This window comes from Paractinoplanes ferrugineus (genome assembly GCF_016862195.1).
GTDB lineage: Bacteria > Actinomycetota > Actinomycetes > Mycobacteriales > Micromonosporaceae > Actinoplanes > Actinoplanes ferrugineus.
The window spans coordinates 1-205,828 of the sequence record NZ_BOMM01000028.1 but is presented as its reverse complement, the minus strand read 5'-3'; the positions used below and the strand labels follow the sequence as shown (position 1 = coordinate 205,828).

At 72.1% G+C, this 205,828-nt stretch carries 170 protein-coding genes, 1 tRNA gene and 2 pseudogenes; 101 read left to right on the top strand and 72 right to left on the bottom strand.

Features of this window, described 5'->3' with window-relative positions; all coding sequences use genetic code 11:
• The first annotated feature begins 211 nt into the window (after window positions 1–211).
• The 3 genes from ftsH (at window position 212) to Afe05nite_RS16205 (ending at window position 4,338) form a co-directional block, all read left to right on the top strand.
• Window positions 212–2,227, top strand: a complete 2,016-nt coding sequence (ftsH, locus tag Afe05nite_RS16215; RefSeq protein WP_239117864.1) for an ATP-dependent zinc metalloprotease FtsH — start codon at window positions 212–214, stop codon at window positions 2,225–2,227.
• A gap of 155 nt (window positions 2,228–2,382) precedes the next feature.
• On the top strand, window positions 2,383–3,318 hold the full coding sequence (locus Afe05nite_RS16210) for a glycoside hydrolase family 16 protein (RefSeq protein WP_203817927.1): 936 nt from the start codon (window positions 2,383–2,385) through the stop codon (window positions 3,316–3,318).
• A 144-nt stretch (window positions 3,319–3,462) separates the two neighbouring features.
• Window positions 3,463–4,338, top strand: coding sequence for a glycoside hydrolase family 16 protein (locus tag Afe05nite_RS16205; RefSeq protein ID WP_203817926.1), 876 nt, complete (start codon window positions 3,463–3,465; stop codon window positions 4,336–4,338).
• A gap of 12 nt (window positions 4,339–4,350) precedes the next feature.
• Here the strand turns inward: Afe05nite_RS16205 and Afe05nite_RS16200 are convergent, their stop codons facing one another.
• Entirely contained in the window at window positions 4,351–5,541 is a 1,191-nt protein-coding gene (locus Afe05nite_RS16200; protein ID WP_203817925.1) for a PucR family transcriptional regulator, read from the bottom strand.
• 241 nt (window positions 5,542–5,782) lie between these two features.
• Here Afe05nite_RS16200 and Afe05nite_RS16195 point away from each other — a divergent pair, with 241 nt between their 5' ends.
• The 3 genes from Afe05nite_RS16195 (at window position 5,783) to Afe05nite_RS16185 (ending at window position 13,434) form a co-directional block, all read left to right on the top strand.
• Window positions 5,783–6,352 carry a TetR/AcrR family transcriptional regulator gene (locus Afe05nite_RS16195; protein ID WP_203817924.1) on the top strand — a complete coding sequence of 190 codons (570 nt, stop codon included), beginning with the start codon at window positions 5,783–5,785 and terminating at the stop codon, window positions 6,350–6,352.
• Between the two features lie 16 nt (window positions 6,353–6,368).
• Window positions 6,369–8,552, top strand: coding sequence for an MMPL family transporter (locus Afe05nite_RS16190; RefSeq protein ID WP_203817923.1), 2,184 nt, complete (start codon window positions 6,369–6,371; stop codon window positions 8,550–8,552).
• A gap of 70 nt (window positions 8,553–8,622) precedes the next feature.
• Window positions 8,623–13,434 carry a PDDEXK-like endonuclease domain-containing protein gene (locus Afe05nite_RS16185; RefSeq protein WP_203817922.1) on the top strand — a complete coding sequence of 1,604 codons (4,812 nt, stop codon included), beginning with the start codon at window positions 8,623–8,625 and terminating at the stop codon, window positions 13,432–13,434.
• Here Afe05nite_RS16185 and Afe05nite_RS16180 read toward each other — a convergent pair.
• Window positions 13,405–14,067, bottom strand: coding sequence for a response regulator (locus Afe05nite_RS16180; RefSeq protein ID WP_203817921.1), 663 nt, complete (start codon window positions 14,065–14,067; stop codon window positions 13,405–13,407). The genes Afe05nite_RS16185 and Afe05nite_RS16180 overlap by 30 nt on opposite strands.
• Window positions 14,064–15,194, bottom strand: coding sequence for a sensor histidine kinase (locus tag Afe05nite_RS16175; RefSeq protein WP_203817920.1), 1,131 nt, complete (start codon window positions 15,192–15,194; stop codon window positions 14,064–14,066). The genes Afe05nite_RS16180 and Afe05nite_RS16175 overlap by 4 nt, the downstream gene beginning before the upstream one ends.
• A gap of 142 nt (window positions 15,195–15,336) precedes the next feature.
• Here Afe05nite_RS16175 and Afe05nite_RS16170 point away from each other — a divergent pair, with 142 nt between their 5' ends.
• The 3 genes from Afe05nite_RS16170 to Afe05nite_RS16160 are packed head-to-tail and all read left to right on the top strand — an operon-like array spanning window position 15,337 to window position 18,508.
• Window positions 15,337–16,248 (top strand): carboxymuconolactone decarboxylase family protein, encoded by a 912-nt coding sequence (locus Afe05nite_RS16170; protein ID WP_203817919.1) that lies wholly within the window; start codon window positions 15,337–15,339, stop codon window positions 16,246–16,248.
• Between the two features lie 11 nt (window positions 16,249–16,259).
• Window positions 16,260–16,736, top strand: a complete 477-nt coding sequence (locus tag Afe05nite_RS16165; protein WP_239117863.1) for a DUF6220 domain-containing protein — start codon at window positions 16,260–16,262, stop codon at window positions 16,734–16,736.
• Window positions 16,733–18,508: a multicopper oxidase family protein gene (locus Afe05nite_RS16160; RefSeq protein WP_203817918.1), complete on the top strand. Its 1,776-nt coding sequence runs from the start codon at window positions 16,733–16,735 to the stop codon at window positions 18,506–18,508. The genes Afe05nite_RS16165 and Afe05nite_RS16160 overlap by 4 nt, the downstream gene beginning before the upstream one ends.
• Window positions 18,509–18,532: 24 nt before the next feature.
• On the opposite strand, the gene Afe05nite_RS16155 is transcribed toward Afe05nite_RS16160, so the two are convergent.
• From Afe05nite_RS16155 to Afe05nite_RS16130, 6 genes are all read right to left on the bottom strand, one after another.
• Window positions 18,533–19,885 carry an NAD(P)/FAD-dependent oxidoreductase gene (locus Afe05nite_RS16155; protein ID WP_239117862.1) on the bottom strand — a complete coding sequence of 451 codons (1,353 nt, stop codon included), beginning with the start codon at window positions 19,883–19,885 and terminating at the stop codon, window positions 18,533–18,535.
• Between the two features lie 154 nt (window positions 19,886–20,039).
• Entirely contained in the window at window positions 20,040–21,152 is a 1,113-nt protein-coding gene (locus Afe05nite_RS16150) for a glycoside hydrolase family 53 protein (RefSeq protein ID WP_203817916.1), read from the bottom strand.
• 102 nt (window positions 21,153–21,254) lie between these two features.
• On the bottom strand, window positions 21,255–22,268 hold the full coding sequence (locus Afe05nite_RS16145) for a LacI family DNA-binding transcriptional regulator (protein WP_239117861.1): 1,014 nt from the start codon (window positions 22,266–22,268) through the stop codon (window positions 21,255–21,257).
• A 23-nt stretch (window positions 22,269–22,291) separates the two neighbouring features.
• Window positions 22,292–23,188 carry a carbohydrate ABC transporter permease gene (locus tag Afe05nite_RS16140; protein ID WP_203817915.1) on the bottom strand — a complete coding sequence of 299 codons (897 nt, stop codon included), beginning with the start codon at window positions 23,186–23,188 and terminating at the stop codon, window positions 22,292–22,294.
• Window positions 23,185–24,126 (bottom strand): carbohydrate ABC transporter permease, encoded by a 942-nt coding sequence (locus Afe05nite_RS16135; protein ID WP_239117860.1) that lies wholly within the window; start codon window positions 24,124–24,126, stop codon window positions 23,185–23,187. The genes Afe05nite_RS16140 and Afe05nite_RS16135 overlap by 4 nt, the downstream gene beginning before the upstream one ends.
• A gap of 58 nt (window positions 24,127–24,184) precedes the next feature.
• A complete protein-coding gene (locus Afe05nite_RS16130) occupies window positions 24,185–25,489 on the bottom strand; it encodes an ABC transporter substrate-binding protein (RefSeq protein WP_203817913.1) in 1,305 nt (434 codons plus the stop codon).
• 277 nt (window positions 25,490–25,766) lie between these two features.
• On the opposite strand from Afe05nite_RS16130, the gene Afe05nite_RS16125 reads away from it, so the two are divergent.
• Window positions 25,767–28,055 carry a beta-galactosidase gene (locus Afe05nite_RS16125; protein WP_239117859.1) on the top strand — a complete coding sequence of 763 codons (2,289 nt, stop codon included), beginning with the start codon at window positions 25,767–25,769 and terminating at the stop codon, window positions 28,053–28,055.
• 49 nt (window positions 28,056–28,104) lie between these two features.
• Window positions 28,105–28,704, top strand: coding sequence for a hypothetical protein (locus Afe05nite_RS16120; RefSeq protein ID WP_203817912.1), 600 nt, complete (start codon window positions 28,105–28,107; stop codon window positions 28,702–28,704).
• Here the strand turns inward: Afe05nite_RS16120 and Afe05nite_RS44555 are convergent.
• Both Afe05nite_RS44555 and Afe05nite_RS16110 read right to left on the bottom strand, forming a co-directional pair.
• Window positions 28,698–29,477 (bottom strand): hypothetical protein, encoded by a 780-nt coding sequence (locus Afe05nite_RS44555; protein ID WP_203817911.1) that lies wholly within the window; start codon window positions 29,475–29,477, stop codon window positions 28,698–28,700. The genes Afe05nite_RS16120 and Afe05nite_RS44555 overlap by 7 nt on opposite strands.
• Before the next feature lie 31 nt (window positions 29,478–29,508).
• Window positions 29,509–30,489, bottom strand: coding sequence for an Acg family FMN-binding oxidoreductase (locus tag Afe05nite_RS16110; protein ID WP_203817910.1), 981 nt, complete (start codon window positions 30,487–30,489; stop codon window positions 29,509–29,511).
• Window positions 30,490–30,603: 114 nt separating this feature from the next.
• Between Afe05nite_RS16110 and Afe05nite_RS16105 the strand changes: the two genes are divergently transcribed.
• The gene (locus Afe05nite_RS16105) at window positions 30,604–31,572 is read left to right on the top strand and encodes an Acg family FMN-binding oxidoreductase (RefSeq protein ID WP_203817909.1); all 969 of its coding nucleotides are present in this window, start codon (window positions 30,604–30,606) and stop codon (window positions 31,570–31,572) included.
• Here Afe05nite_RS16105 and Afe05nite_RS16100 read toward each other — a convergent pair.
• Both Afe05nite_RS16100 and Afe05nite_RS16095 read right to left on the bottom strand, forming a co-directional pair.
• A complete protein-coding gene (locus Afe05nite_RS16100) occupies window positions 31,569–31,874 on the bottom strand; it encodes a hypothetical protein (protein ID WP_203817908.1) in 306 nt (101 codons plus the stop codon). The genes Afe05nite_RS16105 and Afe05nite_RS16100 overlap by 4 nt on opposite strands.
• Before the next feature lie 10 nt (window positions 31,875–31,884).
• The gene (locus tag Afe05nite_RS16095) at window positions 31,885–33,606 is read right to left on the bottom strand and encodes a substrate-binding domain-containing protein (protein ID WP_239117858.1); all 1,722 of its coding nucleotides are present in this window, start codon (window positions 33,604–33,606) and stop codon (window positions 31,885–31,887) included.
• Window positions 33,607–33,675: 69 nt separating this feature from the next.
• Between Afe05nite_RS16095 and Afe05nite_RS16090 the strand changes: the two genes are divergently transcribed.
• The 7 genes from Afe05nite_RS16090 (at window position 33,676) to Afe05nite_RS16060 (ending at window position 40,416) form a co-directional block, all read left to right on the top strand.
• The gene (locus Afe05nite_RS16090; protein ID WP_239117857.1) at window positions 33,676–34,506 is read left to right on the top strand and encodes a patatin-like phospholipase family protein; all 831 of its coding nucleotides are present in this window, start codon (window positions 33,676–33,678) and stop codon (window positions 34,504–34,506) included.
• 47 nt (window positions 34,507–34,553) lie between these two features.
• The gene (locus Afe05nite_RS16085; RefSeq protein WP_203817906.1) at window positions 34,554–35,417 is read left to right on the top strand and encodes an SEC-C domain-containing protein; all 864 of its coding nucleotides are present in this window, start codon (window positions 34,554–34,556) and stop codon (window positions 35,415–35,417) included.
• Between the two features lie 86 nt (window positions 35,418–35,503).
• Window positions 35,504–36,376 carry a hypothetical protein gene (locus Afe05nite_RS16080; protein WP_203817905.1) on the top strand — a complete coding sequence of 291 codons (873 nt, stop codon included), beginning with the start codon at window positions 35,504–35,506 and terminating at the stop codon, window positions 36,374–36,376.
• Entirely contained in the window at window positions 36,373–36,972 is a 600-nt protein-coding gene (locus Afe05nite_RS16075; protein ID WP_203817904.1) for a DUF4129 domain-containing protein, read from the top strand. The genes Afe05nite_RS16080 and Afe05nite_RS16075 overlap by 4 nt, the downstream gene beginning before the upstream one ends.
• Complete coding sequence (locus Afe05nite_RS16070) at window positions 36,969–38,144, top strand: DUF4350 domain-containing protein (RefSeq protein ID WP_203817903.1); 1,176 nt, start codon at window positions 36,969–36,971, stop codon at window positions 38,142–38,144. Before Afe05nite_RS16075 ends, Afe05nite_RS16070 begins: the two co-directional genes overlap by 4 nt.
• Window positions 38,141–39,103 (top strand): AAA family ATPase, encoded by a 963-nt coding sequence (locus tag Afe05nite_RS16065; protein ID WP_203817902.1) that lies wholly within the window; start codon window positions 38,141–38,143, stop codon window positions 39,101–39,103. Before Afe05nite_RS16070 ends, Afe05nite_RS16065 begins: the two co-directional genes overlap by 4 nt.
• On the top strand, window positions 39,100–40,416 hold the full coding sequence (locus Afe05nite_RS16060; protein WP_203817901.1) for a DUF58 domain-containing protein: 1,317 nt from the start codon (window positions 39,100–39,102) through the stop codon (window positions 40,414–40,416). The genes Afe05nite_RS16065 and Afe05nite_RS16060 overlap by 4 nt, the downstream gene beginning before the upstream one ends.
• A gap of 389 nt (window positions 40,417–40,805) precedes the next feature.
• Here Afe05nite_RS16060 and Afe05nite_RS16055 read toward each other — a convergent pair whose 3' ends face one another.
• Complete coding sequence (locus Afe05nite_RS16055) at window positions 40,806–41,792, bottom strand: stage II sporulation protein M (RefSeq protein ID WP_239117856.1); 987 nt, start codon at window positions 41,790–41,792, stop codon at window positions 40,806–40,808.
• A 44-nt stretch (window positions 41,793–41,836) separates the two neighbouring features.
• Here Afe05nite_RS16055 and Afe05nite_RS16050 point away from each other — a divergent pair, with 44 nt between their 5' ends.
• Together Afe05nite_RS16050 and Afe05nite_RS16045 are read left to right on the top strand one after the other, a co-directional pair.
• Window positions 41,837–42,682 carry an RDD family protein gene (locus Afe05nite_RS16050; RefSeq protein WP_239117855.1) on the top strand — a complete coding sequence of 282 codons (846 nt, stop codon included), beginning with the start codon at window positions 41,837–41,839 and terminating at the stop codon, window positions 42,680–42,682.
• 99 nt (window positions 42,683–42,781) lie between these two features.
• Window positions 42,782–43,825: an NAD(P)-dependent alcohol dehydrogenase gene (locus Afe05nite_RS16045; RefSeq protein ID WP_239117869.1), complete on the top strand. Its 1,044-nt coding sequence runs from the start codon at window positions 42,782–42,784 to the stop codon at window positions 43,823–43,825.
• A 345-nt stretch (window positions 43,826–44,170) separates the two neighbouring features.
• Here the strand turns inward: Afe05nite_RS16045 and Afe05nite_RS16040 are convergent, their stop codons facing one another.
• The gene (locus Afe05nite_RS16040) at window positions 44,171–44,695 is read right to left on the bottom strand and encodes a VanW family protein (RefSeq protein ID WP_275407477.1); all 525 of its coding nucleotides are present in this window, start codon (window positions 44,693–44,695) and stop codon (window positions 44,171–44,173) included.
• Between the two features lie 44 nt (window positions 44,696–44,739).
• Between Afe05nite_RS16040 and Afe05nite_RS16035 the strand changes: the two genes are divergently transcribed.
• Window positions 44,740–45,390, top strand: coding sequence for a hypothetical protein (locus Afe05nite_RS16035; RefSeq protein ID WP_203817897.1), 651 nt, complete (start codon window positions 44,740–44,742; stop codon window positions 45,388–45,390).
• Between the two features lie 1,133 nt (window positions 45,391–46,523).
• Here the strand turns inward: Afe05nite_RS16035 and Afe05nite_RS16030 are convergent.
• The 3 genes from Afe05nite_RS16030 to Afe05nite_RS16020 form a co-directional block, all read right to left on the bottom strand.
• Window positions 46,524–46,916: an ankyrin repeat domain-containing protein gene (locus Afe05nite_RS16030; RefSeq protein ID WP_239117854.1), complete on the bottom strand. Its 393-nt coding sequence runs from the start codon at window positions 46,914–46,916 to the stop codon at window positions 46,524–46,526.
• A gap of 76 nt (window positions 46,917–46,992) precedes the next feature.
• Window positions 46,993–49,902 (bottom strand): hypothetical protein, encoded by a 2,910-nt coding sequence (locus Afe05nite_RS16025; RefSeq protein ID WP_203817896.1) that lies wholly within the window; start codon window positions 49,900–49,902, stop codon window positions 46,993–46,995.
• 159 nt (window positions 49,903–50,061) lie between these two features.
• A complete protein-coding gene (locus Afe05nite_RS16020; RefSeq protein WP_203817895.1) occupies window positions 50,062–50,835 on the bottom strand; it encodes a maleylpyruvate isomerase family mycothiol-dependent enzyme in 774 nt (257 codons plus the stop codon).
• A 150-nt stretch (window positions 50,836–50,985) separates the two neighbouring features.
• Here Afe05nite_RS16020 and Afe05nite_RS16015 point away from each other — a divergent pair, with 150 nt between their 5' ends.
• Window positions 50,986–53,706: a transglycosylase domain-containing protein gene (locus tag Afe05nite_RS16015; RefSeq protein ID WP_239117853.1), complete on the top strand. Its 2,721-nt coding sequence runs from the start codon at window positions 50,986–50,988 to the stop codon at window positions 53,704–53,706.
• 15 nt (window positions 53,707–53,721) lie between these two features.
• On the opposite strand, the gene Afe05nite_RS16010 is transcribed toward Afe05nite_RS16015, so the two are convergent.
• Window positions 53,722–54,666 (bottom strand): RNA polymerase subunit sigma-70, encoded by a 945-nt coding sequence (locus Afe05nite_RS16010; protein ID WP_203817893.1) that lies wholly within the window; start codon window positions 54,664–54,666, stop codon window positions 53,722–53,724.
• Between the two features lie 83 nt (window positions 54,667–54,749).
• Between Afe05nite_RS16010 and Afe05nite_RS16005 the strand changes: the two genes are divergently transcribed.
• Window positions 54,750–55,292 (top strand): dihydrofolate reductase family protein, encoded by a 543-nt coding sequence (locus Afe05nite_RS16005; protein ID WP_203817892.1) that lies wholly within the window; start codon window positions 54,750–54,752, stop codon window positions 55,290–55,292.
• Here Afe05nite_RS16005 and Afe05nite_RS16000 read toward each other — a convergent pair.
• Complete coding sequence (locus tag Afe05nite_RS16000; protein WP_203817891.1) at window positions 55,222–57,474, bottom strand: hypothetical protein; 2,253 nt, start codon at window positions 57,472–57,474, stop codon at window positions 55,222–55,224. The two genes, Afe05nite_RS16005 and Afe05nite_RS16000, sit on opposite strands and share 71 nt — an antisense overlap.
• A 437-nt stretch (window positions 57,475–57,911) precedes the next feature.
• Between Afe05nite_RS16000 and Afe05nite_RS15995 the strand changes: the two genes are divergently transcribed.
• From Afe05nite_RS15995 to Afe05nite_RS15950, 10 genes and pseudogenes are all read left to right on the top strand, one after another.
• Window positions 57,912–58,520 (top strand): HAD family acid phosphatase, encoded by a 609-nt coding sequence (locus Afe05nite_RS15995; RefSeq protein ID WP_203817890.1) that lies wholly within the window; start codon window positions 57,912–57,914, stop codon window positions 58,518–58,520.
• A 337-nt stretch (window positions 58,521–58,857) separates the two neighbouring features.
• Window positions 58,858–59,139: pseudogene (locus Afe05nite_RS15990) on the top strand (ABC transporter permease); the annotation flags it as partial.
• Window position 59,140: 1 nt separating this feature from the next.
• On the top strand, window positions 59,141–59,776 hold the full coding sequence (locus tag Afe05nite_RS45080; RefSeq protein ID WP_438868225.1) for a hypothetical protein: 636 nt from the start codon (window positions 59,141–59,143) through the stop codon (window positions 59,774–59,776).
• A 1-nt stretch (window position 59,777) separates the two neighbouring features.
• Window positions 59,778–60,245, top strand: a complete 468-nt coding sequence (locus Afe05nite_RS15980) for a 2'-5' RNA ligase family protein (protein ID WP_203817889.1) — start codon at window positions 59,778–59,780, stop codon at window positions 60,243–60,245.
• 59 nt (window positions 60,246–60,304) lie between these two features.
• On the top strand, window positions 60,305–63,460 hold the full coding sequence (locus Afe05nite_RS15975; protein ID WP_203817888.1) for a CHAT domain-containing protein: 3,156 nt from the start codon (window positions 60,305–60,307) through the stop codon (window positions 63,458–63,460).
• 12 nt (window positions 63,461–63,472) lie between these two features.
• Window positions 63,473–63,988 (top strand): trypco2 family protein, encoded by a 516-nt coding sequence (locus Afe05nite_RS15970; RefSeq protein ID WP_203817887.1) that lies wholly within the window; start codon window positions 63,473–63,475, stop codon window positions 63,986–63,988.
• 74 nt (window positions 63,989–64,062) lie between these two features.
• Entirely contained in the window at window positions 64,063–66,384 is a 2,322-nt protein-coding gene (locus Afe05nite_RS15965) for a putative bifunctional diguanylate cyclase/phosphodiesterase (RefSeq protein WP_239117849.1), read from the top strand.
• 169 nt (window positions 66,385–66,553) lie between these two features.
• On the top strand, window positions 66,554–67,327 hold the full coding sequence (locus tag Afe05nite_RS15960) for a methyltransferase domain-containing protein (protein WP_203817886.1): 774 nt from the start codon (window positions 66,554–66,556) through the stop codon (window positions 67,325–67,327).
• A gap of 64 nt (window positions 67,328–67,391) precedes the next feature.
• Complete coding sequence (locus tag Afe05nite_RS15955; RefSeq protein WP_203817885.1) at window positions 67,392–68,108, top strand: VOC family protein; 717 nt, start codon at window positions 67,392–67,394, stop codon at window positions 68,106–68,108.
• Window positions 68,109–68,195: 87 nt separating this feature from the next.
• A complete protein-coding gene (locus Afe05nite_RS15950; protein ID WP_203817884.1) occupies window positions 68,196–69,401 on the top strand; it encodes an LLM class flavin-dependent oxidoreductase in 1,206 nt (401 codons plus the stop codon).
• 15 nt (window positions 69,402–69,416) lie between these two features.
• Here Afe05nite_RS15950 and Afe05nite_RS15945 read toward each other — a convergent pair whose 3' ends face one another.
• Both Afe05nite_RS15945 and asnB read right to left on the bottom strand, forming a co-directional pair.
• Entirely contained in the window at window positions 69,417–69,671 is a 255-nt protein-coding gene (locus tag Afe05nite_RS15945) for a YciI family protein (protein WP_203817883.1), read from the bottom strand.
• Between the two features lie 55 nt (window positions 69,672–69,726).
• Window positions 69,727–71,637: an asparagine synthase (glutamine-hydrolyzing) gene (gene asnB / locus Afe05nite_RS15940; protein ID WP_203817882.1), complete on the bottom strand. Its 1,911-nt coding sequence runs from the start codon at window positions 71,635–71,637 to the stop codon at window positions 69,727–69,729.
• A 141-nt stretch (window positions 71,638–71,778) separates the two neighbouring features.
• Between asnB and Afe05nite_RS15935 the strand changes: the two genes are divergently transcribed.
• Together Afe05nite_RS15935 and Afe05nite_RS15930 are read left to right on the top strand one after the other, a co-directional pair.
• A complete protein-coding gene (locus tag Afe05nite_RS15935) occupies window positions 71,779–72,462 on the top strand; it encodes a response regulator transcription factor (RefSeq protein WP_239117847.1) in 684 nt (227 codons plus the stop codon).
• Window positions 72,459–74,192 carry a sensor histidine kinase gene (locus Afe05nite_RS15930; protein WP_203817881.1) on the top strand — a complete coding sequence of 578 codons (1,734 nt, stop codon included), beginning with the start codon at window positions 72,459–72,461 and terminating at the stop codon, window positions 74,190–74,192. Before Afe05nite_RS15935 ends, Afe05nite_RS15930 begins: the two co-directional genes overlap by 4 nt.
• Here Afe05nite_RS15930 and Afe05nite_RS15925 read toward each other — a convergent pair.
• On the bottom strand, window positions 74,189–74,392 hold the full coding sequence (locus Afe05nite_RS15925) for a hypothetical protein (RefSeq protein WP_239117868.1): 204 nt from the start codon (window positions 74,390–74,392) through the stop codon (window positions 74,189–74,191). The two genes, Afe05nite_RS15930 and Afe05nite_RS15925, sit on opposite strands and share 4 nt — an antisense overlap.
• An 83-nt stretch (window positions 74,393–74,475) precedes the next feature.
• Between Afe05nite_RS15925 and Afe05nite_RS15920 the strand changes: the two genes are divergently transcribed.
• Complete coding sequence (locus Afe05nite_RS15920; protein WP_203817879.1) at window positions 74,476–75,336, top strand: helix-turn-helix domain-containing protein; 861 nt, start codon at window positions 74,476–74,478, stop codon at window positions 75,334–75,336.
• A 268-nt stretch (window positions 75,337–75,604) separates the two neighbouring features.
• On the opposite strand, the gene Afe05nite_RS15915 is transcribed toward Afe05nite_RS15920, so the two are convergent.
• Window positions 75,605–75,697: transfer RNA gene (locus Afe05nite_RS15915), tRNA-Sec, on the bottom strand.
• Window positions 75,698–75,757: 60 nt separating this feature from the next.
• On the opposite strand from Afe05nite_RS15915, the gene selD reads away from it, so the two are divergent.
• A complete protein-coding gene (selD, locus tag Afe05nite_RS15910; protein WP_438868219.1) occupies window positions 75,758–76,759 on the top strand; it encodes a selenide, water dikinase SelD in 1,002 nt (333 codons plus the stop codon).
• A 16-nt stretch (window positions 76,760–76,775) separates the two neighbouring features.
• Here the strand turns inward: selD and nrfD are convergent, their stop codons facing one another.
• From nrfD to fdh, 3 genes and pseudogenes are all read right to left on the bottom strand, one after another.
• Window positions 76,776–77,729 (bottom strand): NrfD/PsrC family molybdoenzyme membrane anchor subunit, encoded by a 954-nt coding sequence (gene nrfD, locus Afe05nite_RS15905; RefSeq protein WP_203817877.1) that lies wholly within the window; start codon window positions 77,727–77,729, stop codon window positions 76,776–76,778.
• The gene (locus Afe05nite_RS15900) at window positions 77,726–78,640 is read right to left on the bottom strand and encodes a 4Fe-4S dicluster domain-containing protein (protein ID WP_203817876.1); all 915 of its coding nucleotides are present in this window, start codon (window positions 78,638–78,640) and stop codon (window positions 77,726–77,728) included. Before Afe05nite_RS15900 ends, nrfD begins: the two co-directional genes overlap by 4 nt.
• Window positions 78,633–81,881 (bottom strand): annotated as a pseudogene (fdh, locus tag Afe05nite_RS15895) (formate dehydrogenase); the annotation flags it as partial. The pseudogene fdh and the gene Afe05nite_RS15900, both read right to left, overlap by 8 nt.
• A 110-nt stretch (window positions 81,882–81,991) precedes the next feature.
• On the opposite strand from fdh, the gene Afe05nite_RS15885 reads away from it, so the two are divergent.
• The 4 genes from Afe05nite_RS15885 to Afe05nite_RS15870 all read left to right on the top strand — a co-directional run bounded on the left by Afe05nite_RS15885 (window position 81,992) and on the right by Afe05nite_RS15870 (window position 87,705).
• Window positions 81,992–82,414, top strand: coding sequence for a hypothetical protein (locus Afe05nite_RS15885; protein ID WP_203817873.1), 423 nt, complete (start codon window positions 81,992–81,994; stop codon window positions 82,412–82,414).
• 204 nt (window positions 82,415–82,618) lie between these two features.
• The gene (gene selA, locus Afe05nite_RS15880; protein WP_203817935.1) at window positions 82,619–83,914 is read left to right on the top strand and encodes an L-seryl-tRNA(Sec) selenium transferase; all 1,296 of its coding nucleotides are present in this window, start codon (window positions 82,619–82,621) and stop codon (window positions 83,912–83,914) included.
• A 2-nt stretch (window positions 83,915–83,916) separates the two neighbouring features.
• On the top strand, window positions 83,917–85,707 hold the full coding sequence (gene selB / locus Afe05nite_RS15875) for a selenocysteine-specific translation elongation factor (protein WP_203817872.1): 1,791 nt from the start codon (window positions 83,917–83,919) through the stop codon (window positions 85,705–85,707).
• A 42-nt stretch (window positions 85,708–85,749) separates the two neighbouring features.
• On the top strand, window positions 85,750–87,705 hold the full coding sequence (locus tag Afe05nite_RS15870) for a phosphocholine-specific phospholipase C (protein ID WP_203817871.1): 1,956 nt from the start codon (window positions 85,750–85,752) through the stop codon (window positions 87,703–87,705).
• Between the two features lie 98 nt (window positions 87,706–87,803).
• On the opposite strand, the gene Afe05nite_RS15865 is transcribed toward Afe05nite_RS15870, so the two are convergent.
• A complete protein-coding gene (locus Afe05nite_RS15865) occupies window positions 87,804–88,562 on the bottom strand; it encodes an SDR family oxidoreductase (RefSeq protein WP_203817870.1) in 759 nt (252 codons plus the stop codon).
• Between the two features lie 59 nt (window positions 88,563–88,621).
• Here Afe05nite_RS15865 and Afe05nite_RS15860 point away from each other — a divergent pair, with 59 nt between their 5' ends.
• The gene (locus Afe05nite_RS15860; protein ID WP_203817869.1) at window positions 88,622–89,464 is read left to right on the top strand and encodes a sigma factor; all 843 of its coding nucleotides are present in this window, start codon (window positions 88,622–88,624) and stop codon (window positions 89,462–89,464) included.
• Between the two features lie 30 nt (window positions 89,465–89,494).
• Window positions 89,495–90,649, top strand: coding sequence for an MFS transporter (locus tag Afe05nite_RS15855; protein WP_203817868.1), 1,155 nt, complete (start codon window positions 89,495–89,497; stop codon window positions 90,647–90,649).
• 7 nt (window positions 90,650–90,656) lie between these two features.
• Here Afe05nite_RS15855 and Afe05nite_RS15850 read toward each other — a convergent pair whose 3' ends face one another.
• Window positions 90,657–91,646, bottom strand: coding sequence for a polysaccharide deacetylase family protein (locus tag Afe05nite_RS15850; RefSeq protein WP_203817867.1), 990 nt, complete (start codon window positions 91,644–91,646; stop codon window positions 90,657–90,659).
• Between the two features lie 55 nt (window positions 91,647–91,701).
• Window positions 91,702–93,045 carry a ferredoxin reductase family protein gene (locus Afe05nite_RS15845; RefSeq protein ID WP_203817866.1) on the bottom strand — a complete coding sequence of 448 codons (1,344 nt, stop codon included), beginning with the start codon at window positions 93,043–93,045 and terminating at the stop codon, window positions 91,702–91,704.
• A 529-nt stretch (window positions 93,046–93,574) separates the two neighbouring features.
• Here Afe05nite_RS15845 and Afe05nite_RS15840 point away from each other — a divergent pair.
• Window positions 93,575–95,026, top strand: coding sequence for a D-alanyl-D-alanine carboxypeptidase family protein (locus Afe05nite_RS15840; RefSeq protein WP_239117846.1), 1,452 nt, complete (start codon window positions 93,575–93,577; stop codon window positions 95,024–95,026).
• An 81-nt stretch (window positions 95,027–95,107) separates the two neighbouring features.
• Here the strand turns inward: Afe05nite_RS15840 and Afe05nite_RS15835 are convergent, their stop codons facing one another.
• Complete coding sequence (locus tag Afe05nite_RS15835) at window positions 95,108–95,761, bottom strand: dienelactone hydrolase family protein (RefSeq protein ID WP_203817865.1); 654 nt, start codon at window positions 95,759–95,761, stop codon at window positions 95,108–95,110.
• Window positions 95,762–95,857: 96 nt separating this feature from the next.
• Window positions 95,858–96,325, bottom strand: a complete 468-nt coding sequence (locus Afe05nite_RS15830) for a QsdR family transcriptional regulator (protein WP_203817864.1) — start codon at window positions 96,323–96,325, stop codon at window positions 95,858–95,860.
• Between the two features lie 286 nt (window positions 96,326–96,611).
• Here Afe05nite_RS15830 and Afe05nite_RS15825 point away from each other — a divergent pair, with 286 nt between their 5' ends.
• Together Afe05nite_RS15825 and Afe05nite_RS15820 are read left to right on the top strand one after the other, a co-directional pair.
• Window positions 96,612–97,514: an alpha/beta hydrolase family protein gene (locus Afe05nite_RS15825; protein ID WP_203817863.1), complete on the top strand. Its 903-nt coding sequence runs from the start codon at window positions 96,612–96,614 to the stop codon at window positions 97,512–97,514.
• Window positions 97,515–98,102: 588 nt separating this feature from the next.
• Window positions 98,103–98,672: a TetR/AcrR family transcriptional regulator gene (locus Afe05nite_RS15820; RefSeq protein WP_203817862.1), complete on the top strand. Its 570-nt coding sequence runs from the start codon at window positions 98,103–98,105 to the stop codon at window positions 98,670–98,672.
• A gap of 25 nt (window positions 98,673–98,697) precedes the next feature.
• Here the strand turns inward: Afe05nite_RS15820 and Afe05nite_RS15815 are convergent, their stop codons facing one another.
• Window positions 98,698–99,093, bottom strand: a complete 396-nt coding sequence (locus Afe05nite_RS15815; RefSeq protein ID WP_203817861.1) for an SRPBCC family protein — start codon at window positions 99,091–99,093, stop codon at window positions 98,698–98,700.
• Between the two features lie 118 nt (window positions 99,094–99,211).
• Here Afe05nite_RS15815 and Afe05nite_RS15810 point away from each other — a divergent pair, with 118 nt between their 5' ends.
• On the top strand, window positions 99,212–100,267 hold the full coding sequence (locus Afe05nite_RS15810; RefSeq protein ID WP_239117845.1) for an aldo/keto reductase: 1,056 nt from the start codon (window positions 99,212–99,214) through the stop codon (window positions 100,265–100,267).
• Window positions 100,268–100,317: 50 nt separating this feature from the next.
• Here Afe05nite_RS15810 and ald read toward each other — a convergent pair whose 3' ends face one another.
• Entirely contained in the window at window positions 100,318–101,433 is a 1,116-nt protein-coding gene (ald, locus tag Afe05nite_RS15805) for an alanine dehydrogenase (RefSeq protein WP_203817860.1), read from the bottom strand.
• A 131-nt stretch (window positions 101,434–101,564) separates the two neighbouring features.
• Here ald and Afe05nite_RS15800 point away from each other — a divergent pair, with 131 nt between their 5' ends.
• Complete coding sequence (locus Afe05nite_RS15800) at window positions 101,565–102,032, top strand: Lrp/AsnC family transcriptional regulator (protein WP_203817859.1); 468 nt, start codon at window positions 101,565–101,567, stop codon at window positions 102,030–102,032.
• Here Afe05nite_RS15800 and Afe05nite_RS15795 read toward each other — a convergent pair.
• Window positions 102,029–102,892: a response regulator gene (locus Afe05nite_RS15795; RefSeq protein WP_203817858.1), complete on the bottom strand. Its 864-nt coding sequence runs from the start codon at window positions 102,890–102,892 to the stop codon at window positions 102,029–102,031. The two genes, Afe05nite_RS15800 and Afe05nite_RS15795, sit on opposite strands and share 4 nt — an antisense overlap.
• Window positions 102,893–103,079: 187 nt before the next feature.
• On the opposite strand from Afe05nite_RS15795, the gene Afe05nite_RS15790 reads away from it, so the two are divergent.
• The 4 genes from Afe05nite_RS15790 to Afe05nite_RS15775 all read left to right on the top strand — a co-directional run bounded on the left by Afe05nite_RS15790 (window position 103,080) and on the right by Afe05nite_RS15775 (window position 107,023).
• Window positions 103,080–104,303 (top strand): GAF domain-containing sensor histidine kinase, encoded by a 1,224-nt coding sequence (locus Afe05nite_RS15790; RefSeq protein ID WP_203817857.1) that lies wholly within the window; start codon window positions 103,080–103,082, stop codon window positions 104,301–104,303.
• A 63-nt stretch (window positions 104,304–104,366) separates the two neighbouring features.
• Window positions 104,367–105,746, top strand: coding sequence for a M36 family metallopeptidase (locus tag Afe05nite_RS15785; RefSeq protein ID WP_239117844.1), 1,380 nt, complete (start codon window positions 104,367–104,369; stop codon window positions 105,744–105,746).
• A gap of 83 nt (window positions 105,747–105,829) precedes the next feature.
• Window positions 105,830–106,249: a hypothetical protein gene (locus Afe05nite_RS15780; RefSeq protein WP_203817856.1), complete on the top strand. Its 420-nt coding sequence runs from the start codon at window positions 105,830–105,832 to the stop codon at window positions 106,247–106,249.
• A 93-nt stretch (window positions 106,250–106,342) separates the two neighbouring features.
• Entirely contained in the window at window positions 106,343–107,023 is a 681-nt protein-coding gene (locus Afe05nite_RS15775; RefSeq protein ID WP_203817855.1) for a hypothetical protein, read from the top strand.
• A gap of 62 nt (window positions 107,024–107,085) precedes the next feature.
• Here the strand turns inward: Afe05nite_RS15775 and Afe05nite_RS15770 are convergent, their stop codons facing one another.
• Both Afe05nite_RS15770 and Afe05nite_RS15765 read right to left on the bottom strand, forming a co-directional pair.
• Window positions 107,086–108,726, bottom strand: coding sequence for a cellulase family glycosylhydrolase (locus Afe05nite_RS15770; RefSeq protein ID WP_203817854.1), 1,641 nt, complete (start codon window positions 108,724–108,726; stop codon window positions 107,086–107,088).
• A gap of 32 nt (window positions 108,727–108,758) precedes the next feature.
• Window positions 108,759–110,522: a glycoside hydrolase family 3 C-terminal domain-containing protein gene (locus tag Afe05nite_RS15765; RefSeq protein ID WP_203817853.1), complete on the bottom strand. Its 1,764-nt coding sequence runs from the start codon at window positions 110,520–110,522 to the stop codon at window positions 108,759–108,761.
• 255 nt (window positions 110,523–110,777) lie between these two features.
• Here Afe05nite_RS15765 and Afe05nite_RS15760 point away from each other — a divergent pair, with 255 nt between their 5' ends.
• Window positions 110,778–111,785, top strand: coding sequence for a LacI family DNA-binding transcriptional regulator (locus Afe05nite_RS15760; protein ID WP_203817852.1), 1,008 nt, complete (start codon window positions 110,778–110,780; stop codon window positions 111,783–111,785).
• 6 nt (window positions 111,786–111,791) lie between these two features.
• On the opposite strand, the gene Afe05nite_RS15755 is transcribed toward Afe05nite_RS15760, so the two are convergent.
• Together Afe05nite_RS15755 and Afe05nite_RS15750 are read right to left on the bottom strand one after the other, a co-directional pair.
• Window positions 111,792–113,363, bottom strand: coding sequence for a serine/threonine-protein kinase (locus Afe05nite_RS15755; RefSeq protein ID WP_203817851.1), 1,572 nt, complete (start codon window positions 113,361–113,363; stop codon window positions 111,792–111,794).
• An 84-nt stretch (window positions 113,364–113,447) separates the two neighbouring features.
• Complete coding sequence (locus Afe05nite_RS15750; protein WP_239117843.1) at window positions 113,448–114,152, bottom strand: laminin G domain-containing protein; 705 nt, start codon at window positions 114,150–114,152, stop codon at window positions 113,448–113,450.
• 190 nt (window positions 114,153–114,342) lie between these two features.
• Here Afe05nite_RS15750 and Afe05nite_RS44550 point away from each other — a divergent pair, with 190 nt between their 5' ends.
• The 3 genes from Afe05nite_RS44550 (at window position 114,343) to Afe05nite_RS15740 (ending at window position 115,899) form a co-directional block, all read left to right on the top strand.
• Window positions 114,343–114,477, top strand: coding sequence for a hypothetical protein (locus Afe05nite_RS44550; protein ID WP_275407475.1), 135 nt, complete (start codon window positions 114,343–114,345; stop codon window positions 114,475–114,477).
• Window positions 114,474–114,878 (top strand): ATP-binding protein, encoded by a 405-nt coding sequence (locus Afe05nite_RS15745; RefSeq protein WP_203817849.1) that lies wholly within the window; start codon window positions 114,474–114,476, stop codon window positions 114,876–114,878. The genes Afe05nite_RS44550 and Afe05nite_RS15745 overlap by 4 nt, the downstream gene beginning before the upstream one ends.
• Window positions 114,879–115,146: 268 nt before the next feature.
• A complete protein-coding gene (locus tag Afe05nite_RS15740) occupies window positions 115,147–115,899 on the top strand; it encodes a hypothetical protein (protein WP_239117842.1) in 753 nt (250 codons plus the stop codon).
• A gap of 108 nt (window positions 115,900–116,007) precedes the next feature.
• Here the strand turns inward: Afe05nite_RS15740 and Afe05nite_RS15735 are convergent, their stop codons facing one another.
• Window positions 116,008–116,661 (bottom strand): aspartate/glutamate racemase family protein, encoded by a 654-nt coding sequence (locus Afe05nite_RS15735; RefSeq protein ID WP_203817848.1) that lies wholly within the window; start codon window positions 116,659–116,661, stop codon window positions 116,008–116,010.
• 9 nt (window positions 116,662–116,670) lie between these two features.
• Window positions 116,671–118,617: a hybrid sensor histidine kinase/response regulator gene (locus Afe05nite_RS15730; RefSeq protein ID WP_203817847.1), complete on the bottom strand. Its 1,947-nt coding sequence runs from the start codon at window positions 118,615–118,617 to the stop codon at window positions 116,671–116,673.
• Between the two features lie 61 nt (window positions 118,618–118,678).
• Between Afe05nite_RS15730 and Afe05nite_RS15725 the strand changes: the two genes are divergently transcribed.
• The 4 genes from Afe05nite_RS15725 (at window position 118,679) to Afe05nite_RS15710 (ending at window position 121,852) form a co-directional block, all read left to right on the top strand.
• On the top strand, window positions 118,679–119,479 hold the full coding sequence (locus Afe05nite_RS15725; protein ID WP_203817846.1) for an SAM-dependent methyltransferase: 801 nt from the start codon (window positions 118,679–118,681) through the stop codon (window positions 119,477–119,479).
• A gap of 46 nt (window positions 119,480–119,525) precedes the next feature.
• A complete protein-coding gene (locus tag Afe05nite_RS15720) occupies window positions 119,526–120,005 on the top strand; it encodes a response regulator (protein WP_203817845.1) in 480 nt (159 codons plus the stop codon).
• Window positions 119,974–120,591, top strand: coding sequence for a pyridoxamine 5'-phosphate oxidase family protein (locus Afe05nite_RS15715; protein WP_203817844.1), 618 nt, complete (start codon window positions 119,974–119,976; stop codon window positions 120,589–120,591). The genes Afe05nite_RS15720 and Afe05nite_RS15715 overlap by 32 nt, the downstream gene beginning before the upstream one ends.
• Window positions 120,592–120,664: 73 nt before the next feature.
• Window positions 120,665–121,852, top strand: coding sequence for a response regulator (locus Afe05nite_RS15710; RefSeq protein WP_203817843.1), 1,188 nt, complete (start codon window positions 120,665–120,667; stop codon window positions 121,850–121,852).
• Window positions 121,853–121,957: 105 nt separating this feature from the next.
• Here Afe05nite_RS15710 and Afe05nite_RS15705 read toward each other — a convergent pair whose 3' ends face one another.
• Window positions 121,958–122,338, bottom strand: a complete 381-nt coding sequence (locus Afe05nite_RS15705; RefSeq protein ID WP_203817842.1) for an Hpt domain-containing protein — start codon at window positions 122,336–122,338, stop codon at window positions 121,958–121,960.
• A gap of 513 nt (window positions 122,339–122,851) precedes the next feature.
• On the opposite strand from Afe05nite_RS15705, the gene Afe05nite_RS15700 reads away from it, so the two are divergent.
• The 4 genes from Afe05nite_RS15700 to Afe05nite_RS15685 are packed head-to-tail and all read left to right on the top strand — an operon-like array spanning window position 122,852 to window position 128,848.
• Window positions 122,852–125,134, top strand: a complete 2,283-nt coding sequence (locus Afe05nite_RS15700) for a putative bifunctional diguanylate cyclase/phosphodiesterase (protein WP_203817841.1) — start codon at window positions 122,852–122,854, stop codon at window positions 125,132–125,134.
• Between the two features lie 47 nt (window positions 125,135–125,181).
• Window positions 125,182–127,461: a putative bifunctional diguanylate cyclase/phosphodiesterase gene (locus Afe05nite_RS44545; RefSeq protein WP_275407474.1), complete on the top strand. Its 2,280-nt coding sequence runs from the start codon at window positions 125,182–125,184 to the stop codon at window positions 127,459–127,461.
• A gap of 9 nt (window positions 127,462–127,470) precedes the next feature.
• A complete protein-coding gene (locus Afe05nite_RS15690; RefSeq protein WP_203817840.1) occupies window positions 127,471–128,001 on the top strand; it encodes a hypothetical protein in 531 nt (176 codons plus the stop codon).
• A 52-nt stretch (window positions 128,002–128,053) separates the two neighbouring features.
• On the top strand, window positions 128,054–128,848 hold the full coding sequence (locus Afe05nite_RS15685; RefSeq protein ID WP_203817839.1) for a hypothetical protein: 795 nt from the start codon (window positions 128,054–128,056) through the stop codon (window positions 128,846–128,848).
• On the opposite strand, the gene Afe05nite_RS15680 is transcribed toward Afe05nite_RS15685, so the two are convergent.
• From Afe05nite_RS15680 to Afe05nite_RS15650, 7 genes are all read right to left on the bottom strand, one after another.
• Complete coding sequence (locus Afe05nite_RS15680) at window positions 128,849–129,958, bottom strand: ABC transporter substrate-binding protein (RefSeq protein ID WP_239117840.1); 1,110 nt, start codon at window positions 129,956–129,958, stop codon at window positions 128,849–128,851.
• A 61-nt stretch (window positions 129,959–130,019) separates the two neighbouring features.
• Window positions 130,020–130,772, bottom strand: coding sequence for an ABC transporter permease (locus Afe05nite_RS15675; RefSeq protein ID WP_203817837.1), 753 nt, complete (start codon window positions 130,770–130,772; stop codon window positions 130,020–130,022).
• Window positions 130,769–131,548 (bottom strand): ABC transporter ATP-binding protein, encoded by a 780-nt coding sequence (locus Afe05nite_RS15670; protein ID WP_203817836.1) that lies wholly within the window; start codon window positions 131,546–131,548, stop codon window positions 130,769–130,771. Before Afe05nite_RS15670 ends, Afe05nite_RS15675 begins: the two co-directional genes overlap by 4 nt.
• Entirely contained in the window at window positions 131,545–132,387 is an 843-nt protein-coding gene (locus Afe05nite_RS15665) for an ABC transporter permease (RefSeq protein ID WP_203817835.1), read from the bottom strand. The genes Afe05nite_RS15670 and Afe05nite_RS15665 overlap by 4 nt, the downstream gene beginning before the upstream one ends.
• A gap of 8 nt (window positions 132,388–132,395) precedes the next feature.
• Entirely contained in the window at window positions 132,396–133,391 is a 996-nt protein-coding gene (locus Afe05nite_RS15660) for a TIGR03842 family LLM class F420-dependent oxidoreductase (RefSeq protein ID WP_203817834.1), read from the bottom strand.
• Between the two features lie 3 nt (window positions 133,392–133,394).
• Window positions 133,395–134,795, bottom strand: a complete 1,401-nt coding sequence (hydA, locus tag Afe05nite_RS15655; RefSeq protein WP_203817833.1) for a dihydropyrimidinase — start codon at window positions 134,793–134,795, stop codon at window positions 133,395–133,397.
• Window positions 134,792–135,631 carry a nitrilase-related carbon-nitrogen hydrolase gene (locus tag Afe05nite_RS15650; RefSeq protein WP_203817832.1) on the bottom strand — a complete coding sequence of 280 codons (840 nt, stop codon included), beginning with the start codon at window positions 135,629–135,631 and terminating at the stop codon, window positions 134,792–134,794. The genes hydA and Afe05nite_RS15650 overlap by 4 nt, the downstream gene beginning before the upstream one ends.
• A 186-nt stretch (window positions 135,632–135,817) precedes the next feature.
• On the opposite strand from Afe05nite_RS15650, the gene Afe05nite_RS15645 reads away from it, so the two are divergent.
• Window positions 135,818–137,191 carry an aminotransferase-like domain-containing protein gene (locus tag Afe05nite_RS15645; protein WP_203817831.1) on the top strand — a complete coding sequence of 458 codons (1,374 nt, stop codon included), beginning with the start codon at window positions 135,818–135,820 and terminating at the stop codon, window positions 137,189–137,191.
• Window positions 137,192–137,285: 94 nt separating this feature from the next.
• Complete coding sequence (locus Afe05nite_RS15640; protein WP_203817830.1) at window positions 137,286–138,590, top strand: aspartate aminotransferase family protein; 1,305 nt, start codon at window positions 137,286–137,288, stop codon at window positions 138,588–138,590.
• A gap of 179 nt (window positions 138,591–138,769) precedes the next feature.
• Here Afe05nite_RS15640 and Afe05nite_RS15635 read toward each other — a convergent pair whose 3' ends face one another.
• Window positions 138,770–139,648 carry a phytanoyl-CoA dioxygenase family protein gene (locus Afe05nite_RS15635; protein WP_239117839.1) on the bottom strand — a complete coding sequence of 293 codons (879 nt, stop codon included), beginning with the start codon at window positions 139,646–139,648 and terminating at the stop codon, window positions 138,770–138,772.
• 476 nt (window positions 139,649–140,124) lie between these two features.
• Here Afe05nite_RS15635 and Afe05nite_RS15630 point away from each other — a divergent pair, with 476 nt between their 5' ends.
• The 5 genes from Afe05nite_RS15630 to Afe05nite_RS15610 all read left to right on the top strand — a co-directional run bounded on the left by Afe05nite_RS15630 (window position 140,125) and on the right by Afe05nite_RS15610 (window position 143,786).
• On the top strand, window positions 140,125–141,351 hold the full coding sequence (locus tag Afe05nite_RS15630) for an inorganic phosphate transporter (RefSeq protein WP_203817828.1): 1,227 nt from the start codon (window positions 140,125–140,127) through the stop codon (window positions 141,349–141,351).
• Window positions 141,348–141,665: a hypothetical protein gene (locus tag Afe05nite_RS15625; RefSeq protein WP_203817827.1), complete on the top strand. Its 318-nt coding sequence runs from the start codon at window positions 141,348–141,350 to the stop codon at window positions 141,663–141,665. The genes Afe05nite_RS15630 and Afe05nite_RS15625 overlap by 4 nt, the downstream gene beginning before the upstream one ends.
• Window positions 141,666–141,697: 32 nt before the next feature.
• Window positions 141,698–142,015: a DUF3349 domain-containing protein gene (locus Afe05nite_RS15620; protein WP_203817826.1), complete on the top strand. Its 318-nt coding sequence runs from the start codon at window positions 141,698–141,700 to the stop codon at window positions 142,013–142,015.
• 171 nt (window positions 142,016–142,186) lie between these two features.
• Window positions 142,187–143,431: an inorganic phosphate transporter gene (locus tag Afe05nite_RS15615; RefSeq protein ID WP_203817825.1), complete on the top strand. Its 1,245-nt coding sequence runs from the start codon at window positions 142,187–142,189 to the stop codon at window positions 143,429–143,431.
• Window positions 143,432–143,501: 70 nt separating this feature from the next.
• Window positions 143,502–143,786, top strand: a complete 285-nt coding sequence (locus Afe05nite_RS15610) for a hypothetical protein (protein ID WP_203817824.1) — start codon at window positions 143,502–143,504, stop codon at window positions 143,784–143,786.
• 189 nt (window positions 143,787–143,975) lie between these two features.
• Here the strand turns inward: Afe05nite_RS15610 and Afe05nite_RS15605 are convergent, their stop codons facing one another.
• Window positions 143,976–145,058, bottom strand: a complete 1,083-nt coding sequence (locus tag Afe05nite_RS15605; protein WP_203817823.1) for a glycerophosphodiester phosphodiesterase — start codon at window positions 145,056–145,058, stop codon at window positions 143,976–143,978.
• Between the two features lie 345 nt (window positions 145,059–145,403).
• On the opposite strand from Afe05nite_RS15605, the gene Afe05nite_RS15600 reads away from it, so the two are divergent.
• Both Afe05nite_RS15600 and Afe05nite_RS15595 read left to right on the top strand, forming a co-directional pair.
• Window positions 145,404–146,153: a hypothetical protein gene (locus Afe05nite_RS15600; protein ID WP_203817822.1), complete on the top strand. Its 750-nt coding sequence runs from the start codon at window positions 145,404–145,406 to the stop codon at window positions 146,151–146,153.
• Window positions 146,154–146,182: 29 nt separating this feature from the next.
• Window positions 146,183–147,430, top strand: a complete 1,248-nt coding sequence (locus tag Afe05nite_RS15595) for an alpha/beta fold hydrolase (protein ID WP_203817821.1) — start codon at window positions 146,183–146,185, stop codon at window positions 147,428–147,430.
• A 9-nt stretch (window positions 147,431–147,439) separates the two neighbouring features.
• On the opposite strand, the gene Afe05nite_RS15590 is transcribed toward Afe05nite_RS15595, so the two are convergent.
• Window positions 147,440–148,387, bottom strand: coding sequence for an EamA family transporter (locus Afe05nite_RS15590; protein ID WP_203817820.1), 948 nt, complete (start codon window positions 148,385–148,387; stop codon window positions 147,440–147,442).
• 39 nt (window positions 148,388–148,426) lie between these two features.
• On the opposite strand from Afe05nite_RS15590, the gene Afe05nite_RS15585 reads away from it, so the two are divergent.
• Window positions 148,427–148,969, top strand: coding sequence for a CGNR zinc finger domain-containing protein (locus Afe05nite_RS15585; protein ID WP_203817819.1), 543 nt, complete (start codon window positions 148,427–148,429; stop codon window positions 148,967–148,969).
• A gap of 50 nt (window positions 148,970–149,019) precedes the next feature.
• Here the strand turns inward: Afe05nite_RS15585 and Afe05nite_RS15580 are convergent, their stop codons facing one another.
• Window positions 149,020–150,162, bottom strand: a complete 1,143-nt coding sequence (locus Afe05nite_RS15580) for an acyl-CoA dehydrogenase family protein (RefSeq protein WP_203817818.1) — start codon at window positions 150,160–150,162, stop codon at window positions 149,020–149,022.
• A gap of 43 nt (window positions 150,163–150,205) precedes the next feature.
• On the opposite strand from Afe05nite_RS15580, the gene Afe05nite_RS15575 reads away from it, so the two are divergent.
• Window positions 150,206–153,163 carry a glycine--tRNA ligase gene (locus Afe05nite_RS15575; protein WP_203817817.1) on the top strand — a complete coding sequence of 986 codons (2,958 nt, stop codon included), beginning with the start codon at window positions 150,206–150,208 and terminating at the stop codon, window positions 153,161–153,163.
• Here the strand turns inward: Afe05nite_RS15575 and Afe05nite_RS15570 are convergent.
• The gene (locus Afe05nite_RS15570) at window positions 153,160–154,494 is read right to left on the bottom strand and encodes a serine hydrolase domain-containing protein (protein ID WP_203817816.1); all 1,335 of its coding nucleotides are present in this window, start codon (window positions 154,492–154,494) and stop codon (window positions 153,160–153,162) included. The two genes, Afe05nite_RS15575 and Afe05nite_RS15570, sit on opposite strands and share 4 nt — an antisense overlap.
• 130 nt (window positions 154,495–154,624) lie before the next feature.
• Here Afe05nite_RS15570 and Afe05nite_RS15565 point away from each other — a divergent pair, with 130 nt between their 5' ends.
• The 3 genes from Afe05nite_RS15565 to Afe05nite_RS15555 are packed head-to-tail and all read left to right on the top strand — an operon-like array spanning window position 154,625 to window position 158,966.
• Window positions 154,625–156,232, top strand: a complete 1,608-nt coding sequence (locus Afe05nite_RS15565) for a methyl-accepting chemotaxis protein (protein WP_203817815.1) — start codon at window positions 154,625–154,627, stop codon at window positions 156,230–156,232.
• Between the two features lie 26 nt (window positions 156,233–156,258).
• Window positions 156,259–158,337, top strand: coding sequence for an FUSC family protein (locus Afe05nite_RS15560; protein ID WP_203817814.1), 2,079 nt, complete (start codon window positions 156,259–156,261; stop codon window positions 158,335–158,337).
• Window positions 158,338–158,354: 17 nt separating this feature from the next.
• Window positions 158,355–158,966: a hypothetical protein gene (locus Afe05nite_RS15555; RefSeq protein WP_203817813.1), complete on the top strand. Its 612-nt coding sequence runs from the start codon at window positions 158,355–158,357 to the stop codon at window positions 158,964–158,966.
• Here the strand turns inward: Afe05nite_RS15555 and Afe05nite_RS15550 are convergent.
• The gene (locus Afe05nite_RS15550; RefSeq protein WP_203817812.1) at window positions 158,963–160,492 is read right to left on the bottom strand and encodes a sensor domain-containing diguanylate cyclase; all 1,530 of its coding nucleotides are present in this window, start codon (window positions 160,490–160,492) and stop codon (window positions 158,963–158,965) included. The genes Afe05nite_RS15555 and Afe05nite_RS15550 overlap by 4 nt on opposite strands.
• Before the next feature lie 206 nt (window positions 160,493–160,698).
• Between Afe05nite_RS15550 and Afe05nite_RS15545 the strand changes: the two genes are divergently transcribed.
• The 3 genes from Afe05nite_RS15545 (at window position 160,699) to Afe05nite_RS15535 (ending at window position 164,862) form a co-directional block, all read left to right on the top strand.
• The gene (locus Afe05nite_RS15545) at window positions 160,699–163,209 is read left to right on the top strand and encodes a LamG-like jellyroll fold domain-containing protein (protein ID WP_203817811.1); all 2,511 of its coding nucleotides are present in this window, start codon (window positions 160,699–160,701) and stop codon (window positions 163,207–163,209) included.
• Between the two features lie 89 nt (window positions 163,210–163,298).
• Window positions 163,299–164,279: an endonuclease/exonuclease/phosphatase family protein gene (locus tag Afe05nite_RS15540; RefSeq protein WP_203817810.1), complete on the top strand. Its 981-nt coding sequence runs from the start codon at window positions 163,299–163,301 to the stop codon at window positions 164,277–164,279.
• Window positions 164,280–164,469: 190 nt separating this feature from the next.
• The gene (locus Afe05nite_RS15535) at window positions 164,470–164,862 is read left to right on the top strand and encodes a phosphoribosyltransferase (protein ID WP_239117837.1); all 393 of its coding nucleotides are present in this window, start codon (window positions 164,470–164,472) and stop codon (window positions 164,860–164,862) included.
• A 157-nt stretch (window positions 164,863–165,019) separates the two neighbouring features.
• Here the strand turns inward: Afe05nite_RS15535 and Afe05nite_RS15530 are convergent, their stop codons facing one another.
• A complete protein-coding gene (locus Afe05nite_RS15530; protein ID WP_203817809.1) occupies window positions 165,020–165,622 on the bottom strand; it encodes a hypothetical protein in 603 nt (200 codons plus the stop codon).
• 206 nt (window positions 165,623–165,828) lie between these two features.
• Here Afe05nite_RS15530 and Afe05nite_RS15525 point away from each other — a divergent pair, with 206 nt between their 5' ends.
• The 4 genes from Afe05nite_RS15525 to Afe05nite_RS15510 all read left to right on the top strand — a co-directional run bounded on the left by Afe05nite_RS15525 (window position 165,829) and on the right by Afe05nite_RS15510 (window position 169,555).
• Window positions 165,829–167,616 (top strand): glycoside hydrolase family 6 protein, encoded by a 1,788-nt coding sequence (locus Afe05nite_RS15525; protein ID WP_203817808.1) that lies wholly within the window; start codon window positions 165,829–165,831, stop codon window positions 167,614–167,616.
• An 89-nt stretch (window positions 167,617–167,705) separates the two neighbouring features.
• Complete coding sequence (locus tag Afe05nite_RS15520) at window positions 167,706–168,206, top strand: MarR family winged helix-turn-helix transcriptional regulator (RefSeq protein WP_203817807.1); 501 nt, start codon at window positions 167,706–167,708, stop codon at window positions 168,204–168,206.
• Complete coding sequence (locus Afe05nite_RS15515; RefSeq protein ID WP_203817806.1) at window positions 168,206–168,805, top strand: hypothetical protein; 600 nt, start codon at window positions 168,206–168,208, stop codon at window positions 168,803–168,805. Before Afe05nite_RS15520 ends, Afe05nite_RS15515 begins: the two co-directional genes overlap by 1 nt.
• A gap of 9 nt (window positions 168,806–168,814) precedes the next feature.
• Entirely contained in the window at window positions 168,815–169,555 is a 741-nt protein-coding gene (locus tag Afe05nite_RS15510) for a PP2C family protein-serine/threonine phosphatase (RefSeq protein ID WP_203817805.1), read from the top strand.
• 9 nt (window positions 169,556–169,564) lie between these two features.
• Here Afe05nite_RS15510 and Afe05nite_RS15505 read toward each other — a convergent pair whose 3' ends face one another.
• The 4 genes from Afe05nite_RS15505 to Afe05nite_RS15490 form a co-directional block, all read right to left on the bottom strand.
• Complete coding sequence (locus tag Afe05nite_RS15505; protein WP_203817804.1) at window positions 169,565–170,827, bottom strand: MFS transporter; 1,263 nt, start codon at window positions 170,825–170,827, stop codon at window positions 169,565–169,567.
• A 223-nt stretch (window positions 170,828–171,050) separates the two neighbouring features.
• Window positions 171,051–172,055 carry a hypothetical protein gene (locus Afe05nite_RS15500; RefSeq protein ID WP_203817803.1) on the bottom strand — a complete coding sequence of 335 codons (1,005 nt, stop codon included), beginning with the start codon at window positions 172,053–172,055 and terminating at the stop codon, window positions 171,051–171,053.
• Window positions 172,052–172,570 carry a SigE family RNA polymerase sigma factor gene (locus Afe05nite_RS15495; protein WP_203817802.1) on the bottom strand — a complete coding sequence of 173 codons (519 nt, stop codon included), beginning with the start codon at window positions 172,568–172,570 and terminating at the stop codon, window positions 172,052–172,054. The genes Afe05nite_RS15500 and Afe05nite_RS15495 overlap by 4 nt, the downstream gene beginning before the upstream one ends.
• Window positions 172,571–172,599: 29 nt before the next feature.
• Window positions 172,600–173,409 carry a PaaX family transcriptional regulator gene (locus Afe05nite_RS15490; protein WP_203817801.1) on the bottom strand — a complete coding sequence of 270 codons (810 nt, stop codon included), beginning with the start codon at window positions 173,407–173,409 and terminating at the stop codon, window positions 172,600–172,602.
• Window positions 173,410–173,466: 57 nt separating this feature from the next.
• On the opposite strand from Afe05nite_RS15490, the gene Afe05nite_RS15485 reads away from it, so the two are divergent.
• The 4 genes from Afe05nite_RS15485 to Afe05nite_RS15470 are packed head-to-tail and all read left to right on the top strand — an operon-like array spanning window position 173,467 to window position 177,312.
• Window positions 173,467–174,450 (top strand): SDR family NAD(P)-dependent oxidoreductase, encoded by a 984-nt coding sequence (locus Afe05nite_RS15485; protein ID WP_203817800.1) that lies wholly within the window; start codon window positions 173,467–173,469, stop codon window positions 174,448–174,450.
• 1 nt (window position 174,451) lies between these two features.
• A complete protein-coding gene (locus tag Afe05nite_RS15480) occupies window positions 174,452–175,342 on the top strand; it encodes an amidohydrolase family protein (protein WP_203817799.1) in 891 nt (296 codons plus the stop codon).
• The gene (locus tag Afe05nite_RS15475; RefSeq protein WP_203817798.1) at window positions 175,339–175,791 is read left to right on the top strand and encodes a MaoC family dehydratase; all 453 of its coding nucleotides are present in this window, start codon (window positions 175,339–175,341) and stop codon (window positions 175,789–175,791) included. Before Afe05nite_RS15480 ends, Afe05nite_RS15475 begins: the two co-directional genes overlap by 4 nt.
• A gap of 18 nt (window positions 175,792–175,809) precedes the next feature.
• Window positions 175,810–177,312, top strand: a complete 1,503-nt coding sequence (locus tag Afe05nite_RS15470; RefSeq protein ID WP_203817797.1) for an acyl-CoA synthetase — start codon at window positions 175,810–175,812, stop codon at window positions 177,310–177,312.
• Between the two features lie 20 nt (window positions 177,313–177,332).
• Here Afe05nite_RS15470 and Afe05nite_RS15465 read toward each other — a convergent pair whose 3' ends face one another.
• Entirely contained in the window at window positions 177,333–180,404 is a 3,072-nt protein-coding gene (locus Afe05nite_RS15465; protein ID WP_203817796.1) for an EAL domain-containing protein, read from the bottom strand.
• Between the two features lie 129 nt (window positions 180,405–180,533).
• Here Afe05nite_RS15465 and Afe05nite_RS15460 point away from each other — a divergent pair, with 129 nt between their 5' ends.
• Window positions 180,534–182,120, top strand: coding sequence for a chitinase (locus Afe05nite_RS15460; RefSeq protein ID WP_203817795.1), 1,587 nt, complete (start codon window positions 180,534–180,536; stop codon window positions 182,118–182,120).
• Between the two features lie 113 nt (window positions 182,121–182,233).
• On the opposite strand, the gene Afe05nite_RS15455 is transcribed toward Afe05nite_RS15460, so the two are convergent.
• A complete protein-coding gene (locus tag Afe05nite_RS15455; protein ID WP_203817794.1) occupies window positions 182,234–183,001 on the bottom strand; it encodes a class I SAM-dependent methyltransferase in 768 nt (255 codons plus the stop codon).
• Between the two features lie 135 nt (window positions 183,002–183,136).
• Here Afe05nite_RS15455 and Afe05nite_RS15450 point away from each other — a divergent pair, with 135 nt between their 5' ends.
• Window positions 183,137–183,811: a helix-turn-helix domain-containing protein gene (locus Afe05nite_RS15450; RefSeq protein WP_239117836.1), complete on the top strand. Its 675-nt coding sequence runs from the start codon at window positions 183,137–183,139 to the stop codon at window positions 183,809–183,811.
• A 114-nt stretch (window positions 183,812–183,925) separates the two neighbouring features.
• On the opposite strand, the gene pip is transcribed toward Afe05nite_RS15450, so the two are convergent.
• The 6 genes from pip to Afe05nite_RS15425 form a co-directional block, all read right to left on the bottom strand.
• Window positions 183,926–184,873, bottom strand: a complete 948-nt coding sequence (gene pip, locus Afe05nite_RS15445) for a prolyl aminopeptidase (RefSeq protein ID WP_203817793.1) — start codon at window positions 184,871–184,873, stop codon at window positions 183,926–183,928.
• 35 nt (window positions 184,874–184,908) lie between these two features.
• Window positions 184,909–186,414 (bottom strand): DUF222 domain-containing protein, encoded by a 1,506-nt coding sequence (locus tag Afe05nite_RS43770; RefSeq protein ID WP_239117867.1) that lies wholly within the window; start codon window positions 186,412–186,414, stop codon window positions 184,909–184,911.
• 50 nt (window positions 186,415–186,464) lie between these two features.
• Window positions 186,465–186,917, bottom strand: a complete 453-nt coding sequence (locus Afe05nite_RS43765; protein ID WP_239117866.1) for a GGDEF domain-containing protein — start codon at window positions 186,915–186,917, stop codon at window positions 186,465–186,467.
• On the bottom strand, window positions 186,812–187,891 hold the full coding sequence (locus Afe05nite_RS43760; RefSeq protein ID WP_239117835.1) for a hypothetical protein: 1,080 nt from the start codon (window positions 187,889–187,891) through the stop codon (window positions 186,812–186,814). Before Afe05nite_RS43760 ends, Afe05nite_RS43765 begins: the two co-directional genes overlap by 106 nt.
• A gap of 76 nt (window positions 187,892–187,967) precedes the next feature.
• Entirely contained in the window at window positions 187,968–188,885 is a 918-nt protein-coding gene (locus Afe05nite_RS15430; RefSeq protein WP_203817792.1) for a hypothetical protein, read from the bottom strand.
• An 88-nt stretch (window positions 188,886–188,973) separates the two neighbouring features.
• The gene (locus Afe05nite_RS15425; RefSeq protein WP_203817791.1) at window positions 188,974–189,807 is read right to left on the bottom strand and encodes a helix-turn-helix transcriptional regulator; all 834 of its coding nucleotides are present in this window, start codon (window positions 189,805–189,807) and stop codon (window positions 188,974–188,976) included.
• A gap of 158 nt (window positions 189,808–189,965) precedes the next feature.
• Here Afe05nite_RS15425 and Afe05nite_RS15420 point away from each other — a divergent pair, with 158 nt between their 5' ends.
• Window positions 189,966–190,937: an SDR family oxidoreductase gene (locus Afe05nite_RS15420; RefSeq protein WP_203817790.1), complete on the top strand. Its 972-nt coding sequence runs from the start codon at window positions 189,966–189,968 to the stop codon at window positions 190,935–190,937.
• Here the strand turns inward: Afe05nite_RS15420 and Afe05nite_RS15415 are convergent.
• On the bottom strand, window positions 190,934–191,287 hold the full coding sequence (locus Afe05nite_RS15415) for a hypothetical protein (protein WP_203817789.1): 354 nt from the start codon (window positions 191,285–191,287) through the stop codon (window positions 190,934–190,936). The two genes, Afe05nite_RS15420 and Afe05nite_RS15415, sit on opposite strands and share 4 nt — an antisense overlap.
• A 150-nt stretch (window positions 191,288–191,437) precedes the next feature.
• On the opposite strand from Afe05nite_RS15415, the gene Afe05nite_RS15410 reads away from it, so the two are divergent.
• Window positions 191,438–192,928, top strand: coding sequence for a DHA2 family efflux MFS transporter permease subunit (locus tag Afe05nite_RS15410; RefSeq protein WP_203817788.1), 1,491 nt, complete (start codon window positions 191,438–191,440; stop codon window positions 192,926–192,928).
• Between the two features lie 168 nt (window positions 192,929–193,096).
• On the opposite strand, the gene Afe05nite_RS15405 is transcribed toward Afe05nite_RS15410, so the two are convergent.
• On the bottom strand, window positions 193,097–193,606 hold the full coding sequence (locus tag Afe05nite_RS15405) for a TetR family transcriptional regulator (RefSeq protein ID WP_203817787.1): 510 nt from the start codon (window positions 193,604–193,606) through the stop codon (window positions 193,097–193,099).
• 72 nt (window positions 193,607–193,678) lie between these two features.
• On the opposite strand from Afe05nite_RS15405, the gene Afe05nite_RS15400 reads away from it, so the two are divergent.
• A complete protein-coding gene (locus tag Afe05nite_RS15400; RefSeq protein ID WP_203817786.1) occupies window positions 193,679–194,689 on the top strand; it encodes an aldo/keto reductase in 1,011 nt (336 codons plus the stop codon).
• On the opposite strand, the gene Afe05nite_RS15395 is transcribed toward Afe05nite_RS15400, so the two are convergent.
• Window positions 194,686–195,555 carry an AbfB domain-containing protein gene (locus Afe05nite_RS15395; RefSeq protein ID WP_203817785.1) on the bottom strand — a complete coding sequence of 290 codons (870 nt, stop codon included), beginning with the start codon at window positions 195,553–195,555 and terminating at the stop codon, window positions 194,686–194,688. The genes Afe05nite_RS15400 and Afe05nite_RS15395 overlap by 4 nt on opposite strands.
• A gap of 223 nt (window positions 195,556–195,778) precedes the next feature.
• Between Afe05nite_RS15395 and Afe05nite_RS15390 the strand changes: the two genes are divergently transcribed.
• The 6 genes from Afe05nite_RS15390 (at window position 195,779) to Afe05nite_RS15365 (ending at window position 205,303) form a co-directional block, all read left to right on the top strand.
• On the top strand, window positions 195,779–196,876 hold the full coding sequence (locus Afe05nite_RS15390; protein WP_203817784.1) for a toast rack family protein: 1,098 nt from the start codon (window positions 195,779–195,781) through the stop codon (window positions 196,874–196,876).
• Window positions 196,877–196,967: 91 nt separating this feature from the next.
• Window positions 196,968–197,864, top strand: a complete 897-nt coding sequence (locus Afe05nite_RS15385; protein WP_203817783.1) for a DUF5995 family protein — start codon at window positions 196,968–196,970, stop codon at window positions 197,862–197,864.
• Window positions 197,865–197,935: 71 nt separating this feature from the next.
• Window positions 197,936–198,841 (top strand): ABC transporter ATP-binding protein, encoded by a 906-nt coding sequence (locus Afe05nite_RS15380; RefSeq protein WP_239117865.1) that lies wholly within the window; start codon window positions 197,936–197,938, stop codon window positions 198,839–198,841.
• Complete coding sequence (locus Afe05nite_RS15375) at window positions 198,838–199,506, top strand: ABC transporter ATP-binding protein (protein WP_203817781.1); 669 nt, start codon at window positions 198,838–198,840, stop codon at window positions 199,504–199,506. Before Afe05nite_RS15380 ends, Afe05nite_RS15375 begins: the two co-directional genes overlap by 4 nt.
• Complete coding sequence (locus Afe05nite_RS15370) at window positions 199,503–202,613, top strand: FtsX-like permease family protein (RefSeq protein ID WP_203817780.1); 3,111 nt, start codon at window positions 199,503–199,505, stop codon at window positions 202,611–202,613. Before Afe05nite_RS15375 ends, Afe05nite_RS15370 begins: the two co-directional genes overlap by 4 nt.
• Window positions 202,610–205,303, top strand: a complete 2,694-nt coding sequence (locus Afe05nite_RS15365) for an FtsX-like permease family protein (protein ID WP_203817779.1) — start codon at window positions 202,610–202,612, stop codon at window positions 205,301–205,303. Before Afe05nite_RS15370 ends, Afe05nite_RS15365 begins: the two co-directional genes overlap by 4 nt.
• Window positions 205,304–205,344: 41 nt before the next feature.
• Here the strand turns inward: Afe05nite_RS15365 and Afe05nite_RS15360 are convergent, their stop codons facing one another.
• Window positions 205,345–205,671, bottom strand: coding sequence for a TraR/DksA family transcriptional regulator (locus tag Afe05nite_RS15360; RefSeq protein WP_203817778.1), 327 nt, complete (start codon window positions 205,669–205,671; stop codon window positions 205,345–205,347).
• Between the last annotated feature and the right edge of the window lie 157 nt (window positions 205,672–205,828).

The following is a 205,828-nucleotide window of genomic DNA, read 5'->3' as shown; positions in this document are numbered from 1 at the left end:
GGAACTCGACGATCAACCGGATCGAGACCGCGATCGGCCGCAACGCCGCGAAGCCGAACCTGAACGCCGAGGGCCTCAAGACCTGCGCCGTGCAGAAGTAGCAGCTCTGCCCTGAACGGATCTCCGGGTGCCCCCGATCGGCGGTGGGGTGCCCGGAGATCTTCGTTACGCCCTCAGTTTCCGCGCAGAACCGAGCGCTACCTTTGCGCTCATGCCCGCCGATGCGCCGAAGTCACCCACCCGCCACCCGTGGCGGGTCGAGGGTGCGCCGCCCACCGCGCCCGAGCCGGACGGCTCGCGCAAGCCCCGCAACAACTGGCTGCGCTTCGGCTGGATGCTGGTGGTGCTGCTGGCGATCAACTGGATCGTCTCGTCGTTCCTGCTGGCGCCGCCCGAGCGCACCTCGGTGTCGTACACGTACTTCCTGACCCAGGTGCAGTCGGCGAACGTCAAGGAGATCACCTCGACCGGCGACACGATCGAGGGCGAGTTCACCAGGAAGGCGTCCTACACGCCGGCCGGCGAGACCAAGGCCGAGGAGGTCGACCGCTTCACCACCCAGCGGCCCTCGTTCGCCGACGACGACCTGTTCGCCAAGCTGCAGGCCGGCAACGTGCCGGTCAACGCCAACTCGCCGGACAAGTCGGCGCCGGTCTGGCAGCAACTGCTCGTCGGCTTCGGGCCCACCATCCTGCTCGTCGGCCTGCTCGTCTGGTTCAGCCGGCGGGCCGCGGCCGGGCTCGGCGGCGGTGGGCTCGGCGGGTTCGGCCGTTCCCGGGCCAAGCTCTACCAGCCCGAGGGCGGGCCGCGCACCACCTTCGCCGACGTGGCCGGCATCGAGGAGGTCGAGCAGGAGGTCACCGAGATCGTCGACTTCCTGCGCGAGCCCGAGAGATACCGCAAGCTCGGCGCCCAGATCCCGCACGGCGTGCTGCTGTCCGGGCCACCCGGCACCGGCAAGACCCTGCTGGCCCGGGCCGTCGCCGGCGAGGCCCGGGTGCCGTTCTTCTCGATCTCCGCGTCCGAGTTCATCGAGATGATCGTCGGGGTCGGCGCCTCCCGGGTGCGCGACCTGTTCGACCAGGCCAAGAAGGTGGCCCCGGCGATCATCTTCATCGACGAGCTCGACGCGATCGGGCGGGCCCGCGGTGGTTCGCAGTCGCTCGGCGGCAACGACGAGCGCGAGCAGACGCTCAACCAGATCCTCACCGAGATGGACGGCTTCACCGGCGCCGAGGGCGTGGTCGTGCTGGCCGCGACCAACCGGTCCGAGGTCCTCGACTCCGCGCTGCTGCGGCCGGGCCGCTTCGACCGGCGGGTCACGGTCAGCCCGCCCGACCTGGCCGGCCGCCGCGCCATCCTCGAGGTGCACACCCGGGGTGTGCCGGTCGCGCCCGGCGTCGACCTCGGCGCGCTCGCCTCCTCGACCCCGGGCATGGTCGGCGCCGACCTGAAGAACCTGGTCAACGAGGCCGCGCTGCTGGCCGCCCGGCGCGGACACGAGCAGGTGCGGACGCCCGACTTCACCGACGCCCTCGAGAAGATCATGCTCGGCACGGTGCGCGGCATCATGCTCACCCCGGAGGAGAAGGAGCGCACCGCGTTCCACGAGTCCGGGCACGCGCTGCTGGGCATGCTCACCCCGGGCGCCGACCCGGTCCGCAAGATCTCGATCATTCCGCGTGGTCAGGCTCTCGGCGTGACGTTCCAGAGCCCGTCCGCCGACCGCTACGGCTACTCGGCGAAATACCTGCGCGGCCGCATCATCGGCGCGCTCGGCGGCCGGGCCGCGGAGGAGGTCGTCTACGGCGACATGACCACCGGCGCCGAGTCCGACCTCGACCAGGTGAGCAACATCGCCCGGCAGATGGTCGGCCGGTGGGGCATGTCCGACGCGATCGGCCCGGTCACCGTGCTGCCGCCGCCCGGGCAGGAGTCGCCGCTCGGCCTCGACGGCGTCGCCCCCGCGACCAAGGAGCTGATCGACGCCGAGGTCCGCAAGATCGTCGACGAGTGCTACGCCGACGCGCTGCGCCTGCTCCGTGCGCACCGCCCGCAGCTCGACCAGCTGGCGCACCGGCTCCTCGAGAACGAGACCCTCGACGAGGGCGACGCGTACGCCGCGGCCGGCATCGACCGCAGGACGGCGCCCGGCGCGGTGGCCCGTGGTGAGACCCCCGGCACAGTCCCGGCACCCGGCATCACCGCAGCTCCCAGCCCTGCGTGAAGAGATGGTCACGCAGCGCGAGAGTTCCTTAAGTGCCAGCGAACGGCCTCAGCCGCAGGGTTGAGATCACGAACCGTTCCACCGGTCCCGAGCTCGACCGATCGCCGGAAGCATGGCAAAAGTGCCCGGCCGTCGTACCTCTGGAGGGGTTGGTTTTGCTTAAGCGGGTTGCCGCGACCGGTGTGGGGCTTGTTCTTCTCGGCGTCGTCGCTGTGGCGTGCGGGACGGACTCGGAGGGTGCGGCAGCCCTCGAGGAGCGCCACCAGATCCCAGCTACCGCCAGTCCGACGCCGTCGGTCTCCGGCGCGCCGTCGTCCAGCGCGCCGGCCGAACAACGGCTCGGTGCCGCCACCTATCTGACCGCCCCGGCGTCCCCGGCCCCGTCGTCGGCCGCGCCGAAGGCGGCCGCCGCCGCGGCGCCGCCGAACCCGGCCGGCTGGGGCAGTCCGGTGCTGTTCGAGGACTTCGCCGGCCCGCTCTCCGGCAAGTGGGGCGTCTACGACAGCCCGAACGGCACCCCGGCCCGCGCCAACGACCTGGTGTCGGTCTCCGGCGGCATGCTGCACCTGGCCGGGGGAGTGAGCCCGAAGTACGGCAAGGACATCGGCAGCGGGGTGATGTACCTGCCGGCCCAGAAGTACGGCCGGTACGAGGTGCGGTTCCGCACCATGGCCGGCTCCGGCTACGGCGCGGTGGTGCTGCTCTGGCCGCAGAACAACGACGACTGGCCGACCGTCGGCGAGATCGACCTGGCCGAGGTGACCACGGCCGACCGGCGGGAGTTCGGCACTTTCCTGCACCACGGCTCGGCGAACCATCAGGTCGGTACGACCTCGGCGGTCGACTTCACGAAGTTCCACACCATCGCGGTCGAATGGTTGCCGAACCGGGTCACCTATTTCCTGGACGGCAAGAAGTTCTTCAACGTCACCGCCGACAAGATCGAGACGGGTCTGCCGGACGAGTCGGCGATGAACCTGGCGCTCCAGCTCGACCAGGGCTGCGGCGACTACGCGGGGTGTCGCAACGCATCGACTCCCTCACGTGTTGTGATGGACGTCGACTGGGTCCGGATCTACCAGGCACCCTGACCGAACGCACATACTTGCTACGGCCGGGTTACTGATGGGCAGCAGGTCGGGACCTCGGGCCTAATAGGAATGGTTGGCAACTGTTTCCCGATCACCTAGCGTGCACGGGACCTGAACGGAATTCACGGGACTGCGGGAGGGGTTTTGCTCAAGCGGTTGGCCGTGGCGGGGGCCGGGGTCGTCCTCGCGTGCACCGTCGCGGCTTGCGGGGGGACCGGCGAACAGGCCGGCGCCGGCGCGTCGCCGTCCACCGAGTGGGTCGGCAAGACGCCTTCGGGCGGGTCGACCAACCCGGGCAAACAGCTCAGCTCGCCCACCTACCAGACCAGCCCGAAACCGGGCAGTGCGGTCGACTGGGGCGACCCGTTCGTGGTGGAGAACTTCAACGCGCCGCTGGACGACGACTGGGGTGTCTACGACAGCCCCAACGGCAAGCCGCCGCGCAGCTCCGACATGGTGGCGGTGGCCGACGGCATGCTTCAGCTCTCCGGCGGGGTGAGCAAGAAGTCGGGCAAGGACGTCGGCGCGGGCGCGGCCTACTACCGCGACCAGAAGTTCGGCAAGTGGGAGGTCCGCTTCCGGGTCCAGGCCGGCGCCGGGTACGCCCCGGCGGTGCTGCTGTGGCCCGAGGACAACGCGGACTGGCCCAAGAACGGCGAGATCGACATGATGGAGGTCATCGACCCTAAGCGGCAGGGCGGTGGCACCTACCTGCACCACGGCAAGAACAACGAGCACGTGGGCGTCGACTACACCAAGGCCGACTTCACCAGGTTCCACACCGTCGGCGTCGAGTGGCTGCCCTCCCGGGTGACCTATTACCTGGACGGCAAGCCCTACTTCAACGTGACCCCGGACCAGATGGACACCGGCCTGCCCGACGAGGGGCCGATGCACCTGGCGCTCCAGCTCGACCAGGGGTGCGGTTACCCGATCCCGTGCCGCAACGCGCAGACCCCGGAGCGGGTCGTGATGGACGTCGACTGGATCAAGATCTGGAAGTACCGGGGCAAGTCCTGATCGGGCCGCCGCTCAGGAGCCGGGGGCGGCCTCGGCGGGGCGGTGCGACCACGAGCGCAGCGCCCACCACCAGCGCACCGTCTCCAGCACCGGCAGGCCCTCGGCGGGGGTGCCGAAACCGGTGAGGTCCTGCAGCCGCCGCAGGCGGTAGCGGACCGTGTTGGGGTGCAGGTGCAGGGCGCCCGCGGTCAGGTCGAGACGCTGGCCGTGGTCGAGGTACGCCAGCGCGGTGGCGACCAGTTCGCGGTGGAAGTCCTCGGCCGGGGAGAGGGCGCCGAGCAGGCCGTCGGAGAGGAACGCGGCGAGCATCGGCTGTGCTTCCAGGGCCGTCTCGCCGGCCAGTTCGACCACGTCGCAGATGCCGGTGGACTCGCGGGACCGGGCCGCGTGCAGGGCCGTGCGGCACAGCTTGTAGGCGGCGCGGGCGGCGTCGAGCGGGACCGGCGGGGTGGTCACGACGAGCACGGCCGGGTCGAGGGCGCGGCCCGCGGGCAGGCGCGGGGTGAGGCCGGACAGCCGGCCGCCGACCGGGGCCAGCACGCCGCCGCACCGGGCGAACGCCTGCTCGAGCGCGCGCACCCGGGTCGGGTCGGCCACGTCGGAGACCACGCAGTGGTAGCCGCCGCCGTGGTGCAGGCCGAAGCGGGCCGGGTCCTCCTCGGGGCCGGCCGGGCCGCCGTCGTCGTCGAGGAGCAGCCGGCGCAGCACCCGGATGCGGGCGGTGCGGTCGTCGCGGTTGAGGTCACGTTCGGCCTGCCGGTAGCCGTCCATCACGTGGCGTTCCAGGTCGGTGCCGTACCGGTCGAGCTTGAGCAGGGCCTGGAGCAGCTCGTCGTACGGGATGCCGGCGTCGCGCCCGCGGTTGATGGCGATCTCCAGCAGGCGGCTGCGCCCGCCGTGCACCCCGGCGAGCAGCCCCGCCACCGGCACGCCGAGGGCGGCCCGCTCGGCCCCGAACCGCTGGGCCTCGCTGAAGTCGAGGTCGGGGCCGAAGTCGCCGTCGGCCAGCGCGCGGGCGAACGCGGTGAAGCCGGCGTCGAGCAGGGCGGCCACGTGCCGGCGGCTCTCCGCCCAGGGCAGCCGGGCCACCTCGGGGAAGTGCTCGCGCGCCGAGGTCACGACGTCCTCGACCAGGTCGGTGTCGGTGGCCAGTTCGGCCACGAGGGCCGCGACCGTGCCGTTCAGGGAGGATTCAACGGGCATGGGTGCCGCCCTCATCGACGTGAGCCGTTCTCTTGTTCCCGGTACGTTACCGGAAGGTAACAGCGGGGGCAGCTCGCAAAGGCTACAAAAATCGGGCGGACCGCTCCCGGGCCGGATCGACGTTATCCGCCGCCCCGACGGGGAAAACCGGGTTGAATCACACTGGTCCCGACAATTCCTGTGAGGACCACCACGGTCGGTTCCGGACCGGATTGGTCCGTCCCTGTCTAAGCTGGTCCGCATGGCGCGTCCGACGAAGCAACAGATCGAGGACGACATCCTGGAGACCGCCGCCGCGCTCTTCGCCCGGCACGGCTTCAAGGAGACGTCGATCCAGCGCGTGGCCGACGCGGTCGGCTATTCCAAGACCGGCCTGCTGCACCGCTTCCCGACCAAGGAGGCCCTGCAGGAGGCGGTCACCGAGCGGACCCTCGCCGACCTGCTCGCGGTCGCCGGCCAGGCCGCCGATCTGCCGGTCGGGCCGGCGCGCGACCGGGTCGTGATCACCGGGGTGGCCCGGCTCGCGAGCGAGCGCCCGGGAGCGGTCGCGCTGCTGCTCAGCGGCCTGACCAACGCCCCCGAGGACGGCCCGTTGCACGAGTTCGGCGAAGCCGTCTTCGCCGCTTTCGGCGTGGCCGACCCCGACTGCGTCATGGACAGCGACCTGCCACGTCTGGTGCGCATCGTCGGAGCCCTCGGCGCGCTGGCCGTCACCACCGTGGCGATGCACGACAAGCTCACCCCCGCCGCCCTCGCCGACATCGTCGAGGTCAGCTACGACGCGCTCGGCCACGAGCGCCCGAAGAACTAGGCAAGGGACTCCCCTTATGGCAACCCTGCTGCACCGCCTCGGCCTCTCCGCCGTGCGGCACCGGATCCTGGTCACCGTCGTGTGGCTGGCGGCCCTGGTCGCGGTCGGCGTCGGCGCGGCGACCCTGTCCGGGCCGACCGTCAACACGTTCTCGATTCCCGGCCAGGAGTCGACGACCGCGCTCAACCTGATGAAGGAGCGCTTCGGCGCCGCTTCCGGGGGTGCCACCGCGCAGGTGGTCTTCGAGGCCCCGGCCGGTGGCAAGATCACCGACCAGGCGAACGCGGCCCAGGTCGCGCAGACCGTCGCGGTGCTGGGCAAGCTGCCCGGTGTGCTCGCGGCGAGCAACCCGCTCGACCCCAAGCAGCCGATCGTCTCGCGCGACCAGACGGCGGCATACAGCACACTCAGTTACGGCGTGCAGGCCTCGGAGCTCACCGTCGAGCAGCGCGACGCCCTTCTGCAAGCCGTCGACCAGGCGAAGGCCGGCGGGCTGACGGTGGAGGTGCGCGGCGAAGCCTCCAAGGAGTCCGGCGCCGACGTGGGCGGCCCGGCCGAGGGCCTCGGTGTGGTCGTCGCTCTGCTGGTGCTGGCCCTGACGTACGGCTCGCTGGTGGCGGCCGGGATGAACCTGCTGACCGCGATCGTCGGCGTCGGCATCGGCGCGGCCGGCATCTTCACCCTGACCGGCTTCGTCGAGCTCCAGTCGACCACCTCGATCCTGGCGGTGATGCTCGGCCTCGCCGTCGGCATCGACTACGCGCTGTTCATCGTCACCCGGTTCCGCCAGGAGCTGCGCCGGGGCCTGGCGGTGACCGACGCGGCGGCGATGGCGGTCGGCACGGCGGGCTCGGCGGTCGTCACCGCCGGCCTGACCGTGGTGATCGCGCTCGCCGGTCTCTCGGTGGCCGGCATCCCGTTCCTCACCCAGATGGGCCTGGCCGCGGCGGCCACCGTGGTGATCGCCGTCCTGGTCGCGATCACCCTGGTGCCGGCGATCCTCGGGATGATCGGCAAGCGGGCGCTGCCGAAGAAACTGCGCGACGTCCCGCCGGTCGAGCAGACCGACGACGAGCCCGGCCGCGGCTTCTTCAAGGGCTGGGCCAACCTGGTCGCGCACAAGCGCTGGGCCAGCCTGATCATCGCGGTGGCGGCGCTCGCCGTGATCGCCGTCCCGGTCACCAAGATGCAGACCTCGCTGATCCTCAAGGAGGTCCCGGGCAGCACCCAGGCCAAGGCCGACGCGATCATCGCGGATCGGTTCGGCCCGGGCTTCGCCGGGCCGCTGCTGGTCCTGGTGGACGGGTCCGGTTCGGCTTCCTACGCGACCTCGGTACGTCAGCAGGTGAGCACCCTGCCCGGCGTGCTCGTCGCGACCGCCCCCGCCCCGGACGCCAAGGGTGACGCGGCCCTCATCACGATCATCCCGAAGAGCGGCCCGGAGGACACCGAGACCGTCGACCTGGTGCACGCCATCCGCGACAAGGTCGGCGACGGCCCGGACGCCAAGGTCTACGTCACCGGCCAGACGGCGGTCAGCATCGACGTGTCGCAGAAGCTCGACGACGCCCTGCCGATCTATCTGATCCTGGTCGTCGGCCTCGCGTTCGTGCTGCTCGTGCTGGTCTTCCGGTCGATCCTGGTGCCGGTCGCCGGCGTGCTGGGCTTCCTGCTCACGGTCGGGGCCGCGTTCGGCGCCACGGTCGCGGTCTTCCAGTGGGGCTGGCTCGACTTCATCGTCAACGCCAAGGTCAACGGTCCGCTGCTGAGCCTCTCGCCGATCATCATCGTCGGCATCCTGTTCGGCCTGGCGATGGACTACATGGTGTTCATGGTGTCCCGCATGCACGAGGCGCACGCCCACGGCGCCGCCCCCCGCCAGGCGGTGATCAGCGGGTTCCGGCACGCCGCCCCGGTGGTGGTGGCGGCCGCGACGATCATGTTCTCGGTGTTCGCCGGTTTCGTGCCGCAGGGCAACGACACGATCAAGCCGATCGCGTTCGCCCTGGCCATGGGCATCCTGTTCGACGCCCTGGTGGTTCGCATGATCGCCATTCCGGCCGCGATCGCGCTCATGGGCCGGGCCGCGTGGTGGTTCCCGAAGTGGCTGTCGAAGCTCCCGGAGCTCGACGTGGAGGGCATCGCGCTGGAGCGCCGCCCGGCTCAGCGGGCCGACGAGGAGCCCGTCGCGGCACGCTGATCCAAGATCGCCCGCTTCCGATACGGCGAATATCCGGACGGAAGCGGGCGAACTTGCTGGAATTAGGGTTATGCGGCCGGATCATGCAGCGGAACTGAGCGGGCAACCCGACGGCGTGGTCCGGGCCGCGCTCGAAACGTGGCGCTCGGGACTCGTCGACCTGACCGACGCCAACCGCCTGTTGAACTTCGGGCGGACCCCCTCCGACGCGGTGGAGATCACCGGGCCGTCGCCCAAGAGCATCCTGCGGGTGCTCCAGGAGGACGGCGCGTTCGGCTTCCCGGGCGACGACGACGAGCACCGGCAGATCCTGCGCACCCCGATGACCGAGCACGACCTCGGGGCGATGCTGCACAAGTTCTACCGCCGCTCCCGGCAGCAGCTGATCGACCGCGGGGTGAGCTCGCTCTACCTGGCGCTCGGCATGCTGCACTGGACCGACGAGCGCAACACCCCGCACGAGAGCCCGATCCTGCTCGTGCCGGTGGAGATCGACCCGGTCGGGCCGGTGCTGCGGGCCCGCCCCGACGACCCGATCGTCAACCCCGCCCTCGCCCTGCGGATGGAACCGCAGGACATCGAGCTGCCCGAGGTGACCTCGCTGGCCGAGCTCGACGTCACGGTCCTGTGGGCGCACATCGACGTGGCGATCGGCGAACGGCCCGGCTGGTACGCCGACGAGACCGTCCTGCTGTCCATGTTCGGCGTGCACCGCGAGTTCATCCACGCCGACCTGGTCGAGAGCGAACCGCACATCGCCGAGCACCCGCTCGTGCGGGCCCTCGCCACCCGGGACGCGGACCGGGCGTTCGCCTTCGACCCGATCGACGCCGCCGTGATCGACGAGGCCGCCCCGGCCGAGGAGCAGCCGCTGCTGCTCGACGCGGACGCCTCCCAGCGCGCCTGCGTGGCCGCCGCCCTGGCCGGGCACAGTTTCGTGCTCGACGGCGCGCCGGGCAGCGGCAAGTCGCAGACCATCGCCAACATCGTCGGCTGCCTGCTGCACGCCGGCAAACGGGTGCTGGTGGTCTCGGAGAAGGCGGCCGCGCTCGACACCGTGCACCGGCGGTTGTCCGAGGCCGGGCTCGGCAACTACCTGCTGCCGCTGCACAGCGACCTGACCGGGCGGCGGGAGGTGGCGGCCGCGCTGTCCGAGGCGATCGACACCGACCCGGTGCCGCTGGCCGCGATGGACCCGATCGACCGGCGCGCGGTGCGGGAGCGGCGGGAGCGGCTCACCTCGTACGCCGAAAGTCTCAACCGCGTGCGGCCGCCGCTCGGCCGGAGCCTGCACGAGATCATCGGGGTGATCGCCACCCGGCCGGACGTTCCCGCCGCGCCGGTGCCCGCCGACATCCCCGCCGAGCTGACCCCGGACGCCCTGCTCGCCATCCGCGACGCCGTCGGCCGGCTCGGCCGGCTGCGCAGCGCGACCTACCTGTGGCGCGACGCCGTCGAGCGCGAGCCGATGGAGGGCCGGCTGCGCGCCGCCCTGGCCGCCCTCGGTCAGCTGGCCGAGACGGTGATCGCCAACTCGGCCCTCGCCGACGCCTTCGACCTGCACGAACCGGCCGGGGCGAGCACCCTCGCCGCGCTGAGCACACACGCCGGGCTCCGCCCCGCCACGATCGTGCCGGAATGGCTCACCGCGACCAGCCTCGCGCCGGTCCGGGAAGCCGCCGACGACCTCACCAGACACCTGGCCGCGCTGCGCTACGGCGGGATCCCGTGGGCCGAGCTGCCGTCCGCGGCCGACCTCACCTCGGTGCCCGACCTCTCGCACCTGACCCCGCCGCCGCTCGACCTGCGCCCGCTCAACTCCGCCCAGGCCGAGCACCTGGCCAACAAGTTCGCCGAGGAGGCCGACCGGCTCGAGACCCGGCAGGAGAGCCTCGACCGGGTCACCGCCCGTCTCGGCCTGCCGAATGTCGTCACCTTCCCGGACTCCGCCCGGGTGGTGACGATCGCCCAGCTGATCTCCCGGGACAACAAGCCGGAGGCCGCCTGGTTCAAGGACGGCGGGATGGCGGCCGCGCACGCCGCCGTGCGCTCGCTGCGGCTCGCCGTCGAAGCCGTGCAGGCCGCCGAGGCGCAGGCCCGCCGGCACTTCGACGAGGGCGTGCTCAACGAGCCGATCGAGGAGATGGCCGACCGGCTCAACAACCGGCGTGGCGCCCGCAAGCTGATGCGCACCTACCGGCGGGACAAGAAGGCCGCGATCGACGCGGCGCTGCCCGAGGTGAAGCCGGAGGACGCGGTCGCCAACGTCGAGGACGCGGCGAACTGGAAAGCCGCCCTCGACCACCTCGAGGAGATGGCCGACGAGCACGCCGACATCCTCGGCCGGCACTGGGACGGCCTCGACACCGACTTCACCGCCGTCCAGGAGGCCCTGCACAACGCCGACGAGGTTATCCTGCACACGCCGCCGGAGGCGCTCGCCGCCGTCGTCGTGCACGTCACCGCGCCCCGCCCGAACAGCGCCCTGCTGCGCATCGTCAACGAGGCCCGCGACGAGTTCGAACGCTTCCGCACCACGCTGCGCGAGCCACCCGCCCGCGCGCCCCGTCCCGAACTGGGCGAGGGCGCCGTGCAGGACGCCGTCATCTGGATGCGCGCGCACATCGGCCCGCTGCGCGCCGCCGCCGAGATGCTGCGCGCCTACGGCGGCCCCACCGGGCGCGGCGACCTCACCCTCGCCGAGGCGGTGGAGATCGCCGAGCAACGGCAGGCGGCGGTCGACGCCGAAGCCGCGATCTGGTCGGCGGCCGGCCCGCACGCCGCCGTGCTCGGCTCGATCTACCGCGGCACCAAGACCAACGACGAGCTGATGAACCAGATAGTCGAGTGGACCGCCGCGGCCCGCCGCATCCACACCGGGCAGGACGGGGCCCTCACCACCGAGCAGGCGCTGGCCCTCGCCGAGGCGAAACCCAGCGACGGGCTGTCGGCCGCGGTGGCCGGCTGGGAGAACGCCCGCGAGCAGGTGCTCGCCGCGTTCGGGCCGGACCGCCGGGCCGAGCTGAACACCCACCTCGGCGACTACGACAGCGCCCGGGACCTGCTGATGGACCTGATCCACGACACCGCGGGGCAGCCCGAGTGGTTCGTCCACTCCGACGCCCGCGACATCATCCTGTCCTTCGGGCTCGCCGCCGCCCTCGACTACTGCGCCGACCAGGACGTCGAGGCCGAGCAGATCTGGCCCGTACTCGAGAAGGCTCTCTATCGGGGTTGGGCCGACGCGGTCATCCGGGACGACGGCGGGCTGCTGCCGACCGACGCCGAGGAACGGGAGCATCTGGTCGAGGTGTTCCGGCTGCTCGACACCGAGCTGAACGGGGCCGCGCTGGCCGACATCGTCTACGCGGTGGAGGCCCGCCGGCCGTCCGCGGCCACCACCGGCGAGCCCGCCCTGATCCGCCGCGAGGGCAACAAACGCACCGGGCACCTGGCCGTCCGGGATCTGATCGCCCAGGCCCGGCACGCGGTGCAGGCCCTCAAGCCGTGCTTCCTGATGTCGCCGCTGTCGGTGAGCCGCCTGCTGCCGCCGGAGATCGAGTTCGACGTCGTGATCATCGACGAGGCGTCGCAGGTCACCACGGCCGACGCGATCAACTGCGTCTACCGCGGCGACGCGCTGATCGTGGCCGGCGACGAACGGCAGCTGCCCCCGACCACCTTCTACGACCGGGTCGAGGACGACGTCACCGACTTCCCGTCGATCCTCGACCTCGCCAAGCTGACGTTCCCGACCCTCGAACTGGACTGGCACCACCGCAGCCGGCACGAGGCGCTGTTCGCCTTCGCCAACCTCGCCTACTACGGCGGGCGCGTGGTCAGCCTGCCCCGCGCCTACGCCCGCGAACCCGACCACGGCGTGCAGCTCTACCACGTCGACGGCGTCTACCACCGGCTCACCACCTCGGACAACACGATCGAGGCGGACGCGGTCGCGGCCCGGGTGCTGCACCACTTCACCCACCGGCCGGGCCGCTCACTGGGCGTGGTGACGCTGTCGGTGGCGCAGGCCGACGCCATCGAGGAGGCCGTCCAGCGGGTGATCTCCGAACGGCCCGACCTCGAACACCTCATGGACGACTCGGACCGGCTCAACGGCTTCTTCGTCAAGAGCCTGGAGGCGGTGCAGGGCGACGTGCGCGACGTGGTGATCCTGTCGGTCGGTTACGGCTACGACGAGACCGACAAGATCAGTACGAACTTCGGGGTGCTCAACCGGCCGAAGGGCTGGCGCCGGCTCAACGTCGCGATCACCCGCGCCCGGCAGCGTCTCGAGGTCGTCTCGTCGATCCACGCGTCCGACGTGCCGGACATGGGCAACGAGAGCATCCGGCACCTCAAGGCCTTCCTCGAGTACGCCGAACGCGACGCCGCCACGCTCGGGCGCGACAGCACCGACCGCGACGGCATCACCGATTTCGAGGAGTCGGTGCTGTCCACGATCACCGGCTGGGGTTTCCAGGTGCGGCGGCGGATCGGGGCCTCCGGGCACTGGATCGACCTCGGCGTCCTGCACCCCGAGCACCCCGACGAGGTGTACGCGCTGGGCATCGAGTTCGACGGCCCCGGTTACCGCAAGGTCGCCGCCGCCCGCGACCGGGACCGCCTGCGCGAGCAGGAACTCCGCGAGCTCGGCTGGCACATGCACCGGGTCTGGTCGACCGCCTGGTATGCCAACCAGGCCCAGGAGGCGGGCCGGCTGCTCGGCGCGATCCAGCGGGCCCTGGCCGACCCGGCGCCCGGCTTCGACCGGCTGCCCGGCCGCGCGTGGGGCGGGGTGGCCCACCGGCCGATCGGGCACGTGCTCGTCGAGCCGTCGGTCGAGGACATCTCAGCGGTGCCGGGGGGCGACGAGGCCTGACTCGTACGCCCAGACCACCAGCTGGGCCCGGTCGCGGCAGTGCAGTTTGCTCATCGCCCGGTTGATGTGGGTCTTCACGGTCAGCGGGCTGATCACCATGCGCGCGGCCAGCTCGTCGTTGCTCAGCCCGCGCGCCACCAGCTGGACGATCTCCTGCTCGCGGGCGGTCAGCGCGTCCCGCCCGGCGGCCGGGTCGGCCGGGGCCGGACGGGTGACGAACTCGCTGATCAGCGTGCGGGTCACGGCCGGGGCGAGCAGCGCGTCACCACGGGCCACCACCCCGATCGCCGACAACAGGTCGGCCGGGTCGGCGTCCTTGAGCAGGAACCCGCTGGCCCCGGCCCGCAACGCGGCGAAGACGTAGGAGTCCAGGCCGTAGTTGGTGAGGACCAGCACCCGTACGCCGTCGAGCTGCGGGTCGGCGGCGATCCGCCGGGTCGCCTCGATGCCGTCGAGCCCCGGCATCTGCACGTCCATCAGCACCACGTCGGGCCGCAACCGGCGGGTCAGCTCGACCGCGGCGGCGCCGTCGGCGGCCTCACCCACGACGGTCATCCGTTCCTCGGCGTCGATCAGCGACCGGAACCCGACACGCATCAGCGCCTGGTCGTCGACGAGCAGAACGCCGATCACCGCACACCCTCGGCGTCCAGCGGGATCGCGGCTCGCACCTCGAAGCCGCCGCCGGCGCGGTGGGCGGTGCGCAACGTGCCGCCGAGCCCGGTGACCCGCTCGCGCATCCCGCGCAGGCCGACACCCGGCGTCAGCGGTCCGCCCGGCCGCCGGCCGTCGTCCGTCACCGAGACGGTGAGCAGCGCCGGGGCATAGTCGACGTGCACCTCGGCGGTGGCCGGCCCGGCATGCCGGGCGACGTTGGTCAGCGCCTCCTGGACCACCCGGTAACCGGCCTCGTCCACCTCGTCGGGCAGGCTCGGCGGCTGGCCCGAGACGCGCACCCGCACCGGCACCCCGGCCGCCTCGGTGCGCTCGGCCAGCTCACCGACCCGGGCCAGGCCGAGCCGGTCGGCGTCGGGCGAGCGCAGCACGTCGAGCGTGGCCCGCAGCTCGCGCATCGCGGCCCCGCTGGCCTCCTGGATCGCCAGCAGCGCGGCGGACGGCTCGGCCCCGGCCTTGCGGGCCAGGTGCACCGCGATCCCGGCCTGCACCTTGACCACCGAGATGCTGTGGGTCAGCGAGTCGTGCAGATCGCGGGCGATCCGCAGCCGCTCCTCCCCGGCCCGGCGCAACGCCGTCTCCTCCCGGGTGCGCTCGGCCTCGGCCGCCCGCTCCTCGGCCTGGCGCAGGTAGGCCCGATGCTGCCGGGCCACCAGCGCCGCCACGTTCACCGCCACGAACCAGCCCAGCAGCAGGGAGGTGCGCTCGAACAGGACCTGGCCGGGGCGGCCGGGCGGCGCCGCCGAGATGTCGCGGGCCAGGAAACCGGTCAGGAACAGCACACTCGCCAGGCGCGCGGGCCACCGGAAGTCCCGCCACGCGGCCAGACACACCATGCCGAGCACCGGGAAGGCGGCGGTCACCCCGGCGTGCACCCGGATGTGCACGGCAAGCATGGTCGCCGTGACCACGGCCAGGGCCGGCACCGGGAACCGCCGGGCCACCGCCACGGCCGCCACCATGAGCAGCACCAGCAGGACGTCGGCGAGGCGCACCGGGCCGGCGTCGGGGGCGAACGCCGCGTTGCCGAGCAGCACGGCGCCGAGGGTGACGCCGGCGAGGGCGTAGGGCAGATCCGGACGCATGACGGCACTTTAGGACGGACGACCACCGCGGGACATCCAACCTGGGTAGTACCCGACCGTACCTCCACAGTGGTGCCGGAGCGCGACCAGATGCCTGCGCCGGCTGGACGCCTTCCCGGCGCCCCGCGACGAGCATCGAGGCATGACATACCGCTTCTTCACGCCGTCCCCGGCCCGGACGGCGACCGGCCTCCTGGCCGACGTCCACCGGCAGATGCGCGAGGAATACCACGGGCCGATGCCCACCTTCCAGGCACTGTCCCCGGCTCCCGAGCTGCTGGCCGCGACCTGGACGCTGACCCGGGCGGCCCGGCTGGCCGGCGACACCGACCGGGCCGGCCGCGAGGTCGTCGCGTTCGCGGTGTCCCGGGCCAACCGCTGCCGGTTCTGCGCCGCCGTCCACGTGTCCGAACTGCACACGCTCGGCGAGCACGACCTGGCCGAGACCATCGCCGCGGGCGGCACCCCGCCCGACCCGTGGCACGCCGGGCTGATGGCCTGGGCCTCGGCCAGCCGCAAGCCGCGGGCCGGTTGGTGGATCGGCCAGTACCGCCCCGAGATCGTCGGCACCCTGCTGACCGTCCACTTCGTCAACCGCGTCGTCCGCGCCCTGCTCGTGCCGGGCCTGCTGCCGGGCGGGCGGCCGGGCGGGCGGTCCCCGGGCGGGCGGGCGGCGGCGCCGATCGGGGGCGACGCGGTCGGGCCGGCGGCGGCCTACGCGGCGCTGCGTGCCGCCGCCGCCCGGGGTGGTGACCAGCTGAGCGAACTCGCCCGGGACACCGTGCGCGGCACGGTCGGCTGGGAGAGCGGACAGCACCCCGAGGAGCCCGCCGCCTGGGCCACCGACCTGGTGCGCGACCTGCCCCCGGCGGATCGGGTGGGCGCCCGGATCGCGCTGCTCGCGGCCTTCGCGCCGGCGGCGATCAGCCGCGGCGACGTCGGCCTGTGGCGGCTGTCCCGCCCGGCCGACGCCGACCTCGTCCGGCTCGTCGCCTACGGCGCGATCACCGCCACCGACCACGTCGCCGGGGCGCTCGCCCCGGCCCGCCACTGAGGACGGTCACCATGCGTAGAGCGTTCGTCATCGCCGGCGGCCTGCTTCTGCTGGCCCTCTCCCTGCAGTTCGTGTTCGCCGCCGTCGGCGCGTTCACCCGGCCCGCCGCCGACGGCTCGTACGTGCTGCACACCGTCAACGGCTCCGCGGTGATCCCGGCCCTGACCGTCCTCACCGTCCTGCTCGCCGCTCTGGCCAGGGCGCCCGGCCGGCTGATCGCGCTGGCCGCCCTGCCCCTCGGCCTGGTGATCCTGCAGATGCTGCTCGCCGCCATGGCCAAGGGACTCACCGACGACGCCGGCGGCAGCACCACGGTCGGCCTGATCATCGGTGGCTTGCACGCGGTCAACGGCATCGTCGCGGTGCACGTCGTGCTCGGCGTGACCCGAGCGGCGCGGCGCCTGGAGCTGTCGGCCGCGTCCCCGGCCGCGGGTGCTGAGCCGGCCGCGGGTGCGGCGAACAATGCCGGCGTGGACCGGCCCGCATGAGCACCGGCCCGCTGCTCGTCACCGATCTGCTGGTGGCCGTCGTCGCGGCGGCCGGTTGGCTCGGCGCCGGTGGGGCGGCCGCGGCCGGCTCCCGCCGGGTGGCGCTGGGCGTGGCGGCCGGTGCGCTGGTCGCCACCCTCACCCGGCTGGTCACGGTGGTGGCGCTGGCCCGCGCCGGGTGGTGGTTCGCGGCGGAGAAGGTGCTCATCGCCGAGCCGCTGTCGCTGGCCGGGACCGTCGGCGCCGGGGCGTGGCTGAGCCGGCCCGCACGCGAGACCGGGGCCGTCGACGCCGGGGCGTGGCGGATCCGGCTGCCGCGCGAGATCGGCGGCGCCGCGGTCGGGTTTCTCCTCGCCGGGTACGCCTCGACGGCCGGCCTTCTGGTCACAGTGCTGCACGGCTACCCGGCGTCGGCCGGGACCGGCCTGCTCGCCATCGCCGCCGTGGCCGCGGCGACCGCCGTCACCTGGCGCCTCCTCGGGCCGCGGCCGGCCCCGGTGGTGTCCCGGGCGGTTCTGGCGGTGGCGGCCGCGGCCCTGGTGGCCGGGGTGGGGCTCAGTGCCGCGCCGGGGGCGGCGGCCGGCGTACACGATCATCGGGGTTATCCGGCCGCCCTGGCCGTCGGCGAGCCGACCAGGCGGTTCACCCTCACCGCCGGGGTGCGGGGCGCGGCGTGGGCGTTCAACGGGCAGGTGCCCGGCCCCGAACTGGCGGTGACCGTCGGCGACGTCGTCGAGGTGACCCTGCGCAACCGGGACATCGAGCAGGGCGTCACCCTGCACTGGCACGGTTACGACGTGCCGAACGCCCAGGACGGGGTGCCCGGCGTGACCCAGGACGCGGTGCGCCCCGGCCAGGAGTTCGTCTACCGTTTCCGCGCCGACCAACCCGGCACGTACTGGTACCACACGCACGAGGCGTCCTCCCTCGGCGTACGCAAAGGACTGTTCGGGGTGTTCGTGGTCCGCCCCGCCGCCGTGACCGGAGTGGATCGCGTCGTCGGCGGCCCGTTCGTCGAACGGGTGCGCCCCGGCACCCCCGTCCGCCTGCGCCTGGTCAACACCGGCAACACCACCCACCGGTACGCGCCGGCCGGCGCACCCTTCCGCGTCGCCGCCATCGACGGCGTGGACCTGCGCGGACCCACCGACCTGACCGACACCGCCGTGGCCATCCCGGCCGGCGGCCGCTACGACCTGACCCTGACCGCGCCCGCCACCCCGATCACCCTGTTCGTCGACGGCAAGGCCACCTATTCCACGGTCGCCGCCACCGCCACCGCCACCGCCGCCTCGGCCGCGCCGATCGCCGCCGCTTCGACCCGGACCTGGCCGGTGCTGGACCCGCTCACCTACGGCTCGGCCGCACCCGCGCCCTGGCCGCGCGCCGACCGCGAATTCACCCTCGTCCTGGACCGCGGCATCGACCTGCGCCGCCTCGTCCCGCGTTACGCCCACACGGTCGGCGGGGCCGCCTACCCGCACATCCCGAACCAGACCGTCCGCCGGGGGGAGACCGTCGAGTTCACCGTCGTGAACCGTGCCCTGGTCGTCCACCCCTGGCACCTGCACGGTTTCCACGTGCTCGTCCTGTCCCGCAACGGAGTCCGGGCGACCGGCAGTCCACTGTGGCTGGACTCGTTCGACGTCCGCCCGGGTGAGGTGTGGGAGGTGACCTTCCGCGCCGACAACCCGGGCGTGTGGGCCAACCACTGCCACAACCTGCCCCACGCCGACGCGGGCATGATGCTGCACCTCACGGTCGGAGGCTAGGGGTGGGGCTGCCGGGGTGCCGGGTCAGTCCTTCTGGACGGCGGCTTCGATGCGGGCTCGTTCGAACGGGTCGCCGTACTCGTGGATGGCCCGGCGGGCGAAGGCCTGCTGGATCGTCGACACCCGTTCGGAGCGGCCGCGGCCGACGAAGCTCACGGCCCAGTGCATGACCGCGGTGACGCGGTTCTTGAAGCCGACCAGGTAGAGCAGGTGGACCGCGACCCAGATGACCCAGGCGGGAAAGCCGTCCAGCCGGATCCGGCCGATGCTGGCCACGGCGGAGAAGCGGGAGATGGTGGCGAGGCTGCCCTTGTCGAAGTACTTGAAGGGCTTGGGGGCGGGCTTGCCGGCCAGCCGGTTCTTGATGGTCGACGCGGCGTAGCGGCCGCCCTGGATGGCCACCTGGGCGACGCCGGGGAGCTGGTCGCCGTGCTCGTCGTTCAGGTTCATCATGTCGCCGAGCACGAAGATCTCGGGGTGGCCGGGGACGGTCAGGTCCTTCTCGACGAACAGGCGGCCGGCGCGGTCGGTCCGGGCGCCGGTCACCTCGGCGATCTTGCGGGCCAGCGGGGGAGCGGCGACGCCGGCCGCCCAGACCTTGGTCATCGAGCCGATCCGCTGGTGGCCCCGTTCGCTGTCGACCTCGATGCCGGTGGTGTCGACGTCGACGACCTTGGTGTTCAGTTCCACCTCGACGCCGAGCAGGTGCAGCTGGCGCAGGGCGCGGGTGGACAGGTGGTCGCCGAACGTGTTGAGCACCGCGGGCAGGGCGTCGACCAGGATGATGCGGGCCTCGCGCGGGTCGATGTGCTTGTACTGACCGGGCAGGGTGCGGTGGGCGAGCTCGGCGATCTGGCCGGCCATCTCGACGCCGGTGGGGCCGGCGCCGACGACCACGAAGGTGAGCCAGCGCTCGATCTCCTGCGGATCGGTCTGCAGGTCGGCGATCTCGAACGCGCCGAAGATGCGGGCGCGCAGTTCGAGGGCGTCGTCGATGCTCTTCATGCCGGGCGCGTTGTCGGCGAAGCCGTCGTTGCCGAAGTAGGACTGGGCGGCGCCGGCGGCGACGATCAGGGTGTCGTACGCGACCTCGTAGTCGATGCCGGGCCCGGACACCTTGACGACGCGGGCCGAGGCGTCGATCTCGCGGGCCCAGCCGAGGCGTACGTCGACGTTCTTCTGCTTCTTGAGCACCTCGCGGATCGGCGGTGCGATCTCGCCCTCGGAGAGGATCCCGGTCGCCACCTGGTAGAGCAGCGGCTGGAAGAGGTGGTAGGACGTACCGTTGATGAGGGTGATCTCGACCGGGGCGTCACGCAGTGCCTTGATCGCGAAAAGACCACCGAAACCCGCGCCGATGACGACTACACGATGCATTTTCGCTCCCATCTCGTGCGCTCAGTAGAGTGCCCCGATCCGGGTGATTATGCCGTGACCCTCGGCACGTTCGCCCGACCGGCGAGAAACATCACGCCGAGCTGGGCATTGCGGGGTGCTCGCCGGTCGCGGCGAGCACCCCGCGGCGCCGCGGTCAGGGAGTCCAGACGATGTTGGGGTTCACGTGGCCGGTCCAGTCGAAGGCCGCCATGTTGTCCCAGCCGTCGCCGCTTCCGTTGATGTTGGCCGGGTCCCAGCCGTTGCCCGGGATCGCGTACCAGGTCGGTTCCCAGTAGAAGACGCCCACCGCGCCGGCGTTGCGGGCGGTGTTCTGCACGTAGGTGAACTGGGTCGCCTGCCCGGTCCAGGTCGCCGGTTGGCCGTCGCAGGTGGTGGTGCCGGGGATCGAGTTGGCCGTGCCGTCGGCGTCGGCCTTGGTGAACATGTACGCCGTCTCGGCGATCACCACCGGCTTGCCGTAGCGGGACTTGACGTCGGCGATGACGTTGTAGAGGTTCGCCAGCGTGCCGTGCCACATGCAGTAGTAGGACAGCGCCGTCACGTCCCAGGGCACGCCCTGGGCCCGGATGCCGTCGTAGAACCAGCGGGCGTTCGCGTCACTGTCCGCGTCGGCCGTGTGGATCCACACCTGGGTCCCCGCGTTGCACGCCTTGGTGGCGTTGTAACCCTGCTTGAGCAGCGCGGCGAGGGGCGCGAAGTTGTTGTTCGTGACCTTGCCGGTGGGCCACAGCATGCCGACGTTGATCTCGTTGCCGATCTGCACGCTGTCCGGCGTGGTGCCCTGCGCCTTGAGCGAGGTGCACACGTCGTAGGTGTAGTTGTAGACGTCGGTCTGCATCTGTGCCAGGGAGTGCGTCGACCAGGCCGCCGGCGGATACTGCTTGCCCGGGTCGGCCCAGGTGTCGGAGTAGTGGAAGTCGATCAGCAGGCGCAGCCCCTTGGCCTTGATCGCCCGTGCCTGCTGCAGGACCTTGGCCTTGTTGTTGTAGCCGCTGGCGGGGTTGTTCCAGATGCGCAGCCGGGTGTAGTTGACGCCCGCCGACCTGAGGATGTCGTAGGGGTCGGCGGCCGTGCCCGACTTGTTGTAGTACTTCGCCCCGAGGTCGAGGCTGCGCTGCAGGGTGGACACGTCGGCGCCGAGGTAGCTGAGCGTGTTGGCGGCGTGGGCGGGGACCGCGGTGAGTGCGAGCGGGGCCGCGACAGCGAGGACTGCTGTCGCGATTACTGCTCGGAGGGACCGTTTCATGACACTCCTTCACCGGAACTGGGACAGGGGTGTTGCCTCACGATCCGGAGGTCCGGCGGCCGGACGGTGGCGCGGCCACCGGACATCCGGGGATCTGGGTGGTCAGGCGGGTGCGGAGGCCCGGACGACCAGGGAGGTGGGCACGGTGATCGAGAGCGGGGTACGCCCGTTGACGACGTCGCTGAGGAGCCGGACCATCTCCTCGCTGATCCGGTCGAGCGGATGCCGCACGGTCGTCAGCGGCGGGTCGAGCGTCGCCGCGAGCCCGGAGTCGTCGAAGCCGACGACCTGTACGTCGCCGGGCACCGCGCGGCCGGCCTCGCGCAGCACCGGCAGCGCCCCGGCGGCCATCGCGTCCGAGGCGGCGAAGACCGCGTCCAGGTCCGGAGCCTGCTCGAGCAGCCGGCGCATGGCGGCCGCCCCGCTGGCCCGGCCCCAGTCGCCGCTCACGACGAGCGCCGGCTCGACCGGGATGCCGTGCGACAGCAGCGCGTCGCGGTAGCCCTGGAGCCGGTCGACCCCGCCGACCATGTCCTGCGGCCCGGCGATGGTGGCGATCCGCCGGCAGCCCCGTGACACCAGATGCTCGACCGCGGAGCGCCCGCCCGACCGGTCGTCGGCCATCACCGAGCTGATCTGCTGCTCGTAGCCGAGCACCCGGCCGCACGCCACGATCGGCACCTCGGCCCGCACCAGGTGCGACAGCAGCGGGTCGCCGGAGTGCGGGGAGACGAGCAGAACGCCGTCGACGTGGCCGCCGGACAGGTACGCGATGGTGCGGGTGCGCTCCTCCGGGGTGGACGCGATCATCAGGATCAGGGTCAGCTCGCGGTCGCTCAGCGCCTGCGCCACCCCGCGGAGCAGGACCGAGAAGTTCGGGTCCTCGAAGAGCAGGTGCTGCGGTTCGGTGAGCAGGAACGCGATCGACCCCGATTTGCCGGTCGCGAGGGACCGGGCGTGCGGGTTGGCGGTGTAGCCGGTGCGGGCGATCGCCTCGCGCACCGAGCGCACGGCCTCGGGGCTGACCCACTCCCGGCCGTTCAGCACGCGGGAGACGGTCGCGTAGGAGACCCCGGCCTCGCGTGCCACATCACGGATGGTGGGCCGCTTACGCACGTTCGGGATCATAGACGCCGGCATCAGGCCTTCACCGCCCCGGCGCCGAGGTCCACCCGCCAGTAGCGCTGGAGGCCGAGGAACAGCGCGACCAGCGGAATGATGGAGATCAATGCCCCGGTGACCACCGTGATGTACATCGCCGGCTGGCTGGCGCCCTGGTTCAGCAGGCCGTTCAAGCCGACCGTGAGCGGGTAGAGGTGGTCGTCGCCGAGCATGATGTAGGGAAGCATGAAATTGTTCCAGATCGCTACGAACTGGAACAGGAACACGGTGACCAGCCCGGCTCGCATCATCGGCAGCACCACGCGGGCCAAGGTGCGCCAGTCGCCGGCCCCGTCGATCCGGGCGGCCTCCAGCACCTCGGTCGGCACGGCGGCGGCCGCGAAGATCCGGCAGAGATAGATCCCGTACGGGGTGATCATGCTCGGCAGCAGCACCGACCAGTACGTGTTGGTCAGGCCGACCTTGGCCAGCAGCAGGTACTGCGGGATGGCCAGGATGACGCCCGGCACCAGCACCCCGGCCAGGATCACGTTGAACACGAACCGCTTGCCCGGGAAGTCGTACTTGGCGAGGGCGAACCCGGCCATCGCCGAGACGACCGTGGAGGCGGCGCCGCCGACCCCGGCGTACAGGGCGGTGTTGGCCATCCAGCGCCAGTAGAGCCCGTCGCGATAGGCGGACAGATCGCCGATGTTGTCGAGCAGGTGGGTGCTGGGGGCGAGGGTGAAGGTGGAGAACAGCTCACCGGAGCTCTTCGACGCGGCGATCAGCACCCAGACCACCGGGAACAGGGCGTACACCGCGCCGAGGAGCAGCAGGACGGTGGCGAGCGGGCTGCTCCGGCGCTTCCCGCGGACCGTCGGCGGGGGTGCGGCGGTGACCGGCGCGACCGGCCGGGCGGTCGAGACGCTCATGCGTCCTCCTGGTTGAAGGCGCGGTTCCCGACGAGCTTGAGGAAACCGAAGGACACGGCGAAGGTGGCCACGGCGATGACCACGCTGGTGGCGGCGGCCGAGTAGACGTCGTTGCGGACGAACGCGTCGCGGTAGACCTTCATCAGCGGCGTCCACGTGCTGGAGATCGTGTTGGACAGCGGCTTGAGCGTCATCGGCTCGGCGAAGACCTGCAGCGTCGCGATGAGCGAGAAGACGAAGGTCATGATCAGCGACGGGGTCACGATCGGGATCTTGATGCGGAACGCGATCTGCTTGTCGCTCGCCCCGTCGAGCCGGGCCGCCTCGAACAGGTCGGTCGGGATGGCCCGCAGCGAGGTGTAGATGACGATCATGTTGAAGCCGGTGCCACCCCAGACCGCGATGTTCGCGACCGCCCACAGCGTCCAGTTGCCGGTGAGCACGTCCGGGGCGGTCACGCCGAGCTTGCCGAGCACGTCGGTGACCGGGCTGACCCGCGGCAGGTAGAGAAAGCCCCACAGCAGCGACCCGACGACGGCGGGCACGGCATAGGGCAGGAAGATCGACGTACGCGAGAAGGTGCCGACCCTCGTGCGTCCGGCGTCGAGCAGCAGCGCCATCAGCAGCGCGAGCCCGAGCATGGCCGGCACGACGATGAGTCCGTACAGGCCCACCCGGTAGACGCTGGGCAGGAAGTCCGGGTCGGACAGCGAGCGGGCGTAGTTGCTCAGCCCGGCCCACACCTCGGTGCGGGCGCCGGCCCCCAGGCCGAGCCCGGAGATCTTGACGCGGCGCAGGCTCAGGTAGCCGGCGTAGGCGATCGGCGCGGCCATGAACAGCGTGAACAGGATCAGTGCCGGGGCGAGGAACGAATACGGCGCCCCGGCGCGCCGGCCACGGCGCGAGGCCGTCCGGGGCGTACGTGTGGAGACCGTCACGGCCCTCACCTCTCTCGGGTGATGCGGCGCGGCCCGGCCGCGCCGCATCGGGGGGTGGTCAGCCGGCGATCTTGAAGCCGGTGTTCTTCATGTCGTCGACCGTGGTCTGCTGCATGGTGGCGAGGGCCGCCGGGAAGTCCGCGGACTTCTTCGACGCGGCCGCCTTGCCGAACGCGTCGTTGTAGGCGGAGTAGGCCACGTTGACGTCCGGGCCGTAGGTGAACGGCTTGGTGATCTTGGCGGCCTCGGCGGCGACCGTGTAGAAGTCGCTCTGGTCGGACAGGAACGCGGGCGGTGCGGTCAGTGCGGCCGACGAGTCGACCGCGGCCGGGTAGACGTTCGCGGTGCCGGCCAGGGCCTTGATGCCGGCCGGGTCGGTGTTGAGCCAGGCGATGAACTCGGCGGCCTGAGCCTTGTGCTTGCTCTGGGTGGTGACGCTGGTGGCCGAGCCGCCCCAGTTGCCGTTGGCCGGCGCCGCCGCGTCCCACTGCGGGAGCAGGGCGGCCTTCCACTTGCCCTTGGTGCTCGCCGCGTTGCCTTCGAGCACGCCCGGGCCCCACACCGAGCTGAGCCAGCCGACCTGGGTGCCGTCGTTGAGCGCGGCGTTCCACTCGGGGGTGTACATCGGCTTGTTGTCGATGGCGCCCTCCTGCACCAGGCCACCCCAGTAGTTCGCGACCTTCTGGGTGGCGGCGTCGTTGATCGCGACCGACCAGGTGTCGCCGTCGACGCCCCACCAGGACGCGCCGGCCTGCTGGGCGAGGCCCGCGAACCAGCCCGGGTCGTTCGCCGAGAACGTACCCAGATATTGCTTCTGGTCGGCGGTGTGGATCCTGCGGGCGGCGGCCGCGTAGTCGTCCCAGGTCTTCGGGGCCGACAGGCCCAGCTTCGCGAAGACGTCGGTGCGGTAGTAGAACATCATCGGGCCGGAATCCTGCGGTACGCCGTAGAGCGCCTCGCCACCCAGGGTGACCGCGGTCCACGCCGACTCGGGGAACTTCGACTTGAGGCCGCCCGACTCCTTGGCGATGTCGGCCAGGGCGTTCGCCGAGACCAGGGTCGGGATCTTCTGGTATTCCGCCTGCATCACGTCGGGGGCGCCGGAGCCGGCCTTGATCGCGGTGAGCAGCTTGGTGACGGCCGGGTCGCCGCCGTCCTGCTTGTTGACGGTCACGTGGATGTCGGGGTGCGCGGTGTTCCAGCCGTCCACCACCTTGTCCATGTTCGGCGCCCAGGTCCAGTAGGTCAGCTCGACCTTCTCGCCGGGTTTGGGGGTGCCGCCGTCGCTGTCGTCGGAGCTGGAGCAGGCGGCGCCGGTCATCAGAAGCGCGGTGGCGAGAACGCCCGCGAATGTCTTTTTCATCGATCCTCCTCGATCGTCGGCCGGGTAGGAGGCGCGGCCGGGGTCCTGGTCGGGTGGTGCTCGGGGTTTGCCCGGGGGGAGACGTGCGTCACCGAACAGGACCTGTGACCGGTTACAGTGCTGCTCGTTTTCGCGATTGTCAAGAGCTTGCTTCTGGCCGGTTAAGGCGCGGTATCGTGCGGAGCGCCACGCCTGTGACCGGTTACAGTCGGTCGCTTTCGGGGGTCGCTCGTTGAGCAAGCGGCCCGCTGGAACCGTTCGTCCCTGAGGAGTCTCTGTGCCTGTCGACCCGCTCGCCGTTCGGCACCACCCCTGGTCGCAGCCGCTGCGCCGGCCCCGGATGAGCAACGACGAGGACGCCCGGCCGGGGGTCTCGCTGACCAGCCGCTACCTGATCCGCGACGGCGTCCCGGTCGTCCCGGTCTCCGGGGAGATCCACTACAGCCGGATCCCGCGGAACCGGTGGCGTCGCCGGCTGCGCCAGATGCGCGCCGGCGGCGTGACGGTCGCCGCCAGCTACCTCTTCTGGCTGCACCACGTCTCGCGGCGCGGTGCCCCGAGCTTCGCGGGCAACCTCGACGTGGCCGCGTTCGTCGACCTGGCCGCCGCCGAGGGGCTCGACGTGATCCTGCGGATCGGCCCGTGGTGCCACGGCGAATCCCGCAACGGCGGGTTCCCCGACTGGGTCCAGCAGGCGCCGGTGCGGCACCGCACCGACGACCCGGGCTACCTCGAGCTGGTCGCCGAGTGGTTCGCGCAGATCGCCACCGCGCTCGACGGCCGCTGCGGCCCGGGCGGCCCGGTGCTCGGCATCCAGCTCGAGAACGAGCTCTACGACCAGCCCGGCCACCTCGTCACGCTCAAACGCCTGGCCCGCGAGGCCGGCCTGTCGGCGCCGCTGTGGACCGCCACCGCGTGGGGCGGCGCCGACCTGCCGGCGGAGGAGGTGCTGCCGCTCTACGGCGGGTACGGCGACGGTTTCTGGGTCGACGCCGACGCCCCCTGGGACCCGACGTTCCGCGACCACTACTTCTTCTCGCACGTCTGGGACGATCCCGGTATCGGCGCGGACGTGCGGCGCATGCAGTTGCGGGGCACGGCTCATCCGCGTACCCCGTCGGACCTCTTCCCGCCCGCCACCTGCGAGCTCGGCGGCGGCATGGCCACCGCCTACCACCGCCGCCCGCGGCCGTCGGCGCTGGACGTCGCCACCGTCGCCCTTTGCAAGATCGGCAACGGTTCGGCCTGGCAGGGCTACTACATGTACGCCGGTGGCACCAACCCGCCCGGCGGTCTGCAGGAGTCACACGCCACCGGCTACCCGAACGACATGCCGGCCCTGGGCTACGACTTCGGCGCCCCGATCGGCGAAGCCGGCCTGCTGTCCGCCTCGCACGCCGCCCTGCGCGAGCAGCACGCCTTCCTCGCTGCTTTCGGCCCGGCGCTGGCGGAGATGCCGTCGAGCCTGCCCGAGGTGCGCCCGGCCGGGGTCGAGGACGCCACCACCCTGCGCTGGGCGTTGCGCAGCGACGGGACGAGCGGTTTCCTGTTCCTCGCCTGGCACCAGCCGCACGTGCCGCTCCAGGTCTACAAGGGTGCTCAGTTCCGGGTGGAACTCGCCACCTCGGAGCTGGTGCTCCCGGCGCAACCGCTCGACATCCCGGCCGGCACCCTCGCCCGCTGGCCGCTGCGCCTGACCCTCGGCGGCGTACTCCTGGACTGGGCCACCGCGTCCGCGCTCACCGTCCTGCCGGGTGAGATCCCCACCCTGGTGCTGATCGCGTCGCCCGGCGTCGGCACCAGCTGTTCGGTCGCCGGCGAACCGGTCACCGTCGTCCCGTCGAGGTCGCCGATCCGGCTGCGCTCAGCCGGCGGCGGCGAACTCGACCTGCTGATCCTGCCCGCCGACACGGCCCCGGACGTCTGGGTGTGCGAGGCCGGCCCGGCCCGCCGGCTGCTGCTCTCGCCGGCCGAGCTGACCTGGGACCCGGACGGCCGGATCGAGTCCACCGCCCCCGAGGTCCGGGTCTACGACCCCGCCCGGCGCGCCTTCGTCCCCCTGCCCCTGGAACCCGCTCCCGGCCCCCGGCCCGCCGCCGGGCGGCCCGGCTCCCCGGGGCTCGAGGTGGTCCCGGAGCTGGTGCGGGCGGCCGGGACCGCGGTTCCGGTGGCCTACGCGAAGTTCGAGGGACGGCAGTCGGCGCCCGCGGCGGAAACCTTCGACGAGCTCGCCGCGGTGTGGCGGGTCGGGGTGCCGGGCTGGGTGCTGGCCCCGGAGGTGGACAGCTGTCTGCGGATCCGCTGGGCGGGGGACGTCGGGCAGGTCCGGGTCGACGGGCGGGTGGTCACCGACCGGTTCTGGGACGGCTCCGACTGGACCGTCAGCCTGCGCGACATCGGGGCCGAGGACGGCGCCGAGGTCACTGTGCACCTGTTGCCGCTGGCGGCGGGCTCCACGATCTCGCTGCCGGGGGACGCGGCGGACCGGCTGGCGGGGGTGGACGGTCAGCTCCTCGCCCTCGACTCGGTCCGGATCGAGACGCGGGAGGTCTGGCGGGAGCGCTGACGGACCGGTGGTCCGTCGATGGATGACGACGGCGGGTCAGGGTAGTCGAATGACTATCCCTCGTTCGGTCGCCCGGCCGCACCTGCTGCCGCTGCTGCGGTCCGCGCTGGTCGGTGAGATCCTCGCCTGGATCTACCTGCACCCGGAGCTCAACTACTCGGTCGCGGAGCTGGCCCAGCGGTTCGGCGCGTCGCACCGCTCGGTCGGGCGGGAGGTGGACCAGCTGGCCGAGGCCGGGCTCGTCCGGTGCGAGCTGCGCGGCAACATCCGGCTGCTGCGGGCGGAACTCGCCACGCCGTTGACCCGGCCGCTCACCGAGGTGCTGGAGCTGACCTACGGGCCGATCGCGGTGCTGACCGACGTGATCCCGCCGGTGCCGGGGGTCGACGAGGCGTACCTGTTCGGTTCGTGGGCGGCGCGCTACGCCGGTGTGGGCGGTCCGCCGCCCCGAGACGTCGACGTGCTGGTGGTCGGCGAGGCCGACGACGGTGCGCTGGGCGGGGCGGCGCGGGTCGCCGAGCGCCAGCTGGGGCGGCAGGTGAACATCCACCGGGTGCCGCTCGGCCACTGGCGTTCGGCGAGCCGTGATCCGTTCCTCGAGTCGGTGCGGGCCCGGCCGATCTGCGCGCTGGTCACCCGCCGCTACTGAGCCGCCAGGCCGTCGGCGATCATCCGGCGCAGGAGGGCGGTGGCGTCCGCACCGCGCCGGACCGGATCGTCGTAGAGGCCGGCGGAGCCGGGATTCTCGCGCAGGCGCAGGGCCTCCCGGGCGATCCGGTGCCAGCGCCGGTCCGGGCCGGCCAGCAGGTAACGGCCGGCGCCGCTCTTCGAGGTCAGTTCGCCGGTGGTCAGCAGGTGGTGCAGGCGCGCCGGGCCGAGGCCGAGGAAGGCCACCGAGTCGTCGTGCTTGCCCAGCGCCTCCAGGTCACCGTCGCCGATCTGGTCGGCGATGAGCCGCCAGTAGGTGTCCAGGTTGTTGCGGGTGAACTCGCGCAGCTCGGACCGGCTGGTGTAGACACTCGGCAGCACACCCCGGATCGTGACGGCTCGTTCGGCCAGCTCGTGCCACGTCACCAGGTTGAGGTCGAGGGTCCCGTCCGGGTCGAACTCGTCGCGGAACCACACCGGGCGGTGCCCGGCCGCCTCGGCCGGCGGCGCGGCCAGGTCGGCGGCCGTGCAGTGGAAGCCGTCGAAGGCCCGCTCCGGGAAGCGGGCCTTGGTCGCCTGGTGGGCCGCCGCCAGCTCGGCGGCCGGCGGGAGTTCCGCCCAGACGGCCACGAAATCGATGTCGCTCATCGGGAAGAACTCGCCCCAGCAGAGCGAGCCGTGCAGGAACAGGCCCGTCAACCGGCCCGGGACCCGCTCGTCGACCTCGGCGAGGAAGGCGGCGGTCAGCTCGGTCACGGGTGCCGGCAAGGTCATGCCCGCGACCCTAGCGAGGCGATGCCACGGGTCACTGCCAGCCGGTCAGCTCGACGGTCTCGCGGGCCGGGCGGCGGGGGGACGGCGGTGGCGCCGCACCCGAGTCCACATAGCCGAGCCGCACGATCAGGTAGGGCTCGCCGGCGTCCGCGAGCAGCCTGCGCAGCAGCCGGCGCGGCCACGGCACCTCGACGGCCTCGCTGCTCGGGCAGGTCGAGATCTGCTGGTCGGTGGCGTACAGCAGAACCGCCGAGAGGGCCTCGCCGCCGCGCAGCAGGTGCAGCGGCGACGAGTCGTGGCCGTGCAGCACGGCGTACACCGCTCCCTCGTCGCCGCCCGGCCCGGCGGGCAGCCCGGCCGTTCCGCCCGGCAGGTGGTTGCGCGCCGGCACCCGCCGCAGGCTCGGCCGCACCGCCGTCGACGGGGGCACGCCGTCACCGGTCCAGGCGGGCCGGTGCGTCCAGCGGTTGAGCTCGCCGCGGTAGGCCGGATCGAAGTACTCGACGTCGGCCGCCTCGTCCACCGCGACGGCCAGCTCCGGCACCCGCTCGTCGGGCACCACGTGCAGGTGCGCGCCCTCCGCCTCGACCAGGAAGGCGAGCCGGGTGAGGGTCTGCGGCGGGACCCGCCGTTCGCCGTACGCCCGCCGGTCGGTCCGCCGCCGGATGATCGCGTCGGCGAGCCGCACCGCGAACGGGTCGGCGTCGCCGCGCCCGGTCATCCGGATCCGGGCGAGCACGTCCGGTTGCCGGGCGTCGGGCAGGCGCTCCACGTCGGCGGTCCAGCCGGCCGCGGCCAGCGCGACCCGGGCGTGGTGGAGCGCCGTGCCGCAGCTGAGCAGCAGCAGCCGGCTCTCCGGGTCGGTCACCGCGAGCCGGCGGGTGCGGTCGCCGCGCAGTTCCATGAACCGGCCGTCGACCCGCCACGACCACGGCTGGGTGTTGAACACCGAGGGTGCGCGCAGCGACGCCCGGGCGGCGGCCTCGAGAGCGTCACGAACTTGGCCATCCATGCCACGACCTTCGCAGCCAGGTGTTCGACACACCCAGGGCCGGAGGTCCCGGAACCGGAGCGGGCGCCGCGCGAGCCTGGTTAGATCGAGTGGGTGACTCAGGAGAGGAACGCCATGACCGCCGAGATCGACCGCCGTCCGGCCCTCCGGGATGCCGCGGACGCCGCCCGGTACGCCCCCTCCATCCACAACACCCAGCCCTGGAAGTGGACCGTTCATCCGGACCGGCTGGAGTTGCACGCGGTGACCGGCCGCCAGCTCGCGGTGCAGGACCCGGACGGGCACATGTTGCTGCTGAGCTGTGGTGCGGCCCTGCACCACGCCCGGGTCGCGCTGGCCGCGGCGGGCTGGCAGGTGCGGGTCGAGCGGCCCGCCGGCGACCCGCTCGCGGTGCTGCACGCCGACCGGCAGGGCGCCGCCGACCCCGCCGCCGTCGAGCTTTTCGAGCAGGTCAAGGCCAGACATACCGATCGGCGTACGGTCGGGGACACCCCGCTGGCCCCGGCGGTGCTCGACGACCTCGTCGCGGCCACCGAGCGCGCGGGGGCCCGGCTGCACCTGGTCGGCCGGGACCAGCTCATCGACCTCGCGGTGATCGTCGAACGGGCGCAGAAGACCGAGAGCGCCGACGAGCGCCTGCAGGAGGAGATCGCCGAGTGGGTCGGCGGGGAACGCTCCGGCGGCACCGGCATCCCGGCCGCCAACCTGCCCGCCGGCCTGCCGCTGACCACCGTGCAGGAGCGTGACTTCGGCACGGCCGGCACGCTCCCGGTGGGCGAGGGGCACGACTCGGCGGCGACCTACGCGGTTCTCTACGGCACCGGCGACGACCGCGTCGAGTGGTTGAGGGCGGGGGAGGCGCTCAACGCGCTCTGGGTGGCCGCGACCGCGCACGGCGCCGGGGTGTTGCCGCTGAGCAGCCCGATCGAGGTCGGTTACACCCGGCTCGAGCTGCGCCGCCTGATCGGCGACCTCGGCGCTCCCTATCTGGTGCTGCGTCTCGGCGTGCTCAACGAGGCGAGCACGAAGCCGTCGGGCACCCCGCGCCTGCCGGTCGACCAGGTCATCGACGAGGCACCCTAGCTGCCGGAGGTCATCCGGAGCAGGGCGTTGCCGCCGAGCATCAGCACGTCTGCCCCGGCGACCAGCGCCATGCTCAGGTGCAGGCGCCGGGCCGCCACCTCCGGCTCCGCCGAGCCGGTCATCCCGCGGCCGGCCAGGACAAGCGCGGCGAGCACGAGCGGGATGCCACCGATCAGCAGGAAACCGACCTGTCCCGGGGTGTCACCCCGCGCCACCAGCAGGGTCAGCATGGTGGCGGGGATGAGGCCGAAGAAGAGAACGGCCAGTCCGGCGTACCAACGAAGCGGGCGAAGCGGGTTCATCGCTGAGATCTTAGGCGCCCCGGCGGCTGGCGATCGCCTCGAGGAAGATCTCGCCGATCTTGGCCGGGTCGGTGGCGATGAAGACCCCGCCGGAACCGGCCGCCCTGGCGATCGACTCGAGCTCGTTGCGGTCGATGGCCGTGCCCATCCCGATAATGATCATGCGGACCGGGCGTCCGGGGTCGCGCGCCTTGGTCATCTTCGCCACCAGCTGCTCGATGGTCAGACCGCCGGGGTTGTCGTTGCGGCCGTCGGTGTAGATCACCACCGAGTTCGAGACGCCCGGCTGCCAGCCCTGCTGGACCCGCTCGTAGGCGGCGAGCGCGGTGTCGAACAGCCCGGTGTCGCCGCCGGCCCGCGGCACGATCCGGTCGATGGCGGCGAGCATGGCCGGCCGCTCGGTGGCGCACGGCGAGATCGGCAGGTTCTCGACCCACGGCCGGTTGCCCACCATGTCGGTGGAGAACGTCCAGTTGCCCACCGACCAGCGGTCGTCGAGCAGCGCCAGGCCCTGCCGCGCGACACCCTGGGTGAGCTGGGCCCGGGTCAGGCCACCGGCGGTCGGCACCTTCGCCTTCATCGACTCGGACACGTCGAAGACCGCGAGCATCCGGCCCGGCTGGGTGATCGCGGTCCAGCTGCCGAGCAGCTGGGCGATCGCCGCCGGATCCTTGGGCACCAGCGACGCGACGGCGGCGGGGGCGCCCGGCGGGGCCGCGAACCCGGCGCCGGGCTCCCCGGCCGCGCCGCGGACCCCGGCCTTGGCCAGCTCGTCGGTGAACTCGGTGCGGCGCAGCGCGGCCCGCAGCTCGACCGCCGCGCCGGCTTTCTGCGGGTCGACGCCCGGCATCACCGCGAACGGATAGTCGAGCACCACCGACGCCGGGTCCGGGTAGAGCGCGGCCAGCCGGGTCGGTGGCCCGCCCGCGTTGTAGGCGAGCACGTCCGCCTCGGACATCGGGGCGAGGCCCACCGTCGTACCGAACTTCTGCTCCAGGTCGGTGCGGATGCTGGAGCTGTTGGCCGCGAGCGCGCGCATCACCCCGACCTTGAGGGCGGCGTCGGTGCCGGCCGCGCCGGCCAGCGCGAGCAGGCCGGCGAGCCCGGCCGCGTCGCGCGCCGGATCGACGATCCCCGCGCGCAGGGCGCGATCGGTGGCGATCCGCCGGACGAGGTCCTTCATCCGCGGGGTACGGGCGGGCCAGCCGAGCGCCTTCGCCGCCGGTTCGGGCGCGGCCAGCACGAGCGGGCTGCGCGCGATCGAACCGAGGTCGGTGGGCTGGAACCCGGGTGCCTCGGAGGCGATCCGCACCAGCCAGGTGCTGGAGTCGGGAATCCACACGTCGACGTCCGGGTCGGGTTTGCCGGCGCCGACCCCGCCCAGGTTGACCCCGTGCCGGCCGCCGATGGCCGCGGCCGTGCCGGCCGGGTCGGTGGCGAGCACCGTCACGGCCACGCAGGTGCCCTCCTGGTTCGACCAGGCGGCGGCGGTGGCGCTGACGGCGGGGGCGATCTCGGCGGCGGCGGCGATCCGCAGCCTGCTCGTCGCCGGGCAGTCCGCACCGGACAGCTCCTGATAGCCGGCCCACGCCCCACCGGCGAGCACGGCGACGGAGAGCGCCGCGGCGGTGGCCACGAGGCCGGTGCGCTGAAGTTGACGATGGCGTCCGGGCACCGACCCATCCTGGTCGGTGCCGGCGCGGTTGACCACGACCGAACGGCTGATATTCACACCGGTACTGCAAATATATAGGCCTCGATGGAGCGGGACGGCGACCGGCATCGCGCATAGCATTCGCACGTGGCAGGACGGGTCGCGTTGGCGTTGGGGTCCGGTGGGGCGCGCGGATTCGCGCACATCGGCGTGATCGAGGTGCTCGCCGAGCGGGGCTTCGAGGTCGCGGCGGTCGCCGGTTCCTCGATGGGCGCGCTGGTCGGCGGGGTGACCGCGGCCGGGCGGCTGGCCGAGTTCACCGAGTGGGCGGTCGGGCTCAAGCAGCGAGACGTGCTGTTCCTGCTCGATCCGAAGTGGGCGCTGCCGGGGGTGCTGGCGGCCGACCGGCTGATCGACCACCTGGACGGCTTCCTCGCCGAGGCGATGATCGAGGAACTGCCCGTTCCGTACACCGCGGTGGCCACCGACATCACCAGCCGGCGCGAGGTGTGGTTCCAGAAAGGGCTGCTGCGATCGGCGATCCGGGCCTCGATCGCCATCCCTGGGCTGATCACGCCGGTGGTGGCGGACGGCCGGGTGCTGGCCGACGGTGGCCTGCTCAACCCGGTGCCGATCGAGCCGACCGCGGCGGTGCCGACCGATCTCACCGTGGCGGTGTCGCTTGTCGGGCGCCGACCCGGGCACGAGTCCGCCGCACCGATCCGCACCGTCGCGCACCGCCGGCTGCGCCGCAGGAAGGCGGAGGCCGAGCTGCGCCTCAGCGACGTGCTGGTCAGCTCGCTCGACGCGATGCAGGACATGATCGCCCGCTACCGGATGGCCGGACTGCCGCCGGACGTGCACATCTCGGTGCCGGTGACCGCGTGCGGGGCGCTGGAGTTCCACCGGGCGGGGGAGATGGTCGCGCTCGGCCGGGAGCTGGCCGCCCGGGCGCTCGACGACGCGGGCATCGGATGAGATCCAGATCAACGGTTGCCGGGGGGTGACCGCAGTACTGTGACGGCGTGCCGTTGAAAACCGAACTCACCAGGGCCGATCTCACCGAGATCCGGCGTTCCGCGCTGGGCGCGGCCGACCCGCTGGGCGTCGCGGCCGAGCTCGCCGACGCCGTCGATGCCAAACACCTCGCCGACGAGCAGGAGGCGGGCTACGCGTTCGCCCTCGCCGCCGAGATCGCCGAGAGCCGTGGCAAGCTCGACGCCGCGCTTCGTTACGCCGACCGCGCCGTCGAGGCCAACGGCGACCGGGACGACAGCGAGGCCGGTGCCGCCCGCGCGCTGCGGGCCCGCGTCCTGTTCCGGGTCGGTCGCGCCGACGAGGCGATGGCCGAGCTGGAGGCGCTGCGCCCGCTGCTCACCCAGCACGCCGACGCCGCCGCCTACATCGGTGCCGGCCTCGCCGTCGGCGGCCGCAACCAGGTGGCCGAGCAGTGGCTGACCGAGGCGGTCAAGGAGACGCTCGGCACCCGCGACGGGGAGCCGCGCGACGCCGACGACGCCGGGCTGCTCTTCTTCCTGCTCCAGCAACGGCACCGGCTGCGGCACGTGCTCGGGCTGCCGCACGACTCGCACGACAACCTGGCCGAACGGCTCGAGACCCGGCTGGCCGACACCGCCGAGCAGCCCGCCCTCGCCGATCTCGTGTTCTACCCGCGGGCCGAGTTCGACGAGGCGAAGGCGTCCCGGCCGGAGCTCGGCGAGAACTGGGACGAGCACCGCGCCGTCCTGGAGAAGGGCGCGGTGGCCGGACGGGAGCTGCACACCGCCTCGGGCGCGCGGATCAGCTGGCCGCCGGAGCGCAACGCGGCCTGCTGGTGCGGTTCCGGCCTCAAATACAAGAAGTGCTGCCTGCCGCGCTCGCGCGGCTGAGCCGGCGGGCGAACCCGCCGGCCCGGCGGCCCCGATCGAGGCCGCCGGGCAGCGCCGGCGCCCGGTGATCTTCTATGCTGCCCGCCATGCGGGGAGACGGGGGATCGAGCCGGGCGCCGGCTGTCCTGCCGTTACGCGTGACGACCGTGGGCGAGTCGCTGGACTGCGCGGTCGTGCTGTTGCGACAGCGTGCCGTGCCGCTGCTCGTCGTCTCGGCGGTGCTGGCAGCGGGGGAGCAGTGGCTGCTCGGCGTGCTGCGCGCGGGGGCCGGCCTCCTCCCGCCCTACTACGAACCACACGCCCGACTCCACCAATGGGGTGACTGGTGGCAGATCCTCGCCACCGGGTTCGCCCTCGAGGTCGGCATCGTCGCGGTGCTCGGCGCCTACGCCGGCGCGGCCGCCGGGCCCGCCCTGCTCGGCCGGCCGGCCGGGGGCTGGTCGCTGTGGCGGCGCGCCCGGCTCGGCCGCACCCTGCCGGTGGCGCTGCTGCTGGCCGTCGCCGCCTGGCCGCTCGCCTGGGGCGGCGTGGTCGGGCTGCTCGCACTGTGCGCGCTGTTCGGCCTCGCCACCCCGATCCTGGCGATGGAGCGGACCGGCAACCCGCTGCGGGCGCTCGGCCGCTCCGCCGCGCTGTCCGTGCGGGGTGGCCTGCGGGTCGCCCGGGTCCGCTTCCTCGGCTACCTGACCTGGCTGGCGATCCGGTTCGCCCTCGGCGCCGCGTGGCTCGCGGTCGCCGACACCGTCCTCGGCCTCGCCGGCGCCGGTTCCGGGTGGGTGCGGTGGGCGACCCCGGTCGCGTGGGGCCTCGCCAACACGGTCGCCTACGCGGCGCTGGCCTGCCTCGACGCGGTGCTGCTGGTGGAGTCGCGGATCCGCACCGAAGGGCTGGACATCGGGGTGCGCCGGAGCCGGGCGCGTGGCGAGGACGAGACGGCGATGCTGGGGGCCGGTCGATGACCCGCGCGTACGACGAGTTCGTGGCCGCCGTGTTCGAGCGGGTCGGTGCGGGGACCGTACTCCTGCTGCTCCTTCTCCTGACCGCGCTGATCGCCGCCCTGTGGTACTGGTTCCCGGCCTGGGTCCCGCGGCGGATGCCGCGTCTGCGTTTTCCCCGCCTGCGGTTCCGGTGGCCGCGGTGGCGGTTCCCGAAGGTCAGGCTGCCGCGCCGGCGCCGCTCGCCGGACAAGCCCGACCCGGCACCCGCCGACCTCGGGGACGACGACCTGGTGCAGCCGGACGCGGCGGTCGACCCGACGCTTGCCGACCGGCTCGCCGCCGAGGGCCGGTACGCCGAGGCGATCCGCCAGCGGCTGCGGGACACCGTGACCGACCTGACCCGGGCCGGGGTGATCGCGCCGGTGCCGGGCAGCACCGCGGACGAGATCAGCCGCGCCGCCGCGGCCCGGCAGCCGGTCATCGGCGGACCGCTGAGCGGAGCCACCGAGATCTTCTCCGAGATCTGGTACGGCCGGCGGGAGGCGTCACCCGGCCACGACGAGCGGATGCGGGCGCTGACCACCGAGGTCCGGGCGACCCTGGGACGGCCGTCATGAGGAGCCGGCGGTGGCTGCGCGCGGCCGTACCCTTCGCCGCCCTTCTCGCCCTGATCACCGGGACCCTGATCGTGCACGCGATCGAGTCGCCCGACCCCGGCGACGACGCCTACCTCTCCCCGGTCAGCGACGCAGGCATCGGCTCCGCCACCCTCGCCGGACGGCTGCGCGGGCAGGGCGTGACCGTCACCCGGGTGACCAGCTCCGACGACGCGCTCACCGCGCTGCGCGGCGGTTCCGGCACGCTGCTCGTCACCACCCCCGGACTGGTCGACACGGACAAACTCGACTCCGTCCCGGCCGGCACCCGGATCGTCCTGGTCGCCCCCGACCGGGCGGCGCTGACCCGCTCGGACTGGCCGATCGCCGTGCGGTCGGACCGCTGGGCGCCGGCCACCGCCGACCCCGGCTGCGCCGACGCCACCGCGACCGCCGCCGGCCCGGCCGCCGTCCGCGACCTCACCTACATGCCGGACGACGGCAGCTGCTACGACGGCGCCCTGATCACCGTCGCGTCGGGCGCAGCCACCGTGACCGTCGTCGGCGCCGCCGACCCGTTCCGCAACGACCGGATCGCCGAACACGGCAACGCCGCCCTGGCCACCGGCCTGCTCAGCGCCACCAAGCAGCTGGTCTGGCTCGACGTGCACGAGCGTGAGAAGCCGCCGGCTCCGCCGTCGCGGCCGCCCACCACCCGGCCGACCCTGCCGCCCCAGCAGGACGGCGGTGGCCGGTCCGACGCCGGCCGCGCCAACCCGCTGGCCGACGCGTTCCCGGCCGCGCTGTGGGCCACCCTCGCCCTGCTGGCCCTCGCCCTGCTGGCGCTGGCCGGCGCGGCCGCCCGCCGGCTCGGCACCCCGGTGCCCGAGCCGCTGCCGTCCCGGGTGCCGGCGTTCGAGACGGTGCTCGGCCACGCCCGCCTCTATCAGCGCGCCGGGGCCCGCGGCGAGTCCCTCGACCTCCTGCGCGCGGCCGCGACGCGCCGGATCGCCGACCATCTCGGCCTGCCGCCCGGCGCGGGCGTCGACGACATCGCCGCCGCCACCGGCTACCCCTCGGCGGACATCTACCAGATCCTCGGCCCCGGCCACCCGGACGACGACGACGAGCTGGTCGCCGCGGCCGCCGCCGTGCAAGCCCTGGAACGTGCGATCAAAGGAGAGCAGCCGTGACCACCGACGCCCATGAAGCCCGCCTCGCGCTGGGCCGGCTGCGCACCGAGGTCGGCAAGGCCGTCGTCGGCCAGGACGCGGTGATCGGCGGGGTGCTCGTCGCCCTGCTCTGCGGCGGCCACGTGCTGCTCGAGGGTGTGCCCGGGGTGGCCAAGACGCTGCTGGTCCGGGCCCTCGCCGCCGCCCTCGACCTGGACACCAGACGGGTGCAGTTCACCCCCGACCTGATGCCCGGCGACGTCACCGGCTCGCTGGTGCACGACGCCCGGACCGCCGCCTTCAACTTCCGCCCCGGCCCGGTCTTCACCAACCTGCTGCTCGCCGACGAGATCAACCGCACGCCCCCGAAGACCCAGGCGGCACTGCTCGAGGCGATGGAGGAACGACAGGTGAGCGTGGACGGCACGCCCCGCCCGCTGCCGGTGCCGTTCCTGGTCGCCGCCACCCAGAACCCGATCGAGTACGAGGGCACCTACCCGCTGCCCGAGGCCCAGCTCGACCGGTTCCTGCTGAAACTGAGCGTCCCGCTGCCCGAACGCGACGCCGAGCTGAACGTGTTGCGCGCCCACCACCGCGGCTTCGACCCCCGCGACCTCAAGGCGGCCGGTATCACCCCCGTCGCCGGGGCCGCCGACCTGGCCGCGGGCAAGGCCGCGGTGCAACGCGTCGAGGTCACCGAACCGGTCCTGGCCTACATCGTGGACCTGTGCCGGGCCACCCGCGTCGCCCCCGCCCTGGAACTGGGCGCCTCCCCGCGCGGCGCGACCGCCCTGCTCGCCACGTCCAAGGCGTTCGCCTGGCTGTCCGGCCGTGACTACGTGGTGCCCGACGACGTGAAGGGCTACGTCCTCGCCACCCTGCGCCACCGCGTCCGGCTGCGCGCCGACGCCGAACTCGACGGCGTCACCGTCGAGTCGGTGCTCGGCGCGGTCCTGGCCTCGGTGCCGGCGCCGCGATGATCACTCGGCGGTTCGCCGCGCTGCTCGCCGTGGGCCTGCCGCTGCCCGCGCTGCTGCCGGCCCCGTGGCTCGCGGCGGGCGGCGTCGTCGGCGTCGTCGTGCTGCTCGCGCTGATCGACCTGGCCGCGGCCGGCCCGCTGACCGGCCTGCGGCTGCGCCGCGCCGGCGACCGCCAGGTGTGGCTCGGGCAGACCGCGACGGTCACCCTCACCGTCACCAACACCGCGGACCGGGAGGTACGCCTGCGGCTGCGCGACAGCTGGGTCCCGTCGGCCGGGGCCACGCCCCTCTCGCACGACGCCGTGCTCCCGCCCGACACCTCGCACGACCTCAGCACCACCCTGGTCCCGACCCGCCACGGCGACCGGCCGGCCGTCCGGGTGACCCTGCGCTCCCTCGGCCCGCTCGGGCTCGCCTACCGGCAGCGCCGCCGCACCTTCGACGACCAGCTCACGCCCGCCTGGAACCTGCGCGTGCTGCCTCGCTTCCCGTCCCGGCGGATCCTGCCCGAGAAACTGTCCCGCATCCGGGTCCTCGACGGTGCCGTGGTCACCCGCGGCCGTGGCCACGGCACCGAGTTCGACGTGCTCCGCGAATATGTGATCGGCGACGACGTACGCTCCATCGACTGGCGCGCCAGCGCCCGCCACCACGACGTGGTCGTGCGAACCTGGCGCCCGGAACGCGACCGCCGGGTCCTCTGCGTGCTCGACACCGGCCGCACCTCGGCCGCCCGGATCGGCGACGTGCCCCGCCTGGACGCCGCCATCGACGCCGCCCTGCTGCTGTCGGTGCTGGCCACCCGGGCCGGCGACCGCGTCGACCTGCTCGGCCTGGACAGCGAGGTGCGGGTCCGGGCCGGCGGCGGCAGCCACCACACCCAGCTGCCCCTCGTGATCGACGGGATGGCCTCCCTGCAGCCGGCCCTGGCCGAGACCGACTTCTCGCTGCTGGCCCGCGAACTGCTACGCCGGGACCGGAAACGATCCTTGGTGGTCATCTTCACCGCCCTCGACATCGCCCCCATGCTCGAAGGCCTGCTGCCGGTCCTGCCCCGCTTGGCCGCCCGCCACAAGGTGCTCGTGGCCAGCGTCCGAGACCCCCAACTGGCCCACCTGACCGCCCTGCCACCCCGGCCCACCGCCACCGACGTGCACACCGCCGCCGCCGTCGAGCGGGTCCTCACCCAGCGCGACCGCCTGCGCGAACTGCTGACCCGCTCCGGCGCCACCGTGATCGACGCCGACCTGCCCGACTTCGCCGGCCGCGTCAGCGACGTGTACCTGCTGCTCAAGGCAGCCGGCCGCCTCTAGACCTCGGTCCGCCGCCGGCGCCGCCCCGGCCGCCCGCGCCGCGCGAGACCACAACTTCAGCGAAGGTGCGGTCTCGCGCGCGGAAGCTCCGCGTCTACGCCTTCGTAGCAGCAGGGTGGCCGCCCTTTTTCGGGACGGAGGGCGCTCCACGGCCGGGTCGCGGGGACCGATCTGCTGGGAAAGTACTTCTCGGCCATATGCGACGTCACTCCGTTGAGCCCGCCCTCCGCCGAGGGCCCTCTTTCCTCGGCGAAGGGGTCTCCGCCGCCGGCTGAGACCCCGCTTTTCTCGAAAGAGGGGGCACTCGAGCGCTTGTCCTCTCCAAGGCGACCCGCTCGCCGCGTCGAGGGCGGCCGGGCGGGTGGGAAAGGGCGGGCGCGACGGGCGGGTCAGGCGGTGGGGACGTCGGCGTCGTCGCGGGTCGGCGGGCGGCGGGCGTCGGCCACTTTGCCCCAGCTCAGCGCGTACGCAAGGAAGGCCAGCCAGACCGCGGCGCCGATGCCCACGCGGAACGGCGCCGGCAGCGGCGACGGGGTTATGAAGGCCTCGAGCAGGCCGGCGACGGCGAGGGCGACCACCAGGCCGACGGCGATCACCATGCCTTCGCGGACCCACGCCACCAAGGACTCGCGGCGGGTGCGCAAGGGGCCGGGGGCGATCCAGGCCCAGCCGAGGCGCAGGCCCACGCCGGCGCCGATGAACAGGCAGGTCAGCTCGAGCAGGCCGTGCGGGGCGAGGTAGGTCAGGAGGGTGTCGGTGGCGCCGTCGCGGACCATGGCGCCGCCGACCACGCCGGTGTTGAGCAGGTTGCCGGCGAGGAGGTAGATCACCGGCAGGATCAGTACGCCGGAGGCGAGGCACTGGGCGGTCAGGACGGCGTTGTTGGTCCACACCTCGAGGGCGAAGTTCTGCGCCCGGTATTCGCTGTAGTAGCCGACGAACTCCTTGTCGACCAGCTCCCGCATCTGGTCCTCGGAGAGGAACGCGTTGAGGGCGGCGGGCTCGTTCGACAGGTACCAGACCAGGGCCACCCCGGCCGCGACCATCAGCAGCGCGAGGATCCCCCACCAGCGGCGTGTCCGATAAAGAGCACCCGGCAGGCCGTACGCGAAGAAGTCCTTCACCGGTTGCCAGGAGAAGTGGCCGCTGCGCCGGGTGACCGCCGCCCGCCCGGTCAGCACCAGCTGCGACAGGTCGGCCAGCAGCACCGGGTCGGTGTGGCGGCCGCGCAGGGCGGACAAGTGGGTGGACGCCCGCTGGTAGAGCAGGACCAGTTCGTCGGCCTCGGCCGCGGTCAGTTTCGACCGCCTGGCCAGCATGCGCAGCCGCTGCCATTCGCCACCGCGCTCGGCGATGTACGCGTCGAGATCGATCACCCCGCTGCCCCCCTGTCGAGCGCAGCTTAGTGGAGACTGTCCGGGTGAACGTGCCCTCCACTGGCCTGGTGACCGCCGAGGCGGTCGCTCTGGACGTGCGCCCGGCCCGGCTCGGGTCCCGCGCGGTGGCCCTGCTGATCGACATCGTGCTCGAGGTCGTGCTCGCCGGCATCCTGCTGATCCTGCTGCTGGTGGTCCTGCCGCTGCTGCCCGGTGACCTGGTCGACTCGGCCCTGTTCGAGGCGCTGCGGATCATCCTGTTCGCGGTGGTGCTGCTGGCGTACCCGATGATCGTCGAGACCTGGACGAACGGCCGGAGCGCGGGCAAGGCGGCGATGGGCCTGCGGGTGATCCGCGAGGACGGCGGGCCGATCCGGTTGCGGCACGCGTTCACCCGTTCGCTGGTCGGCTTCGCGGTGGAGTGGCCGGGCCTGCTCCTGCCGTTCCTGACCTGGGCCGGGAGCCTGACCACGATGATCGCCTCGGAGCGCGGCCGCCGGCTCGGTGACCTGGCCGCGGGCACGCTGGTGATCCACGAGCGGCGCCCGGTCGAGCCGCGGCCGCTGCCCGGCACCCCGATGGACCTGGCCCGCTGGGCGGCGGCGGCCGACCTGTCGGCGATCGACGAGGAGTTGGCCGGGGCCGTCGGTCAGTTCCTGACCCGGGCGCCCCGGTTCAGCGAACCGCAGGCCGGATCATTGCACCGCATGCTGTACGCCGAGGTGGCCGCCCGGGTGGCCCCGCCCCCGCCGCCCGGCGCCCCGCCCTGGCTGGTCCTGTCGGCCGTCCTGGCCGAGCGCCGCCGCCGGTCGACGGCCCGGCTGGTGGCCGACCGGGTGCTGACCGACCGGTTGCTGCCCGGGTTCGGCCGGCCGGTGATCCGCCGCTGAGCGACCCTGGCGGTGATGTTTTCCGGGCGGTTGGTTCCGATCGCCGCTGAGCGGGCAAACTGGGGAAGCAAAGATCACCAGCTGTCCCCGGAGGAAATCATTCTCACCGTCAACGCTGTCGCGGCGACCTCGGCCACCGATCCGCTCGTGCGCACCACAGTCGAGCGCCGGGATGTCGGGCCGCGCGACGTCCTGATCGAGATCCGGTACGCCGGGATCTGCCACTCCGACATCCACACCGTGCGGGGAGAATGGGGGAAAGTCCCCTACCCCCTGACGGTCGGCCACGAAATCGTCGGAGTCGTCACCGAGGTAGGCGCCTCGGTGACCCGGCACCAGACAGGCGACCGGGTGGGTGTCGGCTGCATGGTCAACTCGTGCCGGGAGTGCGACAACTGCAAGGCCGGCCAGGAGCAGTACTGCCTGACGGGCAACACCGGAACGTACGCCTCGGTCGACCGGGACGGCACGGTCACGCAGGGTGGTTATTCGACGCACGTGGTCGTGGACGAGGACTTCGTGCTGCGGGTGCCGGAGTCGATCCCGTACGAGAAGGCCGCTCCGCTGCTGTGTGCGGGGATCACGACGTACTCTCCGCTCTCGCACTGGAAAGCGGGTCCGGGCACCAAGGTCGCGGTGGTCGGCATGGGCGGCCTCGGGCACATGGCCGTCAAGATCGCCGCGGCGATGGGCGCCGACGTGACGGTGCTGTCGCAGACGCTCAGCAAGAAGGACGACGGACTCGCCTTCGGTGCCGAGAGCTACTACGCGACCAGTGACAAGGAGACGTTCAAGACCCTGGCGAACACCTTCGACCTGATCGTCAACACGGTGAGCGCCCCCATCGACATGGCCGCCTACCTGGGCATGCTGCGCCTCGACGGCACCTTCGTCAGCGTGGGCGCGCCGCCCGAGCCGCTGCCGGTGCAGGTGTTCTCGCTGTTCAACAACCGGCGCTCGTTCGCCGGCTCGAGCATCGGCGGCATCGCGGAGACCCAGGAGATGCTCGACTTCTGCGCCGAGCGCGGCATCGCTTCGGAGGTCGAGGTCATCACCGCCGACCAGGTCGACGAGGCCTACGAGCGGGTGCTGAAGTCCGACGTGCGCTACCGCTTCGTCATCGACATCGACACCCTGCGCTGACCCGCCCGATCTGAGGCCGGCGCGATCCACCGCCGGCCTCAGGCCGAGTCCCTTTTCCGGCGCGCGCCGGCCGGCCTGGGATACCGCTCGATCGGCCGACCGCCGAAGTCATCGCGGGGCAGCGTGACCTACGCGGAGATGGGCCGTCAGTCTCGTCGAGGGCGCGCTGCGCATCGGCGGTCTCGTCGTCCTGATCGGTGGAGCGCTGCTGGTGCGCTCCCGGCTGGGTGCCGTGACCGGTCGCCCCGACCTCGGCGCCCGGCCGGAACTGATCACCGGCGACGACTGGGACGCGAGCACGTGAGACCCGGAGGTCCTGTGCGACATCGACCGCCGCCGGGGCGCTCAGTCCAGTCCGGTGTAGGTCCAGCGCAACGTGTTCGTGCCGGTCTTCCTGCCGTCGTCGTACACGGTCCGGGTCACCCGGATGCGGAAGCCGCCGTCCGCACCGCTCGCACTGCGCGGCCCGGTCTCCGAGACGACCTTGCGGTTGCCGGTGCTGCCGTAGAGCGCGACCGTCACCGACGTGCCGGTGGTCGCGACCCGGATCACCACCGGCGCGTCGGTGTCGTTGCGGATGACCTGGTCGATGTTGCCCCAGTCGAGCGTCGCCTCGCGGCCGGGCGGGTACCGCGAGATGTACTTGCTGTGCGGCTGGTGCTCCAGGATCGGCAGCCCCGCGAACCACGCCGAGTTGAACAGTGTGGTCGAGAACTGCGAGATCCCGCCGCCGAGCTGATCCTCGAGCTCGCCGCCGACGATGGCCGGCGCGGCGACGAAGCCGCGCTCCCGGGTGCGTTCGCCGACCTTCTCGTTGAGCGAGAACTTGGTGCCGGGCGCGATCACGGCGCCGTCCACGATCTTCGCGATCAGGTGGATATTTGGTCACCCGCGGCGCACAACATGGATGGTACGTGGTGAATGTCCCGATCAGCTGGTCCACCCCGGCCAGCGCGCCACCCGGCTTCGACGTCGTACCCTCCAAGGTCACCGCCGCCTGCCCGGACGCCACCGCCGCCACCAGCGCGGGTCCCGCCGTCCCGGCGTCGATCGCCCACCCGGCCTTACCCTCGCTCCGCGTGACGCCCGCGGTCGAGGCAGTGAACGACGTGTCCCCCTTGGCCTCGAGGCGGGGGACCGGCGTGGCCAGCTTCACCACAGTGTCGGAAGCCGCCCGCTGGTGTGCCGCCAGCGCTGCCGCGAGCTTCGCGTCATCAGTCGCGATGACCGCTTTCGATCCTCCGTCGAAGGCCGCCCGAACCGTCGCGTCGACATCGAGCGTCAGGCCCGCCTCGGCCGGTACCAGAGCGAACGTGGCGTCGGCCCCGCGCACGGTCACGTTCATCGGTTGCTCCACCCGGGCCCGCACCGCCCCGGAAACCGCCGCCCGCACCTGCTTCTCGTCCATCCCGCCGACCGCCACCCCGGCGATGCTGCGCCCCGCCGGGGTCGACGCCGGCCGCCGCGCCATCTGCACCGCCACCACAGCCCCCACCGCGACCACCACGACGGCAAGGATCAGGAGCATCAGTTTCCCGTACGGCCGGCGCCGCGCAACCGGGTAAATGCCGCTAATGGGTCGACTCCGTACGCTAGATGCTTGACGATTCAATGAATCATGCCATCCGTCGACGTCCCCGCCCCACCCCTGCGTCCCCCATCACAGCCCGCCCTGGGCCTGCCCTGGGTCCGCCCTGGGCCCGCCCTTCGCCCTCGCCCGGGGGAGCGCCGGCGGGTGCGACGCCGGCTCGGCCGTGGCGGCGCCGGCCAGGTTTGGCGCGGCACGCGAGGTGTTGCCAGGCGCACGGGCGACCGCAGGTCTGGCGAGGCCCGCGGCCAGGCCTGGCGAGGCCCGCGCCGGCCAGGTCTGGCGAGGCCCGCGCCGGCCAGGTTTGGCGAGGCCCGCGCCGGCCAGGTTTGGCGCGGCGCGCGAGGGGCTGGTGTGGGGCGGCGCGCGAAGGGCTGGTGTGGCGCGCGGTACGCGAGGGCCCGGTCGGGTGCGGCGCGGGGGCTGGCGTGGCGCAACGGGCAGCTGTCGATCTCCGTGGCGCGGTGATCCTGGGGTTGCCGGACCTTTGTGGCGGGCGCGCCGGAGGGCTTGACCCATGGCCGGATGCAAGAGCGCCGGGATCGGGCCACGGCGGGCCCGAGTCAGCGCATTTTGCTTGAAGAAGGGGTCTGGCGGGCGCGGCTTGGCCGATCATGGCGACTCGGTCCGCCTCGGGAGCCTCAGATCGCCGAGAATCCAGCGCCGGACGCGGCCCGGCAGGAGGGGAAATGACCTTTTCGTGGCGAATCGCGGCGTGCACATGAAGCCGGAGAACGCGGCGCGGCCGTCTCGGGAGCCCGACCCTCTCCGACAGCACCGGCACCGGCACCGGCACCAGCACCGGCACCGGCACCAGCACCGGCACCGGCACCGGCACCGGCACCGGCACCGGCAGGGGCGGCGGCAGGGGCGGCGGCAGGGGCAGGGGCAGGGGGAAGGCACCGGCAGGGGGAGGGGCGGTGGCAGGAGGAAGGCACCGGCAGGGGGAGGGGGCAGGGGCGGTGGCAGAAGGTCAGGGTGGCGGCAGGGGAAGGGCAGCGGACGGGCGGCGGCAGGAAAGGGTGCCGGTCGGCGGCAAAGGGGCGGGGGGGAAGTCGGGCGGGGGTCGGGAGGAGTGGAGCGGGGCTGGGAGGAGTGGAGCGGGGGCGGTCAGGAGGGGGCGGTCAGGAGGGCGGTCATCTCCGGGAGTTTGAAGAACTCGGCGGTGGCGATGGCGGAGGGGGAGCCGCCGTGCGGGTCGGCGCCGGCGGTCAGCAGGGAGCGGACGGAGTCCGGGTTCTGGCGGAAGACGGCGGCGGACAGGGCGGACTGGCCACGGTCGTTGACGCGGCCGGGGTCGGCGCCGTGGGCCAGGAGGGCGGCGACGGTGGCGGGATGGTTGCGGTAGGCGGCGAGGATCAGGAGGGTGTCGCCCCTGTCGTTCGTCAGGTTGGGTGGCAGGCCGGCCGCTACGTTGGCGATCAGCTCGTCGGTGTCGCCGGCGCGGGCCAGGTCGAACATCCGGTGCGCGTACGCGATCGTCTCTTCATCCAGGTCGGTCACGCGCAAGAGGATGCCCCGTGGGGCCGCGGTTAAGCCGCACCGGCCGGCGTGAAGTGCCGGCCGGTGCGGTCGGCGGTCAGCCCGCCGCGGTGCCGAAGCTGTAGGAGATCGACGTGGCGGTCGTCGTTCCGTCGGCCCGGCGGCCGGTCACGTTGACGGTGTACCAGGTGTAGTTCTGCGGCGGGGTGAAGACGACGTCGGCGGCGCCGGTCGCGTCGGCGGCCACGGTGCCCGTGACCAGGGTGCCGGTGACGTTGTCACCGAACCGGTAGTCGTACGAGACGATCCCGGCGGTCCCGCCGCTGAAGTGGAAGGTGCCGGGCACGCCGGCGCCGCCCGACCACAGGCCCTTCGGGTATTCGGCCGATCGCACGGCCGGCTCGGTGCCGACCATCAGCTGGAACTGACGGACCGGCGAGAGCACGCCGTCGGTGAACTGGCGCTGCACGTAGAGGGTGTTCGCGCCGCTGCGCTCGGGGGTGTACGGGGTGTAGGTGACCAGGGTGTCCTCGATGCGGGTGGTCTCCTGGACCGGGCCGCCGTCGACGTGCCACAGGTATTTCACCGTCGCGTCGAGCATGCCGCCCCGGTCGGCGAAGAAGCCGAGTTGGCCGGCCACCCCGATGCCGCCACTGGGCGTTCCGGCGGTCCAGGTGCCGGTGTAGTCGACCACCGGGTCGTAGGTCTCGACATAGATCTGGCGCAGGTCGGACTCGGTGCCGTCCCGGGAGACCGCGCGCACGTTGAGGATGTCGGTGCCCTCCTCGGTGGGCGTCCAGGTGACCGTGGCCGAACCGTTCGCGGCGGCGTCGACCGTCCGGGCCGTCTCCGGCTCGAAGCCCCAGTAGTAGCGGTAGCCGACCACGTCGGGCGTCTCAGGCTTGAAGGTGAGCGTGGACTCCCGGCCGAGCACGGCGTAATCCGCGTATGGCCCCTTGGTGGTGACCAGCGGCGCGTTGGTGATGTAGATGTCGATGGTGGTGGCCGGCGACTTCGTGCCGTCGGCGCGGACGGCACGGGCCGTGAAGGAGCTGTTGCCGACGTGCGTCGGCGTGACCGTGACGCTCAACGACTGGCCCTGGTCGCTGGTCTGCTCGGGGCCGCCGTCGAAGCTGTAGACGAAGTGGTCGACGTCGGGCAGGTCGCTGCTGAGCCAGACGGTCAGCGGGCGGCCCACCGCGTCGAGCACCGGGCAGCACGTGCCGGCCTCGGAGTAGACGTACGGCCGGGTGTCGGTGACCCAGAACTGCTCGACGTCGGCCGACGACCGGGTGCCGTCGGCGGTCACCGAGACGACCGTGAGGCCGTGGTAGCCGGGTGTCTCGGCGGTCCACCGCAGCGTGGCCGTGCCGTCGGCGGCGGCCTCCACCCGCTGCTCCGCACCGCTGCCGGTCTCGTCGGCGAACCGGTAGAGATAGCCGACGACACCGGTGGTGCGCGGGGCGAAGGCGAACGTGCCCTCGGTGCCGAGCAGCGGTTGGGGCGAGGACAGGAACTCGGGTGAGGTGACCTTCGGGGCGTCGTCGACGGTGAACGTCCTGGAGCCCGAGCCGATCATCTTGGTGCCGGCGTAGCTGCGGCTGACGACGGTCTTGACGCCCTTGCTGGTGAACACGATGTGGCTGGTGCCCACGCCGGCGACGGCCGGCACCCGGGTCTCGGCCCCGCCGTCGACGGTGTAGCCGAACGAGGTGACCTCGGCCGCCGGTGCGGTCAGCGTGATCGTGCTCGTCGTGCCGACTCCGGTCACGTCGACCTCGAGGGCGGGCGCGGTGTCCCGGACGTAGAACGTGTAGGTCTGCCAGGGGCTGCCGTTGCCGGCCCGGTCGAGCGACCGGACCTTGAGCTGGAAGGGACCGGAGGCCTGCGGAGTCACACTGATCTTCGCGTGGCCGCCCGGGTGGCCGGCCTTGACCCGGGTCGGGATCGACCGGCCCTGCTCGGTGTATTCGAAGCCGACGACGTCCTGGTCGCCCTGCGCGTCGAGGATGAACGCGCCGGCCACGCCCGGGCCGCCGGCCCCCGGGTAGGACGTCTCGGTGTATTTGCGCGGGACGATCAGCGGCGCGGCGGCCGGTGCGGTGTTGTCGACGGTCAGGTAACACGTCTTGGCCCACGCGCCGACGTCGTCGTGGTCGGCGGGCTGGACGCTCCAGCCGAGGACCGTGCCGTCGGCGAAGGACCGCAGATAGGTGGAGGCCACCGGTTCGGCGCCGCCGCCGGTCCCGATCCGGGTGCGCTGGTCGGGCCGGTCGACCGGCCACAGCTCGAAGGTCGCGCCGGGGTACGAGTTCGGGTCGGCGTCGGTCGTGGTGGCCGTGAAGTAGGTGAGGTCGCCGGCGGTCGGGTGCTCGGTGAGCGTGCCGCAGGGCCGGTCCGGGTTCTTCAGGTGCGGGCCGCGCACCGTCGGCACGTGGTTGGTCGACATGCTCAGGCGCGCCGGCTGCAGGGTACGGGCAGCCCGTGGGTCGCTCTCGGCGGCGGGCGAGACGCGTATGCCGAAGGTTATCGTCTTCTCCTTGCGCGCCAGCGCCTCGGTGACGTAGCGGGCCACGTCGACGTCGAGGTGCGCCGGGCAGGTGGACCCGTTGCCCAGGGTGCGCCGGTCGACGAGCTCCAGGTCCTTCGGCGGCGTGCGCCAGGTCGACTTGGCGGTGACCTTGCCGGTGCGCCAGACCTCGATCGGGGCGGCGGTGGCACAGTCGGCGACCTTGGCCTCGCTCGTCCACAGGCCGGCGACGTGGACCGCCTGACCCCGGTAGGCCGAGACGTCGAAGGTGAAGTAGGCACGGTTGGTGTGCCGGGTGCCGGCGGCGTCGACCGTGGTGCCGAGCGGAACGTCGCCGGCCGGCTGGACCGAGGGCGTGGTGGGCGTGGCCGAGTCGGTGACGGTCCACGTGCTGAGGGTGGCGGCCGTGTAGTTCATCGCCTGGGCGGGCTGCGCGAGCCCGACGGCCGAGGCGGCGCCCAGCGAGAGGGCGGTCAAGACACTGTGGACACGACGAAATCTGTTGTGCGGCATGGTGTTCCCCCCGTTCCTCGACTCTGCCGAGCCGAGCTCCAGGAGGTTAACATCGGCCGCCGACATTTCTCGTCCCCTTCGGCCGGCACCGCATCGGTGCCGGCCGAAGGGGACGGTCGCCGATCAGAAGCCGGGGAAGACCGCCCGCAGGTCGTCGAGGGTGACGTTGCCGGTCACCCCGACGGTGGCCGGGGTGTGGCCCGGACCCAGGCGGCCCACCAGCAGCCGCAGCGCGGCCTCGAGCGGGCCTTCGAAGGTCGCGGTGGGGGTGCCGGCGTCGGCGGTGAAGCTGTTCTTCTCGCCGAGGACGACGGCGTACGGGGTGCCGCTGATCGCGACGACGGCCGGTTCCTTGATCGCCTCGGCCTTGGTGATGAAGCCGAGGAAGAAGCTCAGCCCGCCGGCGAGGTGCTCGGCGAGCACCTCCGCGGTGGCGGCCGGCAGTCCGGCGGCGGGGTCGGCGGCGACGCGGATGTCCCAGCTGTGGTGGGTGACCTCGCTGAGCCGCAGGGCCGCGAACGCCTCCAGCGACAGCGGCATCGGGAAGATCCCGGTGATCTCGACCGAGTCGCGTTGCTCCGGGGTCAGGGCCTCGAACGCGGCCACCAGCGCGGCGTCCGACTCGATCGCGCCGCTTGCCTGGTCCTGCGGGCTCAGCGCGTTCCAGCGGTCCCACACGCTCTCGTTGAAGCCGGGTTCCGGCGCGGCCGCCTCGCCGGTTCCGGCGCGCAGGCCGGCCAGCATGATCTCGGCGCCGCTGCCCAGGTGGGAGTAGACCTGCGCGACGGTCCAGTCGGCGGCGCCGGACGGGCCGGTCAACTGCTCGGCGGAGAGGGCGGGCAGCGCGTCGTGCTCGGCGCGCAGGGCCGCGATCGTACGGTCAGCAAGGGTTGTCATAACCCCTAAGTTTGCGACATATGTCATCGTCGATGGTCGCAACCACGCCGAAACGGCTGGTCAACATGCCGGTAATCAGAGTGATCGTCCGGTTACCCAAGATTACCTGTCCACAAACCACGCCGCCGCCCCGTCTAACCGGGTGTGCTGGTGAAAATTCCGCAGAAGCGAACCGTCCGATGGCGCCGGGCGGCGGCCACCGTCCTGGTCCTGCTGACGTTCTGGTCCTGTGCCGGGGTCGGCGCCGCCGAGGCGTACGTCGAATCGGTGCCGGTGCCCGGGGCGGCCCGCCAGCCGCAGGCGTCGGTCCTCTACTACCGCGACGGCCGCACCATCCTGGCCCGCCTCGGCGCGACCGACCACAGCGACGTACCCCTCTCGGCGGTCTCCCCGGACCTTCGCCGGGCCGTGCTGGCCGCCGAGGACCGGGACTTCTACGACCATGCCGGGGTGTCGCTGCGCGGGGTGGCGCGGGCGATCGTGGCCGACGCGTCCGGCGAGCACCAGGGTGCTTCGACGATCACCCAGCAGTACGTCCGCAACGCGTTCCTCGACCGGGAGGTGACCGTCGACCGGAAGATGCACGAGCTGGCCCTCGCGGTGAACCTGGAACGCCAGTACACCAAGGACGTCATCCTCGAGCGGTACCTGAACACGATCTACTACGGGCGCGGCGCGTACGGGATCGCGGCCGCCGCGAACGCCTACTTCGGAGTCACGCCGGACCGGCTGGACTTCGCCCAGAGCGCGGTCATCGCCGCCGCCGTCAAGGACCCGTGGGGGTTCGACCCGGCGCACGACGCCACCGCCGCCCGGCGCCGCTGGAACTGGATCGTCGCCGCGGCCGACCGGCGCGGGCTGGCCTACCCGAAGGTGCAGCCGGCCGGCTCGCCGATCGGCGGCCCGCTCGGCCTCGTCGTCGACCAGGTCGAGCGGGAGCTGTCCGGCCGGGGCATCACCTCGCAGCAACTGCACACCGCGGGCCTGACGGTGGTCACCACCCTGGACGCCACCGCGCAGCGGGCCGCCGAGACCACCGTGGCGGCGCAGCTGCGCGGCCAGCCGGCCGGGTTGCAGGCGGCGCTCGTCGCGCTCGACCCGGCGACCGGCGGGGTACGCGCCTACTACGGCGGGGAGCACGGCAGCGGCTACTTCGACGACGCCGACGCGCTGCACCCGGCCGCGTCCACGTTCAAGCCGATAGTGCTCGCCGCCGCGCTGCGCCAGGGGATCTCCTACCGCTCGCGCTGGGACGGCAGCTCGCCCCGGCTGTTCCCGGACCGCGGGGTGCCGCTGCGCAACCACGACGGCCTGCACTGCGCCGACTGCACGCTGCAGCAGGCGATGGTCGACTCGCTGAACACCCCGTTCTACGCGGTGACCGCGGAGATCGGCGCCGATCGGGTGCGGGACATGGCGGTCCGTCTGGGGGTGCCGGACAAGTACGACGGCCGGCGGTCGCTGGTCGACGTCAAGGGCGACCCGGCGCCCGGCCGCACCCGGGGCGACATCGCCCTCGGGCGCTACCCGGTCACCCCGTCCGACCTGGCCACGGTCTATGCGACGCTGGCGGCCGGAGGCGTACGTCATGAGCGGCATTTCGTGCAGTCGGTGACCGGGGCGACCGTGGCCGTCGGGGGCACCACCGCACTCGACCCGAGGATCGCCGCCGACGTCACCACGGTGCTGCAGAGCGTCGTGTCGGAGAACGGCTTCACCCCGGGCCGCCCGGCCGCCGGCAAGACCGGCACCCAGCAGTGGCGCGACACCCCGGAGAACCAGGACGCGTGGATGGCCGGTTACACCCCCGAGCTGGCCAGCGTCATCTGGATCGGCAAGGCGAAACCCGGGCCGCTTCGCGACGCCCATGGCGTACGCATCGAAGGCGACACCATGCCCGCCCACCTCTGGCAGAGCTTCACCCGGTCGGCCCTGACCGGGCAGCCGGTCCGGAAGTTGCCCGCGCCGGCCCACGTGGGACGGGTCGACACCGGCGACGCCGGACGCTCGCACGACACCGGCAAGAACCCGGACAAGGCCGCCGGCCTGCAGGCCCCCGCCGCCGGGTACGAGCCGGTGGTGCACACCGAGCACACCGGCAAGCGGCTCGCGCTGACCTTCGACGACGGCCCGTCCGACGACACCCCGGCGGTCCTCGACCTGCTGGCGAAATACCACGTCAAGGCCACCTTCTGCATGGTCGGCGAGAACGTGACCTGGTACCCGCAGCTGGTGCGGCGGATCGTCGCCGACGGCCACCGCCTGTGCAACCACTCGATGCACCACGACGACCTCGGCATCGTGTCGGAGGCGAGGAGCCGGGCCGACATCGCCGAGACCGACACCGCCATCGCGGCCGCCGCACCGGGGTCGACGGTCACCTACTACCGCGCCCCGTACGGCGACTTCGGCCCGTCGGCGAAGGTGGGTGCGCTGGCCGGGCACACGCCGCTGGGCTGGGTGGTCGACCCGGACGACTGGATGCTGCCCGGCGCCGACACCATCGCGACCCGGATCCACCAGCAGCTCACGCCGCGGGCGGTGGTACTGGTGCACGACGGCGGCGGGGTGCGCAAGCAGACCGTCCAGGCCCTCGAGAAGCTGATCCCGCAGCTGCTCGCCGAGGGCTGGACCTTCGACTTCCCGGAGACGACCAGCAAGGCGAAACCGGCGGCCGGGCCGTCGGTCCCGCCTTCGCCGGCGGGCTCCCCGACGCCGTCGCCGGCCGGGTCGGCGGGGGCGTCGCCGGAGTCCACGCCGACCCCGTCGGGCTCCACCGGGGCGCCGTCCCCCGGCGCCGGCGAACCCTCCGGCCCGGGCGTCGCTCCCTCCAGCGGGAAGGGGGAGACGTCGGGCACCGGCGGCGCGTAGGAGGGCGGCGGCGAGCTACGAGCGGTACGACTTCGCGCCCTCGAACCGCTCGACCAGCGCCGGGTCGACGAACGACACGCAACGCCGGATCAGGCCGCCCGCCACCTCGAAGAGCTGGACCGAGTGCGGCCGCATCCCGGGGGCGTAGGCGGCCAGGGCCGGACCCCCGTTGGCCGGCACCGGCAGCAGGCGCCAGCCGACGCCACGCATGGCGAACACCCGCTCGATGAACTCGCGGTAGTGGGCGCGACCGGCGAGCCACAGGTCGACCGGCGGCATCTCCAGGGCCACGTCGTCGGCCAGCAGGCGGGTCAGGCCCGCGATGTCGGCCGCCTCGAACGCCACCAGGTAACGCTCGACGACCGCGCGCTCGCCCGGATCGGCCGGCTCGCGCAGCTCCTCGACCGACGGACCGCTCTCGCGCAGGGTCGCGCGGGCGCGCTGGAGGCTGCTGTTCACCGAGGCCACCGTGCTGTCGAGGGCGTAGGCCACCTCGGTGGCGGGCAGCTGAAGCACCTCGCGGAGCACGAGCGCGGCCCGTTGCCGGGCGGGCAGCGTCTGCAGGGCGGCGATCAGGGCCAGCCGCAGCCCGGCGCGCTGCTCGACGGTGGCGGCGGGATCGCCGAGGCGGGCGTCCGGGAACGGCTGGAGCCACGGGATGTCGAGGCTCGGCGTCAGCGGTGCCCCCGGATCGCCGCCGGCCGGGCCGAGGCCGCTGGGCAGCGGACGGCGGGCCCGCCCGCGCAGCGCGGTCAGGCAGACGTTCGTCGCGATCCGGTGCAGCCACGTGCGGACCGAGGCCAGGGCCGGATCGTAGCGGTCGGCCGCCCGCCAGGCCCGCAGGAACGTCTCCTGCACGAGGTCCTCGGCCTCGTCGAACGAGCCGAGCAGGCGATAGCAGTGGGCGAGCAGGTCGGCGCGGTAGATCTCGTGCCGCTCGTCCCACTCCGGAGTGGTCACCGGAGAAGATTAGCCCCGCACCGATGAGTTCACGGCCCGCCGGCGGTAGGTGTCCGCGAAGTCAACGTGGAGAGGAGCCCACCATGGGCGACGTCATTGTCATCCAGTTCAGCACGCTCGACGGCGTGGTCTCGGACCCGAACAGCTGGGCGTTCGGCGCCGGGCCGGTCACCGAGGACAAGTTCCGGCTGGGGGAGCGGATGGCGACGGGCGTTCAGCTGTACGGGCGGCACACCTGGGAGCAGTTCGCAAAACTGTGGCCGGGCCGGGACAGCGATTACGCCCGGCTGATGAACACCGTGCCGAAGCGGGTCGCCACCCGGACCGGCGTCGACACGACCGCGTGGGCCAACTCGGCCGCCGTCGAGGGCGATCTCGCCGGCTGGGTGACGGCGGAGCGCGAACGGCGCGACATCGTCGTGATCGGCAGCCTGAGCGTGGTGCGGGCGCTGGCCGCGGCCGACCTCGTCGACGAGTACCGGGTGATCACCTTCCCGGCCGTGGTCGGCGCGGGCGACCGCCTGTTCGCCGCCGGCCCGCCCGCCGAGTTCCGCTTCACCGTGGCCGAGCCGGTGGGCACGACGGTGCTGACGATGTTCCGCCGTTCGGTGGATCGCACGCCGTAGCGCGGGCGAGGTCGGCGCTGGGCTGTTCCCAGATGCGGGTCGGGTCGTACAGCGGGTCCACGTGCCACATCCGCACGGCGATCGTCGGCGTCAGCAGGCGACCGCCGTGCACCGCGGCCACCTTGCCGGCGGCCAGTGTGATCGAGGGGATGTCCAGGTCGGCCAGCGGGCCCCCGGGCAGGGCGTCGGCGATCATCACCGCGTCGTAGGCCGGGACCAGGAACGAGCCGAGGTCGTTGGCGGCGCACGGGCGGCTCGTCTGTTTGGCGGCGGCGTCGAGGGTGCAGGCGCGCAGCAGCTCGCCCGCGCTTGCGCTCTCGGCGCGGTCGGCACAGGCGAAGTCCGCGGGGAGCCTGAGCAGGCCGGCCGACTCCCGCGCCTGGGCGGTCAGAACTCCGTACGCCCCGGGGGTGAGATCGGCGCAAGCCGGTCCGCTCGCGTAGTAGTCGACCGGCCAGTTCGCGTTGGTGACCGCCCGCAGCTGGTAATCGGCCATGAACCGGCTCACCGAGCTGTCCGCGACGACCAGGCCCGGCCTGCGGTGGCCGCACAGGTCGTCGACCCGCTGGACGAACTCGCCGAACCGCGTCCACCGGTCGGCGAAGAACAGCACCGTGGGCGGCCCGGCGGTCGGCGCCGCACAGATCGAGTCGTCCAGCCCGGCGAGGTCGGGCACCCGCCGCCCGCTCGCCCCCGGAGTGCTCCGAAGCGCCGTGAGCAGGTCGTTGACCAGCGATGTCGTGTACTGATCGGTGGGGTCGGGATGCTGGTAGATGTCGAGCCGGAACCCCTTGGGGAACCGCCCGGTCAGCCGGGCCGCGGCGTCGGTGGCGAAATCCATGTTCGGCGCGCCCAGTTGGAGGTAACCGGGACGGTCGACGAACGGCCGGCCGGCGGCGCCGAGGTCGGCGAGCAGGTTCGGGGCGATGAACGGCAGACCGGCGTCGAGCAGTTTGTTGATGGCCCGCTGGGTGCTGTCCCGGCTGTCGCCGCCGCCGATGACGACGACCCGGTGCAGCGAACCCCGCCGGGCGATGATCATCCGGGCGACGTCCTCGATATGGCGGACGTCCTGGGCCGCGTCCCCGATGACCACGTGCAGGCGGTGACCGCTGCGGACGGCGGCGAGCTGGGTCTGGGCGAACAGCAGCCCGCGGAGCTGGTCGCGTTCGGCCGGGTAGTCGCGTCCGTCGGCGCACCGGTTGGGGTCGGCCGGCACGGTGTCGCAGGACAGCGAGCCCAGCCAGACGACGGTGAGATCACCGTCGCGGAACGGCCGGTTGTTGCGCAGCAGCCGTTGCTGCAGACCGCGGGTGACCGGGTCGATGCCGAACGCGTCGGGCGTGAACACCCCGGTGCCGCTGTCGTCGAGCAGCCCGTAACAACGGCCCTGCGCGTCGGTGCGCAGCATCGTGATGCCGCCGGCCCGGGGAAGCGTGTAACAGCCGTGCACGACGCCGGGCAGCCAGGTGGCGCGGGCCACGCCGAGCGTGCCGAGCAGGAGCGTCAGGACCACGAGTACGGCCTGGTGCCGCAGCGTGAGCTCGGCGCCGCGGTCGTCCTTCTTGGTGAACACCCGCTCGTTGAGCTGCTTGAACAGCGGATTGGAGATCACCACCGGCAGCACCACGGCGGCCGCCGAGATGGCCAGGCTGCGCGCGTCCGACCCGCCCCGGAACATGTCGGCGGCGAAGACGGTGACCACCGCCAGGACGACCGCGAGCCCGCAGACGATCAGCCAAGCCACCGAATCCTTGCTGGTCAGCGCCCCGAACAGGCCGAGCAGGGCGGCCACCGCGGCGACCCCCAGGGTGAACCGGCCGGTGACCGCGATGTGGATCACCACCACCAGCAGGGCCAGGAGGGTGGTCAGCGCCGCGTGCTTGGCCAGCGACGACGCCCACCGGGCGACCCACCCGATCCGGGCGGACCGGTCGACCCGGTCCCGGGTCCAGGCCCGCCCGCGCGTCAGCCGAGCCTTCAAGGAGTCGCGCCGACGGTGGATCCCCCAGGTCACCGCCGCGACGGCGGCGACGCCCCCGATCGTGACGGCGCCCGCGACCAGCCCGCCCAGCAGGACGGTGAGCAGGCCGGCGGCGACCAGGACGAAGGCGATCACGTTGAACGCGGGACGTAGCCGTTCACCCAGCCTCGGCTTCGGCTGATCTTTACCCTCGGTCATGAGTTCCTCACGGTGCGGTGGCGGGTGTCCATGATGGTAGGACGCCCGTGCTGCCCGAGGTTGTCGCTGCGCCGCCGGCCGAGGTGACCGCCGCTGTGCTGCCGGGCAAGCGCGGCGCTCGAACCCGACGGCGCCGAGGCTGCTGCCGGGGAACGGCCCGGCCGGTTACGGACGGATGGAACGGGGTTTCGGCTCGGCCGGCTCGGTGGGTTAGGCGTGGCGCAACGGTGGCCCCGATCGGTGGGTGCACGGCCCGATGCCCGACCAGCGTCCGTTCCGGGCCCGGTTCGACCGGATCGCGCTCACCTGTTGAGAAACGACGTTACCGCCGAGTAACCTGATCGATCGGCATCGATCACTTGGGCGCCTCCCCGCGGTCAACGACTGCCGATGGACTGTCACCGGCTCGTCCGTCCGCATCCTCGAGGGGAACACCCATGCGTACCGTAATCCTGCGCGGCCTCATGCTCGCCGCCGCCGGCTCCGCACTCGCCACCGGCGTCGCCGCCGCGCCCGCGAACGCGGCCCCGGTCAGCGCAAAACCGGTCAGCGCTGTCGCGGCGCCGGCGCTCCCGTCGTACGAGACCTGGCTCGCCGACGTCAAGACCGTGACCGACCAGGCGTCGGCCTACCTCGGCACCCGGCTGCCGGCGAGCGGCAGCAAGCCGGCCCTCGTGCTCGACATCGACAACACGGCGTTGCAGAGCAAGTACAAGCCCTACGACGCCACCCCGACCGTGCTGGCGCTGGCCAGGCAGGCCAAGGCGGCGGGTGCGGCGATCTTCTTCGTGACCGCCCGGCCCGGCATCATCGAGGGCGTCACCGCCGTCAACCTCAGCGCGGTCGGCTACACCTGGACCGACATCTACACCCGGCCCACGTTCGACTTCAGCGACAATCAGACGCTGAAGACCAAGGCCCGCACCGACATCGAACGCCGCGGCTACACGATCGTCGCGAACGTCGGCAACAGCGCGAGCGACCTGGGCGGCGGCCACGCCGAGCGGACGTTCAAGCTCCCCGACTACGACGGCCGGCTGGACTGAGCCCGGCCCCGCGGAACCGGGCCGCCGGAGTGGTTTCCGGCGCCTCTGTCAATTCGGTTTGCTGTCCCGTCGGTGCTCCGCAGGGTGACTTGCGGTCAACACGCGGGGGTGGCGTCAGCATGCCGATCGTCGAGGCGCACGGCCTCACCAAGGTCTTCCGGCGGCCGGACAAGGGCGCCGGGCTCAAGGGGTCGGTGCGGCAGCTGTTCGCCCGGCGCTACACCGACAAGGTGGCGGTCGACCACATCGATCTGTTCATCGAGGCCGGTGAGGCGGTGGCCTACGTCGGGCCCAACGGGGCCGGCAAGTCAGCACGCTCGCCTGTTTCTGGACGCAGAACTTCATGGGTGTGCAGTGGGCCCGGCTGGCGGTGGTCAACCTGCTGTCCGGGGCGCTCATCCCGCTGGCCTACCTGCCGGGCCGGCTCGCGACGGCGGCGCAGTGGTCGCCGTTCGCCGGGCTCACCTCCACCCCGGCGCTGATCTTCCTGGGCCGGGTCGGCGGGCGCGAGGCGCTGGTCCTGGTGGCGGTGCAGCTGGGCTGGGTGCTCGCGCTGTGGTTCGGCGCCCGCGGACTGTGGGGCGTGGCGGTCCGGCGGCTCACCGTGAACGGCGGCTGACGTGCGTACGCTCCGGCTCTACCCGCGGCTGCTGGGTGCCCACGTCCGGTCGATGCTCGAGTACGAGGCCGACTTCGCGATCCTGGCCGCCGCCACCGTGCTGATGCGGGTCGTCAACGTCGTGTTCCTGGCCGCCCTGTTCGCGAAGGTGCCGCACCTCAACGGCTGGACGTTCTGGTCGGTGGTGCTGATGTTCGGCATCGTCGCGCTGGCCGAGGGGGTCGGCTCGTTGTTCTTCGACGGCATGGCGAGTTTCTGGCTGGCCAGCCCGAGCCCGATGTTCGCCTTCGCCCTGCACCAGGTCGGCGACCTGGCCCGCTTCCCGCTGTCGATCTACCCGATCGCCCCTCAAGGCGGTGCTGGGCCTGGCCCTGCCGTTCGCGTTCATCAGCTTCTTCCCGATCGCCTACCTGCTGGACACCGGGCCGTCCCGTCGGCTGGGACTGCTGACCCCGCTGGTGGCGGTGTACTGCGCGGGCACGGCAATTTGGATCTTCCAGCGTGGCCTGCGTCGCTACGAGAGCGCCGGCAACTGAGAGCCGGATATGCTCGTAATCGTATGGAAACTTCACCCCTGAACGACCGGCTCCCTGTTCACCGCCTTCTCGACCTCCGCCGCGTCCGGTACGCGTTCTGACGTGCGTACCGTTGAACTGCTGCTCGACCCGGAGCTCGAGCACGACGTACGCGAGGTGTGGGGCCGCCTGCGCGCCGCCGGCCTGCCCAGCCTGGCCGGCCACCCGCACCCGACCAACCGGCCGCACCTGACGGTGGTCACCGCCGCCTCGATCGACGGTCTGCCGCCACTGCCGCTGCCGGTGCCGATCGAGCTCGGCGTGGTGCGGTTCCTCGGCCGCGCCCTGATCTGGGCGGTCACCCCGACCGCCGCGCTGCGCGACATCCACGCCACCGCCTGGTCGGCGCTGCGCAATCCGTGGCCGTCCCCGGCCGACTGGATGCCGCACGTCAGCCTCGCCCTGAAGGTCCCGCCCGGGCACCGCCCGGCCCTGCTCGAGGCCTTGACCGGCCTGGCGCCGGCGGCCGGGCGGTGCGAATCCGCGCGCAGCTACGACTCGCTGACCCGGACCGTCGTGGATCTTCAGTAGACGGTGCCGTTGTCGTCGGTGGATACAGTCGTAGTCTCCACCGACGGGCGGGGACGTGCATGAGCATCATCCGGGACATGCAGCGCGAGCAGGCCCGACTGGCCGCCGACGACCAGCGGGCCGACAACGCGGCGCGGCGGTGGGCACTGAATCGCCGCAACGCCGACCTGGCCATCGCCGCCGCGCACCACGCCGCCTCCGAGGCGGACCGGCAGCGCGAGCACCGCCGGTTGTACGCGCAGGCCCGCACCGCCGACGCGGCCGCGGCCAACGCCGAGATCCAGGCCCGGCTCGCCGACCTCGACGCGCTGCTGCTGTCCACCCTGGACGTCGACGACCACATCGACCTGCAGTTGTTCAAGAAGCCGCTGACCGTGCCGCCGTTCGACCCGGGGCCGCTCGGCCGGGCCCATCCGCGCCCCAGCTGGGACAGCTTCCTGCCGCCGCTGCCGCGCGGCGTCGGCAAGATCCTCGGCCGGGAGCGGCTGCACCAGCAGCACACGGCAAGCGCCCGGCGGGCCTTCGAGGACGCGGTCAGCCGGTGGGAACAGGCCGAGGAGCGGCGCAAGCGGCAACTGGCGCAGCGCCGCCGGGCGTACGACGAGCGGGTCGGCAAGCACGAGGCCAAGGTGGCCGCCTACAACGCCGAGGTCGACCGGTTCGCGGCCGCGGTCGCCGCCGCCGAACCGGCGTCGGTGGTGGAGTACTTCGCGATGGTGCTCGGCAACTCCGTCTATCCCGACGACTTCCCGCAGCACTTCCGGCTGGCCTACCTGCCCCACCAGAAGCATCTGCTGGTCGAGTACCACCTGCCGCCGGTCGAGGTGATCCCGGTGGTCAGGGAGTACCGCTACGACCGGGCCCGCGACGACCTGGCCGTGGTGCCGCGCGAGGAGGCCGAGATCCGCCGCCGCTACTGCGGGGTGATCGCCCAGGTCGCCCTGCGGACGGTGCACGAGATCATCGAGGCCGACCGGGGCGGGCTCGTGCGGCGGGTGTCGTTGAACGGCATCGTCGAGGCGGTCGACCGGCGCACCGGCCGGTTCGTGCGGCCGGTGCTCGTCTCGGTGCAGACCGACCGGGACACGTTCGCCGGCATCAAGCTGCGCCGGGTCGACCCGGTGGCCTGCCTGACCTACCTGCACGGCGCGCTGTCGCCGGCCCCCGACGAGCTGATCGCGGTCGACGCGAAGATCGACTTCGACCGGGAGGCCGACCTCGACTTCGCCGAGGAGTTCAACGTCCTCGCCGACCTCGACGAGCGGCCCAACCTGATGACGATCAGCGACGAGGCGTGGGAGCGGCAGCTCAGCGACCTGTTCGGGGTGATGGGCCTGGAGATGGAGGCGGCCACCCGCACCGCTGCCGGCACGACGTGGCGGGCCACCGACCCACGGCCGATCTTCGGCGGCCCGGTGGTGGTCCACGCGACGCGCACGCTGCCCGCCGGCCCCCGGGCGGTCCGCCGGTTGGCCGCCGCGGTCGCCGCCGCCGGCGCCACCAAGGGCATCCTGATCTCGCTGGGCGGCATCGAGCCGGAGGCCTACGAGGCGACCGCCGGCCAGCCGCTCGAGCTGATCGACGCCCCCGCGCTGATCTCCCTGCTCGCCACCTACAGCGGGATCAAGGTGCGGGTCGAGCCGCCGGTGACGGTCGGCGGCCTGGCCTACGCCGCCCCGCCCGACGAGGCGATTCCGCCGGAGTCGACCCCCGGCACCACGGTTCTCGAGCCGGCCGTCACCGGCGGCGGGGCCGAGCCGGAGCGGCAAGCCGATCCGCATCGGGTGCTCGTCGGCCAGATGCCGGCCCAGGTGCGCGAGGACACCGAGGTCAGCCTGATCGTCTACGTCGCGCTGGCCGCCCCGGCCGACGAGGCTACCCGGAGCGCGCCGATGAAGCCGTGGCCGATCCCGGCCGACGGCTCCCCGGTGACGATCGTCGCGCACGCCTCCACCGGCCTGGTCCCGCTCGGGCCGGAGCAGCAGGTGCTCCGGGTCCCGGCGGCGGCCGACTCGGAACCGGTGCGGTTCGTGTTCCGGGCGACCGGCGTCGACGTCCGTACCGTCCAGGTCACGGCCTGGGCCGGGGGAACGTACCTCGGCAAGCTCGTCTTCGAGGTGTCGGTCACCGACCGGGGACCCAACCTGGGGGCGGCGACCAAGTCGGCCGGTCTCGACGGCGTGCGACCCGACGACGGCGCGGTGACCCTGCAGGTGCGGCGCTCGGAGGGGCGCTACAGCTTCCAGCTGCACAACAACCAATGCGTGTACGACCCGGTGACGGTGACCGTGGCCGCCGACGCGAGCGGCGTCCTCGAGCGGGCGCTGAGCATGTTGCGGCGCTTCGCCCGGGACGCGTCGCCGCCCGCGTACACCCCGCCGATCGCCCGCGAGTGGCTGCGCAGCGTGGGGGTCTCGCTGTGGCTGGGTATCGTGCCCGAGGCGATCCGGGAGCAGTACCTCCGCCTGCACGGCACCATCCGGACGTTCTCGATCGCCACCGGCAACGACAACCTGCCGTGGGAGCTGCTCTACCCGATGACCCGCGACCACGACGCCGGCTTCCTGGTCAGCCAGTTCCCGGTGACCCGTACCGTGTTCAACACCGACCGCTCCCGCGAGATCAACCTCGGGCACGCCCGGTTCGTGCAGGGCAACCGGGCGCCGGCCAACGCCGACGCCGAGTTCCGGGCCATCCACCGGATCGTGTCGGCGCAGGCCGAGCCGCTGCTGGTGACCGACATCGGCGACCTGCTCGACCTGCTCGACAGCGGGCAGGCCGGGCTGACCCACTTCGCCTGCCACGCCACCTACCGCGACGACGGCTCGGGCGGCGCCATCCCGATGCTCGGCGGCGAGTTCTCGCCGCTCATGCTCGAGGCGGTGAAGGCCAAGGAACTGCTGGCCGCGAACCGCCCGCTGGTCTTCATCAACGCGTGCCAGTCGGCCGGTGCGGTGCCCCACTTCACCCAGATGATGGGCTGGGCGCAACAGTTCCTGCCGGCCGGGGCGGGCGCGTTCGTGGGCACCCTCTGGGACGTCCGCAGCAGCACCGCCCAGGCGTTCGCCGAGGAGTTCTACGCCGGGCTGATGGCGGGCGAGACCCTCGGCCAGGCCACCCTGGCCGCCCGCCAGGCCATCCAGGACGACATGGACCCGACGTGGCTCGCCTATACCGTGTACGGCGATCCGAACGCCCACGCGTACCTCGGTTGAGAGAGGCCGACCATGAAGATCACCGACGACGGCGTACGCATCGCCGACCTGATCGGCGCCGTCAAGGACGCGGTCCGCGAGGCCGGCATCTCGCAGGTGGACGCCGACCGGGACATCCGGGTGAGCCGGATCGACCTCACCCTGTCGGTCGTGGCGTCCCACGGCGGCGGCGCCGGCCTGGAGATGAAGGTCCCGGTCATCGGCCTGAAACTGGGCGGCCGGTACAGGCACGGCACGTCGTCGACCCAGACCGTCCAGGTGACCCTGGTCCCGCCCGGCGCGGCGGGCGCCGAGGTGCGCTCCGGCGACGTCGAGGAGTCGCTTGTCGACGCGATCCGCACGGTCCGGGCGGCGGTGGCCGCCGGCCTCGGCGGGGACGACCCGTTCGTGCTGGAGCAGAGCACCGTGACACTGGTGTTCGCGATCACCGACACCGGCTCGATCACCCTGCTCGGCGAGGGCGACCTGTCCGACGCCGAGACGAGCACGCTGATGCTGACCCTGGTCCCGGCCGACGCCGCGCCCTGACCCGTCACCTGTCCGGTGAATGTGGAACGTTCGGGGGAGATCAACCACTGATCAAGACCGATAGTGTCGGGCCCGTGACGCGGACGGTCGATCGGTTCACGGATGGCCCCCTGGGCCGGTGCGTGCTGGCCACCGCCGCTGTCGCGCTCGTGGGCACGCTGTGGTGCGTGGCGTACCTGACCGTCGGCGCGGGCACCGAGGCCATCGCGTACGTCTTCGTGCCGATCGGTGGGGTGCTCGCCGGCGCCGCCATCTTCCGGTTGTGCCGCGGCGGCCTCGCCCCCGACGCCCGGTGGTTCTGGCGGTCGCTGCTCGTCGCCGTCGCGGCGGCCACCGTCGGCTACACCTGGCTGGCCGTCGACATGTTCGGGCACGAGGCCGAGGCCCGCACCCGCAGCATGCCGGTGCCGGCGGCGGTCTGGGTGGCGCTCGGCTTCCTGCTCGCCATCTGGACGCTGGGGCGGGTGCCGGTGGCCACGGCGAGCGGAGCCGAGCGATGGCGGGTCCGGCTCGACCGGACGATCGCGTTCCTCGGCTGCGGCGCCCTGTTGTGGTACGTCGGGCTGGCCCCGATGCTGTCCGCCCGCGAGCCCTGGAGCCGGCAGGCCATGGTGCTCGTCGGGCTGTGCCTGCTGGGCGCGGCCGGGTCGGCGGCGAAGGTGTCGTACATCCTGGGCGGACCGGTCGACCGGACGGCGATCCGGTTCGTCGCGGCCGGCGGCGGTGTCCCGGCCGCGCTCGTCGCCGTGCTCGCGGTGCGGTTCGGCTACGTGGCCAGCATCCCCGCCCAGGCGATCGTGATGCCGCTGACCCCCCTGCTGATCACGCTCGGTGTCGCCGCCCAGGGCCGCGCCGACCGGGCCCCGCGCCGCGCCCCGGAACGTCCCGGCGCGATATTGCCCTACCTGGCGATCGTGGCCGTCGACGTGCCGCTGATCGCGGTCGCGTTCGGGGCGCCGCTGACCTGGCCGCTGCGGTTCGCGCTGCTCGCCACGGTCGCGGTGACCGCCCTGGTCACGGCCCGGCAATACCTGGCCCACCGGGAGAACGCCCGGCTCCTGCGCAACACCCGGGTGCAGGAGGAACGCCTGCAGTACGAGGTCAGCCACGACGGCCTCACCGGACTGGCCAACCGGGCGCTGTTCCGCGACCGGCTCGCGGCCGCCCTGGCCACCGGCGGCCCGGTGTCGGTGCTGCTGGTCGACCTGGACGACTTCAAGACCGTCAACGACCTGCTCGGCCACGGCGTCGGCGACCGCCTGCTCGTCTCGGTCGCCCGGCTGCTGCGGGCCGAGGCCGGGACGGACGGCCTGCCGGTGCGGGTCGGCGGCGACGAGTTCGCGGTGCTGCTCACCGCGCCCGGCGCCGATCCCGAGGAACTGGCCGGCCGGCTGCTGGCCGCGCTCACCCGCCCGATAAGCGAGCACCGGCTGCTCATGCAGGCCAGCATCGGCATCGCGGTCGCCGCGCCGCGCGCCACCGTCGACTCGGTGCTGCTGAACGCCGACGTCGCCATGTACACGGCGAAACAGCAGGGCAAAGCCGGTTTCGTACGCTACGTGGACGGTATGCGCGAGCCTGTCCTGGCCCACATGCGGCTCGGTGGTGAGCTGCGCCGGGCCCTGGAGAACGACGAGTTCCGGGTCGTCTACCAGCCGATCATGCGGCTCGACGACTACCGGCTCATCGGCGTGGAGGCCCTGGTCCGCTGGGACCACCCGGCGCGCGGGGTGGTCGGCCCGGCGGAATTCATCCCGGCCGCGGAGCGTACCGGCCTGATCGTGCCGCTGGGCCGGTTCGTGCTGCGCGAGACGTGCCGGCAGGCGGCCGCCTGGCTGGCCGAGTTCGGCCCGGACGCGCTGCGTGAGGCAGGCCTCAACGTCTCCGCCCGCCAGCTCCACGACCCCGACTTCGTCGCCGAGGTGACCAGCGCGCTCACCGACAGCGGTCTGCCCTGCGAACGCCTGGTGCTCGAGGTGACCGAGTCGGCGGTGCTGCGCGGCCAGCAGGTCTCCCGCGCTCTGTACGAACTCGACCGGATGGGCATCCGCCTGGCCCTGGACGACTTCGGCACCGGCGAGTCCTCGTTGAGCCTGCTGCGCGCGTTCCCGGCGGCGATCATCAAACTCGACAAGTCCTTCGTGGACGGCATCGAGATCGACGACGGCCGCCCGGCCGCCGCCGACGCCCGCCAGGCCGTGGCCCGCGCCGTGATCCAGCTGGCCGACGCACTGGGCCTGGACACCGTCGCCGAGGGGGTGGAGTGCCCCGAGCAGGTGACGGTGCTGCGCGAACTCGGCTACACCGTCGGCCAGGGCTACCACCTCGCCCAGCCGATGACCGCCGCCGACGTCTCCACCCTGCTGGCCCGCCAGCAGCCGGCCGGCATCATCTGAGCCCGGCGGTCCTGGCCGGTCCCCGCCGAACCTCGATCCGCCGCCACCGCCGTGGTGGGCGCCGCGGTGCCGGCCGACCGGATCGCCGCGAACGTCGCCACCGTCGCGCAGGCCGAGATCTCCACAACTTCCCCACCAGCCACACCCGCTCTTGTGCTTCGGTGAGCGGATGGTTGGACTCCCGGCGGCTACGGCCGCACCTGATCAGATCGCCTACATGGACGCGGCTGCCGGCACGGCGGTCGGCATGGACTACAAGCAGCGATTCGCCGCCGCTCTGGACGTCGGCCCCGGACAGACAGTGCTGGACGCCGGATGCGGCCCGGCGACGGACCTGGCTCACCTTGCCGATGCGGTAGGCGGGGAAGGGAAGGTCATCGGCGTCGACCGCGATACCCGGATGCTGGCGGAAGCGCGGTTCCGGACGGCCGGCCGGTCGAACGTGCAGTTGCTCCAGGGCGATGTCCTTGGCCTGCCCTTACCTGACGGCAGCGTCGACCGCGCGCGGACGGATCGAGTCCTGCAGCACGTGCCCGACCCGGCGGGGGCGGTGGGCGAAGTGCGCCGGGTGCTTCGCCGCGGAGGGCTTTTCGGCATGGCGGAACCGGATTGGGACACCCTGGCGGTCGCCGATCCGGATGTCGACACCAGCCGGCAGTTCGCTCGCTTCGTCGCGGGCCGGGTGCGTAATCCGACCATCGGGCGGGAGTTGGTTCACCGGTGCGTCCGAGCCGGCTTCCGCATCAGATCCGTCGAACCGGTTGCGGTGCTGTTCCGCGACTTCGGTACGGCGGACGAGATCCTCGGCTTGCGGCGCAACTCGGCCCGGGCGGTGCGGGCGGGGGTGCTGAGCGAGTCCGATGCCGGGGCCTGGCTGCGGCGGTTGACGGGCGGTCCGGTCGTCGCCGGCTTCACGTTCTATCTGGTCGTCGCCGAGTCCTGAGCCGGCCCGCGACACAGTCGGAGCTGGTGAAGCTCGCCTGATCCGGGCGCCTAACATCGTTGTCATGGCTACCCGGTTCGTGCAGATCAACATGAAGGCTCGGGACGATGCGGCGCTCGGCGGTTTCTGGGCGGGGGCGCTCGGCTGGGCGATGTCCAGTGAGGGGCCGGGGGTGACCAATCTGGAGCCGGTGGGGTTCGACTACCCGGACCCGGCAGCGGTCTGCATCGACCTCGTCGTCTCGGCGGAGCCCAAGACGACGCGCAACCGGGTGCGGCTCGAGCTGGCGGCCACGTCGGAGGCCGAACGGGCGGAGCTGATCGGGCGGCTGACCGAGCTCGGCGCCACGCCGGCCGGGACCGGGCCGGGGGAGATGGTCGACCCGGAGGGCAACGAGTTCCGGGTGGTCGACTCGTCGGGCCCGGCGACCGGGCCGATCGCCGCGATGGTGGTCGACTGTGCCGATCCGCGGGCGATGGCCGGGTTCTGGGGTGCGGCGACGGACTGGATCGTGCACGAGGTGGGCGACCAGGAGGCGGTTCTGCGGTCCGCCAAGGGGGTCGGCCCCTGGCTGCGCTTCGTCCGGACGGCCGAGGAGAAGACCGGCTGGAACCGCGTCCATCTCGACGTCCGGCCCTACCCGGGCGACGACATGCGGGCCGAGGCGGTCCGGCTGCGGGCGCTCGGCGCCACCGCCGTCGATCTGGGCGATGCGGAGGTGTCGTGGACGGTTCTCGCCGACCCGGAGGGCAACGAGTTCTGCGTCCTCGCGCCGGCCTGACCGGAAACGTTTTCCGTCGGACACCTTGCGGCGGACCGCCCCGGTAAGCCTATATTTCCGATAGAGATGCGACTGAATGGGGATGTCATGACCGACCTGAAGTTCCACTGGTTCCTCCCCACCAACGGGGGCGACGGGCGGCACATCGTCGGTGGCGGGCACGGCACCCCCGCCATGACCGGCGGCCGGCCGGCCTCGGTCGGCTACCTCGGCCAGATCGCCCGCTCGGCCGAACAGCTCGGCTTCGAGGCCGCCCTCACCCCGACCGGGGCCTGGTGCGAGGACGCCTGGATCACCACCGCCATGCTCAGCAGCGCCTGCGAGCGGCTGAAGTTCCTCGTCGCGTTCCGGCCCGGACTGATCGCGCCGTTCCTGGCCGCCCAGATGGCCGCCACCTTCCAGAACCTCTCCGGCGGCCGGCTGCTGCTCAACGTCGTCACCGGGGGCGAGACGCACGAACAGCGGATGTTCGGGGACTACCTCGACAAGGACGCCCGCTACGAGCGCTGCGGTGAGTTCCTGCATCTGGTCAAGTCGCTGTGGACGGGCGCGACGGTCACCCACGAGGGCCGGCACTACCAGCTCGACGACGCCACCCTCGCGCAGCTGCCCGAGCCGCTGCCCGACGTCTACTTCGGTGGATCCTCGCCGGCCGCCCTCGACGTGGCCGCCGAGCATGCCGACGTCTATCTGACCTGGGGCGAACCCCCGGCGGCGGTCGCCGAGAAGATCGACCGGGTGCGGGTGCGGGCCGAGAAACAAGACCGCGAGCTCCGGTACGGCCTCCGCGTGCACACCATCACCCGGGACACCGCCGACGAGGCGTGGGCCGAGGCCGCGCGGCTGCTCGACGGCATCTCCGCCGACCAGATCCGCCAGGTCCAGGCCGGTCTGCGGCGCAGCGAGTCGGAGGGGCAGCGGCGGATGCTGGCGCTCAACGGCGGCACCAAGGACGGCCTGGAGATCTACCCCGGACTGTGGGCGGGCGTCGGCCTGGTGCGCGGCGGGGCCGGGACCGCGCTCGTCGGCTCGCACACCCGGGTGGCCGACCTGCTCGAGGAGTACGCGGCGGTCGGCGTCACCGAGTTCGTGCTTTCCGGCTACCCGCATCTGGAGGAGGCCTACCGGTTCGGCGAGGGGGTGCTGCCCGAACTGACCCGGCGCGGCCGGTGGCAGCACCCGTCGCCGCCCCGGCAGCGGCCGGTGTCCGCGGTCCCGTTCGGCTCCGCGGCCAAGCAGGCGGCGACGGTGGCGGTGAACGAACCGTTCGGCGACACGGCGAAGGTTTCCTGACCCCGCGCGCCGGGGTCAGAACTCGTGACCGCCCGGGTCCAGCACCGGCCGGACCTCGACGTCGCGCAGGTGCGCGACCCAGCCCCAGGCCTCGTCGATCGAGGCGCAGTCGAGCAGGTAGAAGCCGGTCGCCGGCGGGCTCGCCAGGTCGCCCCGGGCCAGTTCGGTCCCGGTGAGGCCGCCCGCGGCCACCTGCACGCCGGCCGAGGTCATCTCGTCGGCGAGGGCCGCGCTCCAGGCCGCGCCCCGCACCAGGATCAGGTATTTCATCGTCGCTCCTCGCCGGCGGGCCGGACGCCCACCGCAGAGGTCGGAGCGGACGCCGCTAGTTCGACATGCTCATCGGCTGCGCGCCGGCCGGGGCGGTCACCTTTATCGAGTGCTCCACGTGGATGGCGTGCCACAGGCAGAACATCGCCACCGCCCACACCTTGCGGGAGTGGTCGGCGACACCGGCCCGGTGGTCGGCCAGCAGGCGCTGGGCGTAACCGAGGTCGAGCAGGTGACCGGCCCGGGAATCGGCCAGCAGACCGCCCACCCAGTCGCCGATCGCGCCCTTCAGCCAGACCCGGGTCGGGGTGGGGAAGCCCAGTTTGCGGCGGGACCGCACCGACTCGGGCACGATCCCGCGCATCGCCTCGCGCAGGGCGTGCTTGGTGGTCCGGCTGTGCGGCGGGAGCTTCAGCGCCGTCGGGAGTCCGGCGGCGGCCGCGTAGACGGCCCGGTCCAGGAACGGCACCCGCAGTTCGAGCGAGTGCGCCATCGACATCCGGTCGGCCTTCTGCAGGATGTCGCCGGGCAGCCAGGTGTGCAGGTCGACGTACTGCATCGAGGCCACGTCGTCCACGTCGGCGGTCTCCGCGTACAGGTGCGCGGTTATCGCCGTGTGGGGTTCGGCGGTGAATCGCATGAGCTCGGCCTTCTCGGCGGGCGAGAAGATGCGCGCGTTGCCGTAGTAGCGCTCCTCGATCGGGGTGGTGCCGCGCTGCAGGAAGCTGCGGCCGCGCATGCCCTCCGGCAGTACCTCGGACAGGTTGCGCAGGCCGCGCTTCATCCCGGTGGGCAGCCGGTCGAGGCCGGCCAGCGAGGCCGGCTCCCGGTAGATCGTGTAGCCGCCGAACAACTCGTCGGAGCCCTCGCCGGACAGCGCGACGGTCACGTAGCGGGAGGCGGTGCGGGCCAGGAAGTAGAGCGGGATGAGCGACGGGTCGGCGCTGGGGTCGTCGAGCAGGTGGACGATCCGGGGCAGCTCCCGGATCACGTCGTCGTCGGTGACCACCGTGGGGGTGATGCGCACGCCGAGCTGGGCCGCCGTGTCGGTGGCGATCTCGATCTCCGAGTAGCCCTCCTGGGCGAACCCGGCGGTGAAGACGTGCAGGTCGGGGTGGACCTCGCGGGCCAGCGCCACCACCGCCGACGAGTCGACGCCGCTGGACAGGAACGCCCCGACCGGCACGTCGGCCCGCAGATGCGCCCGCACGCTGCCGCGCAACGCGTCCTGGACGGCCTGGTAGGCGACCTCGGGCTGCAGGTTCAGCGGGCGCAACGACGCCCGGAAGTAGCGCTCGATCCGCTGACCGCCGCTCGGTGTCCAGGTGAGCCGGTGGCCGGGGGCGAGGCGGCGTACCTGCCGGTCGAGGGTCATCGGCTCCGGCACGTACTGGAAGGTCAGGTAGTGGGCGAGCGCGTCGGTGTCGAGCGAGGCCGCCGGGTCGCCGCTGAACGGCAGCAGGGCCTTGCGCTCGCTGGCCAGGAAGATCCCGTCGGTGGTCTCGAGGACGTAGAGCGGTTTGATGCCGAACTGGTCGCGGGCCGCGTGCAGGGTGCCGGTCCAGTGGTCGTAGGCGACGAAGGCGAACATGCCCCGCAACCGTTGCAGAGCGGCCGGCCCCCAGTGGTGGAACGCGGCGGCCAGGACTTCTGTATCGCCGCTGGTCTCGAACGTAGCTCCGGCACGCAGGAGTTCTGCCCGCAGCTCGCGATAGTTGTAGATCTCGCCGTTGAAAACCACGGTCCACCGCCCCTGGTGGTAGTGCAACGGCTGGGCGGACTCCTCGAGATCGACGACGGCGAGGCGCTTGAACCCGTACGCCATGCCGTCGGTGTATTCGATCCTGGTGTCGTCGGGACCGCGATGGTGCATGGACTCCAGAGCGCTGGAGAAGGCGGCGACCGTTGCCGGATCGGGCGGGCCTGCCTGCGCCCGGCTGCTCACGAAGACACTCAAACCACACATGCCGGGGGACGCTAGGGCCGCACCTGTGCGGAACTTGTGCAGATCCGGCCAAGATTCGGACGGGCACGGAAACCCGGCTTGATCTTCACAGGTTCCGGACAATTCTTGGCCGGGCTTGAAATGCTGAGTCATTATCTGCGCGTGACCGCACGTATCCTCGTGGCCGACGACGACCCCAAGCACGCGCAGCTCATCCGCTTGTATCTGGAGCGGGAGGGCCACCAGGTGCTCACCGTCGGTGACGGCCGGGCGGCGCTCGATCAGGCCCGGGCGCGCAAACCCGACCTGATCGTCCTCGATGTGATGATGCCGCTGGTCGACGGCCTCGACGTGTGCCGGATCCTGCGGGCCGAGTCGAGGGTGGCGATCCTGCTGGTCACCGCCCGCTCGTCGGAGAACGACATGCTGCTCGGCCTCGACATCGGGGCCGACGACTACATGGCGAAACCGGTGAGCCCGCGTGAGCTCACCGCGCGCGTGCGGGCACTGCTGCGCCGGGTCGGCGCCGGCGACGCGTCGGCCCAGGTCATCCGGGTCGGCGGCATCGAGGTCGACCCCGGCCGTTTCGAGGTGCGGGTGGACGGCGTGCCGGTCGGCCTCACCGCCAAGGAGTTCGGCATCCTCGAACAGCTCGCCCGCGAACCCGGCCGGGTCTTCACCCGTGGCGAGATCATCGACAAGACGTTCGGCTTCGAGCAGGAGGTCTCCGAACGCACCGTCGACGCCCACGTCGTCAACCTGCGCCGCAAGATCGAGGCCAACCCGGCCGAGCCGCGCTACGTGCAGACCGTCTACGGCCGCGGTTACCGGCTGGCCGACAGGTGAGCTTCCGCCTGCGCGTCTTCATGCTCGTCATGCTGGTCGCGGTGAGCGCGATCGGGGCCACCGCCTGGCTCACCCTGCGCCTGACCGCGGGCGAGGTGATCCGCTCCCGCGAGGCCCAGGTACGCCACCAGGACGAGATAACCGAGACGATCCGGGCGTACGGGCTGCGACACGGCGCCTGGCCGGGCGTCGACCGGGTGGTCGCCGGCCTGGCCGAGCGCACCGACCTGCACATCCAGTTGCGCACCGACGCCGGCGAGGTCCTCGTCGACTCCGACACCCTGCAGAACCGCCCGTCCGGCGGGGTGCGCGGGGCGTCCCTGCCGATCGACCCGCGCCCGGTGCTCGACAAGTCGATCGCGGGGGCGGCGAACGACCCCCGGGCCTACGGCGTGATCAAGAAGATCGTCCCGTCCGACATCTTCGGACCGGCGCCGACCGACCCGATCTACGGCGGCGCCCCCGCCCTGGCCGTCCGCCAGGTCTCCCAGTACCGCGCGGCGCTCGACACGGTGCGCTGCCACGCGGCCCGGACGAAGGGTGATCCGGGTCTGCTCATCAGCACCGCGCCCTACTTGACGGTGACCCAGATGAAGGACGACCCGGGATGCCTGCGGCAGGCCACCACCAGGGTCCTGACCGACACGGCGTGGCAGTCCGACGTCAACGCCAACTTCTACGCGTGCACCGCCAAACGGGTGCTGCTCTACTCCGGCCAGGGCGACATCTGCCTCGACTCCAGCTTCGGCAACGCGGTCTCCACCATCTCGGCCGTACCCCTGCAGCTCTATCTCGGCGGCCGCGACGACCTCGACCTCGGGGAACTCAGTCGGCCGGCGCTGTTCGGCCTGGCCGGTCTGCTGGTGGTGGCGACCCTCGGCACCGCGTGGATCGCCCGCCGCGTCAGCCGGCCCGTGCGGCGCCTCACCCTCGCGTCGCGTCAGCTCGCCGGCGGCCACCTCGACGTGCGGGTGCCCACCCGCGGCAGCGACGAGCTCAGCCGCCTCTCCGAGTCGTTCAACCAGATGGCCGAGGCGGTGCAACGCAGCGAGGAGCGCCAGCGCCGGCTCATCGCCGACGTCGCCCACGAGATGCGTACGCCGTTGTCGAACCTGCGCGGCTACCTCGAGGGGCTGTCCGACGGGGTGGTCGAGCCCAGCCGTGAACTGTTCGTCTCGCTGCACGAGGAGACCCTGCTCCAGCGGCGCATCCTCGACGACCTGCAGGTCCTCGCCCTGGCCGAGGCGGGCGAACTCGGCTACACCAAGGCCCCGCTCGACCTCGCCGACCTGGCCACGACGAGCGCGACCGCGCACCGGGCGGTGGCCGCCGAGGCCGGGCTGACCCTGACCGTCGAGGCGCCCGCCCCGGTGTGGGTGGACGGTGACAACGACCGCCTCCGGCAGGTGCTCGGCAACCTGCTCACCAACGCGATCCGCTACACCGACGCGGGCGGTCAGGTGCTGGTGCACGCGTACGCCGACGGCGGCCGGGCGGTCCTGAGCGTGCACGACTCGGGCGTCGGCATCGACTCCGGTGACCTGCATCGGGTCTTCGACCGCTTCTGGCGGGCCGACCCGGCACGCCAGCGCGCGACCGGCGGCACCGGCCTGGGCCTGACCATCGCGCACCGCATCGTGACCGACCACGGCGGCCGGATCGAGGTGTCGTCCCGGCCACACGTCGGGACGACGTTCACCGTGCATCTGCCGCTTCTGACCGGTTCCTAGAAGCCTCGGTCGGCCGGCCTGTCGAAACCGTCGCACGCGTCGTCGGTCATCTCGTCGAGCACGTCGAACAGGTCCGGTCCGGCGTGGCCGACGTCGACCGAACCGCCGATCAGGCCCAGCTGGGCGGCGCACTCCCGCCCGAAGCCCTTGACCATGCGGTCGGCCCGGGTCGGATGGCCGCACCGCGGGCACCGCCTCATCTCCGCCACTCCCGCAGCGTATTACGGCTTACCGGTACCACCAGTACCTCCCTGCTTCGCGGCCCCCGAAGTAGCGTCGAGACATGGACAACCGGGCGGAGATCCGCGACTTCCTGACCAGCCGGCGGGCGAAGATCACTCCGGCGCGGGCCGGTCTGCCCGACTTCGGGTCGCGGCGACGGGTCAGCGGCCTGCGGCGGGAGGAGGTCGCGCTGCTCGCCGGGGTCAGCGTCGACTACTACACGCGGCTCGAACGCGGCAACCTCAACGGCGTCTCGGACAGCGTGCTGGCGGCGCTGGCCCGCGCCCTGCAACTCGACGACGCCGAGCGCGCCCACCTGCTCGACCTCGCCCGCACCGCCAACGCCACCATCGCCACCGTCCGCGGCCGGCGGCGCCCCTCGGCCACCGTGCGCCCGGGCGTGCAGTACGTGCTCGACGCGATGACGATGGCCCCGGCCTACGTGCGCAACGGCCGGCTCGACGTCCTCGCCGTCAACGCCCTCGGCCGCGCCGTCTTCGCCCCGGCCCTCAACGGCACCGCCGCCACCCCCAACCTCGCGCGGTTCATCTTCCTCGATCCCGCCGCCCAGGAGTTCTACCTCGACTGGGCGCAACTCGCGGGCGACGTGGTCGCGCTGCTGCGGGCCGAGGCCGGGCGGGACCCGTACGACCGGAAGCTGACCGACCTGGTGGGCGAGCTCAGCACCCGCAGCGAGGTCTTCCGCACCTGGTGGGCGGCGCACGACGTGCGCCTGCACGTGTCCGGCGTCAAACGCCTGCACCATCCCGAGGTCGGCGACCTGACGCTCGGTTACGAGTCGCTCGAGCTGACCGCCGACACCGGCCTGCGCCTGAACGCCTACCACGCCCGGCCCGGCACCCCCGAACACGACGCCCTGCGCCTGCTGGCCAGCTGGAACGCCCCTGAGCACGCCCGCTGAGCCGCGACCTGTTCAAGGAGAGTCCGCCAGCACCGCCACCTGGCTCAGCACCGGCTGCTCGACCGGCCTCGGCCGCGCGCCGGCCACCGCCGTGGTCACCGCATGTCCGGCCGGCGGGTGCTTTGGGACCGGCTCGAGGGCTCTCCGTCGCCCGCTTCAAGGCCGAGACATCGCAACTCCACTGAAGAGGGGTCTCCGAAGGCGCGGAGGCCCTTTTTCAAGCCCAAGGAAGTTGCGGTCGAGAGCCGGCGCGGCGGGCAGGAGGGAGCGGAGGCGGACGGGAATCGAACCCGCCTGGCCCGGATGCCGGGCCACACCGGTGTTGAAGACCGGGAGGGGCACCAGCCGCCCTAACGCCTCCGCCGACCACCCTAGCCGGGGTGTCGCGACGGGACGGCGGCGGCGTGCCAGAGTGGGTGGGGTGACGACTACCTCGGTTCGGCGGCTCACCTCGTACGCCCATGGTGGGGGATGCGCCTGCAAGATTCCGCCCGGTGAGCTGGAGGCGGTGGTGGCGGGCCTGGTCGGTGGGGAGCTTCCGCGGGGGCCGGGGGAGTTGCTCGTCGGGCTCGACGACGGGGACGACGCGGCGGTGGTGCGGATCGCGAACGGGCAGGCCGTGGTCGCGACAGCGGATTTCTTCACGCCGGTCGTCGACGACGCCTACGACTGGGGGCGGATCGCGGCGGCCAACGCGCTGTCCGATGTGTACGCGATGGGTGGTACGCCGGTGGTGGCGGTCAACCTGCTCTGCTGGCCCCGGGAGCTGCTGCCGATGGAGTTGGCGGCGGAGGTGCTGCGGGGTGGGCTCGACATCGCCCGGGAGGCCGGCTGCCACCTGGCCGGCGGGCACAGTGTGGACGATCCGGAGCCGAAGTACGGGATGGCGGTCACCGGCATCGCCGACCCGCAGAGGTTGATGCGGAACGACGCCGGGCGGGCCGGGCTCGCGTTGACCCTCACCAAGCCGCTGGGCGTCGGGGTCCTCAACAGCCGGCACAAGTCCACCGGTGAGGTCTTTCCGCAGGCCGTGCAGGCCATGACGACGCTCAACCGGGACGCGGCCGGGGCGGCCCTGCGGGCGGGTGTGGAGGCGGCCACCGACGTGACCGGGTTCGGGCTGCTCGGGCATCTGCACAAGCTCGCGCGGGCCAGCGGGGTCACCGCCCGGCTCGACGCCGCCGCCGTCCCGTACCTCGACGGGGCCCGGCAGGCGCTCGCCGACGGCTTCGTCAGCGGGGGGACCAGGCGGAACCTCGACTGGGTGCGGCCGCACCTGCGGTCGGCCGTGGGCGAGGACGAGCTGCTGCTCCTCGCCGACGCGCAGACCTCCGGCGGACTGCTCGTGGTGGGGGAGGTCCCGGGTTACCCGGTCGTCGGGGAGTTGGTGCCGAGCACCGGCCGGACGGTCGAGGTGGCCTGACGGGCGCGCGCCGGGGTCAGTCGGGTGGCGGACCGTCCGGAACCCGTCCGGCCAGGCGTTCGCGCTGGGGGAGCACCGTGTATTTGGGGTCGCGCGCCGACGCCATGCCGCCTTCGAAGATGCCGAACCGGGTGACCGCCGACGCGGCCAGCAGGGACAGTCCGGACAGCGCCGAGACGACCCGGCTGCGGCGCCCGAGGACGGCCCCGGCGACCCCGGCGGCGGTCAGCGCCCGGCCCACCCGCAGCAGCCGCCCGGCGCGGCCGGTCGCGTACGGCTCGCTGAGAATGCCCTTGGTGGTCTCGATCCGATGGGCGCCGTAGAGCTCGAGGGCCGCGCCCAGCACCGCCATCCGCCGGGTCGCCGGGACCGGATCGGCGATCAGCCCGACCCCGGCCCCGCTGGCGAGGGCGCTTCCGGCGAAGACGAACGGCAGTTCCGGGTACGCCACGTGCCAGCTCGGGGTGGCCGTGTCGGCGAGCAGGACCGCGGTGTAGGTGGCCAGCGCGGGCGCGACCGCCGCGGCCCCCAGCCCGGCCACCGCACCGGCCGGTGGCAGCACCCGCCGCAGGAACGAGGCCGGCAGCAGCGGCGCGACCTCGGCGACGGCCGCCACCCCGGCCGCCCCGCTGAACGCCGAGAAGATCCACGTGCCCATCGACATCGGCGAGGTCGGCTTGGCGACCCGCAGCATGTTGAGGAACCGTTCCGGCCGGCCCAGGTCGGCGACCAGGAAGTAGCCGCTGGCCGCGACCGCGCCGAGCGCCGCCACCCGGCCGGTCCGCCGCAGCCGGGGCCGCCGGGTGAGCTGACCGCCGGCGGCGAGCAGCGCCGACCCGGCCGCGAGCCCGCCGGTGAACAGGTACGACGCGATGTCGTGGGTCCACGGGGCGGGCCGCACGATCGGCTGCCCGTAGTAGGAGCGGAACTCCGCCCGCGGCACCATCGGCCGGTCGCCGCGCCGGCTCATCCGCGCCGGCCCAGGAACGACACCGCCACCGAGGCGGCCATGGCGAGGGCGGCCAGACCGGCCCGTTTCCACATGTCCGGCAGGTCCCGGGTGGTCACGATCGGGTCGGGCGGCAGGCCGTACACCTCGGGCTCGTCCAGCAGCAGGAAGAACGCGCCGTCCCCGCCCACCCCGTCGTCCTGGTCGTGGCCGTAGAGCCGGGCCGACCCGACGCCGTCGGCGTGCAGTTTCGCGACCCGCTCGTCGGCGCGGGCGTGCAGTTCGGACAGCTCACCGAAGACGATCGACTCGGTCGGGCACGCCTGCGCGCACGCCGGGGTCAGCCCGTCGCCGAGCCGGTCGTAGCAGAGCGTGCACTTCCAGGCCCGGCCGTCGTCCTCGCGCCGGTCGATGACGCCGTAGGGGCAGGCCGCCACGCAGTAGCCGCAGCCGTTGCAGATGTCCTCCTGCACCACCACGGTGCCGAACTCGGTGCGGAACAGTGACCCGGTCGGACAGACGTCGAGGCAGCCGGCGTGGGTGCAGTGCTTGCACACGTTCGACATCATCAGCCAGCGGAAATCGGTGCGGGAGCCGGCCGGCACCGACTCGCCGGGAAGGGTGGTGCCCGGCATGCCGAGGAACTGCGGCTCGGGCCGGCCGGCCGCGGCCAGGGCGTCCACCGCCGGCTGCTCGATGAACGCGACGTGCCGCCACGAGTCGGCGCTCAGCCCGCCGGTGTTGTCGTAGGAGTGGCCGAGCAGGTTGAAGCCGTCGTCCGGGATGGCGTTCCACGTCTTGCAGGCCACCTCGCAGGCCTTGCAGCCGATGCAGACCGAGGTGTCGGTGAAGAAACCCATCCGGGGCGGGGCGTCGGGGTAACCCGCGTCCGGGGCCGGATCGAGCGGCCCGTACAGGCTATTGATCCCCATCAGCGTCCTTCGTGGTCACGGTCGGTGGGCGGGACCCGGGTGCGAGCCCGGCCCGGCGGCGATAGTCGGCAACGTACGCCAGCAGTGCCTTGCCGACCGGCCGCCGCCCCGGCTGGATGTCGCACGTGCCGACCTTGCTCTCCTGGATCAGGACGTTCGGATCCAGCGTGATGCCGATGAGGTCGTTCGCCGAGTCGCCGGTGACCAGGCCCTCCGAGCCCCAGTGGTAGGGCAGCCAGAGCTGGTGCACGACCCGGCCGTCGATGCGCAGCGGGGTCAGCCGCTCGGTGACCAGCACCCGCGCCTCGATGGCGGCGCGCGCGGTGACGATGTGCGCCCAGCCGAGATGCTCGAGGCCGCGTTCCGCCGCCAGCGCGGGGGAGACCTCGACGAACATCTCCGGCTGCAGTTCCGAGAGGTACGCCAGCTGCCGGCTCATGCCGCCGGCGGTGTGGTGCTCGGTGAGGCGGCTGGTGCTGAAGACGTACGGGAAGACGTCGGCGTGCTGTCGCGGCGGGCTCGGGTTGGTCGGGTTGTCGTCCCGGTCGTAGACCTTGCGAGTGGGGTTGGCCTGCTGGCCGTAGAGCGGGTTGCGCACCATCGACTCGGCCGGCTCGTAGTGCGTCGGCAGCGGACCGTCGATCAGCCCCGACGGGACGTACAGCCAGCCCTTGCCGTCGCCCTGCATGATGAACGCGTCCCGGCCGGAGAGCGCCGCCACCCCGGAGGCACCCTCGGGCGGCTCGTACGTCGGGGGCTTGGTCCTCTCGAAGTCGGGCACGTCCGCCCCGGTCCACTCACCCTTCTCGGGGTCCCACCAGACGTACTTCTTGCGCTCCGACCACGGCTTGCCGTCGGGGTCGGCGGAGGCACGGTTGTAGAGGGTGCGCCGGTTGGCCGGCCACGCCCAGCCCCACTCCGGCGCCACCCAGTTCTGCTCGCTGCCCGGCTTGCGGCGGGCGGCCTGGTTGACGCCGTCGGCGAACACCCCGGTGTAGATCCAGCAGCCGCCCGAGGTGGTGCCGTCCGGCTTCATCTCGGTGAACGAGCTCAGCAACTTGCCGGTGGACAGGTCGAAACCGTTGATCTCCTGCAGCACCCGCTCGCCGCTGGGCTCGTCCGCCCCGTACTCCCAGGTCAGGTTCTGGATCGCCGCGTCCCGCGGCAGCGGGGAGGAGGCCAGCCGCGCCTTCAGCCGCCGGCCGAGGTGGTAGAAGAACCACAGGTCGCTGCGCGCGTCGCCGGGCGGCTCGACCGCCTTCTCGCGCCACTGCAGCATCCGCTGGGTCTGGGTGAACGTGCCCTCCTTCTCGGCGTGCGAGGCGGCCGGGAAGAAGAACACCTCGGTGCGGCAGCTCTCCGGGGTGATCTCGCCGGTCTCCACCTCGGGGCCGTTCTTCCAGAACGTCGCGCTCTCGATCATGTAGAGGTCGCGCACCACCAGCCAGTCCAGGTTGGCCATGCCGAGCCGCTGGGCCCGGCCGTGCGCCGACCCGACCGCCGGGTTCTGGCCGAGCAGGAAGTAACCCTTGATCTTCCCGTCGATCATGTCGAGCGCCTGCCGGTACGTACCGTGATCGCCGGTCAGTCGCGGCAGCCAGCCGTACCCCCAGTCGTTGTCCCTGGTCGCGGCGTCGCCGAAGTAGGCCTTGAGCAGGCTCACCGCATAGGACTCGGCGTTCGCCCAGAAGCCCTTCTGACCCGGATGCCGGATCTCGTCGACCCACTCGCCGAACGTCGGGTGCTGCGCGTGATGCGGCATCGGCAGGTAGCCCGGCAGCAGGTTGAACAGCGTCGGGATGTCGGTCGACCCCTGGATGCTGGCGTGCCCGCGCAGCGCCAGCACACCCCCGCCGGGCCGGCCCATGTTGCCCAGCAGCAGCTGGATGATCGCGCCGGTGCGGATGTACTGCACGCCCACGCTGTGCTGCGTCCACCCGACCGAATAGACCAGACAGGTCGTCCGCTCCCGCCCCGAGTTCGCCGTCCAGGCCTCGCAGACCTCGAGGAACTTCTCCCGGGGTACGCCGCAGACCTGCTCGACGACCTCGGGGGTGTAGCGGGCGTAGTGCCGTTTGAGGATCTGGTAGACGCAGTTCGGGTCCTGCAGCGTCTCGTCGCGCGGCACGTCGGCGGGCACCGGCACCCCGTGCGACTCGTGCCGCAGGCCGCTCGCGGTCTCCCGCCCGGCCGCCGAGTCGGCGCTGTCCCCGGCGTGCTCCTCCGACCCGGCGTACATCCAGCTGGTCTGGTCGTAGGTGTTGGTCCCCGGGTCGAACCCGCTGAACAACCCGTCCAGGTCCTCGGTGTCCCGGTACTTCGCGCTGACGATCATCGACGCGTTCGTGTAGGCCAGGACGTAGTCGCGGAAGTCCTTCTCGTTGCCGAGGATGTAGTTGACGATCCCGCCCAGGAACGCGATGTCGGCCCCCGCCCGGACCGGCACGTGGGTGTTCGCCAGCGCACTCGTCCGGCTGAACCGCGGGTCGACGTGAATGACCTTGGCGCCCCGGTTCTTGGCCTCGACCACCCACTGGAAGCCGACCGGGTGTGCCTCGGCCATGTTCGAGCCCTGGATGACGATGCAGTCAGCGTTGACCAGATCCTGCAGGAAGCTGGTGGCCCCGCCACGGCCGAAAGAGGTTCCCAGACCGGGAACGGTGGCGGAGTGTCAAATGCGCGCCTGGTTCTCGATCTGGATGGCGCCCATCGCGGTGAACAGCTTCTTGATCAGATAGTTCTCTTCGTTGTCGAGCGTCGCCCCGCCCAGGCTGGAGATGCCCAGCGTGCGATTGAGCGGGCGGCCCTCGTCATCGGCGTCTTCCCAGGTCTGCTCGCGTGCCTTGAGCACCCGCTCGGCGATCATGTCCATCGCCGTCTCGAGGTCGAGCTTCTCCCAGTCGGTGCCGAACGGCTTGCGATAGAGGACGTGCTGCTGCCGGCGCGGCGAGGTGACCAGGCTCAGGCTGGCCGAACCCTTGGGGCACAGCCGCCCGCGCGAGACCGGGCTGTCGGGGTCGCCCTCGATCTGCACGACCTTCTCGTCCTTGACGAAGATGCGCTGCCCGCAACCGACCGCGCAGTAGGGGCACACCGACTTGGCCACCCGGTCGGCGGTCTCGGTGCGCGCGGTCAGCGATCTGGACCGCTCCGACTGCGCGGCGGCACCACGGCCCAGCGGGTCGGTCCCGGTCAACTGCCGGTAGACCGGCCAGCCTTCGATCCAGGTCCGGACGCCCACGGATCAGACCCTAGCCCTTCCCCGGCGCGGCCGCACGCAGGCTGCCCCCACGAAAGTCTCAGCAAGCTTTAAGGTATGCCGTCCAAGACTCATCGAACGGGGAAAATCTCGTGTCCGACGGTGCCTTCTACGGCTACATCGCGCTGCTCTTCGTCAGCGCCATCCTTCTCGCGGTGCTCGGCCTGGCCGGCTTCGGCCAGTCCAAGGGCGCCCGCATCTTCGACGGCATCGCCGCCGTGGCCTTCCTGGCCTACTCGGTCTACCTGCTGGCCTTCTTCGAGGGCGGCGAGGTGCGCATCTTCTTCTACGCGTTCGCCGTGCCGGTCCTCGCCGTGATCCAGATGGTCAAGGCCCGCAAGGCCCGTGCCGAGGAGATCCAGGCCGCCCACCCGGCCTACGCCGGCCAGCCGATGGCCCCGGCGGGCCACCCCGCCCAGCCGCCGGCCCAGTACGGCCAGCCGGGTGCCCAGCCGGGTGCCCACCCGGGTGCTCAGCCGGCCGGTCAGCCGGGTGCCGTCCCGCCGCAGCAATAAGGCGTTCGCCCCGCCGCCGGGCTCCGCTCCCGTCGCCCGATGGCGATCCCGGCGGCGGGGGTCGGCCCGCGCGGCGGGGGTCAGCCCCGCCGCCGGGCGGGCACGGCGCGGTCCTCGGCCGGTTGATCAAGGCCCCCGTTCCACATCGTGGGCTCGTGGGCTTGTCGAGGGCTCCGCCCGGCCGAGTTCCTGCGGGCGGCCTAAATTGGGGGCGTGGATCCCCGGCGGCTGGTGCCGCGTACCGATGTCGTCCTTGCCGATCCCCGGCTGAGCGACGCCGCCGACCGGCTCGGCCGGGTGGCCGTCAAGGCGGCCGTCGTCGCCGCTCAGGACCTGGTGCGGGCGGGTGTGCTGGCGCCCGGCGGGGTGGCCGACGCGGCGGTGGCCGCGCTCGCCGGGCCGGCCGGCGGGTTGCGGCCGGTGCTCAACGCCACCGGGGTCGTGCTGCACACCAACCTCGGGCGGGCGCCGCTCTCCGACGCGGCGCGGGAAGCGGTGCTCGCGGCGGCCGGGAACACCGACGTCGAGATGGATCTGGCCAGCGGCCTGCGGGCCAAGCGGGGCCGGACCGCCCTGAAGGCGCTGCACGACGCGGTGCCCGCCGCCGGGGCGGTGCACGTGGTCAACAACGGGGCCGCGGCCCTGGTGCTCGCCGCCACCGCGCTGGCGGCCGGCCGGGAGATCATCGTCAGCCGGGGCGAGATGGTGGAGATCGGCGACGGTTTCCGGCTGCCGGATCTGCTCGAGTCGACCGGGGCGCGGCTGCGCGAGGTCGGCACGACGAACCGCACGTCCGTCGCAGACTATGAAGACGCGATAGGTCCGGCGTCGGGCTTCATCCTCAAGGTGCATCCGTCCAACTTCACGATCAGCGGATTCACGAGCGGGGCCACCGTCGCCGAGCTGGCCCGGCTCGACCTCCCGGTGGTCGCCGACATCGGCTCGGGGCTGCTGAGCGCCGACCCCCTGCTGCCCGATGAACCGGACGCGGCCGGCACCCTGAAGGACGGCGCCGATCTCGTCATCGCCTCGGCGGACAAACTGCTCGGCGGCCCTCAAGCCGGGCTCATCCTCGGCGACGCCGCCCTGGTGGAACGACTGCGGCGGCACCCCCTCGCCCGGGCGTTGCGCGTCGACAAGCTCACCCTCGCGGCCCTGCAGGCCACCCTCACCGGCCCGGAGACCCCCGTCTGGCGGGCGCTGCGCACCGATCCGGCGGCCCTGCGCGAGCGGACCCTGCGCGTCCTGGCAGAACTCGAGGGCAACGGCATCCCGGTCACCCTCACCGAGTCGGTCGCGGTCGTCGGTGGCGGCGGAGCGCCGGACGTCCGGCTCCCGTCGTGGTCCTTGTCGCTGCCTGAGAGGTACGCGTCCGGGCTGCGCACGAACGCGACGCCGGTCGTCGGCCGCGTCGCGGGTGGGAGGCTGCTTCTCGACCTGCGCTGCGTGCCCCCGGAACGGGACGCCGACGTGGTCGCGGCCGTGCTGGCGGTGGCCTGACCGTGCACGTGGTAGCGACCGCCGGCCACGTCGATCACGGCAAGTCCACCCTGGTGCGCGCGCTGACCGGGATGGAACCGGACCGCTGGGCCGAGGAGCGCCGCCGCGGTATGACGATCGACCTCGGGTTCGCGTGGACCACCCTGCCGTCGGGCGGGACCGTGGCGTTCGTCGACGTGCCGGGTCACGAGCGGTTCGTGGCCAACATGCTGGCCGGCGTGGGCCCGGTGCCGGCCGCGATGATCGTGGTGGCGGCCGACGAGGGCTGGATGCCGCAGTCGGCCGAGCACCTGGCCGCCCTGGACGCGCTCGGGGTGCGCCACGGCCTGCTGGTGGTGACCCGGTCCGACCTGGCCGACCCGGCGGCGGCGCTGGCGCAGGCCCGCGAGCGGATCGCGCCCACCGGTCTGGGCGCCGTCGCGGCGGTCGCCGTCAGCGCCGTCACCGGGGCCGGGCTCGACGACCTGCGCGTCGCCCTCGATCGTCTCGTCGCCGCGGTGCCCTCGCCCGAGCCCGGCGGGCCGGTGCGGTTCTTCCTCGACCGCGTCTTCACCGTCAAGGGGGCCGGCACGGTCGTCACCGGCACCCTCGGCGGGGGGACGATTGCCGTGGGCGACGAGCTGGCCCTGGGTGGTTCGCTGGTGCGGGTCCGCGGCCTGCAGGCGCTCGGGGCGGCCGAGACGTCCGTGACCGCGGTCGCCCGGGTCGCGGTGAACCTCCGGGGCGTGCCGACGGAGAAGCTGTCCCGGGGCGACGCCCTGCTGACGCCCGGGAGTTTCCGGCCGACCGACCTCGTCGACGTGCGGCTGGCCGGTGATCCGGTCAAGGACCTTCCGCAGTCGGTCACGGTGCACATCGGCTCGGCCGCCGTGCCCGCGCGGGTCCGTCCGCTGGGCCCGGACACGTGCCGCCTGCGGCTGTCCCACCCCCTTCCGCTGCGCATCGGTGACCGCGCCCTGCTCCGGGATCCCGGCCGGCACCACATAGCCGGCGGCGCCACCGTCCTGGACGTCCGGCCCCCGGGCCTGACCCGCCGGGGCGCCGCCGCGGCCCGGGCCGCCGACCTGGCCACCATGACCGGCACCCCGTCCCTGGCCGGCGAGCTCCGCCGCCGCCTCCTGATCCGCGCCCCCGACCTGACCGCCATGGGAGTCCCGGCCCCCGACCCGCAGGACGCCGGCCCGCAGGACGCTGGCGCGGTCCGGGGGCCGGTCACGGGGGACTGGTATGCCGACCCGGCGCACTGGGCGGCCCTCGCCGAACGCCTGGGCGCCGAGGTCACCGCCTATCGCGAGGCGCACCCGCTGGAGCCGGGTGCCCCGGTGGAGGCCCTGCGGCACCGCCTCGGCCTGCCCGCTCGTGCCCTGGTCGAGGCCCTGGTCGAGCCGCCACTGCGGATCAGCGACGGGCGGATCGGCGACGGGCGGGTCGGGACCGGGCCCGCCGGCCTCCCGGCCGAACTGGTCGCGGCCGTGGACAAGGCGTTCGCCGGTCGGCCGCCGTTCGCCGCGCCCGAGGCGTACCAGCTCATCGAGCTTGGGTTGGGGGTCCGGCAGCAGGCGGCGGGGGTGCGGGCCGGGTTGCTGGTCCAGCTCGCGCCCAAGGTGGTGCTCCGGGCGACGGCGGTGCCGGAGGCGGCCGAGCGGCTGCGGCGACTCGGCCGGCCGTTCACGATCAGCGAGGCCCGCAAAGAGCTCGACACCACCCGGCGGGTCGCGGTGCCCCTTCTGGAGCTGCTCGATCGCCGGGGCGTGACGTCGCGTCTACCTGACGATCGCCGCGAGTTCGCCTGACCGGACTTTTCCGCCGGCCGGGCCGGGTCGAGACTGGCCGGCATGGAACGCATCAACCGCCGCGGATTCCTCACGCTCGCCGGTGGCGCCACCGCCATGGCCGCGCTGTCGCCGAGCATCGCCCGCGCCGCGGCCGTCCCGGCCGACCGCCGCACCGGCACGATCGCCGACGTCGAGCACATCGTGGTCCTCATGCAGGAGAACCGCTCCTTCGACCACTACTTCGGGGCGTTGCGCGGCGTCCGCGGGTTCGGTGACCGCACCCCCGTGACGCTGCCCGACGGCAATCCGGTGTGGAACCAGGACGGCGTCCTGCCGTTCCGGCCCGACGGCGACGACCTGGGCATGCGGTTCCTGCAGGACCTGCCGCACGGCTGGAACGACGGCCACCAGGCGTTCAACGGCGGACGGTACGACAGGTGGGTCCCGGCCAAGTCGGCGACCACGATGGCCTACCTGACCCGGGACGACATCCCGTTCCACTACGCGCTCGCCGACAACTTCACCGTCTGCGACGCGTACCACTGCAGCCTGATGGGTCCGACCGACCCGAACCGCTACTACATGTGGACCGGTTACACCGGCAACGACGGGACGGGCGGCGGCCCGGTCGTGACCAACGACGAGCTCGGCTACGACTGGACGACCTACCCGGAGCGGCTCGAGGCGGCCGGCGTCTCGTGGAAGATCTACCAGGACGTCGGCGACGGACTGGACGCGGCCGGTTCCTGGGGCTGGACGGCGGACCCGTTCATCGGCAACTACGGCGACAACTCGCTGCTCTACTTCGACAAGTACCGCGAGGCCGCGCCCGGCTCGCCGCTCTTCGAGAAGGCGCGCACCGGCACGAACCTCAAGGCCGGCGAGGACATGTTCGCCCCGCTGCGCGACGACGTGCTGACCGGCAAGCTGCCGCAGGTGTCCTGGATCGTCGCGCCCGAGGCGTACACGGAACACCCGAACTGGCCGGCGAACTACGGCGCCTGGTACATCGCGCAGGTGCTCGACGCGCTCACCGCCGACCCCAAGGTCTGGGCGAGGACGGCACTGTTCATCACGTACGACGAGAACGACGGTTTCTACGACCATGTCGTCCCGCCCTACCCGACCGCCGGCAACTCCACCGTCGACCTGCGCGACGAGTTCCGGGCGGCCGAAGGCGGACACGTCGCCGGCCCGTACGGCCTCGGCCAGCGCGTCCCGATGCTCGTCGTCTCGCCCTGGAGCACCGGGGGTTTCGTCTGCTCGGAGACCTTCGACCACACCTCGATCGTGCGCTTCGTGGAGAAACGGTTCGGTGTGCGCGAACCCAACATCTCGCCGTGGCGGCGCGCGATCTGCGGCGACCTCACGGCCGCCTTCGATTTCGGCAAGACCCGCCCGGCGACGCCCGCACTGCCCGACACCTCGGCGTACGCGCCCGCCGACCGCCGCCGGCACCCCGACTTCGTCCCGCAGCCCCCGGCCTCGCCAGAACTGCCGGCACCCGAGCCCGGCGTACGCCCGGCCCGCCCCCTGCGCTACGACCTGGCCGCCGACGCCCGGTACGCCGCCGGTCAGCTGCGGGTGACGTTCGCCAGCCGCGGCGACGCCGGAGCCGTGTTCTACGTGACCGAGGCCGATGGCGAGCCACGCACCTACACGGCCGCCGCCCGTACGCACCTGACCGGGATCTGGCCGGACACCTCCGACATCACGGTGCACGGCCCGAACGGCTTTCTGCGCCGCTTCCGGGGCAACGGCGTCGAGGCCACCATCCGCGACACCCGGCTGACCCTGGCCAACCCGTCGGCCCGGCCCACCCGCGTCGTGCTGACCGACGCCTACGGCGGCGAGCACACCGTGGTCCGCCTCAACCCGGGCCAGAGCCAGGTCCGCCACGTGCCGCGGCACCACGACTGGTACGACCTGTCGGTGACGAGCGACCTCGACCCCCACTACGTCCGCCGCCTGGTCGGTCACCTCGAAACCGGCGCCCCGGGAGTAAGCCAGCCCTGACGCGATGGCAACGGGCGCACCGGTCGCGCGGTTCACACCCTCGTGCCGGCGCCCGCCGAGGCGGCGGCGGACGCCGTGCGCGGCCCCGGTCGCGACCCCTACCGGGTGGACTGAGCCGCGGTGGACAGGAAGTCCTCCCAGGTCACGGTGCCGAGGTCGGCGCCCGCCAGGGGCAGGTTGGCCCCGGACCGCACCGCCCGGTAGGCGCCGCCCGCGCCCCGCAAGGACACGATCGCCCGGCGCCGGCCGGTTGCTCGCAGGTAGGTGCGGAACAGCTCGGCCATGGCGTACGGGCGGGGGCCGGCCAGCTCCGGCACGAGGCCCGCCGGTTCGCCCAGCGCCAGCCCCACCAGCCGGGCCGCCACCTCGGCGGTGTCGACCGGCTGGAAGTGGACGCCGGCGAAGGCGGGCATCACCGGGAGCCGCGCGGCACCGCGGGCGAGGTTGCGGGTCAGATCGTGGAACTGGGTGGCGCGCAACATCGTCCACGGCAGTGCCGAATTCTCGATGACGAGTTCCGCGTCGCGCTTCTCGGCGAAGTAGCCGAAGCCGCCGCGGTCGACGGCGGTGCGCACCGGAATCCGTTCACATCCGACCACCGAGATGTGGACGAGGTGCGGGCGGCCGGCCCGCTCGGCCGCGCGGACCAGGGTGCGGGCCTTGTCGCCGTCGCCGGTCCGGGAGCCGGCCAGATGGAGCACGGTGTGCACGCCGGCCAGGGCGGCGTCCACGTTCCGGCCGGTGGCGAGGTCCGCGCCGTGGCCGCGGCTGAGGATCCGCACCTCGTGGCCGGCCCGTCGCAGCAGCGGGACCACGTGGGCGCCGAGCGTGCCGGTGCCGCCGGTGACCAGGATCATTTTCTCTCCCATCGTCGGGGTGTCACCGGGATGACCCGCGCCGCCGGGAGAATGTGACGATGCTGGTCGACGAGTTCGAGGCGGAGCGGCCGCGGTTGCGCGCGGTGGCGTACCGGATGCTCGGTTCCCTCGCCGAGGCCGACGACGCCCTGCAGGACGCCTGGCTGCGGGCCGACCGGGCCGGCGCCGAGGGGGTACGCAACGTGCCCGGCTGGCTGACCACGATCGTCGGCCGGGTCTGCCTGAACCTGTTGCGGGCCCGGCAGTCCCGGCCGCAGACGCGGCTGCCCGACCCGGTGGTGAGCCCGGCCGCCGGCCCCGACCCCGAGCAGCGGGCGCTGCTGGCCGACGCGGTGGGCCTGGCCCTGCAGGTCGTGCTGGGTTCGCTCAACCCGGACGAGCGGCTCGCGTTCGTGCTGCACGACATGTTCGCGGTGCCGTTCGACGACGTCGCTGTGCTGCTCGAGCGCACGCCGGCGGCCACCCGGCAACTGGCCGGGCGGGCCCGCCGCCGGGTCCGGGACACCGCGCCCGCGCCGATGCCCGATCTGGCCCGTCAACGGGCGGCGGTCGACGCCTTCTTCGCGGCCGCCCGGGACGGCGACTTCGGCGCGCTGCTCGAGGTGCTGCACCCCGACGTGGTGCTGCGCGCCGACGGCGGCCCCGACCGGCCACATTTCACCGTGGTGCTGCGTGGCGCCCGCGACGTGGCCGGCGAGGCGAGGCGTTTCGGCCGGCTGGCCGGTCTGGTCGGGCCGGTGCTGATCAACGGGACGGCCGGCATCCTGGTGCGCTCCGGCGAGCAGGTGCTGGCCGTGATGGCGTTCACCGTCCACGACGACCGGATCGTGGCGATCCACGTTCTCAACGACCCGGCGCGACTCCGCGCGCTGATCGAGTAGGAACGGCCCGTCATGGGGTAGGAACCGGGGGTGCCGTTCTTCTCGCTGGCTGCCGCCGTCCTGCTGCTCGGCGTCGCCGACTCGATGTGGGGCTCGTACGTGGTGCTGTTCGCGGCCGACGAGGCGCACCTGAGCCCGATCCGGATCGGCGTGCTCGCGTCGTGCACCGCGATCGGCGGCATCGTCGTGGCGTGGCTGCTCGGCAGGCGTTTCGACAGGCGCCCGGCGCGCCGCTACACGGTGCTCGTCACCGTCGGCTGCGCGATCGCGTTCACGATCCTGACCCGCACCACCGCGTTCCCGGTCTTCCTGCTGCTGGCCCTCACCCTGCTCGGCGGGGTCGGGGCGGCCTTCCCGCAGTTGTTCTCGCTCGCCCGCGCGGTCCTCGGGGACGGACCGGCGGCCCAGCGATCGGCCCCGCTGCTGCGCTCGGTGTGGTCGCTGGCCTGGGCGATCGGCCCGCTTCTGGGCGCGCTAGTGCTGGCGCACGGCGGTTACCCCGTACTCCTCTGGTCGGCCGCCGCCGCTCTGCTGCTCGCCGCCGCCGCCACCCTCTCGGTGCCGAGGCCGCCGGCGAGGCCGTCGGCCGCCGCCGAGGGCGAGCGGGCCGGCGACGCCCCACCGGTCCGGGTGGTGGTCCTGCTCACCGCGAGTGTCACGCTGTTCTTCACGGCGATGTACGCCGGATCGGTGACCCTGCCGCTGTTCGTCACCCGGGGCCTCGACCGCCCGGATTCCGCCGTCGGCATCCTCTACAGCGTGTGCGCCGCGGTGGAGGTCGTCGCGGCGCTGGTCCTCGCCGCCCTGCCGCCCCGGGTCGGCCAGCGGCTGCTGATCCTGGGCGGCATGCTCGCGTTCGTCGTCCACTTCGCCCTCACGATGCTGGCCGACGGCATGCCTCTGCTGCTGGTCGGGCAGATCTTCCGGGGCGTCGCGATCGCGGTGGTGGGCGCGGCCGGGATCCGCTACTTCCAGGATCTGCTCGCCCCGGCGACCGGGCGGGCCACCACCCTGTTCGCCAACGCGGCGACGGCCGGCCTGCTGGTCGCCGGCGTCCTGGCGGGCGCCTCGGTGGGCGCGTTCGGCTATGTCTGGACGCTGGCGCTGTGCGGGGTGGCGGCGATCGCGGGGGCGGTCGCCTTCGGGATCGGCTCGGCGAGCCGGCAGCCACGGGTGACGGCCTGACCGGGGCTCATCCGAGCGGGCTCGACGACCGGCTCGGCGGCGGGCCCGCCGCCGGACTCGTCGGCGGGCTCGCCGGGGTGGCCAGGGACGCCCCGGGCACGTAGTCCTCCAGCAGCGCCGGGGTCAGGCCCGCCCGGTGCATCGCGGTGAGCGCGGCCAGGAAGTCCTTGACGAAGGCCGGCCGGAAGTGCATCAGGATGATGTCGCCGCGCTGCACCGTCTTGAGTTCCTCCTGGTAACGCACCTTGCCCTTGTCGACGGTCTCCTTCCACATGAAAGCGGCCGTCATGCCGCACTGCTTGGCGACCCGCAGCGTCGTGGTGTCCTTGTCGCCGAACGGCGGGCGGAACAGCACCGGCCGGCGGCCGTACCACTGGGCGAGCCGGTCGGCGCCGTCGCAGATCTGGTGGTGCTGGAACTCGGCGGAGCGCCCGGCCAGTTCCGGGTGCGAGATCGTGTGCGCCTCGATCACCGCGCCGTAGGAGCGCAACCGGTCGAAGAAGGCCGGATCGTCGTGGATGGCGTCGGTGGTCAGGAACAGCGTGACCGGGATCCGCGCCGCCGCGAACAGCTTCTCGGCCTCCGGGTTCTTCAGGAAGCCGTCGTCGATGGTCAGGAACGCGACCGGCTGGGTCACCGGGATCCGGGACAGGAACGGCACCTGGTCACCCGGCGCAAGGACGATCGGTTCCGGCGCCGGTGGCGGAAGGAACCTGGGTACGTCGCTGAGCTTCCAGCCGACCGGGGGAGCCAGAAGTGAACTCGGTGTCGGCATGCCCGAGGTGACCCCGATCGGCCCGCCCGGCGTGGTCGTGTCCAGGGTGGGCCCGGACCAGGCCGGGGTGGGCGTCACGGGCGGCGCGGCCGGAGGCGCGGTCGTGGGCGCCGCCGCCGGCCGCAGTGCCTGGCCGGCGCTCCACCCGCCGACCGCCGGCACCAGCACCAGGGCCGCGACGGCCGCGCCCCAGGCGATGCGGCGCCGCGTCAGCTTGATCACGCGGGGCAGGTTACTCGCCCGGCGCAACTCGCCGCAGGCGGTTCGCGGGTGGTGCTCAGCTCGCCAGCCGGAAGGTCTCGGCGTGCTGCTGGGCCGCCGGGACCTCGAGCTCACGCAGGCTGCGCCGGACGGCGTCGGTCATCCGGGCCGGGCCGCACACGAACACGTCCCGCTCGACGATGTCCGGGACCCGGGCCAGCAGGGCTTCGGGACTGAACGGCCGGTTCCGCTCGTCGGTCGGGCCGGTCAGCAGGTCGAGCCGGGCGCCGCGGATCTGCGCGAGGTTCGTCAGCTCGCCCAGCAGGACGGCCTCGGCCCGGTCCCGCACCCGGTAGAGCACCACGATGTCGCCGGGCAGCTGATCGTCCTCCAGCAGGGCCCGGATCGGGGTGATGCCGATGCCGCCGGCGATCAGCAGCGTCTTGCCGGTCACCCGCTGGGCGGCGGTGAACGCCCCGTACGGTCCCTCGGCGTACACCCGGGTGCCGATCGGCAGCCGCCGCAGGCCCGCGCTGGTCTCCCCGATGCCTTTCGCCGTCAGCCGCAGCGCGTGGCCGTCCGGCGCCGCGGAGAGGGAGAACGGGTTGACCTGCCACCATCGGTTGTGACCGAGGAACCGCCACAGGAAGAACTGACCCGCCCGCGCCTCGAGGCGGCCCAGATCCTGCCCGGTGAGATAGACCGACACCACGTCGTCGGTCTCGGGGACCACCGCGGCGACCCGCAGCCGGTGCCGGGCGTTGCGCACGAGCGGCACGAACAGGCGGCCGGTCAGCAGGGCGCCCAGTGCGAAGGCCCACAGGCCCCACCAGTACACCTGGGTGAGGATGTTGCTCTTGAACGCCGACCCCTCGTAGATCTGGTGCACGATGCCGAGCGCCACCACCGCGTACACCAGCAGGTGCACCGCGTGCCAGGTCTCGTAGGACAGCCGGCGACGGGCGAGCCGCACCGACAGCGCGGCCACGACCACCACCAGCCCGGCGGCGATCATGCCGAGCAGCACCGGCATCTGCTTCGCCAGGTTGGGGATCTCGCCGAGGAACGAGATCCGGTCGAGCCGCGCGTAGCCCAGCAGCACGAACGTCGGGTGCAGCAGGACCAGCCAGAACAGGGTGAACCCGGTCCACCGGTGCCAGGTGGTCAGCCGGTCCATCCCGATCCGCCGGTCCAGGAACGGCAGCCGGGCGATCAGGAGCAGCTGCAGCGCCATCAGGAACGCCAGGTGCAGCCCGAAGAACCGGCCGACCGAGGTCAGCGTGTTGTGCGCGGCGGTCGCCGGGGTGCTCAGCATCAACTCGACGATCACCAGGTTGGCCAGCAGAAACACCCAGAGGGCCAGGCGCGCCGTGCGGGCGGCGGAGTAGGGGCGGGTGGGCTGCGCGCTGACGGCGATCATCCGATTCTCCTGACGCGGGCCGGCCGGCATGAACCACAGGTAGCCGACGTAGGGTCGTCGCGCTGTCGGACCGCTGACAAGTGGGTTGGCGCGGGCCGGGAATACTGGTCGGGCGCCCGGGGCGACTCCGGGTCGGATGAGGAGCGGTGCAATGACGCGGGCGGCCGGGCCGGGGGACGCAACCACGCCGGGGGACCACGGCGACGAGCCATCGGCAAAAGGCTCGGCGCGGGTCCCCGCAGGCGACGGACCGCCTGCTCAACGATCTGACGGGTACGCGGCAGGCCGGGCCGGCGCGCCGGAACCGCCGACGCTCGTTCAGCCCGGCCCGCCGTCGCCGGTCCGGCCGGGCCCGACGCCCGCGTCGTTCGGCGCCGCTCGGGTGCCGGGCGAGGAGGCCACGGTCCAGTTGCGCCCGGACCCGCCTCGGTCACCGGACCCGTCCCCAGCATCGGCCCCTTCGCACTCATCGGGCCCGTCGCAGTCATCGGCCCCGTCTCGCTCCGCCGCTGCGGACGAGACCCAGCCGTTGCCGGTCTCCGCGCCGCCCCGCAGCGGGCGGGCGCCGGTGGTGCCGGCCCAGGGCGGGCGCGCTGCCATGCCGGCCCAGGGCGGGCGCGCTTCGGTCGTGCCGGCCCAGGGTGGGCGCGCTTCGGTGTCCCCGCCGGCTCCGGAACGCGCGCAGATCGCGGCTCGGGCGGCGGTCGCCCCGCCGGTCGCGCCGGTGCATTTCGCGCCGCAGGGGAGCGGGACAGGAGTCAAGAAGCCGAAGAGGCGGAAACGCGTACTCCTGGCCGTACTTCTGCCGCTTCTTCTGCTTCTGGGTCTTTTGGGGGGTGGGGTCGCCGCTCAGCTCCAGCGCGGGCTACCGGCGGCCACCCTCACCACCGAGGTCGCGGCGACGCTGAAGATTCCGGGGGCCCTGCCCGCCATTCCGTGGCCCGCCAAAGGGTCGGCCGAACTGCTCGTCGAGGGAATGGGGCGGCTCGGCGGATCGGGGGACGACGATCCGGAGCCGATCGGCAGTGTGGCCAAGGTGATGACGGCCTATCTGATTCTCAAGAATCATCCGCTCAGTGGCGCCGCGGAGGGCCCGACCATCACGGTGACCAGCGCGGACGTGGCCGATTACAACGCCCGGATTCCGCTCGGGCAGTCGCTCGTGCCGGTGACCGTCGGCGAGCGGATGACCGAGCGGGACGCGCTCGAAGCGCTGATGCTGCCGTCGGCCAACAATGTGGCGCACATGCTCGGTGTCTGGGATTCCGGGTCGGAGGCGGCGTTCCTCGAGAAGATGAACGCCGCGGCCGGGGAACTGGGCATGACCGGCACGCATTACACCGATCCGTCGGGTTATCTGCCCACCACCATCAGCACGGCGGCCGATCAGGTCACGCTGGCCCGGGCGGCGCTCAAGGACCAGGTGTTCGCCGACATCGTGGCGATGCCGTCGGCCCGGATCCCGGTCGCCGGGACGATCAAGAACTACAACGATCTGCTCGGTGAACAGGGCGTCTTCGGCATCAAGACCGGCTCGACCGGGGAGGCCGGCGGCAACCTGGTCTTCGCGGCCCACCTCAGCGTGGGCGGCCGGACACTCACGGTCGTCGGGGCGGTGTTCAACCAGCCGGGCGCGCACACCCCCGAGCAACTGGCGAACGTCAACAGCGTCGTCCGGAAACTGCTCAAAGCCGTACGCGGCATCGTGAAGGAGTACGTGCTCCTCGCGGACAAGACAGTGGGCCAGATCAAGACCGCCTGGGGTGCGGCGGCGCCGGTCAGTCCGGCCGGGCCGCTCAAGGTCGTCGGCTGGCCGGGACTGGCGGTCAAGGTCACCACCACGACGTCGGCCCCGGGCTCGGGGGTCACCTCCGGCCAGGTGGTCGGCGCGGTGCAGGCCTCCGGCGTACGGGTGGATCTGTCGGCGGACGCGGCGACGGCCGCCCCGAGCTTCTGGTGGAAGGTGACCCGCAGGCCTTGACCAGCGCCCGCCCGCGGGGGAGGCGGGGCCCGGCCCGGTGACGGCGCACCCGCCGGTCGAGCTCGTCGCGGTCGGCGAAGATCAGCGGAGGTGGGTGGCGAACCAGGTGCCGGCCTCCTCGGCCACGATCTCGAGCGCGTGCGGCTCCTCGAACAGGTGGGTCGCGCCCGGCACGATCCGCAGTTCGGCGGTCCCGGTCATGGTGTCGCGGGCCTGTTCGTTGAGCTCGACCACCGGCAGGTCCCGCTCGCCCACGATCAGCAGCGTCGGGGCCTCGACCTGGGGCAGTGCCGGTCCGGCCAGGTCGGGCCGGCCACCCCGGGAGACGACCGCGTGCACCTCGTCGGGGCGCTCCGCCGCGGCGACGAGGGCGGCCGCCGCCCCGGTGCTGGCCCCGAACAGGCCGACCGGCAGGGTGCGGGTGTCGGGCCGCTCACCGAGCCGGTCGACCAGGCCGGTCAGCCGGTCGGCGAGCAGCCCGATGTCGAACCGCAGCTGGTGGGTCTGCACCTCGCTCACCTCCTCCTCATGGGTGAGCAGGTCCACCAGGAGGGTGCCGAGACCGCGCTTGTTCAGCGCCCCGGCGACGTGGCGGTTGCGAGGGCTGTGCCGTGAACTGCCGCTGCCGTGCGCGAACAGGACCACGCCGTGCGCGCCGGCGGGCAGGTGCAGGTCACCTTCGAGCTCGGTGCCCGCGGTGGGAAAACCCAGGGTGGAGGTCGTAGCCGTCGGCATGACCGTCGACTACCCCGCGCAGTTGGTCCTATACGTCCGACTTAAGTGCTTCGTCGGCTCGGAGCGCCGCACCCCCGTACCTCATCGGGCCCGGGGTCATCCGAGCAGGGCGCGCAGAGCGCGCTCGGCGACCGGGAAGCCGACCTCCCGGCCGGTGAACAATTCGCTGTAGAGCACCGACTCCATGATCCGCACGTAAAGGAAGGCCTGGTCGAACAGGTCGGCCTCGGCGTGGGCGGCGCCGGCCTCGACGAAGATGTCGCGCTGGGTCAGGACCGCGCGGCGGTGCACCTCGCCCGACGGGGTGAACAGGACCCGGGCGGCGGTCTGCGGCTCGTCGTCGACGAACCGGCGCATCGGGCGGGACCCGCGCAGCTTGTCGTGGAACCGCCGGGACACCTCGAGCACGCCGTCGACGCCACACGTCCGCCGGCGCGTGCGGGCCCGGGCGAGGGTGCGGTCGCCGAGCGCCCAGAGCGCGTCGCCGAGCAGCGCGTCCCGGCTCCCCGCGACCCGGTAGAGCGTGGCCCGGCTGATCGCCAATTGCGTCGCCAGCGAATCCATGTCGAGCGATCCGTGGGCTCCGAATTGGCGCACCGCACCCCGTACGACATCGCCGTGGGAAATCACCCGGCGCGCATTACTGTCCGTTTTGTCCCCCCTGCGGATGGGCCTGGACTTCGGTGAACACCGGCGGAGCCGATTCGGTTCAATGCGATTTTCGCTCTTGCGACGGCCGTCTCACGACAGCCTTGCCATTCGACCGGCGGCCGAATGCGAACCGTATGAGCGGCTACCGGATCCGGATTTCCGACTATCGAGATTTTCCGACAATCGTGGGGAGAAGCTCATGCGAGAACCGAGAAGGAAGCTCCGCACCATCGCCGGCGCCGCCGCGGGGCTGGCCCTGGCCGCCACCGCCGTCACCCTGATCCCCCGAGCCGACGCCGCGACGTCCTCGCCTCAGCGCGCCGAGATCGCGGCGGCCTCGTTCCAGCGGGGGCCGAACCCGTCGGCCGCGAGCATCCGCGCCACCACCGGGCCGTTCGCGATCAGCCGCACCGGCGTCGCCCGATCGAGCGTGTCCGGCTTCGGCGGCGGCGACATCTACGCGCCCACCGACACCAGTCAGGGCACTTTCGGCGCGGTCGCGATCGCCCCCGGCTTCACCGCGACCCGCAGCAGTCTGGCCTGGCTGGCGCCGCGGATCGCGTCGCAGGGCTTCGTGGTCTTCAACATCGACACGCTGACCACCTCGGACCAGCCCGCCACTCGCGGCCGTCAGCTGCTCGCCGCACTCGACTTCCTGACCGGGCAGAGCGCCGTGCGCACCCGCATCGACAAGAACCGCCTGGCCGTCATGGGTCACTCGATGGGTGGCGGCGGAACCCTGGAGGCCGCTCGCTCGAGAGCCTCGCTCAAGGCCGCCGTGCCGCTCACCCCGTGGGACCTGACCAAGAACTTCTCCACCGTCAAGGTGCCCACCATGATCATTGGAGCCCAGTCCGACACCATCGCGCCGGTGCGGCAACACTCCGAGCGGTTCTTCAGCAGCCTGCCGGACGCGGGTTACCTCGAACTGGCCGGAGCCTCCCACTTCGCCCCCAACGTCCCGAACACCACCATCGCCTCGACGAGCGTGGCCTGGCTGAAGCGCTTCGTCGACGAGGACACCCGGTTCGAGCAGTTCCTCTGCCCCGGCCCGGCGTCCGGGGTCAGCCGGTACGAGGTGGACTGCCCGCTGCGCGGATGACCCCGCCGCGGTGATCGGGTGGCTCACGAGCGGCTGAGCGCCACTCCGATGAACAGTCCGTAGAAGATCATCAGGCCCGCGATCAGGGCCATGTCCATGCCGCGTCGTTCCAGGAGGTCCCGCATACCTGACCAACGATCATCGGGCGCCGGAATCTCGATCGTTCCTCCGATCGGGGTTCCGGTACTCCTTTCGGGGGCCGGTCGAAGGCCGCCCACCGTCGTCACGTACCGTGCTGGACGGCTCACTCCACAAAGGACGAGTCGATCTCCGGCTCCGCACCACCGTCAGACCTAGCCTCCTAGGATGGTTTAAGGGGTGTGCGGGGGCCGACACGGCAGGCGTCCACGGGCGACGGTGATCCCGACGACCGGACCCTCGCCGTGAGTGCGCTCTCCGGCGCGAGCGGGCCTTGTGACGGTGCAAGCAGGCTCGGGACGGGTGCAAGCAGCCTCGGGACGGCGCGCGGCCGGGCTCGGTCAGGCAGGCGGGGCTGCACCGGGGCTCGGCGGCGGGGGTGAGGTGACCTCGCGACAGGGGCCGTCGGGGGATCGGCGGCGAAATCGGTGACGGCGGAGGGGGCGGCGCGTGGAGCAGGGCGTACGGGAGTTGATGATCGACGGGGCGGTGCGGCTGCTCGGCCGGCACGGGCTGCAGGGTACGTCGTTCACCGAGGTGCTGGCGGCGACCGGGACCCCTCGCGGGTCGATCTACCACCATTTTCCCGGCGGCAAGGAGCAGCTCGTCGGGGCCGCGCTGGAGGCGGCCGGAGCGGAGACTCTGCAGGGGCTGGGCGGGCTCAAGGGGGCCGATCCGGAGCGGGTCGCGCAGCGCTACGTCGGACTCTGGCGTGACCTGCTCGTGCGGAGCCGGACCGGGGCCGGCTCGGCGGTCCTGGCCGTCACGGTGGCCACGCGGTCGGAGGAGATGCTCACCCGGGCGGCGGCCGTCTTCCGGTCGTGGCGCGAGCGGCTGACCGAGCTCCTCGCCGACGGCGGCCATCCCGACCCGGCCGGGTTCGCCGCGACGCTGGTGGCGGCCTGCGAGGGGGCCGTGGTGCTGTCCCGGGCCGAGCGCTCGCTGGAACCGTTCGACGCCGTCGCGGCGTTCCTGCTGGCCGAGGCCCGCGACGCGACCCCTCGCGGGAGCGGCGGCTGAGGCCGCGGCGCCCGGGGCCGCCCGGTCAGCGCTCGAGGAGTGCCTTGAGGCGGGCCAGGTCGGCGGCGACCAGTCCGGTGTCGCGGGCGAAGTCCTCGTCGGAGGTGCCGGGGGCGCGGCGCACGCTGAAGACGATCTCGCAGCCGTCGCCGTAGGGCACCACGCGCAGCGGGTTCAAGAAGGACTCGCCGCCGGGGAAGGTGGCGACGTGGTCGAGCACGCCGACGTCGTTGGCCGGGGCGAACACGACCTTGACCAGGCCGTCGGGGATCTCGACGAACCACGCGCCGTCGATCCGGGTGACGTTCTCGCCGAGGCCGTGCGCCCACGTCGGGAGGTTCTCCGGGTTCGAGACGTAGGCGTACACGTCGTCGGCGGGCCGGTCGATGCGTTCGGCCACGTGTGCGGTGTCGCTGGGCATGGCCGCCATTCAACCAAAGATCCGCTCGAGGTCCACCGGACCCGGTCACGCATTCGGTGGACAAGAACGGGTACGCGGGTGAGGCTGGCAAACGGTTACACGCACTGCGGAGAGGGCGATGACGATGCAGTACCGGCAGCTTGGACGGACGGGCCTTCGGGTCTCGACGTTCACTCTGGGCACGATGGGCTTCGGCGGCACCGGATGGGCGACCCCGGTCGGTCAGCTCGACGTCGGGGCGGCCAAGGAGGAGATCGAGATCGCCAAGGCCGCGGGGGTCAATCTGATCGACACCGCGGACGTCTACTCGGCCGGCCTGTCCGAGGAGATCATCGGCAAGGCGCTCGGCGACACCCGCGAGGACTGGCTGATCGCGACGAAGGTACGCATGCCGATGGGGGAGGGCCCGAACGACGCCGGTCTGTCCCGGCACCACATCGTCCGGGGGGCGGAGGCCAGCCTGAAGCGGCTGGGGACCGACTACATCGACCTCTATCAGGTGCACGAGTGGGACGGGCAGACTCCGCTCGAGGAGACCCTGACCGCGCTCGACGACCTGGTGCGTGCCGGCAAGGTCCGGTACGTGGGCTGTTCGAACTACGCGGCCTGGCAGATGACCAAGGCGCTGGGCGTGTCGGCCAAGCACGACCTGGAGCGGTTCGCGAGCACTCAGGTCTACTACTCGCTGCAGTCGCGCGACGTCGAGACGGAGATCGTCCCGGCCTGCCTCGACGGTGGCGTCGGCATCCTGGTGTGGAGCCCGATCGCCGGTGGGCTGCTGTCCGGCAAGTACCGGCGCGGGGTCCAGGCCCCGGCCGGCAGTCGGCACCTGTCGGAGTGGTCGGAGCCGCCGATCCACGACGAGGACAAGCTGTACGACACGATCGAGCTGGCCGTGAAGATCGGTGAGTCGCACGGGGTGTCGGCGGCCCAGGTGGCCCTCGCGTACATCGTGCAGAAGCCGGGGGTGACCTCGGTGGTGGTCGGCGCGCGCACCAACGACCAGCTGCGGGACAACCTCGCGGCGGCCGATCTGGTGCTCACCGAGGACGAGGTCAAGGCGCTCGACGACGTGAGCGGCGAGCCGCTGCGCTACCCGTTCTGGCACCAGCGCAACACCAGCTCCGACCGGCTGAGCCCGGCTGACCTGTCGCAGATCCAGAAATACCTGTAGGCACGGAAAGGGCGCCCGGAGCACAGTGCTCCGGGCGCCCGGTCCGGCGGTCAGGCGAGGACCGAGTCGACCTCGACCGAAGGGAGGCCCAGCGCTTCACCGACCGAGGCGTTGGTGAGCCGGCCGGCGTGGATGTTGAGGCCGAGAGCGAGCGCGGGGTCCTGCCGCAGGGCGTCCGGCCAGCCGAGGTCGGCCAGGCGCAGGGCGTACGGCAGGGTGGCGTTCGTCAGGGCGTAGGTGGAGGTGTTCGGCACCGCGCCGGGCATGTTCGCCACGCAGTAGAACACCGCGTCGTGCACCCGGTAGACCGGGTCCTCGTGGGTGGTGGCGTGCGAGTCCTCGAAGCAGCCGCCCTGGTCGATGGCGATGTCGACGAGCACCGCGCCCGGCTTCATCCGCTTGACGAGGTCGTTCGAGACGAGCGTGGGGGCCTTGGCGCCGGGCACGAGCACCGCGCCGATCACCATGTCGGCCTCGAGCACCGACTGCTCGATCGCGTAGGAGCTGGACACCAGGGTCTTGATCCGGCCGCCGAACTGGGCGTCGATCTGCCGCAGCCGGGGGATGCTCAGGTCGAGCACGGTGACGTCGGCGCCCATGCCGAGCGCGATCGTGGCCGCGTTGACGCCGGACACGCCCCCGCCGATGACAGTGATCTGGGCCGGGCTGACGCCCGGGACCCCGCCGGGGAGCACGCCGCGACCGCCCGAGTTGCGCATCAGCGAGTACGCCCCGACCTGCGGGGCGAGTCGGCCGGCCACCTCGGACATCGGGGCGAGCAGCGGTAGCGAACCGTCGGCGAGTTGCACCGTCTCGTAGGCGATGGCGGTGGTCCCGCTGTCGAGGAGAGCTTTCGTGCCGGCCGCGTCGGCGGCCAGGTGCAGGTAGGTGAAGACGACCTGCCCGGCGCGCAGGCGGTGGTACTCCGCCGCGATCGGCTCCTTGACCTTGAGCAGCAGGTCGGCCCGGCCCCATACGCTGTCGGCGTCCGGCACGATGTCGGCGCCCGCGCCGGCGTAGTCGGCGTCGGTGATCGACGAGCCGGCCCCGGCGCCGGCCTGGATGAGCACCCGGTGCCCGCGGCGGACGAACTCGGCCACTCCGGCCGGGGTGATGGCCACCCGGTATTCGTGGTTCTTGACCTCGGTCGGCACGCCGATGTGCATTGCGGGGGTCCTTTCGACCAGTGGCGGTTCGTGGGATCAGAGTGAAATGATGTGCAGATCCCCGCAATGGGGCCGAAGAAGATTCTGCCGAGAAGCGTGTGGCGGAACATCATGCGGGCAGGGTGCGGATCATGACCGATCTACCGAATGATCTTCGGGGACTTGATCACGTCGATCTGGACCTGCTGGCCCTGCTCGAGGTCGACGGGCGGATGCCCAACAACGCTCTCGCCGAACGGGTCGGGATCGCCCCGTCGACGTGCCTGACCCGCGTCCGCCGGCTGCGTGAGCTCGGCGCCATCCGGGGCTTCCACGCCGACGTCGACCCGGCCTGGATCGGTCGGCCGATCCAGGCCATGATCGCCGTTCGCATCCGGTCGGACGCGCGGGACGCGATCGGCAAGTTCGCGGAGTCGCTGGCCGGCATCCCGGCCGTACGCGATGTCTATTTCGTCTCCGGGTCCTACGACTTCCTGCTGCACGTGGCCACGGCTGACGTCGCCGACCTGCGCACGATAATCACCGAGCGGCTCAGCGGCACCCACCTCGTCGCGGGCACCGAGACGCACCTGATCTTCGAGCACCGGCGCGGGAGTTAGCGCCGCTTGTCGATCAGCCTCATCACCCGGGGCGCGGCCGCGAGCAGCGTGTCGAGGGTCCGGCCGGAGAAGCGGCGCGGCGCCGTGTCCATCACCGCCATCGCCGCCACGACCAGGCCCTCCGGCGAATGCAGCGGGATCGCGGCATAGGACCGGACGGCCGAGAACGTGACCATCGGGATGTCCTTGAAGATCGGGTCGGCGCTCAGGTCGTCGAAGAGCAGCGGCCGGTTGGTGCCGGCCAGCACGCCGCACGGGGTCCACTCGACAGGCGCCCCGCCCGCCTCGACGATCAGGTCGGGCAGCCCGACCGAGGCGACGTTCTGCAGGGTGGTGTCGAGCACCAGGCCGACCGCGGCGCTCGGCGCACCGGTCGCCTCGGCCAGGTTGGCGATCTCCATGGCCAGGCTCAGCTCGTCGACCGGGTCGGGCTCGTCGAGCAGCCGGGCCACCGCGGCGAGACGCGCCGGGTCGGTGAGCGCCCGCCCCGCGGTCAGCCGCCGGTCGCCGGTGGAACTGAGCAGGTCCCGGGCCACGTCGGCGATCTGCCGGAACGGGATCGGCTTGTTCAGCACCTGGTCGAAGACCTCACGGGCCCCGGCCGGCGCGGACGCCGACAACATCATCATCGGCACCGCCGCGGTCGCGCCGTCGGCACGCAGCCGGCGGCCCACGTCGAGACCGGACATGCCGGGCATCCCATGATCGAGGATCACCAGGTCGGGGTGGCACTCGGCAACCATCTGCAGAGCGCGCGGGCCGGTCCCGGCCAGGTGTACGACGTGCCCGGCCCGCACCAGCGTGGTGGCCAGCAGGCCCGCGACATCGGCGTCATCCTCGGCGGCGACGATTACGGCCATCTCAACCCGTCCCTTCATCATGTTTCAGCAGCCCGAACTGTAGAAGCCGGCGGGGGCCGGAGAAGTGTGACGAGGTTGCGAACGGGTTGTCGCCGGTCGCACCGGTCGTGCACCCCGGTTAACACTCAGCAGCGGCGGCGAGCGGCCGAGTGGACCTTTGAAGCTCGATCCGCCGGAGGTCTCGCACATGTCGGACATGTTGGTCGCGGACGGAGCGCTGGAGCAGCAGCGCCTGGCCGCCCTGCACAACTACGAGGTGCTCTACAGCGCCCCGGAGGCCGACTTCGACGACATCGCGGTGCTGGCCGCCCAGTTGTGCCGCACCCCGACCGCCGCGATCAGCCTGGTCACCGGCGAACGCCAGTGGCTCAAGGCCAGCATCGGGCTCGGCACCATCTGCGACATCGCCCGCAAGCATTCGTTCTGCACGCACGCCATGACCGCGGGCGAGGTCATGCAGGTGCCCGACGCCCGGCTCGACCCGCGCTTCCGCAACAATCCGCTGGTGGTCGGCGAGCCGTACGTCCGGTTCTACGCCGGCGCCCCGCTGGTCACGGTCGACGGCCAGCCGCTCGGCACCCTCTGCGTGCTCGACTTCGAGCCACGCCTGCTCAGCCCGGCCGAGTGCACCGGCCTGCGCACCCTCGCCCGGCACGTGATGGCCCAGCTCGAACTGCGCCAGTACGCCCGCGGGCTGGACGCGGCCAACGAGCGGGTGCGCGACGCCGACCGGATCAAGGACGAGTTCATCTCCCGTGTCACGCACGAGCTGCGTACGCCGCTGACCTCGATCAACGGTTACCTGGAGGTGCTCGGCGACCCGGCCGTGCCGGCCCAGGAGAACCAGCGGTTCCTCGACCGCATCAAACGCAACTCCGACCGCCTGATGGCCCTGGTCGACGACATCCTGCTGGCCGCCCAGGCCGGGCAGAGCACACTCGTGCTCGACCGCATCGTCATCGACCTCGCCGAACTGGCCCGCAACGCGGTGGCCCGCAACCTGGTGCTGGCCCGCGGCCGGGGCCTGGACCTCGCCGCCGAGGCCACCGAGCCGGTGATGGTGCGGGCCGACCTGCAACGCATCGGGCAGGCGCTGGAACGACTCGTGCTCAATGCGGTGAAGTTCACCCCGCGCGGCTGGGTCACCGTACGGGCGTCGGTGGACGGCGACGACGCGGTTCTGGAGGTACGCGACACCGGCATCGGCATCAGCCCGGCCGACCAGCAGCGGGTCCTCGCCCCGTTCCGCCGGTCCGCCGCCGCCGAACGGCAGGAGGTGCAGGGCGCCGGTCTCGGCCTGAGCATCGTCAAGGCCATCGTCGACGCGCACGGCGGCGTGCTGGCCGTCGACAGCGACACCGGCCACGGCACCTCCATCGCCATCCGGCTGCCCCGCCAGGACGCTTGTTGATCATTTATACATTTGCATAGATGCTAGGGTCCCCACGCTGAGGAACCAACGTGGGGAGTTTCCTTGAACAAGCCGATCCGCGTGCTCGCGCCCCTGGTCACGATCGGTCTGGTAATCACCGGCGGCACCGCGGCCCAGGCCGCCCCGGCCGACCTTACGAAGATCCAGACACGCCAGTCGCTGCTGGGCTCGCACACCTGGTACCAACAGACCTACCGGGGGATCCCGGTCTTCGGCGGCTTCTACGCCACACACACCTCCGCCGGGCAGACGACCGTCGACGACGGCCGCCGCACGATCACCGGCCTCCCCGACGCGACCGCCTCGCTGACCGCCCGGACCGCGCGGTCGAAGGTCGCCGGCCGGCTCGGCGAGCAGCCCGTCCGCGCCGAACTGGTGATCGTGCCCGGCAACCCGGCCAAGCTCGCCTGGATGACGATGACGCCGACGGTCAAAGGCACGGTGCGCACCCTGACCGACGCCGACTCGGGCGCCGTGCTCCAGGAGAAGAACACCGTGCGGCACGCCGACGGCAGGGGCCGGGTCTTCGACCCCAACCCGGTGGTCAAGCTGCAGAACGAGGCACTGACCGACGACGACGACGCCGACGGGCCGCAGTTCGCCCGCGCCTACCGCACGGTCAAGCTCACCGACCTCGACAAGGGCAAGGACACCCTGCAGGGCGCGTACGCCTACAACGTCAGCGACGACCAGGTCCGCTCCGCCGCCCGCAGCTACCTGTTCAACCGGTCCCAGGCCGGGTTCGAGCAGGTCATGGCCTATTACAGCATCACCGGCACGCAGAACTACATCCACCGCCTCGGGTTCCGGGACGTCAACGACGAGCCGCAGGACTTCGCCACCACCGGCTTCGAGGACGACAACTCGTACTACGACGGTGCGGCCGACCAGATCACCTTCGGCACCGGGGGCGTCGACGACGCCGAGGACGACGAGGTCATCTGGCACGAGTACGGCCACGCCATCCAGGACGACCAGGTGCCCGGCTTCGGCGAGTCGGCCGAGGCCGGCGCGATCGGCGAGGGCTTCGGCGACTACTGGGCGGTCACCATGTCCCAGGCGACGAGCCCCGACACCGCGGTCACCCCGTGGGCGTGCGTGATGGACTGGGACTCGACCTCGTACACCGACACCGTCCCGCACTGCCTGCGCCGCACCGACGGTCCCAAGCTCTACCCGGGCGACCTCGACGGCGAAGTGCACGACGACGGCGAGATCTGGTCGCACGCCCTCTGGGACGTCAACCGCGCCCTCGGCCGCACCGTGGCCAACCGGGTGATCCTCGAGTCCCAGTTCTTCTACCACCCGACGATCACCATGCCGCAGGCCGCCCAGCGCGCGGTGGCCACCGCCCTGGTCCTGTACGGCCCGGCGGTCGCCGCCAAGACCCGCTCCGCCTTCCACGCCCGAGGCATCCTCTAGCCGCAACCGAACGGCAACGCGTCTCGCAACCGGGCGGCACCCGGGCGGGGGAACGGTTGAGCTCCCCCACCGAGGAGTTGCCCGTGCGTTTCCGACGCGTTGCCGTCGCAGCGGCCCTGATCACCACCGCCGTCACCGTCCCCACCGCCGCCCTGGCCGCGCCGCCGCCCGCCGCGCCGCCGGCCGCCGCCGCGCCGCCCACGGCCGCCGCCGCGCCTGCCTCCGCGGTGGGGTCGGCCGCCGTGCGGGCTCGGTCGAGGCCGTCGCGTTTCTCGGCCAACGGGACCGTCACCGCCCTGTCGGGCCGCGCCGTGACCATCGCGGTCAGCCGCTCCGGCAACCTCACCGTCTCGGTGGCCGCGGACGCCCGCATCCGGGTCAACGGCCGCAACGCCGCCGTCACCGACCTGGGCGCCGGCTTCAGCATCACGGTCAACGGCATCCGCTCCGGCTCCGACTACGTCGCCTCCCGCATCGAGGCCCGTGGCCGCCGGACGAAGTAGGCGTTCATCGGCACCCTGATGGCAACCGGGGGCGAACCGCCCGGCACCCGGCGGGCGTGACCATCGAACTACCCCCCGATCAAGGAGTTGAACGTGCGTCTTCGCCGTATTGCTGTTGCCGCGGCCCTGGCCACCGCTGTCGTGGTGCCGTCGGCTGCCACTGTTGCTGTCGCCGCTTACGGGAACGGCGGGGTGGCGGTGGCCGCCAAACCGTCCGCCAAGCCCTCCGTCAAGCCGGCGAAGAAGAGCAAGTTCGAGGCGGCCGGCACGGTCACCGCGGTCAGCGGCAGCGCCGTGACCGTCAAGGTGAACGGGAAGAACAAGGGTTCGATCACCGTGACCGTGGCGGCGAACGCCCGGATCCGGGTCAACGGCAAGGCCGCCCGGGTCGGTGACCTCGGCGTCGGATTCGGGATCACGGTGAGCGGCACCCGGACCGGCGGCGACTACCTGGCGGCCCGCGTCGAGGCGCGCGGCAAGAAGGTGGTCAAGCCCGGCCCGACGGTGCGGCCGACCTCGAGCCCCACGGCCGGCCCGACCCCGAGCCCGTCGGTCAGCCCGTCGGACGACCCGACGGCGAGCCCGTCCGACGACCCGACCGACGGCCCGTCCGACGACCCCACGGGGGAGCCGTCGGACGGGCCGACCGGCAACGCGTCAGACGATCCGACCGGCGGCCCGAGCGAGAGCCCGACGGTGAGCCCGGCGCCGGGCGCGTCGGCGTCCGGCGACTCGGGGCACCACGGCAACGGCGGGCACGGAGCCGACGACTAGTCCCGCCGGGACGGGGTGGGCGGTGCGGACCAGCCCGGTCGGCCCGCACCGCCCGATCATGCTCAGGCGCAAGCCGCGCCGTTGAGCTTCACCGACGACGGAGTGGCGGCGGTGCCGTTGGCGGTGAAGCCGACGGTCACCGACGCGCCCGCGGCCAGCGACGACGCGTAGGAGGGGGCCGCCGCGGTCACCGACGTCCCGCTCTGCGTCACCGTCGCGTTCCAGCTGCTGACCAGGGTCACGCCGGAGGGCCAGGCCCACGTCGCCGACCACGGGTTGACCGCGGCGGTGCCGGTGTTCTTGATCGTCAGCGAGCCCTGGAAGCCGCCCTGCCACGCGTTGTCCTGCTTGTAGGTCAGCGCGCAGGCACCCGAGCCGGTGGACGGCGAGGTGGACGCGGTCGGCGAGACGGTGGGCGAGACCGTGGGCGAGGCGGTGGTCGAGCCGGTGGGTGAAACGGTCGGGGAGGAGGTCCCCCCGGCCGGGACCGGCGCGATCAGGTACGGCGAGATGATCGCCTGCTTGGCCTGGTTGACGGTCGTCCAGTCGTCGTTCGCGATGCCGCCCGTGTCACCCGAGTTGGGGTTCCACGACCAGTAGGTGAACGACATCCCGTTGACCCCGGTGCCGGTGTACTTGAGCAGCTCGGTCAGCCACACCTTGTCGATGTTGCTGGTCAGCGTGGTGCCGAACTCGCCCATCATGATCGGCGCGATGTTCTGCTTGTAGAGGTAGCCCCAGTACTTGTCCCAGATCGCCGGCATGTTCGCCGGGTAGGCCGGGTCGTCGAACCACTTCTGGTGGTAGACCGAGGTGGCGTACTCGTGCGGGGAGTAGACCAGGCGGTTGGCCACCGACAGGCGTACCGGATATTGGCCCGCCTTGGACAGGTTGCCGCCCCACCAGCCGCAGTCCTCGTCGTTGCTGGTGTCGTTGTCCCACACGTCGGACAGGCCGCCGCTCGGGCACGACACCCCCTCCACGAAGATCAGCCAGTTCGGCTGCACCGAGAGGATCGCGTTGCCGGCGCGCTCGGCGGCGAGGCGCCAGTCCCGCTCCTGGACGCCGCAGCCCCAGCAGGACCCGGTCGCGGCCGGGTTGGTGCCCTCGGCGTGCGGTTCGTTGTGCAGGTCGGCGCCGATCACCGTGGTGTTGCCGGCGTACCGCTGCGCGAGGGACTTCCAGTTGGCGATCCAGGTGCTCTCCGGGACGGCCGCGGTGTACCAGAGGGCGGTCTGCCCGGCCGCTGTCGGGCGGTGCCGGTCGAGGATGACCCGCATGCCCTTGCTGCCGGAGTAGGCGATCACCTTGTCGAGGATCTGCAGCGGCGACAGGCCGACCAGGTCCGGGTTGACGAAGTCGTTGATGCCGGAGGCGGTGGCGCCGGGCTTCAACGCGTCGTCGGAGAACGGGATGCGCAGCGTGTTGTAGCCCAGCGAGGCCATCGTGTCGAGCTGGCCCCGCCAGGTGTTGCTGGCCCAGAGACCGTGGAAGGTCTTGTTGTCGGTCTCCATGCCGAACCAGTTGATGCCGGTCAGGCGGACCGTCGCACCGGTGCTGTCGACGATCTTGTTGCCGTTGGTGTGCAGGTAGCCGGTGCCGGTTCCGCCGGTGGCGGCGTCGGCCGGCATGGCCACCGCGGTGATGAGGCCGGCCGCGAGGGCGCCGGCTGCGGCCGCCGCGAGGGCGACACGTCGGATCATCGGGACTCCAAGGGTGGGGGGAACGGGGAGTATCACGTAACGGCGCAGGTGCTGTCACGTGTCTTGCATCCGCCGGTGTCCGGGACGGTCACCACCAGCGGAGTCGAGGGGGCCGAGCGGTTGCCGGCTTTGTCGCGCGCGACCACGGTGAACTGGTGCACGCCGGGGGAGAGGCGGCCGATCGGGAACGTGACCGCGGTGGTCGTGCCGATCAGCCCGTTGTCCCGCAGCACGTCGTAGCCGTCGAGCCCACTGCCACCGGTGTCGGTCGCGGGCGTCCAGCGCAGCTCGAGGGTGGTCGCGGCGGGGGTGCCGGGCGAGCTGGGCGGGGCGGCGTCGGTCGCGTCGGCGTCGAAGGTCAGCCCATAGCCGTACGCGTGGAGCGTGGCCTCGGCATCGCCGACGTGCACCGGTTCCCGGGTGGTGGACGCCGGCCACGGCACCGGCAGCCGTCCGGTCGGTGCGTAGTCGCCGAACAGCACGTCCGCGACGCCCGCCCCCGCGCTGCCGGGCAGCCACGCCGCGACGAACGCCGCCCACCCGGACTCCAGGGACGCGACGTCCATCGGCTGCCCGGAGACCAGCACCACGATGACCGGCACCCCGGCCGCGCGCAGCTTTGCCAGCACCGCCCGGTCCTCGTCGTCGAGGCCCGGCCCGCCGGGGCGGTCCGCCTCGGGCCGGGCGCCGGGGGTCTCGCCGAGCACCGCGACAGCGGCCCGGTAGGTGCCGTCGACGCCCTCGCCGGCCCGGTCGTAGGTGACCGTGGTGCCGGAGCCGGCGACGTCGCGGATGCCCCGCAGGACGGTGGTGCCGTCGGCGCCGTTCGAGCCCGGCCCCGGGGCGGTCCGGCCGCCCGCCTGGTGGCCGAGGTCGTCGGCGTTCCGGCCGGCCACGAACAGCTTCCCGCCGTTCTTCGCCAGCGGCAGCACCCCGTCGTTGCGCAGCAGCACCTGCGACTCGCGGACGGCCTGGCGGGCCAGCTCGCGGTGCTCGGCGCGGCCGGCCGGGCGGGTCGGTGAGCGGTCCGCGTACGGGTGGTCGAAGAGCCCCAGCGCGAGTTTTCCGCGCAGGATGCGCCGGTTGGCGTCGTCGATGCGCGACATCGGGATCTCGCCCGTGTCGACCGCGGCCCGCAGCTCGGTCAGGAACACCGGCCAGTCATGCGGCACCGTCACCATGTCGAGTCCGGCGTTGACCGCGGTGACGATCTCGGCCCGGGTGAAGCCGGGCCGGCCGTCGATCCGGTCGACGCCCGCCCGGTCCGAGACCACGAAGCCGGTGAACCCGAGCTCGGTCTTGAGCACGCCGGTGGCCGGGAACTCCTCGGCGTGCGACGGGACCTCGTTGCGGCGGGACAACGAGACCGTCACCGCCCCGGCCCCGGTGACCTCCTCGGCGGTGGCCGTGCCGACGCGCCGCACCAGGTCGGGGTCGCCGGTGGCGGCGAGGCCGAGGTCGTTCGGGAAGATCGTCGAGCCGGGAGCGGCGCCCGCCCCGGACAGAAGGGGAATTTTTCGCGGTGTCGCCAGAGCGGCGTCCTGGTAGGCGGCATAGCTGTCGTCCCACCCGGCCGGCGCGTCGCCGGCGAGCACCGAGCCCAGCCGGTAGTGCTTCACCTGGTCGGGAGTGACGGCGGCGCGCTCGACCTGAACCATCTGGCCCAGCTTGTCGGGCAGGCTCATCCGGGACATCAACCCATCGACCGTCGTGCCCGTCCTGGCCGGCCCGCAGGTCGACGCCAGCATCAGGGCGGCGACCAGCGCCCCCGCGGTGCGACGCTTTCCTGCTCCCATGACCGATCTCCACTGAAGGTAATTAATGTGAAGACATGGTGTCATGGGAGCGCTCCCATCTCAATATTTGCTAGCGTGCCCGCGTGAAGTCGATCGTCGATCTTCGCCTGTAGCGGGGGAACCGCACATTTCGCAGGAACGGAGATTGACCTACATGGGTACTAGGGTTTGCCCGCCTCGATCATGTCCTGGGCTGCATGGGGCAGGTACTTTGTGTCGGGCGCGGCCGGAAGCCGCGCAAAGGAGGTACGACGGATGACGGACCGGAACAGGGGCGCCGGACGGCCGACCCTGGAAGAGGTTGCGGTGCGAGCCGGCGTCGGCCGCGGCACGGTGTCCCGCGTCGTCAACGGCTCCGCGCAGGTCAGCCCGCGCGCCAAGGCGGCCGTCGAGGACGCCATCGCCGAGTTGGGTTACGTGCCCAACCGGGCCGCCCGCACCCTGGTCACGCAGCGCACCGACTCGATCGCCCTGGTGATCTTCGAGTCCGGTGAGCGGTTCTTCGCCGAGCCGTTCTTCGGCCGCATCGTCCAGTCCATCTCGTCGGTCCTGGTCGCCCGCAACCTGCAGATGGTGCTGATGATCGCGCAGGCGCCCGAGGAGCGACGCCGGCTCGAGGGCTACCTGACCCGCCAGCACGTCGACGGCGCGCTGCTGCTGTCCCTGCACGGCGACGACCCGCTGCCGTCCCTGCTCGAGGACCGTGCCGTCGCCACCGTGCGCGTCGGCCGCCCGATGTACGCCGACCGCGGCACCTACGTCGACGCCGACAACCGGGCCGGCGCCCGCGAGGCCGTCACCTACCTGCGTCAGCAGGGCCGCCGCCGGATCGCGGCGATCACCGGCCCGCTCGACATGGCCGCCGGTCTCGCCCGCCTCGACGGCTACCGCGACGTCGTCGGCGACGGTCCGGTCGCGTTCGGCGACTTCAGCCAGGAGAGCGGCGAGGCCGCCATGCTGCGCCTGCTCGAGCAGTACCCGGACGTCGACGCGGTGTTCGCGGCCTCCGACACGATGGCGGTCGGCGCGTTGCGGGTGCTGCGGCACTACGGCCGGCGCGTCCCGCAGGACGTGGCCCTGATCGGCTTCGACGACTCCGCCGTCGCCCTGCACACCGAGCCGCCGCTGACCAGCGTCGACCAGCCCATCGCCGAGATGGGCCGGGAGATGGTGCGGCTGCTGCTGGCCAAACTCGACGGCGACGACACCGGCAACAGCGAGGTGGTCCTCCCGACCCGGCTGGTCATCCGGGGCTCCGCCTGACGCCTGTCACGCCGTGGCGCGGTCCACGTCGGCCAGGCGGGCGCGCAGGATCGACGCCCGGGCCGAGGTGATGCTGGTCGCGCCCTCGCCGGCGCGGTCGGCGATCTTCGTGCGGAGCTCGGCGATCCGGACGTCGAGCTCGGCGCCACGGGCCCGTTCCACGTTGTGGACCAGGTTGAGCAAATCAGTGGCCACGTCGCCACGGATCTGGCCGGTCGAGGCACCGTCCTCGACCGACGTGCGCAGCCGGTTGACCGCGTCGTCGAACGTCAGCTTCGGGGCGGGCCGCGAGGTGGTGGTCGGCGCCGGGGACGGCGGGGCCGTGGTCGCGGTGGTGGCCGTGGCGGCGGCGCTCGGCTGGGCCGAGGAGTAGTAGAGCGTGGCCGGGTGGGTCCCGGGGGCCGGCGGGGTCGCGTCGGTGCGCTCCTTCGGCCGGTCGACCAGCAGATAGGCGCCGATCGCGGTGAGCAGCACCGCCAGCACGCCGAGGACCAGCCCGATGCGGCGCTTCGGCGGCTCCGGGGCCGACGGTTCGATCTCGGTCAACGGCAGGGTGGCGGGCGCCGCCCGGCTGGCGGTGTAGTCCGGCTGCGGGCGCTCCGACCAGACCTGGGCGACGCGGGGGTGCAGACCCGACTTGGCCGCGGGTCCCGCACCGGCCGGCACCGGTTCCCGGGCGGGCCGGACCTCGGGCGGCCGGACCTCGGGCGGCCGGGCCTTGTCGGCCGGCGGAGCCGGCACGGCCGGCTGGACCCTGTCGTCGGCCGGCTGGTCGGCCAGCCATAGGGCGGTGAGCGTGAAGCGCACCTCGTCGGGGCTGGGCCGGTCGGCCGGGGCCTCGGCCAGGCAGTGCTCCACCACCGAGCGGAAATCGGCGGGCAGCGACCGGGGCAGGGTGGTCGGGCCCTTCTCGCGGGCCACGTCCAGCTCCTCCCACGTCTCCACCGGGTAGGGCGGATCGCCGGTGACCATCTCGAACAGCAGGATGCCCAGGCCGTACACATCGGTGGCGGGCTCGGCGGGGGCGCCGTCCAGGCGCTCGGGCGCCACATAGGCGGGCGTGCCGAACGTCGCGCCGGTGTCGTCGTCGTCGGGCTCGCCGGCGTTGGTGCTGATGCCGAAGTCGAGGATCTTTACGCCGGTCGGGGTGAGCATGACGTTGCCCGGCTTGACGTCACGGTGCACCACGCCGCCCGAGTGCGCGGCGGCGAGCGCGTCGGCCACCGCGGCGCCCACCCGGGCCGCCTCCTGCCAGGAGAACGTCTCGCGTTCGAGGTGGGCCGCGATGGACTCGCCGGCCAGCAGCTCCATCACCACGAACGGCGCCACCGACCCGTCGGCCCGCACCGCCTCGCGGTAGTCGTGCACCGCGGCGATGTTCGGGTGCGACAGCTTGGCCGCCATCCGGGCCTCGCGCCAGGCGACGTGCGGGCCGGTCGCCAGTTTGATCGCGACCGGGCGGGCGAGCAGCTCGTCGGTGGCCCGCCAGACCTGGGCCATGCCGCCGGTCTCGAGGAGGGTGACGAGGCGGTAGCGCGTGGCAAGGAGGGTTCCCGCGCTGGGCCAGTCATCGCTCATCGTCGAACATTCGCTCGAATTCTCCCCGAGTGTCAACTCCGGGGGGAAAGCCTTTGCCCGAACTGTCGTAGCGTGTTGCCGGGACTACCAGGCGTAGGCGGGGGTGTGCACGGTGACCCAGTCGAGCTCACCGGCGAAGTAGTCGCATCCCACCTCGATCTGGTCGCATGTGGTCTTCCCGCCGATCGACAGCGGCCACGCGTTGGAGATCGTGCCGGTCGGGCCGGACTTGCTCGCCACCACGACGCCGTCGACCGCCACCGAGGCCCCCGACCGGTAGCGCAGGCAGCTGATCGTGTGCCAGGCCCGGTCGTTGATCGGCCGCGGTGCGGTGACCATCAGCTGGCCCGCCGAGCCGCGGAACCAGCACTGCACCTTCCCGCCGGGGAGCTGCATCTTGAAGCTGCCGCCCGCGACGGTGGCCTGTCCCTTCTGGACGACGTTGCCGAACGGGGCGGCGGTGCGCAGGCGGACCGAGAACGCGTAGTCGCGGTCACCCGGGTCGAGATCCGGATAGTCGGGGACGACCACGAGGTGCTGCGGGTGCGCGGGCGGGGTGTCGGGTTCGAGGCGGGCGAAGCCGTACGTCCCGCCGCTCGGCACCACCTCGCTGCCGACCGTGCCGTCCAGGCCGTTGCCGCTGCCGTCGCGCATGACCCGGCTGCCGGGCCCCTCGCCCATCGTCCAGCTCGCCACGGTGTGCCAGTCGACCGCCCGGGCCGGCGTGGACGTGGCGGTGACGGCCACCATCGAAGCGGTGAGTGCGGCGATCCAGTATCGGCTTCTCATGGTGAGCCCCCGTTGTTCACGATGGTACATAACGATACTAAAGCCATATAAGTTGCCATACAGTGCGAAGCAATTGAACAGTTACATTCCCGCTTGGATAGGTGCTCGCCCACGGGCGGTAAGCGTTGGAACCGGGCGCGGCGGGTGGCATGATGACCTTCGGCCGGTCAGCGGGGAGGGGCAGCAGCGGATGGCGAACTTCGCGGCGACCACCTCCGACCGGTCCGGGCATGTGCGGGTCGTCCTGACCGGCGACTGCGACCGCACCGGGGTGGCCGGCCTGCTCGGCCGCACCGGACCCGACCTGGGCGGCGAGCACACGTGACGACATCCGCCGACCCGCCGGCCGCGGCCACCCGAGCGGCCGAGAGGTCCTACACCGCGCCGGGCGACCTGTCCGCGATCCGTGAGTTCGTGCGTACCGAGGCCGAGGCGCTGGGCCTGCCCCGGCTGCGCGCCGACCTGCTGACCGTGGCGGTGAGCGAACTGGCCACCAACACGCTGCAGCACACCGACGGCGGCGGCCGGGTGCGCATCCGCGCCGACCCGGGCCGGGTCCGGTGCGAGGTGATCGACACCGGCTCGCCGCAGTCCTTCGGCCGGGACATGCCGGCCGCCGACCAGCCGCGCGGCCGGGGCCTCGCGATCGTCGAGCGGATCTGCGACGAGGTGGCCGTGTCCGCCCACCCCGACGGCACCGCGATCACCCTGACCATGCTGCTCTGACGAGGTCACGGCGTCGTCTGACACCATCTCCGGGCAGAGGCGAACGGTCGCGCCGCCGTTCCGACCGTCCGGCCACGACAGACGGTTGATGGTGGCTCAGCCGTTCGGTAACCCCGATTTCACGATCTGAACAGTATCGCGAAGTGCCAGCTCAGGTTGATAGCATCCCGGCCGAATCAAGCCAGTGCCCGTGCGAGTGGCCTCGGTGATCGGCTCGTACGTACGGAGGTCTTCCTTGTCCGACAACCGCATGAAGGATCGAGTAAAAGTGCTTCTTAATGGGACGAGCGCGGAAGGTCAGACCTCGGAGCAGGCGGTTGTCGCGCCCCCGCAGGCCCACCCCAACCAGGCCCTGCAGGTGCTGACCCTGGCGCAGCGCACCGCCGAGGAGCACGTGGCCCGTGCTCACCACCAGGCCGACAAGATCCGCACCGACGCGCTGGCCGCCGCCGAGCAGATCAACCGCGACGCGCAGGCCCACGCGCACAACGTGCGCCGCGAGGCCGAGAAGATTCTCACCGACGCCCGGGCCGCCGCCGAGCAGATCGCCCGCGACTCGCACGCCCGCACCGAGGAGGCCCGCCGCAGCGCCGAGAAGATCGTCGTCGACGCCCGCTCGGCCGCCGAGCAGATCGGCGAGGACGCCCAGGCCAACGCCGACCACCTCAACCTGCAGGCGCGCCAGCGCTTCGACGACGTCGTGGGCAGCCTCGGCAACAAGCGTGAGGCACTGCAGCAGCAGATCGAGGCCCTGGAGAACTTCGACCGCGAATACCGTCAGCGCCTGACCACGTTCATGCAGGGCCAGCTGCGCGCCCTCTGGGTGGACCAGCCGCACGTCACGGCCGAGCTGCCGGAGCCGCCCGCCTCCGTGACCGGGCCGGCTCCCGCCCCGGCCGAGGCACCGGCGGCGGCCGCGCCCCGGCACGGCAGCGAGGACGTCGACGACACGGTTCCGGCCCAGCGCCAGTCGGCCGAGGGGCAGACCGCCGAGGAGTCGGAAGAGCTCAGCGAGCGCTGAGCCGCACACGCACGGTTGGCCGGTCCGGGTCGGGCCGGCCATCTTCCGGTCCGGACCACCGTGCCGGGGCCGAACCGCCGGCGCGGCCGGACCGGCCCGGGAGCTGTCTCAGGCCGGGGAGGCGTCGGCGATGGCCTGCCGGACCGCGGCCCGGGGGCTCGACAGGACCGGGATCGGCAGGTCGGTGAGCAGGGCGGCGGCGGGGGCCAGGCTGGCCTGGGCCAGCACGATCACCTCCACCTCCGGGGCGATCCGGCGGGCGGCGGTGGCGGCCTTCTCGGCGTACGCAAGCAGGTCGCCCTGAAGGAAGAGGGACCACGCGCCCGGCACGGGTGCCTCGACGAGCGTGACCCGCCGCCCGGCCCGCTCGGCCGTCTCGCGCAGCAGCTCGCCGGTCGGCCCGAAGGTCGAGTCGGACGTGGCGACGACCCCGATGCGCTCGCCCGCCGCGACCGCCGCCGCCGCCATCGGCCGGTCGAGGCGCAGCACCGGGACGCCGGTGTCACCCGTGCGCGTCTCGGCGTAGCCCCCGAGGGTGGAACAGGTGCACACGATCAGGTCGGCGCCCCGGTCGGCCAGCTCGTGCAGCCGGGCGTCGACCCGCCCCGCCAGTTCCGGGGTGAGCCCGTCGCGCTGGGCGTCGGCGAGCAGTGCGGGATCGACCACGTGCACGTCGGCCCACCCGGGGGCGAGCTCGGCGCGCAGCTCGTGGAAGACCGGCACGTGAACGTCGGCGGTGTGCAGGAAACCGATCGTGGTCACCGGCTGATGTTAGGACCGGTCCAGACAGTGCCGCACCGCGGCCAGCAACTGGGTCTTCGAGAACGGCTTCTCCACGAGCGTGACGTCCGGGTCGAGAGTGCCCTGCGAGGCCAGCGCGGGCCGGGCGTAACCGGACATGAACAGCACACCGGCGTCCGGGCGCCGGGCGAGGAACCGCTCGGCCAGGTCCTTGCCCAGCATGTGCGGCATCACCACGTCGGTGAGCAGCACGTCGATGTGGCCGGGATAGTCGGTGGCCAGGGCCAGCGCGGCCGGGCCGTCCGCGGCGATCAGGGCCTCGTGCCCGGCCCCGGCCAGGATGCGGCGCAGCACGTCGCGCAGGGCCGCCTCGTCCTCGACCGCCAGCACGGTGCCGCGCCGGAAATCGGTGGGATCGGCCTCGACCGGCTCCACCACCTCGACCGGCTCGGCGTCGGTGGTCGGCAGCAGGACGATGAACGTGGTGCCGGCGCCCGGTTCGGAGTAGATGCTCAGGTCACCGCCGGCCGCGGTGATGATGCCGAAGACGGTGGCCAGCCCGAGGCCGGTGCCCTTGCCCGCCGGTTTGGTGGTGTAGAACGGCTCGAACGCCCGCTCGATCACCTCGGCCGGCATACCGGTGCCGGTGTCGCTGAACCGCAGCCGTACGTAGTGACCGGTGCGCAGGGCCGGCCGGGCGGCGGCGTAGTCGCGGTCGACGACGAGCTCGCTGGTCTCGATCGTGATCGTCCCGCCTCGCGGCATCGCGTCGCGGGCGTTCACCGCCAGGTTGACCAGCACCTGGTCGAGCTGCCCGGGGTCGGCGGTGACCGACGGCAGGTCCGGTGCCAGGTGTACGTCGAGGGTGATGTGCTCGCCGATGGAACGGCGCAGGATCTGCTCGATGTCGGTGACGATCTCGTTGAGGCTCAGCGGCCGGGGCCGCACCACCTCGCGGCGGGCGAACGCGAGCAGCTGGTGGGTCAGGTCGGCGCCGCGCTGGGCGGCCTTGGTGATCTGGCCGGCGTCCCCGGCGATCTCGGCCAGGCCGTGGTCGGCGGCGGCCTCGGCGATGAACGTCGCGTAGTTGCTGATCACCGCGATCAGGTTGTTGAAGTCGTGGGCCACCCCGCCGGCGAGCTGGCCCAGGCCCTCCAGGCGTTGCGCCCGCTGCAACTGCGCCTCGGTCTGGGCCCGTTCGGCCTCGGTGCGGGCCCGGTCGGCCTCGGCCTGCAACGCCCGGAACCGTTCGGTCGCGCGTACCCGCTCGGTGATGTCCCGGATGACCGCGCAGCGGATCCGGCCGTCGTCGGTGGGCAGAATGCTCACCGACACCTCGACCGGCACCGTCGTGCCGTCGGCCCGCCGGGCGTGCGAGCCGGGGTCGTGCGCCTCCTCGATCGCCGGGGCGATCTCCCGGGGCAGCGGCGGCACCAGCAGCTTGTCGATCTCCCGGCCGATCAGGCCGTGCCGGGTCAGCCCGAACAGCGTGTCGGCCTGGGAGTTGGCGAGCACCACGCGGCCGTCGTCGCCGACCCCGACGAACGCGTCCGGCGCGGCCTCCAGCAGAGCCTGGAAGCTGGATTCGAGACGTTCGCGGTGGCTCACCGAGCGGGCGATCACCGTGTAGCCGATGAGGTCGTCGCCGTCGAACAGCGGCGACATGGTGAGGGTGACCTGCAGCCAGTGGCCGTCGCGGTGCCGGCGGCGGCTGCGGAACCGTTCGAGCCGCGCGCCCGACTCCATCAGCAGGAGCATCTCCCGCTGGTCGGCCTGCCGGTCGGGCGGCACCAGCAGGTCGACGCTGCGGCCCACGATCTCCTCGGCGCGGTAGCCGAACAGCGTCTCGGCGGCCGGGTTCCAGAACAGGACGGTGAAGTCGCGGCCGACCGCGAAGATCGCGTCGTGGGCGGTACGCACCATCGCCCGGAGGAGTTCACCCTGCCCCGGCCCGGAATAATCGTGCGTTTCCCCCATTACCGGACCCACATTAACGATCCGGCCCGGTCGGCGGACGCACTTTCCTACCCTCACAAGAATGGGTGAGGAAGTCCTGACCGAGGTCGACCCGCAGCGGCCCAGCGGCGCCCGGGTGTACGACTACTACCTCGGCGGGCGACACAACTTCGCGGCCGACCGGCAGGCGGCCGAGGTGGCGCTGGCCGCCATGCCGGATCTGCCGGCGGTACTGCGCTCCGGCCGCTCCTTCCTGCGCCGGGCCGTCCTGGCGGCCGGCTGCGACCAGTACCTCGACCTCGGGTCGGGCATCCCGGCCCCCGGCAGCATCCGCGACCTGCGACCGGACGCGAAGATCTTCTCCGTCGACCTCGACGCCGTCGCGGTCGTGCACACCCGCCGGGTGGCGGGCGGGAACCCCGACTCCGGTGTGCTGCAGGCCGACCTCACCGACGCCGCCACGGTCCTCGACGCCGCCGCCGGCCTGCTCGACCTCGACCGGCCGGTCTGCCTGCTCGCGGTGGCGGTCGCGCATTTCCTGCCGGACACCGAACGCCTCGGCCGGGCCCTCGAACGTTACCGGGAGGCGCTGGCCCCCGGCAGCCGGCTGGTGCTCTCGCACGCCTGCGCGGACGACTACCCGCCGCACGCCCGGCAGGTGCTGCGCCTCTACAACAACACCACGTCGCCGATGATGCTGCGCGAACGCGACGAGGTGCTGGCGCTCTTCGGCGACTGGCCGCTGCTGCCGCCGGGCCTCGTGGCGGCCTGCGAGTGGCGGCCCGAGCCGGGCGACGAGAACGATGAGATGGTCCGCCGCTCGCTGCTCGCGGGCGTGGCGGTCAAGCCGGCCGGTGTGCGTCTCGTCGACGGCGATCAGTAACGCGGAAACCGCACATCGTCGCCGCCGTGCGGCGCATGCTTGTCAGATGGCCGTAGTACTCGTTGCCGAGGACGACCAGGACATCGCGGTCATCCTCGCCCGGCTTCTCACCAGGGCCGGGCACACGGTGCGACACCAGCCCGACGGTCTCGCCGCGTTCGAGCAGGCCCTCGCCGACCCGACCGACGTGCTGCTCACCGACCTGGGGATGCCCCGGATGGACGGGCTCGAGCTGACCCGGGCCGTCCGGCGGCATCCCGACCTGCGCGATCTGCCGATCGTCATGCTCAGCGGCCACCTGAACCCCGGGGACCGGCAGCCGATCGAGGCCGGCTGCTGCGCGGTGCTGCTCAAGCCCTGCCCCAACGACCGGCTGCGGGACACCGTCCGGATGCTCGCCGACCTCGGCCCCCATTCGCACGATGGGGTGCCGGGGTGCGAGGCCCTAGGCTTTGCGGGTGCTCTCCCCGACACCCCGCACCCGGCACCGCCGTATGAAAGACAACGGCCGGTCGTCCGCCGCTGACCTGCGAGCCGTGCTCGGCGCCGGGCTGGTCGCCCACCTCGGCGTGATCGTCGACGGCCACCCGATGGTCGTGCCGACCGTCTACGGCTTCGACGACGAGCGGATCTTCCTGCACGGCTCGGTCGCCAGCCGCAGCCTCACCGGCACCGGCGAGGTGTGCGTGACGGTCACGGTGCTCGACGGGCTGATCCTGGCGCGGTCGGTGTTCGAGCACGGGATCAACTACCGCAGCGCGATGATCTACGGCGTCCCGGCGAGGATCCACGACCCCGACGATCTCCTGTACGGCCTGCGGCTGCTCACCGAGCATGTGGCACCCGGGCAGTGGGACTACACGCGCCGCCCGTCGCCGAAGGAGCTGGCCGCGACCACGCTGCTGGCCGTCCCGCTCACCGAGGCGTCGGTGAAGATCAGTGACGGCCCGCCCGACGACGGGGCCGGCCCGGACGCCGCCCTCGGCCGGTGGGCCGGCCGACTGCCCGTCGTCGCCACCTGGGGCACCCCGGAAGCCGACCCGCTCCTGCCGCCCGGTATCGAGGCGCCGCCGCACATCGCCGGCCGCACCGGCCACCCGATCACCGGCTAAACGCTCACGAACCGGCACCGGTGTCCGAATATCCGGACGTAGGGGTGTGCCGGCTACGGGTGGAGTTCAGACGATGGTGAACGCGCAGGATCGGACGACCGTTCTGCTGGTCGACGACGAGAACGACATCCTCGAGGCGCTCGCGCTTCAGCTGCGTCGCGACCACAAGGTGCTGACCGCCCACAACGGCGACGACGCCCTGCGCGTGCTGTCCGAGCAGGGCCCGGTCGCCGCCGTCATCAGCGACCTGCGGATGCCCGGCATGGACGGCGTCGAACTGCTGCGCCGCGTGCAGCTCGAGTACCCGGACACCACCCGCGTGCTGCACACCGCCCAGGACGACCTGAGCGCCGCGATCGCCGCGATCAACGACGGCGGCGTCTACCGCTACCTCGCCAAGCCGGTGAAGACCGACGACCTGCGCGCCACCGTGCACGACGCGGTCGAGCTCTACGGCCGCTCCACCACCGAACGCCACCTGCTCGACACCACCCTCAAGGCCAGCATCTCGGCCGTCTTCGGCTGCCTGGAACTGGCCAGCCCGGTTGCCTTCGCCCGAGCCGGTCGCATCCGCACCCGGGTCGCCGAGCTGTGCTCGATGATGCAGCTGGAGGCGCTCTGGGAGATCGAGGTCGCGGCCATGGCCTCCCAGCTGGGCGCGGTCACCATCCCGCCGAGCGTGCTCGCCAAACTCGACAAGGGGCTGCCCTGCACCGAGGAGGAGCAGCACATGATCGACGCCATCCCGGGCGTCGCGGTCGAGCTGCTCAAAGACATCCCGATGATGGCGGACGTCCTCGAGATCGTCCGCGGCCTCGGCAAGGACCAGGTCAACTCACCCCGCAAGCCGCAGTCGCCGCTGATCGAGGCGGCCATCGACGTCATCCGCACGGCGATGGACTTCGAGACCCTCGAAAGCCGTGGCATGGAGGTGGAGAGCGCCATCGCGGTCCTGGAGTGCCGCGACAACAGCGCGCTGCGCGTGCTCTCCGCCCTGCGCGAGGTGAACGGCCTCGACAAGGTCGCCGAACGACAGGTGCGCGGCCTGAAAGTGGCCGAACTCGAGGTCGGCATGCGCGTCGCCGAGGACATCGCCGCCACCAACGGCCTCGTCCTGATCGGCCGCGGCATGATCGTCACGTCCCTGCTGCTGGACCGCCTCGACAACTACGCCCGCATGATCGAGATCATCGAGCCGGTCCTGGCCATCCCCGGCGCCCTCAACCCCCTGGAAGTGGCCGACTCCGACCTCAACGCCTAGCCGGTCTTTCCGGGCCGCCCGCTTTGCTGGGCCGCCTCCCGGGCCGCGTGGCCGGGCCGCGTTGCCGGGCCGGTTTTCGGGCGCCGGGCGGCCTCGACTCCGCGGTCAGCCCGCGTCCAGCTCCGCGGCGATCTGCTCCAGCAGCCCCAGCACCATGGCCTGTTCGCAGGCGATCCGGCCGAGCGTGAGATCGGCGTCCGGCACGATCCCGTCCCGCGCCGACTCCTCCACCTCGTGGAAGACCGCGGCGAGCTGCCCCGCCCCGATGTTCGCCGCCGACCCTTTCAGCGAGTGCGCGTGATCGCGGAGCGCCCCATGGTCCCCGCCCCGCAGCAACTCGCCGAGCCGCTCCACACCCCCCGGCACCTTTCCGACGAACGACCGGAGCAGCCGCGCCATCAGCGCCCGCTCCCCGTCCCCGGGCTCCGCCCCGCCGATATCAGCCAGCCGAGCCCGGATCTCCTCTTCCCGGGTGCGCACATCCATGGCCACCATCCTCCGTCCCCCCGAGCCCGCCCGCGGCGCTTCGCCCGAACGACCGTCCAAACACCCCAAACGCTAATAATACGTGCGAACCACACTCCCGTGGTACCCGGCGACCCAGCGCTCCCGCACGGCCGTAGCGCCCCTCTCGCGCACGGTGCGCCACCACCCCCGCACCGTTCCCGGCCGTCCTCCGGCTCGCGGCTTTCTCCCCGGACGTTCGGTCGGCCCCCATAGCCGAGGCCCCTTCGTCACGGAAGCAGGGGTGTCCCCTCCGCTCAGGAGAACCTTTTTTCGGCGAAGTTGTGGTCTCGGGGAGTTCTCGGGACGGGGAATCGTCCCGTTCGTCCCAGCAGGCGGGTGATTTGTCGGCTTTGACGGCGGTGGGTCCCTGTTCCAGGGGAGTGGGGCTCTCGGCGGGACTGCGGGTGGTGGGCCGGGAGGCGAGGCCTGGGTGAGAGACGGCGGCGGGGAGTTAGTCCTACAGTGCGGGCGGGGGTGGCCGATCAAGCGCGCATGACCGTCCGCAGGCCTTCGCCCCGACCGTACGTGCTGGTCACGACTGGCATCGCCGGACTGTCCATGCTGTGGTACCTGGTGTACACGCTGTTCGGCGTCGGACCGGCGGTGCTGGCCTACCTCGGCGCGCCGCTGGCGTCGGTGGCCGGGGCGGTGGCTGTGCTCGCCCTGCTGCGCTGGGTGCCGCTGGCGCCGGCGGCGGTGACGTTCTGGCGGCTGATTCTGCTGCTCGAGGTCACCGTCGCGGCGGGGCGCGGGATTCAGGCCGTGCTGGCATCGGTGGCCTATCCGGAGCGGCCGCACACGCCGGCGTTCGTCTCCGGGTTCAGTTTCGTGGGGCTGCTCGCGGCGATCGCCGCCATCGTGCTGGTGCCGCTGGGCACGGTGGCGCGGGCGGAACGGCGCAAGCGGCTGCTCGACCGGGCCATCGCGTTCTTCGGGTGTGCCACGTTGCTGTGGTTCGCCTCGCTCGGGCCGCTGTTGAACGCGGACGAGCCGTGGTCGCTGCGGACCAAACTGATTCTGGGACTGGCGCTGCTGATGAGCGCGCTGGGGATCAGCCGGGTGGCGTACGTGCCGGGCGGCCCGGTCGACCGGGGTGCGGTGCGGCTGGTCGCTTCCAGTGGGCTCGCCACCGCGGCGTACGCGATGCTGGCCGCGCACGCCGGCCATCACGCGGCCGTGACCGGGCAGGCGGTGATCCTGCCGCTGGGACCGGTTCTGATCGCCCTGGCGGTGTCGCGGCAGTGGCGTTATCAGGGGGCCGAGCAGAAGCGTGAGGCGTGGCTGCCCTACCTGGCTGTGGTGGCGGTCGACATCCCGCTGGTGGTGACCGTGTTCGGGCCGATGGGCTGGGCCGGCCGGGTGGTCGTGCTGCTGGCCGTGCTCGTCACGCTGCTGGCCTCGTTGCGGCACCTGATCGCGTACCGGGAGAACCAGCGCCTGCTCGCCGCTCAGCTGGTCGCCCAGGAGCAGCTGCGCTGGGACGCCACCCACGACGCGCTCACCGGCCTGGCCAACCGGGGCCTGTTCCATGACCGGCTCGGGCTGGCTCTGGAGGGCGGCCCGGCCACCGTGGTGCTGGTCGACCTGGACGACTTCAAGACGGTGAACGATTCGCTCGGTCACGAGATCGGCGACGACCTGCTGCGGGCGGTGGCCGACGGGCTGGCCGAGGCGGTCGGCCGGGACGGCCTGGTGGCCCGGCGGGCCGGCGACGAGTTCGCGGTGCTGATCGACGACGGGTCGGTGCTGGCCGAGGACGTGGTGTCGCGGATCGGGGCGGTGCTCGGCGGCTCCCTGAGCGAGCACCGCCTGCTCATCCACGCCAGTGCGGGCATCGCCACCGGGGCGGCGGGCACCCAGGTCGATCATCTGATGCGGGACGCCGACACCGCCCTGTTCGCCGCCAAGCAGCGTGGCAAGGCCAACTGGGTGCGGTTCACGGCGGGCATGGAACGACCGGTGGTGGCCGACGCCCAGCTCGGTGCCGAGCTGCGCCGCGGTCTGGAGCTGGGCGAGTTCCGGGTGGTCTACCAGCCACTTGTCGACCTGAACCGGCGCCAGGTGATCGGGGTCGAGGCGCTGGTGCGCTGGCACCACCCGACCCGTGGCGTGATCAGCCCGGCCGACTTCATCCCGGTCGCCGAGCGCACCGGCCTGATCGTGCCGCTGGGCCGGTTCGTGCTGCGCGAGACGTGCCGGCAGGCGGCCGTGTGGCTGGCCGAGTTCGGTCCGTCGGTGCTGCAGAAGGCCGGCCCCAACGTGTCGGTGCGCCAGCTGCACGACCCGGATTTCGTCGACGACGTGCGCGCCGCCCTGGCCGACAGCGGCCTGCCCGGCGAGCTGCTGGTGCTGGAGCTGACCGAGTCGGCGGTACTGCGGGGCCAGCAGGTCTCGCGCACCCTGCACGAGCTGCACGACATGGGCGTACGGCTGGCGCTCGATGATTTCGGCACGGGTGAGTCGTCGCTGAGCCTGTTGCGGGCGTTCCCGGCGTCGATCGTGAAGTTGGACAAGTCGTTCGTCGACGGCATCGAGCACCACGAGGAGGGCACTCCCGAGGCCAATGCCCGCCAGGCCGTCGCCCGCGCGGTGATCCAGCTGGCCGGTGCGCTCGACCTCGACACGGTGGCCGAGGGCATCGAGAACGAGGAGCAGGCGGCCCGGCTGCAGCGGCTCGGCTACAGCCTGGGGCAGGGTTTCCACCTGGCCGAGCCGATGTCGCCGGACGAGGTGGCCGCGCTGATGGCCGGCCAGCGCGAACTTGACGCAGCGTAGCCTTCAAATTTCCTACAGTAGTGGCCCGGTTCGCCGAACCTTCTCAGGTGACCCGCGCTCCCAAGCTCCATCTGGCGATGACCGGCGGGATCCTCGTGCTGTGGACCGTCTGGTACCTCGCCTGGCTCGCCGGTGGGCCGGGTCCGGCCGTTCTGAGCTACCTGGCGATGCCGCTCGGCGCCGCGGTCTCGGCGCACAGCATCTACGCCCTGATGCGGTCGGTCCGCCTCGACCGGGTCGCCCGCCGGTTCTGGCGTGGCCTGCTGATCGCGCTGTCCCTCGTCGCGACCGGCTACGCCCTGCTGGCGGTGGAGGCCTTCCGGCAGCAGCCGGTGCTGCCGGACATGCCGATCGTGGCCGCCGCGCTCGTCGGTTCGGCGTTCCTGATCGCCATGTGGGCGGTGGGCCGGGTCCCGGTCGGCATCGCCGGCCGCAACCAGCGCTGGAAGCAGTGGCTGGACCGGGGCATCGCGTTCTTCGGCTGCAGCACGGTGCTCTTCCACTTCGCCCTGGTCCCGATGGTGGGGGCGCAGGCCAACTGGAGCACCCAGATGCTGGTGCTGCTCGGCCTGTCGTTCGTCCTCGCGGTCGGCGGCATCACCAAGGTCTCCTACCTGGGCCGCGGCCCGATCGACCGGGTCGCGATGCGGCTGGTCGGCTCGGGCGGCCTGGTCGGTGCCGGCATCGCGGTGCTCTCGGTGATGGGCGGCGCCGCCAGTGTCATCCCGGCCCAGGCGGTGGTGATGCCGGTCGCCCCGCTGCTGGTCACCCTGGCCGTACGCCGCCAGTGGACCTCGACCGGGGCCTGGCCGCGCCGCGCCAACACCTGGCTGCCCTACCTGGCCATCGCCGCCGTCGACATCCCGCTGCTGAGCCTGCTGTTCCAGCGTGAGCTGGGCTGGAACGGTGATCTGGTGATCATCATGGCGGTGCTGGTCAACGGCCTGGTCGCGGTGCGCCAGCTGGTCGCGATGCGGGAGAACCAGCGGCTGCTGCGCGAGAAGCGCGCCTCCGAGGAGCGGCTGCGCCACGAGGTCACCCACGACGGGCTCACCGGCCTGGCCAACCGCGGCCTCTACCGGGAACGGCTCGGCGCCGCCCTCGACCGCGGTCCGGCCACCGTGCTGCTCGTCGACCTCGACGACTTCAAGACCGTCAACGACTCCCTCGGTCACGACATCGGCGACCACCTGCTCATCGCGGTGGCCGAGGCGCTGCGTACCGCTGTCGGCCCGGACGGCCTTCCGGTGCGCCTGGGCGGCGACGAGTTCGCCGTGTTGATCGAGGGCGACGAGGTGATCGGGGAGGCGGTCGCCGAGCGGATCCTGGACGCCCTCAGCGGCCCGGTCAGTGCCCATCACCTGCTCGCGCATGCCAGCATCGGCATCGCGACGGCCAACGCCGGCACCCCGCTCGACCATGTGCTGCGCGACGCCGACGTGGCCATGTACACGGCCAAGCAGCGCGGCAAGGCCAACTACGTCCGCTACGTCGGCGGGATGGAACAGCCCGTCCTCGCGCACGCCAAGCTGGGCGGCGAGCTGCGCCGGGCGCTGGACGCCGACGAGTTCAAGGTCTGGTACCAGCCGATCATGGACCTGGAACGCGGCCTGATCATCGGCGTCGAGTCGCTGGTGCGCTGGCAGCACCCGACCCGCGGCCTGGTGTCGCCGGCCGAGTTCATCCCGGCCGCCGAGGGCACCGGCCTGATCGTGCCGCTCGGCCGGTTCGTCCTGCGCGAGACCTGCCGGCAGGCGATGGCGTGGCTGGCCGAGTTCGGTCCGGACGCGCTGCAGAAGATGGGTCCCAACGTGTCGGTCCGGCAGTTGCACGACCCGGACTTCCTCGGCGACGTGCGGACCGCGCTGGCCGACAGCGGCCTGCCGCCCGACCGGATCGTCTTCGAGCTGACCGAGTCGGCGGTGCTGCGCGGCCCGCAGGTGCTGCAGACCCTGCACCGGCTGCACGACATGGGCGTACGGCTGGCGCTGGACGACTTCGGCACCGGCGAGTCGTCGCTGAGCCTGTTGCGCGCGTTCCCGGCGTCGATCCTCAAGCTCGACAAGTCGTTCGTCGACGGCATCGAGCTCGACGAGGAGGGCACGCCGGAGGCGAACGCACGACAGGCGGTGGCGCGGGCGGTCATCCAGATGGCCGGTGCGCTCGGCCTCGACACGGTGGCCGAGGGCATCGAGAACCAGGGCCAGGCGGACCGGTTGCGCGGCCTCGGCTACACCCTCGGCCAGGGCTTCCATCTGGCCCGGCCGATGCCGGCCGAGGACCTCACCCGCCTCCTCGCGGCCCAGCGGGAGAAGGTCGCCGCATAGGGTACGGCGGTGGACGAGGCGCGATCGTTGCAGCAGTGGCTGGCCGGCCTGCACTTCACCGACCTGACCGAGGCCCAGGCGACCGCCCGGATCGTCGACGCGGTCACCGCCTGGGGTGAATCGCAGGGCTGGCGGATCTACCGGCGGGCGCCCAGCGTGTTCCCGCTGCCCCCGCCGCTGAAGGGCAACTCGGTGCTCGACGTGGCCTGCGCCCGTCCCGGCGGCCAGCCGATCGCCGTCGAGGTCGACCGGCTCGACCGGCAGCGCACCGTCGACAAGCTGCTCGCCGAGGCCGCCGCCGGCCGGCTCGCGGTCTGGGTGCGCTGGGGCACCGGCCCGTTCCGCCCGCCGCCCCTGCCGCTGCACCTGGTCACCCGGGAGGCGGCGCGCGCCCGGGGCCGCTGGCACACCGTCACCGACCGGCCCGCACCGCGGCACACCCCGGCCGGGGTGGTGGCCGAGGTTTCCGAGCTGCCGATGGGCGACGTGACTCAGGTCAACCGCAACCAACCTAAAACCGGGGATCGGCCGGACGATTAGGTAGCCGCAAGCAGAACCAGTGGTGGGAGGAGCGGCGACAGTGTTTCCGGGAATGGCGATAGCCGCTCAGTCGGTCCAGCCGCGCGGTCACTCCGCGCAGTGGTGGGCGCAGTTCCCGGCTGTCTCGGAGAAATTCGACGCCGCCTCGATCACCGAGGCGCTCGCCGATGTGATCATCCCGAAGATCCCGTCGCCGCTGCTGCGCCGGGAGGCGGAGATCGCGGCCGAGGTCGTCGTGCTGCAACTCAACCGGCCGCAGAGCGAGGAGCTCGCCGGCCGGGCCATGAAGGCGGTCCACCGCCTGGTGGCGACGGTCGAGCGACTGACCGAGCGGGCCACCGGCGAGGAGACCGGCACCGAGGCGGCGTACGCGCTGTGCCACGCCCTGTCCGGCCGGTGGGGCGAGGCGGCGGCCGAGGTGGAGCCGCTGGTCGGCACCAAGGCGCTGCTGATGGCGTTCGTGAAGGCGCTGCGCCTGGAACGGTTCGACAACACGCTCACGGTGCGGCTGCTGCGAGCCGGGCAGAGCCCGCAGATCGCGGTGCAGGCGGGCTTGGTCGTCGGCCGGTACGCCTGGTGGCCGGACTGGCTGATCAAGGTCGTCACCGAGCGGGCGCTGGCCGGCCGGCTCGACGAGGAGACCATCACGGCCCTCGACCAGTGCGCGTACGCGGAGCTCAGCCCGGCTCAGGCGAAGATGGCGCGCCGCCTGCTCAACGGCGACGCGACGGTGGTCGACGGGGCCGCCCTCCGGCTGGAGACGCTCGGCGAGCCGGTGGCGGCGGCGAAGCTGCGCGAGGGCGACCTGACAGCTGTCGCCCTCGCCGCTCGGCTCATCCCGCTCTGATCAGGCGCCGCCCTCCTGCAGCGTCACCGTGGCCGGGGCGAACGAGGTGCCGTTGACGTCGACCCCGGCCGACTTGGCCGCCGTGATCGCCTGGTTGATGTAGTCGTTGGTGTAGGCGAGACCCTCCGGGGTCTTCTTCAGCACCGTGTCGCCGGTCTGGTTCTTGGTGGTCATCGAGATGTCGACGGTCTGCTTCCAGGCCGCCTCGTCGACCACCCCGATGCCGCCGGTGGCCGGCCAGATCAGCTTGTTGACCTCGTTCATCTGCCACAGCTGGTGGCTCTTGCCGAGCTTGGAGCCCTTGGCGACGACCAGGTCACGGCACTTCTCGGCGTTGTCGCGGCAGAACGCCCAGCCCTTGATGGTGGCGGTCAGGAACTTCACGGTCTGCTGCTGGTAGGCCGGGTCGCTGAGCTTCTCGGTGTTCGCCCACACCGCGTCCTGCAGCATGGCCGAGCCCTCCTTCTTCCAGTCGATGATCGAGAAGTCGTCGGCCGTGTAGAGCTTGCCGGTCTTCGGGTTCTTGGCCTCCAGCAGCTGGGCGTACTCGTTGTAGCTCATCGCCTGGGCGGCGTCGATCTCGCGCTTGAGCAGGGCCTGCATGTCGAACTGCTGCTGAGTGAGAGTGACGTCCTTGCCCGGGTCGAGACCGGCCTTGGTCATGCCGGCGAACAGCTCGAACTCGTTGCCGAAGCCCCAGTTGCCGACCTTCTTGCCCTTGAGCTGGGCGGCCGAGGTGATCCCGGAGTCCTTCCAGGCGACCTGGTAGGTGCCGGAGCGGCCGAAGATCTGCCCGACGTCGGTGATGCCGGCGCCCTGCTCGCGGGAGGCCAGAGCCTTCGGCACCCAGGCGATCGCGTAGTCGGCCTTGCCCTGGGCGAGCGCGGTTTGCGGGACGATGTCGGTGCCGCCCTCGAGCAGCTGCACGTCGAGGCCCTGCTCCTGGTAGAAGCCCTGGTCGACGGCGGCGATGTAGCCGGCGAACTGGGCCTGGTAGAACCACTGGAGCTGCAGCTTGATCGGGGTCAGCGCACCGCTCGCGCCGGGCGTGGCGGTCTTCGGCGAGTCGGCCGTGCCGCAGCCGGTGAGCACCAGGGCCGAAGCAGCCACAATAGCGGTAAATATCCGGAATCTACGCATTAAGCGATCTCCTTGTTCGGCAGGGGGACATTCAGGCGATCAGCCGGGTACGCCACGGCATGGCGAGCCGCTCGAGGAGCAGCGTGGTCAAGTAGAAGACGAGTCCGAGCAGGCACGCGCCGACCACGTAGGCCCAGGCCCGGGGGTAGGCGGTGAACGCCGCGGCGGAGGTGATCCGCGACCCGAGGCCGTCCTGCAGCCCGCCGAAGTACTCGGCGACGATCGCGGCGATCACGGCCAGCGACGACGCCTGCCGCAGGCCGGTGAAGACGTAGGGGAGCGCACCGGGCAGCCGTACCTTGCGGGCGAACGTCCAGCCGCTCGCCGCGTACGTGTGCATCAGCTCTCGATGGATGGGGTCGACCTCGCGAAGCCCACGCAGGGTGTTGAGGAAGACCGGGAAGAACACGATGATCGCGGCCACGACGCGGCGAGGGATACTGCTGGTGGCCTCGAACATGTTGTTGAGGATCGGCGCGAGCGCGATGATCGGCAGGGCGCTGAGCAGCGCGGCGAACGGGATGGACACCTCGGCGAGCGGCCGGAACCGGCTGGCCGCCATCGCGAACAGCACGCCCAGCAGTGCGCCGGCGACCAGCCCGAGCAGCGCGTTGGTGCCGCTGGCCAGGGCCGCCTCCCAGACGTTGCGCTTCTGCTCGACCAGCTCGGCCCAGATGGCGCTCGGGGCCGGCAGGATGAACGGGGCGATCCGGCCGAGGGTCACGGTGAGCTGCCAGGCGACGATCGCGACGACGCCGACCACGAGCGGCGGGAGTGCCTTCACGGCGCGCTCTCCGCCGGTACGCCGCGCAGCGCCTGCCGCACCGCGGTGACGTGCTCGAAGTACCGCTCCGACTGCCGCGCTGCCTCGTCGCGGGCGGGCAGGTCGATGTCGATCGCGGCGGTGATCCGGCCGGGCCGGGCCGACATCACCACCACCTTGGTGGACAGGAAGACCGCCTCACTTATCGAGTGGGTCACGAAGACGGTGCTGGTGCCGGTCTTGGCGCAGATGCCGAGCAGCTCGCCCTGCAGGCGTTCCCGGGTCATCTCGTCGAGCGCGCCGAACGGCTCGTCCATCAGCAGCAGCGGCGGCTGCACGGCCAGGGCGCGGGCGATGGCGACGCGCTGCTGCATGCCGCCGGAGAGCTGGGCCGGGTAGTGCCCGGCGAAGTCGGCCAGCCCGACCAGCGCGAGCATCTCCTCGGCCCGGGCCCGGCGCTCGGCCCGGCCGAGGCCGCGCAACTCCAGCGGCAGCTCGACGTTGCGCAGTACGGTCCGCCACTCGAACAGACCGGCCTGCTGGAACGCGATGCCGTAGTCCTGGTCGCGGCGGGCCTTGCCGGCGGTCTTGCCGGCCACCGTGATGGCGCCGGTGGTGGGCTCGATCAGGTCGGCGACCAGGCGCAGCAGCGTGCTCTTGCCGCACCCGGACGGCCCGATCAGCGAGACGAACTCGCCGTCGCCGACGGTCAGCTCGACATCGGACAGGGCGGTCACCTCGTCGGGCCGGCCCTTGTTGAAAACCTTCGTGACGTGCTCGACCACGACGGCGGTCATAGAGTCACCACCTCCACGTGGCGCCGGTGCCGCATCAGCGGCACCTCCAGCAGGCTGACGACCCCCGCGACGAACAGCCCGAGCAGGGCGGCGCCGAGCATCGCGGTGTATACCTTGGCGGGATCACTGGTGGCCTCCCGGGAGTACTCGATGACGAGGCGGCCGATGCCCCCGCGCGTGCCGGTGGAGATCTCGCCGACCACCGCGCCGACCACCGCCGCCGCGCCGGCCAGGCGCAGCGCCGGGAACAGGTAGGGCAGCGCGGCCGGGAAGCGCAGCTTCACGAGCGTGCGCCACCAGCCGGCGGCGTAACTGCGCATCAGCTCCACCCCGCTCGCCGACGGCGACTGGAGACCGCGCAGCATGCCCACGGCGACCGGGAAGAACGACAGATAGGAGGCGATCACCGCGACCGTCGCCCAGGCCGGCATGATGGTGCCGCCCCAGCCGGCCACCAGCGGCGCGAGCGCGACGAGGGGCACGGTCTGGGAGAGGATGACGTACGGCAGGAAGCCGCGCTCGACGAGCTGGAACCGCTGCATCAGCACCGCCAACAGCAGCCCGATCAGCGCCCCCGCCACGAAGCCGGCCGCGGTGATGCCGAACGTGAACACGCACGCGTGCAGGATCACGATCCACACCGGCCGGCCCCCGGTCAGCTCCGGTTTGCCGAGTCGTTCGAACACCGTCCACAGATGCGGCATCGACAGGTCGTCGGCGCGGGGCAGCACCCGCACCCCGAACACGACGGTGCCGTCGGGGCTGCCGACGAGTTTGTAGCCCTCCCACAGCGCCGCGAAGATCACGACGCCGAGGAGGACGAAGAACGTTCTTCGCACGATGCCGCTCAATTGACGGCCGGGATGATCTGCGAACCGTACGCCTCCAGCGTGGCCAGCTTGGCGTCGTGCTGCAGGTAGACCGCGAACTGGTCGACGCCGAGGGCGCGCAGCTCCTCGAGCCGTTCGAGGTGGTTCCGCACCGGGCCGAGGACGCAGAACCGGTCGACGATCTCGTCCGGCACGAACGTCGTGTGGCTGTTGCCGGCCCGCCCGTGCTCGGCGTAGTCGTAACCCTGTCGGGCCTTGATGTAGTCGGTCAGCGCCTGCGGCACCGCACCGCCCTCGCCGTAGCGGGCGACGATGTCGGCGACGTGGTTGCCGACCATCCCGCCGAACCAGCGGCACTGCTCCCGCTGGTGCTCGAGGTCGTCGCCGACGTAGGCCGGCGCGGCCACACAGAACTTGATCGACATCGGGTCCCGACCGGCCTTCTCGGCCGCCGAGCGGACCGCGCCGATCATCCAGGCGGCGATGTCCGGGTCGGCGAGCTGCAGGATGTAGCCGTCACCGACCTCCCCGGTCAGGGCCAGAGCCTTCGGACCGTATGCCGCGACCCACACCTCCAGCCGCGAGTCGGGCGCCCAGGCGAACTGGAGTTCCTTGCCGCGCAGGGTGACCTTCTCGCCGCTGCCCAGGCCCTTGATCACCTGGACCGCCTCGCGGAGCTGCCCGAGCGTCTGCGGCTGGGCGCCGAGCACCCGCAGCGCCGAGTCGCCGCGGCCGATGCCGCAGACCGTCCGGTTGCCGTACAACTCGTTGAGCGTGGCGAACGTCGACGCGATGACCGTCCAGTCCCGGGTGCCGGGGTTGGTGACCATCGGACCGACGATGACGCGTTCGGTCTCGTCGAGGATCTTGGAGTAGATGACGAACGGCTCCTGCCACAGCACGTGCGAGTCGAACGTCCACACATGGCTGAAGCCGGCCGCCTCGGCCTTCTTGGCCAGTTCGACCACGCCCCGGGCGGGCGGGTCGTTTTGAAGTACTACGCCGATGTCCATGCGCTACACCAGGTAATCGCTGAGCGAGCGACTGACGTACCGGCCTCGGCCCTTGCGGCCTCGGTATTCGCCGCCGCTGACGAGGACCTCACCGCGGGACAGGACGGTGTCGACCTTGCCGTCGATCTCCCAGCCCTCCCAGGCCGAGTAGTCCATGTTCATGTGGTGGGTCTCGACGCTGATCCGGGTGCGGCCGTTCGGGTCGTAGAGCACGATGTCGGCGTCCGAGCCGGGCGCGATGATGCCCTTCTTCGGGTACATGCCGAACATCCGGGCCGGCGTGGTCGCGATCGTCTCCACCCAGCGGGCGAGCGACAGCTTCTTGTCGACGACGCCTTGGTAGAGCAGGTCGACGCGGTGCTCGACGCTGCCGATCCCGTTCGGGATCTTGGAGAAGTCGCCGATCCCCATCTCCTTCTGGTCCTTCATGCAGAAGGGACAGTGGTCGGTCGAGACCACGGAGAGGTCGTTGGTGCGCAGGCCCTGCCACAGGTCGGCGCGGTGGCTCTCCTTGCCGGAGCGCAGCGGGGTGGAGCAGACCCACTTGGCGCCGTCGAAGCCGGGCGCGCCGAGCTGGTCCTCCAGGGTCAGGTAGAGGTATTGCGGGCAGGTCTCGGCGAACACGTTGCGGCCCAGGTCGCGGGCGTTGCGCACCTGTTCCAGGGCCTTGGAGGCGCTCAGGTGCACGATGTAGAGCGGGCAGTCGGCGGCCACACTGGCCAGCCAGATCGCCCGGCTCGTGGCCTCCGCCTCGAGCTCCTGCGGGCGGGTGATCCCGTGGTAGATCGGATCGGTCTCGCCGCGTTCGAGCGCCTGCTTGACGAGTACGTCGATGGCCGGCCCGTTCTCCGCGTGCATCATGATCATGGCGCCGTTCTCGCGCGCCTTCTGCATCGCCCGCAGGATCTGGCCGTCGTCCGAGTAGAAGACCCCCGGGTAGGCCATGAACAGCTTGAAGCTGCTGATCCCCTCAGTGGCCACGAGCTGGTCCATGGCCTTGAGCGACTCGTCGTCGACCCCGCCGACGATCATGTGGAAGCCGTAGTCGATGTGACACTCGCCGGCCGTCTTGGCGTGCCACGCCGCCAGGCCGTCCTGCACGACCTCGCCGTAGCGCTGGATGGCGAAGTCGATGATCGTCGTGGTGCCGCCGATCGCCGCCGCCCGGGTGCCGGTGTCGAAGGTGTCGCTGGCCTCGGTGCCGCCGAACGGCATCTGCATGTGGGTGTGCGCGTCGATGGCACCGGGGATCACGTACTTCCCGGTGGCGTCGATGACCTCGGGCCCCTCCGGCCCCCGGCCGGGGGCGAAGATCGCGGCGATGGTCTCGCCGTCGACGAGGACGTCACCGGCGTACGGCCCGGACGGCCCGACCACCGTCCCGCCCTTGATCAGGATGGTCATAGCTCGACCGTCCGGGTGTAGGCCTCCGGGCGGCGGTCCCGGTAGAACTGCCAGCGCTCGCGCACCGTCTTGATCAGGCCCAGGTCCAGGTCGCGGACGATCAGCTCGGGGTTGTGGGTGTCGCCGACCTCGCCGACGAACTTGCCCTCCGGGTCGACGAAGTAGCTCTGCCCGTAGAAGTCGTCGTCGCCGAGCTCCTCGATGCCGACCCGGTTGATGGCGCCGATGAAGTATTCGTTCGCCACCGCGCTGGCCGGCTGCTCCAGCTGCCAGAGGTAGCTCGACAGGCCCCGGCTCGTGGCGGACGGGTTGAACACGATCTGCGCGCCGCCCAGGCCCAGCTCACGCCAGCCCTCGGGGAAGTGCCGGTCGTAGCAGATGTAGACGCCGACCTTGCCGACCGCGGTGTCGAAGACCGGGAAGCCGAGGTTGCCCGGCCGGAAGTAGAACTTCTCCCAGAAGCCGTTGACCTGCGGGATGTGGTGCTTGCGGTACTTGCCGAGATATTTGCCGTCGGCGTCGACGACGGCGGCCGTGTTGTAGAGGACGCCCTCCTGCTCCTTCTCGTACATCGGCAGGACCATCACCAGGCCGAGCTCGGCCGCCAGCGCCTGGAAGCGCTCGGTGGTCGGGCCGGGGATGGACTCGGCGTAGTCGTAGTAGGCCGCGTCCTGCACCTGGCAGAAATAGGGGCCGTAGAAGAGCTCCTGGAAGCAGATCACCTTCGCCCCCTGGGCGGCGGCGTCACGGGCGTAATCCTCGTGCGCCTTGATCATCGATTCCTTGTCGCCCGTCCAGGTCGTCTGGACGAGAGCGGCGCGGACGATGTCCGTCATGACTGCCCTCCTTGATCATCAATACAGCTCACGGGCACGGTGGCGGCGCCTGTGATCGTCTGTCTACTCCCCGTTATACGGCCTTCGCTAGGTCTTGCTTGTCAGGTTCAGATGCCGTAGGACACTAACGACACACATGGAGCCGAACAATTGCCGCTTTGTTACGTCTGATTTCTGCGAGGTAATTTGATCGAGCTAATCGCCGGGGCGGTCGAGGACCGCAGCGCCCGGGGGATCGCCGCCGCCCTGGGCCGTCTGGTCAGCACCGGAAGCCTGCCGGCCGGTGCCCGGCTGCCGACCGTGCGCGACGTCGCCCGGTCGCTCGGCGTCAGCCCGACCACGGTCAGCGAGGCCTGGCACAGCCTCGCCCGGGCCGGGGCGATCCGGACCCGCGGCCGGTCCGGCACGTTCGTCGCGGACCGGCCGGCCCGGCCGGTCGGCCACCGGTTCGCCCAGCTGGGCGCGGCCGCCGTCGGCGCCCACGACCTGTCCACCGGCGTGCCCGACCACGACCTGCTGCCCGACCTGACCGACGCGCTGAAACGACTCGGCGACGGCCGCCTCACCGCCGGCTACCTCGACGCGCCGGTCCTGCCGGCCCTGGAGGAGGTGCTGCGCTCCCGCTGGCCGTTCCGGCCCGACCGGATGACCGTGGTGGACGGGGCGCTCGACGCCCTCGACCGGGTGATCGACGCGGTGGTCCACTTCGGTGACCACGTGATCGTGGAGAATCCGGCCTTCCCGCCGCTGCTCGACCTGCTCCAGACCGTCGGTGCGACGGTGCTCGGGGTGCCGATGGACGCCGGCGGCATGCTGCCCGACGAGTTACGCCGGGTCCTGACCGGACACCCCGCCGTCGCGGTGTTCCTGCAGCCCCGGGCCCACAATCCGACGGGCTCGAGCCTCACCTCGGAGCGTGCGGCCGGCCTGGCCGCCGTCCTCGGCGATTTCCCGACCGTCACCGTCGTCGAGGACGACCACGCCGGCGACATCGCCACCGCGGCGCCGGTCAGCCTCGGCGCGTTCCTGCCCGCCCGGACCGTGCACGTGGCCGGCTTCGCCAAGAGCCACGGCCCCGACCTGCGCCTGGCCGCGATCGGCGGCCCGGCCTCGGTGATCTCCGCCGTGGCCGACCGGCGCCATCTCGGTCCCGGCTGGTCCAGCCGGCTGCTCCAGGCGGTGCTGCTCGACCTGCTCACCGACCCGATCGCCGTCGGGCAGGTCGCCGAGGCCCGCGACGTGTACGCGGCCCGGCGCGCGGCCCTGCTCACCGGCCTGCGCGAGCGGGGCGTGACGGCCTCCGCCGCCGACGGCATCAACCTGTGGATGGCCGTCGACGACCAGCAGATCGCGATGGTGTCGCTGGCGGCGCGCGGGATCGCGGTGGCCCCGGGCGCACCGTTCTGTGTCACCCCGCTGCCGGCCGACCACGTACGTGTCACAGCCGGGCTGGTCGCCGAGGGGGTCGACGCGCTGGCCGACGCGCTGGCGGCGGCCGCCATCCTCGACAGCCGGGGGAGCGGGACCCGGGCCCGGCCGCATCCGCGGGGCTGGCGTTAGCCAGCCGCCGCCCCAGCGCCGATTACCGAAACGTCGGTTACCAACACGCCGGCGGCCCGGATGCCGGGCGGCCGACTCACCTCGGAGGGTTCTCATGAGTGACGACGAACTGCTGGCCCGGCACCGGGCGGTGCTGCCCGAGTGGATGCCCGTCTACTACGGCGACGAGGCGATCGAGATCGTCTCCGGTTCGGGGCGGCGGGTCACCGACGGCGCCGGCCGCACCTACCTGGACTTCTTCGGCGGGGTGCTGACGAACATGCTCGGCTACGACATCGCCGAGATCAACGAGGCGGTGCACCGGCAGCTCGCCACCGGCGTCGTGCACACCTCGACGCTCTACCTCATCCGCCAGCAGGTCGAACTGGCCGAGAAGATCGCCCGGCTGTCCGGCATCCCGGACGCCCGGGTCTTCCTCACCAACTCGGGCACCGAGGCCAACGAGACCGCCCTGCTGATGGCCACCAACGCCCGCCGCTCCAACCAGGTGCTGGCGATCAAGAACAGCTATCACGGCCGGACGTTCGCGACGATGGCGATCACCGGGCACCGGTCCTGGTCGTCCAGCTCGCTGAGCCCGCTCAACGTGTCGTGGCTGTCCTCGGCCGACCGGTTGCGCGGGCGGATGGCCGGGCTGGCCGACGGTGACCTCGCCGAGGCGGCGGTCGACGACCTGCGGGAGGTGCTGGCCACGGTCACGTCCGGGGACGTCGCCGCGCTGATCGCCGAGCCGATCCAGGGCGTGGGCGGGTTCGTCGCGGCGCCCGACGGCGTGCTCGGGGCGTACCAGAAGGTCTTGAACGAATCCGGCATCCTGCTCATCGCGGACGAGGTGCAGACCGGGTGGGGCCGCACCGGCGCCCATTTCTGGGGCTACCAGGCGCACGGCGTGACGCCCGACCTGATCACCTTCGCCAAGGGGATCGGCAACGGGTTCGCGCTCGGCGGCGTGGTCGGGCGGGCCTCGATCATGAACGCGGTGCCGGCGATCAGCTTCTCGACGTTCGGCGGCAACCCGCTGTCGGCGGCGGCCGGCAACGCGGTCCTCGACTACGTGCTCTCGCACGACCTGCAGGCCAACGCGGCGGTCGTCGGCTCGATCATCCTGGACGGGCTGCGCGGCCTCGACGTGCCGATCGTGGCGGAGGTGCGGGGTCGCGGGCTGATGATCGGCCTCGAGTTCGTCCGGCCCGGCACCTCGGAACCCGACCCGGCCGCGACGGTGCGGGTCTTCGACGAGTGCCGCGCCGGTGGGCTGCTCGTCGGCAAGGGCGGGTTGTACGGCAACGTGATCCGGATCGGGCCGCCGCTGACGCTCACCGAGTCGGAGGCGCGCGAGGGCCTGGCGGTCCTGACCGACGCGATCACCCGGGTGGACGCCGAATCGCGCATCGCCTAGGGGTGGGTGGCGGCCGGGCCGGCGGGTCGCTCACGCCACCGGCCCGGCCGCCGTCCTCCGGATGGCCTTGCCGGAGGCCCGTCCGCGCCCCGGCCAGGGGGCTGGCGGTGGGGGCGGAGGTCGGGTGCCGCACCCGCTCGTCGGAACGAGACGGGCCGGCGATTACTCTCAGTTAATTGCTATCGGAGCCACGGAATTGACCGGTCCAGCAACCCTCGCGATTGCAATTCATGGCGCAGCGGGATCTTCTCGTCGATGTAACCGTCCCAGTTGACGCCCCAATGATTGGCGGTGTGGGTGGCCTCGCCGAGCAATTGACGTTGCACCGGGGTCCGGTTGGCCCACCATTCGCCGGTGGTGTCCAGGGGCATGTCGTCCAGCGGCCGGATCCAGCGGTAGGTGTAGCCGACGAACAGCATCTTGCGGGTCACCGCGCTGCGGTTGACCGAGCGGGAGTGCCACAGGCGGCGGTCGAAGACGAACGCGTCTCCGGGGTTCGCGGTGATCTCGACGGTGCCGCGCGGGTCGGTGCCGTCCGGCGTGCGGTCGAGGGTGTTGTGCAGGTGGCTGCCCGGCACGACCTTGGTGGCGCCCCGGCCGGTCCGCGACAGGTCGGACAGCACGTACGCGACCTTCAGCGACAGCATCGGCCGGGGCTGATCGCCGGCGAGCACCTCGGGATCCGAGTTCTGCCGGTAACCGTCCTGGTGCCAGCCCCACGCCGGGGGCTGCTCGGACGGTGGGGCGGGCGGGGTCACGTCGAGGTGGTTGTGATGGGAGTAGATGTTCCACCCGGCGAGACCCCACACGAACGGAAAGGTCTGAGGGTGGGTCAGTAGCTCGCCGAACTCCTCGTCCCGATCGAGGAAACCGAGCATGTGCAGCGTGCCGTCGGGCCGGAGCCGGCCGAGGGCGCGCTCGTCGGCGTAGACCCGGTCGACGGCCGCCTCGAGGCGCTCGCGATGCTCCTCGCTCAGCGCGCCGCGGATCAGCACAATTCCCTCGCGCTGGAACTCGTCGCGCTGTTCCGGCGTGATCGCCTCAAATCCGGTTGCCATTTCCGGTCCCCTCAACATTCGTCTTTGCAGTTGTCCCCCGGGGGCTCCGGTCCTTCACAGGGAAAGACGCGACAACACAACGATTACGTTGCAGCCAAGGCCAAAATAATCGGAAATCGTGGCTGGCGATCACCGTCCGTGATGTGCCAGGTTTCGCGAAAAGCCGGAGATCTTCCGCACGCACCGTTCCGGGAACCGCCACCGCGTCCCCACCGGGCCGGAAAGTCCCGCGACCAGATCAGCGTGAAGCTCTGTACGCCGCGCAACCAGCTCCAGGTCGACCTCGGGGCGGGCCTGGCCGAGCGCCTCGAAGTCGACGCCGGTTCGCCCGCCGCGTACGCCCGACGGGCGGAAACCCGAAGTCGGGTGACGAATCGGCGAACGCTGCGGAGCCGGTTTCCCAACCCCGGCCGAACTCTTATTTCTCCTGCTCAGGGGCCTTTCAGGTCTGACCTTTCCGGGGAGAGTCTGACCCCGTGACAGAGTCAACCGTCATTCTGGCCCTGGTCGTAGTCACCGCTCTCGGGTTCGACTTCACCAACGGGTTCCACGACACCGCGAACGCGATGGCCACGTCCATCGCCACGAACGCGCTGCGGCCGAAGGTGGCCGTCGCCCTCTCCGGTCTGCTCAATCTCATCGGCGCGTTCCTCTCGGTCGAGGTCGCGCTGACCGTCACCAACGCCGTCGTGAAGATTCAGAATTCGGACGGTACGCCGAAGGAGTCGCTCACCGCCGGCGGTGGAGAAGCGCTCCTGATCATCGTGCTCGCCGGCCTCGTCGGCGGCATCGTCTGGAACCTGCTGACCTGGCTGCTCGGCCTGCCGTCGAGTTCCTCGCACGCGCTGTTCGGCGGCCTCATCGGGTCGAGCATCGCGGGCCTCGGCTGGGCCGGCGTCAACTGGAACGGCAACGGCAGCAAGCTCGACGGCGTCGTCGGGAAGGTCATCCTGCCGGCCGTCATGTCGCCGGTCATCGCGGGCGTGATCGCCGCGGTCGGCACCTGGCTCATCTACCGGGTGGTCACCGGCGTGGCGCAGCGGTTCACCGACAACGGGTTCCGCTGGGGCCAGATCGGCAGCGCCTCGCTGGTCTCGCTCGCGCACGGCACCAACGACGCGCAGAAGACGATGGGTGTCATCACCCTCGCCCTGATCGCCACGGGCGACTGGACCGACACCAAGAGCATCCCGCTCTGGGTGAAGGTCGCCTGCGCCCTGGCCATCGCGCTCGGCACCTACCTGGGGGGCTGGCGGATCATCCGTACCCTCGGCAAGGGTCTCGTCGAGATCGCACCGCCGCAGGGCATGGCGGCCGAGTCGGCCTCGGCCGCGGTCATCCTGGCCTCCAGCCACCTCGGCTTCGCGCTGTCCACCACCCACGTCGCCACCGGCTCGATCCTCGGCTCCGGCGTCGGCAAGCCGGGCGCCCAGGTGCGCTGGCGGGTGGCCGGCCGGATGGTCGCGGCCTGGCTGATCACACTGCCCGCGGCGGCGGTCGTCGGCGCGATCATGTGGTTCCTCGGCGATCTGATCGGCGGGCTCGGTGGCGCGATCCTCATCTTCGTGCTGCTGCTCTCGGCGGCGGGCTTCATGTACTGGCGGTCCCGTAAGGAGCCGGTCGGCCACCACAACGTCAACGACGAGTGGGAGGGCGCCCCGGCCGACGAGCGCGTTCCCGCCGTGGCCGGGAGGGCGTCGTGACCGACAACCTGGGATTCGCCCTCGACGGGGCCTGGAAGGTTCTGACCGCCGGCCTTATTCTCGGCGCCGGGCTGCCGCTGCTCTTCGCGCTGGGGATCCGGTCCCTGGCGTGGGGTGCCGGCGGCGAGGCAGAGGTGCACGAGAGCGGTGTCAGCGGTCCGAAGGCGCAGCCGATCGGCACCGTCCTCGGCTGGCTGCTCTTCGCGATCGTGGTGGCCGGCATCGTTCTGGGCATCACGTTCATCGTGGCCAGCGGCTTCGGCAAGGCCCTGAGCTTCGAGCACATCTACCCGACGATCATCGACAAGCACTGATCATCCACCGAGCCTGACCTGGGAGCAGATACGTGACGGAGTCTCGTTCCAACTTCCTGACGCGCAGCGTGGAGTGGCTGCGCGCCGGTTACCCGACGGGGGTGCCGAGGCAGGACTACGTGGCCCTGCTCGGGGTGCTGCGCCGCAAGCTGTCCGAGGACGAGATCCGTGGCATCGCCAAGGAACTCGCCCGGCAGTCGGAGGGCTCCGCCGCGCCGATCAGCGGCCAGGACATCGAGGAGATGATCAGCGACTCGATGCTCCAGGACGCGACGCCGGCCGACGTCGCGCGGGTGTCGGCCCACCTGGCGGCCGGCGGCTGGCCGCTGGTGGACCCGCCCACCGAATGATGAACCTCACATGAACGGCCGGGTGCAAAGCGCCCGGCCGTTCACTCTGCGCTTAACGTTCGCTACCCAGCGTTCATATTTGGGAAACAGCAGGTTAACGAGGATCGAACATCGAAAAGGTGACGTTCATCCTCTAGATACGGCACCGCAACGCGGGTGACCATCGCATTCGTGACACAAGCTTCGGTGGTTCTCGCCCTGGTTGTCGTGACGGCACTGGCCTTCGATTTCACCAACGGGTTCCATGACACCGCCAACGCGATGGCGACGACCATCGCGACAAAGGCCCTCAGGCCGAAAACGGCAGTCGCCCTCTCCGGCCTGCTGAACCTGGTCGGGGCGTTCCTGTCGGTCCAGGTGGCGCTCACGGTCACCAACGCCGTGGTGAAGATCCAGAATTCGAACGGTACGCCCAAGGCGGCGCTCGCGGCGGACGGCGGCAACGCGCTGCTCCTGATCATCCTGGCCGGCCTGGTCGGCGGGATCATCTGGAACCTGGCGACCTGGCTGCTCGGGCTGCCGTCGAGTTCCTCGCACGCGCTGTTCGGCGGCCTCATCGGGGCCACCATCGCCGGGCTCGGCTGGGCCGGGGTCAACTGGAACGGCGACGGCTCCAAGCTGGACGGTGTCGTCGGCAAGGTCCTGCTCCCGGCCGTCCTGTCCCCGGTGATCGCCGGCGTGGTCGCGCTGGTCGGCACCTGGATCATCCACCGGATCACCGCCGGGCTCGCGGCCCGCTACACCGACCAGGGCTTCAAGTGGGGCCAGATCGGCAGCGCCTCGCTCGTCTCGCTCGCGCACGGCACCAACGACGCGCAGAAGACCATGGGCGTGATCACCCTCGCCCTGATCGCGTCGGGCGACTGGACCGACACCAAGAACATCCCGTTCTGGGTCAAGGTGGCCTGCGCCCTCGCCATCGCCCTCGGCACCTACCTGGGCGGCTGGCGCATCATCCGTACGCTCGGCAAGGGCCTCGTCGACATCCGGCCCGCCCAGGGCATGGCCGCCCAGTCCGGCGCCGCCGCCGTCATCCTGGCCTCGAGCCACCTCGGCTTCGCGCTGTCCACCACCCACGTCGCCACCGGCTCGGTGCTCGGCTCCGGCCTCGGCCAGCCCGGCGCCCAGGTGCGCTGGCGAGTCGCCGGCCGCATGATCACCGCCTGGCTGATCACCCTGCCCGCCGCCGCCGTCGTCGGCGCCGTGATGTGGGCGATCGGCCACCTGATCGGCGGCCTGGCCGGCGCCGGCGTCGTGTTCGCCGTGCTGGTGGCCTTCGCCGTCGCGGTCTGGCGGCGGTCGCGGCGCACCCCGGTCAGCCACGAGAACGTCAACGACGACTGGGACGGTCCCGCCGACCCCACCCCCGAGCCGGAACCCGCCCCCCGCGTCCCCGCCGCCGCCGCCGTGAGCTGACCGCGCCGCCTTCGCCTTGCTTCTCGTTCCTGCTCGCACTCTCGCTCTCGCTCCCGGAAGGCAGCGTTCCATGCACAATCTCGGGTTCGCCCTCGACGGCGCCTGGCGTGTCCTGGTGGCCGGCCTGGCCCTCGGTGCCGGACTGCCCATCCTGTTCGCCCTCGGCATCCGCTCGCTGGCCTGGGCCGACGCCGGTGGAGCGGCGCCCCGCCCGGCCGGCCGGGCCCTCGGCTACGGCCTGTTCGCCGTCGTCGTCCTCGGCGTCCTGCTGGGCATCACGTTCATCGTGGCCACCGGCTTCGGCAAGGCCCTGAGCTTCGACCACATCTACCCGACGATCGTCCCCAAGCACTGACCCGCCCGGTTCACCCGCCCGCCGCTCGCCCGCCGCTCGCCCGGCGTCGTCCCGAATGAGATCAACAGCTGTGCTCGGCGGTGGGACTGTGGCCTGTCGGACGATTCGACCCGGCGGGCGGCCCGCCCGAACGCTATGCCGTGAAAGAGGGCCTCCCGGGCCGTGGGCGGCCCTCTTTCACGGAAAAGGTCATCTGCGCAGTTTGCGGGCCAGGACTCCGATGTCGGACTGGTCGGTGAAGAGGCCGTCTATGCCGGTGTTCAGGTAGGTGATCTGCTCGTCCAGGGCGCGGCCGTAGGCGTTCGGGTCGGTGCCGGACTGGTAGTCCTTCGGGAGGAACTGGTTCTCGGCGCGGAAGGTGTAGGGGATGACCTTGAGGCCGGCCGCGTGGGCGTCGCGGACCAGGGTGGTGGGGGCGCCGAGGGTGTTGTCGGGGTTGCGCGGGATGACCTGGTTCTTGTCGGGGCCGATGCCGTCGACGTAACGGGACAGTTCCTTGAGGCCGGCCGGAGTGAGGTAGTCGGCGTACGTCCGCGGGTCGTGGAAAGGACTGCCGCTCGCGCTGGTCAGGAAGACCAGGTTGACCTTCGCCTGGGGGCGCAGGGCGCGGAGGTTGGCCGCCTCGAAGGACTGGATCCACACCTTGGCGCCGCGCCGGTTGAGGCCGTTGCGCTCCAGGGTGCGCAGCAAGGCGGGCTCGAGTTCAAGGCCGAGTCCGCGGAAGTACGTGGGGTGCTTGGTCTCCGGGATGACGCCGAGGTCGCGGCCCAGTTCCCGGGAGAGTTTCGCCCGCAGGTCCAGCATCTCCTGGAAGGTGGGCACCTCGAACAGGCCGTTGTAGAGGGTGTTGCGCTGGCGTACGGCGGGCAGGCGTTCCACCGCGCGCAAGGTCTTGAGTTCGGCCAGGGTGAAGTCCTCGGTGAACCAGCCGGTCACGCTGACCCCGTCGAGCAGGACGGTCTTGCGGCGGGACGCGAACTCGGGGTGGCTCGCCACGTCGGTGGTGCCGCCGATCTCCGGTTCGTGCCGGCAGACCAGCACGTGGTCGCGTGTCGAGACGAGGTCGGGTTCCAGGTAGTCGGCACCCATGCGGGCGGCCAGCTCGTACGACGCGAGCGTGTGTTCGGGCCGGTAGCCGGAGGCGCCGCGGTGCCCGAAGACCTCGCTGGTCGTCCGGGGGCCGTGCGCTTCGGCCGGGGCGGCGGCCGTGACCAGTGCGGGCGCGGCGGCGGCCACGGCGCCGATGCGCAGCACCTGACGTCGGTCTGCCACGAGTTCCTCCACGGTGTCGGCGCCCGGCGCCGGTCGCCGGGCGTCCCGACGGGAAGTCGACCTGCCGCGCAAGACCGGGCGGCGACCTCGACGTGTCGATCACGCGAACGGCGCGGGAGCATCTACCCCCGGGGGGGAGGGATCTCTATTTTTTGGCACATTCCGTTACGGCTCTCTTAACTTCCCAGGTAGATCCGCCGAACGGCCTATGTGGATCACCATAGTGGACCGTCCGGGTGACGTTTGCGCTGACGGTGGGCGGGTGAACTAGGCAGTACAGTTCGCTCGCCCCTTGATCCGCATCCGGAGGTTGAACCGATGGCAAGCTGGGTTCTCATTCCCTGCTTGAAGAGTTTGTTCGCGGAGTTCGACCGGGTCGCGCCGAGCCGGGACAAGGCCAGCGACGGCAGCGTCGGCGACACCGCACACTCCCGGACGTCGTCCGATCACAACCCGGACGAGACCGGGAACGTGCCGATCCACGACGCCGACAAGGTCAACGAGGTGCACGCGATCGACGTCGACAGCAACCTCGACGAGAGCGATCTGACCATGGAGAAGGTCGTGCAGTTCCTGCTCGGCCGCTGCCGGTCCGGCGCCGAGAAACGGTTGCGCTACATCATCTACAACCGTCGCATCTGGTCCGCGTCGTCGGGCTGGGTGCAGAAGGCGTACACCGGGGCGTCGCCGCACACCGAGCACGCGCACTTCTCCGCCTCGTACACCTCATCTCTCGAGGCCTCGACCGCCTCATGGCACCTGGAGGACATCCCCGTGGCATTGACCGCCGCCGACAAGACCTGGATCACCAACACGATCGTGGCCCAGACGCAGAGGGCGATCGACTCCCGGCTGGGCGCCATCGGCGCAGAGGTGACGACGGACTACCGCATCGCCGGCACCAACACCTCCGGTTCCGACTACACGCGCAACCTGGCCGACCTGACCGGCGACGTGTGGTTCGCGACGATGGTCGGCACCACCCGGGCCGGCGACCCGCTGCCCGCCGACGGGGTGTTCGCGAAGCTCCTGGAGGACCTGGCCATCCTGACCGCGAAGGTGGACGCCCTGGCCGCGCAGGTGGAGAAGGGCTGATCGGCCGGGCGGGGTCGTAGGGTGAGCTCATGATCGCTCACCCCGGCCTGCGCTTCACCGAGCACCTCGTCACCGTGCCGCTCGACCACGCGCGGCCCGGGGGCGAGACGATCGAGGTGTTCGCGCGCGAGGTGGTGGCGGCCGACCGGGTCGGCGACGACCTCCCGTGGCTGCTGTTCCTGCAGGGCGGGCCGGGTGGCGCGGCGCCCCGGCCGGTGCGGGCCGCGAGCTGGCTCGGGTGGGCCGTGCGCACCCACCGCGTACTGCTGCTGGATCAGCGCGGCACCGGCCGCAGCACCCCGCTGTCCGCCGGGGGTCGGACCCCGCGGCAGTTGGCCGATCAGCTGCGCCTGTTCCGGGCCGACAGCATCGTCGCCGACGCCGAGGTGCTGCGCGAGCGGGTGGCCGGCGGCGCGAAATGGGACACCCTCGGCCAGAGCTACGGCGGCTTCGTCACCCTGACCTACCTGTCGCTCGCTCCGCACGGCCTGCGCACCTGCTTCGTCACCGGGGGCCTGCCGAGCCTGACCGCCACCGCCGCCGACGTCTACGCTCGGACCTATCCGCGGGTGGCGGCGAAGAACGCCGAGTTCTACCGCGCGTTCCCGGGCGACGTGGCGGCCGTGCGCCGCCTTGCCGACCACCTGGCCGCCACCGAGGTGCGGCTGCCGGACGGTGACCGGCTCACCCCCGAGCGGTTGCGCCTGCTGGGCGCGGAGTTCGGGATGAGCGACGGCTACGCCAAGGTGCACTGGCTGCTGGACGAGGCCTGGCACGGCGCCCAGCTCTCGGACACCTTCCGGTACGAGGTGATGGCGCTTACCGGCTTCGTCGACAAACCGCTGTTCGCGTTGCAGGAGTACATCTACGGCCAGGGCGCGTCGACGGGCTGGGCCGCCGCGCGGGCGATCACCGCCCGGCCCGAGTTCGCCGCCGATGCCACGCCGCTGCTGTTCACCGGCGAGATGATGTACCCCTGGATGTTCTCCCAGATCAAGGCTCTGCGACCGTACGAGGGGGCGGCCGCGCTCCTGGCCATGACCGACGACTGGCCCGCGCTGTACGACCTCGACCGGCTGGCCGCCAACGACGTGCCGGTGCTGGCCGCCGTCTACGCCGACGACATGTACGTCGACCTCGGCCTGTCCCTGGAGACGGCGGCGACGGTGGGCAACGTCCGCACCTGGGTCACGAACGAACACGAGCACGACGGGCTGCGCACCTCCGGCGAGACGGTCCTGAACCACCTCATGGAGATGGCCGCCGGCCTGCGGTGACGGCCCCGGTCAGGCGGGCACGGCACGGTCGCCGAGGCGGACCGCGACGATGCCGGCGATGATCAGCAGGCCGCCGAGCAACTGCGGGAGGCCGGGGAACTGGTCGACCAGGACCCAGGCGAACAGGACCGCGAAGACCACCTCGAGCAGGGCGAAGAACGAGGCCGTCCGGGAGCCGAGCAGGCGGATGGCGGCGATGCCGGTCGCGTACGCCACCGCGGCCGTCACCACGCCCAGCAGGAGCAGCGGGGCCCACCACGGCAGGGAGCCGAAGCCGTAGTCCGCGGGGGCGGTGGTGGCGTGCATCGGCAGGACGCCGATCGCGGCCAGCAGTCCGAGGGTGACGGTGCCGACGACCAGGCCCGTGCCGGCCAGGGCCAGCGGCGGGATGCCGCTCTCGGTGTCGGCCGAGATCAGGAAGTACGCGGTGGCACCGATCATCGCGGCGAACGCCCACGCCACGCCCGACCACGCCAGGTCGGCCCCGGAGATCAGGTCGAGCACCAGGACCAGGCCGGTCGCGGCGACCAGCGCGCCGAGCACGGTCAGTCGGCTCGGGCGCTGGCCGAAGCGGACCCACAGCCACACCACCACGGCCGCGGGGGCGGTGTACTCGATCAGCAGGGCGGGGCCGACGTCCATCTGGGCAACGGCGGAGAAGTAGCAGAACTGTGCGCCGGCGACCGCCAGTACCCCGTACATCAGGATCTGGGTCGCCCGGCCGCGCAGCAGCCGCCACTTGCCGCGCAGCGCGACCACCGTGAAGGGGCTCAGGACCAGGGCGGCGACGGCGATCCGGGTGAGCACGATCGCGCCGGGGCTCCAGCCGTTGTCGAGCAGGCCGGTGGCGAGCGGTCCGGAGAGGCCGAACGTCATCGCGGACAGGGCGGCCAGCAGGACGCCACCGCTGACACCGACGGGGGCGGCGGTGGGGGTGTCATTGGCTATTTGCGTCATGAGGCATGACGCTAGGAGGGGCGAGCGTAAGATGTCAAGGTGCTCCTAGCCCATGACACGGAAGCGGCTCTGCACGCCGCCGTCGACCTGGTGAACAGCGGGGAAGAACCGGACACGCTGACCAGCCTCGACGAGGCCGACGCCTGGTATGCGAAGTACGGCTACACCGGCCGGCGGGACCGGGACGACCGTGAGCTGGCCGACCTGCGCGCGCTGCGGCCGACGCTGCGGGCGCTGCTGCTCGCCGGGCGTGACGACGCCGCCGAGATGGTCAACCGGATGCTCGTCGAGGCCCGGGCGATGCCCCAGTTGCTGCGGCACGACGGCATCGACTGGCACATCCACGCGGTGGCGGCCGAGGAGCCCCTGGTGTGCCGGGTGATGGTGGAGACCGCGATGGCGGTGGCCGACCTGGTTCGCGGCGACGAGATGTCCCGCCTGTCGACCTGCGCGGACGACAACTGCGAGGGCATAGTTCTGGACCTCACGCGAAACCGTTCTCGTCGCTTCTGCAGCACGACCTGCGCCAACCGCAACGCCGTCGCCGCCTACCGGGCGCGGGCCCGATCGGCCCGCGGCTGAGCCGCCCCGGACCCGATCAGCCCGACCCGATCAGCCCGCGCCTGGATGGCTCAGACGAAGGCGCTCTCGCCGGTCACCGCGCGACCCACGATCAGGGTGTTGATCTCGCGGGTGCCCTCGTAGGAGTACAGGGCCTCGGCGTCGGCGACGAAACGGCCGATGTCGTAGTCGAGGACGATGCCGTTGCCGGCCAGCAGTTCGCGCGACCAGCCGGCCACCTCCCGCATGCGGGTCGTGCAATAGGCCTTGGCCAGGGCGGAGTGCTCGTCGCGGTAGCTGCCGTCGTCCTGGAGCTGGGCGAGGCGAACGCACATGCCCAGGGACGCGGTGACGTTGCCGGCCATCCGCACCAGCAGGTCCTGCACCAGCTGGAAGCCGGCGATCGGCTTGCCGAACTGGGTGCGCTCCTTCGAGTACGCCAGGGCGATCTCGTAGGCGGCCAGCATGACGCCGACCGCCTCCCAGGCCACGCCGCTGCGGGTGGCACGCAGCACCTTGGCGGTGTCCTTGAACGAGTTGGCGTCCTGCAGGCGGTCGGCCTCGGGGACGCGGACGTCCACCAGGGTGATGTCGGCGTTCTGGACCATCCGCAGGGCGATCTTGTTCTCGATCTTGGTGGCGGTGCAACCGGGCGCGTCACCGGCGACGACGAAGCCCTTCACCTGGTCGTCCGCCTCGTCGCGGGCCCAGACCACGATCAGGTCGGCGAAGGTGGCGTTGCCGATCCAGCGCTTGCGGCCGTTGAGGATCCAGGTGTCGCCGTCGCGGCGGGCCGTGGTGCGCAGGCCGGCGGCCACGTCGGAACCGCCTGTCGGCTCGGTCAGCGCGAACGCGCCGACCCGGTCGAAGGTGGCCATCCCGGGAAGCCAGCGGGCCTGCTGCTCGGCGGAGCCGCAGGCCCGGATGCTGCCCATCGCGAGTCCCGAGTGCACGCCGTAGAACGTCGCCATCGAGGCGTCCACCCGCGCCATCTCCAGCGCCAGCCAGCCGTTCAACAGCGACGAGCCGGGCTTGCCGGCGATGTCGAGGTCGGCGTACCGCTTGATCAGGTGGGTCGGGAACTCGGCGCGCGACCACTGGTCGTTCGCGATCGGGGCCACCTCGGTGGCCATGAACTGGCGGACCCGTTGCACAACTGTCGCTTCGTCCTTCGAAAGGAGGTCCTCGAAGCCATATAGATCTCCGGCGAGCATATTCCGTAACTACCCCGCAGCCCGTCTCCTAGACTTGCGACCCATGCTCACCATGCAGGACGCCCTGGCCCGGTTGACCGCGTACTGGACGGAACAGGGCTGCCTGACCGTCCAGCCGATGAACACCGAGGTCGGCGCGGGAACCCTCAACCCCGCCACCTTCCTGCGGGTGCTCGGGCCGGAGCCGTGGCGGGTCGTCTACGTCGAACCGTCGGTGCGCCCCGACGACTCGCGGTACGGCGAGAACCCGAACCGGCTGCAGACCCACACCCAGCTCCAGGTCGTCCTCAAGCCCGACCCCGGCCACTCGCAGGAGCTCTACCTGGGCAGCCTGGCCGCGCTCGGCATCGACGTGGCGGCGCACGACGTGCGGTTCGTCGAGGACAACTGGGCCTCGCCGGCCCTCGGCGCGTGGGGGCTGGGCTGGGAGGTCTGGCTCGACGGCCTGGAGATCACCCAGTTCACCTACTTCCAGCAGGCCGGCGGCCGCAACCTGGACCCGGTGTCGGTGGAGATCACCTACGGCATCGAGCGCATCCTGATGGCGCTGCAGGAGAAGACCCACTTCAAGGACATCGAGTACGGCCGGGGCGTCTCGTACGGCGAGGTGTTCGGCCAGAACGAGTACGAGATGTCCCGCTACTACCTCGACGACGCCGACGTGGACACCAACCGGCAACTGCTCGAGCTGTACGCGGCGGAGGCGCAACGCCTGATCGAGGCCGGACTGCCGGTGCCCGCCCACACCTATGTGCTCAAGTGCTCGCAGGCGTTCAACGTGCTCGACGCCCGCGGCGCCGTGTCGACCGCCGACCGGGCCGCCGAGTTCGGCCGGATGCGCCGCCTCGCCGGTGAGGTCGCCGGACTGTGGGTGGCCCGCCGCGAGGAGCTGGGCCATCCGCTCGGGTCGGCGGCTCCGCAGGCACCCGCGAGGCCGGTGGCGCGGCCCGCCGAGCGGGACGGCGCCCGGTCGCTGGTCCTCGAGATCGGCACCGAGGAGCTGCCGCCGGCCGAGTGCCGAGCCGCCCTCACCTACCTCGAACAGCAGATCAAGAACGGTCTCGACGGGACCCGGCTGGAGCACGGCGAGGTGCGTGTCTTCGCCACACCGCGGCGGCTGATCGCGGTGGTCGCCGACGTCGCCGCCGGTGAGCCCGACGCGGTGCGCACGGTGCGCGGCCCCAAGGTGGCCCAGGCCTACACGGCCGACGGCAGCCCGACTCCGGCTCTCGCCGGCTTCCTGCGGGGCCAGGGCGCGACCGCCGACGCGGCGACGGAGGCGGACTTCAACGGCGTACGCCATGTGGTGCTCGAGAAGCACGAAGCCGGCGGCGCGGCGGCGGACGTGCTGGCCCCCGTGCTCGCGAAGGTCGTCGCGGGGCTGCGCGGCGCCAAGAACATGCGGTGGAGCGATCCCCAGCTCTCCTACAGCCGGCCGATCCGCTGGCTGGTCGCCTTGTGGGGCGACGACATCGTGCCGGTGGCGGTGGGCGCGCTCGCCGCCGGCCGGCAGACCCGCGTGCTGCGCACCTCGGCGACGCCGCGGTTGGAGATCGCGTCGGCCGAGACCTTCATGGAGACCATCGCGGTCAACGGCATCGTGGCCGACCCGGAGGACCGCGGCGAGCTGATCGTGACCGGGGCGCAGGACCTCGTCTACCCGGACGGCAAGATCGACGTGCGGGGTGAGGCGGCGCTGATCGACCAGATCACCTATCTGGTGGAGGCGCCGACACCGCTGCTCGGCACGTTCGACGAGGCGTACCTCGAGCTCCCCGACGCCGTGCTCACCACCGTGATGCGCAAGCATCAGCGCTACCTGCCGGTGCGGGACACCGACGGCGCGCTGCTGCCGATGTTCGTGACCGTGGCCAACGGGCCGGTCGACGTCGAGCTGGTGCGGCAGGGCAACGAGGCGGTGCTGCGTGCCCGTTACGAGGACGCGGCGTTCTTCTACCGGGCCGACCGCGAGCTGCCGCTGGACGCGCTGCGGGCGCGGCTGGCGCGGCTGACCTTCACCGACAAGCTCGGCTCGATGGCCGACCGGGCCGGCCGGATCGCGGCGCTGGCGATCTCGCTCGCGGACGGTCTCGCGCTGCGCAGCGCCACCCTCGACCGGGCCGCCGAGCTGGTCAAGTTCGACCTCGGCTCGCAGCTCGTCACCGAGATGACCAGCCTGGCCGGGGTGCTGGCCCGCGACTACGCCCTGCACGCCGGGGAGTCGCGCGCCGTGGCGCAGGCCGTCTACGAGGCCGAACTGCCCCGCAGCGCGGGCGACGCCCGGCCGGCGTCCCTGCCGGGCGCGCTGCTCTCGCTGGCCGACCGGCTCGACCTGGTGGCCGGCCTGGCCGCGACGGTCGGGCTGCCGACCGGGAGCAGCGACCCGTTCGCCGTACGCCGGGCTGTCCTCGGTCTGCTGGCCGTGCACCGCGCCCACCCGGCGCTCGCCCCGCTCAGCCTGACCGACGCCCTGGCGCGGGCCGCGGAGCTTCAGCCGGTGCCGGTCTCCGCGGCGACCCGGGCGGCGTGCGGTGACTTCCTGGCCAAGCGGCTCGAACAGTCCCTCGTCGAGGAGGGCCACCAGGTGGAGCGGGTGCGGGCCGTCCTGCCGCACGCCGACCGCCCGTCGGTCGCCGTCAACCTGCTCCACCAGCTCGGCGAGGTGGCCGGCAATCCCGACTTCGTGGCCGTGGCCGAGGCGATCCAGCGCTGCCGCCGGATCGTGCCCGACGACGTGGCCGCCGGTTACGACCCGGCCCTGCTCAAGGAACCGGCCGAGGTCGCCCTGCACGAGGCCCTCGCCGGGGTGCGCCGGCCGGCCGAACCCGACCTGTTCGAGTTCACCGGCGCGGTGTCGCGGCTGGCCGGTCCGCTGTCGACGTTCTTCGACGACGTCTTCGTGATGGCCGACGACCCGGCCGTGCGGGCGGCCCGGCTCGGCCTGCTGGCCACCGTTCGGGACCTGGGGGCCGGGCTGCTCGACTGGACCGCGTTGCGTTAGACCCGGGGCACGGCGCGGCCGTGGAACAGGTATCGGCCGTCGTGCAGGAACGCGGCCACCGGGTGCACGCCGTCCTGCGCCTCGGCGGCGACGAACCGGTCGCCGCCGAGCGCGACGTAGCGCAGCGTGACCGGTTCGTCGTCGACCGCGGCGGCCACCCCGCGCGGCGTGGCGGTGACCTCGAGGCCACCGTCGACCGCCCGTACGTCGAACCGGACCAGCGGGCTCTCGAACGCGCCGACACAGCGGTCCGGCTCGAACGGCACCGGCTCGGCCGGCGGCAGCAACCGCGCGGGCACCGTGAGGCCGGCCGTCTCGGCCAGCACCGGGGCCAGCACGGCGTCGTGGAACGCCCCCGACTCGCCGCCGTTGGCGCTTGTCGCGATGATCACGTCGCGCTCCGGGACCAGGCGCCAGCAGGCGCTCTGGCCGAGCGTGCCGCCGTCGTGCCCGGCCACCGGCACACCGTCCCAGTCGAACAGCGAGAACCCGAGGCCCCACCGGACCGCGCCGCGCCGGCCGAGGTCGGGTGTGTCGATCTGCGGTTCCAGCATCCGGGCGAAGGTGCCGGCCGGCAGCACCCGGGTGCCGTCCTCGGCCACCCCGTCGGCCAGGAACATCCGGCCCAGCCGGATCAGCTCACGCGGTGCGGCGCAGGGCGTGGCGCAGGCCGGCGCGTTGGACCGGGGCAACTGCCACCGCGGGAGCACCCGGCCGTCCCCGGCCCGGTGGCCGGCCGCCGCCCGGAACAGGATCGCCTCGTCGGCGAACAGCGCCATGTGGCTGACACCCAGCGGCTCGAGCAGGTGGTTCCGCATCGCCGCTTCCCAGGTGCCGCCGCGGAACTTCGCGACGAGCGCGCCGAGAACACAGAAACCCGAGTTGGCGTACGAGAACAGCGCGCCCGGCGGGTGCACCTGACGAGCGCCGGTGTGCATGAACTCGAGCAGCCTGCCCAGCGCGTCGTCGCCCCGGCCGAAATCCTCGAACAGGTCGCCGTCGAAGCCGCCGCTGTGCGAGAGCAACTGGCGGACGGTCACGGTCTCGGTCGCCACCGGGTCGACGACCCCGAACTCGGGCAGATAGCGGCGCACCGGTGCGTCCAGATCCACCAGCCCTTCGCCGACCAGCTGCATGACGAGCGCGGCCGTCCAGATCTTGGTGACCGAGCCGATCTGGAACACGCTGTCGGTGGTCGTCGCCACGCCGGTGTCGCGGTTGACGACGCCGGTCGCGGCCTCGAACAGCTCGCCGCCGGCCCAAACCGCCACGGCCGCGCCGGGCACCGCGTGCCGCGCGGCGGCCTCCTCCACCCACCTCTGCAGATCCATGCGGGGACCGTACCGAAGTCGGTAGCCGGTTGGTTGCCGGGAAAAGTCGGACATCGAGGATTCGCAGGTGCAGATCTCGGCTGTCGATGAGAGCGCTGCCACATCCCGCTTCCGAGAGGCAGTCCCACGAATGACCAGTTCCGACCAGCCGCGGTCGCGACGCCGCTTCGGCGACCTGCCCACCGGTATCAAGATCCTCACCGCCGTCGGAACGGCCGGCGTGGCCGCCCTCGCCATCGGGATCAGCGGCCTGACGTCGCTGGGCAAGGCCAGCAGCTCGGCCGACAAGATCTACAACAACAACCTGGTCGCCGTACGGGCCATCGGGGAGGTGCGCGCCTCGGTTCTGGCGGCCCGCCTCGACACCGTCAACCTCGCGCTGGCCACCGACACCGCGTCGGCCCAGAAGTACGCCACCGCGTTCCACAGCGAGGGGACGAAGTTCGACGCCGCCCTGGCCACCTACACCGCGGCCAGCACCACCGTCGTGACCGCCGACGACCTGCGGTCGCAGTGGGACCAGTACACGTCGCTGGTGCAGCAGAAGCTGATCCCGCTCGGCCTCGCCCACGACACCGTCGGCTTCAACAAGCTCCGCGCCGACCAGGTCGTCCCCCTCATGGACAAGATCGCCACGAGCGTCGACACCCTGCTCGACGCCGAGAACAAGGAGGCCGCCACCGACGCCGCGGCCGCGCAGAGCACCTACCGGCACAGCCGCCTGCTCTCGATCGCGCTGATGGTCGGTGGCCTGCTGCTGGCCATGTTCATCGGCATCGCGGTGACCCGTGGCATCGTCCGCTCGCTCGCCCGCGTCGAGGACGTCTGCAAGGCGCTCGCCGAGGGCGACCTCACCCACACCGCCGGCCTGACCACCGCCGACGAGCCGGGCCGGATGGGCCGCGCGCTCGACGCCGCGGTCACCCGGCTGCGTTCCACCGTGTCGACCATCAACGGCTCCGCCGTCGCGCTGGCCTCGGCCACCGAGGAGATCTCCGCGACCACCGAGCAGATCGCCGGCTCCGCCGAGGAGACGTCGCGGCAGGCCCAGGCCGTCTCGAACGCGGCCGGCGAGGTGTCGCACAGCGTCAACACCGTCTCGGCCGGCGGCGAGGAGATGGCCGCGGCGATCCGCGAGATCTCGCAGAACGCCTCCGAGGCCGCCCGGGTGGCGGCCGAGGCGGTCACCGCCGCCACCGCCACCTCGACCACGATGAACCAGCTCAGCGCCTCGTCGGCGGAGATCGGCGACGTCATCAAGGTGATCACCTCGATCGCCGAGCAGACCAACCTGCTCGCGCTGAACGCCACCATCGAGGCCGCCCGCGCGGGCGAGGCCGGCAAGGGCTTCGCGGTCGTCGCGACCGAGGTCAAGGACCTGGCCCAGGAGACCGCCAAGGCGACCGAGGAGATCTCCCGCCGGGTCGAGGCGATCCAGGCCGACGCCGGTGGCGCCGTCTCGGCGATCGAGATGATCAGCGAGGTGATCAGCCGGATCAGCGACTTCCAGACCACCATCGCGTCGGCCGTCGAGGAGCAGACCGCCACCACCGCCGAGATGAACCGCAGCGTCGCCGAGGCGGCCGGCGGCACCGAGGAGATCTCGCAGACGATCACCGGCGTGGCCGACGCGGCCCGCACCACCAGCGAGGGCGTCGGCGAGACCCGCCTGGCGACCTCCGAGCTGGCCCGGATGTCGACCGAGCTGTCCGGGCTGGTGTCGGCCTTCCGCTACTGAGGTCCGCGCTGTGGCACGATCTGCCGGTGGGGTGGCTTCGGCGGCGGGATCCGGGACTGCTGGCGGTCCGGCGGGCCGGCCGGGTCGCGCTGGTGGCGTGCCTCGGGTTCTACCTCTGCCGCTATGTGCTCGACGCGCCCGCGATGGCTCCCTACGCGCTCTTCGGGGCGGTGGCGATGGGGGCCCTCTCGCAGATCCCGGGGACGGCCCGGCGGCGGGCGTGGACCCTGATCGCGGTGCTGCCGGTGGCCTGGGCGCTGGTGTCGCTCGGGACACTGCTGTCGGTCGGCACCGGCGCGGCCACGGCGGGGATGTTCCTGCTCGGCTTCGCGGTCAGCTACGTCGGGGTGGGCGGGCCCCGGCTGTCGGGACTGGCGGCCGGCATGCAGCTGCTCTACATCCTGCCGTGCTTCCCGCCCTACGATCCGGGGTCGCTGCCCGCCCGGCTGGCCGGGGTGACGATCGCGATCGGACTGCTCGCGGTGGCCGAGGTCCTGCTGTGGCCGGACCCGGCGCCGGTGCCGTACCAGGATCGGCTCGCGGACGCCGTCGCGAGCCTGGCCGGCTGCCTGGCCGCGGTGGCCGACGAGTGGGCGGGCCGGCCCCGGGGGCGGGACCCGCTGGCCGAGGCCCAGGACCGGGCCGAGGCACTGCGACCCTCGCGGCTCCCACCGCTGCAACGGCCCGCGTCGGCCGGGCGGCGGGACCGGGCGCTGAGCTCCGCCGGTGGGACGGTGCGGCTGCTCGTCGGGCGGGCCGCCGACCTGCTGAACACCGACGGGGGCGGGGCGGTCACGCTGCCGGCGGCCACCGATCTGGTCCGGCGGACGGCGGACTGCACGGCGGCGGCCGCGGCCTGGCTGCGCGGGCAGGGGGAGTTGCCGGACACCGACCAGGTCGACAAGGCGCTCACCGAGTTCCGGGTGGCCCGGATGAACACCGACCCCGGCGGGTTGAGTCCGGACCGGCTGCGGCTCGGTTCGCTGGCGCTCGCGCTCGGCGAGTGGACGAAGTCGCTGATCGGGGCGATCCGGGTGGCCGGGGGACAGCGGCCGGACGTCGACGACGGGACGTTCTGGTACGCGTACCGGAGCACGCCGTACCTCTATCGGCACCGGCTCCGGGAAAACCTCACCCCGCGCTCCGTCGCCTTCCAGGGCGCCCTGCGCCTGGCCGCCGCCCTCGCGGCGGCCCGGCTGCTGGCCGGGGTGCTCGATCTGTCGCACGGGTTCTGGGTGCTGCTGACGATCATGACGGTGCTGCGGACGTCGGCCGCCGAGACCCGCTCGGCGCTGCGCCCGGCGCTGGTGGGCACGGTGGCCGGCTCGCTGGTGGCGGCGGGGTTGCTGGTGGTGGGGGTGCATCCGACCGTCTACGCGGTGCTGCTGCCGATCGTGATGACCGTCGGGTTCGCGGCCGGGCAGCTGGTCGGGCTGGGCTGGTCGCAGGCCCTCTTCACGCTCGTCATCACGTTCGTCTTCGCGCAGGTCACCCCGGTGGACTGGCGGCTGGCCGAGGCCCGGGTGCTGGACGTGCTGGTCGGCGCGGCGATCGGGGTGCTGGCCGGGATCTTCGCGTGGCCCCGCGGTGGCGGCGGTGAGCTGCACCGGGCGATGGGTACGTTCGTCGACGCGTCCGCCGGGGTGATCCGGGAGACGGTGGCGGTGATGGCCGACGATCAGCCGCCCGGGGCCGCCCAGTCGCGGGCGCGGCTGGCGGGGCGGCTGGCGGAGGCGTCGTTCGCGCTGTACCAGAGCGAACGCCACCCGGCGGCGACGGTGGACTGGCAGGCGACGCTGCTGGCCGGCCAGCACGCGGTGCGCGGGGCGGAAGCGCTCGTGCGGTCCTGCCCGGCCGGTGGGCTGCTGCCGTGCGTGGGTCCGCTGACCGCGACGGCGGCCGACGTGGCCGGTCGCTTCGACCAGGTCGCCGAGGATCTGCTGCGGCATCGGCGATCGGCGGTGCCACCGGCCCGTTCACCGGTGCGGTGGCCGACCGATCTGGGGCAGGATCTCTATGTCATCGCGGATCTGCGGGTGTGGCTGGACGGGCTGCGCGAGGACATCGGCCGGACTTTTCCGAAAGCAGCCCAGCCGTCCCCCTGATGCGACATCCTGCGCAGATGGCGCAGCGAACCGGGCCCACTCGGGCCGAGGTCACCGAGGGCGTCCAGCGGCGCCTGGACGCGACGCTGCACGCCCTGCCGGGACTGCACCTCGAACCGGTTCCGGCCCAGTTCCTCCGTAAACCGGACACCCCCACCGGCGTGCGGGTCCTGCGGGGCGGCCGGCTGCCGGGCGCGGGCGACGACGCGTACGAGGCGATCGCCGAGCTGTGGCGGGAATCGGGCTGCGCGGTCGTCGAGTCGGCCGGTCTGCTGCTCGTCGAGGACCCGCGCGGCTACGTGATCTCGGTGGCCCGGCACGAGGACGAGGCGCCGATCCTGACCGTGGCGTCGCCTGCGGTCCCGGCCCCGTACCTCGATCGCGGTCTGGTCGCCGGCCTGCTCGCCGGTCTGGGCTTCGGATGTCTGGGGCCGTGCCTGACCACGCTCGTCCCGTCCGCCCTGATCCCGGCGCTGGCCGGCTCGACGGCGACCTACTGGGCGTGGCTGCCGCTGTTCCTGCTGGTCGCCGGGGGCAGCCTGTGGTTCCCGGACAGCCGCCGGTTCGGGCTGGGACTGCTCGTCGCCGGCACCCTGATCGGGCTGCCGGTCGCGATGACCTTCGGTTAGGCCGCCTCCGGCAGCTCCCGCCGGGCGCGCCGGCTGCCGCCGCCGAGGGCCTTCGTCTCGTGCTTCGCCTCGTACATGGCGGCGTCCGCCCCGCGCATCAGCGCGTCGTAGGCGTCGGCGTCCTCCGGGTACAGCGCGATGCCGACGCTGCCGCCGATCCGCAGGTCCGCGCCGTCGATCCGGAACGGCTCGCGCAGCCGGTCGACGATCCGGTCGGCGACCCGGTTGGCGACCTCCTCGTCGGGGTCGTGGGTCAGCAGGATGGCGAACTCGTCGCCACCGAGCCGGGACACCACGTCGTCGTCACGTACGGTGCCGAGCAGACGTTTGGCGACCTGCTGGAGCAACACGTCGCCGGCGGCGTGCCCGGCGGTGTCGTTGACCTCCTTGAAGCCGTTGAGGTCGAGCAGCAGGAGCGCCACCCGGCCGGCCGTCGAGGCGGCGCTCTCGACCGCTTGCTCGGCCCGTTGCAACAGGTAGGAGCGGTTGGGCAGACCGGTGAGCGAGTCGTGGAACGCCTGGTGGGACAGCTCGGCCACGTGCGCCTGGGCGGCCTGGCGCATGCCGGCGCTGTCGACGATCAGCGCGCCCTCGACGGAGAGCTGCTCGGCCAGGCTGCGGTCGCGGCTGGTCCACTCGCGGTTACGCTCCGTGTCGCCGCACAGGATCATGCCGACACAGCCCTGGGCCGACATCATCGGGATCGCGATGTAGGACTTCAGGCCCAGCGTGCGCACGAAACCGCCGGTCAGCACGGCCGCGGTGGCGGAGTCGACGACCAGGGCCGGTTTGCCCTCGTGGATCGCCCGCCACACCGGCGAGTCGGCGGCGGCGGTGCCGATCAGGTGGCGGAACGGGGTGTCGCCGTCGGCCAGGCCGATGGTGTGCACGTAGCGGATCAGGCCCGCGCCGTCGACCAGGCACAACGCGGCGTGCTCGGTGCGGAACGCCTCGGCGGAGCAGGACACGAGCGTACGGCCGGCCGCCTCCACGCTGGTGGCGACCATGCCCTGCTCGAACAGCTTGCGGATGGTGGTCGAGGAGTGCGACAGGAACTGCCGCTGCTTCTCGGCGGCGATGCCCTGCAGCGTGGTGGCGAAGTGCAGCGCCAGCGGGGCCAGGGTCTCCGGGCGCAGGGCGGCCATCGCGGTGCCGGTGAGCAGCAGCACGCCGACGGTCTGGCCGCCGATGCGCAGCCGGATCGCCATCCGCTCGCCGTCGACCAGCGGGGGAGCGCCGGCCGCCATCCGGAACACCTTGCCGGCGGTCAGCAGGTCCCGGCCGCCCGCCGCGCCGATCCGGGCGGTCGGGTTGAGCAGGCCGGTCTCCGAGTCGAGCTCGTAGACGACGGCGGCGGTCAGCCCGGCGGCCTCCTGCAGGAACGGCTCGGTGAGGTCGAGGACGTGCTGGGCGGACGGGGTGTCCTTGGTCATGAACCCGACGAGACCCGAGAGCAGGGCGTCCTGCGGATCGTCGGTGGTGCCGGGCACGACGCCCACCGGCCGCACACCGCTGCTCACGCTCATGGCCCTATGAGTCGGCACCGGGGGCGTGCGGTTGAGGCCGGGGCGGTCCCGAGTCCGGTCGCAGTTCGGTTGCGTCCGGCCCGCCGGTTGCCCGCTCGTACATAGATCGCGGTGAAACCTTGACGAAACCTGAGCGCCGTTGTTGGACTGTGTTGGCTGATGGCGAAAAACGAGCGCACTCTTCCGCTCCGAAGGGACTTTCGCGCGTGAAAACACATGTCCGGGGCCGGTGGCTGCTCGCTGCCGTGTCCGCCTCCGCCCTCCTGTCCTTCTCCGCGGCGCCCGCCTCCAGTGCTCCGGACCCCCACCCCGTCCACCTCGCCGCCCCGCTGACCTCGCAGGTCAAGGCGGCCGGCGGGTGGCAGGCCGGGATCCCGCCGCTGGCCACCCCCTGGACCGACAAGGTCGGCCCGGACAACGCCCTGCCGGAATATCCGCGGCCACAACTCACCCGGGACAAATGGCAGAACCTCAACGGCGTGTGGGAGTTCGCCAAGGCCGGCCTGGGTGAGGCGGTGCCGGCCGGGAAGACCCTCGGCGAGCGCGTGCTCGTCCCGTACCCCATCGAATCCGCACTTTCCGGCATCCAGCGGCACGAAGATCGCATGTGGTACCGCCGGACCTTCACCGTGCCGGCGGGCTGGAAGGTCGGTACCGGTAACCGGCTGCGGCTGAACTTCGGGGCGGTCGACTACGACGCCAAGGTCTACGTGAACGGCGTCCCGGTGGCCACCCACCGCGGCGGGTACGACGGCTTCGACGCCGACGTGACCGACGCTCTCACCGCCTCCGGGCCGCAGGAGCTGATCGTCTGGGCCGAGGACCTCACCGACGCCACCGGGCAGCCGATCGGCAAGCAGCGGCGGGTCAGCGACCGGGGCATCTTCTACCAGGGCAGCTCCGGCATCTGGCGGACGGTCTGGATGGAGCCGGTGCCGGCCGCGTCGATCACCTCGCTCACGCTGACCCCGAAGGTCGCGGCGGGCGTCCTGACGATCAAGGTCAACACGACCGGGGGTACGGGACTCAGCGTGCGCGCCGTGGCCCGCGGCGGCGGGTCCGTCACCGGCGCCGCCGACACCCTGCTGACCTTGCCGATGCCCCGCGCCAAGCTGTGGTCGCCGGACCACCCGAACCTGTACGACCTGTCGGTCTCGCTGGTGGACCGCGGCCGCACGGTGGACTCGGTCGGCTCCTACTTCGGCATGCGCTCGGTCGGGACCGCGGCCGGTGCCGACGGCAAGCTGCGGATCACCCTGAACGGAAAGATCCTGTTCAACCAGGCCAACCTCGACCAGGGGTTCTGGCCGGACGGGCTGAACACGGCACCGACCGACGCGGCCCTGCGGTTCGACCTCGAGCAGGACAAGGCGATGGGGTTCAACGCCGTCCGCAAACACATCAAGGTCGAGCCGGACCGCTGGTACTACTGGGCGGACAAACTGGGCCTGCTCGTGTGGCAGGACATGCCGGCCGCCAACACCGGGCCGATTCCCGCGCAGTGGCGGCCGCAGTTCGAGTCCGAGCTGCACGAGATGGTCGACGAGCACCGGTCGTGGACCTCGATCATCGCCTGGGTGCCGTTCAACGAGGGCTGGGGCGAATGGAGCCGGGAGGACACCGGGCGGATCGCCGGCGAGGTCAAGGCGCAGGACCCGTCCCGGCTCGTCAACGCGCACAGCGGCGTCAACTGCTGCAACTCGCACGGCGACTCCGGTGCCGGTGACGTGCTCGACTTCCACCAGTACCTCGGTCCGGCCACGCCGTCGCCGTCCGGCACGCGGGTCGCGATCGACGGCGAGCACGGCGGGTTCGGGCTCCGGACGGCCAACCACATGTGGTTCGGCGACGGTCAGGCATACGAGATGGAGCCGTCGTCCTCGGTGCTGACGGCCAAGTACGTGGCCAACCAGGAAGCCGTGCTCACCTCGGCCAAGTACTGCGGGATCAGCGCGGCGATCTACACCCAGATCACCGACGTCGAGGGCGAGCTGAACGGCTTCTGGACCTACGACCGGCAGGTCGCCAAGATGGATCTGCGCCAGGTCCGGGCGATCAACCGGAAGATCATCGCCTCGGCCGACGGCTCCGGGGCCAACGTGCCGCAACCACCGGCCGGCACCCCGGGTCTCGACGGGGTGGCCTTCTGGCCGCTCGACGGGTCCTACGGGTCGCTCACCCCGGTCGGTGGGCCGGGGTTCACCGACGGGCACACCGGCCAGGGTGTCGCGCTCGACGGTTCGCAATACCTGGACGCCGGCAAGCCGGTGCTGAACACGGCCTCCGACTACTCGGCGGCCGCCTGGGTCAAGCTCGACAAGGTGGACGGGGCGTTCCAGACGATCGTCAGCCAGGACGGACCGTCGAACAGCGACTTCTTCCTCCAGTACTCCGGCGCCGACCAGAAGTTCGCGATGAGTTTCGCCGGGGTCCGGGCACTCGCCGGGTTCAAGCCCGCGGTCGGGCAGTGGTACCACCTCGTCGGCGTCCGGGACACGGTCAAGGGCGAGCTGCGGCTCTACGTCGACGGCCGGCCGGCCGGCGCCGTCAGCGCCTGCCTGCCGCAGGCCGCCCCGACCGGCAACACCGTGATCGGGCGCGGCAAGTACGGCGGTAACCCGGTCGACTACCTCGACGGGGTGACCGACCAGGTGCACCTCTACGACCGGGTCCTGACCGATTCCGAGATCCAGCAGCTCTATTCGTCGGGCAACTGAGGCCAGGGAGCGGGGTCGAGCCATCGATCCCGCTCCATACTGGACGATCTAGGACACTCTTTCCCTGGTCAGAGGCCTAGTTTGACGACATGACGGAACTGCGCGTCTCGACGTTCAACCTCGAGAACTTCGACGAGACACCCGACGGGGTCGAGCCGTCGCTCGCCGACCGGATCGCCCTCATGCGGCCCCAGATCCAGCGCCTGCGCGCCGACATCGCCCTCTTCCAGGAAGTCCACGGCCAGGAACGACCCGGCCGGCCCCGCTCCCTCATCGCCCTGCGCGCCCTGCTGGAAGGCACCGGGTTGGAGGGGGCCGAACTCGTCAGCACCAAACCCAAGGACGACGGCGTCTACCACGAGCGCAACCTGGTCGTCGCCACCCACCTGCCGGTGCTCGCCCGCGAACAGCTGCGCAACGAGCTGGTCGCCGCACCCACCTATCGCCGGCTCACCGCCAACCCGCCCGACCAGTTCCCGATCGAGGTCGGCGTCGAACGGCCCATCCTGCACGTCCAGCTCAACGCCGGCGGCCGCCCGCTGCACGTGATCAACGTGCACCTCAAGTCGAAACTGCCCACCGACATCCCGGGCGGCATGGTCGACTCGTACACCTGGCGCAGCGCCGACGCGTGGGCCGAGGGCGCCTTCCTCTCGTCGATGAAACGCATGGCCCAGGCCCTCGAGGTGCGCCGCCTCGTCGACCGGATCCTCGACGACGACCCGGCCGCCCGCATCATCGTCGGCGGCGACTTCAACGCCACCCCCGAGGAGATCCCGGTGCTGGCGATCCGCGGCCAGGTGGAGGACACCGGCAACGGCGCCCTGGCCGCCCGGGTGCTGGTGCCGATCGAGCACACGGTCCCGCAGTCGAGTCGCTACACCCTCTTCCACCAGGGCGTCGGCAACATGCTCGACCACCTGCTGGTGACCCGCAACCTGCTCGCCTTCTACCGGGGTTCGGAGATCCACAACGAGCTCCTGCACGACGAGTCGCAATCCTTCGCCACCGACCGGAAGTTCCCCGAATCCGACCACGCGCCCGTCGTGGCGACCTTCGACCTGCCCTGAGGCACGTCCCCGGCGCCCCTGAGCGGGCGGTGACCGGGGACGCCCGCGCCCGGTCCGGGACGGGCCGCACCCACGCTGAGCCCAGCTCGGCGGTGAGCCGGGGCTGGGCTCGGGGGCGGCGGTCGTGGATCATTGCGGGTTCCGGCGGCGGGGGCGGGCCGGGTGGGCGGTGGAGCTTGGGGGAGTGGGCATGGGTGAGCGGGAGACGCTCGGCTGGGAGGACTTCGGGCGGGCCGGGCGGGAGCTTGCGCAGCAGGTCGTGGACGACGGTTACCAGGCGGACCTGATCCTGGCCGTGGCCCGGGGCGGACTGCTTCCGGCGGGGGCGATCAGCTATGCGCTCGGGGTGAAGAACCTGCATCTGGTCAACGTCGAGTTCTACACGGGGGTCGACGAGCGGCTCGACGTCCCGGTGATGCTGGCGCCGGTGCCGCAGGCGGCGGAGCTTGCCGGGGCCAGGGTGCTGATCGTGGACGATGTGGCGGACACCGGCGGGACGCTCGAACTCGTCCGGGCCCACTGCGCGGCGCACGTGGCCGAGGCCCGGTGCGCGGTCATCTACGAGAAGCCGCACTCGTGGTGAAGTGCGAGTACGTCTGGGCGCGCACCGACAAGTGGATCAACTTCGCCTGGTCGAGCCGGCCGCCGGTGGTTCGCGGGCGGTAGCCCCGATGCGCACCCCGCGTTGCAGAGAGCTGGGACCGCCGCGGCGGAACTGTCGCTGTGCGGTTGTAGAACTCCTAGCTCGTACTCGTAGAGGGGGTTTGTTGCCTTGCTTCGGTCACGTCGGCCATCAGGTCGTCCCAGGTCTCGTCGGCGCGGAACCGGGGGAGGGCGACGCTGCGGATGACGCGGGCGTGGGCATATTCCCACCACGCCGCCACGCGGACCGGCCACAGGCCGACGCGCAGGGCCCCGGCCAGGAAGCAGCGGTGGGCGATCAGGGTGGCCGCGAGCATCTGGTCCTCGAAGCCCTTCTCGTCCATCGCCTTGCCGAAGGCCCGCACGTCGCGGTGCATCTCGGAATAGCCGACGAGCGAGGGCATCGCCGGGACCAGCACCTGCGAGCCGGCGGCCAGCACGGCGTCGGCGTAGGCGGGGGTGAAGACGAAGTCGCCGGTGGTGACGATCAGGGGGAGGATCTCGCGGCCCCGGCGGATCTCCAGCTGCACGGCCGGCTCGCCGGTGGGCACGAAGACCGACTCGGCCTCGGTGACGTCGTCCGGATCGAGGATGACCGTGTCGCCCAGGGCCGGCTGATGGACGTTCAGCGCGCCGCGGCGGATCTTCACCTCGGCGCCCGGGACGTCCTCCAGCGCCTCCAACAGTTCGAAAACCCGCATGCGCCCGTTATACGACACTCGGGCCAGCGTTGCGCGACGGCGGTCCGGGGGTTGCACAATTGTTTCTCCGGAGTATCTGAGACATTGCGGTGGGAGCGCTCCCATGTAATGCTGTGCGAACAGCCGGGAGCGATGCCCCTCGATACGTGACCGGCTTATCCCCCCTGGCGCCAGGTGCGCCGTCGCATGTCTCGAGGAGCCACCACATGAGACCTGTCCTCATCCGCGGACTGACCGCGGCCGCCGCGGCCTCACTCGTAGCTGGAGTCGGCGTCTTCGCCGCCACCAGCGCGAGCGCCGCCGCAGGCTGCCGGGTCGACTACTCGGCGAACCAATGGAGCAACGGCTTCACCGCCAACGTGACCGTCACCAACCTGGGCGACCCGATCTCGACCGGCTGGAACGTCACCTGGGCCTTCCCCGGCAACCAGCAGGTAACGCAGGGCTGGAGCGCGTCCATCGCCCAGTCCGGCGCGAACGTCACGGCGACCAACCCGTCCTGGTCCCCGTCGATCGGCACCAACGGTTCGGCCACCTTCGGCTTCAACGGCAGCTACAGCGGCACGAACACCGCTCCGTCGTCGTTCAAGCTCAACGGCACCGCGTGCACCGGCGCCCCGGTGACGTCGTCGCCCACCGCGACCTCGTCCCCGACGTCCTCGCCGACGTCGTCGCCGACCGCTTCGCCCACCACCTCGCCGACGTCGAGCCCGACCAGCTCGCCGACGACCAGCCCGGGCGTCCGGGTGGACAACCCGTACGCCGGTGCCAAGGGCTACGTGAACCCGGAGTGGAAGGCCAAGGCCGACGCCGAGCCCGGCGGCAGCCGGGTGTCGAACAACCCGACAGCGGTCTGGCTCGACCGGATCGCCGCGATCGAGGGCACGTCCGACAGCAGCTCCAACGGCTCGATGGGTCTGGCCGACCACCTGGACACCGCTCTCGCCCAGGGTGCCGGCTACATCCAGCTGGTCATCTACGACCTGCCCGGCCGGGACTGCTCCGCTCTGTCGTCCAACGGTGAGCTCGGCCCGAACGAGTTGCCGCGCTACAAGAGCGAGTACATCGACCCGATCGCCGCGATCGAGGGCAACGCGAAGTACAAGAACCTGCGCATCATCAACATCGTCGAGATCGACTCGCTGCCGAACATCGTCACCAACACGGGCGGCCAGGCCGGCGCCACGGCGATGTGCGACACGATGAAGGCGAACGACGGCTACGTGCAGGGTGTCGGCTACGCGCTGAACAAGCTGGGCGCGCTCAGCAACTCCTACAACTACGTCGACGCCGCGCACCACGGCTGGATCGGCTGGGACTCGAACTTCGGCCCGGTCGCCGACATCATGCTGAAGGCCGCGCAGCAGTCCGGCAGCGTCAACAACGTCACCGGCTTCATCACCAACACGGCCAACTACTCGGCCCTGCAGGAGCCGTACATCCAGCCGACCACCACGGTCGGCGGGCAGAACATCCGGCAGTCGAAGTGGCTGGACTGGAACCAGTACTCCGACGAGCTGACGTTCGCCCAGGCGTTCCGCACGAAGCTGGTCTCGATCGGCTTCAACTCCAACATCGGCATGCTGATCGACACCTCCCGCAACGGCTGGGGTGGCTCGGCCCGCCCGACCAAGGCGAGCACGTCGACCGATGTCAACACCTACGTCAACGAGTCGCGCATCGACCGCCGGTTCCACGCCGGTAACTGGTGCAACCAGGCGGGTGCCGGCCTCGGCGAGCGCCCCAAGGCCGCCCCGGCCGCCGGTATCGACGCCTACGTCTGGGTCAAGCCTCCGGGCGAGTCCGACGGTTCCTCCTCGCTCATCCCGAACGACGAGGGCAAGGGCTTCGACCAGATGTGCGACCCGACCTACACCGGTAACGCCCGCAACGGCAACAGCATGTCGGGTGCACTTCCCGGCGCCCCGATCTCGGGTGCCTGGTTCTCGGCCCAGTTCCAGCAGCTGATGGCCAACGCCTACCCGGCGCTGTAACAAGACCTGACCCGCCCCCATAAGCGCCGGACCCCGCTCTCTTCCCACGAGGGGCGGGGTCCGGTGTTTTTTCCGCTACGATAGTGAGCATGACTCATAATGATGAACACTCATCGTTTGATCATTCCGCGGATGATGCCGGAGACGATGCCGCCTACGCGGCCGCCCTCGACCGCCTCCTGCTGCTCACCGTCCTGCTCAACGACGACATGCATCGCGGCCTGCAGGACGACGGCCTGACCCCGTCGCGTACCTCCCTGCTCTGGACCCTGCGCCGCCTCGGGCCCTGCCCGCAGAAAGCCATCGCCGACGCCATGGAGATCAGCCCGCGCACCGTGACCGGCCTGGTCGACGGGCTGGTCGCGACCGGCTTCGTCACCCGGGAGCCGTCGCCCGCCGACCGCCGGGCGGTGCTCGTCACCTTCACCCCCAAAGGCACCGCCGCCGTCGAGTCGCTGCTCGAGCAGCAGCGCGGGTTCGGCCGGCAGCTGTTCGCGGCGATGCCGCGCGACCGCTTCGCCGGCCTCGTCGCGGGGCTCGACGACGTGCTCGGCACCCTGCACGCCCTCGGACTGCGGAAGCCGTTCTGATGGGCGTCGTCAAGTTCGTCATCATGTACGAGGTCCGGCTGTGGCTCGCCCTGTTCCGCTGGATCCTGCGCCGGCCCCGGCCCGTCCCGCCCGGCTCAGCGGTGTTCCACTACTCCGGCGCGGTCAAGATGATCCTGGTCGTGCTGCTGTTCGTGTCGGCCATCGAGATCCCGATCCTGCACCTGATGCTGCCGTGGGAGTCGGTCCGCGTACTGTCCCTGATCGTCGGCTTCTACGGCCTGTTCTGGATGGTCGGGCTGCTCGCGACGATGCGCATCTACCCGCATGTGGTGTCGCCGGCGGCCCTGCGGATCCGCAACAGCATCACCGTCGACGTGCCGCTGAACTGGGCGGACGTCTCGCTCGTCAGGTGCCGGCCACGCTCGCTGCCGCCCGGCGGGCAGACCCAGGTCGAGGACGGGGTGCTGTCGCTCGGGATGGCCGGCGGCACCACGGTCGACGTGGTGCTGGCGCGGCCGCTCGTGGTGCCGGTCCGCAAGACGCGCGGCGCCGCGGTCACCGAGATCCGGTTCCACGCCGACGACGCCGATGGGCTGGTCGCGGCGGCCGGGGCCTTCCTGCCACCGAAAGTGAGCTAAGAAGAGCGGGTGGAGATTCAGAAGGTGGCCTGGACGGCCGCCGGGCGGCGCCTGACCGCCGCGGCCGCGAGCGTGACCGGGAACCACTACGACGACAACTACGACGTGCTGCACCTGGAGCCGGGCCGGCCGCTCGCGGTGGTCGCCGACGGGATGGGCTCCGGCCCAGGAAGCGCGACCGCCGGGCGGATCGCGGTCGAGGTCTTCGCCCGCACGGCGTCGGCCGCCGGACCTGCCGCGCTGCGGCAGGCGCTGGCTTCGGCCCAGGCGGAGGTACGCCGGGCGGCCGGCACCCTGGACGAGCTGACCGGCTGCACCCTGACCGCGTTCGTCGCCGGCGAGACCGCCTGGATCGTGCAGATCGGCGACTCGCGCGCCTACCGCCTCCGGGACGGCCTGCTGGAACTGCTCACGGTCGACCACACGATCGCCTGGCTGGGGCTCCTGCACGGCTGGTTCACCGCCGACTCGGCCGAGGCGCGGGCCGCCCGCTACCGGCTGACCCGCTACGTCGGCCACCCCGCCGACCCCGAACCGGACGTGCTGAGCGTGCTCCCGCAACCCGGCGACGTCTATCTGCTGTGCTCCGACGGGGTGGCCGACCAGTTGTCGTACGAGCGGCTCAGCCAGCTGCTGGGCGCGAACCCGGACCCGGCCGCGGCGGTCCACGTGATGCTCGAGGACACCCTCGAGGCCGGCGGCGCCGACAACGCCACCGCGGTCGTGATCAAAGTGGAGCAGACGATCTGAGACCCGCGCTCACCGATCGCCGGACCGCTCGGCAGCCGACCCCGGCGGGGGTGTCGTCACCAGGAGCGCGGTCGAGGCCACGGCGAAGGCGGCGGCGCCGAGGAAGACCAGGCCCGGAGCGGCGTACGCGGTCAGCGCCCACCCGAACGCCGCGCCGGCCGCCAGCGGCACCACGGTCTCGGCCGCCGCCGCGATGGCGGTCAGCGCACCCTGCACGGTTCCCTGCTCGTCGTCGCCGATGCTGCGGGAGATCCACGACTGGGCGGCGGCGCTGCCGAACCCGCCGAGCACACCCAGCGCCTGGAAGGCGTAGAGCATCAGCGGCGAGGACGCGACGGCCAAGCCGGCCAGCGACACGGCGCCGATCAGGCCACCGGCCACGGCGGCGCGCTTGTCGCCGAGCCGGCGCACGACCGGGCCCACCGCCAGCGCCTGGAAAAGTGCGCCGGCCAGCGCGGAGGCGGCCATCACGAGGCCGACATGGGTGGTGTTCCAGCCGAACCGGAAGGTCAGGAAGAACGACCACACCGACTGGAAGGTCATCCGGGAGACGTCGGCGAACAGCCGGGCGTACGCGAGCCGGCCCAGCCCTCGGCGGCCCGCTCCTGGGCGGCCCGCTCCTGGGCGGCCCGCTCGTGGCCGGCTCAGAGCCGCGGCGATCGCGCTCACCGGGTTCGCCATCCGCAGCGACAACGGCGTGCGGCCGTCCCCGGGGCGGGACTCGGGCAGCACGAACCAGCCGTAGGCGGCGCCGGCGAAGCACAGGACGGCCGCGGCGTAGAACGGAAGCGTCACGTCCACGGCCCCGAGCAGGCCACCGATCGTCGGCCCGGCGACGAAGCCGAGGCCGAACGCGGCGCCGACCAGGCCGTAGGCGCGGGCCCGCTCGGCGGGCTCGACCACGTCGGCGAGGTAGGCGTTGACCACGGTCTGGGTGCCCGCGCATGCGCCGGCCAGCGAGTGGAACAGCAGCAGCGCCCACAGACCCGGCGTCATCGCGTGCGCCAGCCAGTCGACCCCCAGGCAACCGAGTGAGGCCAGCAGGACGGGGCGTCGCCCGTACCGGTCGGAGACCCGGCCCAGCAGCGGTGCCACCGCGAACTGGAGCAGGCCGAACGACGAGCCGAGCAGTCCGGACCAGAGGACCGCGCCGGCGGCGTCGGCGGTCACCGCCGTCAGCAGCGCGGGCAGGATCGGCACGACCAGGCCGAGGCCGAGCATGTCGAGGAAGACGGTGACGAGAAGGAAGGAGAGGGCGGGTGCCCGGCGCATCGTGGCTCCTGGGTGTCGGAAGGGCAGGGCCCCTCCCGACTCGCAGACCGCCACACAGGCCGCCGGAAGTACGGAGGATCAGATTATCGGCGCCGTCAAATTGTTTTTTGACCAGCGCTTTTGTGCCGGGGCGCCAACGGTTCGGGCAGCGCTGCCAGTTCAGGGGCGCTGCCAGTTCAGGGGCGCTGCCAGTTCAGGGGCGCTGCCAGTTCGGTCGGTGCCGTCAGGCCGGGAAGAAGTTGCCGTAGACGTGCAGGCGCTTGTGGTCCGTCGACGTCGCGTACGCCTCGTAGGTGTCGTCGCCGGCGTCCCGTTCGCCGCCGCCCCACCTGGCGGTCAGTCGGTATTCGCCGGCGCCCAGCGTGGCGCCGGGTTTGAGGGTGAAACGGTAGAGCAGGGTGCCGGGCTGCTCGGTGACCGTGACCGCAACCGCGCCGGTCGACGACTGGGCGCCCAGCGACGTCAGACCCGGCGTCCGGATGACGTGGATCGTCAGGTCCAGTTCGGTCAGGCCGGCGCCGGGTCGCAGGGTCACGACGCTGTTGCCGGAGCTCTCGACCGAGCCGTCCGACCACAGAGTGCCCTTCTGCACCTGGGTGTCGCCGGGATGGCCGCGCACCGGGCTCGCCGCCGGAACCGGGGCCGTCGTGGCGGACCCGGTGCTCGGGCGGGTCGGCACCCCGCCGGCCGAGGGCTGGACGGGCTCGGTCGAGACCAGCGGGCCAGGGGCCGGGGCACCGGAGGCCGGGGCACCGGAGGTCGGAGCGCCGGCGATCGGTGCGCTGCGGACCGGCGAACTGGGCACCGGGTTCGCGGGCGCGGTCGCCGGCGGGGGCGCGGCGGGAGTCCGGTCGGGTGAGTCGGCCAGCGCCCACCTGGCCACGCCGCCCAGGCCGAGCACCGTCACGACGGCCAGGGCCGCGCCGACCAGCCGGGCGGTGCGGCCGGTGCCACCCGGGACGGCCTTGCCGCCGGCCGGGAAGGGTTCGCCGGCCGGGAGGGTCTCGCCGCCGGCCGGGAAGGCGTGGCCGGCCGCTGCGAGGGTTCCGCCGGCAGCGCCTGCAGCACGGTCGGTGCCGGGTCGGGCTCTGCGGGCGACCGGGCGCGGCGTCGACTCGGCGGCGCGGTTGGCGGCTATCCGGTTGAGCATCGCGGTGCGGTCGGGGCGGCGGCCGGCGAGGGCCTGGCGCATCTCGGCGCGGATGAGGTCCTCGGGCCGGGACGTCATCGGGCCACCCCCCATCCGTCGAGCTGGTCCGGCAGGCGCGAGTCCTGCAGCAGGTCGGCGAGCTGTTTGGCGCCGCGGGACGTCTGGCTCTTCACCGCGCCCACCGAGATGCCGAGAATCTCGGCCACCTCCTTCTCGGACAGGTCGAAGGCGTAGCGCAGGACCACGCAGGTGCGGCGGCGGTAGGGCAGGCGTTTCAGTGCGGAGCGTACGTCGAGGACGGCGGACACGTCGGGGCTTCGCTGACGCTCCCGGCCGAGACCCAGCAACCGCAGGCCACTGCGGGCGCGGCCCTGCCGGCGGAGCCAGTTGCGGGTCAGGTTGGCGACGATCCCTCTCGCGTACGCGGCGGGGTCGTCGGCGGCCTCGACCCGGTCCCAGTGCTTCCAGACCTCGGTCAGCGCGTCGGCGGCCAGGTCGTCGGCGGCGCTGGAGTCGCCGCTCAACAGGTAGGCCAGGCCGGACAACTCGGCGTGGTGCTTCTCGAAGAAGTCGTGGAAGGCCTGGTCGCGCAAAGTGTCCAGCCTTCCTGGTGGGCCGGCGGTCAGCCGGACTGCGGCAAGTCTGACGAAGATAGCCGGTCGAGCAGGCCGTCGGCGATCGCCTGGGCCGGTTCCCGGAATGCGGCCTCCCGATCGCGGAAGACCTTCTGGGCGCGGGCGGCCGGCCAATCGGCGGGCAGGTGCTCGACCGGGAGCCGGGGATCGTGGCGGATCGCCTCGAGCCACTCGCCGATCAGCGCCAGGCGGGCCGCCAGCGGATCGACCGGCATCCGGGCCTGCTCCCACCGGTCGAGGAACGCTTCGTAACGGCCGGCCAACTCGGGCAGGTCGTAGGCGTCGGCGATCATCGCGGTGACGTCGGTGGACTCGTCCGTGCGGGCGCGGCGGAAGACTCTGGTGTGGGCGGTCAGGCCCAGTTCGGCCACGATCCGGTGGGCTTCGACGTCGCCGGGGGCGATCCACAGGCCGCCCTGGACCGGGCCGAAACCCTCCCACGCGAGGCGGGACCGCAGGTCGTGCCGTTCGCGCTGCATCGACTCGGGCAGCGAGAAACTCAGCAGCGTCCAGGTGCCGTCCCAGCGGTCGTTCACCGCGCCGTCCCGCCAGATGTGGGCGCGGCCGTCGTGCAGGATCGCGGTCGAGCGCTCGGTCAGTCCGAAATACATCTTGCGGCCCACCGGGTGGCGGCGCAGCAGATCGCGGGCGGCCATCCGGCTCAGCGTGGAGCGGGTCGCGTGGGTGGAGACGCCGGCCCGGCCGAGCACCTCGATGAGGCCGCCGGCGCCGAGGCTGACATCCCGGTCGAGGGCGTACGTGCCGAAGAGCATCAGCATCAGGGTCTGCGGTTGCATGCCGCCATGCTAGGCACATTCTTGACGGCCGTTAAGGAGGCGCCTAACTTCAGAAAGATGAACCTCACTGGCAAAGTCGCCATCGTGACCGGGAGCGGCCGGGGGCTCGGGCTCGCGTACGCCAGGGCTCTCGCCGACGCCGGTGCCAAGGTCGTGGTGAACGACGTCGATGAGCAGGCCGTGACCGCCGCGGTGGCCACGATCGGGGCCGCGGCGACCGGGGTGACCGCCGCCGTGGGTGACTCGGCGAGCGCGCAACAGCTGGTGGACGCCGCGGTGGAGACGTTCGGGCGGCTCGACGTCCTGGTCACCAACGCCGGCATCCTGCGCGACCGGGTGCTGTGGAAGATGAGCGACGACGACTTCGACGACGTGCTGCGGGTGCACCTGCGCGGCACGTTCACCTGCGCGCGGGCGGCCGCAGTGCGGATGCGCGAGCAGGGCACGGGCGGCCGGCTCATCCTGATCTCGTCGCCGGCCGGGCAGCGGGGCAACTTCGGCCAGACCAACTACGCGGCCGCCAAAGCCGGCATCGCCGCGATGGGCCGGACCTGGGCGATGGAGCTCGCCCGCGACGGGATCACGGTCAACACGGTCGTGCCGGTCGCCGCCACCGCGATGACCCGCACCATCCCCGCGTTCGCGCCGGTCATCGACGAGGCCGAGCGGACCGGACAGCCCTACCCCGCGTGGGTGCGGCACGACGAGGGGCTCGGCACCGTCGACGACGTCACCGGGCTGGTCGTCTTCCTCGCCTCCGACGCGGCCAAGGACATCACCGGGCAGGCCGTCGGGGTCGGCGGGGACAAACTCGCCCTGTGGGCTCACCCGGCGGAGAAGACCGTCGCCTACCGCGACGGCGGATGGAGCGCCGCGGCGATCGCCGAGAGCTGGGCGGGTGACATCGGATCGGAACCGGAGACGTACGGGATTCCCGCGCCCCGCCCGCCCGCCCCCGCGACGCCACCCGCCGGGGCCGGTCCCGCACCGGGCCCCGGATCAGGCCCGGCAGTCGGTCCCGGGGCCGGGACGGCGGTCTGACGTGGACGTCGACTCGCTCGTCGCGATCGACGTGCACACGCACGCCGAGGTGAGCGCGGACGGGCACAGCTCGCTGAGCCCGGAGCTGATGGCGGCGTCCGAGGCGTACTTCAAGGCGCCGGGTCATCGGCAGCCCACCATCGACGAGATGGCCGCCCATTACCGTTCGCTCTCGATGGCCGCGGTCGTGTTCACCGTCGACTCGGAACACCAGACCGGGCATCCACGGATCGCCAACGAGGAGGTGGCCGCCTCGTGCGCGGCCCACCCGGACGTGCTGATCCCGTTCGCCAGCATCGACCCGCACAGGGGCCGCGCCGGGGTGCGGGAGGCGCGCCGGCTCGTCACCGAACACGGCGTACGCGGCTTCAAGTTCCACCCGTCGCTGCAAGGGTTCGCGCCCGACGACCGGATGGCCTACCCGCTGTACGAGGCCATCGAGGAACTGGGCGTGCCGGCGCTGTTCCACACCGGGCAGACCGGGATCGGGGCGGGGCTGCCGGGTGGCGGCGGGATCCGGTTGCGCTACTCCAACCCGATGCTTGTCGACGACGTGGCGGTGGACTTTCCCGAACTGCGGATCATCCTGGCCCACCCGTCGTTCCCGTGGCAGGACGAGGCGCTGGCGGTCGCGACCCACAAGCCGTACGTCTATATAGATCTTTCCGGTTGGTCGCCCAAGTATTTCCCGCCGCAGCTCGTCCGGTACGCCAACACCCTGCTGCAGGACAAAGTGCTCTTCGGCTCGGACTATCCGGTCCTGACCCCGCAGCGCTGGCTCGACGACTTCGACAAACTGGAGATCAAGCCCGCCGTCCGCCCCAAGATCCGCAAAGAGAACGCGGCCCGGCTGCTGGGCCTGCGCGCTGCCGACAAGGAGACCTCCGCATGATCACTGTCAACGGACTCGACGAACTGAAAGCCCTCGCCGGCCAGGACCTCGGCCACAGCTCGTGGCTGGAGATCACCCAGGAGCGGGTCGACACGTTCGCCGAGGCCACCGGTGACCACCAGTGGATCCACGTCGACGTCGAGCGCGCCAAGGCCGGGCCGTTCGGTGGTCCGATCGCCCACGGCTATCTGACGTTGTCGCTCGTCATCCCGCTGTTCGGCGAGGTCCTCAAGGTCGAGGGGATCAAGATGGGGGTCAACTACGGCCTCGACAAGGTGCGCTTCCCGCACCCGGTGGCGGTCGGCTCGAAGATCCGGCTGGGGGTACGGGTCGTCAGCGTCGAGGACGTCACCGGCGGCACGCAGAGCACCTTCGACTTCACCGTCGAGATCGACGGCGTCGAGAAGCCGGCCTGCGTCGCCCGTACCGTCTACCGGCAGTACGCCTGAGACCGGGCGGCACAGACCGTGCGTAACGCCGGCCTCGGCAGCTGGACGGCGCGGCGGGCCATCATCTCCCCGGACCGCCCCGCGATCGTGTTCGGCGAGCGCGTCACGACCTATGCCGAACTGCACGAACGGGTGTGCCGCCTGGCCTCGCGACTGCGCGCCGCGGGCGTCGAGGCGGGGGACCGGGTCGCCTATCTCGGGCCCAACCATCCCGCGTTCGTGGAGACCATGTTCGCCACGTACGTCATCGGTGGGATCTTCGTGCCGTTGAACTTCCGGCTCACCGCCCCGGAGATCGACTACCAGTTGCGGGACAGCGGGGCGCGCGTCCTGGTGCACGGGCCCGAATGTGCCGCGACCGTGCAGGCGTCCACGGTGGCCGGGTCGCTGCTGCGGGTGGTGCCGCTCAGCGCGTACGAGCAATGGCTTGCCGCCGGTCAGGCGCAGGTGGCCGCGGTGGCGGTGAGTCTCGACGAGCCCGCCTGTGTCCTCTACACCTCCGGGACCACCGGGCGGCCGAAGGGCGCCGTCCTCACGCACGGCAACGTGGTGTGGAACTGCTACAACCTGCTCGTCGGGGTCGACGTGGCCGGGGACGAGGTGACGCTGATCAGCGCGCCGCTGTTCCACGTGGCGGCGCTCAACCAGTGCCTGCTGCCCACCGTGCTCAAGGGCGGCTGCTCGGTGATCATGCCGGCGTGGGGTGTCGACGAGTGCTTCGACCTGATCGCCCGCCATCGCGTGACCTGGATGTTCGGGGTGACCACGATGTACGCCGATCTGGCGCGCTCGCCGCGCTGGGAGTCGGCCGACCTGACCTCGGTGCGGAACCTGATCGTCGGCGGAGCGGCCCTGCCGGAGGGGCTGATCCGGATCTACCTGTCGCGGGCGCTGACGTTCTGTCAGGGCTACGGGATGACCGAGACGGCGCCCGGGGCCACCTTCCTCGAGGCGCCGGAGACCGCCTCGCACGTCGGGTCGGCAGGCGTGCCGGTGTTCTTCGCCGACGTCCGGTGCGTGCGGCCCGACCACACCGACGTGGAACCGGGGGAACCGGGCGAGGTCCAGGTGCGCGGGCCCAACGTGACGCCCGGCTACTGGGGGAACGAGGCGGCCACGGCGCAGTCGTTCGCGGACGACGGCTGGTTCCGCACCGGGGACATCGCGGTGGTCTCCGTGGACGGGCACTACCGGATCGTCGACCGGCTGAAAGACATGTTCGTCTCGGGCGGGGAGAACGTCTACCCGGCCGAGGTCGAAGCGGCCATCTTCGAACACCCCGGCGTGGCCGAAGCGGCCGTGATCGGCGTGCCCGACGAGAAGTGGGGAGAGGTGGGGCGAGCATTCGTGGTGCTCGCCCCCGGTCACTCCCTGTCGTCGTCCGCCCTGCAGGACTTCCTCACCGGCCGGCTGGCGCGTTTCAAGATCCCGCGATATGTGGACGTGGTGGACGGGCTGCCCCGGACCGGATCGAACAAGGTGCGCAAGGCCCCGCTCCGGGAGATCCCGCTACCGAGTTGACCCGCTACCGAGTTGACCCGCTACCGAGATGACACGGCCGCGTTCTCCGCCGGCGCCGGCCGGCCCAGGTAGAAACCCTGGCCCAGGGGCACGCCACAGCCGACGAGCGCGTCCCGCTGCCCAGCCGTCTCGATGCCCTCGGCGATGATCGTGCAGTCGTTGTCGCGGGCGAAGTCGACGAGGGAACGGATCGCGGCGCGCCGTGCCCCCTCGGTCTCCACCCCGGCCAGGGCAGCCCGGCCCAGCTTCACGAACTGCGGCTTCACCGACTCCAGGCGGGCGAGCGTGTCGTAACCCGCGCCGGCGTCGTCGATCGCGAGGCGCACTCCGTCGGGCAGGCTGAAGTCCGGCCGGTCGGCGTCACTGACGTCCAGAACCAGGGGACGGGTGCCGGCCTCGGCGAGCAACGGCTCCAGCACCCGCGGGCGCCGCAGCAGTTCGGCGCTGACGTTGACCGCCAGCCAGGTGCCCTGCGGCAGCGCGGTGGCGGAGGCGAGCGCGGCCCGGACCAGTGCGGCGTCCAGGTCGATGCCCATGCCGTGCGCGGCCGCCTCGGCCAGTCCACCCTGCGGGCTGCTGCCGTCGGCGAACCGGGTGAGCGCCTCGTAGCCGACCACCTCACCGGACTCCAGGTCGAAGATCGGCTGGAAGACGGTGAAGAACGTGAACTCCTCGAAGGAACTGGCGCCGGTGCGGGTGTTGCGGTGCTCCGCGTGATTCTGGCGGCCGGCTTGGTTCTGGCGGCCCGCGTGACTCTGGCGGCCGGCTTGGTTCTGGCGGATGGCGACCAGGCCGGTCGAGCCGCCTCGGTCGCCGCGGTAGCTGAGCACCGACGCCCAGTCGCCGATCGCGCCGGTCGGCAGCGTGCCGGCCGGGCCGGCAGCCGGTTTCGCCGCGCCCCGCTTCGGCTTCACCGGGCGGTACAGCCAGTCGCGCAGGTGGGTGGCCAGGTCGACGATCGTGTTCCAGACGCCCACGAACGCCACCATCGCGTACACCGAGAGGATCAGATTGAGGCCGGCGAACACCAGGTTCGCCCACCGGTGCAGCACGATGTCCTGGTAGACGGTCCACGCGCAGAGGGCGATCAGGAACATCGGGGCGATCAGGTAGGAGGTCGCGGTGGTCGTCCGGTTACGCACCTTCGGCGTACGTTTGAAGGCGCTCTTCTCGCCCGTGAGCAGTTGAAGTAACGACGCGAAGCTGCCGGACAGGTTCACCGGGAGCAGGATCAGGTTGAAGCCGTAGATGCGGAAGATGTCCACGTACTTGTAGCCGACGTACTTCAGGTCGGCGGCCATCATCATGAAGTACGGCACCGACACCAGCAGCAGGACCGGGTTGAGCAGGTCCGCGTTGAACGGGTACGCCAGCATGACGACCAGGCACACGGAGCTCCAGAAGATGGAGGCCATGTAGTTCACGCGCAGGAACAGCTCGCCGAAACGGTTCTTGCGGCCCTGCCGGCGGCGCGCGCGGAACTGGTCCTTGAGCCGGGACAGGATCAGCAGACCGCCGTTGGCCCAGCGCTGCCGCTGGATCGTCAGCGATCCGAAGTCCGGCGGAGTCGCGCTGTAGGCCATCCGCTCCGGGTAGTTGAACAGTCCCCAGCCGTGCACCCCGAGGTCGATGGTCGATTCGGTGTCCTCGATGACCGTACGGTCCTGGATGTAGCGCTTGATCTCCCAATCGCCCTCGAAGGAGGTCTCGCAGATCTGGTCAAGAGCTTTCTTGCGGAGTACGGCGTTGGCGCCGACCCAGAACGTCGCGTCGTAGTGGGTCATGCCCTGGTGCACGATGTGCTGGATGTCGGTGGTGGCGCCGGAGATGCGCTCGATCCGCGTCGCCGACCCGGGGTAGGCGCTGTACGGCGTCTGCGCGACCGCGTCGCCGGCGTGCGCGCCCTGCTCGAGCAGGTGCACCAGACGGAGGGCGTACTCGGGGAGCAGCACGCTGTCGGCGTCGAGGGTCAGCACGTAATCGGGGTCGGGGACGGTCAACTCCGCCCGCCCGGGACCGGCCGGCACCAGCGCGACCCCCATCGGCGTCGCGACCTCCTGGTAGCCGCCGCCCATCAGGCCGATGTAGCTGTTGAGGTTCATCGCCTTGTTCGGCTCGTTCGACAGCGACACGTAGCGTTTGCGCTCGAAGCTGGTGATCTCGCAGTCGAAGATGGCGAGCAGCCGCTTGTACAGCTGGGTCAGCCGCTCCTCGGGCAGGATCGCGTTCTCGTCGGCGCCCTGCTCCAGGGCGTCGGCCACGGTGGCGAGGTCAGCGGCTAGGGCGTTGACGATGTGCTCGACGAAGAAGACGTCGGTGTGGTCGACCATCTCCTGGCGGGCGCCCAGCCCGACGAGCCAGCCGGCGGCGTAGCGGTACTCCTCGGCCAGCGCACGCATGTCGGAGGTCTGCGCGCGCGTGTCGGAGGTCTGCGCCCGCGTGTCGGAGGTCTGCGCCCGCATGTCGGAGGTCTGCGCGCCCATGTCGGAGGTCTGCGGCGATTCGAACGCCCTCTCGAATGCCTTCTCGATCCGCTGGAAGGGCACGCGCAGTTCGGCCTCGATCTTGCCCGGCAGTGCCCGGGCGCCCACCAGCAGATCGCGGGCGGCCCGCGTCCTCGGCTGCTGCGGGTCGTCGATCAGAAGTGTCACCCGCAGGCCCGGGTACTCCTGCAGGGCCGCCGACAACAGCGTGGTACGAACGACCCGCTCGTCCTCCTGATACGACGGCACCAGCACGGTCACCGTGGGGGTGTCGCCGGCCAGGAAGTTGTCCAGCGCGATCCGCGGCGCCCGGTGATGCCCCCGGCTGCGGTAGAAGAAGCCGATCCGGGTGATCAGGTAGGCGGTCGCCGAGCCGGTCAGCGCGGTCACCACCAGCATGTAGACGATCGCCTCGACGGCAAGCCGCGCGCTGGTCGCATGCCCGGCGACGAACTGCTCGAACACGGTGTACGCGATGTACGACGCCCACACCGCGATGGTGAGCACGATCGCGAGCCGGCCCCGCGCGATCCGGCCCTCGGAGACCGGCGGAGCCACCACCGGATGCGGATCCGACCGGCGGTCGGCACCCCACTGCTTCTGCTGCATAGTGCCGCCTTCCTCGGTCGCCGGCTGTCGACACCCCATCGGCGTACGGCCGCAGTGGGTTGAAGGTTTGCCGCCACCAATTCGCAACCGGACCGTCAAGTCGGCGCTCCCGTTGCCGATGCGGTGACCATGCAGAGCACGCTGACGGCCGACCCGCTCGCCGACCCCGACTGGCCGGAGCCCGAACCGCCCGCCCGACGGCTGTCCTGGCTGCGCCTCGGATTCGTGGTCCTGGTGGTGGCCGCGCTCGCCGGCGGTGGCACCGCGGCCGTCGTGCACGTGCGCGACTCGGCCGGTACGACCGCGAAGTCGTGGGCGGTGCCGTACGTCGACGTGACGCTCACCCCGACGTTCCAGTTCCAGGACCCGGACGCGAACCCGGCCAACGACGTCGCGCTCGCCTTCGTGGTCGCGTCGCCGGCCGACAGCTGTGCGCCCAGCTGGGGTGGGGCGTACACGCCGGACGAGGCCGCGTCGTCGCTCGAACTCGACAGGCGGATCAGCCAGCTCCGGGCGGCCGGTGGCAACATCATGCTCAGCCTCGGCGGTCTCAACAACTCCGAGCTCGCGGTCGCGTGCACCGATCAGATGCGCCTGACCGACGCGTACCGCCAGCTGATCAAGCGGTACGGCGTGACGACCCTCGACCTCGACATCGAAGGCACGGCCGTGGCCGACACGGCATCGCTGCAGCGCCGGGCGGCCGCCCTGAAGACGGTTCAGGCCGAGACCGGCGTCGGCGTCTGGTTGACCCTTCCCGTCAGCCCGGAAGGTTTGACCGCGGACGGGCTCAACGCGGTGTCGACCACGCTCCAGGGCGGTGTTTCCCTGCGCGGCGTCAACGTGATGACCATGGACTTCAACACGTCCGCCGCGGACCCTTCGGCCGCCCGTACCTCCGCCACCCGCCCGGACATGCTCGACCTGACCACCAGCGCCCTCGAGGCCAGCCACAAGCAGCTCACCGACCTCTACCTGCGGCTCGGCGTGAAACTGACCTCGCCCGAGGTGTGGTCGCGGATCGGGGCCACCCCGATGATCGGCCAGAACGACGTCGACAGCGAGAGCTTCACCCTCGCCGACGCGACCGGGCTGGCGTCGTTCGCCGTCGACAAGGGCCTCGGCCGGGTGTCGATGTGGTCGCTCAACCGCGACTCGCAGTGCAAGGGCACGTTCACCAACGTCGTGGTGCACGCCAACACGTGCAGTGGCGTTTCCCAGGACGCGCTCGCCTTCTCGAAGGTGTTCGCCGGACTCCCGATCGGCTCGTCCGCGCGGGACTCGGTGGCGATCCCGGACGCCTCACCGTCGACCGACGACCCGGCGAAGTCGCCGTACCCGATCTGGCGCCTGACCGCCCTCTACATCACCGGCTACAAGGTCGTCTGGCACGGCGTGGTCTACCAGGCCAAGTGGGCCAACTCAGGGGTCGACCCGGCCGCGACCAGCAACACGTCCAGCCCCACCCCGTGGGCCGTCATCGGCCCGGTGACCCCGACCGACGCCGCGCCGTCACCGAGCCCCACCGTCACCGGAGTGACCGCGAAGTGGACCTCGGCGACGATCTACGCGCGCGGCGACCGGGTGCTCTTCAGCGGCCTTCCGTACCAGGCTCGCTGGACGACCAAGGGCGACGTGCCGTCGACCGAGTACCCGATCGACGCGGACGACCCGTGGCAGCCGATGTTCGCCGTGCCGGGGGAGCCGACTATCTGACCTACCGACCCGACCGACCAGCCAAGCCCCGGGGCCGGCCAAGTGTCAGGGCCGGCCGAGTCTCGGGGCCGGCCGAGTCTCGGGGCCGGCCGAGTCTCGGGGCCGGCCGAGCGTCAGGCGGGCCGCCGGCCGATCCAGACGTCGCGGGTGGCGCTAATGGTGAGGTCGTCCCGGTTGGGCAACGTTGCGACGTACGTGTCCAGGGCCGCCAGCTCGTCGGCGGTGAGGCGGTCCGCCAGACGGTCCCGGGTGCGCTCCAGGGTGATCTGCGCGTACCGAACGGCGTTCTCCGGCATCGGTGGGCGTACCACGATGTCGAAGCGGCGTTCGCCTTCCAGCTCGAAGCCGGCGGCCTTGAGGCGTGCGCCCCAGTCCTCGCCCATGTGCAGGCCGCCCTCCTGGCGCATGCGGGCCAGTTCGGCGTGGCAGCGTTCCTCGAGGGCGGCGCCGTCCGTGTCGGTGAGGAAGCGCGGAAATCCGTCCAGCTCGGTGATCATGAAGGCGCCACCGGGCCGGAGCGTCGCGTAGACCTGGGTGAGGGTGCGCGCCGGGTCGGCGAGGTGGTGCATCGAGGCGGACGCCCAGACCAGGTCGGCCGGTCCGATCTCGGGCCAGTCGCCGTCGAGGTCCGCTTGAACTGTGCGGACCCGATCGCCCAGACCGCTCTCGACGGCCCGATGGTGCAGCCGCCCGAGCATCTCCACGTCCACGTCGACGGCGGTCAGCCGGGCGCCGGGCAGGTGCCGCGCGAGCGCGATGGTTCCGGTTCCGGTGCCCGCGCCGAGGTCCACGATGCGTGGCTGCTCCGGTACGAGCGAACCCGCCCAGCCGATGACCTCGCGGAAGTACTCGTGCAGGACCTCGGCGTCGAGGTCGAGCATCTGCGCAAGGTGCCCGCCCTCCGCGTCCCCGCCTGCGTGCGCGTCCGCTGCGTGCCCGGCCCCTGCGTGCCCGGCCCCTGCGTGCGTGCTCCCCGCGTGCGCGCCCGCTGAATGGCCGCTGTGCTGATGCGGGCTGTGCTGGTGCTCGTGTTCGTGCTGCGCGTGCGGGTGACTGTCCTGACCGTGATCGTGTGCCATGCCAACAACGCTACCGCCACCTTGCGTCAAAGGCATACAATCTTGCGTATGACGCAAGACGGTGAGCTCGACGCGTTGGTCCGGCAGCGCATCCGGGGTCTGCGCGTGGCCCGCGGCTGGTCGCTCGACGAACTGGCGGCGCGCAGCTACCTGAGCCCGTCTACGCTCAGTCGCATCGAGACCGGCCATCGGCGGATCGCACTGGATCAGCTCGCGCCGATCGCGCGGGCGCTGGGCACGACCCTGGACCAGTTGGTCGAGTCCGGTCGTGACGAGGACGTGGTGATCCGCCCCCATCACGACGACAACCGCGGGATCACGACGTGGCTGCTGTCGCGCGAGGGCGCCCCCACCGGGATGACCGTGGCCAAGTTGCGGGTGGATCGTCAGGTTCCGGCCGACCTGCGCGTGCATCCCGGCCGCGACTGGTTCGTCGTGCTGTCGGGCACGGTCGTGCTGCGCCTGGCCGAGCGCACGATCGTGGTCAAGGCGGGCGAGGCGGCGGAGTTCTCGACGATGGTTCCGCACGCGTTCGGCTCGACCGGCGGCCCGGCCGAGATCCTGTGCATCCTCGACCATGAGGGCGAGCGGTCCCACCTGGGACCCGGCTAGTGCTCTCGTCGGCCACTGCGCCCCACCCCCGGCCAGCGTTGCCGCTCAGTCGAGCGGCCCGCTCAGCCGAGCAGCCCGCTCAGCCGAGCAGCCCGCTCAGCCGAGCCGGCCCGCTCAGCTGAGCAGGTCGGCGAAGTGGTCGGTGGCCTTGATCAATCGCTCGGTCAAAGCCGGCTCGAGGGACGAGTGACCGGCGGTGGGGACCACCTGGAAGTCGGCCTCGGGCCAGCGGCTGGCGAGGTCGTACGCGGTGATCGGCGGGCAGCACTGGTCGTAGCGGCCCTGGATGATCACGCCGGGGAGGTGGCGGATGCGGTCTACGCCGTCCAGGAGTTGCGTCTCCGAGGCGAGGAAGCCGCCGTTGACCATGTAGTGCGCGAGTATCCGGGCTGTTGGCAGGACCGTCTCGTCCGCGGTGAGTGTGTTGATCAGCTCCGGGTCGGGGGTCAGCGAGCAGATGATCGCCTCCCAGCGCATCCACGCGTCGGCACACGTCCGGGCTTCGGCGGCGTCGTCGCCGAGCAGGCGGCGGTGGTAGGCGGCCAGGATGTCGTCGCGCTCGGCGGGCGGGATCGGCGCGATGAACCGTTGCCACTCCTCGGGCTGCAGGCGGTCCACGCCACGTTGGTAGACCCATTCCAGCTCAGCGGCTCGCACGAGGGTGATGCCACGCAGGATCAGCCCGGTCACGGCGGTCGGGTGGGACTGCGAGTAAGCCAGGGCGAGCGTCGAACCCCACGACCCGCCGAACACCAGCCACGCGGAGATGCCGAGGCGGACCCGGATCGTCTCGATGTCGGCGACCAGATGCCACGTCGTGTTCTGATGCAGGGAACCGAGCGGCGTGCTGCGGCCGGCCCCGCGCTGGTCGAACAGCACGATCCGGTAGCGGGCCGGATCGAAGAATCGTCGCGCCGTCGGCATCAGTCCGCCGCCGGGCCCGCCGTGCAGAAACACGACCGGTATGCCCGCCGGGTTACCGACCTCCTCGACGTACAGGGCGTGGCCGTCTCCGACGTCGACGGTGTGGGTCGCGTAGGGCTCGATCTCCGGGTAGAGCATGCGGCGACGGTAACAACCACGGTCTCGTGCCCACGCTATTGGCGCCGGTAGAAGGCTTTCTGGCGGGGGCGGCGTTCCGGGTCGACGCCGGCCGGCGGAACGAATTCCGGGAACCCGTCGGCGTCGAGGCGGACCTCCCACTCGGTCTGGTGGACGAGCGTGTGGTGGTGCCGGCAGAGCAGACAGGCATTGGACAGCGCGGTTTCGCCGCCGTCGGCCCACGGCACGATGTGGTGCGCGTTGGCCCAGCCCGGTGGTCGGTCGCAGCCGGGGAAGGAGCATCCGCCGTCGCGCAGGTTGAGAGCGCGGCGGATCGGGCCGACCAGCAGCCGGCGGGCCCGGCCGAGGTCGAGGACCTGACCCGCGGTGCCGAGCACGGCCGGGATGATCTGCGCGTCGCAGGCCAGCTGCCGCGCTTCCGCGGCGGAGATCGGCGAGCCGTCGTCGAGCCGGCCGGGCCCGCCCCGGTCCGGCCGCCGCCCCGCTCGGGTGGGTGCCTGGCCCGCGGACCTCGGCCCGTTCCCGGCCGGGCCGTTCCCGGCTGGGCCGTTCCCGGCTGGCCCGTTCCCGGTCGGCCTGTTCCCCGCCGGCTCGGCACGCGGCACCCGGCCGGCGGGCGGCCCGCTCGGGGACCCACCCGCCGGCCGGGTGCCGCGCCCCGATGAGGCTTCCTCCGATCGGGTGGCGTGCGCCGGCACCGCATCGCTGATGTCGCGGTCCCCGGTTTGAAGCGTCTCGATCGGGATGGTGACGACCACCTGAGCCGCCTCGCCGGCGGACGTCGGCAGTTCACCCGTGCGTAGAGCCAGCGCGCAGACCTCGACCAGGGCGTCGGCCCGGCGCTGCACCGGTGTGCGCGGCGAACCCTCGACGTCGCGGCCGGGATGGCACAGCGGGCTCAGCGCGGAGTTGACGATCGCGGCCGCGGTGGCTTCGAGCGAACCCGCGAGTCGCACGGTGCCGTCGCCCAGCGGGCTCAGCGTGAACGCCCGCTTCCGGCGAGCGCGCGCCAGCTGCCGCCGCGTGGCTTCCTCGTCGTGCCGGTCGGCCGCGTCCGGATCGACGTGCGAGAGGATCCGTGCACCGAGCCGCCCGAGCGTGACCGGATCGAACTCGCAGGCGAAGGAGATCAGCGCCGACTCGGCCTTGTCGAGCAGGTCGCGGCCCGCTTCCGGGGGTAGGTCGCCCATCGCGGAGGCGATGGCCAGCGCCTGATCGGTCGCGACCGCCCCCGCCGAGACCGCGGTGTCGAGCTTGGCCGACCCGTCGAGGGCGGCTCCGAGGGCGGCGAGTCGCTGTCCCGTGGCCGGACTCATGCGCAGCCGCTGGCGGAGCCACACGACGGTGCTGGAGGCGGCCTCGATCTGCGGGATGCCGCGCACCTCGGCCTGCCGGACGAGCCGGGCCGCGATGGCGGTGACCTGCCGGACGCCGGCCCACGCCTCGTCGAGGCAGGCGAGCAGTTCAGCGTCGGGCAGCGCCCACACGGCAGCCTCGGCGCACTCGCTGAGCGCCGCCCGGCTGCCGACCAACCCCTCCATCACGCCGCCACATTAGAACACCCGTACGACAACTTCCGAACGGCTGACGGCTAAGCGACAGCAAGGCTGAGGGCACCGATCGCCTTCGACTTCTTGGCCTCGTACATTGCCATGTCGGCCCGGGTCAGGACGTCGTCGGTGCGGTCGTCCGGCTGGGCGTGGGCTACGCCCACGCTGACGCCGATGCGCACCTCGGTGCCGGCCGCGGAGAGGGTACGGGCGGCCAGCGCACCTATCCGCGACGCGATCACCTCGACCGCGTCCTCGCCGCGGGTGACGATGACGAACTCGTCGCCGCCGAACCGGCTGACCATGTCGCCTTCACGGAGGTCGGCCCGCAGGTGGTCGGCGACCGCGACGAGCAGTTCGTCCCCGGCGGCGTGCCCGAGCCGGTCGTTCACCGGTTTGAAGCCGTCGAGGTCGCAGAACAGCACGGCGAGCCCGGCCGGGTCGGTCGCGAGCGCCGCGGTGAGGTGGTCGACGCAGGCCGCGCGGTTGGGCAGCCCGGTGAGCGGGTCGGAGGTCGCCATCCGGCGGAGTGCCCGCTCGGCCGGCGGCGGGCCTGGGACAGCCGGGCGATCCGGATCATCACGAGCGGGATGAGCGCGGCCGACGAGAGGGCGATCAGCGTGCCGTCGGTGGGCAGGCCGAAGATGACCCGGCCGCCCCCGATGAGCGGGCTCAGGGCGAGCATCGCGCCGAGGAACGCGAGGCGGCGGGTGCTGAGGTCGTCCACAGGCGCTTCGCCGGGTCTGGTCACGGTCGCGACCGAGGGGTGGAGGGCGGCGCAGCCGAGTACGGCGTACGCGGCCAGGTAGGCGACGTTGGTCCAGTCGGCGCGCGCCCCGGTGAGCGGGTCGACGGCGAGCGCACCCGCCACGTTGCCGAACAACGCGATCCCGACCGAGACGGTGAGCAGTCGCACCGAGGTGAGCTCGCCCGCATCGGCGGGGGAGGCGAGGGAGATCCGCAGGAGGGCGCCGAGGGTCCCGGCCATGACGAGAACGTTGACGAAGACCGCGACTTGGCGTCCCGCCGTGGCGTGCTGGTCGCTGAGAGCCGGTAGTAGCAGGGAGTCCCAGAAGATGCCGGTGAGCGCCAGCGCGGTGATCACCGAGTCGATGATGCCGCCGATGTCGCGGCGCCCGCGTTGCACGATCACGACGAGGGCGGTGCCGAGCACGAGGATGCTGCCGGCACCGAGGAAGACTTCGGCGACGGTGCCGTCGCCGGTGGTGTTGCCGTCGACGACGACGATCCAGAGCCAGATCACGGTGCCGATGTTGTAGAGCGTCATCGCGGCGAGCAGCAGCCACCAGGCGAGGCGCCATCCGGCCGGGGCCCGGCGGAGCGCGACGAGCACGGCCGGCATGACACCGATCGTGACGAGCAGGAAGAACGCGGACCGGTTCGTCGAGGAGGGGAGCAGCGCGTACAGCGCCACGACGATCGAGGTCGCAACGGCGTACAGGCGCAAGGGGAGCACGTCCGACTATCGGCCGACGCGCCACCTTCTTGAGGGCCGGCTACCTGAGGACCGGCTACTTGACGGCCTAGCAGTTCTCCTTGATCTCCAGCGCGTGGTCGGCGCGAAGCAGCGCATCCTCGTCCTGGATCGGCCCGGCCGCTCCGGCGCCGGGTGGCGTGGGTGCGAGCAGGCCGCGCTTGATCGCCGCGCAGTCGATGAGCGCGTTGTAGGCCCGCACCGGCCCGAACCACATGCCTTGATCGCCGGCGCGCAGGTCGGCCGTCGACGGGAACCGCCATCGGATCTCGTCGTGCACGACGGCGAGCGGCTTGTCGGCTCGGTCGAACGCGTACACCCAGACGAAGTTGGTGGTGACGCGCAGCGTCTGAATTCCGTCCTCTTTGACGGAGGTGTAGGTGACGCGGCCACTGACTCGCGGTTCTTCCCGGGCGTCGAGCTTCACTGCCGGATCGATCCATGTCGCGTACGTGTCGAAGCCGTCCCCGGCGAAGTCCTTCTCGAGCATTTGGCGCTGGTTGGCCGCGAACATCGCGACGAACCGCCCCGTTTTGTGCCCGACGAGCATGTCCTCGTCGAGCCGCCCCGCGATCATGGCCGCGCGCACGTGTCCCAGCGCCGCCTGCACCTGATCGGCGGAGAATCCGGGCACCGCCCGGGCCGGCGGAAGGGTGATGCCCGCGGCCCCTTTCGGATAACCGGCCGCCGCCGTTCCCGCAAACGCGTCGGTGCGTGCCGCCGCTTCCGGCGAGGTGGTGACGCTGATCGCGGGCGGCGCGGCCTCGATGTCGTCGGCCGGCCCGGCGTCCCCGCCCGTGGAGACCGACCGAATCACGAACACCAGCACCGCCACGGCCGCGAGCCCCACCGCGCCCGCGGGCAGGAACCGGATCCAGCGGAGCCGTCGCCCCGCCTTGACCTTGCGCTCGGTCCGTGCGGCCCAGCCGGACAACTGCTCGAACGGATCCGGCGGATCTTCTCGCATAGCCCCGATTATCGCCCGCCGACGCCGTCCGCGGGATCCCCTGTGGACGCCGTTGCGGAACGAACCATCCAGGTGCGGCAGATCCGTTTCAGGCGCTCGCCGACAGCACCGACAGGAATTGGAGCTTCTCGTGGCTCTCGGTTCCCGGAGCGGCCGTGTAGACGAGAAGCGAGTGCGACTGGTCCGGGTCGAGAAGGGCCTGACACGTCACTTCGAGCGTGCCGACCTCGGGGTGGACGAACCGTTTGACGTGGCTGTAGCGCACACCGACTTCCTGTTCGTTCCAGAAGCCCCGGAACTCCGCGCTGCGGTCGAGCAGATCTCGCTGAAGGTGAGCGGCCCACGAGTCGGGCCCACGCAAGGTGACCATCTGCCGTAACCCGGAGGCGAAGACCCGTGAGTGCAAGTCGTGGTCCTCCGGGTGATAGCGCGCCCGGCAGGCGGGATCGGTGAACCATCGGTAACCGAGGCTGCGGGCCGGCCCCGTGTAGCGGGTGAGGTCACCGGTGAGCGAGACCCCGAGCGGAGTCTGCCTCAGCGTCTCGCCCAATTCCGTCACCACCTCGGCCGGGGTGTCGGCCAGCCGGTCCAGGATGCGGAGCAGCCCGGGGCTGATGTGCTCGCTGGCGGCACCCCGCGACGGCGGTTGGTGACCGGCTAGCCGATACAGATGGTCACGTTCGTCGAGCGTCAGGTGCAGTCCCTGCGCGATCGACGCGATCAACTGCTCGGACGGGTTGGGGCCGCGCTCCTGCTCGAGCCGACTGTAGTAGTCGGCCGACAGGTGGCAGAGCGTGGCCACCTCTTCGCGACGTAACCCGGCCGTCCGGCGCCGTCGTCCGCGCGGCAGGCCGACGTCCTCCGGCTGCAGCGCTTCCCGGCGGTGTCGCAGGAACGCGGCAAGCCCGGCTCGATCGATCATTTCTCGGTTTTACCACCGGCGCCGCGCCGCAGCCGCGGACCGTTAGACCGTGGCTAACTCCCCGGCTACCCGGCAGCCTGAGAACGGCCCAAGAGCCTGAGAACGGCCCAGAAGCCTGAGAAGGCCGGGCAAACGCCGACCGAAGATGGAGTACGACCATGGCACGCACCCAGCCGGACATCACCGTTCCCGACCTCTCCGGGAAACTCGCAGTCGTCACCGGAGCCAGCGACGGCGTCGGCCTCGTCATCGCGGCCCGCCTCGCCGCTGCGGGCGCTGAGGTGATCATGCCCGTACGCAATCGGGGCAAGGGCGAGGCCGCGATCGAGAAGATCCGGCGGCAGCACCCGGGCGCCGCTCTTTCGCTGCGCGAGCTTGACCTTTCGTCGCTGAGCTCGGTCAGCGCCCTCGCCGCCACGCTGACCGCCGAGAACCGCCCGATCCACCTTCTGATCAACAACGCCGGCGTGATGACCCCGCCCGAGCGCCAGCTCACCGCCGACGGTTTCGAGCTGCAGTTCGGCAGCAACCACCTCGGCCACTTCGCGCTGGTCGCCCACCTGTTGCCGCTGCTGCGCGCCGGTCAGGCCCGGGTGACCTCGCAGATCAGCATCGCCGCCAACCAGAATGCCATCAACTGGCCCGACCTGAACTGGGAGAAGTCCTACAGCGGCGGCCGCGCGTACAGTCAATCGAAGATCGCCTTCGGCCTTTTCGGCCTGGAGCTGGACCGGCGCAGCCAGGCCGCCGGCTGGGGCATCACCAGCAACCTCGCCCACCCGGGCGTCGCGCCCACCAACCTGCTGGCCGCCCGCCCGGAGCTCGGCAGATCAAAGGACACGCTCGGCGTACGGGTGATCCGCACCCTGTCCCGGCGCGGCGTCCTGCTCGGCACCGTCGAGTCGGCCGCCCTCCCGGCCCTGTTCGCCGCCACGTCCTCGACCGCCCGCGGTGCCCGCCTCTACGGCCCGAGCGGTCTCGGTCACCTGGCCGGTGCGCCCGCCGAGCAGGCCCTCTACTCCCGCCTGACCAGCACGGACGAGGCCCAGCGCAGCTGGCGGACCGCCGAGCGACTGACCGGCGCCGCGTTCCCCGCCGCGCAGTCCCCGACCAGCGCCCCGCGGAGCTAGCGAGCAGGCGGGGCGTGCACCTGTCGCTCGCCCTGGAGCACGGCGACGACCAGCATCAGGACGGCCGGCACAAACAGGCAAGCACCGAAGAACACGAACAGAACGCTGCCGACCGCGATCAGCGCGATCGCCGTCCAGGCGGCCGCCATGAATGCGGCGCGCCGGCGGAACAGCTGGGGTGCCAGTGTGCTCAGCGTGGCGGTTCCGCCGAGGAACCAGCCGAACTGCCGGAGATCCGCCGCCTCGCCGGAGTGGACGACAACTCCGACCATCACGCAGTACACCGTCGCCGCCCCCGCGCACCATCGCGCGGAGGCCGGCGTCAGCGAATTTTGAACGCGTTCAGCCACGAAGTGGATCTTAGGCCGAGAGCTGGAACCCGATCACCGGGTGGTGCCGGGGTTGCTTTTCGGGAGGAGCCGCCCAGCACCTCCTCAAGTCCCACGCCGAGTAACCGATGCATCCGGGGATCCGTCCCCGCAGCTCGTGAAAGGCGTTCCATGAGTACCGCAACCGAAGTCACCCGCCCGTCCGGCCCGGTCGGTCAGGACACCGGCGATGGTCGCTGGTGGTCGCTTGTCGTTCTCGCCATGGCCCAGCTCATGGTGGTGCTCGACGCCACGATCGTGAACATCGCCCTGCCCACCGCCCAGACCGACCTCGGTTTCTCCGACGCAGGCCGGCAGTGGGTCGTCACCGGCTACGCCCTCGCGTTCGGCAGCCTGCTGCTGCTCGGCGGCCGACTCAGTGACTTCTTCGGCCGCAAGCGCATGTTCCTCATCGGCCTCACCGGTTTCGCGCTCGCGTCCGCCCTGGGTGGCGCGGCCAACGGGATCGAGATGCTGATCTTCGCGCGTGCCCTGCAGGGTGCGTTCGGTGCGGCCCTCGCCCCGGCCGCCCTGTCGCTGTTGTCCACCACGTTCACCGAGCCCGCCGACCGGGGCAAGGCGTTCGGCATCTTCGGTGCCATCTCCGGCGCCGGCGGCGCGGTCGGCCTGCTGCTCGGCGGCGTGCTGACCGAGTACCTGTCGTGGCGCTGGTGCCTCTACGTCAACCTGGTCATCGCGGTCGTCGCCGCGATCGGCGCCCTCCGCAAGCTGCAGGACGAGGCGATCGCCAACCGCGACCGGATCGACGTCCCGGGCGCCGTCGCCGCCATCGCCGGCCTGGTCGGCCTGGTGTTCGGCCTCGGCAAGGCGGAGACCGACGGGTGGACCGCCCCGGTCACGCTGATCCCGATGATCGGCGGCGTGCTCGTGCTGATCGCCTTCGTGTTCATCGAACTGCGGGTGCCGCATCCGTTGCTGCCGCTGCGTGTGGTGCTCGACCGTAACCGAGGTGGCTCGTACCTGTCGATCGGCATCGCCGGCGCCGGCATGTTCGGCATCTTCCTGTTCCTGACCTACTACCTGGTCTCGTTCCTGGGCTTCACCCCGATCCGCACCGGCCTCGCGTTCCTGCCGATGCTGGCCTCGATCATGCTGTCCGCGACCACGCTGGGCGCGCTGCTGACGCCGAAGATCGGCCCGCGCCCGCTGGTGCCGGTCGGCGCCCTGATCGCGGCCGCCGGCATGGCCTGGATGACCCGGCTGGACCTGGACTCGTCGTACGCGTCCGGCGTCCTGCCCGGCCTGATCGTCATGGGTCTCGGTCTCGGCCTGATCTTCGCCCCCACCCAGAACGCCGCCACCAGCGGCGTCGACCACCACGACGCGGGCGTCGCCTCGGCGATGATCAACACCGTGCAGCAGATCGGCGGCTCGATCGGCACCGCCCTGCTGAGCTCGTTCGCCGCCTCGGCGGCCACCGACTACCTGGTGGGCCGGACCCCGTCGGCGCTGGTCCAGGCGCAGGCCCAGCTGTCCAGCTACCACACCGTGTTCTGGTGGTCGGTCGGCTTCTTCCTGCTGGTCGCGCTCGTCTCGGCGGTGACCTTCCGCAGCGGCCCGCTCGACGTCGACCCGGACGCCCCGAAGGCGATGGCCCACTGAGCGGTCACCGGAGGAACCATTGCAGGGTGGCCGTGCACGTCGCGGCCACCCTGCGCCCGCCGGTCCCGCGGTGCGGAGCTGTCAGCCGGCCCGCTCGGTCAGCCGGCCCGCTCGGTCAGCCGGCCCGCTCGGTCAGCCGGCCCGCTCGGTCAGCCGGCCCCGGCTCTGTCAGCCGGTGAGGATGCGCCGGCCCGCGGCCAGCAGGTGGTCGCGGAAGTCCTCGTCGTCGAGGCCGGCCACGGCCGGGTCGGCGCCGGCCATCATCAGGCCGCCGCTGATCACCGCCATGCGCACCCGGCTGCCCGGGTCGGGGGCGGTGCCGCCGAGCAGACGGCGGATGCGGTGCAGGTTACGCACCGCCGGGTTGGACCGCAGGATGCGGATCACCACCGGGTCGAAGCTCAGCGTCGTCGACACCTTGCGGAACTCGATGACCAGGTCGACCACGCCGGCGAGGACGGCTTCGCGGCGGGCGGCGTGGCCGCGCTGGGCCTCGGCGTGATCGGCGATCACCGCGAAGCGGTCGAGGGCGGGGGCGATCACCGCGAGGACGAGGTCGTCCATCGGCGGCATCTGCTCCGGCGGGACGCCCGCGCGGTCGGCGATCATCCGGGTCGAGGTGGCACTGACCCCGTGGGCGGCGAACAGGTCGAGTGCCGCCGCCAGTAACCGGTCCATGAATCCGAACCCTACGGGGCCGGAGAGATCGACGTTGACCTGGAGTGCGCTCCAGGTCCTAGCGTCGTCGGCATGCAGACGATCGAACTGGGCCGGACCGGCACGCAGGTCAGCAAGCTCGCTCTGGGCGCGATGCAGATGGGCAACGCGACGAGCGAACCGGACTCGATCCGGATCCTCGACCGCTATCTGGACGTCGGCGGGTCCTTCATCGACACCGCCGACTGCTACGAGTGGTGGGCGAGACCGGGCAGCCGCGGTGGGGAGAGCGAGGAACTCCTCGGCCGCTGGATGCGCGCCGGTCACCGGCGGGACGACATCTTCCTCGCGACCAAGGGCAGCGCGCTGCCCACCTATTCGCCGGACCTGTGGGCGGCGGACGGCACGCCCGACTGGGAGCTGGCCCGGCGTACGTTCGCCGGGGCGGGCGCCCGGACCCTGCGGGATGCGCTCGACGGCAGCCTGCGGCGGCTCGGCACCGACCACGTCGACCTCTATTACCTCCACGTCGACGACAAGGCGACGCCGCTGGCGGAGACCCTCGAGGCACTGGCCGGGCTCGTCTCGGCCGGCAAGATCCGTTACCTGGGCTGGTCCAACGTGCGCACGTGGCGGCTCGAGCGGATCCGCGGCCTGTGCGAGCGCAACGGCTGGCCGCTGCCGGTCGCGGTCCAGCAGCAGCACAGCTACCTGCGGCCGAGGGCGGGCCTCGAGAGCACGTCGATCGTCGGTGCCGAGCAGCTCGACTATCTGCGCGACAACGACGACCAGACGCTTGTCGCCTATTCGCCGATCCTGAAGGGCGTCTACGACTCGGCGGCCAAGCGGACCGGCCACTGGATGATGGAGAGCTACGCCGGCCCGGACGCCGACGCGCGGATCGCGGCGGTGCGGGAGGTCGCGGCCGAGGCCGGGGTCACGCCCAACCAGCTGGTGCTGGCGTGGCTGATGCACCGGAGCGAGCCGCGGGTGCTGCCGCTGATCGGCCCCCGCACCACCCAGCAGTTCGAGGACGCGCTGCCCGCCCTGGACGTGAAGCTCTCCGACGAGCAGCTCGACCGGCTGGACCGCGCGGGCGCCTAGGCCAGGGCCGTGCGCACCACGAACGCCGTGCCGGTGCCCTGCTCGAGGCGGAAGACGTCGTCTCCGCCGAGACGCAGGGCCCGGTCCGGGAAATTGCTCGATTCCAGGACGACAGCGCTGCCGTCCGGGGTGGGCCTGGGGCAGAACGAGGCGTCCTGGTTGAACATCTGCGGGTTCTCGCGCGCGCCGCGCCGCTCCAGGCGGAGCACGAAGTTCTTGTGCCGCAGGTAATAGCCCGGGTAATTGACCGACTCGAACGAGAAGCAGCGGTCGCTCGCGAGTCCGGTCCGCACCACGAAGCTCGAGTCGGCCTTGTCCAGGGCGTTACTGGAAGACCCGATGGCATCGGCCCGGGCGACCCAGTTGCGGTGTCTGAGGCGTACGCCGGACCGGCCGTCGATCTCCAGGCCGATCCGTGCGCCGGCGACGAACTGGACGGGTGCCGCCGGCGGCTTGGTCACCGCCGGGGCGGAGGTGGGCGCCGCCGGGCGCGTGGTGCGATCGGCGACCGGCCGCGTGGTCGGGGCGATCACCACCGGCGGGGCCGGGGCGGCGGCGCTGGTCGCCGGGGCCGGGAGCAGCGAGACCGGGGTCAGCGGCGCGAACGAGGGGAACGCGAGCTGCTCGGTGATCCCGCCCGGCCGCTCGTCGTCGGCGGTGACGATCAGTGCCATCACGCCGGAGACACCGACGACGACCGCGGCGCCGCAGGCGAGAAGCACCTGACGGGCCTTCGTGGAGGGCTCGGCCGCCGGCCGGACCGGCAGGCGCGGAGTGTACGGAATGAGGGCCGTCGGAGCGTCGGAGAGCGGGTCCTGGAACCACCCGTCGGTCCGAAGGTCGTTCAGCTCGTTCTCGTGGGGCATGTAACATCCGCTCCTACGGCCTAAGACCTTCTTAAACTTTCGAAAAGGCATTCTTGCGGCGAAAGAGGCTTTAGGCAAGGGTGCGAGTAAAGCCCGTCTTTGGCCGGTTCCCGAACGTCTCCCGCCGAAATCGAACCGACGACCGGTGTCCCCGCGTATTGATCCACGACGCCATACGCAGCCGGGCGCAGGGGGTGCCCGGCCGTACCGAGGAGACGATCGCGTGGACGGCTCCGCTTCGAGTGACCTCGACACCCCGGCTCCCGGCTCCCACCCCGAGTCGGCCGGCGGCCTGCCCAACATCTCCGACTACTGGCCGGACGCGCCCCATCGGATGGGACCTGCCGCCGACTGGTATCCGGACGGGACCGAGCCCGCGGAACCGGCCTCCCCGCCGTACCCTCCGGAGCCGCAACCGACCCTGCTGATCAGCCCCCCGCCCCGCCCGGCCCGCCGCGGCCTGCGACTTCTTCTCGCCGTCCTGGCCGCCGTGGTCTTCCTCGGCGGCAGCGTGCTGGTGCTGGCCCGGATGGTGCTGCGCGACGGCCCGCCGGCGCAGCCGGGGGTGACCGCGGCGCCCGTGCCGGAGCAGCCCGACGGCGCCCTGCCCGCTGACCAGAATCCGCCGGTGTCGGTGGAACCGGCGCCGGTGCCGACGGTGAGCACCGGCCCGAGTGCGCCGAGTGCGCCGAGCACGCCGAGCGCGCCGCCCCCGACGAGCCCGGCCCCGGCCGCCGCACTGCCGTTCACCTCAGGCACCTTCGAACTGACCGACGACGTGGTCGAGCTCAACGTGACGAGCGCCGACCTCGGCACCGATACGGTGCGGTTCAGCACCCCGGCCGGCAGCGGGCTGCGGCCCCGCCTGACGATCGGCGGCAGCACCGCGAAGCTCGACCCGAACGCCGCCGCCGGTAAGGGCAGCGGGCGGCTCGACGTGAAGCTGAACAGCAGGGTGACCTGGGCGATCCGGATGACCGGCGGGGTGACCACGGCGAACTACGACCTGGCCGGGGCCCGGCTGCGCCGCGTCGATCTCGGCGGCGGTGCCGCCCGCATCACGATGGACCTCGGCAAGTTCGGCGGCACGTTGCCGATCAAGATGTCCGGCGGGGTCAACACCTGGCAGATCACCACCGCCGAGCCGGTGCCGGTGACCGTGCTGCTGCGCGCCGGCGGCGGCAAGGTGGTGCTCGACGGCCGCACGACGAACGGGATCGACAAGGGCACCCGGCTCACCGGGGGCAAGGGCGCCGGAGGCCCGGCCCTGGACATCGACGCGGTGGCCGGACTCGGCACCCTGACCGTGGCGGCCGACTGAAAGTAGCCGCGCCGGCACCCAGCGGAGTGGGCCCGATCAGGTTGCCGACAAGGTGCTGGCCCGGCGAGGACGTGGTGCTCACCCTGGTTGCATGACGACATCGTTCGACCGGGAGCTCGTGCGCGGAAGCGCCGGCCTGTTCAAGGAGATGAGGCAGGAGTTCTCCGCGCTCGGGATCCCACCGGGCCGCGGTTGGGACCCGCTGCGGCAGCGGATGGGCGAGGTCCTCGCGGACCAGCCGCAGGGCATCGACGCCGTGATCAAGAAACTGGTGATCACGCAGGAGATCTTCGACCGACTACCGCCCAGCCCCGCGGCCAACCGGGTCGCGGCGTTCAACACCCTCTACCTGACGATCACCCGCCGGGTCGACGGGGCGCTGCGCACCGGCGTCAACGAACCCGACTTCCTCGAGCTGCTCGACGTCGAGTTCGCGAAACGCTACTTCGACGCGCTCAGCCTGTGGAACAACGACGACGAGGCCACCCCCGACGTGTGGGAGGTGCTGTTCAAGCGCAGCGGCGACGTCGCCATGTCCAAGCTGACCGCGGCGATGCTCGGCGTCAACGCCCACATCAACCACGACCTGGCGCTGGCGCTGATCGGCACGTGGAACGAGGTGGGCGCGCCCACCGACGACACGATCCATCCCGACTACCTGCTGGTCAACCAGATCTTCTACGAGGAGATCCCGCCCCTGCGGCGACTGTTCTCCGACGCCTGGCAGCTCGAGCTCGACGAACTCGCCGGCAGCCTCGACGACTGGTCGCAGCGCCTGCTCGTGCGGGTCACCCGGGCGCACGCCTGGGACCAGGCCCGGCACCTGTGGGACCTGCGCGAGGACCCCGAGGACTTCGAGGCCGCCCGCCGCGCGATGGACCGGGCCGGGTCGCTGATCGCCGAGTGGGCGATCTTCGGGGACCGCCTGGTGACCACCGCCGGCTGGGGTGTCGACGGCACCCTGAAGGTGGTGCGTAAGTTCTTGTGACGCGGCTCGCGCCTTAGCTGTATGGTGGGCGCCGAACGGGGCCCGAGGAGGACAGATTGTCAGCACCACCGCTGTCTTTTCCTGCTCCTCCACCCCCCACCCCCGAGTTCGGCGCCGACGCGCTCATCGTCTGCGAGAGCCTCGTGCGCATCTATCAGTCCGGGCCGATCGAGGTGCAGGCGCTGCAGGGCCTCGACCTGATCGTCGACAGTGGCGAGATGGTGGCCGTGGTCGGCGCCTCCGGGTCCGGCAAGTCCACACTGCTGTCCATCCTCGCCGGCATCGACGCGCCGACCGCCGGACGGGCCCGGGTCGACAAGTGGGACCTGCTCGGCATGTCCCGCACCGACCGCGTGCGCTACCGGCGCAAGGCGGTCGGTTTCGTGCGCCAGCAGACCGCCAGCAACCTGGTGCCCTATCTGACCGCCCGGCAGATGGTCGACCTGCCGATGACGGCCGCGCGGGTGGCCACCGGCGTGCGGCGGGAGCGCAGCCTCGAGCTGCTGCGCATGCTCGGCGTCGGTGACTGCGCCGACCGCCGGCCCGGTCAGCTCTCCGGCGGCCAGCAGCAGCGCGTCGCGATCGCGGTCGCGCTCGCCAACGAGCCGCGCGTGCTGTTCGCCGACGAACCCACGGGTGAGCTCGACACCGCCACCTCGGTCGAGGTGTTCGGGGCGATGCGCGACGTCAACCGCGAGCTCGGGGTGACCGTCGTCGTGGTCACCCACGACCCGTCGGTCAGCGGCCAGGTCGAGCGTACCGTCGCCATCCGGGACGGCCGCACCAGCAGCGAGGTGCTGCGCCGCACCGCCACCGCCGACAACGGCGACACCCACGTGATAGCCGAGGAATACGCCGTGATGGACCGGGCCGGCCGGGTGCAGATCCCGCGCGACTACCGGGAGGCGCTGGCGCTCACCCGTCGGGTGCGTCTCGCGCTCGAACCCGACCACGTCACGATCAGGCCGGACGCATGATCCTCACCGTCCAGGGGGTGCACCGCACCTTCGGCAGCGGGGCCACCGCCGTGCACGCGCTGCGCGACATCTCGTTCGAGGTCGAGGCCGGCACCATGGTCGCCCTCGTCGGCCGCTCCGGCTCCGGCAAGACCACCCTGCTCAACGTCATCGGCGGCCTCGACCGGCCGGACCAGGGCTCGGTCACCGTCGACGGGGTCGAGGTGACCGGCATGGACGAGTCCCAGCTCTCGGATCTGCGGCGCGACAAGGTCTCGTACATCTTCCAGACCTTCGGCCTGATCCCGGTCCTGTCCGCCGCGGAGAACGTGGGCGTGCCGCTGCGGCTCGCCCGCACCGCCCGCGCCGAGCGGGAGCGCCGGGTCGACCTGCTGCTGCAGCTGGTCGGGCTGGCCGAGCACGCCCGGCAGCGACCCGGCGAGCTCTCCGGCGGCCAGCAGCAGCGCGTCGCCATCGCCCGCGCGCTCGCCGCCTCGCCCCGCCTGCTCATCGCCGACGAACCCACCGGGCAGCTCGACGCCGAGACCGGCCTGTCGGTGATGGCGCTGCTGCGGGGCGTCGTCGAGTCCGAGGGCGTGACCGCGCTCGTGTCCACCCACGACCCGGTCATGATGGCCCTCGCCGACCGCGTCATCCACATCGCCGACGGTCAGCTGACGACGTGACCGCGCTGCTCCTGCGGCGCGCCCGGGCCCAGTGGCCGCTGCTCCTGTGCCTGCTCGCGGTCCTCACCCTGGGATCGACGCTGCTCGGGGTGTCGGCGCTGCTCGTCACCCGCACCTCCGACCGGGCTGTCGAGGTGGCCGCCTCCCGGGCCGCCCCGGACGAGGTCTCGGCCACCGCCTACACCGTCACCATCGCGGCGGCCGACGCGCGTCCGGTGGCGGCCGACACCCGGATGGTCCTGACCTCGGCCCTCGCCCCGTTCCACGCCACCACCTCGACCCGGGCGTCGTCGGTGATGCGCACCCTGCCGGCCTTCAGCGACGACAACCGCGACCTGCTCAGCGAGGCCTACCTGTCCGGCGTCGAGGGGATCGAGGACCAGGCCCGCCTCGTCACCGGCCGGTGGCCGCGGGCCCGGGGCGAGGCCACCCTGTTCGACAACACCGCGCGGCTGCTCGGCGTCAAGGCCGGCAGCCGCCTCGAGCTGGGGCGTGAGCTGGGCCGCGACCCGGCGCCACCGATGACCGTGACGGTGGTCGGGATCGTGCACCCGCTGCCCGACGCCGGCTGGGACCGTGATCCGCTCGGCGGGGCCGGGTTCGACCCCGATCCCAAGGACGCCGTCTACGCGAAGGACGTCAACGCGTACGGGCCGATCCTGGTCGGGCTCGACGACCTGCTCGCCGGCGGCTCCGCCCTCGACCGGCTCGAGGTCACCGCCCGCCCCGACCTCAGCGATCCGTCCGGTTCCGACCTGGACCGGGTCACCGAGGCGCTGCTCGGGGCCGACCGGCGGCTCGGCGGCACACTCGGCGACCGGGTCTCGATCGAGCGGGTCTCCTCGCCGCTGCCGCAGACCCTGCTCGACGCCCGGAACCAGCAGGAGCTGACGGCCGGGTCGGTGCTCGCGCTCGCCCTCATCGGCATCCTGCTCACCGCCATCGCGCTCGGCCTGGCGGGCCGGCTCACCACCGGCGTACGGGCGGGGGAGACCTCGCTGCTCAGCGCGCTCGGCACCAGCCCCGGGCAGCTCGCCGCGCTCGCCTCCGCCGAGGCCTTCCTGCTCGCCGGGTCGGCCGTGGTGCTCGCCGTCCCGGCGTCGTCCGGACTGCACGCGCTGCTCACCCACGTGCCGCCGCTGTCCGGGGCGGGGCTCGCCACCCGGCCGGTGGTCACGCCGGCTCAACTGCTGGCGGTGGCCGGCGGCGCCGTCGCGCTGGCCGTGCTGCACGTCGTGCTCGCCATCCGGCCCGCCTCCACCGGGGACCGGCGCGGCCGGCGCGAGCTGCTCGCCCGCTCCGGCGCCGACGTGCTGCTGTTCGCGCTCGCGGTGGCCGGCTGGTGGCAGCTGCGGGCGCAACCGGACGCCGCCGACTCGCGTGCCGACACCGTACGCGTGCTGGCCCCCGCCCTGCTCCTGGCCGCCGGCGCCGCCCTGACCCTGCGCCTGCTCCCGCCGCTGCTGCGGTGGGCCGAACGGGCCGCCGCGAGGACCCGCGGCCTGGTCGTCGCGCTCGCCGCGTTCCAGGCCGCCCGCCGGCCGCAGGCGTTCGCGGCCGGCCTGCTCATCGGCCTCGCCTGCGCGGCCGCCACGTTCGGCACCGCGTTCGGCGCGACCTGGACGCAGTCCCAGCACGACCAGGCCGACCTGCTTGTCGGCACCGACCTCGCGGTCACCCTCGACGCGCCCCCGGTCGCCGGGCAGAGCGCGGCCGTCGCCGCCGCGACCGGCGCGACGATCAGCCCGGCCGCCGACCGGAACGTCGCCGTCGGCCAGTGGCTCGGCGGAACGGGGGCTCCACCGCGACTGATCGCGGTGGACACCCGCCGGCCCCTGATGCGGGGCCGCGGCTCGGCCTCGGTCGCGACCGGCATCGCGCCCTCGGGCGCGGTCACCGGCCCGTCGCCGGCCGCCGGCGCGGTCCTGACGGTGCGGGGGACGGCGACCCGCGACACGCCCGTCGCCGTGACCCCGCGGCTGCTGCTGCAGGACGAGGCCGGCCTGCGGACCGCCTGCACCGGGCCGTCGATCGTGCTCGACGGCCGGCCCCACTCGATCCCCGACTGCGTGCCGGTCGCCGGGCTGCGCCTCGTCGCGGTGGCGCTGCCGTTCGTGTCGGGCTGGGAGGGCGATCCCAACAGCAAGGTGGACGTGACGCTGACCCTGCCCGGACCGGCCGCCGGGTCGTGGTCGGCGCACGCCGCGTCGCCCGAGTCGCGGCAGCTCACCGATCCGGCGGTGGCCGCCGACGGCAACCGGTTGCGGATGCGGGCGGGCGTCCAGTTCGCCGACCCGTCCGACCTGAGCCGCATGCTCGTCGCCACCACGTTCGACGATCCCGCGCCGGTTCCGCTCGCCGTGTCGGCGCGGTTCGCCGAGGACACCAACGCCCACCTCGGGACGGCATTGAGCCTGACGTACGGGCTGACGCCGGTCTCCGCCGTGGTCGCCTCGATCGTGCCGACCGTGCCGTCCGCTCCCGGCTCGCCCTCGGCGCTGGCCGACATCGACACCCTGTCCCGCACCCTGGTGATCCACGGTGACTTCGATTCGCCGGTCACCGGCTGGTGGGCGGCGAACCCCCGGTCCGACGCGGCCGCGAAGGTCGCGGCCCTGCACATCGGCAAGTCCAAGACGCGTACGGGGGAGACCGCGCGCCTGGTCGGCAGCCCGTTGCGGGCCTCGGTGCCGGCCGTGCTCAAGGTCCTGGTGGCGGCCGCGATCGCACTGCTGTTCGGCGGTGTCGTCCTGCACGTCGCCTACGACGTACAGCTGCGGGCGCTCGAGGTGGCCCGGCTCCGGGGCCTCGGCATGTCCCGCCGTGACATCCGCGCCGCCCTGCTCGGTGAGCACGCGGCCGTCCTGTTGCCGCTGCTCGTCACCGGTGCGCTGGTCGGCGCCCTCGCTACCGTGGCCGTCGCGCCGCTGCTGATCCGTTCCGACACCGGCGCCGCCCCGGTGCCGACCGCCGCACCGCACTGGCCGTGGCTGCATCTCGGCCTGCTGGCGGCCCTGCTGATCGCCGGGGTGGGGCTCGCGGTCGCCGCGGTCGTCACCGTCCAGTCCCGCCGCGCCGACGCGGCCCACCTGCGAGTCACCTCATGAGCGCCCTGCACTGGCCCAGCATCCGGGGCCGCGCCCGAGCCGACCTGGGTCCCCTGCTTCTGGTCGCGGTCGTCGTCCTGCTCATCACGACGCTGGCCGCGGCCGTACCCCCGCTCCTGCGCAGCACCGCCGACAAGGCCGCCCGGGAAGCGATCCGCCGCGCCGGATCCGACGCCGCGGTGCAGGTGCAGGCGGAGTGGGAGCCCGACTACGGACCCAACGGCGGCCGGGTCCGTTACCCCTCGCTGTCCGAGGACGTCGACGACTTCCGCACCCGGGCCGAGGGACAGCTCGACCCGGAGCTGCGCACCGCGCTGAAGGCCCCGATCACCGCCGTCAGCAGCGTGACGCTGCAGGTCACCGATGGCAGCGTGCAGCGGCACTTCCAGGCCGACTACGTCCGCGACGAGCACGGCGGGCCGGCCGTCACCTGGGTCTCCGGCCACGCGCCCGGGGCCACCGCGGCCGGCAACATCGAGATCCCGCTCAACGGCCCGAAGTGGCAGGTGCAGGTCGGGCTCTCCGAGGCCAACGCGGCCGCGCTCAAGCTCCGGCCGGGTGATCCCGTGCCGGTCCAGGACGACCTGCGCACCAAGTACAACGTGCTGGTCAGCGGCATCTTCCGGGTCGACGACCCGAACGACCCGGCCTGGCTGGTGGCGCCCTGGCTCGTGCGCCCGGCCGCCGACCTCGACGGCTCCGGAAGCACCCGCCTGGGCGGGCTGCTCACGGCCGACTCGCTGCCCGACGGCCGGCTCGCCTTCCTCGAGGACCAGTTCCGGCGTACGGTCTGGTTCGCCGCCGACCCTGACAAGATCACTTGGCAGTCCGCCCAGGAACTGGCCGCCACCGTCGCGGCCCTGAAAAGCACCTCGGCCTCCTCCGGCGAGCGCGACTCCTCGCTCAAGTGGGACACCCGCCTCGACGGCGTCCTGCGGGACGTACGCGCCCAGGTCGACGCCGCCCAGGCCCAGGCCTCGGTGCTGCTGATCGCCGTCCTCGCCGGCGCCGTACTCGTGCTGCTCCTCGCCGCCGACCTGCTCGCCCGCCGCCGGTCGGCGGCCCTGACCACGGCCCGGCAGCGGGGCGCCGGGCTGCCCACCCTCTTCGCCGAGTTGCTTCTCGAGTCGCTCGTGACCGCCCTGCCCGCCGCGGCGCTCGGGCTGGCGGCGGCCTATCTTCTGGCCGGTGGTGCCGCGCTGCCCTGGGCCGCGCCGGTCGTCGTCTGCGCCGTCCTTGCCGGTCCCGCGTTCGGCGTTCTCGCGGCCGCTCGCGCCACCCGGGACCGTCGCGTCCCCGCCAACCGTTCCGCCCGCCGGTGGCAGGAACGCACCGTCCAGTTGCGCCGCGCCTCCGTCGACCTCGCCGTGCTGGCCGCCGCCGCCGGCGCGATCGTCTCGCTGCGCCAGCGCGGGGTCGCCGACACCGCCCTGCCGGCCGGCGCCCCCACCCTCGGCGTGGTGGCCGGGGCGCTGCTGCTGGTGCGCCTGATGCCGGCCGGCACCGGCCTGGTGCTGCGCCAGACGCTGCGGTCACGCAGCCCGCTGGCCGTCTTCGGGGCCGCCCGCGCCGCCGCCACGTCCACCCGGGCGCTGCCGCTGCTGGTGCTGACCACGGCGGTGGCCCTGGCCGGCTTCGCGGTGACCCTCGAGGCGACCACCGCCCGGGGCATGGCCGACGGCGCGTGGCAGTCGGTGGGCGCCGACGCCCGTCTCGACGCCGGCCCCGACAGCTCGGACAAGATCCCGGAGATAGCCGCTCAGGTGGCCGCCGCGCCGGGGGTGACGCGGGCGGTGCCGGCCCAGGTGATCGACGGCGTACGCGTGATCGCCGACGGCAATTCGCTGACCCCGAGCCTGGTGATCGTCGACGCCGCGCAGTTCCGGCGTCTCCTGGCCGCCACCCCGCTGCCCGACGCCCCCGGACTGAACGGCCTGACCGGCCCGCGGGCCCTGGTCCGCGCCGGCGACGGCAGCCTGCACCCCGGCCAGACCCTGCAGCTGCGCCTGCCCAACGACAAAGTGGTCCTCGGCAACTCCGCCGACAGCACCGTCTACCCGCTGACCGCCGTCGGCACCGCCCCCATCGTGGGCAGCGCCACCGACGTGATCGTCGTCGACGCGTCCGCGGGCCTGCCCTACCACCCCGACACGATCTGGGCGACCGGCCCGGGTGCGGCCGCCGCCGTCAAGATGCTCGGACTGGGCGGCCACGTCGAGGTCCGGTCGGAGGTGCTTTCCGACCGCCGTTCGCTGCCCCTGAACGCCGGCCTGGCCGCCCTGGACTGGGCTGCCGCCGCGACGTTGCTGCTGCTGGGACTGCTGAGCTTCGCCCTGGCCGCCGCCGCGAGCGCCCCGTCCCGCTGGGAGACCCTGGCCCGCCTGCGCACCCTCGGTCTGCGCCCCCGCGACGCCCACCGGGTCGCCGCCGCCGAGCTCCAGCCCCCAGCCCTGGTCGCCGCCGTCTGCGGCCCGCTGCTGGCCCTGCTCCTGATCAAACTGACGTTCGCCCCGCTGGCCTTGCGCACGTTGACCGGCCAGCTGTCCGACCCGGCGATCACCCTGCCCTGGTGGCTCCCGGTAGTGACGACCGCACTCCTGCTGGCAACCCTGGCCGTCGTGGTGGCCGCCGAGTCCACCGTCCGCCGCCGGCTACGCCTGAGCGACGTCCTCCGAGTCGGCGGCCCCTAGCCCTATCCGCCCGCCTCACCCGCAAGTGGCCCGCCCCGCCTTCACGCGCACGCGATGCACCACCGGGCGAACGGTCGCGCCTCGAGCCGCTCGGCGGCGATCGGCTGCCCGCATCGTTCGCAGATGCCGTAGGTCCCCGCGTCCACCCGCCCGAGCGCGTCGTCGACCTCGGCGATCCGTTCCCGGGCCGCCCCCAGCAGGGAGGTGAGCTGGGCGCGCTCGAAGCCGATCGTCGCCCCCTCCGGGTCGTGCTCGTCGTCCGCGTTGGAGTCCCGCGAAGCCACGAACAGCGCCTCCAGGTTCTCCGCAAGCGTCGCCGCCTCGGCCACCGAGCTCGCCCGCAGCCGAAGCAGCTCATCCCGCACCATTCGCGCAGCCTAACCATCTCCGGCCCATCCGGCGGCCGGCACGTGCGAGCATGACGCCATGAACGACCCGCTCGCCGACCCGCCGCTCGCCGACCCGCCGCTCGCCGACCCGCCGCTCGCCGACCCGCCGCTCGCCGACCCGCCGCTCGCCGACCCG

What these genes read in the sequence shown, in the direction of transcription:
- ftsH (WP_239117864.1), top strand. Translation starts at nt 212, where the DNA reads ATGCCCGCCGATGCGCCGAAGTCACCCACCCGCCACCCGTGGCGGGTC.
- Afe05nite_RS16200 (WP_203817925.1), bottom strand. Translation starts at nt 5,541, where the DNA reads ATGCCCGTTGAATCCTCCCTGAACGGCACGGTCGCGGCCCTCGTGGCC.
- Afe05nite_RS16195 (WP_203817924.1), top strand. Translation starts at nt 5,783, where the DNA reads ATGGCGCGTCCGACGAAGCAACAGATCGAGGACGACATCCTGGAGACC.
- Afe05nite_RS16190 (WP_203817923.1), top strand. Translation starts at nt 6,369, where the DNA reads ATGGCAACCCTGCTGCACCGCCTCGGCCTCTCCGCCGTGCGGCACCGG.
- Afe05nite_RS16185 (WP_203817922.1), top strand. Translation starts at nt 8,623, where the DNA reads ATGCGGCCGGATCATGCAGCGGAACTGAGCGGGCAACCCGACGGCGTG.
- Afe05nite_RS16175 (WP_203817920.1), bottom strand. Translation starts at nt 15,194, where the DNA reads ATGCGTCCGGATCTGCCCTACGCCCTCGCCGGCGTCACCCTCGGCGCC.
- Afe05nite_RS16170 (WP_203817919.1), top strand. Translation starts at nt 15,337, where the DNA reads ATGACATACCGCTTCTTCACGCCGTCCCCGGCCCGGACGGCGACCGGC.
- Afe05nite_RS16165 (WP_239117863.1), top strand. Translation starts at nt 16,260, where the DNA reads ATGCGTAGAGCGTTCGTCATCGCCGGCGGCCTGCTTCTGCTGGCCCTC.
- Afe05nite_RS16160 (WP_203817918.1), top strand. Translation starts at nt 16,733, where the DNA reads ATGAGCACCGGCCCGCTGCTCGTCACCGATCTGCTGGTGGCCGTCGTC.
- Afe05nite_RS16155 (WP_239117862.1), bottom strand. Translation starts at nt 19,885, where the DNA reads ATGCATCGTGTAGTCGTCATCGGCGCGGGTTTCGGTGGTCTTTTCGCG.
- Afe05nite_RS16150 (WP_203817916.1), bottom strand. Translation starts at nt 21,152, where the DNA reads ATGAAACGGTCCCTCCGAGCAGTAATCGCGACAGCAGTCCTCGCTGTC.
- Afe05nite_RS16140 (WP_203817915.1), bottom strand. Translation starts at nt 23,188, where the DNA reads ATGAGCGTCTCGACCGCCCGGCCGGTCGCGCCGGTCACCGCCGCACCC.
- Afe05nite_RS16130 (WP_203817913.1), bottom strand. Translation starts at nt 25,489, where the DNA reads ATGAAAAAGACATTCGCGGGCGTTCTCGCCACCGCGCTTCTGATGACC.
- Afe05nite_RS16120 (WP_203817912.1), top strand. Translation starts at nt 28,105, where the DNA reads ATGACTATCCCTCGTTCGGTCGCCCGGCCGCACCTGCTGCCGCTGCTG.
- Afe05nite_RS44555 (WP_203817911.1), bottom strand. Translation starts at nt 29,477, where the DNA reads ATGACCTTGCCGGCACCCGTGACCGAGCTGACCGCCGCCTTCCTCGCC.
- Afe05nite_RS16110 (WP_203817910.1), bottom strand. Translation starts at nt 30,489, where the DNA reads ATGGATGGCCAAGTTCGTGACGCTCTCGAGGCCGCCGCCCGGGCGTCG.
- Afe05nite_RS16105 (WP_203817909.1), top strand. Translation starts at nt 30,604, where the DNA reads ATGACCGCCGAGATCGACCGCCGTCCGGCCCTCCGGGATGCCGCGGAC.
- Afe05nite_RS16100 (WP_203817908.1), bottom strand. Translation starts at nt 31,874, where the DNA reads ATGAACCCGCTTCGCCCGCTTCGTTGGTACGCCGGACTGGCCGTTCTC.
- Afe05nite_RS16080 (WP_203817905.1), top strand. Translation starts at nt 35,504, where the DNA reads ATGCGGGGAGACGGGGGATCGAGCCGGGCGCCGGCTGTCCTGCCGTTA.
- Afe05nite_RS16075 (WP_203817904.1), top strand. Translation starts at nt 36,373, where the DNA reads ATGACCCGCGCGTACGACGAGTTCGTGGCCGCCGTGTTCGAGCGGGTC.
- Afe05nite_RS16070 (WP_203817903.1), top strand. Translation starts at nt 36,969, where the DNA reads ATGAGGAGCCGGCGGTGGCTGCGCGCGGCCGTACCCTTCGCCGCCCTT.
- Afe05nite_RS16060 (WP_203817901.1), top strand. Translation starts at nt 39,100, where the DNA reads ATGATCACTCGGCGGTTCGCCGCGCTGCTCGCCGTGGGCCTGCCGCTG.
- Afe05nite_RS16020 (WP_203817895.1), bottom strand. Translation starts at nt 50,835, where the DNA reads ATGACAACCCTTGCTGACCGTACGATCGCGGCCCTGCGCGCCGAGCAC.
- Afe05nite_RS16005 (WP_203817892.1), top strand. Translation starts at nt 54,750, where the DNA reads ATGGGCGACGTCATTGTCATCCAGTTCAGCACGCTCGACGGCGTGGTC.
- Afe05nite_RS16000 (WP_203817891.1), bottom strand. Translation starts at nt 57,474, where the DNA reads ATGACCGAGGGTAAAGATCAGCCGAAGCCGAGGCTGGGTGAACGGCTA.
- Afe05nite_RS15995 (WP_203817890.1), top strand. Translation starts at nt 57,912, where the DNA reads ATGCGTACCGTAATCCTGCGCGGCCTCATGCTCGCCGCCGCCGGCTCC.
- Afe05nite_RS15975 (WP_203817888.1), top strand. Translation starts at nt 60,305, where the DNA reads ATGAGCATCATCCGGGACATGCAGCGCGAGCAGGCCCGACTGGCCGCC.
- Afe05nite_RS15970 (WP_203817887.1), top strand. Translation starts at nt 63,473, where the DNA reads ATGAAGATCACCGACGACGGCGTACGCATCGCCGACCTGATCGGCGCC.
- Afe05nite_RS15960 (WP_203817886.1), top strand. Translation starts at nt 66,554, where the DNA reads ATGGTTGGACTCCCGGCGGCTACGGCCGCACCTGATCAGATCGCCTAC.
- Afe05nite_RS15955 (WP_203817885.1), top strand. Translation starts at nt 67,392, where the DNA reads ATGGCTACCCGGTTCGTGCAGATCAACATGAAGGCTCGGGACGATGCG.
- Afe05nite_RS15950 (WP_203817884.1), top strand. Translation starts at nt 68,196, where the DNA reads ATGACCGACCTGAAGTTCCACTGGTTCCTCCCCACCAACGGGGGCGAC.
- Afe05nite_RS15945 (WP_203817883.1), bottom strand. Translation starts at nt 69,671, where the DNA reads ATGAAATACCTGATCCTGGTGCGGGGCGCGGCCTGGAGCGCGGCCCTC.
- asnB (WP_203817882.1), bottom strand. Translation starts at nt 71,637, where the DNA reads ATGTGTGGTTTGAGTGTCTTCGTGAGCAGCCGGGCGCAGGCAGGCCCG.
- Afe05nite_RS15925 (WP_239117868.1), bottom strand. Translation starts at nt 74,392, where the DNA reads ATGAGGCGGTGCCCGCGGTGCGGCCATCCGACCCGGGCCGACCGCATG.
- Afe05nite_RS15920 (WP_203817879.1), top strand. Translation starts at nt 74,476, where the DNA reads ATGGACAACCGGGCGGAGATCCGCGACTTCCTGACCAGCCGGCGGGCG.
- nrfD (WP_203817877.1), bottom strand. Translation starts at nt 77,729, where the DNA reads ATGAGCCGGCGCGGCGACCGGCCGATGGTGCCGCGGGCGGAGTTCCGC.
- Afe05nite_RS15900 (WP_203817876.1), bottom strand. Translation starts at nt 78,640, where the DNA reads ATGGGGATCAATAGCCTGTACGGGCCGCTCGATCCGGCCCCGGACGCG.
- Afe05nite_RS15870 (WP_203817871.1), top strand. Translation starts at nt 85,750, where the DNA reads ATGGAACGCATCAACCGCCGCGGATTCCTCACGCTCGCCGGTGGCGCC.
- Afe05nite_RS15865 (WP_203817870.1), bottom strand. Translation starts at nt 88,562, where the DNA reads ATGATCCTGGTCACCGGCGGCACCGGCACGCTCGGCGCCCACGTGGTC.
- Afe05nite_RS15860 (WP_203817869.1), top strand. Translation starts at nt 88,622, where the DNA reads ATGCTGGTCGACGAGTTCGAGGCGGAGCGGCCGCGGTTGCGCGCGGTG.
- Afe05nite_RS15845 (WP_203817866.1), bottom strand. Translation starts at nt 93,045, where the DNA reads ATGATCGCCGTCAGCGCGCAGCCCACCCGCCCCTACTCCGCCGCCCGC.
- Afe05nite_RS15835 (WP_203817865.1), bottom strand. Translation starts at nt 95,761, where the DNA reads ATGCCGACGGCTACGACCTCCACCCTGGGTTTTCCCACCGCGGGCACC.
- Afe05nite_RS15830 (WP_203817864.1), bottom strand. Translation starts at nt 96,325, where the DNA reads ATGGATTCGCTGGCGACGCAATTGGCGATCAGCCGGGCCACGCTCTAC.
- Afe05nite_RS15825 (WP_203817863.1), top strand. Translation starts at nt 96,612, where the DNA reads ATGCGAGAACCGAGAAGGAAGCTCCGCACCATCGCCGGCGCCGCCGCG.
- Afe05nite_RS15815 (WP_203817861.1), bottom strand. Translation starts at nt 99,093, where the DNA reads ATGCCCAGCGACACCGCACACGTGGCCGAACGCATCGACCGGCCCGCC.
- Afe05nite_RS15810 (WP_239117845.1), top strand. Translation starts at nt 99,212, where the DNA reads ATGACGATGCAGTACCGGCAGCTTGGACGGACGGGCCTTCGGGTCTCG.
- ald (WP_203817860.1), bottom strand. Translation starts at nt 101,433, where the DNA reads ATGCACATCGGCGTGCCGACCGAGGTCAAGAACCACGAATACCGGGTG.
- Afe05nite_RS15800 (WP_203817859.1), top strand. Translation starts at nt 101,565, where the DNA reads ATGACCGATCTACCGAATGATCTTCGGGGACTTGATCACGTCGATCTG.
- Afe05nite_RS15795 (WP_203817858.1), bottom strand. Translation starts at nt 102,892, where the DNA reads ATGGCCGTAATCGTCGCCGCCGAGGATGACGCCGATGTCGCGGGCCTG.
- Afe05nite_RS15790 (WP_203817857.1), top strand. Translation starts at nt 103,080, where the DNA reads ATGTCGGACATGTTGGTCGCGGACGGAGCGCTGGAGCAGCAGCGCCTG.
- Afe05nite_RS15770 (WP_203817854.1), bottom strand. Translation starts at nt 108,726, where the DNA reads ATGATCCGACGTGTCGCCCTCGCGGCGGCCGCAGCCGGCGCCCTCGCG.
- Afe05nite_RS15765 (WP_203817853.1), bottom strand. Translation starts at nt 110,522, where the DNA reads ATGGGAGCAGGAAAGCGTCGCACCGCGGGGGCGCTGGTCGCCGCCCTG.
- Afe05nite_RS15760 (WP_203817852.1), top strand. Translation starts at nt 110,778, where the DNA reads ATGACGGACCGGAACAGGGGCGCCGGACGGCCGACCCTGGAAGAGGTT.
- Afe05nite_RS15755 (WP_203817851.1), bottom strand. Translation starts at nt 113,363, where the DNA reads ATGAGCGATGACTGGCCCAGCGCGGGAACCCTCCTTGCCACGCGCTAC.
- Afe05nite_RS15750 (WP_239117843.1), bottom strand. Translation starts at nt 114,152, where the DNA reads ATGAGAAGCCGATACTGGATCGCCGCACTCACCGCTTCGATGGTGGCC.
- Afe05nite_RS44550 (WP_275407475.1), top strand. Translation starts at nt 114,343, where the DNA reads ATGGCGAACTTCGCGGCGACCACCTCCGACCGGTCCGGGCATGTGCGG.
- Afe05nite_RS15730 (WP_203817847.1), bottom strand. Translation starts at nt 118,617, where the DNA reads ATGGGGGAAACGCACGATTATTCCGGGCCGGGGCAGGGTGAACTCCTC.
- Afe05nite_RS15725 (WP_203817846.1), top strand. Translation starts at nt 118,679, where the DNA reads ATGGGTGAGGAAGTCCTGACCGAGGTCGACCCGCAGCGGCCCAGCGGC.
- Afe05nite_RS15720 (WP_203817845.1), top strand. Translation starts at nt 119,526, where the DNA reads ATGGCCGTAGTACTCGTTGCCGAGGACGACCAGGACATCGCGGTCATC.
- Afe05nite_RS15715 (WP_203817844.1), top strand. Translation starts at nt 119,974, where the DNA reads ATGAAAGACAACGGCCGGTCGTCCGCCGCTGACCTGCGAGCCGTGCTC.
- Afe05nite_RS15710 (WP_203817843.1), top strand. Translation starts at nt 120,665, where the DNA reads ATGGTGAACGCGCAGGATCGGACGACCGTTCTGCTGGTCGACGACGAG.
- Afe05nite_RS15705 (WP_203817842.1), bottom strand. Translation starts at nt 122,338, where the DNA reads ATGGATGTGCGCACCCGGGAAGAGGAGATCCGGGCTCGGCTGGCTGAT.
- Afe05nite_RS15700 (WP_203817841.1), top strand. Translation starts at nt 122,852, where the DNA reads ATGACCGTCCGCAGGCCTTCGCCCCGACCGTACGTGCTGGTCACGACT.
- Afe05nite_RS15685 (WP_203817839.1), top strand. Translation starts at nt 128,054, where the DNA reads ATGGCGATAGCCGCTCAGTCGGTCCAGCCGCGCGGTCACTCCGCGCAG.
- Afe05nite_RS15670 (WP_203817836.1), bottom strand. Translation starts at nt 131,548, where the DNA reads ATGACCGCCGTCGTGGTCGAGCACGTCACGAAGGTTTTCAACAAGGGC.
- Afe05nite_RS15660 (WP_203817834.1), bottom strand. Translation starts at nt 133,391, where the DNA reads ATGGACATCGGCGTAGTACTTCAAAACGACCCGCCCGCCCGGGGCGTG.
- hydA (WP_203817833.1), bottom strand. Translation starts at nt 134,795, where the DNA reads ATGACCATCCTGATCAAGGGCGGGACGGTGGTCGGGCCGTCCGGGCCG.
- Afe05nite_RS15650 (WP_203817832.1), bottom strand. Translation starts at nt 135,631, where the DNA reads ATGACGGACATCGTCCGCGCCGCTCTCGTCCAGACGACCTGGACGGGC.
- Afe05nite_RS15640 (WP_203817830.1), top strand. Translation starts at nt 137,286, where the DNA reads ATGAGTGACGACGAACTGCTGGCCCGGCACCGGGCGGTGCTGCCCGAG.
- Afe05nite_RS15635 (WP_239117839.1), bottom strand. Translation starts at nt 139,648, where the DNA reads ATGGCAACCGGATTTGAGGCGATCACGCCGGAACAGCGCGACGAGTTC.
- Afe05nite_RS15610 (WP_203817824.1), top strand. Translation starts at nt 143,502, where the DNA reads ATGCACAATCTCGGGTTCGCCCTCGACGGCGCCTGGCGTGTCCTGGTG.
- Afe05nite_RS15595 (WP_203817821.1), top strand. Translation starts at nt 146,183, where the DNA reads ATGATCGCTCACCCCGGCCTGCGCTTCACCGAGCACCTCGTCACCGTG.
- Afe05nite_RS15590 (WP_203817820.1), bottom strand. Translation starts at nt 148,387, where the DNA reads ATGACGCAAATAGCCAATGACACCCCCACCGCCGCCCCCGTCGGTGTC.
- Afe05nite_RS15580 (WP_203817818.1), bottom strand. Translation starts at nt 150,162, where the DNA reads ATGCTCGCCGGAGATCTATATGGCTTCGAGGACCTCCTTTCGAAGGAC.
- Afe05nite_RS15575 (WP_203817817.1), top strand. Translation starts at nt 150,206, where the DNA reads ATGCTCACCATGCAGGACGCCCTGGCCCGGTTGACCGCGTACTGGACG.
- Afe05nite_RS15570 (WP_203817816.1), bottom strand. Translation starts at nt 154,494, where the DNA reads ATGGATCTGCAGAGGTGGGTGGAGGAGGCCGCCGCGCGGCACGCGGTG.
- Afe05nite_RS15565 (WP_203817815.1), top strand. Translation starts at nt 154,625, where the DNA reads ATGACCAGTTCCGACCAGCCGCGGTCGCGACGCCGCTTCGGCGACCTG.
- Afe05nite_RS15555 (WP_203817813.1), top strand. Translation starts at nt 158,355, where the DNA reads ATGGCGCAGCGAACCGGGCCCACTCGGGCCGAGGTCACCGAGGGCGTC.
- Afe05nite_RS15550 (WP_203817812.1), bottom strand. Translation starts at nt 160,492, where the DNA reads ATGAGCGTGAGCAGCGGTGTGCGGCCGGTGGGCGTCGTGCCCGGCACC.
- Afe05nite_RS15540 (WP_203817810.1), top strand. Translation starts at nt 163,299, where the DNA reads ATGACGGAACTGCGCGTCTCGACGTTCAACCTCGAGAACTTCGACGAG.
- Afe05nite_RS15535 (WP_239117837.1), top strand. Translation starts at nt 164,470, where the DNA reads ATGGGTGAGCGGGAGACGCTCGGCTGGGAGGACTTCGGGCGGGCCGGG.
- Afe05nite_RS15530 (WP_203817809.1), bottom strand. Translation starts at nt 165,622, where the DNA reads ATGCGGGTTTTCGAACTGTTGGAGGCGCTGGAGGACGTCCCGGGCGCC.
- Afe05nite_RS15525 (WP_203817808.1), top strand. Translation starts at nt 165,829, where the DNA reads ATGAGACCTGTCCTCATCCGCGGACTGACCGCGGCCGCCGCGGCCTCA.
- Afe05nite_RS15520 (WP_203817807.1), top strand. Translation starts at nt 167,706, where the DNA reads ATGACTCATAATGATGAACACTCATCGTTTGATCATTCCGCGGATGAT.
- Afe05nite_RS15515 (WP_203817806.1), top strand. Translation starts at nt 168,206, where the DNA reads ATGGGCGTCGTCAAGTTCGTCATCATGTACGAGGTCCGGCTGTGGCTC.
- Afe05nite_RS15505 (WP_203817804.1), bottom strand. Translation starts at nt 170,827, where the DNA reads ATGCGCCGGGCACCCGCCCTCTCCTTCCTTCTCGTCACCGTCTTCCTC.
- Afe05nite_RS15500 (WP_203817803.1), bottom strand. Translation starts at nt 172,055, where the DNA reads ATGACGTCCCGGCCCGAGGACCTCATCCGCGCCGAGATGCGCCAGGCC.
- Afe05nite_RS15490 (WP_203817801.1), bottom strand. Translation starts at nt 173,409, where the DNA reads ATGCAACCGCAGACCCTGATGCTGATGCTCTTCGGCACGTACGCCCTC.
- Afe05nite_RS15485 (WP_203817800.1), top strand. Translation starts at nt 173,467, where the DNA reads ATGAACCTCACTGGCAAAGTCGCCATCGTGACCGGGAGCGGCCGGGGG.
- Afe05nite_RS15475 (WP_203817798.1), top strand. Translation starts at nt 175,339, where the DNA reads ATGATCACTGTCAACGGACTCGACGAACTGAAAGCCCTCGCCGGCCAG.
- Afe05nite_RS15465 (WP_203817796.1), bottom strand. Translation starts at nt 180,404, where the DNA reads ATGCAGCAGAAGCAGTGGGGTGCCGACCGCCGGTCGGATCCGCATCCG.
- Afe05nite_RS15460 (WP_203817795.1), top strand. Translation starts at nt 180,534, where the DNA reads ATGCAGAGCACGCTGACGGCCGACCCGCTCGCCGACCCCGACTGGCCG.
- Afe05nite_RS15455 (WP_203817794.1), bottom strand. Translation starts at nt 183,001, where the DNA reads ATGCTCGACCTCGACGCCGAGGTCCTGCACGAGTACTTCCGCGAGGTC.
- pip (WP_203817793.1), bottom strand. Translation starts at nt 184,873, where the DNA reads ATGCTCTACCCGGAGATCGAGCCCTACGCGACCCACACCGTCGACGTC.
- Afe05nite_RS43770 (WP_239117867.1), bottom strand. Translation starts at nt 186,414, where the DNA reads ATGGAGGGGTTGGTCGGCAGCCGGGCGGCGCTCAGCGAGTGCGCCGAG.
- Afe05nite_RS15430 (WP_203817792.1), bottom strand. Translation starts at nt 188,885, where the DNA reads ATGCGAGAAGATCCGCCGGATCCGTTCGAGCAGTTGTCCGGCTGGGCC.
- Afe05nite_RS15425 (WP_203817791.1), bottom strand. Translation starts at nt 189,807, where the DNA reads ATGATCGATCGAGCCGGGCTTGCCGCGTTCCTGCGACACCGCCGGGAA.
- Afe05nite_RS15420 (WP_203817790.1), top strand. Translation starts at nt 189,966, where the DNA reads ATGGCACGCACCCAGCCGGACATCACCGTTCCCGACCTCTCCGGGAAA.
- Afe05nite_RS15410 (WP_203817788.1), top strand. Translation starts at nt 191,438, where the DNA reads ATGAGTACCGCAACCGAAGTCACCCGCCCGTCCGGCCCGGTCGGTCAG.
- Afe05nite_RS15405 (WP_203817787.1), bottom strand. Translation starts at nt 193,606, where the DNA reads ATGGACCGGTTACTGGCGGCGGCACTCGACCTGTTCGCCGCCCACGGG.
- Afe05nite_RS15400 (WP_203817786.1), top strand. Translation starts at nt 193,679, where the DNA reads ATGCAGACGATCGAACTGGGCCGGACCGGCACGCAGGTCAGCAAGCTC.
- Afe05nite_RS15395 (WP_203817785.1), bottom strand. Translation starts at nt 195,555, where the DNA reads ATGCCCCACGAGAACGAGCTGAACGACCTTCGGACCGACGGGTGGTTC.
- Afe05nite_RS15385 (WP_203817783.1), top strand. Translation starts at nt 196,968, where the DNA reads ATGACGACATCGTTCGACCGGGAGCTCGTGCGCGGAAGCGCCGGCCTG.
- Afe05nite_RS15375 (WP_203817781.1), top strand. Translation starts at nt 198,838, where the DNA reads ATGATCCTCACCGTCCAGGGGGTGCACCGCACCTTCGGCAGCGGGGCC.
- Afe05nite_RS15365 (WP_203817779.1), top strand. Translation starts at nt 202,610, where the DNA reads ATGAGCGCCCTGCACTGGCCCAGCATCCGGGGCCGCGCCCGAGCCGAC.
- Afe05nite_RS15360 (WP_203817778.1), bottom strand. Translation starts at nt 205,671, where the DNA reads ATGGTGCGGGATGAGCTGCTTCGGCTGCGGGCGAGCTCGGTGGCCGAG.